Origin of the sequence: Billgrantia antri, assembly GCF_017868935.1 — a bacterium.
Lineage (GTDB): Bacteria > Pseudomonadota > Gammaproteobacteria > Pseudomonadales > Halomonadaceae > Halomonas > Halomonas antri.
Window position 1 is genome coordinate 2450710 of record NZ_CP053383.1, and the last position, 227756, is coordinate 2678465.

Sequence of the window (227756 nt, forward strand, 5' to 3'; positions counted from 1 at the left end):
CCGACGGCCTTACCGTCATTTCTCCGTCCCAGGTGGACGACTTCGTGTGCCAGCTTCCGGTCAACAAGCTGCACGGCGTAGGCCCGGCCACGGCCAAGCGATTGCAGGCCCTCGACATCGAGACCTGCAGCGATCTGCAGCGGATACCGCTCGACCGATTGCTGCAGGAATTCGGCAAGTTCGGGCGGCGCCTGTTCGAACTGGCCAGGGGAATCGACGACAGGCCGGTGCGCATCGAGCGCGAACGCAAGTCGGTGAGCGCGGAGATCACCTTCGCCAGCGACCTGCCCGACCTCTCGCTATGCCATGCCGAGCTGGCACCCCTGTGCGAGCGTCTCGACGCCCGGCTCGCCCGGCACGGACATCCGCCCGTGGCCGGCATTTTCGTCAAGGTACGCTTCGACGACTTTTCCCTCACCACCCTCGACTCACGAGGCGGCTTGCCTAATCTGGAGAACTTCGCTGCCCTGATGGAACAGGCCTGGGCACGCCGCGCGCGCCCGGTACGGCTGCTCGGCGTAGGAGTCAGGCTGGTGACGGACGATGCGCGGCGTCAGCTCAGCCTGCCGTTCTGAAGCTTCATTTGGTATCGATATAGCGGTGGTCGTTGAAGGTAGCGACCCAGTCGGGGTGATAGACCATCAGCACGCTGAGCAGCATTCCGGTGAGAAAGGCCTCCGAAGGCATCAGTAGTGGCAGGAACAGGGCGTACTCCTTTGCCAGATGGATGGCATCTGGGTCGCTGGCTCCGAGCATGACCAATCCCAAACCGGCGAACCCAGTCCCCAGCGTCGCCAACGCGGCGCCGAAGAAACCGCACAGGAAGAGAAAGACCATCAGGTTGTCCGGCAGGTAGCGATCCACGATACGCCATATCGCCACCATGACCAGCACAGGCACCAATCCGGTGATCAGCACGTTGACGCCGAGCAGTGGCAAGCCAGCCTTGCCCAACGCGACCAGCGAGAGATTGGCCAACAGATTGGTCGTCAGTGCCAGTGGCGCCTTGAAGACCAGCGTCAGCAGCGCCGTCAGCATCAGTTGAAGCGCCAGCCAATCGACCGATTGAGCCCTGAGCTGCCACAGCAGTACGACCGCCACGCTAGCCGCCAGCCAGCGATGTTGCAGGCCTTGGTTTGCCAGCAGGACCTGCCACGGACGCTGACGCAGCGCCAGGACCAGCCCCAGCGACGAGGCAAGCCCACAGGCGAACAGCAGCCATGGGGCAAGAATCGGCTCGGAAAATGTCATTGCCTCCCTACCTGTACTTGTCAGGCAAAGACCACGGTCTTGTTACCATGGATCAGCACCCTGTCTTCGAGATGCCAACGCAAGCCTCGCGCCAGGACCCCCTTCTCGACATCGCGACCGAAGCGGACCAGATCCTGGGGCGTATGGCAATGGCTCACGCGATGTATGTCCTGTTCGATGATCGGCCCGGCATCCAGTTCCTCAGTGACGTAGTGACAGGTGGCTCCGATCAGCTTGACACCTCGAGAGTGAGCCTGGTGGTAGGGCCGCGCCCCGGCAAATGACGGCAGGAAGCTATGGTGGATGTTGATCACCCGCCCGGAATAGCGCTCACACAGCCGCGGCGGCAGGATCTGCATGTAGCGGGCCAGCACTACGGTATCGGCCTGCAGCGCTTCGACGTGACGCTCCACCTCCTCGAATGCCGCCTGCTTGCCGTCGCTTGTGATGGGCACGTGATGGTAGGGCAAGCCATGCCATTCCACCATGCTGCGCATGTCGTCGTGGTTCGAGATGACCCCGACGATATCGCCCTCCAGTTCACCTGCCGTCCAGCGGTACAGCAGGTCGACGAGACAGTGCGACTCGCGTGACACCATGATCACTACCCGCGGTCGGCGACGCGTATCGCGCAATGCCCAATCCATATCGAATTCGCGGGCCACGGGCTCGAAGGCATCCTTGAGCTCGGCGGCGGTCATGCCGATCGAGTCGGCCAGGATCTCGTAGCGCATGAAGAATCGCCCGGCTTCGAGGTCTGAGTGCTGACTGGCCTCCGTGATGGAGCCGCCGTGACCGGCAATGAAACCGGAAACGCGGGCCACGATGCCACGGCGATCGGGGCAGGAGACTACGAGACGATAATAGTGAGACATGGGCCAACCTGGTGCGGAACGCTGTCGGAGAGCACGCATTGTAGCGAACTCGACAGAGTGGGAACACGCTCAACATCGTACTCGCCGTCGGCATCGCATTGTTCTGGGTCGCGACGTTCCCGTATAGTGAAGTTTCCATTGTCTGGTCATGATTTGCCGATGCATTCGACTCACGCCACGATACGCCCCCGCCGCCGTTCCCCGCTTCACTTCCTGCCACTGGGAGGCTGCGGTGAAATCGGCATGAACCTGGGGCTCTACGGGCACGAGAATGAGTGGATTGCCGTTGATTGCGGCATGATGATTCGCCAGGACCTGCCGGATGCACCGCTCCAGGTACCCAGCCTCGAGACGCCCGAGGCGCTCGGTATTCGCCCCAGGATCCTGGTCATTACCCATGGCCATGAGGACCATATCGGCGCCGCCGCCTGGCTATGGCCCAAGTGGCAATGCCCTGTATATGCCACGCCCCTGGCGGCCGGCCTGCTGCGGGTCAAGTTCGTCGAACGCGGCCTCGCCGTCGACGCCATCCAGGTAATCGAGCCGGGCGAGGCGCTGGAGAATGGCCCCTTCACCCTGCGCTACCTGCCACTGACCCATTCGATACCGGAAAGCTGCGCCCTGCTGATCGCCGCCGGCGACTATCGCGTGCTGCACACCGGCGACTGGAAGCTGGATCCAGAACCGCTGATCGGCCCGCCGGTGAAAGGTTCGCTGTTTCGCGCCCTGGCGCCGGTTGACCTGGTGGTCGGCGACTCCACCAATGCTCCCATGCCGGGTCATTCGCGCAGTGAAGGCGAAGTAGCCAGGGCGCTGGAGCAGCGCTTGAGCCAGTGTTCAGGCCGGGTCGTGGTGAGCTGCTTTGCCAGCAACCTGGCCAGGGTCCTGGCCGTAGCCCGAGCCGCCGAACGCTGCGGTCGTCGGGTCAGCTTGATGGGACGGGCCATGGAGCGCATGGTGGCCGTGGCCAGGGGCCTCGGCTACCTGGACGACATGCCACCGCTGGTGCCGGTCAGCGACCTCGGCTACCTCCCGCCGGAGGAAGTGCTGGTCATTGCTACCGGCAGCCAGGGCGAACCTCGCGCCGCCCTCAGCCGCCTGGCTAACGGCCGCCACCACAGCCTCGAGCTCATGGCCGGCGACACCGTGATCTTTTCAGCCAAGGCGATTCCCGGCAACGAGCGTCAGATCGAACGACTCAAACATGCCCTGAGACATCTCGACGTTGCAGTGTGGGACGAGTTCAACCACCCCGAGCTTCATGCCTCGGGGCATCCCGCCCAGGACGAGCTGCGTACCTTCTATGGTTGGATAAAGCCACGCCATCTACTGCCGGTACATGGTGAACGCCGTCATCAACAGGCCCATCAGGAACTTGCGGAGTCGATGGGAATACAGGCACCGCTGGCGCCGATCAATGGCGATCTCGTTCGACTCGATGGCGAGGGTTTGAGCCTGGAGTCGCGTCATCCACAGCGACCCTGCATCGTCAGTCAGGATGCCGTCACCCCTTTGCCGGGATTGACTGCCGAGCGCGGATCGCCACGCCATGGCATCCTGCATCTTGCACTGTCGGTCGCCTCGACGAAAACCGGCTGGACGCGCATCGGTCGCTTGATGATGGACGCCCATCGAGTCAGCGCCATGGACGAAGATAGCTTTACCGATTGGCTTGATGAGCGTCTGGAGGAAGTCGAGGCGGACACCTTGGCCGAATTGCGTACCGCCCTGCAGCCTCTCGTCACTTCCTGGCTGGGTCAGCACTTGCGCCAATTACCGGACGTACACCTCCAACTGGTGGCCGTGGAGGTACCTGCCTACCGCTGAGTACCTATCGGTCATAGCGGAGCGGCATTCAGCAGAGATGAGTCAACAGGCCGGGGGAGACACCTCATGCATCACCCCCGACCCGAGTTGCGCGAGCAGACGATTCGTGGACAACTGGCTCACGAACCGCTGGCATTCTTGGGCGGACGACCACGCCGACGGCGCGGCTGTTCCCCTACGAGATCTTCCACGGAGAGACCGGCATCATTCATGGCCTCGCGGATCTCAGCCAGTTTCTTTTCCTTGTCCGCTTCTTCCTGTTTGCGGAGCTTCTCCTCTTCATTTTTCTGCTCGATGACCTCGCCGATCACATCGGACAGCTTGTGCAGCTGTTCCATGCTCAACTGGCGGGCCGCAGCACGAGCCACGTTCTTGTTACGGGCGATACGCTCCAGGGTTTCGCTGGACATTGGCCTCCTCCATGCAAGAAAAAGACGAGTCAGCCACAAGGCTCACTCGTCAAAAGTATATGCCGATTTGCCGAATTGGCAAGAAAAGTCCTTTCCAACGCAAGGCAGAATATCGCCAAACAATGGAGAGAAAGAACCCCTCTCTCGCTGTTGCTCAGCCGCCGGTCATGTTCATGAAGCGCACGATCTGGACATCGCCATCGGTAGTGAAATGATGGCGTTCGGGCTTGAGCGGCAGCGCCGCGACAATGGCATGCTTCAAGGCATCGAGGTCCCCGGGGTATTGTCGCAACACCGCACGCAAGTCTACGGAGTGCTCATTGCCCAGGCAAAGCAATAGCCGCCCCTCTGCAGTGACACGCACACGATTGCAGCTGGCACAGAAGTTGTGGCTATGCGGTGAAATGAAGCCGATGCGACTGCTGCTATCCGGCATGCGAAAATAGCGTGAAGGCCCGAGTGTCGTTTCGGCCGTCGGAATCAGCTCATGGTAGCGTTCGATCATGGACTTTACGTCATCGCTCGAGCAGAAGGTCTCGGCGCGGGAGTGATCGGAAACATCCCCCAGCGGCATCTCCTCGATGAAGCTCAGATCAACGCCTCGGGATCTGGCAAACTCGACCAGGTCGAGCACCTCGTCGTCATTACGTCCCTTGAGAATTACGGCATTGAGCTTGATACGCTCGAAGCCGGCCTCTTGCGCTGCCTGCAATCCTTCCAGCACACGAGACAGATCCCCGGTGCGCGTCAAGCGTCGAAAACGCTCGGAATCAAGCGTATCCAGGCTGATGTTGAGCCTGTCGAGGCCCGCCTCACGCAGGCGCCGGGCATGCTTGACCAGTCCCGCACCATTGGTGGTCATTGCCAGATCGCGCAGCCCGGGAAGCGAGCTGGTCTGTTCGATGAGCTGATCGATACCACGCCGCACGAGAGGTTCGCCACCGGTAAGGCGAATCTTTTCCACACCCATCTCGACGAACGCCCGCGCGACCAAACCCAACTCTTCGAGCGTGAGGATCTGCGCCCGCGGCAGGAAGGTCATCTCCTCACTCATGCAGTAGACGCAACGAAAGTCACAGCGATCGGTAACGGAGATCCGCACATAGCGAACCTTCCTGCCGAAGCCATCGACCAGTTCGGCTGGCAGGGTCTCAGGGGATTTTGTCATTGTCGCTCTCCCAGCGGCTGGCATCCCGGTGGTCCGACTCGCGCTCGGCAACCCAGTAATCCCCGGTAATGCTATGTTCCTTTTTCCAGAAAGGCGCACGAGTCTTGAGATAGTCCATGATGAAGTCACATGCCTCGAAGGCAGCACGACGATGGGCACTGGCGACCACAACCAATACGATAGGATCTCCGGGACCAAGACGTCCAACCCGATGAATCAAGCGCACGCCCTGCAGCGGCCAGCGCGACTCTGCCTCCGCCACGATCTCGCCCAGCGCGACCTCGGTCATGCCAGGGTAGTGTTCGAGCGTCAGCGCATTCACGTCGGGCCGTTCGTTGAAGTCTCGCACCAGCCCGGTGAAGCTAACCACGGCGCCGATGTCCGTCCGCCCTTCCAGCAGCTGGCGTTGCTCGCTGCCCGCATCGAATGCGGCCTGCTGAACCCGAATCATGCCGCTCAACCTCCCGTTACCGGCGGGAAGAATGCCACTTCATCGTCATTGGTGATCGGGGTCGCATCCAGCGCCATGACCTGGTTCACGGCACATAGCACCCGTCCCTCGCCCAGTCGTGCGAAGCGTGCATCGCGTTTGAGCAGTGCGCTCTTCAAGCCTCCGACATCGGTACTTGGCAGGGTATCGAGAGGCAGAGTCAGCTCGCTCACGCCAAGCCGTTCTCGCAACTCGGCGAGGAACTTGACCCGAACACAGGGCGAGTCGGTATCGCAACGACTACCCACCGAGACCTCCCCCGCCGCACCTTCGCCGGTCACGATCGGAGCTGCCGTTACGCTTGCCTGACGCTGATAATCGCCCGACTTGCCACCACGCTTGGCATCGACATGGATGGCGCCGATCTCCATGTCCTTGTCCACGGCCTTGCACATGTCGTAAAGCGTCAGGCATGCCACCGAGACCGCCGTCAATGCCTCCATTTCCACACCGGTTCGCCCATTGAGGCGGCAAGTGGCTATCACTTCGACCCGGCAATTCGCTTCGTCCAGATGAAAGTCGATTGCCACCTTGGACAACGGCAGTGCATGACACAGCGGGATCAGCTCATGGGTTCGCTTGGCGGCCTGGATACCGGCAATACGCGCCGTGGCCAGCACATCACCCTTGGGCAAACCGCCTTCGCTCAGCAGTGCCAGCGTCTCGGGCTTCATCTGGATATAGCCGGACGCGGTTGCCTCACGGCGGCTTTCCGCCTTGTCGGCAACGTCGACCATGTGGGCCTCGCCGCGCTGGTTGAGATGGGTCAGACTCATGTGGAGCAGCCTCGAATTCGGTTATATGGATGCATGCTCATGGCAGGAAGGTAAGCTCAGACCAGGCTGCGCGGTGCCCGCGCCGACGACCAGCGGGTCGGCCATTCACTGACCCATTCTGCAATCGCCTCCAGGTCGTCCAGATCGAGCCAATCGACCCCCTCCGGCACACTGACGGGAGGTTGACTGGCCACCGCCTTGACCCAGGGGTCCTCGGCCACGCGTAGCGTCTTGCCTAGCTCCTCGCGGTACAGTTCCAGCTTGGGCAGGGGCCAGGCCTTGAAGCCTTCCACCAGCACCAGATCGGGGCGCTGACCGCGCACCGTCTCGATCAGTTGTGCCAGGTCGGCCTCTTCTTGTCCGGGAGTTTCCATCATCATGGCCCACCTGGCACGGGAGGCAACCAGCATCGGCACGGCACCGGCCTGTCGCAGGCGATGACTGTCCTTCCCCGGCTGATCGACATCGAAACCGTGATGGGCATGCTTGATCACGGCAACCCGCAACCCGCGTGCCGTTAGTCGTGGCAGCAGGCGCTCTAGCAGTGTTGTCTTGCCGGTGCCGCTCCAGGCGGCGATGCCGAGCAGCGGCAGCGCATCGTCGAAATCGAGCTGGGCAGGCTCCGCAGATGTCATCAGGGTCCTCCCCTCCTCTTGCTATGCATACGCGCCTCCAGACACCGCTTGTCCTCTTCGGTATTAAGGTTGCCGAAAGCCCCGGGGCAGTCGCTGAAATCCACGCAGGTCCAGGCGTGGCGTTCTATCCAGCGACCGACCTTACGCTCCCCTGCGGCGAGGGCGGTGAAAAGATCCCCCGCCAGCGCACGCTCCAGCAGCATCACGACAGGATGCCAACGCTCGCCGTCATGGGCCACGGCGATACGGTGATGGCCGATGCCGGCCGCCATTCTGGTCACCAGGTCGTGCGGAAGCAGCGGCGTATCGCAGGGCACCACCAGCACCCACGGGGTTGTGGCAGCACACAGCCCACTGTAGATACCCATCAACGGCCCTTGGAAGCCGCCCTCGGTATCGGTCACGACATGATCGACCAGGGTCCGGTAGCACTCGAGATGCCGGTTGGCGCTGATCAATACCTCAGCCACGTTACCGGCCAGGCGCGCCCGGACATGATCCACCAGAGCCACCCCACCCAGCCGCTCCAGTCCCTTGTCGCGGCCGCCCATGCGGCTGCCCTGCCCTCCGGCCAGAATCAGGCCGGTGACATCGGTCAAGGGATCCAGGACGCGGGCTTCTGATCGATCGGTCATGTCCCCATGATGCCTCAGCCTGCACGCCGGTGCCATGGCGAGTGCGCCAATGTGCATGCGCCATGATCCGGATCAGCTCATGCACGACGGCGGCAGCGAGGGTATCATGCGTCAAACAAATCGAACGCACCCTGGACCTGACAATGGATGGATTTGATGTGGGAAGCCGCCTGCGCGAATTACGCAAGGCGCGCAAGCTATCCCAACGCGAGCTGGCCAAGCGAGCCGGTGTCACCAATAGCACCATCTCGCTGATAGAGCAGAACAGCGTCAGCCCCTCGGTCAGCTCGTTGAAGAAAATACTCGATGCGCTGCCGGTTTCGATCAGCGCTTTCTTCGCCGGAGACGAACCCTCGTCGCCGCGCGCCTTCTATCCCGCCGAAGAACTCACCGAGATCGGCGATGGCCACTTGTCATGGCGCTTGGTGGCGGCACGCCGCCCCGATCGCAGCATGTCGATCATTCATGAACGCTACCCGCCCGGAGCCGACACCGGCGCCGACATGCTCGAACACGACGGTGAGGAAGGCGGCGTGGTGATTTCGGGTGAGATAGAGCTCACGGTGGCAGGCGAGGCCCGGATCCTGCGCGCGGGCGACGCCTACTACTTCGATTCCCGCCTGCCCCACCGCTTTCGCAACGTGGGGGACGGTGAGTGCGTGATCGTTAGCGCCAACTCCCCGCCGACCTTCTCGGAGGGCGGCAGGGAGTTGCATCACGCTTGAGTTCGACGCAGAACCGCCTGCACTCGCCGACGCTGCGAACAAAGCTCAAGGCTGTCCGTTACTCCTCTTCGGCGCCGGGCAGCACCCAGTTCAGCACGATACCCACCAGGGCCGCCAGGCTCACGCCCTGCAGGGTGAACTGACCGCCGCCGAACTGCATGCCGCCGATGCCGAAGACCAGGATCAGTGACACCACCACGAGGTTGCGCGGCGCCGTCAGGGAGTGACCGGCGCGCACCAGCGTATTCATGCCCACCACCGCAATGGAGCCGAACAGCAGGGTCATGATGCCGCCCATCACCGGGCCTGGAATGGTCTGCAACAGCGCCCCGAGCTTGGCGACGAAGGCCAGGCCAACGGCGAGGCAGGCCGCAACGACCATGATCTTCGGATTGAACGCGCGAGTCAGGGTTACCGCCCCGGTTACCTCCGAGTAGGTGGTGTTGGGCGGGCCGCCGAACAATGCCGCCACGGAGGTCGCCAGGCCGTCGCCCAGCAGGGTGCGGTGCAGCCCGGGCTTCTCCAGGTAGTTCTTGCGAGTGACCGAGCCGATGGCGATCATGTCGCCGATATGCTCGACGGCGGGAGCAATGGCCACCGGAATCATGAACAGGATCGCCGCCCAATGGAAACTCGGCGCCGTGAACGACGGCAAGGCCAGCCAGGCGGCTTCATGCACCGGCGCAAAGTCCACCAGGCCCATCATTAACGCCATTGCATAACCCACCAGGATGCCGCCCATGATCGGCACCAGGCGCAACAGGCCGCGCCCGAACACTGCCAATACCAGCGTGACCAGCAAGCTGGCCATCGACAGCAGGGTGGCGGGACCATAGTCGATATGGTCGCTGGTCTCGCCGGTGGCCATGCTAACCGCCACCGGCGCCAGGGCCAGGCCGATCACCATGATGACCGGCCCTACCACTACCGGCGGCAACAGGCGATGCAGCCAGGCGGTGCCCTTGAGACGCACCGCTTGAGAGACCGCCACATAGACCAGCCCCGCCGCCATTAGCCCCCCCATGGTGGCCGGCACGCCGAAATTGGCCACCGAACCCTGGATCGGGGCAATGAAGGCAAAGGACGAGGCCAGGAAGACCGGCACGGTGACCCGGGTCACGCCGTGGAACACCAGGGTACCGACACCGGCGGTGAACAACGCCACGCTGGGATCGAGGCCGGTCAGCAAGGGTACGAGCACCAGGGCACCGAAGGCGACGAAGAGCATTTGCGCCCCGGTCAGAATCACCCTAGGCAAGGATTCGACCGGCGCCTGCGCCGTCGCCACGTGTTCATTCATGGGAAGCTATCCTTCTTTTGTGTCATTGATTGGTATGAAGGCATCCTGCCCAGAAAAACGCCCCTGGATCGCAATCTCAGGGGCGTATTATCCGTATCGTATGGCTCACCGGGTACCGAAGATCTTATCTCCTGCATCGCCCAGACCGGGGACGATATAGCCATGCTCGTCGAGATGGTCGTCCACCGCCGCAGTATAGATTTCGATGTCGGGATAGGCGTCCTGCACCCGCTTGATCCCTTCGGGAGCCGCCACCAGCACGATCACCTTCATCTGCTGACAGCCACGCTCTCGAAGCATGTCGAGCGTCGCCACCATAGTACCGCCGGTCGCCAGCATGGGATCGATGACGATCGCCATGCGCTCGCCGAGATCGCCGGCGAACTTGGCGAAGTAAGGCACGGGCTCGAGTGTCTCCTCGTCGCGGTAGAGCCCCACCACGCTGATACGAGCGCTGGGGATCAGGTCGGTCACGCCATCCAGCATGCCCAGCCCGGCGCGCAGGATCGGCACGATGGTCACCTTCTTGCCCTTGAGCAGCTTCACCGGAATCGGCTTGCCGCTCCAGCCGTCGATGTTCTGCTCCTCCAATTCCAGGTCCTTGGTCGCCTCGTAGGTGAGCAACTTGGCCAGCTCACCGGCCAGCTCACGAAAGCTCTTGGTACTGATGCCGGCTTCGCGCATCAGACCCAGCTTGTGCTGGACCAGCGGATGTTGAATGGCGTGGACGCTCATGACGGACCTCTCGGCGTGGGGTGGAAGTGGCGACGTGTGTCTTGTGGACGAGTCGCGCGCATTTTACCTGCAACCCGCGAGCAGGTTAAGGCATCTCCGCTACACGGTCGCCACTTCGGGGGTAGCAGGCAGCTGCCAGTCAATCGGCTCGCGTCCCTTCGCTTCGAGAAAGGCATTGGCGCGGGAGAAATGGCGATTGCCGAAAAAGCCTCGGTGAGCCGAGAGCGGCGACGGGTGCGGCGACTCCAGCACCAGGTGTCGCGTCGTGTCGATCAATGCCTTCTTCTGCCGCGCGTGGCTACCCCATAGCAGAAAAACAGAAGGCTCGGCATGAGCATTGACGACCTCGATGGCACGATCGGTAAAGATCTCCCAGCCTCTGCCACGATGCGAGCCGGCGTTGCCCTGCTCCACCGTCAGCGAAGTGTTGAGCAGCAGCACGCCCTGCCGCGCCCAGTATTCCAGATGGCCGTGGCTGACCGGCTGGCAGCCGATATCGGCTGCCAGCTCCTTGTAGATGTTGATCAGTGATGGCGGCGTTGCCACCCCCGGCAATACCGAGAAGCACAGCCCATGGGCCTGGCTGGGGCCGTGGTAGGGGTCCTGTCCCAGGATCACCACCTTGACTTGCTCCAGCGGCGTCAGCTCGAAGGCCCGGAACCAGTTCGAGGAGTGGGGGTAGATGACCTTCCTGGCGGCCTTTTCGGCCGTCAGGAAATCACGCAGCGCCTGCATGTAGGAGGCCTCGAACTCGCCTCCCAACCAGCGCTGCCAACTCTCCGGCAAAGGACAGCTCATGTCGCCCTCGTCTCGCCTATCGCTTGACCTGATCGACCAGGGGTTCCACGTAAGCCACCCCCATGTCCCACGGGAACTGGATCCAGCAATCCTGGGCCACTTCGGTCAGGTACTGGTCCACCAGGGGGCGACCCTCCGGCTTGGCATAGACGGTCACGAAATGCGCCTTGGGCAGCATCTCACGTACCTTGCGGGCAGTCTTGCCGGTATCGACCAGATCGTCGACCAGTAGCCAGCCATCGCCATCGTGGTCGACGCCCTTCATCACGTCGAGGCCGCCCTGTTCCATGTGGTCGTAGCTGCTGATGCAGACCGTGTCGATCAGGCGCACGTTGAGCTCACGAGCAAACAGCGCCGCTGGAATCAGGCCACCCCGGGTGATCGCCACGATACCCTTGAAGTCGCGCTCGACCAGGCGATGACACATCTCGCGCACGTCACGATGAAGCTGATCCCAGGAGACGGTGAAGTGCTGATGATAGCGGGCGTTGCTCATGATTTCGTCACTCGTCCTCATTGAAGGAGCAGACCGCAAAGACACTGAAGCCGGCCTCGCGAATCTTGTGTGACCCGCCGATCTCCGGCAGGTCGATGATGGTCGCAGTCTCCACCACCTGCCCGCCGGAGCGGGTGATGAGCTTGGCGGCGGCCAGCATGGTGCCACCGGTGGCGATCAGGTCGTCCATGATCAGGATCCTGTCGCCCTGGCGGAACGCATCGGAGTGCAGCTCCACCTCGGCCTGGCCGTACTCCAGCGTATAGGTCTCGCTGATGGTGCGAAACGGCAGCTTGCCCTTCTTGCGCACCGGCACGAAGCTGCAGCCCAGCTCGTATGCCACCGGTGCACCGATGATGAAACCGCGCGCATCAATGGCGGCGATTGCATCGAGCTCCATGTCCTGATAACGGTGCACGAAGCTGTCGATCAGCTTGCGGAAAGCCGAGCTGTTTTGCAGCAGCGGCGTGATGTCGCGAAAGTTGACCCCCTGCTGCGGCCAGTCGGGGACGGTTCGGATCACGGACTTGATGTAGTCGCCGTAAATGCTCATCGCAGCTCTCGGTGAGGAAATGTCAGTCTAGGAACAGGAACTTCAACACGAACAGGATCGCCAGTACGACCACAGCCGGGTTGAGGTCGCGGAAGCGGCCGGAGAGGGTCTTGATAGCAGCGTAGCTGATGAAACCCAGCGCGATACCCTCGGCGATGGAGAAGGTCAGCGGCATGGCCAGGGCAGCGATCAAGACGGGAGCGGCATCGGTCGGGTCGTCCCAGTTGGCGTGGGACAGGCTACCCGCCATGAGTACCGCCACGTAGAGCAGCGCACCCGCCGTGGCGTAGGCTGGAATCGAGCCTGCCAGCGGGGCGAAGAACAGGCTGACCAGGAACAGCCCGGCCACTACCACGGCGGTCAGCCCGGTACGACCACCTGAGACGATGCCCGCGGTGGACTCGATGTAGCTGGTAGTCGTCGAGGTACCCAGCACCGCACCCGCCATGGAGGCGCCGCTGTCGGCCATCATGGCGCGACCCAGCCGCGGCAGCTTGCCGTCCTTGTCGAGCAGGCCGCCCTTGTGGGCCACGCCCACCAGCGTGCCCGAGGTATCGAACAGGTCGACGAACAGGAAGGCAAAGATCACGCTGAGCATGGCCACGTCGAGCGCGCCGGCGAGGTCCAGCGCCATGAAGGTCGGCGCGATGGAGGGCGGCATCGACATCAGGCCGCCATACTCGTTGTGACCAAGGATCATGGCCAGCACGGTCACGCCGAGGATACCGATCATCACCGCGCCGGTGACACGCAGGTAGGCCATGGCAGTAATGGCGAAGAAGCCCAGCAGTGCATAGATCGCGGACGGCTCGGAAAGATCGCCCAGCGCCACGTAGGTGGCCGGATTCGATACCACGATACCGGCGTTCTTCAGCGCGATCATGGCCAGGAACAGGCCGATACCGGCGGCGATGCCCAGGCGCAGGGAGAGCGGAATGGAATTGATGATCCATTCACGGATCTTGAACACGCTTAACAGGAAGAAGGTGAAACCGGAAAGGAACACGGCGCCCAGCGCCGCCTCCCAGGTATAGCCCATGCCGAGCACCACGCCGTAGGTGAAGAAGGCGTTGAGCCCCATGCCGGGCGCCTGGGCGATCGGGTAATTGGCCCACAGCCCCATGATCAGACAGCCGACGGCCGCGGCCAGACAGGTGGCGACGAACACGGCGCCGTAATCCATGCCGGCTTCGGAGAGTATGCTGGGGTTGACGAAGATGATGTAGGCCATGGTCAGGAAAGTGGTAATCCCGGCGATGACCTCTGTCTTTACGCTGGTTTGGTGTTCTGTCAGCTTGAAGCGTCTTTCGAGAAGGTTCTTCATTTTTGGCATTCCTGCGCACAAGGGCTGTGTTCGGCCAGGGAGCGAGAAAAGCCGCACATGGTACCCAAAGGCCGTCGGCGATGCGAGGCCACTCCGGGAGCCATGCCACGGCACGGTTCGCTCTGTATAAGCAAACTCTACGCCATGCGCCAGCGTGGTTGCCAACGCAGACTTGACGAAACGGTCATTTGAAGCGTGCCTCAGACACCACGCGAGGCAAGAACACGTTCTACCGTCTCGACGATAGCCTGGGTCTGGGGATCGATCTCGATGTTGACCCAATCGCCCGGCACGCGATCGACGAGAATGGTGCGCTCGAGCGTCTCGGGAATCAGGTCGACGCAGAAGCGCGGGCCGTGCTCGGGCGTGGCGCGCCCCACTTCACCGATCGTCAGGCTGATCCCGTCTACGCCGATGTAGCCCTTGTCGAACAAGAAGCGCCCCAGCGCATGGGGCACCTCGAACCAGAGGCGACGATTGTTGGGCGCCTGATCCAACTCCACCAGTTCGGCCATGGCCATGACATGTCCGGACATCGCGTGCCCACCGATCTCGTCACCGAAGCGCGCCGCTCGCTCGATATTGACGCGATCCCCTTCACGCAACGCACCGAGGTTGGTCACCCGTAGCGTCTCGCGCATCAGATCGAAGCTGACCCGTTCGCCTTCGATGGCGGTCACGGTCAGGCAAACGCCGTTATGGGCCACCGAAGCCCCGAGTTCGAGCCCTTCGCGCAGGGCGGCTGGCAAGCTCACCACGTGGGTACGGAATGCCTCCGCCTCCTGGATGGCGACGATCTCGGCCGTCCCCTGAACGATGCCTGTGAACATGACGCCTCCTGGGCAGTCCCGACAATGGTGAGAATGTGTTAGGGCTCGCAGTGTAAGAATTCGCGACCGCAACGTCCATTGGCATGAACATCAGGCGACGCCCCTTCACCAGAACGATGCCATGCCGAACACACCGCCAGCAGAACATTTTGCTAGCAATCGAACCGAAGGCTACAAACATACACCAATGCATTGACAGAGCGCTTCATTGACCCTACCATTCGCCATCACATTTCAGGCGCCGATTTGTACCCGGATTGCGGGCGCCCACGCCGAGGGGAAATGGAAAGCTCCATTCCCAGCGGCGTGAAGTGCAGCTAAAAGGGTGTGTCCAGCGTTGATGGCCACCCGCCAGGGTGGCCTTTTTTTCGTTCCGGCCATCCTCCTGGCTGCCGCTGAACCCGCTCCACCGGGGGACGGCCTCTCAGGAAGCCAGATGATCACGCTAAGCAACGTTTCCAAGACCTACCACCTCACCGGCACAAAAAGCCGGCTACCGTTCGCCGCCCGCCGGCGCGATACGCCGCCGCGAACGATCGAGGCGCTCAAGAGCGTCGACCTCCACGTTCCCCAGGGCAGCATCCACGGTGTCATCGGCCTCTCCGGGGCCGGCAAGTCGACGCTGATTCGCTGCGTCAACCTGCTCGAACGCCCCTCCAGCGGCAGCGTCGTGGTCGACGGCCAGGAGATGACCGACCTCTCCGCCACCGAACTCAACCAGGCACGTCATCGCATCGGCATGATCTTTCAGCACTTCAACCTGCTGACAACGCGCAATGTCTTCGACAACGTGGCACTGCCGCTGGAGCTGATGGGCCTGAAGCGTGGCGCCATTCGCGAACGCGTACTGCCGCTGCTGGAACTCACCGGGTTGGCCGACAAGGCCCGCCAGTTTCCCGCCCAGCTCTCCGGCGGCCAGAAGCAGCGCGTGGCGATCGCCCGGGCGCTGGCCAGCGAACCTCGCGTACTGCTGTGTGACGAAGCGACCTCGGCGCTGGACCCACAAACCACCGGCTCGATCCTCGCCCTGCTGCGCGAGATCAACCAGAAGCTCGGCCTGACCATTCTGCTGATCACCCACGAGATGGAGGTGGTCAAGTCGATCTGCCACCGGGTCAGCCTGATCTCCGACGGCGAGCTGGTCGAAGAAGCCGAGGTCGGAGACTTCTTCACCGCCCCGCGCACCCGGCTCGGACGCGAGTTCCTCAATGATTTTCTCCAGCTCGAACCGCCCAAGGCACTGGTGGAAAGACTCGAGGAGGAGCCAGGCGAGCATACCCACCCCGTGGTGCGCCTGGCGTTCTCGGGCGACGCGGTCTCGACTCCGCTGATCTCCCGCCTGGCACGTGAGTGCGGCGTGGACGTGAGCATCCTGCAGGCCAAGGTGGAATCGATCCAGGAGCGCACCCTGGGGCTTATGATCGCCGAACTGCTCGGCCCCCCCGAGCAGACTCGCCGCGCCATCGACTACCTCGAAACCCATGATCTTCACGTGGAGGTGCTTGGCCATGTCCAGCGCGATGATTGACCTGATTCTCCAGGCGACCCTGGACACGCTCTACATGGTCGCCGTATCGGGCGTGATCTCGGCCCTGTTAGGCGTACCGCTGGGCGTGATGCTCTACGTCACCCGGCCACGCCAGATCCTCGCACGCCCGGTACTCAACCAGGTGCTCGGCATGGTGACCAACATCGGCCGCTCGATCCCCTTCATCATTCTGATGGTGGCGATCATCCCCTTCACACGCCTGGTCGTCGGCACCTCCATCGGCACCAACGCCGCCATCGTGCCATTGACCCTGGCCGCCATCCCCTTCGTCGCCCGTCTGGTGGAGGGTGCACTCAACGAGATTCCCCCTGGGCTGGTCGAAGCGGCCCAGTCGATGGGCGCCACGCCCCATCAGATCATCACCAAGGTGCTGCTGCCAGAGGCCCGCGGCGGCATCATTACCGGCTTGACCATCACCATCGTCACCCTGGTGAGCTACTCGGCCATGGCCGGCGCCGTTGGCGGTGGCGGCCTGGGCGACCTGGGCATTCGCTACGGCTACAACCGCTTCAACCCCACCATCATGCTGATCACCGTGGCCATCCTGGTGGTCATGGTGCAGGGCTTCCAGAGCCTGGGGGACACCCTGGTACGCAAGTCGGATCGCAAGTGACGCCACACCCAAGGAGAATGACCCAATGCAAGCAACCCTGACCCGCCTGCTCGGCGCTGCCACCCTGGTCGGCACTCTCGCCACCACCAGCCTGCTCGCCGGCTGCGGCAACGACGATGCCGAATCGCGCTCGATCAAGGTCGGCACCATGTCCGGCCCCGAGTCGGAGGTGATGGAAGTCGCGGTCCAGATCGCCAAGGAGCGCTACGACCTCGAGGTCGAGATCGTCGAGTTCACCGACTACGTCTCGCCCAATGCCGCACTCGCCGACGGCAGCCTCGATGCCAACGCCTTCCAGCACGAGCCGTACCTGCAGAGCATGGTCGAGGATCGCGGCTATGAGCTGGCCGTGGCCGGCCACACCTTCGTCTATCCGATCGGCGCCTACTCGGAGAAACATGACAGCATCGAGGCCCTGCCCGACGGCGCCATCATCGCCCTGCCCAACGACCCGACCAACGGCGGGCGCGCCATGATCCTGATGCACAACGCCGGCCTGATCACCCTCGACGACCACGAGAACCTCGAGGCCACGCCGGTCAACGTGGTCGAGAATCCCCACGACTTCCAGTTCCGTGAAATCGAGGCGGCCCAGCTTCCACGCGTGCTGCCGGACGTCGACCTGGCCTTCATCAACAATACCTTCGCCCAACCGGCCGGCCTGCATCTGGATGACGCCCTGCTCAAGGAGGGCCCGGAATCTCCCTATGTCAATATCATCGCCGTGCGCGAAGGGGATCAAGACCGCGAGGAGATCGAGCAGCTGGTTTCCGCCTACCAGAGCGAAGAGGTTGCCGCAAAGGCCCAGGAACTGTTCGATGGTGGCGCCGTGCCCGGCTGGGAGTAATGCCGAGACTTGTCGCCGACTGAACGACAACGGGCCGACGCCATGCGTCGGCCCGCTTGCTTGGCAATGTGGTCGGATCAGCCGATCTTGCGCTCGACCTTGTCGATTCGGCCCTCCAGGCTCTGATCCTTGTCGGTGGCCGTGGCAAGGCGGATTGCACTGTCGACCCGCGGCGCACCGCGCTCATGCAGCACGTCATGGCAGCGCTGAACGACCTGCATCACCTCCTCCCATGACCCCTCCAGGTTGGTACCGTGGGCATGCAGGCGATACTTGAGCCCTGCCTCTTCGATCACCTCCTCGCAGGCGGCGATATGGGCTGACAGCGAAGCTCCGGCCCCGATTGGGGTGACATTGACATCAGCAACCACGCGCATACTCAATCCTCCTGATCGATCAAACGGCAATCCCTACCCGAAACCTAGTGCCGCCCCGACCATTGTTCAAACCCAAGGCAAAAGGAGACTCCATGGCATCGAACACTCCCGATTACGCACTGCTCGCCCGACAGCTCGACGCCCTGATGGATAGTGCCGACTGGCTGGTCAATGCCGCCCAGATCACCGCCTTCATCATGCAGCAGGTGGATGAACTCAATTGGGTGGGGTTTTACCTGCAGCGCCAGCCCGAGCTGCTCACGCTTGGCCCCTTCCAGGGCAAGCCTGCCTGCAACCCTATCCCGTTCGATAAAGGCGTGTGCGGTGCCGCTGCCCGTAGCCGCCAACCGCAGCGCATCGACGACGTTCATGCCATCGCCGATCATATCGCCTGCGACGCCGCATCGAACTCGGAGCTGGTGATCCCGCTCATGCGGGAGGGAACACTGTGGGGCGTGCTCGACCTGGACAGCCCCCGCCGCGCACGCTTCAGCGAAGAGGATCAGGCGGGCATCGAGCGGCTGGTGAAAGTTTTCCTCGAGCGCACGAGCCTGCCAGATTGGCTTGCTGCGCCATAACCATGCGGCACGAAAACAAGCGATGCAGAAATAAGAAACGCCCCGTGGCGATGATATGCCACGGGGCGTTTCGGAATTCTGGTAGGACCAGGCGGATTTGAACCGCCGACCTCCACGATGTCAACGTGGCGCTCTAACCAACTGAGCTATGGTCCTGGATAATCAGGAGAGCTGGTAGGACCAGGCGGATTTGAACCGCCGACCTCCACGATGTCAACGTGGCGCTCTAACCAACTGAGCTATGGTCCTGCTTCCGGCTTTCATTGCCGCCAATCTGCGCTGCGGCAACGGATGCATATCTTACCGATATCGCTGCATTTTGCAAGCTTCAGGCTTGGCTTTTTACACGCTCTACCGCCTCGAGCCAGCCTCGATAAAGCCGCTCACGCTCGACCTCCGGCATACTGGGGATAAAGCTTTTCTCACAACGCCACAGCTCGGCGATCTCCTCCAGATCGCGATACCAACCGAATCGCAGCCCTGCCATATAGGCAGCTCCCAGCGCCGTCGTCTCGAGCACCGTGGGACGATCCACCTGCACGCCCAACATGTCGGCCAGAAACTGCACCAGCCACGAGTTGGCCGCCATGCCTCCATCGACGCGCAGTGTGCCCGGCGGGACCCCCATGTCATCGCTCATGCAGACCTGAAGATCACGTGTCTGGTAGCACACCGCCTGCAGCCCGGCGGCAACGATCTCGGCGATCCCGGTATCCCGGGTCAGCCCGAGGATCGCGCCCCTGGCCTTGGGATCCCAATGCGGCGCCCCCAGGCCGGTAAAGGCCGGCACCAGGTAAACGCTATGCCCGTCGCGGGTCTGTTTGGCCAAGGCCTCGGTCTCGGCGGCCTCCTTGAACAGCTTGAGACCATCGCGTAACCACTGCACCGCTGCCCCGGCCACGAAGATGCTGCCCTCCATGGCGTAGGTGGTCTTGCCACCCAGCCGATAAGCCACCGTGGTCAGCAGCCGATTGCGCGACGCCGCCGGCGTGTCGCCGGTATTGACGATCATGAAGCAGCCGGTGCCATAGGTACTCTTGCCCATGCCCGGCTCGAAGCAGGCCTGCCCCACCAGCGCGGCCTGTTGATCGCCCACGATACCTCCGATGGGCAGCTCGACTCCGAGCCACTGGGCATCCGCGGTGCCGAAGTCGTCACTGCTGTCGCGCACCTCCGGCAACAGGCTGGGAGGGATGTCGAACAGCTTGAGGAGGTCGTCATCCCACTGCTGGGTGTGAATGTTGAAGAGCAGCGTGCGGGAAGCGTTGGTAGCGTCGGTGGCGTGCACACGGCCATCGCTCAGTCGCCACAGCAGGAAACTGTCCACCGTGCCGAAGGCCAGCTCACCGCGCTCGGCGCGCTCCCTGGCGCCCTCGACATTGTCCAGCAGCCATGCCAGCTTGGTCGCCGAGAAGTACGGGTCGACCAGCAGGCCAGTGCGTGACTGGACGAGCTCGGCATGGCCTCGATCGCGCAGCTGCTGGCAGAAATCGGCGGTACGTCGATCCTGCCAGACGATGGCATTGTAGAGCGGACGCCCCGTCGCACGGTCCCACAGCAGCGTGGTCTCGCGTTGGTTGGTCATGCCGATACCGGCCAAGGCGTCGGGCGTGATCCCCGCCTGCTCCACCACCTCGCGGCACGTCGCCAGCACCGTCTCCCAAATATCCTCCGGATCATGCTCGACCCAGCCATCGCGCGGGAAGTGCTGGGGAAACTCTCGCTGCGCAACACGAACCACGTGACCACCGCGGTCGAAGAGAATGGCCCGCGAACTGGTGGTGCCCTGGTCGATGGCAAGAAGATAGTCGGCCATGTTACGCCTCGTCGTTGTATGTTCGTTTATGATCACCAAGAGTACTGGAGAATGTTCGCATTGCTTTACGACTTTCGTAGAATAAAGCCGTAACCGCCTGCCGACGGCGCGCCGAATCGCTTACACTCGCGTGATCGAAAGGGAGCCGACATGAACCAGCAACAGCGCCAAGATGCCATCATTGACCTGGTGCGCCGTCAGGGCTATGCCAGCATCGAGCAGTTGACCGAGCATTTCTCCGTCACCCCCCAGACCATACGTCGCGACCTCAATGCACTGGCGGAAGAGGGCATGATCCGCCGCGTGCACGGCGGGGCGGGGCTCGAGTCGAGCACCGTCAACACCGCCTACAGCACGCGCAAGAACCTCAACCTCGATGCCAAGCGGCGCATCGCAGCCCTGGTGGCCAAGCACATTCCCGATCACGCTTCGCTGTTCATCAACATCGGCACCAGTAACGAAGTGGTCGCGGAGGCCCTGCTCGATCATCAAGGTCTCGAGGTGATCACCAACAACCTCAACGTGGCGGCCATCCTCCAGCACAAGGAGGACTTCAACGTCATTATCGCCGGCGGCCAGGTTCGTTCACGCGATGGCGGCATCATCGGCGAGGCGACGATCGACTTCATCAATCAATTCAAGGTGGACTTCGGTATCATCGGCATCAGCGGCATCGATGAAGACGGCTCACTGTTGGAGTTCGACTATCAGGAAGCCCGCGTCGCCCAAGCCATCATCCTCAACTCCCGCCAGGTCTACCTGACCGCCGATCATTCGAAGTTCCACCGCAACCCCGTCGTACGCCAGGGCAACATCGCCCAGTTGGACGCCCTGTTCACCGATCGCCAGCCCCCCGAACGCATCGTGCATCTCATGCAGGTCAACGGCGTCGCCCTGCATATCGCCTGACTCGTTCCACCGCTCAGACACTGCCGACACCCTGGTGACGGCAGTGTTGTCTGCGAACCCTTGATGTTCGGTTGTGATTGCTCTATGTTCGTTTTCAAACATAAGTGATTCAACCGGTACCGCTCCGGCGGCCCCAAGTTCGGAGTTCTCTCTCCATGGCGCAGACGTCCCGCAAGCTACTCGACATGTTCATCATCGGCGGCGGCATCAACGGCACCGGCATTGCCAATGACGCCGCCGGCCGTGGGTTGGCGGTCGGCCTGTGCGAACAGGGCGACCTGGCCGGTGCCACCTCGTCGGCAAGCAGCAAGCTGATCCATGGTGGCCTGCGCTATCTCGAACATCATGAGTTCCGCCTCGTCGGTGAAGCCCTGCGCGAGCGTGAGGTTCTGTTGCGAAAGGCACCGCACATCATCTGGCCGCTGCGTTTCATCCTGCCGCATCGTTCTCATCTACGTCCCGCCTGGATGATCCGCGCGGGACTGTTCCTTTACGACCATCTGGGCAAGCGCAAGACCCTGCCCGGCTCGCGCGGCGTTCGCTTCCCTGCCGACTCGCCGCTGAAACCGGAGATGATGCGCGGTTTCGAATATTCCGATTGCTGGGTCGATGATGCCCGACTCGTCGTGCTCAACGCCCTTCAGGCGCGCGAGAAGGGAGCTGAAATCCTGGTACGTACGCGCTGTACAAGGGCTCGGGAGGAGAACGGTACCTGGCGGATCGAGCTGGAAGACACCCGCAGCGGGGAGCGCTTCGAACGCCATGCACGAACCCTGGTCAATGCCGCAGGTCCTTGGGTCGAACAGGTGGTGCGCGAGCAGGTGGCGCGCCCTTCACGCTACTCCATTCGCATGATTCAGGGCAGCCATCTCGTCGTACCGCGCCTCAACGCCGACGATCGCGCTTATATCCTGCAGAACAGCGATCGACGCATCGTCTTCGTTCTACCCTACGAGGACGACTTCAGCCTGGTCGGTACCACTGACCACCGTTATCAGGGCGACCCGTCCCAGGCATCGATCAGCGCGGCGGAAACAGAGTACCTGCTCGGTGTCGTCAACCAGCATTTCCGCCGCCAGCTCGATCGCCGCGACGTCATTACGAGCTTCTCCGGCGTACGCCCGCTGTGCGACGACGAATCGGCCGACCCCTCGGCCATGACCCGCGACTACACCTTGGCCCTGGACCAAGCCGGCGCCCCGCTCCTCTCGGTGTTCGGCGGCAAGATCACCACCTACCGCAAGCTGGCGGAAGCCGCACTGAAGCAGCTTGCTCCCGCCCTGCCCGGCATGGGACCGAGCTGGACGGCCACGTCCGCCTTGCCTGGAGGCGACATCGAGGGTCAGGCCCCCTTCATGGCGCAGCTGCTTAGCGACTATCCCTGGCTCGGTGAGTCACGCGCGCGCCGCTTCGCCCGCACCTATGGCAGCCTGTGCCTGCGTTTTCTCGGGGGCGCCGAGAAACCGGAAGATCTGGGAGCAGCGTTCGGTGCAGGCTTGACGGCAGCCGAGGTCGACTACCTCATCGAGCAAGAGTGGGCAATCGACGTCGAGGATATCCTGTGGCGGCGAACCAAACTCGGCCTGCGACTCACGCCACGCCAGGTCGAGGACCTGAAGCAATATACCGAAAAGCACCGCCACGGACTGGCTGCATGAGGCTCACATCGCTTAGGCTCTGAAGAGTAAATGCGCTTATCGCTTTGCCTTCAGGCAGGAGCCTATGCCCTTTTATACAGCCGCGCTCACCGCGATGGTGGCCATGCTGGTCGCTGCCACGCTCGTCGCCAAGCTGCCGCTTCGCTGGTGGTGGATACGTGCTTGCGAATTCCCGCGCCTGCAGCTGGCTTTCGCCGCCTTGCTCACCGCTCTGCTCTGCCTACCTCTCGACCCGCCTTGGCGCTGGCCGTTGCTCGCCTCGAGCTTGCTCGTGGTAGTGCTTCAGGCGCGCTTCATCCTGCCTTGGACACGACTCTGGCCTGTCCAGGTACAGGACGCCGAACCTGGCCAGCAGGAGCGCTGCATTACTCTGCTGGTCGCCAACGTGCTGACGCCCAATCGTCAGGCTGAGCGACTCATCGAGATCATCCAGCGACAAGACCCCGATGTCGTGCTGACCCTGGAGTCGGATGACTGGTGGCAGGAGCGACTCGATCAGGCACTCGAGGAGAAGTGGCCTCACAGCGTCAAGATTCCCCTCGACAACCTCTATGGCATGCACCTCTACTCTCGGCTGCCGTTGGTCGATACCCGTGTCGAATGGCTGATCCAGGACGACATCCCCTCGATCCACACCGACATCATGATCGCGAGTGGCGACAAGCTGACGCTGCACGCCCTGCATCCGCGCCCACCCGCACCCAACGAAAGCGAGGAATCACTGTGGCGCGATGCCGAATTGCTACTGGTCGGCAAGGAGATCCATCGCCATCCCAAGCCCACCGTCGTCGCCGGGGACCTCAACGACGTGGCCTGGTCGCGCACCACCCGCCTGTTCTGTCGTATCAGCGGCATGCTCGATCCCCGCCAGGGACGAGGCAGATACAGCACCTTCCATGCCCGCTACCCGCTGCTACGCTGGCCGCTGGATCATATCTTCACCAGCGAGCACTTCACCTTGAAGAGACTCGAGCGCCTGCCCGCCTTTGGCTCGGACCACTTTCCGATCCTGGCCACACTATGCTTTCGCCCGTCGCGCAGCGACGAGCACGACAATCCCGAGGCCGACGGCGACGAGCGCGCCTGGGCACGCAAGACGATTCGCGAGGCCCGTTCCCGGGAGCAGGAATCGTGAGACCGCGCCTTACTCCGGTATGCCCCCAGAGGTCAACTGTGCAGGGTCGAGCAGGCGCTCGAGTTCCTCGCGACTCAAGTCGGTCTGCTCTTCGGCCACCTCGATGATCGGCCGCCCGGCCTGGTAGGCCTGCTTGGCAATGGCTGCCGCCGCATCGTAGCCGATCACGCCGTTCAACGCCGTTACCAGAATGGGGTTACGCGCCAGCGGCTCGGCAAGCCTGTCCTCCCGTACCCGGAAAGTGGCAATGGCCCGCTCGCCTAGCAGTCGCGCGGTATTGGTCATCAACGTGATCGAGGTCAGCAGGTTATTGGCGATCAGCGGCAACATCACGTTGAGCTGGAAGTTGCCGCTCTGCCCCGCCACCGTGACCGCCGCATCCAGGCCGATCACTTGCGCGGCGGCCTGCGCGGCCGATTCGGGAATCACCGGATTGACCTTGCCCGGCATGATGGAGCTGCCGGGCTGCAGTGCCTCGAGTTCGATCTCGCCCAGCCCGGCCAGGGGGCCGGAATTCATCCAGCGTAGATCATTGGCGATCTTCATGATCGCGCAGGCCAACCCCTTTAGCTGTCCCGACAGCTCCACGGCGGCGTCTTGCGCACCCAGGCTGGCGAAGAAGCTATCGTTGGGACTTAGTGCCAGACCGGTTTGGGTACTGAGCTCGTTTGCCATTCGCTCCGCAAATTCAGGATGCGCATTGATGCCGGTACCTACCGCCGTTCCTCCCTGGGCCAGCCGCGAGATCCTGAGCATAGCGCTGTCGATTCGCTCGATGGCCTGGCCGATCTGGCTCGACCACCCTCCCAGTTCCTGCCCCATTCGCAGCGGCATGGCATCCATGAGGTGGGTACGCCCGGTCTTGACCACCCTGTCCAGCTCCAGCGCCCGCTCGTCGATCGTGGCACGCAGCTGCACCAGTGCAGGGCGCAGCCGTGCGGTAACTTCCAATGCCGCCGACAGATGGATGGCGGTGGGAATCACGTCGTTGCTCGACTGGCCCATATTGACGTGATCGTTGGGGCCGACCTTCAGTTCGTCACGACTGGCCAGATGAGCGATGACTTCATTGACGTTCATGTTGCTCGAGGTGCCAGAGCCGGTCTGGAACACGTCCACGGGAAACTGGTCGTCATGCTTGCCATCGACGATCTCTTGCGCGGCCGCCATGATGGCCTCGGCTCGCTCGCCACCCAGTAGCCCCAGGTCGTGATTCACCTTGGCCGCAGCCAGCTTGATCCGGGCGATGGCGTGGATGAACGCCGCCGGCATCGACTGGCCTGAAACCGGAAAGTTTTCCACGGCTCGCTGGGTCTGCGCCCCATAGAGCGCCGATACCGGCACTCGTAGCTCGCCCATGCTGTCGCGCTCGATACGATGTTCGCTCATGTCATTCCCTCGCTTGTCGTTCCTACTCCCACCATGATGCCGGGACTGGCCACATGCAAGACGGAAGCGACGTGCCCAATGCCATCCTGGCCGCCGGACAAGAAGACAGCATCAAGCCCAACGTCGATCCACTCGCAATCCACAGACTTTGTGACAGTTGTCGTTGTTTCGCCCGCCCCTAAAAACCTAAGATCACTTTGCCAATCCGCCGGAAGGCAATAAACACGACTCGCAAACAGCAAAAAAATAATGGGATATCAATGCCATGCTAAACATGACCGACTCCTTGCTGCTGATTCCGCAGGAACAACTCACCCTCGCCAATGCTCATGAAAGCGCGGAACTTCAGCGCTATCGCCGGCTGGCCCTCAGCTTCCTGCCCAAGGCTCCTCAGGTGAGCCGACTGATGGCAAGCCTGGGCCTGCAGTGCGAACAGCGCCTAGGCACCTTGCGTCGGATCGCTGCAAGACTGGAACTCGAAGCCTGTGTCGGCGCGCCACCCATGGACACGCCCAGCTTCGAGCTGACGCACCGTCACTTCTTCGTGGTGGACGACTGCATGGCAGGCCAGTTGCTCGATCAGGCCATTTTCGCGGCGGTGGAGTCGAAGCGTTTCTTCGCCTGGCTGCTCGAAACGAATGCCACGCCGGAGCTGCACCAGGCCTTCATCGATTTCGTCACGGAAAAGGAAGCCGAGTCTCGCGTGCTGCTCGAGTTCCGCGAGCACCAGTGGGCGCCCGTCGCCTTGCGTCACGCCTGAGACAGAGACTTCATGCCCTCTTCTGCCGCCTGCCGGTAGAAGAGGCCAGGCGCTCCAAGCCGACGATATCGAGCAGATGATAATCGCGTCCGCTCACATACAGCAGCTGCTGAGCCTGATAGGCAGCTAGCGTCCTCCCCACGGTCTCGTGAGTCAGCCCCAGGTAGCTGCCGATATCGGCGCGCGACAACGCCAGACGAAAGTGGCGCGCCGAGAATCCGCGACGACGGAAGGAGTTGGCTACGCCAAGCAGGAAGTACGCCAGCCGCGCCTCTGCCGTGCGGGACAGCAATTGATGCAGGCGAACTCGCTCCTCCTGCATCGTCTTGCTGATGTTGCGCTGCAAGTGTCGGCGCAGGATGGGCAGCCGGGCACTCAGCTCATCCAGATACTGGAAGGGAAAACGGCAGAGGGAAGACGTTTCCAGGGCGATGATCGAGCCGGGATAGTGGCCAGGGCCGATGGCATCGAACCCGATCATGTCGCCAGGCAAGTACAAGGCGGTCAGCAGCGTCTCGCTGTGGGCATCGGTGGTGAGCTGCTTGAGACTGCCGGTGCGCACGACGAAGAGATGTCGAAAGACGGCTTTCTGCTCGATCAGCGACTCCCGCTTCTCCAGCCTGACGGGAGTATCGACGATACGACCAAGGGCTCCGGCTTGGTCAGGTGAAAGGTCGGGTGGTAGGCACAGCGCCTTCAGATAGCACGACAGGCATTGGGAAACCGTTGATTCATCAACCTCTTTCCCTGGATTCGACATGGCGCTGCCCTCTTCCTGGACACACATGCTTCAGTATAGAAGCGCCCGTCTTGACCGCAGTTTGAGTTGCCTCATGCCAACGACGGAGCATGGCGAACGGCAGCTCCAGCGTTGGCATGAACAAATTCATGCTGCACGAAGAAATGCGCCGTCCTAATGTTAATGCTGCGATGCCGCAGGCTCAGCGTCACCTCTGGGACAAGAGGAACGCCACTGAAGGGAACCCAGCCATGCACCAGACATCCTGGATGACGTCGACCATCCTCAACCGGCTCAGTGCCAACGCCGGCATGCTGCTGGTACGCAGTTTATGGGACTATTGTCCGGAACACATGTTCATCGTTCGCGTCGAAGGTCCTGCCGATTTCGTCATCGAGGCCATGAACCCGACGCGTCAGGCCATGCTCGGCGATGAAGCCACGTACACCGGCAAGCGCATCGAGCAGTTGCTGCCCCCACCCTTGTGCCATGGGGTAATTGCCAATTTGCACCGCTGCGTCGAGTGTGCCATCCCGATTCGCTACGAGGAGAAAGGCGGTTACCTCGACCGTGACGGTATCTGCCAGCAAGGGCATTGGCAGACCCTGCTGGTGCCGATTACCAACCAGGAAGGCGCCGTCACCCACCTGTTCGGCGTGTCCCGCGACATGTCGCTGCTCCCCGAACAGCCTGTCGGCGCTTACTCCGAAAGCAAGGAGTTCGAACGCCGGGTGCACGAACGCACAGCAGAACTTGTCGCCGCCAACGAACATCTGACGCACTTGGCGACACATGACGCCCTCACCGATATCTACAATCGCCGCTACCTGCTGGAACTGGCCGAGCTGGAGCTTCGCCGCGCCTCGCGCTACGAGCAGCCGCTTTGCCTGATGATGCTCGATGTCGATCATTTCAAGGAAATCAACGATGTCGAGGGTCACCTCGCGGGCGACGAAGCCCTGCGCCGAGTTGCCCGTACGATACTGGCCACCGTCAGGGAGTGCGACTTGGTAGGCCGTTATGGCGGCGACGAGTTTCTCATCCTGATGCCTGAAACCACGGCCACCGGAGCACGCGAGATCGCCGAGCGCCTGCGGCGGACGCTGACCCAGACAACACCCCTCACGATCAGCATCGGCATCGCCAGCCTGGAGCCTGTCGACCGCTTCGTCGTCGACCTGATTCATCGCGCCGACACCATGCTGCTGCAGGCCAAGCGCAACGGCCGCAATCGCATCGAATGCGCCGCTTGACAAGAAGCGACACAGGCTTACCGAATCTAATATTGCAGTGCAAAAGCATCTTTGCTATGTTGCAACGCAGCAGGACGGATACCCGTTCGTCACCTATCGCGACCCTGGAGGTTCACAGGACATGATGAAGACATTCAGCTTCGATACCAAACCGTTCGAAGCCATGCTTCTCGGCCCGGCCCGCGCCTATGCCGCTCTCAGCATCGACTACACCGAGAAGCTTGTCGCCACTCAGTTGGATACCGCCAAGGCGTATACCGACACCGGCCTTGCCCAGGCCCGTGAACTTCTCGACGTGCGCGATGCCGATGGCCTGCGTAACTACATCGAGGGTCAGCAGCAATTCGCCAAGAACATGGCCGAGCGAATCAAGGGTGATGCCGAGAAGGTCGTCTCTCTGAATCAGGATTTCATGCAGCAGAGCCAGAAACTCGCCGAAAGCAGCTTGAAGCAGGCACAGCAGGCCTCCACCGGTCAGGCCGACAAGGCGTAACACAACCTCGCCTCCTCGTCTCGTAAGGCCCGTCGAACTTGCTTCGACGGGCCTTTTCCTTGTCTCCGAACTGTGACCGGCCAGCACTCTTCGTTTATGCTCGAGGCACATGAGCATGGCCGCGAGGAAGCGATCGAATGAAAGCCTGGATTCCCCTGGTTCTGCTGAGCCTGTTGCTGGCCGGCTGTCAGATGATGGAGCCGGGGCCGCCCCCGGAGCGCATCGAAGTCATCGAGATCGGCGAGCCACAACGCCCCGATGCCGAGCAGCCCGACGAACGGCGCACCGCTCCTGCACCGCCCCGCATACCCCGCCAGGTGGCATTTCCCGCCGAAGAATATGCCGCACTGCCCAAGACGGGTAGCGCCATCCTGACCGGTCGCCTCAGTCTCAATGGCAGGCCGGGTGCCGGGGAGACCATTGCCGTGGCTCCCGTCACCACCTACTCGGCAGAAGCCGCCGAGCAAGCACTCGCCGGGAGAGCAGTCGAGCCTGCCGATCCTCGCGCGCGCGAGTACACCCACACGACACGCACCGATGGCAACGGCAACTTTACGCTGCGGGGCCTTCCGCCCGGCGAGTTCTACGTTTCGGGCAGCGTGGTGAATCCCACCAACGGGCAGCGTCAGGTCATTCTGCGCCAGGTATCGTTGCGCAACGGCCAGCGTCTCGAGGTCAACCTGAACCGCTGAACCACGCTACCAGCCCAGCGCCTGCTTGACGAAGGGAATGGTCAGCTTGCGCTGGGCGGAAAGCGATGCGCGGTCGAGTACCTCCAACGCTTCGAACAGCTCGTCGAGACGACGTGGGCCACGATGCAGGATGTAACGCGCCACCTCATCGGGCAGCTGCATCCCACGAACCCGGGCACGAAGCTGCAAGGCCTGTAACCGCTCACCATCGTCGAGCCGCTGCAGATGAAAGGTCACGCCCCAGGTCAGGCGCGAGGCCAGATCCGGCAACTTTACCGGCAGCTGGCGAGGCGCCACGGCACCAGCCACCAGCAGCCGCTTGCCGGCATCGCGCAGCCGGTTGAAGGCATGAAAGAGCCCCTCTTCCCAGCGCCGTCGTCCCACGACACTGTCCACGTCATCGATGGCCACCAGGTCGAGCCGTTCGGCGTCCTCGAGCATCAAGGGCGGGAAGTGCCCCAAGTCTCGAAGCGGCAGATAAAGGGCTCGCAGGTCACGATCCGATGCAGCGTGGCAGGCCGCCTGCAACAAGTGGCTGCGACCGCTGCCGGAAGCCCCCCACACATAGAGGAACGGCTCGCCGTCATCGTCGAGCTGACGCGCGAGATGGTCCACCAGGCTGGCATTCGCTGCCGGCAGGAAGCTGTTGAAAGTCGCATCGTCGCGCAGCCCCACCCCCAGTGGCAACTGCGCAGGCGCTCGGCTCATGGTGAATCCTCGTTGCGATGCTCGGGGCCATCGACACCGTACAAGGTGCTTCGCTTGTAGCGATCGTTGAGCTCACGCAAGAGTACCATGATCACCGCCGCAGCCGGCAGCGCCAGCAGCACCCCGGTGAACCCGAACAGGTTGCCACCCGCCAGCACGGCGAAGATGACCGCCACCGGATGCAGGCCGATACGGTCTCCCAACAGCTTGGGCTGCAACAGGGTGCTTTCGAGAGCTTGGCCGGTGGCGAACACCACCACGACGCCCACCAGCGCGAGCCAAGTGCCGAACTGGAAGAAGGCCACCAGCAGCGCCACGCTGATGCCGACGATGAAGCCCAGGAACGGCACGATGCTGGCCAGCCCGGCGACCATGCCGATCAGCAGGCCGAAGCGTACGCCGACGAGCGTCAACCCGAGCGCATAGATGACGCCGAGCGACAGCATGACCAGCAACTGACCACGCAGGAAGGCCGACAGGACCTCGTCGCAACGACGCCCCAGGCGCACTGCATCGGGCTCCCACTGACGTGGCAGCAGGTCGCGCAGGTTGGCCATCATCCTGTCCCAGTCGAGCAGCAGGTAGAACGTCACCACCGGAATCAGCGCAACGTAGGTCACCCAGCTGATGAAGGCCATGCCAGAGCGCCCTACCCGACCCAGCAGCTGAGCCGCGTACTCGCCCGCATTCTGCCAGTTGCTTGCCAGCGTCTGCTGGATGGCATCGAGATCGGCCGTTACGTCGAGCCCCACCCAGTCCTGTAGCTGCGGTGCCAGCACCGTCTGGACCCAGGCGAAGATGCCCGGAATCATCAGGTTGAACTGGCGAATCTGCTGCATGAGCAAGGGAATCAGTATCAGCAGGGCGATCGCCAGCAGGACGGACATGAGCAGGAACACGGCGCATACCGCCAATGTGCGCGACAATCCCAACCGCTCGAGTCGATCGGCCAAGGGGTCGCTCAGGTACGCCAGAATCATGCCTGCAATGAACGGCATCAACATCGTCTCCAACTGGAATAGCAGCCATACCAAGGCCACCACGCCGATCAGGATCCACCACTCTCTGCGCATCACACCTCCCTGCGTTCATCGTTCACGGCGATGCGAGCCGTGTTTCGTGATGCTACAATTCCGGCCCGATCTTGCCCACTGCTTTGGCCGCCTGGCGACTCGCCGCCAGGCGCCGGCCAACGGACCACTAACCGCGTATTTCCTACAGGACAGGCCATGACCGATTCCACCTCTCCCGACAACGCCAAGGCTTCGCTGAGCTACAAGGATGCCGGCGTTGACATCGATGCCGGCAATGCCCTGGTCGACCGCATCAAGGGCGTTGCCAAGCGCACCATGCGCCCCGAGGTGATGGGCGGACTGGGTGGCTTCGGCGCCCTGTGCCAGCTGCCCTCCGGCTATCGCGAACCGGTACTGGTCTCCGGCACCGATGGCGTGGGCACCAAGCTGCGCCTGGCCATGGACCTGGGACGGCATGACACCATCGGCATCGACCTGGTCGCCATGTGTGTCAACGACCTGGTGGTGGCCGGCGCCGAGCCGCTGTTCTTCCTCGACTACTATGCCACGGGCAAGCTCGATGTGGACATCGCCGCCGACGTGGTGAGCGGGATCGGCGAAGGTTGCGAGCGTGCCGGCTGCGCGCTGGTCGGTGGCGAAACAGCAGAGATGCCCGGCATGTACGAAGGCAGCGACTATGACCTGGCCGGCTTCTGTGTCGGCGTGGTTGAGAAGGCCGAGATCCTCGACGGCAGCAAGGTCGGCGAAGGAGACGTGCTGCTGGGCATCGCCTCTACCGGGGCCCATTCCAACGGCTACTCGCTGATCCGCAAGATCCTCGAAGTGAGCGGCGCCTCGCTGGACACCGCCATCGATGGCCAACCCCTGGGTGATGCCCTGCTCGCCCCCACCCGCATCTACGTCAAGCCGTTGCTGTCGCTGATCAAGGAGAGCGGCGTGGCCGTTCACGCCCTGTCCCACATCACCGGCGGCGGCCTGCTGGAAAACGTGCCGCGCGTGCTGCCGGAAACGCTGGCTGCACGCATCGACGTGAACAGCTGGACCCGCCCGGCACTGTTCGACTGGCTGCAGCAGCAGGGCAACGTCGCGGAGCACGAGATGTATCGCGTGCTCAACTGCGGCATCGGCATGGTCGTCGTCATTCCTGCCGACCAGGCCGACCAGGCCCGTGCCCACCTGCAGGCACTGGGCGAGACGGTCTACCGCATCGGCGAGATCATTGTTCGCAGCGAAGATGAAGAAGCCGTGCAACTGGAGAACCTTGAGGCATGAGCGACTACGCCAGCGACACTCTCAACGACCTGACGCCCGAACCGACCGGCGCGCGCCGGGTCGTGGTGCTGATTTCCGGCAACGGAAGCAATCTGCAGGCGCTGATCGACGAACAGACCCACGACCGCCTGGGCGGTGAGATCGTCGCGGTGATCTCCAACGTCGCGGATGCCTACGGCCTGCAGCGGGCCCGCGATGCCGGCATCGACGCCGTGGTGTTGCCCCACGGAGAATACGACACCCGTGAAGCCTACGATGGCGCCCTGATCAAGGTGATCGAGCGCCACGAGCCGGACCTGGTGGTGCTGGCCGGCTTCATGCGTATCCTCAGCTCACGCTTCGTGCAGCGCTTTCACGGCCGCATGCTCAATATTCACCCCTCCCTGCTGCCCGCCTATCGCGGACTCAACACCCACGCCAAGGCACTGGCCGACGGCGTGGCCGAGCACGGCTGCAGCGTGCATTTCGTCACCGAGGAGCTCGATGGCGGCCCGGTGGCGATCCAGGCCGTGGTGAACGTGAGCGGGGATGAGACCGAGACCAGCCTCAAGGAGAAGGTGCACACCCGCGAGCACCTGATCTACCCCATCGCGGTGAAATGGTTCCTCGAAGGGCGGCTGCGCCTCGTGGGCGAGACCGCGGTGCTCGACGGCACCCCGCTTCCGCCCCATGGGCTGCGCCTCTCCCACGCCGACGCCGCCGAAGAGCTGGATGAAGATCTTGACGACGCATGATAGGTGAAGCGCAAAAAAAATTGTAAGAAAGCTGGCGATTTATGTCGCGAGCGATGGCAGGCTGATCGCCGCCGGAGCGCAAAAACCGGAGTGTAGCCTGCTACATGAGGATTTTGAGCACCGCCGGCGGTCAGGATGTCGAGCGCAGCAATTAATCGACGCTTTCTCTCAGATGCGGGGTAAAGTAACCCCCCTCTGCCCCATATACTTGCCGCCGCGATCCTTGTAGGACGTTTCGCACTCCTCGTCCGACTCCAGGAACAGCATCTGCGCCACGCCCTCGTTGGCGTAGATCTTGGCCGGCAGGTTGGTGGTGTTGGAGAACTCCAGGGTCACATGCCCTTCCCACTCGGGCTCCAGCGGCGTGACGTTGACGATGATGCCGCAGCGGGCATAGGTCGACTTGCCCAGGCAGATGGTCAGCACGCTGCGCGGGATTCGGAAGTACTCCACGGTACGCGCCAGGGCAAAGGAGTTGGGCGGAATGATGCAGACATCGCCCTTGATGTCGACGAAGCTCTTCTCGTCGAAGGCCTTGGGGTCGACCACCGCCGAATGGATGTTGGTGAACACCTTGAACTCGTCGGCACAACGAACGTCGTAGCCGTAGCTGGAGGTACCAAAGGAAATCACCCGCTGATCGTTCACGTAGCGCACCTGGTCGGCTTCGAAGGGTTCGATCATGCCTTCCCGCTCGGCCATGCGGCGGATCCAACTATCGGGCTTGATGCTCATGGGGCGTCCTGAGAGAAGTTATATAGCATAGGGCCGCTATCATAGCGGCCCTAGGTGCACTCGTCACGACCGGCGGCCAACGCTGCCGGCCGTGGCGAACTCACTCGCTGAACGAGATACTCGGTCCTTCGTCAGGCGACTGCCCGCCCAGCGCCTCGGCGATCTGTCGCGCCATGTCGCGGAAGGTAGCGCTCACGTCGCCCTCCGGCTCGGCGACCACCGTCGGCCGGCCGCCGTCGACCTGCTCGCGAATCGACAGGGCCAGCGGCAGCTGACCCAGCACGCGAGTGTCGTACTCGCCGGCGATGCGCTCACCGCCGCCCTCACCGAAGATCGGCTCGGCATGGCCGCACTGGGAGCACACGTGCAGGCTCATGTTCTCGACCACACCCAGCACCGGCACGTTCACCTTGCGGAACATTTCGATGCCCTTGCGCGCATCGAGCAGGGCGATGTCCTGTGGCGTCGTCACGATCACGGCTCCATCCACCGGCACCTTCTGCGCCAGCGTCAACTGAATGTCGCCGGTCCCCGGTGGCATGTCGATGAACAGCACGTCGAGATCGTTCCAGGCCGTCTGGGTCAGCAATTGCTGGAAGGCTCCTGCCACCATCGGCCCGCGCCATACCATGGGTTCCCGCGTATCAACCATGAAGGCCATCGACATGGCTTGCACGCCGTGCATTTCCAGCGGCCGGAACTTGTTCTCGCCGGCCTGCTGAGGCCTTACACCTTCCGGCACACCTAACATCTGAGCCTGGCTGGGACCATGGATGTCAGCATCGAGAATCCCCACCCGATAGCCTTCGGCCACCATGGCCAGCGCCAGGTTCACGGTGACGGTGGATTTTCCCACCCCACCCTTTCCGGATGCCACGGCCACGATATGCTTGACCCCTTCGATCACGTTTGACTCCTTGCATGGTTACCTATGGCAGCGCACTTGCACCTGTCCCCACAGTATACGCGCCGATGCCGGCGTCCGAGTGGTATAACCGACACCACGCATGCCTGAAACCGCATGCGGCGAGCCGCAGCTCGCCGCATGGCCGCCTCCGATGCGATCAGTTGCTTTCGGCGTCGGCAGGGGCTTTCTGTGGCTGTTCCTCCTGCTGCGCCTGGCCTTCGCGTTGCTGATCCTCCTGCTGCGCCTGGCCTTCGCGTTGCTGGCCCTCCTGCTGCGCCCGGCCTTGCTGGGAAGACCCGGCCTGCAGCTCCAGATCGGCGAGTGCTTCACGCCACTGAACCAGCTGCGATTCGATCTGCTGCAACTGCTGCCGGCGCCGTTCCAGGCGAGACTGGAGCTCTTCGAGTTCCTGGCGTCCCGACTCGATTTCGGCAGTTAGCCGCTCATGCTCCTGGCGCGCAGCTTCCGTTTCGGTCACGACGTTGTCGCGCTCATCTTGCAAATCGCCGACTTCGCTTTCCACCTCGCTACGCAAGGTCTGGAGGGCTTCGATATCGCTCTCCAGCGCATCGAGCGTCTGCTGGCGCTCGTCGATCGCTTGTGTGAGCGTATCGAGGCGCTGTTCGGCAGACTCGGCCTCTTCACGTAACCGGCCCAGCTCGTTGGTCATCTGCTCACGTTCGGCCTCGGCCTGCTGGCGTTCCTCATCGGCCTGTTGTTGGGCGGCCTCGGTTTCCTGCAGCCGCTGCTCGGCCTCCTGGCGAGCCGTTTCGGCCTCTTCGCGTGCCTGTTGAACGGCTTGGTAGTCGTCACGCAGCGCCGTGAGGTTCTCCTCCATCTCGGCCTGCTCGCCTCGGCGCGACTCGAGTTCGCTCTCCAGCGTTGCCTGCTGTTCCCGCAGCTCCGCGAGTCGGCTTTCCGCTTCGCCGGCTTCGGCCTCGAGCCGATCAATCTCTTCGCGTGCCGCCTGTCGCTCCTCGCCCATGGCGGCCTCCACCGACTGGCGCTCCTCCTCGAGCTCGGTCAAGCGCCGCTGTAACGTCTCGATATTCTCTCCGGCCTGATTGCGCTCATTGAGTTCCGCTAGCAGTTCCTGATGTTCACCCTCGACCGACGACAGCTGCTCTTCGAGCGCTTGACTGCGCTCGCGATGATCGCTCGCACTGTTGTGGGCAAAGATGGCCCAGATGATGGCAAGCACTGCCACGGCAACCACGGCCATGACGCGCTTATCCTTGTAGAGTGGGCTCTCGGGTGTCTCCGACATGGGCTAGACCTCCAGATGGTCCGTCAGTGCCGCCGCCGGAAGGCGACAGCCGCGTATAGAAGTGCTGACCTCCGCTCCCTCCTCAGCATACATAGCGATCCCCCGAGGCGAAAGGAAGCGGCTGAGCGGGGCTCGGCCCCGCACACTGCGTCAACCGAGTCCGTTCCTGTTCAGGGCGTCTCGAGCCGCCAACGGGACCACCAGGATGAGCCCAGCACCTTCACGTCCAGTGCACGCAGCCAGCGTGCTACGACCAGATTCGACTGATGAACGGCGGAATATTGTCGCGGATAGGGCACGAACTCGAGTCCGAACTCTTCACTTGTCACGGACTCGACGCCGGCTCGCTCGAAGTGCCCATCGAGACGCCGCCGCAGACTCAGGACTCGCCTGGCCTCAGCCCGCAGAGGGTAGACTTCGTCTAATCCCTCCGGTGCCAGTCGATGAAACTGATCGGGCGATTCTATCTGTGGATATTCGCCACGTCCCAAACCTGACGCGGTGGGCCACAGCATGGCTGCGATCCCGGCCGGAAAGTGGCGATGCCCCTCGACGTACCAACGCCATTCGCCGTAGCTGTAGCGGACCACACCACCCTCCTCGCGCGGCAGAACCAGGCTGGCGTGGCGACCGTGATCGAGCAAATAGACATCGACAGGACGGGTAAGCGAATGGGGCTCGGGCGGCATGACACGAGCGACGCAGCCGGCCAGCAGCAGCATGCTCAACCCCGCCCCCAGCCAGCGTAGCCAACCGCGCCGATTGCCCATCGCTTGCCTTTCCCCGGGGTCATGCTGCAAGGCTACGTCTCAAATGGGATGAGGCTTCACAACGCCGCCCAACAGTGGGCGTTGGGCCTAGCGCAATCCCAGCATTGACAAGATGAACAGCACCACCACGATCAGACCAATGATATAGATGATATTGCGCATACAGCTCTCCTTGCTGTTCGTTTCAGAAGGGACACGGTAGTCAGCGGGTACCGTCAGCTCCAGTGTAGCGGACGTGTGCCAGGCATCCAGTGAACCTATAGACTTGTCGCCATCGGCCAGCCCGAATACCTTAACCAGCAGGACGCCAACCGGTACACGGAGGGAACCTCGCCATGTCTCGAGATCACAGGGTGCAGCGGGACATGGTCACGCTGTTCCCGCGTACTGCGGCTTTCCTGTGGCGAGTCCTGTGCGCTTTCCTGCGCAACCGCGGTATCTTGTTGGCTGGTGGCGTCGGCTACAACATCCTGCTCTCCATCGTGCCGCTGTTTGCTCTACTCGCCGTACTGCTGACCCAGATCGTCGATGAAGTCGTGTTGCTGGAAGTGCTGAGCGTTCAGGTAGCTCACCTCGCACCCGCCCATGCCGAGGCATTGATGGAGGCGGTGCGCGCCCTGCTGGAGTCGCGTGACGTGATCGGCCTGTTCGGCATCCTGACGCTGTTGATCTTCAGTTCCTTCGTCTTTCGCATGCTGGAAGATGCGCTAGCGATCATCTTCCACACGCCGGAAGCGCACCCCAAACGCCGGATCTGGGTATCGGTGCTGCTGCCCTACCTGTTCATGCTGGTGCTGGGGGCGGGGTTGCTGGCTCTCACCTTGATGGTATCCCTGGCCGAGGCAATCGGCACCTTGTGGCGGTTGGTACTTGGCCGCGACATGCCCTTTTCCGGCCTCTCCGAGCCGCTACTCAACCTTTTCAGCTTCCTCGGTGTCTTCCTGCTGTTCAGCGCCATCTACAAGGTCCTGCCCGTCGTGAAGATAGCCTTGAAGAGGGCTCTGGTTGGCGGCTTCGTCGCTGCCCTGCTGTGGGAAGGGATCCGTTTCCTGCTGATGTTCTATTTTCTCAACGTCTCACTGGTCAACGTGGTCTATGGCTCGCTGGCCACGCTGATCGTGGTACTACTCACGCTCGAGGCAGGTGCCGTCATCGTGCTGCTTGGCGCCCAGATCATCGCCGAGCTCGAGTACAATGCCCGCCGCGGCCTGCCGTGGTATGTCGATCCGCGGCGGCAGGCTGTGACCCATGTGGATTAGATACCATCTCAATGATGGGGGCGACGCCTTCGCAGTCGGCTCAACAACTGAAACAGCGCCTTGCCGCTGACCATGCCAAGCACGTAGATGACAAGCAGTAGCAACGCCAACGGCATGCGGGCACTCCAGGTCAAGAAACGCACCTCGACCAAGGCGATGTTTTGCACGAAGAGAATCGCGACCAGTAGCGTGATGATGATCTTGACCGCCAGCATGAGCGTATCCATGCGCACTCCTTTATCGTTTTGCTTATTCAAGCTGGGCAGTGGAAGGTTGCCTGTCAACTTGAGCCAACTAGCGGTGGCTGCCAGGACGATACGCCCGGCTAACGCCGGGCATGCAGGAGGGAGCACTGGCGGTTCGCAATCAGCCGAAAGCGAACAGTGCACCAGCAGCGGCTATCAGAGCGCCCAGCGCCCGCAGGAGGCGATTCTCACGAGCCATCAGCAACGCCCCCGTCGCACGACCCGCATAGGCGATGGCAAGTGTCGCCAAGGTGAAACCAGCCAGGTACGCCAGCATCGAGGCGCCATGTGGCATCTCGCTGCCATGGGCATGGCCGTGGAAGAGCATGAACAGCACCACCACGCCGGCGCCAATGGCAGAGGGCAGCTTGACCAGTGCGGCGACCAATACGCCGGCCAGCAGTACCGACATGGCGATGCCGAATTCCACCCCCGGAAGCGCGAAGCCGCCCCAGGCCAGGCCAGCCCCCAGTAGCATGCCGCCCGCGGCGAGCAGCGGCGCGACAAGGCTGAAGGCACGACCCTGGCGCAGGCTCCAAAGCCCCACTGCCAGCATCGCCAGCAAATGATCGAATCCCAGCAACGGGTGGGCCAGGCCGGCGGCAAAGCCGCTGCCATGGGCATGGTCATGGCCCGGGTGGCCAACGGCCAGGCCTGCGACCAGCAACATGAGGGGGGCGCCGGCCAGTGCCAGGCGCGCAGCGGTAGAAGGATGGTTCTTCATGGTTGCGATCTCCTTGCCGATGAGGAAAACGGGTTTGAGCTCAAGCGTTGGCAGGCTGGGCCTGGGGTCGGCGCTCAGGCAGCATGCCGCGGTCGAGAATGAAGCGGATGATCTCCTCGAGACCCACGCCGTCGTAGAGATTGGTGAAGACGGATGGGCGCTCGCCGCGCATTGTCTTCGAGTCGCGCTCCATCACCTCCAGCGAGGCGTGAACCTGCTCGGCGATGTCGATCTTGTTGATGATCAGCAGATCCGACTTGGTGATGCCGGGCCCGCCCTTGCGCGGGATCTTGTCGCCGGCGGAGACGTCGATCACGTAGAGGGTCAGGTCGGAGAGCTCGGGGCTGAAGGTGGCCGAGAGGTTGTCGCCGCCGGACTCCACCAGCACCAGCTCGAGGCCCGGATGGCGCCCCTGCAGCTCGTCGATGGCAGCGAGGTTCATCGAGGCATCCTCGCGAATCGCCGTGTGCGGGCAGCCGCCGGTCTCCACGCCGAGAATACGGTCGGCCGGCAGCGCCTCGTGGCGCAGCAGAAAGTCGGCATCCTCGCGGGTGTAGATATCGTTGGTGACCACGGCGATGTCGTATTGGTCGCGCAGCGCCAGGCACAGCTGCTTGAGCAGGGCCGTCTTGCCGGAACCCACTGGGCCGCCGACACCGATGCGTAGGCAATGTGTCATGTCGTTACTCCTCGTTCATTCTTGAATGCAGCCTGCCTGGACATGGGAACACGCCGGCTCACCACGCCACGCGACCGAAACCCTGGCCATCCGGCCGGTCTCAGCGGTCGGAAAGACGGCACATCCCTGTGCCGGCTTTCCTCGATCTTCATCCATGAAGATCGACCGCTTCGCTTCGGCCGTCTTGCCAGCGGCCGCGCGAGGTGGATTCGCCAGCGCTCCCCCATATCCCTTGTGCGTCATGTATTCATTCACCTGACGCCACGGTTCATCGCAATCAACTCCGAAAAAGCCGCGAGTACTGCGTTTCGTGCAGTGCACTAGCCAATGCCAGCCCGGGCAGCGCCGGGCCGAGTTCGTCGTCCTTCAGCTCGAGTGCTTCATCCACCGCTGCCACCAGCGCCGGACGCAGCCGTTCGACCAGTCGCTGGGCCGCGGTATGCCCCAGCGGCAGTGCCTTGCAGGCCACCGCCAGTTGGTTCTCGAGCCAGGACCAGGCGAAGCCGAGCATGGCCTGGCGCGGCGCCACCCCACGCACTTGGGCGGCCCAGGCGAATACGGTCACGTAACCCGCCCCCTCCGGCAGCGCGGTAGCCTCAGCGGAAAAATTGGAGGGCAACAGCTCCAGGTTGCCAAGCAGCCGAGCCAGCGACGCCCCCAGCCGCGAGTCCTCCGCCGCCAGCTCGGCGGTCTCACGGTTGGCGGCGAGCCAACGGTCCCACTGGTCTATCGCCTCGCCGTCTCCCCTCGCCCAGGCCTGCTGCAAACGCACCAGAACCGGCAGCTCACAGCGCGTCAGGCCGTCATCGAGCACACCGGCAAGCCATTCGCCCAGGCTCGCTTCGTCATCCACCCAGCCCAGCTCGAAGGCGCTCTCGAGCCCCTGGGAAAAGGCGAAGGCGCCGATCGGCAGCGCCGGGCTGACCAGTTGCATCAGTCCCAGCAAAGCCAGATCATCGCCCTGTGGCAATACCGCCCTGGGCGCCCCCTCAATGGGCATGGCGGTGTCCATGTTCATGGTGGCCGTGCTCATGGCCATGATCGTGGTCGTGCGCATGTGCGTGGCCGAGCTGGTTGTAGGCGCCCGGCTCGGGATCGAAAGGAGCTTCGTGCCGTTCCAGGCTCGCGCCCAGCAGCTCGGCCAGCTCTTCCAGTACGTGGTCCGGCGGGAAGCGTACGTACCCTCCTTTCTCGTCCTCGCCTAACGCCAGCTGCACATGGCGATTGCCCAGATGATAGGCGAGCCGCGCCAGCGGCAAGCCCGCCGCGACCCTGGCGGTCACCATCGGCTCGGCAGCGGCCCGAATGCGCACGGTCTCGCCACTCTCGGCGCGCAGGCCCTCGCCGTCGCGCAGCACCGGTCCGCGGTCGAGGAACAAGCCCAGCTCGCGTCCGGCGTCGCTCAGCGCCTTGAGCCGGCCACGAATGCGCAGCTCATAGGGCAGCGTCAGAGTGTCCGCCTCCTGGCTCGCCTCGATGGGTCCCAGGCGTTCGATCAGTTTCAGCATGGGTATTGCCTCTTCGCTGGCCGCCAGCCTTGCCCTCGCTCAACGCCACGTGACCGAAACCCTGCCCCCTCGGGCGGACTCCTGCGGTCGGAAAGACGGCACATCCCTGTGCCGGCTTTCCTCGATCTTCATCCATGAAGATCGACCGCGTCGCTTCGCCCGAGGGGTCAGCGGTCACGCGAGGTTTCGCGATGACAAGCTGGCTTGGCGATGTCGTCATGGTTCAAAACAGGTGATAGCGCTGCGCCAATGGCAGCTCCGTGGCCGGCTCGCAGGCCAGCAGCTCGCCGTTGCAGCGCACCTCGTAGGTCTGCGGATCGACGCTGAGCTCGGGGCAGGCATCGTTGAGCTTCATGTCGCTCTTGCGCACACCGCGTACGTTCCTGCACGCCGCCAGCGGGCTTTGCAGGCCCAGCCGCTCCTTGATGCCGCCGTCCAGCGACGCCTGGCTGACGAATGTCAGCCGTGACTGACTCGCCGCGCGGCCGAAGGCGCCGAACATGGGGCGGTAATGCACCGGCTGCGGTGTGGGAATCGAGGCGTTGGGATCGCCCATGGGTGCCGCCGCGATCATCCCCGCCTTGAGGATCAGCGCCGGCTTGACGCCGAAGAAGACCGGGCTCCACAGCACCAGGTCGGCCAGCTTGCCGACTTCGATGGAACCCACCTCATGGCTGATGCCATGCGTAATCGCCGGATTGATGGTGTACTTGGCGATGTAGCGCTTGGCGCGGAAATTGTCGGCGCCGAGTGCCTCGTCTTCGGGCAACAGGCCGCGCTGCACCTTCATCTTGTGGGCGGTCTGCCAGGTGCGGCACACCACCTCCCCAACCCGCCCCATGGCCTGGGAGTCCGAGGCGATCATCGAGATCACCCCCAGATCCTGCAGGATGTCCTCGGCGGCGATGGTCTCGCGGCGAATGCGCGAATCGGCAAAGGCCACGTCTTCGGGAATGTTGGGATCGAGGTGGTGACACACCATCAACATGTCGAGGTGCTCGTCGATGGTGTTCACCGTGTAGGGCCGGGTCGGGTTGGTCGACGACGGCAGCACGTAGGGCTTGGAGCAGGCAATCAGGATGTCCGGCGCATGACCGCCACCGGCGCCCTCGGTGTGATAGGTGTGGATGCCGCGCTCCTTGAACGCCGCCAGGGTATCCTCGACGAAGCCCGACTCGTTGAGGGTGTCGGTGTGAATGGCGATCTGTACGTCGTAGCGCTCGGCCACGCTCAGGCAGGTGTCGATGGAGGCCGGGGTAGTGCCCCAGTCCTCGTGCAGCTTGAGACCGATGGCGCCGGCTTCGATCTGCGCCTCCAAGGCTTCGGGCAGGCTGGCGTTGCCCTTGCCGAGCAGGCCGATATTCATCGGCAGCTCATCCACGGCCTGCAGCATCCTGCCGATGTGCCAGGCGCCCGGCGTGCAGGTGGTGGCATTGGAGCCGGTGGCCGGCCCCGTGCCGCCGCCGAGCATGGTGGTAATACCGCTCATCAGCGCCTCTTCCACCTGCTGGGGGCAGATGAAGTGGATATGCGCGTCGATGCCACCGGCGGTGAGGATCTTGCCCTCACCGGCAATGATTTCGGTGCCGGGGCCGATGACGATGTCGACGTCGGGCTGGGTGTCGGGATTGCCCGCCTTGCCGATGACCGCGATGCGCCCTGCCTGGATGCCCACATCCGCCTTGACGATGCCCCACCAGTCGAGGATCAGCGCATTGGTGATCACGGTGTCCATCACCGCATCGTCACAGCGCTGGCTCTGCCCCATGCCATCGCGGATTACCTTGCCGCCGCCGAACTTAACCTCGTCGCCATAGTGGGTGGCATCGCGCTCGACCTCGATCCACAGCTCGGTGTCGCCCAGACGCACTCGGTCGCCCACGGTGGGGCCGTACATGTCGGCATAGGCCTGCCGGCTGATGCGATTGGGAGAATGAGAGCTCATGCGTCACCTCCATTCAGCTTGCCCATCACGTCGCCGCGAAAACCATAGATATGGCGCGTGCCGGCAAAAGGAATCAGCGTGACCTCTCGCGTCTGACCCGGCTCGAAGCGAATCGCTGTGCCCGCCGCCACGTCCAGCCGAAAGCCGCGTGCCTTGGTGCGGTCGAAAACGAGCGCCGGATTGGTTTCGGCGAAGTGGTAATGAGAGCCGACCTGGATCGGCCGGTCGCCGGTATTGGCCACCTCGACCGTAATCCGCTCGCGCCCGGCGCAAAGCTCGATCTCGCCGTCCTTCAACTGATACTCACCGGGAATCATTGGACCTTCCCTCTACGTTGTGGCTGCCATTGAGCAGCTAGAACCGTCGACAGCTAAAACTGAGCGAACGAAGGCCAGGCAAGGCGGCGAGCGACAAAAAAGCGGAGTTTACTTTAGTAAATGAGCATTTTTTGTCGTGAAGCCAACACAGCATGGCCGAGTGCAGCCAGTTTTAGACGATCGGTGTGTGGACCGTGACCAGCTTCGTGCCATCGGGAAAGGTGGCTTCCACCTGCACCTCGTGCACCATCTCGGCCACCCCATCCATCACATCGTCGCGGCCGAGGATCTCGCGGCCGTAGCTCATCAACTCGGACACGCTGCGGCCGTCGCGCGCGCCTTCGATGATCTCGAAGCTGATCAGCGCCACCGCCTCCGGGTAGTTGAGCTTGAGGCCGCGAGCCCGGCGTCGCTCGGCCAGTTGGGCGGCCGAGAACAGCAGCAGCTTGTCCTTGTCTCTCGGAGTCAGTTCCATGCGAGTCTCCTGGAATCGTCAGGTGAACCAGATACGTGGGGGATGGGGAGGAGAATCGATCATCAGCGGCCTGAGACAGGCCCAGGCCTGCTGGCAAAGATCCCAGGCCTCGTTGCGCTCATGCCCCAGGTAGCGCAGCAGCAGCACGCCATGGCGCATGGTGACCGCCCAGCGCGGGCTCGCCGCGATTGCATTACGCAGCGCCTCGACGGCACTAGACTCGTCGGCAAGACCTACGGCCCACAGCGTGGCCTGCACGCTGGCACCACCCTGCCCCCAGCGTCCCTTGAAGCGCGGTTGAGCCGGATCGAGCGGCTGACGCTCCAGCCACAGCGGCTTGCCATCTCGCAACAGACGAAAGCGCTGCTCGATTCGGCCCGACACGTAGGGCAGCCGGCTCGCCGGTCGGCCCAGCGCCAGCACCTCCCAGCCCAGGCAACGCGCATCGTCGGCCAATTCGATGGTCGTGTGCTGCTCACCGCACGAGCCATCGAAGGCGATGGTCTCCTGGGGCAGCCACTCGAGCACTCCACCCGGCGCCACCTGCAACCCGGTACGCTGGGACCAGGCCACGCCATGACTGTCGGCACGATAGAGCTTGTTGGCCGCAGGGGTCGTCACCAATGCGCGGGCACCCGACTCGACCCGAACCGAGACGTGCAACACATCGCCACTTACCAGCCCGCCGGGCGGATGCAGCAGGTAGACATGACACGAGCCCTCGCGGCCCTCGGGGTAGAAAGGCCGCTGCACCCGCAACGGGCCCTGGTGACGAGCCCGCACCAGGCGGGTGGTGTCCTGGCGGCTGTCGAAGCCGAGTTCCAGCGACCCCACCCAGCGGCGGCCGGCATCGAAGCGGTGACCGGAGGCGCTGGGCGGCAGCAGTGTCTTGGCGTCGAAACGAGCCGTCATTGGCATCGGCCTTTTGCAACAGGGTTCGGCCTCTTCGTCGAGGCTTTGCCCTATTCATGGCAACCGCTGTACCAGAACGGTGAAATGTAGAAAAAATAAATACAATTCATTGAGTTATTTTGTATACAGCCACACCTGCAAAGGTCAGCTTCGCACCAGATTGGCGCACACAAGCCAGCGCAGCGCACAGTTTGTGCGCAAGAGCGCCTGACGACCCCTTTGGCCATGGCCCAGAACGGTGCAGGAAAAATTCCCAGCTTGGCAATACGGCTAGACCGTCAGGTGCTCCTTGATCAGGGCATCGGACAGCTCAGCGATCGCACCCTTGGCCACCGGTCGGCCGCGGTCCATGATCGCGAAGCGATCGGCATATTTGCGGGCGAAGGGTAGCTTCTGCTCCACCAGCAGTACGGTCAGGCCATCCTCGGCGATCAGCTGGCGAATCACCTCGCCGATCAGGGTGACGATATTGGGCTGGATCCCCTCCCCCGGCTCGTCGAGGATCAGCAGCCGAGGCTCGATCACCAGCGCCCGGCCGATGGCCAGTTGCTGCTGCTGGCCGCCCGAGAGATCGCCACCGCGGCGGTGCCTCATTTCTTCGAGCACCGGGAAGAGCTCGAAGATGCGCTCCGGAACGGTGCGCCGGCCATCGCCGCGAGCCGCCAGACCGGTGCGCAGGTTCTCCTCCACGGTGAGCAGCGGAAAGATCTGCCGCCCCTGGGGCACGTAACCGATCCCCAGCCGCGAACGATCCTCCACCCGCCGCCGGGTCAACTCGACATCGTCGACATAGCGGATGCTGCCGGAGGCCACCGGCACCTCACCCATGACGGCCTTCATCAGGGAGGTCTTGCCCACCCCGTTGCGCCCCATCACGCAGGTGCACAGGCCCGCCGGCACGGTCAGGTCTAGATCCCACAGGGTATGGGACTCGCCATAGAACTGATTGAGCTTGTCGATCTCGAGCATCAGACCTCCTCCTCGGCTTCGGCACCCAGGTAGACCTCGACCACCCGCGGGTCGCTCGATACCTGGTCCATGCTGCCCTCCGCCAGCACACTGCCCTGATGCAGTACCGTCACCTTGCGCGCGATGGAGCGCACGAAGCCCATGTCGTGCTCGACGACGACAACGGATTGTTTTCCTGCGAGACCGGTCAGCAGCTCGGCGGTACGTTCCATCTCCTGCTCGGTCATGCCCGCTACCGGCTCGTCCACCAGCAACAGGCGCGGCCGCTGCATCAGGAGCATGCCAATCTCCAGCCACTGCTTCTGGCCGTGGGATAGGATGCCCGCCTGACGCACACGCAGCTCGGCCAAGCCGATGGTCGTGAGAACCTCGTCGATGCGGTCGCGAATCTCGCCGTTCATGCGCGCAGCGAGCGTGGGCAGGATGCGCTTGTCGGCGGCCATTGCCAGCTCCAGGTTCTCGAATACCGTCAGCGCCTCGAACACCGTGGGTTTCTGGAACTTGCGGCCGATGCCGAGGCTGGCGATCTGCGGCTCGTTCATGGCCAGCAGGTCGTGGCGGCTACCGAACCACACCTTGCCGCTGTCGGGCCGGGTCTTGCCGGTGATGATGTCCATCATGGTGGTCTTGCCGGCGCCGTTAGGCCCGATGATGCAGCGCAGCTCGCCGTCGTCGATGGTCAGATTGAGGTCGTTGATCGCCTTGAAGCCGTCGAAGCTGACCGTCACGTCCTCCAGGTAGAGGATCGGCCCGTGTCGCACGTCAACCGGCGACTCTACGGGGACCAGGAAATCGAATACCCGATCACGGCTGGCCAGGGAACGCAAAATGCTCATGCCGAAGCCTCCTTGGCGGAAAACGAAGCGTCAGCGTCACGACGGCGGCGCAGCCGCAGCGACAGCAGCCCCGCTACACCACGCGGCAGGAACACCGTGACCAGCACGAAGAGCCCGCCCAGGGCAAACAGCCAGGCATCCGGCATTGCCCCGGTGAACACCGTCTTGGCATAGTTGACCAGGATCGCCCCGATCACCGCGCCATAGAGGGTCGACCGACCGCCCAGCGCCACCCACAGTACGATCTCGATGGAAAACAGCGGCGAGAACTCGCTGGGGTTGATGATCCCCACCTGGGGCACGTAGAGCGCCCCGGCCAGGCCCGCCAGCATGGCCGAGACCACGAACACGAACAGTTGGAAGCGCTCGACCCGGTAGCCGAGGAAGCGCGTGCGCGCCTCGGCATCGCGGGTCGCCACGCACACCCGGCCCAGCTTGCTGGTGACGATCGCCCGGCAAAGCAAGTAGCCCACTGCCAGCGCCACGCCACTGGCCAGGAACAGCCCCAGGCGAGTCTCGCTGCTGCGCAGGTTGAAACCGAGAATCTCACGGAAATCGGTCAGCCCGTTGTTGCCGCCGAAGCCCATCTCGTTGCGGAAGAAGGCCAGCATCAGGGCGAAGGTCAGCGCCTGGGTGATAATCGACAGATAGACCCCGGTGACCCGCGAGCGAAACGCCAGGAAGCCGAATATCAGCGCCAGCGCTCCCGGCGCCAACAGCACCATCAGGAAGGCAAATCCGGCCATGTCGAAGCCATGCCAGTACCAGGGCAGGCTGTCCCAGTTGAGGAACACCATGAAGTCGGGCAGCACCGGGTGGCCGTAGACGCCGCGGTCGCCGATCTGGCGCATCAGGTACATGCCCATGGCATAGCCGCCCAGGGCGAAGAAGGCGCCATGGCCCAGGCTGAGAATACCGAGAGAGCCCCACACCAGGTCCACCGCCACCGCCAGTAGGGCGTAGCTCAGGTACTTGCCGAACAAGTTAACGGTATAAGCGCTGACATGGAGCGAGTGCCCCGGTGGCACGGCCAGGTGCAGCAGCGTCACCAGCGCCATCGCTGCCAGCAGCACAGCAATGAAGATCAGCGTCGAGCGCTCGCCGAACGGCCGCATCAGCCACGATCTCGATTGCATGGATCAGCCCTCCGCCGCCCGGCCCCTCTGCGGGAAGAGTCCGCGGGGGCGCTTTTGAATGAACAGGATGATGAACACCAGCACGATGATCTTGGCCATTACGGCCCCGGCCCAGGGTTCCAGCACCTGGTTGATGACGCCGAGCGACAGCCCCGCCACCAGGGTGCCCCACAGGTTGCCCACGCCGCCGAAGACCACCACCATGAAGGAGTCGATGATATAGTTCTGGCCCAGGTTGGGCCCCACGTTGGTGAGCTGGGACAGCGCCACGCCGGCCAGCCCCGCCACGCCGGAGCCCAGGGCGAAGGTCAGGATGTCGACCCGCGTGGCGCGAATGCCCATCGAACGCGCCATGGCGCGGTTCTGGGTCACCGCCCGCACCTCCAGCCCAAGCCGGGTGCGGCGCATGATCAGCACCAGTGCGGCGAACACCACCAGGGCGAAGCCAAGCACCACCATGCGGTTGAGCGTGAGAGAGAGCGCATCGTTGATGGCGATGGAGCCGCTCATCCACTCAGGCGTGATGACGGTGCGGTTGAGCGGCGAAATCACGGTACGCACCAGCTGCTGCAGGATCAGGCTGATACCGAAGGTCGCCAAGAGCGTCTCCAGCGGCCGACCTTTGAGGAACTGGATGACGCCGCGCTCGATGGCGATACCCGCCAGCGCCGCGACCAGGAAGCCGGCGGGAATCGCCAGGATCAACGCCAGCCCCGGCTGGCCCGGCAGCAGTTGCTGCATGGCCCAGGTGGTGTAGGCGCCGAGCATGATCAGCTCGCCATGCGCCATGTTGATCACGCCCATCACGCCGAAGGTGATCGCCAGGCCAATGGCGGCGAGTACCAGCACCGAGCCCAGCGACAGGCCGAAGTAGAGGGTCTCGACCGCGCGGTTGACCTTGAGCATCTGCTCGATGCTGTTCAACGCCTCGCGGGCGCCATCGACCAAGGCAGGATCGTCACTGTTGAGTACGCGATTGAGAGCGACCCGCACCCGGGGGTGCAGGCTGCCGCGCAGATCGTCTATCGCCGCGAACTCGCCCTGCTCCAGGCGGTAAATGGCCAGCGCCTGGATCAACCGCTCTTGCACCCTGGCATCCGGCTCCTCCTCGATCACCTCGGCCAGGGGGCCGGCCAGGTCGCCATCGACCTCGCCCAGCAGGCGCTCGGCCGAAGCGCGACGCAACCCGACATCGGCAGCATAGAGATCGACCACTGCGATGGCACTGCGCAGCTGGTTGCGCAGCGCGTTGTTGATGCCCATCCGCTCCAGGTCACGGCGCGACATCTCGCCCAACGCCTCGCCGGTCAGGGCGTCCTCGACCGGCCACTGGCGGCCCGAGTTGTCGAGCGCGACCACGAAGCGACCGTCGTCGGTGCGCTGCAGGCGGCCATCGAGCAAGGCTTGGAGCCAATCCCGTGCGCGGGGATCGTCGCTGCGCACGATGGCCTCGATGGCTTCGCCCTTGGCGGAAAACGACGACACGTCCAGCGCCTCGAGAAGCGCCTGTGCCGCTGTATCGTCGGCCCCTTCAGCCTCCTGCGCGGAGACGGGAGCGGTCAATGTAAGGCCAAGCACGAATGCGAGGGCCAGAACGAGAACCATCAGCCACGAGCCCCTCGTTGCAGCGTGCATGGGCTCGCTGTCTTCGGCAGCGCTGCCGGCCCTCGCCCCGACCGCCGCTGGCCCGGGCATGGGGGGATATCGCATTAGGGAATTCCTCGGGATCGGTAGAGAAGGCGCGCTCCCCCGCTGCATGGCAGCGGGGGCTATGCAGGTCTTACTCGGCAAGTGCCGCTTCGGCCTCTTCGGCGGCGGTGCTTCCGCCGCAGCTGCCGCTGGCCACGTTGAAGTTGCCGCACTCCATGGGCTTGCGCCAGTCGGAGATCAGGTCACGCGAGCCGGGCAGGTAGTCGGACCAGGCATCGCCTGCCACGGTGGAGGGGGTCTGCCAGACGATGTCGAACTGGCCGTTGTCCTGCACCTCGCCGATCAGCACCGGCTTGGTGATGTGATGGTTGGGCATCATCGCCGCATAGCCGCCGGTCAGATTGGGCACGGTCACGCCGATGATGGCGTCCTTGACCGTATCGACCTCGGTGGTGCCGGCCTTGCGCACCGCCTCGGCCCACATGTTGAAGCCGATGTAGTGCGCTTCCATGGGGTCGTTGGTTACCGCTTCCTCATCGCCGGTGTAGTCGATCCAGGCGTCGATGAAGTCGTAGTTGGCATCGCTATCCACGCTCATGAAGTAGTTCCATGCCGCCAGGTGACCGACCAGCGGGCCGGTATCGATGCCGGAGAGTTCCTGCTCGCCCACCGAAAAGGCAATGACCGGAATGTCGGCGGCATCGATGCCCTGGTTGGCCAGCTCGCGATAGAACGGCACGTTGGCATCACCGTTGATAGTCGATATCACCGCGGTCTTCTTGCCCTCGCTGCCGAAGCGGCGCACCTCGGCGACGATGTTCTGCCAGTCGGAGTGACCGAATGGCGTGTAGTTGATCATGATGTCCTCATCGGCGATGCCGTGCTCCTCCTTGAGGAAGGCTTCGAGGATACGATTGGTCGTGCGTGGGTAGACGTAATCGGTGCCGAGCAGTGCGAAGCGTTCCACGCCCACTTCGTTGAGCAGATACTCCACCGCCGGTATGGCCTGTTGGTTGGGCGCCGCGCCGGTGTAGAAGACGTTCTCGGATGACTCCTCGCCCTCGTACTGCACCGGATAGAACAGCAGGCCATTGAGCTCCTCGAATACCGGCAGCACGGCCTTGCGCGACACCGAGGTCCAGTTGCCGAAGACCACGTCCACCTCATGCTGCTCAAGCAGCTCACGGGCACGCTCGGCGAACAGCGGCCAGTTGGAGGCCGGGTCGACCACCACCGCCTCGAGCTGACGTCCCAGCAGACCGCCCTGCTCGTTCTGCTGCGCGATCAGCATCTCGACGGTGTCCTTTAGGGTCGATTCGCTGATCGCCATGGTGCCGGACAGCGAGTGCAGGATACCCACCTTGATGGGCTCTTGCTGGGCCACGGCGTGGCTGGCGAAGCCAAGGGCGGCAACCGACAGCAGCGCTGCGGCGGTAGAACGAAGCGGATAAGGCATGATGCGACGGGAAGCGTTCACTCGAACCTCCTTGCGCCCTCCTGCGGGAGGGACTTGTTGTGAAGTTCATGCACGACCGGTAGTGGCCGTGCAGCACTAGGCTTCCTGTCTATGCAACGCTTGCGCCATCGTGCGACAAAATCCGAAGAACGCTTTTCCTACAATCGATTACGCTTGGCTTGCTCGTGCGGTCATCCGCCTGGCGCACCGCAGCCGTGCATGGAAAGAAACGAGGTTGCGCTGCTAAGGAACGCCTGCACCGCTCGCAGGCACCAAGCCGGTGCATGCCCCCTCCCTGAACGCAAACAGGGGCGCCGATCGCTCGGCGCCCCTGGTGACGGCTGGATACTGGCCCGGTCATCTCTTCCCGGGACGACACCTAGGTCTCAATCGCCCTCCGGATTGCCAGCCGCAGCGGCGGTCGTCACCTTCATGCGGCGACGCAGGATGGGCCCGACGATATAGGGCAGGATCAGGCCCAGGCCGGCGAACACCCACAGCCCGATGGCCAGGCCGCTTCCCCACAGGATGCTCCAGTCGCCGTCGGAAATGCCCATGGCGTGACTGAGGTTCTTCTCCATCTCCGGCCCCAGCAGCAGGCCGAGGATGATCGGCACCAGCGGAATATCCAACTTGCGCAGTACATAGCCGGCAACCCCGAAGGCCACCATGAAGTAGAGGTCGAAAGTGGTATTGCTGATCGAGTAGATACCCACGAAGGCAATCATCGTCACGCATGGCAGCAGGAACATCGGCGGCACCGACAACAGCTTGACGAAGATGCCCACCAGCGGGATGTTGAGTATCAGCAGCAGGAAGTTGCCGATCAGAAGTGCCGCGATCACGCCCCAGACGATGTCGGCGTTCTGAGTGAACATCAATGGCCCGGGGGTGATATTGAGCGAGATCAGCAGCGCCAGCAGCACCGCGGTAGTGCCGCTTCCCGGCACGCCCAGCGTCAGCATGGGCACCAGGGCACCGCTCGAGGCACCGTTATTGCCAGCCTCGGGGCCGGCCACACCGCGCGGGTCGCCCTCGCCGAAGTAGCCTTTCTTGCCCACTGCTTTTTTCTCCAGCGTATAGCCGATGAAGCTGCCCAGCGAGGCCCCGGCACCGGGCAGCACGCCCGCAATGAAGCCGAGGACGCCGCCTCGCAGGCTCGACGGCAGGATGTTGCGAATGTCGGCCCAGGAGAGCTTGAGCTTGTTGACGACCATCTTTGCCTTGCCGCCGCCGGCTCGCTCCTCGATGAAGAAAAGCAGCTCCGAAATGGCGAACAACCCGACGATGGCGATGATGAAGTCGATGCCCTCGTAAAGTTCCAGGGTGCCGAAGGTATAGCGCTGCACGCCGGTACTGTCGATACCCACGGTGGCCACCATCAGCCCGAGGCAGGCCGCCACCACCGTCTTGACGGGGTTCTTGCCGGTGATGCCGCCCAGCGTGGCAAAGGCCAGCAGGAACAACGCAAAGTACTCGGCGGGCCCGAAGGTCAGGGCGAAGCGTGCCAGCACCGGCGCCAGCAGGATCAGGCCCACGGTGGCAACCAGACTGCCAATGAAGGAGGCGATAGCGGAGATCGCCAGCGCCTCGGCGGCCTTGCCCTGCTGGGCCATGGGGTAGCCGTCGAGACAGGTCATCATGGCCGGCTCGTCGCCGGGAATATTCAGCAGAATCGACGAGATGCGCCCGCCGTACATGGCCCCGGCGTAGACCGCCGTAAGCATGATCAACGCGGTTTCCGGGGCCAGTCCCAGAGAGAAGGCCAGCGGTATCAGGATGGCCACGCCATTGGCCGGTCCCAGGCCCGGCAGCGCACCGATCAGGGTCCCGAGAAAGGCGCCCAGCAGGGCGAACATCAGGTTGTGCGGGGCGAGCGCCACCCCGAAGCCATCGATCAGAAAGCCAAGGGTTTCCATCAGCTCACCTCCAGAAACGAGAGCAGGCCCAGCGGTAGCGCGAGATCAAGAGCGAAGCTGAACAGCAGGAAGACCACAACGCCCGCTACCGCTCCGACCAGATAGGCACGCAGTGGCGCGGCGCCCATGCGCCAGCACAGGGTTCCGACGGCCAGCGTGGTGCTGATGATGAAGCCCAGCGGCTCGAGCAGCATGGCATAGAGCACCAGCACGATAACGGCAACGATCAGCTCGACGCCGGTACGGCTCCAGGGCCAGGCGTTATCCGGGTCGGGTCGCACGATCAGGTAGAGGCTAGAAAGCCCCAGCACCACGGCCAGCAATGTAGGAAAGGTATCGGGCCCGATCGACTCGGACCCACCGAACGGTTCGGGAAACTGGCTGGCGCCCCAGCCGTACGCGACGGCCAGGACGATCAGCAGAATACCGAAAATGCGGTCGTTGAATGCCATTACTGAATCAACCCGATGTCCTTGGAGAGCGTCTCGATGTCGTCAATCTGGTTCTTGACGAATGTCTCGAACTCACCGGCGCTCATATGGAACGGCATCAGACCGTTGTTGGTCATGATGTCCTGCCACTCCTGGCTCGCATAGATGGTATCCATGGCATCGACCCAGTACTGCTTGGCCTCGTCGGAGATGTCGGCCGGCATGTAGAAGCCGCGCCAGTTTGGCCCGACGGCATCGATACCCTGCTCCTTGGCGGTGGGAATATCGGCGAAATCGCCAGGCAGACGCTCGTCTGACAGCACCGCCAGCACGCGCAGGTCACCGGACTCCATGAAGCCCTGCGCCTCGCTGATGTCGCCGGTGAACGCATCCACGTGCCCGCCAACAACCTGGGTCATGGCCTCGCCACCGTTGTTGTAGGAGAGATAGGGAATGCGCGGCAACTCGTCGACACCGGCCGCATCCGCCGCGATCAGCACCTTGAGGTGGTCCCAGCCGCCCTTGGCGCTACCGCCGGCGAACTTGACGCTGCGCGGGTCTTCCTTGAGCGCTTCCATCAGCTCGGGCAGGTCGTCATAGTCGGAGTCGGCGGCCACGGCGATCACGCCATAGTCGGCACCGAGCGCCCCGATCCAGTTGACCATGTCGGCGGTCATGCCCGGAAACTGGCCTTGGGCCAGGCGAGTGGTGGTGGCGGTGGAAGCCGCGACCAGCAGTTGTTCGTCACCGGCGCGCTTGGACACGGTATGGGCGAAAGCCACACCGCCGCCGGCACCCGCCATGTTCACGGTCTGCACGCTGCGCGGTACCAGGCTCAGCTCTTCCAGTACGTTGCCCACGCTGCGGCAGGTGAAATCCCAGCCGCCGCCCGGGTCGGCCGGGGCGAGACATTCCACCTTACCCTGCGGCTCGAAAGCCATGGCGCTGCCCGCGCTCAGTGTGAAAGCGGCAATGGCGATGAGTTTGAGTGGCGTTTTCGTGGACATTGTTGTTGTCCCTCCGGTCTTGGCGTGTTGTGAAATGTGACTTGCGGTCTTTCATCGGCTACCTTACAATTCTGTAAGGCAGAACAACGTTCTTCAGGATAGAAATTAGGCGTGCCGAAAGGCAGCGTCAATGCATCGGGTCGCAATTGCGACCAAAGTTCAATGCCTCCAGACTCAGGAGACCATGGCATGGCCCAGGATCGCGTCGAGGCCGTCGAGCGCGCACTGACCGTACTGGAAGCGTTCGATGCCGATCAGGAAGCCTTCACCCTGGCTGAACTCGCCCAGGCGACGGGCTATTACAAAAGCACCCTGCTGCGATTGCTGGGTTCCCTGGCTCGTTTCGATTACGTGCAGCGCAGCCATGATGGGCGCTGGAGCCTGGGTAGCGCCCCGCTTCGCCTGGCACGACGCCATCCCCCCAGCCGGCATCTGACCGCGCGTGTCCAGCCACTACTGGACCGACTGGCCGCCGAGACCGGTGAGACAGCCGCCCTGCTCGAGAATCATGGACACCACGTCGAATGCCGGCTGGTCGCTCTGCCCGATGCCGCACTGCGTCACGAACTGCGGCCGGGAAGCCAGTGGCCCTTGATCGCAGGCGATGACCCCCGCCCCGAGCTGCCTGGCGGTGACATGCTGCTGCACGCCCTGCCCAGCGTGCCCGGCGAACCCAGGCGCTGGCTGACTCTCTCCGGCCCGACGAGCCGTCTCGACGCACGTAGCGAGGCCGCACTAAAAGCGGCGCTGAACGAATTGACGACCGTGGGTAACGAGGGAGAGACGGAGGCCATGACATGAACCTGCTGCTCGTCGAGGATGACCGCCTGCTGGCCGAGACCCTCCAGGACGCCCTCGCCCTGGAGGGTTACGTGGTGACGCATCTGGCCGACGGTGACGCTGCCCGCCGACACCTGGAGAACCCGCAGCACGGCCACGCCCTGGTCCTGCTCGACCTCAACCTGCCCGGCGCCAGCGGCCTCGATGTGCTCGAGACGTTGCGGCGCCTCGACCGCGACACGCCGGTGCTGATACTCACTGCCCGAGGCGCGGTGGAGGATCGCGTGCGGGGGCTCGACCTGGGCGCCGACGACTACCTGGCCAAGCCCTTCTCGCTGGAAGAACTCGAGGCCCGCGTGCGTGCGCTGCTGAGACGGCGGGCCAGGGGACAGGAGCTGCGTGTCGGGGCGCTGCATTTCGACGGTCTGGCACAGCGCTTTACCCTCGCCGGCGAGGCACTGGCCCTGCCGCCCCGCGAGCAGCGACTGCTCGGCTGCCTGATGCGTCACGCCGGCGAGCCCGTCGACAAGGCACGCCTCGCCGACGAAGCCTTCCAGGGCGAACCCATGGGCGACAATGCCATCGAGGTCTACGTGCATCGGCTGCGCAAGCGGCTGGACGGCAGCGACGTCGCCCTGCGCACGGTGCGCGGGCTCGGCTACCTGCTGGAGGCAACGTGAAGCGCGGCGACAGCCTCTACCGCAGGCTGCTGGCCTGGCTACTGCTGCCGTTGCTGGCACTGGGCGGCCTGATGGTATTCCAGGCGTGGGTGGACGCGCGCCATACCGCCGACCGCGCCTTCGACCGATTGCTCGAGGCAGCCAGCCTGGCGATCGCCGAACAGGTCCAGTGGCAGGACGACCGACTGTGGCTCGACCTGCCCCCGGCAGCCCTGGATATGCTCGCCACAGACGCTGAGGAGCGCGTCTTCTACAGCCTGGTGGATCGGGATGGACGCTTTATCACCGGCAATGCCGAGCTGCCCGGCGACGAGCGAGGCGACAGCGAGAGCGGCGACACCCTGCTCTATCGCAACGTCGAATGGCAAGGCATGACGCTCCGCCAGGGCGTGCGCCGTTCCCGCCTGGAGGACTGGCGCCTCAGGGAGCGCTTCGAGATCCGCGTGGCACACAGTCGCGAGGGTCGCGACGCGCTGACCCACGAGCTGCTGCGTGCCAATCTCGCCTACATCCTCGCCATGGCTCTGGTCGCCGTGGTGGTCTTGCTGGTGGCGATCCGCTCGGCACTGCGACCGTTGACGCGACTTAGGCGCGCCATTCGTGCCCGTGACCCGCGCACCCTGGCTCCCCTCGACCTGCCGCTGCCCCGCGAGCTGGCCGAGCTTCGCGAAACACTGAACGAATTGCTGGCGCGTATGCGCCGGGTACGCGCCAACCAGGAACGCTTCATCGGCGACGCCTCGCACCAGCTGCGCACCCCGCTGGCGGGGCTCTCGGCCCGCGCCGAACTGGCCCTGCGCCACGACGACCCCGCCCGCTGGCGCGATGCCCTGAGCGCCATGCAGGCGACCAGCGCCCGCACCGCGCGGCTGGCCATGCAGCTGTTGTCGCTGACGCGTCTCGACAATCCCGAGTACCGCCCCGAACTGACGCCGCTGGATCTCAACGACCTCGCCCGCCAGGCGGTGCGCGACCATTGGGCCGGCTGCCATCGTCAAGGCATCGACCTCGGCGTGGAGTGTGCCTCACGGCCCGTCCGGATCCAGGGCATCGACTGGCAACTGCAGGAGGCGCTGAACAACCTGATCGACAATGCTTGTCGCTACGGTGGCCGGCGTATCACGTTGCGCACCCATGCCCGGCCACCCTTTCTGGAAGTCGAGGACGACGGCCCAGGCATCCCCGAATCGCGCCGCTTGCTGGTGCTGCGTCCCTTCCACCGTGGCGAGGAAGGCGGTGAAGGATCCGGACTCGGCCTGGCCATCGTCGACAGCATTGCCCGCGCCCACGGCGCACGGCTCGAGCTGACCCAGGGCACAGACGGGCAGGGGCTCATCGTACGCTTGCGCTTCAGCGAGGAGAGCCCATGACCCGCCCACTGCTCTGGCTGCTCCTTGGCCTGTGGAGCCTGGCCGCCACGGCCGAGGAGACCCTGCACTACCCTGCCGACCCGGAGGCCGGACCAGCCCAGCCGTTGATCATCCACGCCGCCCTGGACCTGCCACACGTGCGCCCCTTGCTCGAGGCATTCCATCGTCACCATCCGAACATCGAGCTGACCTACCGCAACTTGACGACCCTGGAGCTGCACCAGCACTTCCTGGACGCACCGGATGCCGCCGACGTGGTGCTCTCTTCGGCCATGCCCTGGCAGTACCATCTCGCCAACGACGGCCATGCCCAGCCGCTCGAAAGCGACGTGGCCCGACGCTGGCCGGCATGGGCACAGTGGCGCGGCGAGCTGTTTGCCTTCACCTTCGAGCCGATCGTGATGGTGGTGCATCGCGATCTGATCGAACGCTTCGGCGAGGTGCGCAGCCATGGCGACCTGCTCGAGCTGCTGAGCGACCACGCCGACGCCTTGGCCGGCCGCATCGTTACCTACGATCCGGTACGTAGCGGCGCGGGCTATACCTATGCCATCGAGGAGTCGCGACTCTCGCCGCGTTACTGGGACCTGGTCTCGTCCTTGGGACGCGCCCGCACGGTACTCACCGGCACTACCGGCGAGATGCTCAGCGGGCTAGAAGAGGGACGCTACCTGTTAGGCTACAACCTGCTCGGCAGCTACGTGCGCGACGCGGTGGCCGATCACCCGCAGCTGGTCATGGTGGTACCTGATGACTATGCGCTGGTTACCCAGCGCCTGGCCTTCATTCCACGACTGGCGCCGCATCCCGAATCGGCCGCCCTGTTCATGGACTATCTGCTCAGCGAAGAGGGCCAGCGCGTGATTGCCGAGCAGACCCACCTGGGGGCCATGCATCCCGCCCTGTCCGGTCCAGGCACCGCCGGCGCCCTGCGCGACGAAGTCGGCGACGCCCTGCGCCCGATAGCGATCGGTCCCGGCCTGCTCGCCACCCTGGACCGGCTCAAGCGCGAGGCCCTGCTGGCCCGCTGGCGTCGCGAATTCCAGCGCGACGTGCCGGCGCTACGCTGAACTCCAGTGCACTTCACTCAGGCGAAAGTCGCACCTCCGCCACGCCCTGCCCCAGCATGTCGAGTTCTTCGGCCGCACGTCGCGAGAGATCGATGACCCGACCGCGCACGAAGGGCCCGCGATCGTTGATACGCACCACCGTCTCGAGGCCGTTGTCCAACCGCGTCACCCGGACACGGGTGCCGAATGGCAGGCTGCGGTGCGCCGCCGTCAGCGCGTTGCGGTCGTGGGTTTCGCCACTGGCGGTGCGCCGGCCATGATAGCGGTCGGCATAGAACGAGGCGTGCCCCCGCTCGCCATGCCAGCCGGATGGGGCCGAGGCTCGCTCGACCTGTCGGCCGTCGCGACCGGCACAACCGGCTATAAAGAGCAGTATCAGAAGCGCCAATGCACCTCGCAGCACGCGAGGTGGAATCGGGCCGGCACCAAAAACCGTAGGTGAGAGCATCCTATCAATCCCGATGAAACGTCCCTAACGGACCCGGCCCGACATTAACGGCTTGCCCCGGGCGGGGCAAGCCCATGGCTCAGCCAGCCAGAGTGCGCCTTAGCCTGGGGCTAAGCAATTCGCCGATCACGGTAATCAGCGCCAGCACGGCGAGCAGCCATGGCCAGTGCAGCCCGAACTGCAGGCGCGCGATACCCAGTGCATCGACGAAGATCACCAGGATGCCCAGCGGGCTCACGTAGCGCACCATGAACAGCCACAGCACATGCCAGTGCGGCGCCAGGCCCAGCTCTTCGCGAAAGGTTTCGCTCTTGAGCACGAAACCGGCCAGCAGCACCATGCCCAGGCCGCCGAGCGGCATCATCCAGCGCGAGGTGAGATAGTCCAGCCAGTCGAAGAAGTGACGGCCGCCCAGGGTCCAGTCGGCGCCCAGGTTGAACGACAGCATCGCCAGGGTGCTCACCAGCCACAGCACGATGCCGGTACCCCAGGCCGCGGTACGCCGGGTGATGCCCTTGTTGTCCACCAGCCAGGAAACGGTGGCCTCGACCATGGAGATCGACGAGGTCAGCGCCGCCATCGAGAGCATGACGAAGAACAGCACGCCGAACAGCGTGCCCAGCGGCATCGCCTGGAACGCCAGCGGCAGGCTCATGAACAGTAGCCCCGGGCCGCCTTCCGGACTCATGCCGTTGGCGAAGATGATGGGGAAGATCGCCAGGCCCGCCATCAGCGCTACCAGCGTATCGGCAATTGCGACGCTGAAGGTGGTACGCCCGATCGAAGCACCATCCGGCAGGTAGCTGCCATAGGTGAGGATGGCGCCCGAGGCCAGCGACAGGGTGAAGAAGGCATGGCCCAAGGCGGCCAGCATGCCCTCGCTGGACAGACTGCCGGTGTTGAACGAGAACAGGAAGCTCCACGCCTCGCCGAAGCCGCCCGAGAACGCGCCGTAACCGATCAGGATCAGCAGCATGATGACCATGCCCGGCATCATCCAGCTGACGCTCTTCTCGATGCCCGCCTGAACGCCCTTGCCCACGATCAGCATGGTGGCGAGCGTCACCAGGGTGCTCCAGAAGCCCAGGTTGAACGGGTTCTCGTTGTTGGCGACGAAGATCGCCGCCATGTCGTCGACGCCCGAGCCATTCAGGCCGCCACTCAGCATCTTCCACAGGTATGAGAACGACCAGCCGGCCACGACCACGTAGAACGAAAGGATCATGAAGCCGCACAGCATCGCCATCCAGCCCAGCAGTGACCAGGCAGAGCTTCTGCCGGACTCGGTCACCACCCGGCGCACCGCGTCGATGGGGCTGCCCCGACCACGCCGGCCAAAGGCGATCTCGGTCATCATGACCGGCACACCCACCGCCAGAATGCACACGAGATAGACCAGCACGAAGGCACCGCCGCCATGCTCGCCGGTCATGTAGGGGAACTTCCAGATATTGCCCAGGCCGACGGCGGAACCCGTCGCCGCCAGCACGAAGCCCCAGCGGCCTAGCCACTGGGCGCGGGGTTGTTGCTCGGTCGTCATCACGTCACCAGGGAGTCGTTGTTATGAACTGACGCAGCAATATGCCCGGTGCAACACCGAGATTGCAACGACATTTTCTTGTACTAATTGGAGTGCTCAGGATTTCATCCTGAGTCGTATGAGAAAGCGGCTCCCATCCACGCGATGGGAGCCGCTTGCCGATCAATCCGCCTTGAGCACCCCGCGACGGATCTGATCCTCCTCAATGGATTCGAACAAGGCCTTGAAATTGCCCTCGCCGAAGCCGTCGTTGCCCTTGCGCTGGATGATCTCGAAGAAGATCGGGCCGATTACGGTCTCGGTGAAGATCTGCAGCAGCACGCCCTCATCCGGACCGCCGTCGATCAGCAGGCTCAGCTCACGCAGGTCCTCGACGTTCTCTTCGTGGTTGGGCACCCGCGAGTCGACCTTCTCGTAGTAGGTGTCCGGCGTGGTGAGGAAGGTCACGCCATTGGCGCGCAGCCCCCGCACGGTGGCATAGATGTCGTCGGTGGCCATGGCCAGGTGCTGGATGCCCTCGCCGTTGTATTCGCGAAGGAACTCGGCGATCTGGGAGGTATCATCGGCCGACTCGTTGATGGGAATGTGCATCTTGCCGCAGGGTGCGGTCATGGCGCGGGAGTGCAGGCCGGTCTTCTTGCCCTTGATGTCGAAGTAGCGGTTTTCGCGGAAGTTGGCGATTTCGGTATAGAAGTCGGCCCACTTGTCCATCTGGCCGCGGTCGACGTTATGGGTCAGGTGGTCGAGCACCTTCAGGCCCACGCTGTTGTCGTTGGGCGAACGGCCGGGAATCGGCTCGAAGTCGATGTCGTAGATGGTGCGCCCCTCGCTGTCGACCTTGTTGTCGACGAAATAGAGCAGCGAGCCGCCGATGCCACGCACGGCGGGAATGCCCACCTCTCCGGGGCCGATCGGGTTCTCCACCGCCTCGGCACCATGGGCCAGGGCGTATTCGAAGGCCTGCTTGGCATCAGCCACCTTCCACGCCATGGCACAGGCACAGGGGCCGTGAACCTTGGCAAACTCGGCGGCATGGCTGTCCGGCTCGGCGTTGAGCACGAAGTTGACGTTCTCCTGCTGGAACAGGAACACCTGCTTGGAGCGGTGCTTGCGGGTCTCGGTGAAACCCATGCGGTTGAACAGCGCACGCAGTTCCTCGATGCCTTCGGCGCTGGGTGCGCTGTATTCGACGAACTCGAAGCCGTTGGTACCGATCGGATTGTCTTGCGAGATCGGTGACACGGTCTTGGCGGGTGCGTTCATTGCTTCCTCCAGGGGGTGGACATTGTTATGCAAGCGCAGAGTCTGCGTTGGATGCGGCACGCCTCGAGGTGCCGACTGGTGACTCCAGACTAGTGCGCGCCCCCTCCCCGAGGAACGCCCCGCCGGCGTCTTTGAGAGCGCCGGCTGGGGATAACTGCACATCGATGTGTCAGAAGATCCTTACACCTGAGGTGATCGTGGCGCTGTGGCACTCCGTGCGGTGCGATATCGTGACAGGGCGTAAATATTTCCTTACACCCTAACCCTCTGGGAGGCTTGATCAAGGCATCATCGCTCCACTCGCCAACCTCCACGCCACCCATGCCAGGATGATGCCGATCGCCAGGTCGATGGCCCGCCATACCCGCGGATTGGCCAGCCGTGGGGCCAGCCAGCCGGCCGCCGCCGCCAGGCCGAAGAACCAGCCGAACGACGCCATCGCCGCACCGATAAAGAAACCCAGCGGACTCGGCTGCACCGCTCCGATGGCGCCGAGCAGCACCACCGTTTCCAGATAGACCTGGGGGTTGAGCAGGGTCACCGCCAGCGTTGCCGCCAAGGCAGCCTGCCACGACTGCGCCCTGCCGCCTCCCGCCGCCAGTGCCTGACCGGCAACGACCCGACGGAACGCCAGCCACGCCTGCCAGGCCAGGAAGGCAGCACCTGCCCAACGTGCGGCTTCCATCAGAGCTTCTTGTTGAGCAATCAACACGCCGAGTCCTAGCACGCCCAGTCCCACCAACAGCCAGTCGCATAGCGCACAGACCCCAGCCACTAGCCAGGCGTTCTGCCGCCGCAGACTCTGCTGCAGCACAAAGGCGTTTTGCGCCCCGATGGCCACGATCAACCCGGCACAGATCAGCAACCCGTTGAGCCATGACAACCACATCTCACTCTCTCCTTGGCGAATCGATGCCGCCAAGGCTAATCTCGCCGATAAGATAAGAGAAATGAATAAAGCAACTATGGGATAAGAATTTCTGATGTTTGACTACAAACTGCTCGAAGCGCTGGTGGTAGTGATCGATCAGGGCGGCTTCGAACGCGGGGCCCGTCATCTGGGTCTGACCCAGTCGGCAGTATCCCAGCGCATCAAGCTGCTCGAGGCTCGCCTGGGGCAACCGGTACTGGTACGCAGCCCGCGCCTCGCTCCCACCTCGCTGGGGCGGAAACTGCTCAACCACGCCCAGCAGGTGCGCCTGCTCGAAAGCGATCTGCTGGGTGAGGTGCCGGCTCTGGGAAGTGGCGAGCAGCGCCTGCGCCTGGCGATCAACGCCGATAGCCTGGCCACCTGGTGGCCGGAGGCCATCGGACGCTTCTGCGAGGAGCATCCCGTGCTGTTCGAGCTGGTGGTGGAGGATCAGGAGGTAGCGCTCAAGCGCATGAGAGACGGCGACGTGGCCGGCTGCATCTGCGACTCACCCACGCCGGTGCAAGGCGCACGCAGTCATGCGCTGGGCAGCATGCGCTATCGCGCCCTGGCCAGCCCCGCCTTCGTGGCGCGTCATTTCGCCGAGGGCGTGACGTCGGAGGCGCTGCGCCGGGCGCCGGCCATTGTGTTCGGCCCCGACGACCGCCTACAGCATCGCTACCTGGCCATGCACGGCGTCGAGCCGCCCTTCCCCCACCACCTCTGCCCCTCTTCGGAGGGTTTCGTCGGCCTGGCCCTGGCCGGGCTCGGCTACGGCATGGTGCCGGAGCGTCAGGCCGAGCGCGAACTCAGCGAAGGCCGGCTGCAGGAAATCGACGCGGGACCGCACCTGGCCGAAGGCCGGCTGGTCGGTCTTTCACCCGGCAAGGTGATCGACGTCCCGCTCTACTGGCACCACTGGCGCCAGGGCGGCAAGGTGCTCGACGCCCTCACAGACCACCTGCTGCGCCTGGGCGATGCCTGGCTCATGCAGCTACCCACGGCATGAACGAATCACGAACCGCGCAGCTTGTTTTCTACGCTCGACACCTTGTCGGCCATGGACTGTTCGCGGTCGGTGCGGGTGCCCAGCTTGATGGTGGTGGTGATGCGCGGCGCGCCCATCTCGTGCACTACCTCATGACAGCGTTTGACCACCGCCATCACCTCGTCCCACGGCCCCTCGATGTTGGTACCGTAGGCATGCATGTGATGTTCCAGGCCCGAGGCCTCGATCACCCGCTGACAGGCGGCGATCTGCGGCGAGACCGACACGCCCACTCCCAGCGGGACGACGCAGAGATCGATGATGACGTGCATGGTTCTCTCCTCTTCGTTGTTTCGGACCTTTAATCGGCTCAGGTTGGCTCAGGCTCGCTGACGTGAATGCCGAACAGGCTGGCCTCGCCGGCGCTGCGGCCGAGGGATTCCGGCGCGGCGATGCGGCCATCGCGCACCATCACGTGGCCGCCCTGCCCCTGGGCGCCGCCGATCACGCTGCCCACCAGATAGGTGGGGAAGATGTCGGGGTCGTTCTCGTAGTTGGGGTTGTGGATCAGGCCGATCATCTGGAAGCGCCCGCGGGTGTTGCGCAGCGACTCCAGCGAGTCCTGGATCAGGCGGCGGTGCGAGAGCTTGGAGAACAGGCCGTCGAGCAGGATGACGCTCTCGCGGCTGGTGCGGGCGCGGCGGCGGTGATGCCCCGGCAGTTCACGCAGCTCGCGCTCGATGGCGAACTCGGAGAGCTTGACCAGCCACATCAGCGATACCGCCTCGCGCTGGCCCTCCGACATCTCCTCGTTGAGCGAGAACAGCCGCCCATGGGGGCGGATGGCGTCGTGCTTGAGGCGAATCGCCACGTCGTGGAACAGGCCGCGGTAGATGCGCCGGCGGATCTGGCGCAGCAGGTCGTCGTCGCGCCGGCGCGCCTCGCCATCGACCATGCCGCCGTCGCGCTCGGCACGGCGACGCATGGCCGCCTGGTGCTCGTCGATGTCGGCGAGCAGCGTAGCGATCAACTCGCGCAGCTGGTCGGGGCCGATCAGCGAAGCCTTGACCTCGAAGAAGGCGCCGCCCTCGCCGCTGCTCTTGGCCACACGCTTGAGGATGTCGAGGTTGCCGGCGGCATCCGAGATGATCGAGCTGAGGCGCTCCACCAGGGTGCCTTCGATCTGCTCGCGAGAGGCATGCAGCCGCTCGACCCGTATCTTGTGGTCGTCGAGCTGGCCGGCCAACTGGTCATGCAGACGCGAGAGGTCGTCCAGCGCCTCGGCGCTAGCATGCGTCAGCCCGGCCAGGCGGGCACGCTCGGTGTCGCTGAACATGCGGCTGTGGGCCGCTTCGGCCAGGGCCTCGGCCAGCTTGCGCTCGCCGCCGTCGACCTGGCGCGCCTGGCGCTCGCGGTTGCGCGCCTGCTCGCCCAGGTTGAGTTCGCCCAGGGCATCGACCAGGGTCTGCTGACAGGCTTCCAGCGCTTCGATGTCAAACTCGCCCTGCCCCTCGCTTGCGGCCATGTCATGCCAGGCCTCGAGCGCGGCGTTGCGCGCCGCGTGCTCGTCCGCCTCCCCGGGCCAGCGGCTGGCCTCGGCGAGATCGACCAGCGCTGCCAGGCGCCGCGGCCAGCCCTCGGGCAGGTCGCGCAGTACCCGCAGCCACTCCACCGCCAACTGATCGATGCAGGCCAGCGCCCGGCGCTGCTCGGCCAGGCGTGCTTCCAGGGCGTCGCGCTCCTCTCCCCGGGCCTTGCGCATCTCGCGCAGCTCGCCCAGTTCGCGCCGCACTCGGGCGATCTCGCGCTCGAGCTTCTGGCTGCCGCCGGCGGCGTCGCGCACCTCCAAATAAGCGCGAATGCGGGTGAAGTCGAAGTCGGCGCGGCGGGTCGCCCGGGCCTGAGCGGCTTCCAGTTCCTCCTGCACCTCGGCGGCTGTGAGCATGAAGTCGACGCCACCCTCCGCTTCGAAGCGCGCCAGGGCACGCAGCCGGTCGCGCTCACCGTCGCTGAAGATGCCGCGCAGCTGGGCTTCTGTCTCTTCCACCTGGCGCTTGAGCGTCTCGCGCTGCTCCTCGGCGGCTTCCAGCCGAACGCTTGCCTCGCTCAGGTGGCGTTCGAGTTCGGCGAGGCGCGCCTCCAGCGCCTGTAGCCGCTCGACGCCGCCGGCATCGCTGAACTGCTCGGCGGCGAGCCAGGTCTGGCCATGGGCCTCCAGCTCGCGGGCCGCCGCTTCACGCAACGGTGCGAGTTCAGCCAGCGCCGTCTCGGCTTCGAGCCGCGCCTCGGCGGCCTCCTGCTGGGCGATCTCGCCGCCCTCCTGCAGGTAGCGCTGGTAGTCGTCGATACAGGCAAGCGCGGCGTCGGTGAGCCGCGGCGCCAGCGCCGCATCGCGCACTTCCAGGGCCGCCTGGCGCTCGGCCAGGGCCTCCAGGGCCACCTCGACCTGGGCCTCATCGGCCTCGCGGGCGCGCAGCGCCAGGGCGAAGGTTTCGCCGTGGGGATCGAGCCGCTCGCATTCGACGGCCAGCGCCTTCTGCCGCTCGCGGTCGGCGGCCAGCCGCTTCTCGGTGGCCTCGCGCAGCGCTTCCAGATAGCTCGGGTCCAGCGCCGCTTTCACCGCCAGGGTCTCGACGCCGGCCACTGCTCCCAGGGGCGGTTCGCCCCGGCTCAGCAGGCCGGCCAGCGCCTCAACCTCGAACACCGGCACCGCCAGGCCCGCCTCGATCAGCGTGGCGGCAGCGGACTCGGCAGCCCCGCGCCCGGCCACCACTGGGGCGAACAGCACCCCGGCGGCCTGCACCAGCCACTCGCGGCGCTTCTCGGGGGTATGGATCTCGGCGTTGAGTACCGCGTGCAACGGCTGCCAGGCGATGCCGGCGTCGTCCAGGTGGCGATGCGCCTCGGCCTCCACCACGCGCCGCTCCAGTGGATCGCCGGAGAGGCTTTCCAGGTAGCGCTCCCGGGCGGCGATATCGGCTTCCAGCGTCTCCGCTTCGCGCAGCAACCGCGGGTAGCGGCGCCGGGCGTCGGCCAGCCACTTCTCCGGGGTCAGCTCGCTGCGCTCGGCGAAATCGAGCTGAGCCCGGTGCAGCGTGCGCAGGTGGCTCTCCTCGTCCTGCAGCCGCTTGCGCTCATCACCCAGCTCGCGCTCCGTCTCGCGCAGGCGCGCGCGCAGGTGCACCGGCTCGTCGTCGCCGTGCAGCTCACCGTAACGGCGGGCGGCCTCGGCCAGCGGCGCCAGCCGGGCCAGGGTACGTTCGGCCTCCTGACGGCGCTGCTCGGCCTCGCGATGGTTCGACTCCAGTTCGGCCAGCGCGGTCTTGCGCCGCGACCAGAAGCCGCTCACCTCTTCACCCGGCCAGCCCTCGACGAAGGCGCGCCAGGGCGCCTGGCCGCGGACCAGCAGGCCTTGCTCGCCGCTCAGGCGCTCACGCTCGCCGTTGAGCCGCTCACGCTCGGCCCGGGCGGCCTCGAAGGCGCCGAGCACCTCGTCGCGGCGCCGGATCAGCTCGTCGAGGGACTCGGCCAGCTCGGCCTCGCGCTCCAACTTCTCCTCTAGCCGCTCGGCCGGTGCCAGGTCGGGGCACTCGCGGCGGTAGGCATCATGCCAGGCGGCGATCTGCTTGAGCTCTCCGACGCGGCCCAGGTGCGCGTTGAGGGCGCGGCGAGCGTCGGCGGCCTCGGCCCTGGCCGCCTCGGCGCTGGCTTCGGGGGTCTCCAGCTCGGCCTCGCTGAACAGACCCTCGGCCAAGGCCTGGGTGTAGAAACTCTGGTTGTCGACGAAGTCGCGCTGCTGGGACTCCAGCCGCTCGCGCTCGTGCTCCAGGTCGTCGCGCCGTTCGTCCAGCTCGGCCAGCTCGCGGGTCAGCTCCTCGAGATAGACCCCGTCGCCTATCACCTCTTCGCGGAAGCGGTTGCCGTCGGCGGCCTCGAAGGCCTCGGCGCCTTCGTCCAGCGCGCTCAGGGCGCGGTCACGGGCCGTGTCGTCGGCCAGGGCGTGGCTTTCGGCCAGCCACTCGCGGGCGGCCTTGAAGCTGACGTGGCCAACGTCGCGGTTGAGCGGCCACTCGGCCTGGGGCAGGTGAATCAGCCGTCGGTGCACGTCGACCCGGGCACCACGCTCGGAGAGCGCCTGACGCACGGCCCGCTCGGAAAGACCCGAAAGCGTCGCCAGCAGCGAGGTGGAGACCCTCGGCCGCGAGGTATCGCCGGCGATCCAGGCGAAGCCATCCAATGGAGCGGCGCCACGCGCTTCGGCGTCATCCTCGACGTCCACCTCGGTAGCGGCGCGGGGCAGCCCCGGCAGGCCCAGCAGCGCCTGACCGCCCAGCAAGGCTTCGCTGGCCGCCAGGTCCTGATCAAGCTCCGACAGGCGAGCACGGGCGTCGCGCAACGACTCGCCCTGCTCGCGCAGCTCGGCCAGGCGTACCACCTTGTCGCTGGCGCGGCGCTGGTCGCTCTCGGCTTCTTCCAGGCGATGGCGCAGCTCGGTGATGTTGGTGCCGGAGTTGAGGATCACCTCCTCGATCAGCTCCTCGCTCTCGTCGGTCTCGCCGCGGGTGGCGCCGGAGAGGATTTCTGGGGCCAGCACCTCGAAGAAGAACGCCTGATCGGCCTTCTCGCCGGCGCGGGGCTTGATGGCGTTGAAGATCTGGCTCTTGTCGGCGCCGCCCTCCTTCTGGAAGGCGGCAAGCTGGGCCAGCTCGCGTCGGGAGACGTGGGCGCCCACCGCCTCCAGCCACTCCTCGCGGTTGTGGGTCAGGCGCACGCCACGCTCGGCCATGGCCGCCTTGACGTCGCGGTTGGCGTATAGCGCCAGCTTGCCGTCGAGGGTCAGGTGGTGCACCGGCACGTCTTCGAGGCGCCCGGCATAGTGGTAGAAGGAAAGCCCGCTGCCATCGCTGTAGCCGTAGAAGCCGAAGACGAAGGTCTCGCCGGCCACTTCCTCACCCGCCGCAGCGAGCATGTCGTCCTGGCGCTCAAGCCCGCTGCGTGAACGGAACTCCACGCGCAGGTGGCTCCAGCTACGTGCGCTGCCACCTACCGCCGAGGGCGAGCACTTGCGCCGGGTACGCGAGAGCAGCGTGCGATCCCGCGACAGCAGGCCGATCAGCGCTTCGGAGAGCGTGGTCTTGCCGAAGCCGTTCTCCATGCTGATGGCGCTCGACTGGCCGCGCAGATCGAGCAGCAGGTGACGCATCTTGGCATCCCAGGGCGAGGCCACGTCGCCGTGCTTGTTGAGCAGGTTGGCGACCTCGATGCGGTTGATCACGCTCATGCCTGGGTCTCCTCGTGCTCGTCGATGGCGGCTTCGTACTCTTCGTCCCGATAGCGGCCCTGGGCGCGGCCCTGGGCCAGCGCCTGCAGGTGGCCGAGCTGATGAATGCCGATCTGCTCGCTCTCCAGCGCGCCCAGCAGGGTCTGCTGCCACACCTCGCCGACGCTCTCCTCGGCGCCGGCACTCGCTTCGGCGTCGCGCAGGCCTTCGAGCAGCCCGGCGCGCACCTGCAGGTCGATGAAGGCACGCACCCGGCGGCTGATGTCCTCGCCGCGCTCCTCCAGCAGCACGCGGCTGCTCTCCGGCGCCTCTTCGCCCAGGCTACGCAGCGCCTCGAGCTGGTCGCGCATCAGCTCGACCAGCTCGGCCCCGGCGAAGGTGGCCTCCTGGTAGCGACTGACGTCGGAGAGCGCGCGGTTGTAGCGGGTGTAGAGCAGCGTGTGCATCAGCAGCCACAGCTGCAGGTACCACTGGGCCAGCTCGGCGCGGCTCTCCTGGCGCAGCTTGAGCGCCTCGAACACCGGTTCGCGGGTGTAGAGCGGCGGCTGCTCCAGTTCCGGGTCGGGCAGCAGCGCGTAGTAGCGCGAGCCGGGCGCAATGCCGGGGTAATCGCCGGACTCGAAGGCCTTGAGCCTCAGGCCCTGCCCGGCCAGGAAGTCGCGCAGCGCCTCGCGCTCGGCCTCGCTGGCGTCGTCGATCAGCGCGCAGACATCGCGCTCGGAGAGCTGGCCCTCACGGGCGGCACGGCGTTTGCGCCCGCCGCCCGGGGTGCGTTCAGCACTGCGATAGCGCAGCAGGTAGGCGACCACCTCGCCCATCTCGGTCATGTTCATACGGGCTCGTCCTGATCGATTCGCGATTTAACGTCATTTGAGGCAGCGGACGCCTTCAAGGTCTGAGGCGCGGCTTCGGCCGCCTGTAAAAAGAAGCCGAGGGACGGGGTCACGGCCCCCTCGATGCGTCGGCCGTCGTCGAGCTCGAGCTCGAATGGCGTTGCGTCGATGCCCACCGTCAGCCCCGGAGCGAGCAGTTCGGTATCGACGAAGGTGTTGAGCAGTTGGGCCAGGCAGTCGTCCTCCTCGAAGCGGTGCCAGCCCTCGGCCAGCGCCTCGGGCAGCGACAGCGGCGCGCGCCTGAGACGCTGGCGCAGCGCCGGCCCCTGCGCTTCGAGGAAGCGTGCCAGCAGCGGGTCCTCGGGGGCGGCGTCGCGCGCCTCGTCGAACACCAGCGCCACCGGGCTGACCTCGGCGCGGCGGCTCTCGAGCAGCGGCACTAGCGGCGCCAGGCGCGGGAAGGTGGCCTGCACATGCAGCGGCATCATGCGCGCCACCACGGCGTCGCGCAGCGCGCCTGCAGGCGGCGCCTCGAGCAGCTGGCGCGCCATGTCCTGGAAGTCGATCACGCCCATCGCCTGGATGCGCCCCTCGGCGATATCGGCCAAAAGCTCGGAGAGCCGCCGCGAGAGGTTCTCGATGGCGGTGAGCACGCGGCCGATGGCGCTTGCGAGCACACGCAGGTCCCAGTCGTCGGACTGCGCCTCGCGCCAGCTCTCGAAGCGCTCCATCAGGCGCGGCGTGGCGAGCTGGGCACGGGCATCGAGCAGCGTCTGCTGAATGTTGGTCAGGGCATTGTGGTAGTGGCGCTCGTTGTCGAGCAGCGCAGAGAGCTTGCCTTCGCGGGTGGGATTCTCGCGCACCCGCCGCAGCTCCTGGGTCAGGGCGCGGATCGCCAGCAGGATCTGGTTGGTGATGTCGGGAATGCGGGAGAAATCGCCCCGCGCCAGCGCCGCCAGCACCTTGGCGGCGTCGTATTCCGAATAGAGCAGATCCTCCACCTGACTGGCCAGGGTCACCGCCTGGCGGCCGCTCGGGGTGAGGCGCACCTGGCCGGTCTGGCCCTGTTTCTCTATCAGCGCGGTGCGCTTGGTGCTGCGCCGGTTACGCTCCTCTGCCGTCGCGTCGTCGACCGTCGTCGGCGATGGCTGCCGGAAGTGAATCTCGCTGGGGGTGGCGAGCAGGTTGATGACGAAGCTCAGGTCATCGTGGGGCAGCCCCGGGTAGCTCTCACGCAGGTGATTGAGGCAGCGGCTCTGAGAGACGAAGGCGCTGTTGGTGGCGAAATCCTCGTCGAGCAGGTAGTCGAGCAGCAGGCAACCGAGGTCGAGCCAGTAGCCGTCGCGCAGCCCGCGACGCTGCTCCTGGCTCACCTGGACGAAGGGCGAGCCGGGCTCGTGGGCGCTGTCGTGCAGGTCGATCAGCCGCGTCGTGGCGATCAGCAGCTTGCTCCAGGCGGTCATGAGGTCTTCCCTGCGGGCGAAAAAGAAAAAGGAGCATTATGCCAAGCCCGGCTGCCCGGGTCATGACGTGGTTGTCCCCAACTCTCCACGCTCGACGTGGTCTTGCCACGGGAAGTGCCTGAGGAAAGCCGAGCTAGAGGTGATTCAGGAAAAAGCGGGTAGCTTGGCGCTCGACCTCCTCGAGCTTGCCGGGCTCCTCGAACAGATGTGAGGCACCGGGCACGATGACCAGCTCGCACTCGCTGACGGCGGTCATCCGATCCCTGGCTTGCTGGTTGAGGTCGATCACCGGTTCGTCCCAGCCCCCCACCAGCAGGAGGGTCGGCGCTTTGACCTTCGCCAGGTGCCGGCCGGCCAGGTCGGGGCGCCCGCCCCGGGATACTACCGCACGCACCTGCTCCGGACGTTCGGCAGCGGCGATCAATGCAGCAGCAGCCCCGGTGCTGGCACCGAACAAGCCAATCGAGAGATGCCGTGTGAGATCGTCTGTCGCCACCCAGCCTACTGCCGCTGTCAGGCGCGAGCCAATCAACGGTATGTCGAAGCGCAACTGCCGGGTGCGCTCGTCGATCACGTTCTCCTCCGGTGTCAACAGGTCGAACAGCAGCGTCGCCAGACCGTTCTCGGCAAGATGCCGCGACACCTGTCGATTGCGGCTACTGAAACGGCTGCTGCCGCTGCCATGGGCAAACACCACGATGCCGGTCGCCTCTTGGGGCAAAATCAGATCGCCTTCCAGCGCGACGCCGTCGGCATCGATCACGATACTCCTGGGCGTGAGCGTCATCGAACACCTCCTATTGTGCTGCTCGATCCCACTCCAAAGTGTAGGCACCCTGGCACGCTCCCTACACGCGCCCGCTGCTCTCCCCCGTGGCCACCCCACCGGCAATCAGATGCGCCACGCGTAGCGGCTCGGGCACATTGCCATGGGGCGTGGTCGCGCGTATCGCCGCGGCCGCCTCCTCCCTGCTCAGCCCCATGCGCTGCACGTAGACGCTCGCCAGCGGCTCCATTTCCCCGAGCCGCTCGACCAGCGCCCACTTGCGGGCCCCGCCAGGAATGCGCTCGAGCAGGGCCCGACGCATGGCACCCTGGCGCGGTGCCCGGCGCGCCACCACCAGTACCGGCAGGCCGAGCTCGGCGTGCAAGCGCGGCACGTCGATCACGTTGAAACCGGCCAGGGCCACGCCCTGCAGCATGATCAGTTGCAGGTGCGCGGCAAAGCGCGAACTGCCGGCCAGGTGAATCAGCTCCCGTGTACTGTTGACGCCATCCCGGCGCACCTTGCCGGAAAGCACCCCCTCCAGGCGCAGCCCCGAGAATACCGTGCCGACGATGGGCACATCGCCACGATGGCCGCGCGGGAACGGACAATCGTCGAAACCGACGATATGCGAGAATGTGCGTCCGGTGGTTGCCATGGCCTCCGCCTCGAGTCGATAGAATTCAGCGTTTAGAACAACAGAGCAGGGAGCGCCTACATGATCGATCAAACGTTACAGCGGGTCTTCGGCTATGACGACTTCCGCCCTGGGCAGCGCCCGGTCATCGAAGCGATCACCGCCGGCCGTTCGGCGGCGGCGATCTTTCCCACCGGCTCGGGCAAGTCGCTGTGCTATCAGCTGCCGGCGCTGCACCTCCCCCACCTGACCCTAGTCATCTCGCCGCTGCTGGCACTGATGCAGGATCAGCTCGCCTTCCTGGCCCGTCACGGTATCGCCGCCGCCAGCATCGACTCGGGCCAGAGCCCCGAGGAGACGGCGGCGGTGATGGAGGGCGTCAAGCGCGGCGAGATCCGCATCCTCATGGTCTCGGTGGAGCGGCTCAAGAACGAGCGCTTTCGCGCCTTCATCCGCCGCGTGCCGATCTCGCTGTTGGTGGTGGACGAGGCCCACTGCATCTCCGAATGGGGCCACAACTTCCGCCCCGATTACCTCAAGCTACCCCACTACCGCCATGAGTTCGGCATTCCCCAGGTACTGCTGCTGACCGCCACGGCCACGCCGCGGGTGATCGCCGACATGCGCGAGCGCTTCGACATTGCCGAGGGCGACGTCACCGCCACCGGTTTCTACCGCCCCAATCTCAACCTGGAAGTGGCGCCGGTGCCGGCCGAGATGCGCCCACGCCGCCTGGTCGAGTGGCTCCGGCCCAGGCTCGGCGGCGAGCCGCCCCAGCCCACCATCGTCTACGTCACCCTGCAGCAGACCGCCGAGCGCCTGGCCGCTTACCTGAGCAAGGCTGGCTTCGCTGCCATCGCCTATCACGCCGGGCTCGACAGCGAGACCCGCGAGTGTATCCAGCGCGACTTCATGGCCGGCCATACGCCCTGCATCGTTGCCACCATCGCCTTCGGCATGGGCATCGACAAGGCCGACATCCGCAACGTGGTGCACTTCGACCTGCCCAAGTCGGTGGAAAACTACAGCCAGGAAATCGGCCGCGCCGGCCGCGACGGAAAGCCCTCCGACTGCCTGATGCTGGCCGGGCGCGATAACGTCAACGTGCTGGAGAACTTCGTCTACGGCGACACCCCGGAACCCCACGGCATCCGCATGGTGATCGACGAGCTGATCGAGGCGACCGGCACCGGGCGCCAGTGGCAACTGGTGCTCAACACGCTTTCCCAGCACAGCAATATTCGCCCGCTGCCGCTCAAGACCCTGCTGGTGCAGCTCGAACTACGCGGCATCGTCGCACCGCGCTACAGCTACTTCGCCGAGTACCGCTTCCGCCTGCACGACGAGCCAGAGGTGCTGATAGCGCGCTTCGAAGGCGAGCGCAGCGCCTTCGTCCAGGCGATTCTCGACGCCTCGCAGCGTGCCCGCACCTGGTTCAGCCTCGACTTCGCGGCCCTCGAACGGCTGGGCCAAGAGCGCGGTCTCAACGTCGAACGCGCCCGCGTGCTCACTGCCCTGGATTATTTCGTCGCCCAGGGCTGGATGGTGCTCGAAAGCAAGCAGATGACCGAGGTCTACGAGGTGCTGCGCAGCAATATCGACCCGGCGGCCCTGAGCGAGGAGCTGCACGCCTATTTCCATGACAAGGAACGGGCCGAAGTCGAGCGCCTGCACGCCATGCTGGCGTTGTTCGAGAGCGAGGCGTGCCTGAGCCGCCGGCTGGCCGAATGGTTCGGCGACACCCGGGCACCCGAGCGCTGCGGCCACTGTTCGGCCTGTCGCGGTGATATCGCCCGTCTGCCTGAGCCCGAGCCGCTCGAACCGCTTTCGAGCGAGACCGTGGCACGGCTCGCGGACGAGCTGATGCAGCAACTGACGGCAAGCGACGAGCCCCATTCTGCCACCCCCGACCTGCTGGCACGCTTCCTGTGCGGTCTGACCAGCCCTCTGCTCACCCGCCTCAAGGCGCGCCGCCTTGCCGGCTTCGGCGCGCTGGAAGCGTACCGTTACGCCGAGGTCAGGGAACTGGCCGCTCGCACTCCAGGGGTCGAGGATCAGGCATCGGCGGCACCGATGCCGTAATGGCGCAGCTTATTGGCGATGGTGGTATGCGAGACTCCCAACCGCTTGGCCAGCTGACGGCTCGAGGGGTACTGCGGATAGAGCGAAGCCAGGATACGACGCTCCACGTCGCCCATGATGTCGGCAAGTGAGCCGTCGAGATCGATGCCCGACAACCCCGGCGCCTGGCCCACGTCCGGCAGGCGCAGGTGGGCGGGTTCGATGGCATCGCCCTCGCACAGCGAGACCGCCTGGAACAGCACGTTCTCCAGCTGGCGCACGTTGCCAGGCCAGTGATAGGTGGAGAGCCTGGCCAGCGCCGCCGGCGAAAGCGAGGGCATGCGACAGCCGATCTGGCGGGCGGCGCGATCGATGAAGTGCAGCGCCATGGCCTCGATGCCATCGAGGCAGTCGCGCAGCGGTGGCACCGTCAGCGACAGCACGTTGAGCCGGTGGTAAAGATCCTGGCGGAAGTGGCCCTCGGCGCACAGCTTTGGCAGGTCCTGCTGGGTGGCGCAGATCACCCGCACGTCGAGATAGGTCTCCTCGTCGCTGCCGACCCGGCGAAAGCCGCCGTCCTGCAGGAAGCGCAGCAGCTTGACCTGCAACCGCGGGCTCATCTCGCCGACCTCGTCGAGGAAGATGGTGCCGCCCGCGGTCATCTCCAGCAGGCCGAGCTTGCCCTCGGGGCGCGCGCCCTCGAAGGCTCCTGGCGCATAGCCGAACAGCTCCGTCTCGGCCATCGACTCCGGCAGGCCGGCGCAGTTGAGCGCCATGAACGGCGACTGCCCGCGAGCGCTGGCAAGGTGGCAGGCCCGTGCCAGCAGCTCCTTGCCGGTGCCGGTCTCGCCGTGGATCAGCAGCGGCGCATCCAGCGGTGCCATGCGCCGCGCCTCGCGAATCAGCGCGGCCAGCCTGGGGCTCGCCTGGAACAGCGCATCGAAGCCGCGCAGCTCCTGGCGCTGGACCTGGTAGATGCGCTCGCCGATACGATCGGCGCTGTGCAAGGTCACCACGGCGCCGGCCAGGGAGGCCACGTCGTCGTGATGCTCGCGGTGCAGCGGGGCGATGTCGGCGAGGAAGGTCGCGTCGCGCAGCTTGATGCGCAGGCCGTTGACCCGCGCATTGTTGCGCCTGACCAGCGCCGGCAGATCCACGTCGGGCAGGTAGCGATTCAGCGACAGCCCCGGCACCTCGTCGATACGCACTCCAAGCAGCTGCCCCGCCGCGCGGTTGGCGGCCACGATGTGCCCCTCCATGTCGATCGACATCACCGGATCGGAGAGCGACGACAGCAGCGCATCGAGTTCCAGGTGGCGCCGCTCGCTGGGCATCAGGCTGACCCGGCGCACACCGAATACTCCCGGTATCGCCTCTAGCACCGGTTTCAGCGTAGCCAGCTGCGCATTGAGCAGGTTGGGAATATGCAGATAGATGGCGTTGCCGTGCTCTCCGCCGACTTCACCACGCGCCACGTTGAGACCGTAGTCGACGAAGTGCGAAACGATGTCACGCAGAATGCCGATACGGTTCTGGCAGTGAAACCTCAATCTCATGGGCTAGTCCCTGCGGCGTGGACGGAATGCCGCTGGTCCCGCCAGCGGCAAAATACGTCAAGGTGACGTGACTTGGCTGTAAAGATAACGTGACGGCTGTTCGGGTACAAAGGCGCAGTCGCACCCGGTCGAAGACCAATGGCACGAGGCAGGAACGAGTCGTCAGGTTTTCTTTACACCTCGACACGGTTCCGCGCTGGAAAGAGCCTCTCCCCACCGACAGAAACACGAATCCGCTGCCCTAGACTCGGGTCAAAGGTTCGCAAGACAAACACAAGATCAGCACAAGACCTTCCGACCGGAGACAGCCATGACGTCATCCAACCCGTATCTCAGCGACGTGGCCAGCAAGACCGGCTACCGCGCTCGTTTGCCTGACGACAACGGCTTCATCGACTGGCCCGATCAGGACAATGCTACCTGGCAGACACTGATGCAGCGTCAGCTCGGCATGCTCGAGGGACGTGTCTGCCAGGAGTACCTCGACGGCCTGGAGCGACTGGCCCTCCCCGAGGATCGCATTCCCCAGCTCGGCGACATCGACCGCGTGCTCCACGCCGCCACCGGCTGGCAAACCGCCCAGGTGCCGGCGCTGATCCCTTTCGACACCTTCTTCGAGCTGCTGGCCAACCGACGCTTCCCGGTAGCGACCTTTATCCGCACCCCGGAAGAACTCGACTATCTCAAGGAGCCGGACATCTTCCATGAGATCTTCGGACACTGCCCGATGCTTACCAACCCGGCCTTTGCCGAGTTTACCGCCACCTACGGTCGCCTCGGCCTTGCCGCCGAACCCAAGGAGCGGGTCTACCTGGCGCGGCTCTACTGGATGACCGTGGAGTTCGGCCTGGTGGACACCCCGGCCGGACGGCGCATCTATGGCGGCGGCATCATCTCCTCGCCCAAGGAGACACTGCACGCACTGTCGGACGTGCCCGAACATTTCCCGTTCGACCCCATCGAGGCGCTGCGCACGCCCTATCGCATCGACATCCTGCAGCCGCTCTATTACGTGCTTGACGATCTCTCGAGGCTGCACGAGCTTTCCCAGCAGGACATCATGGGAATGGTGCACCGGGCCATGGAGCTGGGCCTGCACGAGCCCCGCTTCGAGCCAGCCCCGAAGAAGGCCGCCAAGGCGTAAACGCCACCGCGATACACCCCAACGACACCCCGACGAGGAAGAAGCATGACCGAACTTTCCGAACAGCAGTGCGAAGCGTGCAGCTGGGACGCTCCCCACGTCAGCGACGCTGAAATCGATACGCTCCAGCGCGACATTCCCGAATGGAACATCGAGGAGCGCGACGGCATCAAGCAGCTCGAGCGCGTCTTCAAGTTCCGCAACTTCAAGCAGGCCCTGGCCTTCACCAACCGCGTCGGTGAAATCGCCGAGGAGGCGGGGCACCACCCCGCCCTGCTGACGGAATGGGGCAAGGTCACCGTGACCTGGTGGTCGCATGAGATGAAGGGGCTGCACAAGAACGACTTCATCCTTGCCGCGCGCACCGACAAGGTGGCTGCGGAAGGCTGACACATCCGGCGTCGCTCGACACTTTCACCAAGTGTCGAGCGGGGTCGGGCATCGTATCGACTCCCCGCGGTCATATCTCTTACAAACGGGATGGACAATCTCTCCCAAACACTATCGCTTTTTTCTTACGTAGCGAATAGCGATATACCTCTCTTGTTCGCTGTCGGCATCGTTTAGCTTGGAGCGGGAGTCCCGTTCGGGCTCGAACACTTCAAGAAGACAACTTCACGAGAGGAAGATAACGATGAAGGGAGTCGTACAGGCCGCCTTGCTGGCGCTGACACTGAGCTTCGCCACACTGTCCATGGCCCAGGACGTGGCACCGATCAACGTCAACACCGCCGATGCGGAGCTGCTCGCCGAGCTGCCCGGCATTGGCCCGAGCCGGGCCCAGGCGATCATCGAGGATCGCGAAGCCAATGGCAATTTTGAAAGCGCCGACGACCTGACCCGGGTCAGCGGTATCGGATCGGCCACCGTGGACGGTTTCCGCGACCAAGTGGAATTCTAAGATCAGAATCGAGCATTGGTCGAAACGCAGCGAGGCCGGCTATCCGCCGGCCTCGCTGTCATTCTGGGCAGGGTTTCTTCTTATGGCCTATAGACGCAAACCGCCGTCGCACTCGATCACCCGACCGGTGAAATAGTCGTTCTCGATGATGAACGCCACGCTCTGGGCGATATGATCGGGATCGCCGAGCCGTCTGAGCGGCACGCCCGCGGTCAGCTTCTCGAGCATGTCGTCACGCATCGAGGCGGTCATGTCGGTCTCGATGAACCCCGGCGCCACCGCTCCCACACGAATCCCATAGCGTGCCAGCTCCCTGGCCCAAGTGGTGGTCAGCGCCACTACGGCAGCCTTGGCCGCCGCATAGTTGCTCTGGCCCATGTTGCCGGCCCGCGAGATGCTGGAGATATTGACGACTACCCCACCGTGCCCCGCCTCGATCATCTGCGAGGCCGCTTCGCGCCCGCACAGGAAAACGCCGGTGAGGTTGACATCAATGACCGACTGCCACTGTTCCAGCGACATGGTCTTCTCGACCTTGCCGTCCCTGGCCTTGACCAGCAGGGCATCACGCAGGATACCGGCATTGTTCACCAGGCCGCTGACAGGCCCCAGGGTAGACGCCACATCACCGAAAGCCTGCTTCACCGATGCTTCGTCCGCCACGTTCACACGAAACGCGCCGGCCTCCACGCCCTCCGCATGCAGCGCGGAGACGGCCTTGTCCAAAGCATCCGTGTCCAGATCCATCAATGCCAGCGTGGCCCCCTGACGCCCCAGGCGCTGCGCCATGGCAAAGCCAAGGCCGCGGGCACCGCCGGTAATGGCTATTACGCTCTTGTCCAGTTTCATTCGTTGTCCCCTGTTATGGCAAAGGCGGTCACTGCCGGTTGGCGGTAAACCGGCCACGGAGTGCCGCACCGCACATGTCTCTTTACTAGTTCGGCAGCTAACGACGGAGCTTGAGTGTCGTATACAATTTTGTGCGATGCAACATAACACATGCAAGTCAGCACTCCTCCGCGCCACCGCTTGAACTTGGAGGAGTCGCCCCCATTTCAAGGTGAACCGATGCGTACGGAGTCACCATGCCCTTACTTCTGTTCATTTCCCTGTTCACGCTTCTCGATTTCGTCGTCCTGTTCTCCGTCGGCAGCCAGATCGGCCTGCTGGCCACGCTGATACTGGTACTGGCCACCGGCTTCATCGGGCTCTACCTGATACGCCAAGAGGGCACCGCCACTCTGGCACGCGCTCGCCAGCGCATGGCGCAAGGCGAGCTGCCCTCCAGCGAACTATTGACGGGCGCGGCGCTGATCTTCGGCGGCGCCCTGCTGCTTGCCCCCGGCTTCCTTTCCGACGCGCTCGGCCTGCTGTGTGTCGTGCCCGGTGCGCGCCGCCTGCTCGCACGCCTGTTGGCACAGATCAACCTTCGCCTGCAGGGCGTGGCCTACCGCAGCTCGCCAGGCAACACAGGACACAGCGGCGAGTGGCAGCGTCCCAAGGAGGATCCACACGTGCGCGACACCCGGGAAGGCCGGTCCAGAGGAGATGACGGACAACCGCTGGAAGGCGATTTCATCAGTCGCAACGAGCCACGCCGCTAGGTCTCCTCGGCGAATCGCCCCAGGCAAAAAAATTTTACCGCTGGCCCTTGAAAGGGATTTGCCCGGCCCCATTTCTCGGTCAGCACAAGGTTACGGTGCCGAGTGGAGCTCGGCATCTTAAACAAGGAAGGCGTCCTCGCCCTCCACCTTCCGGGCTTGCCGGGAGGAAATGATGAACCGCCATGCTTGCATGGCACCACTGACCATCAGGAGAACGTGAGCAATGAACATCCGTCCCTTGCACGATCGCGTCGTCGTCCGTCGCGTTGAAGAAGAGCAGAAAACCGCTGGCGGCATCGTGCTTCCGGGCAACGCCCAGGAAAAGCCGACTCGTGGCGAAGTGCTCGCCGTCGGTAACGGCCGGATTCTCGACAACGGTGACGTCCGTCCCCTGGACGTCAAGGTCGGCGACACCGTGATTTTCAAGGAAGGCTTTGGCGTCGAGAAGCAGAAGATCGATGGCGAGGAAGTCCTGATCATGAGCGAGAGCGACATTCTCGCCGTGGTCGAAGGCTGAGCCAACGCACCTACTCCGTTCCCATAGACGTTCACGAACTCACAGGAAGTAACGAAAAATGGCAGCGAAACAAGTCAAGTTCTCCGATGACGCCCGTAAGCGCATGGCCCGTGGCGTAGACGTTCTGGCCAACGCCGTGAAGGCTACCCTGGGCCCGAAAGGCCGCAACGTGGTACTGGAAAAATCCTTCGGTGCTCCCACCGTCACCAAGGACGGCGTCTCCGTCGCCAAGGAGATCGAACTGAAAGACAAGTTCGAGAACATGGGCGCCCAGATGGTCAAGGAAGTCGCCTCCAAGACTTCCGACGTCGCCGGTGACGGTACCACCACCGCTACCGTGCTGGCCCAGTCCATCGTCACCGAGGGCATGAAGGGCGTGACCGCGGGCATGAACCCGATGGACCTGAAGCGCGGCATCGACCAGGCTGTGGTCGCCGCCGTCAAGGAAATCGAAGCCCTGGCCGTGCCCTGCACCGACTCCAAGGCCATCGCCCAGGTCGGCACTATCTCTGCCAACGGCGACAAGCGCATCGGTGAGATCATCGCCGAAGCCATGCAGAAGGTCGGCAAGGAAGGCGTCATCACCGTCGACGAAGGCCGTGGCTTCGAGGACGAGCTGGAAGTCGTGGAAGGCATGCAGTTCGATCGCGGCTACCTGTCGCCCTACTTCGTGACCAACCAGGACACCATGGCGGTCGAGCTGGAAGACCCCTACCTGCTGCTGGTCGACAAGAAGATCTCCAACATCCGCGAACTGCTGCCGGTGCTGGAAGCCGTCGCCAAGTCCGGCAAGCCGCTGGCGATCATCGCCGAGGACATCGAAGGCGAAGCGCTGGCCACCCTGGTGGTCAACAACATGCGCGGCATCGTCAAGGTCGCGGCTGCCAAGGCACCCGGCTTCGGCGACCGTCGCAAGGCCATGCTGCAGGATATCGCCATCCTGACCAACGGCACCGTGATCTCCGAGGAAGTGGGTCTGACCCTGGAGCAGGCCAACCTGGATCACCTGGGCAGCGCCAAGCGCATCACCATGTCCAAGGAAAACACCACCATCATCGACGGCGCCGGTAACGAAGGCGACATCGAGGCCCGCGTCAACCAGATCCGTGCGCAGATCGAAGAGACCTCTTCCGACTACGACCGCGAGAAGCTGCAGGAGCGCGTCGCCAAGCTGGCTGGCGGTGTTGCCGTCATCCGCGTCGGTGCTGCCACTGAAGTGGAGATGAAGGAGAAGAAGGCTCGCGTCGAAGACGCCCTGCACTCCACTCGCGCTGCGGTCGAGGAAGGCGTGGTGCCTGGCGGTGGTACCGCTCTGGTCCGCGTGCTGACCAAGATCAAGGACCTCAAGGGCGAGAACGAGGACCAGACCCACGGTATCGCCATCGCGCTGCGCGCCATGGAGTCCCCGCTGCGTCAGATCGTGACCAACGCTGGCCAGGAAGCCTCCGTGATCCTCAACGAGGTGAAGGCAGGTGAAGGTAACTTCGGCTACAACGCCCAGACCGGCGAGTTCGGCGACCTGTTCGAGATGGGTGTGCTGGACCCGGCCAAGGTAACCCGTACTGCCCTGCAGTCCGCCGGTTCCGTGGCTGGCCTGATGATCACCACCGAGTGCATGATCGCCGACGATCCGGAAGAGAAGGAAGCGGGTCCGGACATGGGCGGCATGGGTGGAATGGGCGGCATGGGCGGCATGATGTAAGCCACCCCCACCTAGGCCTTGACCGGCCTGCAAGACCAAGCAAGCCCCGCCTCGTGCGGGGCTTGTGCTTTTTGCGCTACCATCACGCTTTTCCCGACAGCAAGCCGACCCATGCTCGCCAATATCCGTATCGTTCTCGTCCAGACCTATCACCCCGGCAACATCGGCGCCTCCGCGCGGGCCATGAAGACCATGGGCCTGACCGACCTGGTGCTGGTCAACCCGCGCTGCTTCCCCGATAGCGAGGCCTCGCGCCTGGCCGCCGGCGCAGAGGATGTGGTCGATGGCGCCCGCGTGGTCGAGTCGCTGGAAGCGGCCGTGTTCGATTGCGTGCAGGTGGTAGGCGCCAGCGCCAGGCTGCGCAGCCTGCCGCTGCCTCACTTCGATGAACCCGAAGCAATGGCCCGTGAGCTGGTCGCCCATGCGACGGACGATCCGGTAGCCCTGGTATTCGGTCGCGAGCGCTTCGGCCTGACCAATGACGAGATCCGCTGCTGCAGCCATCAGGTCAGTATTCCGGCCAACCCTGACTACGGGATCCTCAACCTCTCCCAGGCGGTTCAGGTGCTTGCCTACGAAGTGTTCAAGGCTTGGCGCCAGCGTCCGGACAGCGACTACCGCCACCCGCGGCCTGCCGAGGAGCGGCAGCCAAGCCGGGAACAACTAGGGCACTTCCACGAGCACCTGAGCCGGGTGATGCAGGCCAGCGGTTTCCTGACCCAGCCCCACGCACGCACCGAGGCCCAGCTGCAGGCGCTGTTCGCCCGCGCACGTCCCAGTCGCAAGGAGCTCTCGCTGCTGCGCGGTCTGCTTCGCTCACTGGAAGAATCGACCCGGGGTGACTAAGCTTCGATAACCTTTACCCCACCTTTTTTCGTGCTGTCATGGCACCGTCACCTGTTAATGGGATAAAGGTCCATGCCCCGCCAGGGCACTCAGACAAGGGATACTGTCGAACTGCGACACGGACGCGACCGGGCCGGAAGCCGGTGCAGGAAAGTCGGCATGAAGGACCATGCCCAGGGAGACATGCGCCACGAGGCCTCACGCCCGTGGCGCTCTTTATTGCACGCTATTGCCGTTGCGCCAGCGACTTCCGGTCCAGAGATTCCCAGCCTGGCACCCCCTGCCGAATGCGCTGTGAGAAATCCGGTGCGCGATGCACGCGGCGTGCCCGCTCATCAATGCGCCCGCCTGCCTCCAGCTCGGACAGGGTGAAGCCGGGCCACAGCCCGCCGACCTTGAACGCGTAACCCGGCAGCCTGTCGGTCACCAGCAGACGGTAATCCAGCGGCAGGCGGGCCCCGATGCCACGCGCCATGGCGAAAATGAGCGTGGTGCAGTTGGCAGTGATGGTGTTGTAGAAACGCGGCGACTCGGCCAAGGCATTGGCCTCGTCGACATACGCCAGCAACAGCGAACGCATGGCGCTCTGCGGCATCCGCAACCGAAATAGCGATACTCGCTCACCGCGCACCTTGCTGCGCAGGCCCACCGCGTCGCGCTCGTCGGCCGCCACGATGGCGAGTTCATACTGACGAAAGAAGCCTCCGATCTCGGAGAAGCGCTCGCCCTTCAGGCGTCTTACCTCCACCGAGAACACCACGAAGGTCTCGCCCTCGAAGCCGAACGAGACCATCACATGAGCGACGCCCGGCCGCCCCCAGCTGGAGACGATCATGTCGACCGAGTCGAGCCGATCCAGGTCGTAGCTGCGCTTTTCCCAGCGTACCTCGGCATCGTCGCGGGTTCGCCAGTCGAAGTCGCGCACATGGTGCATCGTCAAACGATTGTCCCGGACCTCGCCGGTGGCCAGGCAGGCAACGTCATCGGACCAGGGCCGATCATGCGCCGGGCGTAGCCGAAACCACCAGGTCGTCAGTCCCACCAGCAGCAAGAGCTGGGTTGCGTTCGCCAGCCATTGGCCTCGCACGCCCAGCCACAGCAGTACCAGCGCGGCTATCCCCCAGCCGGCCACGGCAACACGTCGCTGGTTTCGCGACCAGGGCAGGCGAAACCACAGCGCGGCGGCGCCCCACGCCATGCCCAGTGTCAATAGCAGCGTTACGAGAATGCCGATTACCTGTGCCATCACACCCCACTATCTTTCGACGTGGGGCCATATTAGCAGTCAACATGGCGTTGCGCGCCTCAAGGCGGACGACAGGCTCGAACGAATGGCTTAGACCGAAGTCAGCCAGGACCTGAAGGCAGTCAGGTCATCTCCCAGTTCCCCTCGCGTGGCCCGGCGATAGAGGTGCTGAAGCTTCGCCGTCAGGGAATCCCCGGCGATCGGCTGTCCCGGGAGCGGTGCACCGGAGCGAGCGCCGATATGGCGTCCGTCGAGTTCACGCAGCGGCAGGATCTCGGCGGCAGTGCCGGTCACGAAGGCTTCGTCGGCAGTATAAAGCTCGTCGCGAGTGATGCGTCGCTCTCTCACCTCGATGCCCAGCACATCGCGCGCAAGCTGGATCACGCTGTCGCGGGTGATGCCCTGAAGGCAGGAGGTCACTTCCGGCGTATGCAGCACGCCGTCGCGCAGCAGGAAGACGTTGGCTGCCGACGCCTCGGCCACGTAGCCCTCGGGATCGAGCATGATGGTCTCGTCGAAGCCCGCCTTGACAGCGGTGTTGAGCGCCAGGATGGAGTTGACGTAGTGACCATTGGTCTTGGCCCGACACAGGCTGATGTTGACGTGATGTCGTGCCCAGGAAGAGGTCAGCGCCCGCAGGCCCTGCGAAGCCGCCTCGGCCGAGATGTAATCGCCCAGGTCCCAGGCGGCGATCATCACGTGCACCGTGAGCCCCTTGGCACGCAACCCCAGCCCTTCCGCGCCGAAGAACACGGTGGGCTTGAGGTAGGCATTGCTCAGCTCGTTGCGCACCAGGCACTGGCGCTGGGCCTCGATCAGCGTCGCTTCATCGAAGGCCACCGGCATATCCAGCGCGTGGGCACTGTCGAGCAGGCGCCGGGTATGCTCGGCAACGCGGAACAAGTGGGTTCCCTGCGCCCCGGCATAGGCTCGCACGCCCTCGAAGCAGCCCATGCCGTAGTGCAGGGTGTGTGTCAGCAGGTGGCTCTGCGCTTCTCGCCATGGCAACCACTCGCCATCCCGCCATATCCACCCATCTCGATCATAGAGCGGCGTCATATCGTCCTCGTCGGTTCAGATAGGTTGTTTCAGAGCGGAGCCGCACGCCGCCAGCCCTCGCACCAGCTGTCGATCAGGGCACGCTGATACGGCTGCAGCGACTGGTAGGCCCAGGCGGCGATCTCGTCGTTCTGCGGGTCCGGTACCTCGGTGCGGCTGCCAGCCAAGGTCTGGATCACTGCATGGCCGCACAGCGGCACATAGCCTTCGGAGTAGCCCCCCTCGTGAATCATGACCAGCTTACCGTCGCTGATGCGCTCGGCGAGGGCCTTGAGTTGCTGGGTCATGGCGGCGAAGGCGGCACTGTTGAGCATCATCTTGCCCAGCGGGTCCTTGCCGCAAGCGTCATAACCACAGGCCACCACGATCAGGTCGGGGGCAAAGCCGCCGATGGCGGGCATTACCAATTCCTGCATGGCGTAGCGGTAGGCGCCTATACCACTCCCGGGCGGCATCGGCAGGTTGAGATTGGCGCCATGCCCCGCCCCTTCGCCGAGTTCCTCGAAATAGCCGCTGTCCAACGGATAGTTACCGGCCTGGTGAATCGACACGGTGAGAACATCCGGATCGTCGTAGAAGGCGTCCTGCTGTCCGTTGCCGTGGTGCACGTCCCAGTCCAGAATCGCCACGCGCCGAGCGTGCCCCTGCGCCCGGGCTCGCATCACCGCCACCGGGATGTTGCCAAGCAGGCAGAAGCCGCGACCGCGATCGGCTTCGGCATGGTGGCCCGGCGGGCGGCACAGGGCGTAGGCGTTTGCCAGCTCGCCGCTCGCCACCGCTTCCACCGCGGCGATCGCCAGGCCCGCCGACTGTTTCGCCGCCGCCAGGCTGCCCGGCGTGTAAGGCGCGCACTCGCCGGCGTCGCCGCCTCGCGTCAGCTCCCCCTCCTCGAGTTCGTCGAGGTAGCGCCCGGTATGAAATCGTGCCAGATCCTCGCGGCTCGCCGGCGGCGCCTTGCGCACGTCGAGCTCGTCGATCAGTCCCGACACCTCGAGCAGGTTCTTCAACCGGCGCTTGCTCTCCGGGCTCTCCGAGGCGGGCTGGGGTTGCAGGAACTCGCCGGGCGCCGAGAACACGCCGATGGCGCCCGGGTCGTGCCAGAAGCAGCGCTCGTGCCAAAAAAAGCCTGTTCGACGCTTCATGCATGCTTCTCCAACTGCTCCCAGACCTCGATGGCCGCCGCCAGGTCCTCCAGCGAAGCGCCGACCGACTTGAACACGGTAATGGCCTCGGCCGAGCTGCGCCCCGGCTTCTCGCCAAGCAGCAGCTCCGCCAGGTCAGCGGCGATGTCGTCGAAGCTGAACGCCCCCTCGTCGATCGCCTGGAGAATGTCGCCCGCCTCGCCCCGGGCACCGGCATAGGTATCGACGAATACCTCGCCACGCCGCAGGCATTCGGCGTCGGTCTCGCGCATGCCGGGGCGGAACGCGCCGATCAGGTCCAGATGGGTGCCGGGCGAGAGCCATTCGCCGCGGATCAGAGGTTCGCTGGAAAGCGTCACGCAGCTGATCAGATCGGCTTCACGGGCCGCTGTCTCCAGCGATTCGGCCACCTCGCAGTCGAAACGGTCGGCGTAGTCGGCTGCCAGCCGCTTCGCCTTTTCGGGATTGCGACCCCAGACGCGCACGCGCTTGATCGGCCGCACCGCGGCATGGGCCTCGATCACCATGGGCGCGAGCTTGCCGGTGCCCACCACCAGCAGGGTCTCGGCATCCTCCCTGGCCAGCTCGCGGGCCGCCAGGGCCGAAGCTGCCGCGGTGCGTCGCCGGGTCAGCTCGCTGCCTTCGAGAACGGCCAGCGGACGGCCGTGGGCGCCCTCGCTAAGCAGGTAGACACCGGCAATGGCCGGCAGGCCATGGTCGGCATTCTGCGGAAAGACGTTGACCATCTTCACGCCGATGTAGCCGGCCCGTTCCCAGGCCGGCATCAGCAGCATGGTGGCCTCTCCGTCGGGCCGCTGCATGGCATGATGATGACGCGGCGGCGACTCCACGCCCTCACGGAACGTCAGTGCCAGGCGTTCGACCAGCGCCGGCCATGGCAGCGCGCCGGCGACTTCCGCGGCGGTGACGATACGCATATCAAGCCTCCGGCAGGGCCGCGACCACCATGATCTCGACTTTCCATTCGGGCTTGGCCAGCTTGGCCTCGAGGGCGGCGCGCACCGGCGGGCGACCCGGCACCACCCAGGTTTCCCAGGCCGCATTCATCTGGTCGAACTCGGCCATGTCGGTCACCCAAACCTGGGCCGAGATCAGGTGCTCCTTGGAGCTGCCGGCTTCAGCCAGCAGCTCGTCGATGCGTGCCAGGACCTGCTCGGTCTGACCGCGCATGTCGGCCGTGGCGTCGCTCGGTACCTGGCCGGCCAGATAGACGGTGCCGTTGTGCACGGCGATCTGGCTCATGCGGGCATTGCTGTGGTGGTACTGAACAGTCATATCGTCTCTCTCATGAAAGTGAATTGCGTGGAACAGCGAATACTTGCACGTCTACAGCCTGACGTCAGCTGCCGCTGAAGCCATTCATGAAGGCGGCCAGGTTGTCGCCCAGATGCTCGGTAGGATAGCCACCCTCCTGCACCAGTACGGCCGGCTGGGCGAGCCGCGACAGGCGCTTGCCCACCGCGAAGAAGTCCTCTGTTTCGAGCGTCATGCCGGCCAGCGGATCGTCGCGATGGGCGTCCAGTCCCAGCGCGATCACTACCGCCTCGGGACGAAACGCTTCCAGGCGCGCGATCAATGCCTCCAGCGCCTCGAGGAAAGCGGCGCCATCGCTGCCCAATGGCAGCGGCAGATTGACGTTGGTACCCAAGCCCTCGCCCATGCCCTCCTCGTTGGCCCCGCCCCAGAAGAAGGGGTAGAAATCGGCCGGGTCGACATGCAGCGAGCCGGTCCAGACGTCGTTCCGATAGTAGAAGATGTCCTGGGTGCCGTTACCGTGATGCAGGTCGACGTCGAGAATGGCGACGCGCGAGAAACGCTCGCGCAGGACGGTTGCCGCCAGCGCCGAGTTGTTGAGGAAACAGAAGCCACCCGCCCGGTCCGGCCCGGCGTGGTGCCCCGGCGGTCGACACAGTGCGTAAGTGGTGCCGTGACCGCCGATCAGCGCCTCGGCCGCCGCCTGGGCCGTGGCCGCGCTGGCCAGTACCCCGCGGAAGCTGTCGGCACCGATGGGGCATGCCATGTCGTGGAGGTGCCAGCCCGCCTGCCCCACCGGATGTCGCGGGTAGTGATGGCCGCCGCCACACGGGTGGATGTTGGGCATCACCAGTTCGGAGGCCCCCGGAAGCTCGCGCCACCGGGCGTGAATGGTCTCGAGAAAACTCAGGTAGCGCGGCGTATGGATGCTTGCCAGGCGGCTGCGCAGCCGCGGGCTGTCGATATCCTCGGGCTCGTGCAGGACGAGGCCCATTGACTCCAGGCCCTTGGTCAACAGCTCGGCCCGCACTGGCCCTTCCGGCGAGGAGGTGAGCTGACCGCGTACCAGGAAAGCGCCAGGCGCGTGATGTGCCTGGTCGGGATGGTAGAAGAGCTTCATCGTGTCTGTCCTTGCATTCGCATTCCTCAGTTGAGCAGCGAGGGAACCCAGGTAGAGAGCGCCGGGAAGGCCGCGAGCAGCACGATCACCGACAAGAACGCCACATAGAACGGCAACGACGCGACGATCGCACGCTCATAGGGCACGTTGGCGATGCGTGCCGCCGTCATCAGCGTCATTCCCACCGGTGGCGTCACGTTGGAGATATTGAGCACCACGATCATCAGGATGGCAAAATGCAGCGGATCGAAGCCAAGCTGGATCATCGCCGGCACCAGCACCGGCGCCACCACGACCAATGCCGGCAGCACGTCCATTACCGTACCGATCAGGATCAGCAGCACGCATACCAGCATCAGTTGGAGGAAGGCCGAGTCGCTCAGGGTAGTGATCAGCCCCGCTGCATCGCGCGCAATGCCCGAGCGGGTCACGAACCAGCCGAGCACCGCTGAGGTGGCGAGCAGAAAGAACACCACGCCGGAAAAGCGTACCGTCACCACCAGCGCATGCCAGATCTTCTGCCAGCTCAGGTTGCGGTAGAGCAGCACGCCAATGGCGATGGCATAGACGGCAGCGAAGCCGGATGCCTCGGTAATGGTGGTCAGACCGGAGAGAATGCCCCCCAGGATGATCAGCGGCACGATCATTGCCGGCAGCGCTGCCAGGAACGACAGTACCGCTATCTTGAAGGGCGTCGGCGTCTGCTTCGGGTAGCCTCGCCGCCAGGCCAGGTAGAAGCTTACCCCGAGCAGTGCCAGTGCCATCAAGATTCCCGGGATGATGCCCCCGGCGAACAGGTCGATCACCGAGACATCGCGCAGCAGCGTGGCATAGACCACCATCACCACGCTGGGCGGGATGATGGGTCCGATGATCGACGAGCAGGCAGTGATCGCCGCTGCGTATTCGGCGTCGTAGCCCTGCCGTTTCATCTCGGGAATCATGATCTTGCCGATCGCTACGGTATCGGTGATCGCCGCCCCGGTCAGGCCGGCGAAGAACACCGATACCGAGACGTTGACGTGCGAGAGCGCACCGCGCACGCGACCGAACAGGGCATTGTTGAAGGCAATCAGCTTATGGGTCAGTCCGCCCTGGTTCATCAGTTCGGCAGTGAAAATGAAATAAGGAACGGCGATCAGTAGAAAGCCGGAGACGCCTGAGAACATGCGGTCGGCGATGATTCCGAGCATGCGCTCTCCGCCCATGGCAAAACCGCCGGCCAGGCCGGAGAGCGCCATTACCACCGCCACCGGCGCACCGATCAGCAACAATACGATGAAGGTTACGATGGCAGGCGTCATGCGCGCTCCTCCGTGTCGACGGCTGCAGTGTCGACGGTCTCTATCAGCTCGTCGATGGCCGACTCGTCGTCGATGAAGTGCTCGAGCAGAGCGAAACCCTGCACCAGATGAAGCAGCAGGATCGCGCCGCTGACAGGCACCACGATAGCGGTGAACTTACCGGGGATCTGGATGCGGTCCGAGACCATGTAGACCTGGGAAGCGCCCACGAAGTAGTCCCAGCCGTACCACAGCAACAGCGCCCCGAACAGGCCGATCACCACCAGACACAGGGCCGCGGCCAGCTTGAGCAGCGCTCGTGGAAGGCTACGCACCAGCAGCGTCATGGCCACGTGTTCGCCATAGCGCAGCGAGATGGTCATCGAGAGAAAGCCGATCCAGGGCAGGAACAGACGCGCCAGCGAGTAGGTCCAGCTCAGCGTGCTGCCAGTGGCCAACTTGTAGAGGAACGCCGTAAACGAAATACCCAGCATGATCAACACACAGGCCACGCAGATCACGATCGCCACCTGATTGACCGTGTCGCTCAGGCGGCGCAAGGGCTGGAGGAGTGGCATAGGATAACCTCGAAGATCCCCCCGGCCGGTCGTACCGACCAGGGAGCGACGTTATGCACGCAGAAACCGTGCGTTACTGGCCATAGACCGTCACGTCGGACTCGGCCACCCCTTCTCCCACCCGGGCAACCTCGCCGAGGAAGGCGTCGACGCGCTCGGCCTCGATACCGAAGTCTCCGACAATCCATTCCTTCCACGCCGGTCGGGCAATCTCGGCCATCCGTTCTCTCTCCTCGGGCGGCATGATGTAGCACGCCTCGAAGCGCTCGCAGGACTCCTCCCAGCTGGCGGTGGCCAGCGCCCCCGACATTCCGTGGGAAAGCTCGATGGCCTCACGCGCCGAGGTGAGAATGGCAGCCTGGTGCGCTTCATCGAGTGACTGGAACCACTCCTCGCTGATCAACCAGGCGGCGCTGTTGTAGACATGGCCAGTGAGCGTGGTGTAATCCGTCACCTCGTCGAAATTGAAGGTCGTGTTGAGTACCGGTGCATTGAACTGGCCGTCCGCCAGGCCGGTCTCCAACGCGGTGATCAATTCACCCCATGGCAGCGGCGTGGCCGAGGCGCCCAGAGACTTCATGATCGCAACGTGGCCCGGGTTCTCCTCGGTGCGGATGTTGAGCCCCTCCAGGTCCTCGACCGTCTCGATCAGGCGCTCATTGTTGGTGAAGGCCACGAAACCGCCGCCGTCGTCGAAGGTGCCTAGATAGCGCATGTTGGCTTCCTCGATGGTGCCGGACATGAAGTCGGCGAACCACTCGCTATCGAAGAAGGCCCAAGCCTGGCGCCAGTTGTCGAACAGGAAAGGGGCGGTCATCAGCTGGTAGTCGTCGTAGAAGGATGACATCGCCCCGGTGGTGATGATCGTGGACTGGAGGGTACGCCCGCCCTGCACTTCGGATGCCGTCTCCACTTCGGAGCCGAGCTGGCCGCCACCGAAGATCACGACCTCTACCTCGCCGTCAGTGCGGGTCTCGACCAGATTCTTGAAGTGCACCAGCGCCGGGTAGACCTCGTTGTTGCCCATATCTTCCGGCAACAGGGTGGCGATGGCCATCTCGTGGGATTGCGCCTGAACGTTGGCACTGGCAACGGCCAGCGGGAGTGCGGCTAGCGCTGCCAGACGGGTCAGCGGCGTCGGGAACATGATCCACCTCGTTATGATTGTGCTTTGTGGGATTCCCTTTCAGCCTAGCGGCTGGCCTGCCGCTGCGTTTGCCCGTGACTCCGGTCTTCTTGCCCCGGGCTCAGCGATCGCGGCGCTCGATGGAAGGCGAAATGTCGAAATGACGCCGGTAAGCGCGGCTGAAGCTGCCCTGATCACGAAAGCCGACCAACGCAGCGATATGCCCTAGGCTCAGGCCACTATGCTGTACCAGGGCTCGCGCATGATCCAAGCGGCGCTGCTGGACATAGGCCACGGGCGTGACGCCCGTCATGTCGCGAAACAGCGCGTGGAAATGCCCCGGACTGAGTGCGCACAGCGCCGCCAGCTGGTCGACGCGGATCTCATCGGCCAAATGCCGATCGATCCACTCATCGAGACGCTGGAGATCGATGCGCTCGCCGGATCGATGGCCGGCCAAGGATGCGGAGGTATTGCTGGGCAGCTCGTCCTCAAGCTGAAGATAGAGCGCGCGCAGCAGCAAGGCGGCGATCTCGCTATGCAGCGCCGGAAACTGCTCGAGCTGTGCCATCAGCGTGACGGCAAGGTGATTGAGGCGAGGCGACACGGGAAAGAAGCGCGGGCGCTCGAACAAGCGCTGCAGGCTGTCGCCGTCGCGCCTGTCGCCCAGAGCGTCAAGCGACACATCCAGCACCAGCGTCCGGTTGCGCCCGTCGCCCTTGTATTCGTGATGGTGGGCACAGGGAATCAGGCAGCCGCGGCCCCCGGTGACGCGATCGCCAACGCCCTCGATCGCGAGTTCAGTGACCCCGCAGGTCGCCAGGATCAACTGGTGATGCGAATGGGCATGTGCGACATGCTCCTGGCCCAGATTGGAGGTGCGTAGGTCGAGTAGAGACATGACGGTTTCTTGATGCCCGCTCGGTCAGGGAAGCTCCTACACTACCCTGCCGAGCGGCATCATGAAACCGGCAGGTACCTGTCAGCAGCGACCCTGCATACCCAACCCGGGCGGGCAGAAGCCGCCACGATGACGGTGTCGATCCCGATAATGGCGATCTTCGTAATAGCGATGGTCATCACGGTAGTGGCGCTTCACGTAGCGCTCGCGGTGATGATAATGCCTGTCCTCGTGATAGTGCCGATGCCCGCCATCGACTACGATCAGCGGTTCGGGGTTGATGCGCGCCGGCGAGTAGCTGCAGCCGGCCAGGGCCAGCATGAGAGGCACGCAGGCAAGAGTAAGCAGACGCAGGGACGTTCTCATGGCATATACCTCGCGAGGCAGAGCGGAAGACGCCCCCTTCGGTTCCCGTATGGAGTCATTATGGACCTGGCTCGCCCATCACGCTTCAGCAGCGGCCTTTCTTGGCCTGCCCCGGGGGACAGAAGCCTCGCCCATGATGCCCGCCACGTTCATCGTCGATGACGATCAGCGGTTCGGACTTGATGCGTGCCGGCTGGTAGCTACAGCCCGCCACCAGAATAGCGGCGAGGGCGAGAAGAATGGGAAACAACAGGCGCCGTGACATGGTGGATCTCCAAAAAATTTCCGAACACTGTTCATGATAGCGAATCACACTGCCTTTACACATGTGGCGTGGCGGCAACAGAACAGTCGCCGATTAGCGACATTGCCTGTATGTCGATAAAGCGCGATAGTGCAAAGTTCATTAGCCTGCAAACAGGAATCTTGCCATGGACGCCCTTCGCCGCCATTCCCTGCTGCTGATCCTGCTCGGCAGTCTGGTCATTTCCCTGGCCATGGGGCTGCGTCATGGCTTTGGCCTGTTTCTCGAACCCATGAGCAGTGAGCTGGGCTGGGGACGCGAAGTGTTCGCCTTTGCCCTGGCGCTGCAGAACCTGATCTGGGGCTTCGCCCAGCCCTTCACCGGCGCCCTGGCCGATCGCTTCGGCGCGGCCCGGGTGGTTGCGGTCGGCGGCATCCTCTATGCACTCGGCCTACTGTTCATGGGGCTTTCCGAATCGGCCCTGGGCATGTCGCTCTCCGCCGGGCTACTGATCGGCCTGGGGCTCTCGGGGACCACTTTCTCGGTGATCCTCGGCGCCGTGGGCCGTGCCGTGGCCCCCGAGAAGCGCAGCATGGCCATGGGCATCGTCAGCGCGGCAGGCTCGTTCGGCCAGTTCGCCATGCTGCCGGGCACCCTGGGCCTGCTCGGCTGGCTGGGCTGGTCGGCCGCGCTGCTGGCGATGGGGGCCTTGGCGGCCATGATGGTGCCGCTCGGCGCCATGCTGAAGGATCGCCCTTCGGCCCGACAGGCAACTGACCTCTCGCTGCGCGCAGCCCTGGACGAGGCCGCCGGACACCGCGGCTTCTGGCTGCTGTGCCTGGGCTTCTTCGTCTGTGGCTTCCAGGTGGTGTTCATCGGCGTGCACCTGCCCGGCTACCTCTTCGACAACGGCCTGGCCGTGCAGGTGGGCAGCACCACCCTGGCCCTGGTGGGCCTGTTCAACATCTTCGGCACCTACACCGCCGGCTGGCTGGGGGGCATCTATTCCAAGCCCCGCCTGCTCAGTTGGCTCTACCTGACCCGCGGCGCGGTGATTGCGGCCTTCGTGTTCCTGCCGCTGAGCCCGGCCAGCGCCTATCTGTTCGGCATCGCCATCGGCCTGCTGTGGCTCTCCACGGTGCCGCTGACGAATGGCATCGTGGCTTCGGTGTTCGGCGTGCGCCACCTCTCCATGCTCGGCGGCATCGTCTTCCTGTTTCACCAGGTCGGTTCGTTCACCGGCGTATGGCTAGGCGGCAAGCTCTACGACCTGCATGGCGACTACGACGTCGTCTGGAAGCTGGCCATCCTACTCTCCGTGGCAGCAGCCCTGCTGCACTGGTTCATCAGCGAGGCACCCATCAAGCGCGCCGCCATTCAGGAGGCCCAGGCATGAGCCGAATCCAACTGGTGAAAGCTGCCGCCCTGCTGGCCCTCGGTATCGCTCTGGCCCTGGTATGGTGGGGCTGGCAGAACACTGATGCCTCGCTGCTGCTGCTCGGCACGCGGCTGTGCTGAGCAGCAACAGCATCATTCCTCCTCTTCATCCATCGCCACGGCCAGGGCGGTCTGGCTGGTAAAGTCGATCTCGTTGATGTGCTCGGCCAGGAAGTCGAGCAGCGCGCGCACGGCGGGGAGCACGCCGCGCCGCGACGGAAAGACGGCGTGCAGGATCCCTCCCCTCGGCTCCCAGCCGGGTATCGCATCGACGAGACGCCCCGCCTTCAGGTCTTGTCCTGCCACCAGCAGCGCCAGCTTGACCACCCCCAGCCCTGCCAACGCGGCCTGATGCAGCGTCTCGGCGTTGTCGGTGACCAGCCGGGGATGGTGCCGAATCTGCGCCGTCGCTCCCTCGGGGCCGTCCAGCACCCAGTCGTGCTGCCGGCTCACCTGATCGAAGTCGAGGCTCGGCAGCCCGGCCAGATCGCCCGGCGCCTGCGGTACCGGCCACGCCTCGAACAGGGCGGGCGCGGCCACCAGCCGCTGTGGGCTGCGCGACAATACCTTCATCGAGAGATCGCTGTCCTCGAGCGGCGGAAAGCGCACGCGGATGGCCATATCGAAGCCTTCCCTGATCACGTCGACCCGGCGGCTGGTGGCCTCCACCTGCACCTCCACGTCGGGACACTGGGCCATGAAGCGCACCAGCAGCGGTGTGATCAGGTAGTGCAGCAGGCTCGGCGGGCAGCTCAGCCGCACCGTGCCCCGCGGTAGCGCCAGGTTGCGCTGGATCAGCTCCTCGGCGGCCTCCGCCTCCACCAGCATCGCCGCGCAGTGGCGATAGTAAGCCTGGCCCAGTTCGGTGACCGAGAGATGGCGCGTCGAGCGCTGAATCAGCCGGGCACCGAGGCGCTCCTCCAACTGGGCAATGCGCCGGCTCAGCTTCGACTTGGGAATGCCGAGGGCGCGCCCGGCCGGGGCGAAACCGCCATGATCCACCACCTGAACGAAGTAGTAGAGATCGTTGAGATCCTGCATGCCCTTGTCCTTATCGTTCTGTTTTTGGAACGCAGAGTGTGAATTATACCCTCTACTGCCGCTTCCGTTCTCTTCATAAGCTTCCTGTATCGGGCTATAGCCCAATCCATGCAGGAGCCAAACCATGAAGAAGATTCACGGCATCTATGGCGCCCCTCGCGGGCACTGGGTCGGCGACGGCTTTCCCGTACGTTCGCTGTTCAGCTACGACCGCCTCGGTGCCGACCACCTGAGCCCCTTTCTGCTGCTCGATCACGCCGGCCCGCATGACTTCCCGCCGGCTAGCCGGCCGCGCGGCGTCGGCGCTCACCCACACCGCGGCTTCGAGACCGTGACGCTGGTGTACAAGGGCGAACTGGAGCATCGCGATTCCACTGGCAGCGGTGGTCGTATCGGCGAAGGTGACGTGCAGTGGATGACCGCCGGTGCCGGCATCGTTCACGAGGAGTTCCACTCCAGCGACTTCACCGCGCAGGGCGGCACCCTGGAAATGGTGCAGCTATGGGTCAACCTGCCGGCCGAGCACAAGTCGGCACCGGCGGCCTATCAGACGCTGCTCGACGCCGACATTCCCCGCGTGGCACTGCCTGACCGCGCCGGCGAACTGCGGGTGATCGCCGGCAGGTATGGCGGCCATGAAGGACCGGCCCATACCTTCACCCCCATCGAAGTCTGGGACTTGCGCCTGGAGCCGGGCGGCGAAACGACTCTGAGAGTTCCCGAGGGACACACCACCCTACTGGTAGTCCTCGAGGGCACCGTACAGGTCAATGGCGATGCCGTGGTGCGTGACGCCGGCCTGGTGTGCTTCGAGCGTCAGGGCGACGAGATACGGCTTGAAGCCAACAACGATGCCAAGCTGCTGCTGCTCGCCGGTGCCCCCTTGGGCGAGCCGGTGGTGGGGTACGGCCCCTTCGTGATGAACAGCGAAGCCGAGATTCAACAGGCATTCACCGATTTCCAGGCCGGCAAGTTCGGTCGTCTGGAGGGTTAGCGGCTCCGCCGCGCCCAACCGCGCCCGGCCCCCTGACCGGGCGCTTCACTCAACCTTGGAGGAAAGACCCATGTCCTTTACCTATAACCGACTCAACAAGGACGATGTGGCCCTGCTGATGGTCGATCATCAGTCCGGCCTGCTCTCGCTGGTGCGCGACTTCAGCCCAGACGACTTCAAGAACAACGTGCTGGCCCTGGCCGATATCGCCAAGTTCTTCGAGATCCCCACCGTCCTCACCACCAGCTTCGAGGACGGCCCCAACGGGCCCATGGTGCCGGAACTGAAGGCGATGTTCCCCGACGCGCCCTACTTCGCCCGCCCCGGACAGATCAACGCCTGGGACAACGAGGAGTTCGTGGCAGCGGTCAAGGCCACCGGCAAGAAGCAGCTGCTGATCGCCGGCGTGGTCACCGAGGTATGTGTGGCCTTCCCGGTGCTCTCGGCCCTGGAGGAAGGCTACGAAGTGTTCGTGGTCACCGACGCTTCCGGCACCTTCAACCAGACCACCCGGGACGCTGCCTGGGATCGCATGTCACAGGCCGGAGCCCAACTGATGACCTGGTTCGGTGTCGGCTGCGAACTGCACCGCGACTGGCGCAACGACATCGAGGGCTTCGGCGGTCTGTTGGCCGGCCACCTGCCCGCCTACGCCAACCTGATCCAGAGCTACGAGCAGCAGAGCCTGGCGCACAAGCGCTGAGGTAACAGGGCCCGGCATCTGCCGGGCTCTACCCCCTACTACCGGCCATCCAACCGCCATGGAGGCTTCCCATGTCTCTCTCCGAACCGCCCTCCTCGGCCCACTGCGAGGGAGCGACCATCCAGATCCACCACCGCATCAGGCCGGGGGCCGTGGCTCGCTACGAGACCTGGCTGCGCCAGATCATCGAGGCTGCCGGACGCTTCCCCGGCCACCAGGGTGTGCATATTCTGCGCCCACCCGAGGGCGATCACGACTATGAGATCGCCGTACGCTTCGCTAGCGACGACGACGCCCGGCGCTGGCGGGAGTCGGCCGAGCGACGTGAACTCATGACGACCATTCAAAGCGACCTCCAGCAGGACGAGCGGGTGGAGATCGTCAGCGGCATCGACTACTGGTTCACCCCACCCACGCCCGCCAGCAAGCAGCCGACGCGCTGGAAGCAATGGCTGGTCACCACCGCGGTGATCTGGCCGCTGACCATCATCGTACCGCTGCTGTGGCAACCGGCCTTCAACCTGATCCCCGCCCTGGGTAGCTGGGGCATTCGTCATGGCCTGGTCGCCGCCACCATCGTGGCCTTGGTGGTCTACGCCATCATGCCGCGGGTGGTGAAACTGGTGGCACCCTGGCTGTTCCGTTGAGGCATGGTCACCCGTCGGCAGGCGGTGTGAATTGCGAGAGCCTATGCTGAAACGAGCCTGACCGCCCTGCCTACTTCGATCTTCCTGGGAAAATGACAATGAGCAACCTCGTCAACGACGCCGATCTTTCCTCCTCCCTGGACTGCCCCATCGTCGATGGCAAGCGCCAGGTGCAGCATGTGACGCCGCGCACCGCCGATGTCGGCGGCATCCCCGTCAACCGGGTGCTGCCTTCGCGTCATCGTCGCCTGATCGGCGCCTGGTGCTTCCTCGACCATGCCGGCCCGGCGGTGTTCAAGGGCGACGCACGCGGCCTGCGCGTCGGCCCACACCCCCACATCGGCCTGCAAACCTTCACCTGGATGATCGAGGGGGAGGTGCTGCATCGTGACAGCCTGGGCAACGAGCAGGTGATTCGCCCCGGCCAGGTCAACCTGATGACGGCCGGGCGCGGCATCAGCCATACCGAGGAGTCGGTGACCGGCGAGTCACACCTGCATGCCGCCCAGCTCTGGATCGCCCTACCCGAAGCCCACCGTCGCACCGACCCGCGCTTTGATCACTACCCGACCCTGCCACAGTGGCAAGAGGGAGACGTCGTGTTGACCTTGCTCACTGGCGAATTCGCCGGCCAGCGTGCGCCGACGCTCGCCTTCACGCCGCTGGTGGGACTGGACCTGGCGGCGACCTCTGGCGGCTCACTGCAACTGCCGCTGCGCGAGGACTTCGAATACGGCCTGCTGCCGCTGGAAGGTGAGCTCGTCATCGAGGGCGAGCGCTTCGCCACCAACGAGCTGGCCTATCTGGGCCGTGGGCGCAGCCAGGTCGCTCTCGAGCTGCCGGCAGGCGGACGCGCGATCCTGGTCGGCGGCGAACCGCTGGGCGAGGAGATCCTGATCTGGTGGAATTTCGTCGGCCACAGCAAGGCCGAGATCATCGAGGCCCAGCGCGACTGGGAAGCCGGCAGCGAACGCTTCGGCAGCATCCCCCAGTTCGACGGCAAGCGCCTGGAGCCGCCGCCCCTGCCTTGGCGGGAATGACTGCCGAGAGACACCGACGACCACTCGCAAAAAGGAACGCTTCTTCCGTGACGACCTCCACCCCACCGCGCATCCTGGTTTTCGCCGGCAGCGCCCGAGAAAACTCCTTCAACAAGCGTCTTGCCCGCCTTGCCGCCGAACGAGTCGAGCATGCCGGCGGCCAAGCGACCTTCATCGACCTACGCGACTATCCCCTGCCGCTCTACGATGGGGATCTGGAAAACCGCGAGGGTCTGCCCGCCAACGCCCGCCACCTGCAGGCGCTGCTGGGCGAGCACCAGGGCCTGCTGCTGGCCTCGCCGGAGTACAACGGGTTCATCACCCCGCTAATGAAGAACACACTCGACTGGATGTCACGTTCGGACGGCGAGCGCAGTGGCCTGGCCCTGTTCACCGACCAGGTGGCGGCTGTGGTCTCCGCCTCACCGGGCGCACTGGGCGGCATGCGCAGCCTGGCACTGATCCGCCAACTGCTCGGCAATCTCGGCGTGACCGTGCTGCCCAGTCCACTGGCCATACCTCGCGCTGCTCAGGCCTTCGGCGAGAATGGCGAGCTGGTGGACGAGAACCAGCGTGAGCGACTGGACGCGCTGTGCCAGCGGCTGGTCACGATGTTGGCCAAACTGCACATGTCATGAGCCGGGACAGTCGTCGATGCGGTATCTACACTGCAACGCAACATCGATGACACAGGAGATGGCATGCCCAAGGAAGAACGCAAGCACATTGACCTCGCCCTGCAAGGCGGCGGATCTCATGGTGCGTTGACCTGGGGAGTACTCGATCGACTGCTGGAAGAAGAACGGTTGAAGATCGATGGCATCAGCGGTACCAGCGCCGGGGCAATGAATGCCGTGGTGCTGGCAGACGGGCTACACCGCGGCGGCCGCCAGGGAGCGCGCGAGGCCCTTGGCCACTTCTGGCGTGGGGTCAGCGATGCGGCACGCTTCTCGCCCATCCAGCCCACCCCTTGGGATTGGCTGACGGGTACCGGCAGCCTCGATTACTCACCCAGCTACCTGATGTTCGAAAGCCTGACCCAGCTCGTTGCACCGGCCAGGCTCAATCCCCTGGGCTTCAATCCACTACGTGACCTCGTCTGTGAGCTGGTCGACTTCGAGCGCGTCAACGCCTGCCGCAGGGCCAAGATATACGTCACCGCCACCAATGTCAGGACCGGTCGCGCCACGGTCTTTCGCCAGCCCGGGATCTCAGTCGATACAGTGATGGCCTCGGCCTGCCTGCCGTTCATGTTCCCGGCGGTGGAGATCGACGGTGAGGCCTACTGGGACGGCGGGTATAGCGGGAATCCTGCACTCTTCCCGCTCGTTGACGACATGGATTGTCAGGATCTGGTCGTCGTTCAGGTCAACCCGCTGGAGCGCAGACGGCTGCCGGACAGCGCCCGCGACATCGTCAACCGCATCAATGAGATCACTTTCAACTCCAGCCTGATCAAGGAGCTGCGCAGCATCCAACTGCTGCAACAACTGATCGATGCCGAAGACCTCGATGTGGAGCGCTACCGCTCCATGCGCCTGCATCTGATCCACGCCGAGCAGGAAGTCGAGCAACTCACTGCCTCGAGCAAGCTCAACGCCCAGTGGGATTTCGTCTCGCGGCTGTTTCACCAGGGGCGCGGCTGGGCCGACCTGTGGCTCGAGCAAAACTTCGACGCGATCGGCCAGCACTCCACCTTCGACCTCAATACCGTTTTCGGCGACGGCTTTCGCCCGGTCGCGAGTTCCCGGAGACAGCACAGCCGAAAGACACCGCGCGGTGGAAACGAGGCGTAAGCCTCAGGCCGCGTCGATGTGCGATGCGTCCGGTATATTTCCTCTGCGCCGCGCCAACGCACCGCTGCCGATCAACATGCCCAGGGTAATCACACCGGCGGCCAGCGCCAGCAATGGCGTGGCCTTGGCATAGCCGGCCACGATCAGCACCAAGGTGGAGAGCAGCGGCGTGGCATAGGCCAGCAGTCCCAGCAGGTGCAGGTCGCCGCGCTTGACGCCGATGTCCCAGGTGAAAAAGGCACTGCCCACCGGCCCCAGGCCCAGCCCGACCACGCCCAGCCACTCGACGCCCTGGGGCCAGCGGGTCGCCTCGAACAGCCCGTGGCAGGCGAAGGCCAACAGTGCCGTGACCAGGCAGAAGCCGCCCACGGCACTGGTCGGCACCGCCTTCTTGGTCCGCGACAGCACCGAGTAGCCGCTCCACACCAGGGCGCAGGCGAAGGCCGCGCCATAGCCCAATACGCTGCCACCAACGCCCAGGTCGCCACCGATCAGCAGCGCCGCCCCGGCGAAGCCCAGCAGCCCGCCGATGACGTGTCTTGTCAGCAAGCGCTCGCCCGGCAGCAGGCCGACGAACAGCACGATCAGCAATGGCCATAGATAGCTGATCAACCCTGCGTTGGCCGGCGGCGCGTTCTGCTGCGCGACGAAATAGAGCGCGTGATAGCCGAACAGCCCGCCGACACCCAGCGCCCATACCGAAGGGGCCTGGCACAAAGGCGTGATGAACGACTCACGCCGCGCGAGGCTCCAGGCGAGAAAGCACAGGAAGGCGATGCCGAAAGCCAGCCCGGTGAGCAGGAACGGCGGCACCGGCCCGGATAGCTGGGTCAGGGTAGCGAGTAGCGCCCAGTTGAGAATGGTGGTGGCCCCGATGGCCGTAGCCTGTCGTCGGGTCAGAGCGGACATGATGAGACCTCGTCAGCGTTGTCGAGATCACAGCATGTACTTCAGGTCAAGACGCGGCTTGTCGAATCCTGACCTCTTGGCGAGGTGCTGTCCGAGGCCGCAAGCCGCCACTCGCTGGGCGAAACCCCATGCCGCTGGCGAAAGCTCTTCGAGAAGTGCGCGCTATCGGCGAAGCCGCAGGCTTGGGCCACTTCGGTGAGCGAGGCGTCGTCGACTCGCAGCAGCTCGCGGGCCAGCGCCAAGCGCTCGCGCACCAGCCATTCGTGAGGCGATTGGCCGGTCAAGGCGCGGAACTGGCGGGCGAAGACGGCCTCGGCGAGATGGCAGCGACGTGCCATGTCGGCGACGCGCCACGGACGGGCGAGGTCGCCGCGCATGGCGGGCAGCAGCTCGAGCAGTTTCAGCCGCGGTGGCGCCAAGCGGCGACCACCGGCAGCAAGCGCCAGTCCAAGCCAGTTTCCCAGCGCCGGGACCGAGCCCCCCAACCCTTCGCCCTGAACTACCAGCACCTCGGGCAAGCGCCGCGCCTGTCCTACGATCAGTTCTTCGAAGGCCAACGTCTCGCACCACGCCTCGGGCAGGTCGAGCACCACTACGCGGTTGTCGCCCGGCGCCAGATAGTGATGCACGTCACCACTGGCCACCGGGGCCAATACACCGCGGGTCACATGCACCAGCCGACCCGCCGACTCGAGCTCCAGCGCACCGTCGAGTCCCAGCAGCAGCTGGTGAAACCCGTGGCTGTCGGTCAGTACGCGATCGGGGTAGTGGCGTGTCTCGATGACGGGGCTGTCCATGACTTATCCAGAAGAGCCTAGAACCAGCGCTTGCGCTTGAACCAAACCACCATGCCGACGGCGACGGCGATCATTACCCCCCATACGACAGGATAGCCCCAGTACCAGCCGAGCTCTGGCATGGCGAAGGGACTAGTGGGATGAGCGAAGTTCATACCGTAGACGCCGACGATGAAGGTCAGTGGCATGAACACGGTGGCAACGATAGTGAGCTTGCGCATGCTCTCGTTGAGCCGGTGGCTCATGCTGGAAAGATAGACGTCGAGCAGGCTCGCCGTCATGTCGCGATAGCTCTCCACCAGGTCGATCACCTGCACCGTATGGTCGTAGACGTCACGCATCCACAGCCGCGTATCGGGCGTAAACAGGTCGTTATGATCGCGCAACAGCTGGTTGATGACCTCGCGGGTGGGCCAGAGGTAACGCCTCAGCATTATCAGCTCGCGCTTCAGGCCGTGCAGGCGCTCCAGCGTCGAGCTGTCTGGCTGGTTGAGTATCTCGAGCTCCAGTTCCTCGATTCGCTCACCCACGCTGTCTAGTACCGGGAAAGCATGATCGACGGCGGCATCGAGCATGCCGTAGAGCAAGTCGTCCGGCTCGCCCAGGGCGCGACCGCCGCTCTCCTTGAGCCGTCGGCGAAAGACCACGAAGGGATCCAGCGTTTCGCCCATCACGCTGACGACGATGTTTGCCCCCATGAACAGTGACAGCTGGTAAAGATGCAGATCGCCTTCTTCGTCGAGTTCGGGAATGCCCAGAATGACCACCAGACCGTTGTCGAAGCGCTCGACCTTGGGTCGCTGGCCGCCATTGAGGATGTCCTCCTGGGCCAACGGATGCAGGCCCACCCGCTCGCCAAGCAGTTCCAGCTCCTCGGCCACGGGCAGCCCCTGCACGTGAAGCCAGCACAGCGGCCCTTCCGCGGCGGCCTCGGGAATCTCGGCGACCGAGATCTCCTGCATCGCGCCCCAGCGCCCCGCTTCGCGACGGGCCAGGCGAAACGTAGCTGGACCGAGCAGGCCGGCCTGCTCGAGCGAGACCTCGCGCAGGGTACCTGGTGCTGTACCGGCTGGATGGTAGTGCTTCTTGAACAGTCGGGTCATGAAGAGCGTCCCTGGCAATTCGATCCGACAATACTGGCATGCTCCAGCCATCATTCGCACCCGCCTCATGCCTACGCCCGGCGAGGCTGGCGGAAACATGGCACGCAAGTGGCCCATGCGTAACGTGACAGCTGTCACGGCACTGTATCGCCATGGTCACCCTTTCCCTCCCGTTTTTTTCGTCCAAGGCATAGAAAACAGAAGCTTATCCATGGACTTCGCCTTGGCATGCTCCTTGCCGTCTTCAACTCGGTGGCAATGCCACCGCCAAATAACGGCAATAACAAGGAGACATGCCATGAACAAGACATACTGGGTGGGGGCTGCCCTGGCAGCGCTACTGACGAGTCATACCGCCCAAGCCGAAGTCCCGGGAGTGCGCGGTACCCAGCACTTCGGCTTTACCGTGCCCGACCGCCAGGCGGCGGTGGATTTCTTCGTCGACGTCATGGGTTGTGAGGCCTTCTTCACCATCGGCCCGTTCGGGCCCTTCGAAGATGACTGGATGACACAGAACCTCGACGTGCATCGCGAAGCGACCATTCCCGCTGCGCATCTGGTACGCTGCGGCAACGGCACCAACCTGGAGATCTTCGAGTACACCGCACCGGACCAGCGCACTGAGCAGCCACGCAACAGTGACATCGGCGGTCACCATATCGCCTTCTACGTGGATGACATGGACGAGGCCGTGGCCTATCTGCAGGCGCAAGGACTGGATGTGTTGGGCGAACCCAAGACCTTCACCGAGGGCCCCATGGAGGGGCTGACCTGGGTCTACTTCATGGCGCCCTGGGGCATGCAGCTCGAGATGGTGAGCTCGCCCCACGGCATGGGCTACGAGGCCGAGACCGGCAGCCGGCTGTGGGATCCGCGCCACTGACGCACGTGACGGCGGCGCCGCAAGGCGCCGTTGTCGATCAACCTCCGATCAGGAGCCGTCAAGTCAGATTCCTTTGAACATTCTTTCGTTGTAGATCGTGCCGTGCTTTTCAAGCAGCCGGATCTTCGAGACGTCAGGGTGCAAGGGATTGACGACCGCGATATTTTCCATGCCGCCCGCCACGGCACAGCTCGGCACCAGCAATATCAGCCGTTCCCGGCGCTGGAGCCACTGCGTGCCCATCTGCTGGGTGGAAGCTGGATAGGGAAACTCGGCCCACTCGTCCGGCAGCCGATCGACCGGCCAGGTTTCTATGGCTTCGTCCGGCGCCTCAAAGACCGCCAGCCGGTAGCTGTCGGGCAGGTCGCGCGGCGAAGGGACATAGTTGCCGAGTTCCAGCATGGCCACACTCGGTGTCGTGCCGAAATAAAGCGCCGGCACACCTGCCGTATTCCATCTGGCGCCGTCCCGATAGCTTGCGCCCATGCCGCTCATGTTCTCGATGTACTGTTCAGGCCCGATACGAAACAGCCTCATCAGCTGAATTCCCCGTATTCGACCTTGCGCAGCACTTCGCGAACCAGGCAGCGCCCCTCGAAGGTGTCGAACAGGTCGAGCGGCTTCTCCCCGGACAGGGCAGGAATGGGCGTGTTGAGCCAGCGCAGCGCCTTGTCGCCGTCACCGAACACTTGGCGGGTGTGATAGAAGACCCGCAGCACATCCAGAACTTCCTCGCTATCGGCACGACTCAACGCCTTGCGCTTGTAGAAGCGGTGCAGGTTGCCCGGCGTGGTCTCCAGCAGCTTGACGAACAGTTCCCGGTTGTCGCCCAGGGCATGGATGGCCTGCTTGACCACGCTGCCCGAAATTCCCTCGCGCACCGTCTGGATGAAGGCGACCTTGTTGCGATACACCTCGGGCGGCACTTTGACCCCGCGGATACCCTCCTCGCCATCGCCGTTTCTCTTCAGCGCTTCCATGGCCAAGCCCCTCATTGCGGTTTTAACACTGTCTATTCTACATCACTTTGATGCAATGACGTCATCAAAACGCAGAGGGAATGTGGCCGATAAGGCGAGGCTAGCCAGTGCTCATCGATTACGTCTTGCGTTTGCCCGCCTGGGCGCGCAAGGCGGCTTCGAAGGAGCGGCGTGCCCAGGCCGCAGCCAACTCGCGGTCCTCGAACAGTTCTTCCGGCGCCTGGTAATAGGACATCTGCACCACCCTGCCGCCCTTGTCATAAGCGAACGGCTCGAGCCCCTCGCGCTCGAAGTCGCCGAGGTTGTGCGCATCGACCTTGAGATAGAGCGTCTCGTCGGCCACCAGTGCGAACATCAGGTCGTCGTGATAGATGCCATGCCCGCCGAACATGCGCCGCGCGGTGATAGGGCCGAACAGCTCGAATACATCGCGCAGCGAATCCGTGTACTCGCTCACGCCGCTTCCTCCCTATCGGCCAGCCGATGCAGCAGGTCCGGCATCACTGACTCTACTTCCAACCCCGGCAGCGCCTGAGTGAGCGCGACATGGCTCCCGGGGAGGAAGCGCTGGGGATCGCCGACGGCCTCCTGAAAGGCATTGACGATGCCGACCAGCTCGGCCGGATCGCCATCGACCTGCATGGCGCCGTGGACCAACAGCGCCATGTCGCGACAACCGCGCACCCGCCGCCAGCGCTGGGCGGTGCCCACCAGCTTGCGCCCGCCGATACGCACGTTGAAGCGCCCGTCGCAGTAGGCACCGGGCGCCGAGCCCAGGTCGGCGTCGCTGACGCCGAGCGCACCAAGCCACTCGCACCAGGGGTTGCCCAGGCGATGATAGCCCCACTCGAGATGGGCCGCGGAGCTGCCCACGCGACAGCGCAGCGCCAGGGTCACGTTGATCACCTCGGCGCATTGCGGCACCGGCGTGCCGCCCGTGGCGCGGAACAGTATCGGCCAGCCCAGCTTGCGCAGGGTGTGGCGCGCCTCGGGAAAACCCTCGTTGCGCTCGTGGCGGCGTGGCATCACCAGCGCACGATCCATCGGCTGCCAGGCCAGCAGTTCGAACTCACTTTCGCCCTGACAGATTGCGTCGAGCCTGGCCTCCTCGGCGGCCAGGCCCTGCTCGACGCTGAGCCGCTGGAGCGCGCGATCCAATCCGGGCGAAAGCGCCGTCATGTGGCTTCCTCCATCTAGTCGTCGTTGACGCTCAGTTCGCTGTCGAACGCATCGGCTGGCAGCCCCTCGATACGCTCGCACAGGGCATCGAGGAAGGCCGCCGCCGGCGCGCCGTTAACGGCGCGATGATCGAAGGTGAGCGACAGGCCGATGAGCGTCTCCTCTCGCCACCCCTGAGATGATGGCACGGCGCGCCGCTCCATCCCACCGATGCCGAGAATCGCCACCTGGGGCACGTTGAGTATCGGCGTAAAGTGGTGCACCCGCGAGCGTCCGAGATTGGAGACGGTGAAGGTGGCCCCGGTCAGCTCACGCACCCCGAGCTTTCCGGCCTGCGCTCTTTCAGTGAGCGTCCGGCGTGCCGCGGGCAACTGTCCCAGGCTCAGGTTCTGGGCGTCGAACAGCGCCGGTGCCACCAGCAGGTCGTCGGGCAGCGGTATGGCCAGCCCCAGGTGCACCGCACCGTGCTGGACGATGCGATTCTCCTCCAGTGTGGCATTGAGCGCAGGGAAGTCGGCCAGGGTCTGCACCACCAGGCGCAGCAACAGATCCTGCAACGAGGGCACGACCTGCCCCCGTTCGCGGCAGCGTGAGCGCAGCGACTCGAGGGCGCCGAGCCCGGCACTGGCATGGTGGGTCAACTGCGCCGTCGTTTGCAGGCTCTGCAGCATCCTGGTCGCGATCATGCCGCGCATGCCTTTCAGCGGGATCTCCCTCACCGGTGTTAGTGGCATGCCCGTCCCTGAGGGACGGGCCTCGTCATGTGGTGTCGTGGTGAGTTTCACGCCAATCTCCTCAGCTCTCCAGCGTGGCGATCACGCTGCCCTTTTCCACCACTTCGTCCTCCTCCTTGACGATGCCGAGCTTGCCCGAGAGCGGTGCCTCAATCTCGTACTGGGCCTTTTCCACCATAACTTCGGCAATCAGGTCGCCCTGTGCCACCTCGGCGCCGTCGTTTACCAGCCAGGAGGTGATCACCCCTTCGGTATCGCCTTCCCACAGGTCTTGGGGCACGGCTATGTCAGTCGTCATGCTGTCTCTCCTCAACTCTCTTTCATCATTTGGTGGAAGGCCGCGACGACCTTGTCGGCGTTGGGCAGCGCCCACTGCTCCATGGTCGGCGCGAAGGGAATCGGAATGTCCGGGTAGGCCACCCGCTTGGGTGCGGCCTTGAGCCGGCAGTCGGCGTGCTCGGCCACGCTGGCGATGATCTCGCCGCTGACCCCGTAGCTGTGGTAGTCCTCGTCAACCACGATCAGGCGCCCGGTCCTGGCCACCGAGGCCCGCACGGTATCGCGGTCGAGCGGCACCAGGCTGCGCAGGTCGACCACCTCGGCGGAGAAGCCCTCCTCCTCCAATGCCTTGGCCGCACGCAGGCAGTGATGCACCCCGGCGCCCAGGCTGACCAGGGTCACATCGTGGCCCTCGCGCACCACCGCAGCCTTCCCGATCTCGACGGTGTAGGATTCCTCGGGCACCGGCACGGTGGCGCCCTTCTCGGTGCCCAGCCAGCCCATGCCCTGCAGCGCCTTGTGGTACATGAACACCACCGGGTTGTCGTCGCGGATGGCGGCGGTCATCAGACCCTTGGCATCGAAGGCGTTGCTCGGCACCACGACCTTCATGCCGGGCAGGTGGGCGAAGGTGGCGTAGAGGCACTGCGAGTGCTGGCCGGCGTCCGAATAGCCGCCGCCGGTAGAGGTCATCAGCACCATCGGCACCTTGACCTTGCCACCGGAGAAGTAGGTGTTCTTGGCCATCAGGTTGTAGATGGCATCCATGCACACGCCGAAGAAGTCGACGAACATCAGTTCGACGATGGGGCGCATGCCGTCGGACGCAGCCCCCACGGCGGCGCCGATGAAGGCGGTCTCGGAGATAGGCGTATCGCGCACCCGTTCGGCGCCGAACTCGTCGAACAGCCCGCGCGTGTTGCCGAACACGCCGCCCAGCGGGCCGACGTCCTCGCCCATGACGAAGACACGCGGATCGGCCCGCATCTCTTGCGCAGTGGCCTCGGCCATGGCCCGGGCTATGGTCAGCTTGCGGGTGGCCGTGGCAGTGCTTGCGTTGGTGCTCATGGCATCACTCCTTGGCCCGGCTGCTCGCCGGGTCGTACGATGATCTTGATCTGCGACTTGTCCTCGAGCAGGGTCTCGAAGCCCTCCTCGACCACTGCTGCGAGAGGGATGCGCGCGGTGACCAGGTCCTCGGCGCGGAAGTAGCCGCGCTGCATCAGCGCCATCACCGCGGGATAGACGTGGCGATAGGCGATGATCCCCTTCAGCGTGCGCTCGCGGATCACCAGGTCGTTGGGCTGGAAAGCCGCTTCGCTCTCCCAGATGCTGACGACCACGGTCTCGCCGCCGGCGTGGGTGGCATGGATGGCCTGGTTGAGCACGGCGGGTATGCCGGTCACCTCGAAGGCGAAGTCGGCGCCGCCGTCGGTCAGCTCGTGCAATGCGGTCACCGCGTCCTGTTCGCGGGGATCCACGACCAACGCGCCCAGCTCGGCCGCCTTGGCCCGCCGCGAGTTCGAAGGCTCTACCGCCACGATGCGCGCGGCTCCCGCAGCCTTGAGCGCCTCGATGACCATCAGGCCGATGGGGCCCGCGCCGAACACCACGGCGCTGTCACCTGCCTTAAGGTTGCTCTGGCGAACCGCGTGCAGCGCCACGGCGGCGGGCTCGACCAGCGCACCCTGCTCATAGGAGAGATCATCGGGCAGGCGATGCACCATGTGCTCGCCGACGACCGTGTACTCGGCGAAACCGCCCCCACCGCCCGAAAGCCCGTGGAATCCCAGCAGCGGCGTCAGGTTGTAGCGCTCCATCAGGTAGCGGCCGTCCTGGTGGGGCGACAGGATCGGCTCGATGGCGACGCGATCGCCGGGCTTGACCCGGGTAACGCGCTCACCCACCTCGACGACTTCACCGGCAAACTCGTGCCCCATGATGATGGGGGCCTGCTGCCCGCTGAGCGGGTGCGGTGCCTCGACCGGGATGAAGATAGGACCGGCGCTGTATTCATGGAGGTCGCTGCCGCAGATTCCGCAGGCGGCTACCTTCACCTTGACTTGATGGGGGTCCTGCACCGTCGGAGCCTCGACCGCTTCGACGCGCAGATCCCTGGCGGCGTACCAGACTGCCGCTTCCATAGTGCTCATGATGGCTCCCCCACGAAGACGGCTTCGAGTGCCGCCTCGGGCGGCAGGAACTCGCTCTGCTGGGCGAAGCGAATGGCCGCCTCGACCCGGGAGTGGGCCTCGGCCACCAGATCGGAGTCGCCGGCCTCGTCGAGCACACCGGCATCGAGCAGTGCCTGGCGGTAGCGCGGGATCGGGTCGCGGGCCTGGAGCCCTTCCTTCTCGCCCTTGGGCCGGTAGTCCTCGCCGTCGCCCATGAAGTGGCCGGCGAGCCGTGCAGTCTCGATCTCGATCAGGCTCGGCCCCTGTCCTTCGCGGGCACGGGCGATGGCCTCGCCAGCCGCCGCATACACGCCCTCCACGTCGTTATCAGCCACGTGATGGCCGGGAATGCCATAGGCGGCAGCGCGCAAGTCGTTGCGCGGCACCGCGGTGGAGGCCTGCTTGGCCACCGAAATGCCCCAGGCGTTGTCCTCGATGACGAACACCACCGGCAGCTGCCAGACCGCGGCGAGGTTGAGCGCCTCGTGGAAGGCGCCCTGGTTGGCGGCTCCTTCGCCCATGAAGGCCACCGCCACGCCAGGCTTGCCCTGCATTTTTCTCGACAGCGCCGCGCCCACCGCCGGGCCCAGGCCCTCGCCGATGATGCCGGAGCACGAGAAGTTCACCGCGGCGTCGAACAGGTGCATGTGGCCGCCGCGTCCGCCGGCGAGCCCCGTGGCCTTGCCGAAGATTTCGGCGACCATGGCGTCGAGGTCGACGCCCTTGGCCACGGCGATGTGGTGTGGCCGGTGAGTGGCGGTGACGATGTCGTCGGCGGTGAGGTGTGCACACACTCCCACGGCGCAAGGCTCCTGGCCGTTGGAGAGGTGCATCTCGCCGGGGATGGGCCCCTTGGCCATGTTGAAGACCGGGGTCTTGCCCTCCATGTAGAGCGCCTCGATGCGCTCCTCGAGATAGCGGCTGAGTACCATGTGGCGATACATCCAGCGCCGCTGTTCGGCAGTCGGTAGCATGGGATGGCTCCTGTCAGAGTTCGCCGCGCGACATGCGCTCGGCGATGTGGTCAGCCTGGCGCAGGGCCAGAGCGACGATGGTCAGGGTCGGGTTCTCGGCGCCGCTCGAAGTGAACTGGCTGCCGTCGGAGACGAACAGGTTGTCGATGTCGTGGGTCTGGCCCCACTTGTTCACCACGCCGTCCTCGGGGCGCGCGCTCATGCGGTTGGTGCCCACGTTGTGGCTGGTGGGGAAGTCGGGCACGTCGAACACCTGCACCGCGCCCACCGCGTCGTAGCAGCTGCGTGCCTGCTGCTGGCCATGGCGACGCAGCGCCTCGTCGTTGGGGTGATCGCCCTTGTAGACGATGGGCACCGGAAGGCCGTATTGGTCCTTGCGGGTGTCGTGGAGGGTGATGCCGTTCTGCTCCATGGGCAGGTCCTCGCCGCAGATCCACACCCCCGAGAGGTGGTCGTACTTCTCCAGGATCGCGGCGTAGTCGCGCCCCCAGCCGCCGTTGGCCGGATCCATGAACTTGGCGAAGAACGGCAGGCCGAGCGACATCACCTCCAGGGTGTAGCCGCCGACGAAGCCGCGGGAGCGGTCGAGCCGCGCCTCGTCGGAGATGATTCCGGCAAAGGTGGTGCCGCGATGCATGTTCACCGGCTTGGGCATCTCGGCGAACACGCAGGCGGTAGCGTGAGTCATGTAGTTGCGCCCCACCTGGCCGGAGGAATTGGCCAGGCCATCCGGGAACAGCGAGGAGTGCGAGTTGAGCAGCAGCCGGGGCGACTCGATGGAATTGCCCGCCACGCAAACTGCCCGGGCTCGCTGCCGCTGCACGTTGCCCTCGGCATCGGCGTAGACCACGGCGTTGGCCCGGCCACGCTCGTCGTGCTCGATGGTCAAGGCCATGGCGTTGGGGCGAACTTCGCAGTAGCCGGTGGCCTCGGCGCGGGGGATGTCGGTGTACATGGTCGACCACTTGGCACCGAAGCGGCAGCCCTGCATGCAGAACCCAGCCTGCATGCACTGGGAGCGGTCGTCGTAGGGTCGGGTGTTGATCGCCATGGGACCGGCGCGCAGCTTTTCGTAGCCCATCCGCCTGGCTCCCTCGGCCAGCACCATGAAGTTATTGTTCCAGTCGTGTAGCGGCATGCCGGTGACTTCGCCGGTAACGCCCATGTGCCGTTCGGCCTGTACGTAGTAGGGCTCCAGCTCGTCATACGAGATGGGCCAGTCCAGCAGGTTGGCGCCGGCGATGTCGCCCACCTCGCTGTGCAGGCGGAACTCGTGGGGCTGGAAGCGCAGCGCCACCCCGGCCCAATGAATGGTGCTGCCGCCCACGCCCTTGACGATCCACGCCGGCAGGTTGGGAAAGGTCTCGGTCAACTGGCGCGGGCCGGCAGTAATGCGCTCGTCGAGCCAGGAGATTTTCTCGAACATGGCCCATTCGTCGTTCTCGATGTCCTCCATGGCGTAGCGTTTTCCTGCCTCCAGCACCACGCTCTTGATCCCCCTTGCGGGCCAGGGCGTGGGCCAGCGTACCGCCGCCAGCGCCGGAGCCGATGATCACCACCACCCCGTCGTCATCGTGTTCGAATCGGGTGCTCATGGCGTCTCTCCTCATGTGTCGTTTGTTGTTCTGTCCTGTCGCTCACGCTCCCGGACGTGGATCACAGCCAGTCGATGACCAGGTCGTTGTAACCCCGCCCGATGTAGCCGCCCTTCTCCCACGACGAGCCCTCGTAGCCGAAGTACGGCTGCCACACCTCCTGGTTGTCGTAGAGTCCCACCACCAGGGTGTTGCGCACGGTCTGGAAGAACTCACCGTCCTGGATCTCGCGCAGCAGCGTCTCGCGCTCGACACCGCTCTCGATCGCGGCGTAGTCACGGCCGTGTGCCGCCCGTGCGCGACGATCCAGATCGTCGAGCCCGGCGGCGATCAACTCGCGTTGCGACTCGAGCAGCGGCGTCAGTGGGGCCAGGTAGTAGCGATCGGCGATCGCCTCGTGGGGATAGATGTCGCGCCCCAGGCGCAGCAGCCGAGCGGCGAGCTCCGGCTCGGCCCGGGCCCAGCGCGGCCACAGCGTCGAGGCGCTGAACGCCAGACTGCCGGCGGCCAGGGCGCCGGTCAGGGTGAGGAAGCGACGACGGGTGAGCGTCGTGGAAGAGGTCGTGGTCATGGGCGTGCCCTCGGTTGTTATTGGAAGCCGTCACGTCGCGGTGACGATCACGCCCAGTGCTTGGCAGCTTCCGTGCCAAAATCACGGAATTAACACCCAATCATTTGAAAATTCTGAGTAAATTCGGAACCACGCAGACACTCTCAGCCGATCCACATGGCCGCAACGTGACAGATGGGAGGTGAACGGGGCGTACGCCCGCTACAGGGCGTTTACAGGGAATTTACAGGTGTAACGGGGGCGACGAAGGTCGTATGACCGCGGGCTTTCCTTCCCTTTACCTTGAGAGAACAAGCACAACGACCCCAATCGGGGAGGCACGCCATGACCACTACGCTGAGCCAGCGCCAGCATGTGGAGACGATCCTCAGCGCTCTGGCCAATCCAGCGCCGACGGGTGAAGAGGCACTGATCGAACGCTCCTGGAAGCGTTGCATCGACCGCTACGGCCTCGATCCCTCTCGCCCCTCGCCGGCCCGCTATGTCCCCGGCTCCACCCTGCGCGAGCATCAGGATCAGGCCGACGCACTGCTGCAGGTAGCGCGCGCCGGCGTCGAGCAGCTCTACCGCCAGGTGGCGCCGCTGGGTTATGTGGTACTGCTGACCGATGCACGCGGCATCGCGGTGCAGTTCCTCGGTGCCAAGAGCGACCAGCGCGAGCACCAGCGCACCGGCCTCTACCTGGGATCGGACTGGAGCGAATCCCACGCCGGCACTTGCGCCGTGGGCACCTGCATTCACGAGCGCACCGCCCTGACCTGCCATCACAGCGACCACTTCAGCGCCCACCACATCCAGCTGACCTGCACGGCGGCGCCGGTCTTCGACCCCCACGGCCAACTTCTGGCGGTACTCGACATCTCCGCCTACCGTTCCCCCACCGGCAAGGAGTCGCAGACCTTCGCCCTGCAGCTGGTGAAGTACACCGCCAAGATGATCGAGGACGCCTACTTCCTGCAGCGCTACGGCGACCGTCATATCGTCTGCCTGGATCGCTCGCGGGAGTTCGTGCAGATCAATCGCCGCTACCTGCTGGCCATGGAAGAGGACGGTACCCTGGTGGCCGCCAACACGGCCGGGCGCAAGCTGCTGCGGCATCACGGCCTGCCGCTACCCGAAGCCGGCGAGGCACGCCCTTTCCAGGCCTGGAACGTCCGTGACCTGCTCGACAGCGAGGTGGAGGAGATCCTGGCGATTCCTCACCACAGCGACGACCGGGTGCAGGCCTTCCACACCCGGCGCCACCGCGAGATCCACTTCGCCACCCTGATCGAGCCGCCCCGCCGACCGTCGGTCGGCCAGCCAGTCTCGCGCGACTCGAGCCTGGCACCGCTCGAAGCCTTGGCCGATGACGATCCCAGCATGCGTGATACGCTGACCCGGGCCGCGCGCCTGCGCAACGAACCGATCAATATCCTGGTCGTCGGCGAGACCGGTACCGGCAAGGAGCGCATGGCCCGTGCGCTGCACGACGCCAGCCGGCGCCGAGACAAGCCGTTCGTGGCGATCAACTGCGCCGCCATGCCGGAATCGCTGATCGAGAGCGAGCTGTTCGGCTACGAGCCGGGCAGCTTCACCGGCGCCCGCAGCAAGGGAATGAAAGGGCTGATCGTGCAGGCCGACGGCGGCACGCTGTTTCTCGACGAGATCGGCGACATGCCTCTGCAGTTGCAGACCCGCCTGCTGCGCGTGCTGGCCGAACAGGAGGTGTTGCCCATCGGCGCCAGCCGGCCGATCAAGGTGGATCTGCGCGTGGTGGCCGCCACCCACCGCGACCTGCGCGAACGGGTGCAGACGGGCAGCTTCCGAGAGGACCTCTTCTATCGTCTCAACGGTGCCAGCCTGCGCCTGCCACCGCTGCGCGAGCGGGCCGACAAGGGCTATTTGATTCGCCGCATCTTCGCCGAACTGAACGAGCAGCGCGGCTCACGGGTCCGCCTGCGCGGCGACGCCATGAGTGCCCTGCTCGCCTACCCCTGGCCCGGCAACATCCGCGAACTGCACAACGCGCTGCACTTCGCCCTGGCCACCTGCGAAGGAGACGAGATCGTCGTCGGCGACCTGCCCGAGGAGTGCGTTCACGGCCGGCTGGCCCACCCCGGCGCCAGCCAGGGCATGACGCTTCTTGCCGCGACAGGCCCATCCGAGCCGCCAATCCAGCAGGACCTCCTCTACCGCGCCCTGTGCCGTCACCACTGGAACATCAGCGCCGTCGCCCGGGAGCTGGGGCTGTCGCGCCCCACCATCTACCGGCGCATGAAGCGGCTGGGCATCGTGCCGCCAAACCAGCAGCCAGCCAGTTAAGCCGCTCCCGAGGGCCCGGCGTCCCTTGAGCGCCAGGCCCTCTCTGCGAGACGTACCTCAGGCGCACCACTCACGCCAAGCGTTGACGCGCCGAAATGTTCTCCCTGAAAGCGCACACTATAGTGAAATCGGCAGCGCATCGGACTCACGCCGTGTTCAGGGAGTCGATATGAGAAGAACCATCGCCGAGCAGCGACGCGCAACCCGGCAGGCCACACGCCGAAGGAACGGTCCGGTCGCTGACGCACGACGACAGCGGTAACTGACCGCATGGCACTTGCCCTCGTCATCCTGCTACCGCTGCTGGGCGCGGTGCTTCCTGCGCTTCGCCGTGGCGGCACGTCTCGGCAGCTCGCTTGCCTCGCCGCCCTGCCAGCCGTCTCGAGTTTCGCTCTGCTGCTGAGCTGGTTGCCGCGGGTCTCGAGCGGCGAGACCATCATTCGCGAGCTGACCTGGTTGCCCTCGCTGGGGTTGAACGTGGCCTTGCGCCTCGACGGCCTGGGTCTGCTGTTCGGCCTGGTGATTACCGGCATCGGCTGCCTGATCCTGCTCTATGCGCGCTATTACTTCGAAGGCAGCGCCTCGGCCGCGCGCTTCTACACGCTGATGCTGCTGTTCATGGCGGCCATGCTGGGGATCGTGCTGTCTGAAAACCTGCTGTTCATGCTGGTGTTCTGGGAACTGACCAGCCTGGTGTCGTTCCTGCTCATCGGTTTTCACAGCCACCACCATGCGTCCCGGCTGGGTGCCCGGATGTCGCTGGTGATCACCGGCGGCGGCGGGCTGCTGCTGCTGGGCGGCATCGTGCTGCTGGGTCAGGCCGCCGGCGGCTATGAACTCTCGACCATACTCGAGGCCGGCGACCGCATCCGCGCGCATGAGCACTACGCCCTGATGCTCAATCTGATCCTGCTCGGGGCCTTCACCAAGTCGGCCCAGTTCCCCTTCCACCTGTGGCTGCCCCACGCCATGACCGCGCCGACGCCGGTCTCCGCCTATCTGCACAGTGCCACCATGGTCAAGGCGGGGCTGTTCCTGCTCGCCCGGCTGCATCCGGCCCTCGCGGAGACCGACCTGTGGTTCCATCTGGTCACCCTGACCGGCATGCTGACGCTGATGGTGGGTGCCTTCGTGGCCATGTTCATGCACGACATGAAGGGGTTGCTGGCCTATTCCACGGTCTCGCACCTGGGGCTGATCATGCTGCTGCTGGGCCTGGGCACGCCCATGGCGGTGGCGGCGGCGCTCTTCCATCTGGTGTGCCATGCGCTGTTCAAGGCGCCGCTGTTCATGATGGCGGGTTACGTCGACCGCGCCACCGGAACCCGCGACATGCGCCACATCAACGGCATGTGGCGCTTCATGCCGGTGCTGATGGTGCTGTCGGCCATCCCCGCCGCCGCCATGGCCGGCCTGCCGCTGATGAGCGGCTACCTGAGCAAGAAGATGCTGTTCAGCGAGAGCCTGCTGGTGGCAACGCCCGCCTGGGCGACACTGGTGATTCCCGTCTGGGTGACCCTGGCGGGGCTGTTCTCGGTGGCATACTCGATTCGCATCTTCCATAACGTCTACTTCAACGGCAGGCCCGTCGACCTGCCCGTATGGCCGCCCAGGGAGCCCCGCCTGACAGCACTCACACCCATTGCCCTGCTGACTCTGGCCACGCTCTATGTGGGCCTGGCACCGACGGGTCTCTATGCCCATCTCGTCCACCCGGCGTTCGAGGCATCTCGACAGGCAGAACTCGCCGCCTACGACTTCGCGGTATTGGGCGGCGCCCTGCCCATGACCATGAGCCTCGTCGCGCTGGCGGGCGGCGCGCTCTTCTACCACATCCGCGATCCACTGTTTCGCCTACACGCCCAACTGCCCGAGGTGGATGCCAAGGAGATCTTCGACTGGATCATGCTGCGCATCATCACCCTCTCCCAGCAGCGCGTCTTCCAGCTCGAGAACGGTTCGCAGCAGCGCTACCTGACTTTCATCATGATCACCGTGGTGGTGCTGGTCGGCATGGAACTGCTCAGCGTGGCGCGCTGGAACGGCGGCATGGCGCTGGGACCGGTCGACCCACTGACCGTGCTGGCCGCCATCCTGTTGTGTCTGGCGGCCATCGGCGTGGTCGTGTTCCATCACTATCGGCTGCCGGCCCTGTTGCTGCTCGGGGTGACCGGGCTCTTCGTCACCGTCGCCTTCGCCCGCTTCTCGGCGCCGGATCTCGCCCTGACCCAGCTGATGGTGGAAGTGATGGCGGTGGTGATCATGATGCTGGCGCTCTCCTTCCTGCCCCAGCAGTCGCCCAGGGAGTCCTCGCGCAGGAGGATGACACGCGACCTCGCCATTGCCGGACTGATGGGCAGTGGCGTAGCGGCCTTCAGTTTCGCCATCCTGACCCGGCCGCAGCAGAGTATCTCCGACTTTTTCCTTGCCAACAGCCTGCCCGGCGGCGGCGGTACCAACGTGGTCAACGTCATCCTGGTAGATTTTCGCGGCTTCGATACCCTGGGCGAGATCACCGTGCTGGGTATCGCGGCGCTGGCGGTGTTCGCCTTTACTCGCGACCTGCACCTCAAGGAACGGGTGGTCGACACCAACCCCGGGCACTGGGTCGCCGAGCCGCATCCGATCATGCTCAGTGCCGTGGCCAGGCTGGTGCTGCCGGTCGCCCTGCTGGTCTCGGCCTATATCTTCCTGCGCGGCCACAACCTGCCCGGGGGTGGCTTCATCGCCGGGTTGATCACCGCCGTGGCACTGACCCTGCAATACATGGCGGGTGGACTGGTGTGGGCGCAGGCGCGCATGCTGACCGCCTTCCGACCGCTGATCGGTGCCGGCCTCCTGATCGCCGTGCTCACCGGCCTCGGTAGCTGGCTGTTCGGCTATCCGTTCCTTACCTCGGCCCATGGCCATCTGCACCTGCCGTTGATCGGCGACATCGAGCTGGCCACCGCCATGCTCTTCGATCTTGGCGTCTACGCCACCGTGGTCGGGGCAACGCTGTTGATACTGGCCAACCTCGGCAAGTTGATGACCGTGGCCGGCCCCGGCAAGGAGATCGGTTGATGGAGCTGATCTACGCGATAACTCTGGGCGTGCTGACCACCTGCGGGATCTACCTGGTGCTGCGGGCGCGCACCTTCACGGTCATCCTGGGGCTCACCCTGCTTTCCCACGCGGTCAACCTCTACCTGTTCGCCTCGGGCCGCCTGGTTGCCGGCGCGCCGGCCATCGTCGGCCTAAGCGAGCGCTCCGCGGACCCGTTGCCTCAGGCGCTGGTGCTGACCGCGATCGTCATCGGCTTCGCCATGACCGCCTTCGTGGTCGTGCTGGCACTCAAGGCGGCGGTGGAGCTGCGCAACGACCACGTCGACGGCGAGAACCCGGACGAGGACCGCGCATGAGCCACGCCCTGATTCTGCCGATACTGCTACCGCTGGTCACCGGGGCGGGCCAGCTGCTGCTCTACCGGCTGCCGTTCGGCGTGCAGCGCCTGATGGGCATCGCCAGTACCCTGGGCCTGGTGCTGTTGGGCCTCTGGGCCCTGGTCATGGCGGGCTCGGGGGAGTATCACCTCTACCACGCCGGCGACTGGCCCGCCCCCTTCGGCATCGTGCTGGTCCTGGACAGGCTCTCCGCCATCATGCTGGCACTTACCGCCGTGCTGGGGTTCTGCTGTCTGCTCTACGCCAGCAGCGGCGCCGACAGGCGTGGCGCGCACTTCCACGCCCTCTTCCAGTTTCAGTTGGCCGGCCTCAACGGCGCCTTCCTGACCGGCGACCTGTTCAACCTCTTCGTGTTCTTCGAGATTTTATTGATCGCCTCCTACGCCCTGCTGCTGCACGGCGGCGGCCGCGCCCGAAGCCGCGCCGGGCTGCACTACGTGATTATTAACCTGGCGAGCTCCGCACTGTTCCTGATCGCCCTGGGGACTCTCTACGGTTTAACGGGCACCCTCAACATGGCCGACCTGGCGTTGCGGGTGGCGGAGGCGCCACCGGAAGATGCGCCGCTGCTCGCCGCGGCCAGTCTGATTCTACTGGTCGTGTTCGGTATCAAGGCCGCCGTCCTGCCGCTGTTGTTCTGGCTGCCCCGCGCCTACTCTGCCTCCAGCGCACCGGTGGCCGCGCTCTTCGCCATCATGACCAAAGTGGGCATCTATGCCATTCTGCGCGTGTTCCTGCTGGTCTTCGCGCTGGGCGAGGCCCCGGTCAACGCAACCGCCTGGGGCTGGCTGTGGCCGCTGGCGCTGCTGACCCTGGCACTGGGCGGCGTCGGGGTGCTGGGCTCGAACAGCCTGCGCACCCTCACCGCCTATCTGGTGATCCTCTCGGTAGGGACCCTGCTGGCCACGATCAGCCTCGTCACTCCGGGCTCCCTCGGCGCCGCCCTCTTCTACCTGATCCACAGCACTGTCATGACCGCGGTGTTCTTCCTGCTGGCCGACCTGCTGGGCCGGCAGCGCGAGGCGGGCTACGACCGCTTCTCGGCGGTTGGCCCCATCGGGCATCGCTGGCTCCTGGGCACCCTGTTCTTCGTCGCCGGCATCGCCATGGTGGGCCTGCCACCGTTCAGCGGCTTCGTCAGCAAGGCCTGGATCCTCCAGGCCAGCGCGCAGGAGCCACAGGGGTTATGGCTGTGGGGCGTGCTGCTGGCCGCCGCGCTGCTGACCTTGATCGCCATCAGCCGTACCGGCAGCAACTGGTTCTGGCGTCCCGATGACATGGCCAGGCCATACCCGCTCGAGCGCGGCCCGCTGGCGCTGGTGTCTGCCATGGTCGGCCTCAACGGGCTGCTGGCGGCATTCGGCGAGCCGGTGATGGGCTATCTCGAACTGACCGCGGAGCAACTGCTCGATCCGCAGGCCTATATTGCCGCCGTGCTGCCGCAGGCCATCGCCTCGGCACAGGAGATCGCACCATGACGCCATCGCCGTTTCGCACCCGCCAGTTCTGGCTGCCGCATCCCCTGTTCTCGCTGTTCCTGGCACTGCTGTGGCTGCTGATGGTCAATGACTTCAGCGTGGGCCATGCCCTGCTGGGGTTGGCCCTGGGCGTGGTCATCCCCTTCGTGACCCACGCCTTCTGGGCCGAGGAGGCGAAAATCAAGCGCCCCCTGCCATTGCTGCGCTACCTGCTGGTACTGCTGGTGGACATCCTGCGCTCCAACCTGGTGGTGGCCCTGCGCATCCTGCGCCCCGCCCGACACCTGCAGCCTTGCTTCTTCCTCTACCCCTTGCGCCTGGACGATGACTTCGCCATCACCATCCTGGCCAGCACCATCTCACTGACGCCGGGCACCGTCTCGATCCACTACGATGCCAAGACCAATACCCTGCTGGTGCACGCCCTGCACCTGGAGGACGAGGCCGAAGCCATCGCCACCATTCGTGAACGCTACGAGCAGCCACTCGAGGAGATCTTCCGATGATCGCCATCGTCATCACGATCGCCATGACGCTCTTCGCCATCGCCGCCCTGCTCAATCTCTACCGCCTGGCCGTCGGCCCGGATATCGTCGATCGGATCCTGGCGCTGGACACCCTGATGATCAACAGCATCGCGCTGATCGTGCTGGCGGATATCCGGATGGGATTGGGCGTGCTGTTCGAGCTGGCGCTGCTGATTGCGCTGATGGGTTTCGTCAGTACCGTCGCCATGAGCAAGTACCTGCTGCGGGGGGATGTGATCGAATGACCAGCATCGACATGCCGGGGTTGCTGCAACTCATCGTCGCCGCCTTCCTGCTGTTCGGTGCCCTGGTGGCGCTGATCGGCTCCTGGGGGCTGGCCAAGCTGCCCGATTTCTACACTCGCCTGCACGGCCCCACCAAGGCCAGCACCCTGGGCGTCGGCTGCACGCTGATCGGGTCGCTGCTCTATTTCAGCTACCAGCAGGGCGGTGTCTCGTTCCAGGAGGCCTTGGTGACGATCTTCCTGTTCGTCACCGCCCCGGTCAGCGCCCACATGATGGGCAAGGCCGCACTGCGCCGCCGGCTTCCGGGCGTGACCCGCACGCGCAACATGCCCGACTTGTCCGAGAAATAGCGAGGCGAAGTTACGCCGAGGCGATCGGCCTGCCCACGCTGAGAGCCTCGACCAGGTCGGCGGGCAGTTCTCCGAAAGCCGCGTCGGGCTCGGCGCCGAGGCCGTCGAGAATGCGCGTAAAGAAGGCGCGCCCGGCCACCACGGCGACGATGTCGAAGATCTCCTCATCGGCGAACCCATGCGTCCGCAGCGCTTCGATATCCTCGGCGCCTACCTCCTGGGCGCGGCAGGCCACCTTGGCGGCGAAGGCCATCATCTTGCGCTCCGCCTCGCTGAGCGGCCCCGTTTCGCCCGCCACCATGGCCTGAGTTGCCTCCATGCCCATCAGCTCGGCGAGAACCTTGGCATGAGCCAGCGAGCAGTAGGAGTTGCCCAGGGCCCGGGCGGCGGCGAGCGTCACCAGCTCGTAGCGGTGCGCCTCCATGGGGCGTCGAATGGCCGCGATCAGCGCCGCCCAGCACTTCATCACCTCGGGGCGGTGACAGAAGACCCGGGCATAGTTGGGCAAGAACCCGAAATGAGCCTCCTGGCGCCGGTACATCTCCTTGACCTCGCCCTCGGCCTGTTCAGGCGAAATCGTCTCGATATAGCTCATGTCGGCATCTCCCGTGTCAGGCCGTGGCGGAGCGAGGGTGCAACCAGGCCGGCAACAGGAGCCGGGGGTCGATTCGCGCCTCGCGGTCGTAGTCGACACCACACGCCGCCAGGCGCTCTCCCAGGCTGCCGTCGTCCAGGGCCTCGAACAGCTCGCCGCAGCCTCCCAACGGCTCACCGCCGATGAAGATCTGCGGGATGGTGGGCGCCCCGGTTCGCTGCGCCAGCACCGGGCGCAGGCGCACGCCCATCTCGTCCTCCTGATAGGCAGGCGAATCGAGATCCACGCTCAGGTAATCAACCCCCAGCCGGGCGAAGAGCTTGCGCGCCGCCCAGCAGAACTCGCACCAGGCGAGGGAGAACATCACCACCGGCGCCTGGGCCAGACATTCTTCCAGCCTGCGCTCGGCCTCGGCATCCCGCCCCGTATCCGCCGGCTCGGCAACCCGTGGCACGCTGGCGGCAGCCGGACGTGGTGCGGGCACGTCGAAACGACAGCCCGGCGTCGAGCGCGACAGGGCCAGTTCCTCCTCGTTCATCTCGTCCCCGATGCCCTCGAACAGCGGCGTGGACTGGTAGCGCTCACCCGTGTCGGGCAGCATGCACACGACATGGCTGCCGGAAGGTGCCCGGCGTGCCACGTCCAGCGCTGCGGCCAGGGTCGCGCCGGCCGAGATACCGACGAAGATACCCTCCTTGCGGGCCAGCTCTCGGGCCAGGCGCAGCGCCTCTTCTCCCGCCACCGGCACGATCTCGTCCACCATGCCTGCTGCCACCGCCTGCTGGGTCAACGGCGAGATGAAATCCGGGCTCCAGCCCTGCATCAGGTGCGGGCGAAAACGCGGATGGCTGGCTCCCGCTGGCTGCGCCTCGCCGCTGCCCAGCAGCGGGGCGTTGTCGGGCTCGGCCACCACGATGCGGATGCGCGGATCGGCCGCCTTCAACACCCGGGAAACGCCCTTGAGCGTGCCGCCGGTGCCGAAGCCCGTCACCCAGGCATGAATCGGCTCGCCCTGGAAGTCGTCGAGGATCTCCCGCGCCGTGGTGCGGCTGTGTACTTCGGCATTGGCCTCGTTCTCGAACTGGCGACAGAGGAAGTAGCCATGCGCTTCGGCCAGCTCGATCGCCTTGGCCAGCATGCCGCTGCCCTTCTCGGAGGCCGGCGTGAGCACGACGCGGGCACCGAGGAAGCGCAACAGCCGGCGCCGCTCCAGGCTGAAGCTCTCGGCCATTGTCACCACCAGCGGGTAGCCCTTGCGCGCGCACACCATGGCCAGGCCGATGCCGGTATTGCCGCTGGTGGCCTCGATCACCGTCTGGCCCGGACGCAGCGCTCCGCTACGCTCGGCCGCCTCTATCACCGCCAGGGCCATGCGATCCTTCACCGAGCCCATGGGATTGAAGGCTTCCACTTTCAAATGCACGTTGACGTCCGGCGGCGCAAGCCGGGCAAGTCGCACCAGCGGCGTACGGCCGACGGTTTCCAGAATGCTGGCGTAGCGGGTCATGGTGAATCTCCTCGGGTGGCTATGCCGACAGGGTTGGCCCGCGCCGAGGAAGCGAGCGTGGAAGCCAGCGTGGTTTTTCACGGACTATACTTGAACCGTTCCCTACCACTGGGGCAGACGATGAACGCGCTGACCCTCAACCTGCTCGGCGACCTCGAAGTGATTCGAGACGGGCAGGTCTTGGCGCTGCCTCCCTCCCGCAAGACCCGCGCCCTGCTCGCCTACCTGGCGCTGCATACCCGCTCCCTGAGCCGCGAACACCTGTGCGACCTGTTATGGGAAATGCCCGACGATCCACGCGGCTCGCTGCGCTGGAGCCTGTCGAAGCTGCGCCGCCTGGTGGACACGCCGGGCCGCACCCGGTTGCGGGCCGATCGCAGCTTTGTGGGGCTCGACACCACGGATATCGACATCGATGTGGTTACCCTGCACGCGCTGCATGGCGAACGCCTGGAGACAGCCGATGTCGAGCGACTCGAACTCACCGCCGCTCGCTATCGCGGTCCCTTCCTGGAGGGCCTGGAGCTGGATCGCTTCGCCGACTTCCACGGCTGGTGCCTGGCAGAGCGCCAGACGGCCCTGCGCGCCCAGACGACCCTGCTCGCCGCCTTGGTCACGCGCCTGGCACATACCCCCGAGCGCGCCCTGCCCCATGCCCACGCCTGGGTAAGGATCGCCCCCTTCGACGAAACTGCCCGTGCCCGGCTGGTCAGCCTGTTGCTGGCGCTGCACCGCCCGCGCGAAGCCGAGCAACAGCTGCAACTCGGCGTGAGACTGATCCGCGAGGCGGGACTGCCGCTCAATGGCCAGTTGCTGCGTGCCTGGCGCGACACCAAACGACTTGCCGCCGCCACGCCAACGAATGCCGCCCCGGGGACGCAGTCCCTCCCTGCGGTTGGCGAACTGACGCTGCCGGACGGCGACACCCTGGAGGTGCTGCGCTGGGCGGCACTGCTTGCCCCCGCCGCCAGCCCGGCGACCTTGAGTCACGTCTCGGGGCTCGATACCAACCGTATCGGCGCGGCGCTGGAAGTCGCCGAACGACGCCATTGGCTCACCGCCGAAGGCGGCGAACTGCGCTTTACCCAGAGCGACATGGCCACCGAGCTTTATGCCGCGATCTCGCCGGCTCGGCGCCAAGCCATGCATCGACGCGTCGCCGAATGGCTGGCCGGGTCCCCGCTCACCGACCTGAGCCAGGCACAAGAGCTGACTCACCACGCCCAGGCCAGCGGCGATCTGGAGCTGGCCGCACGGGCAACCGTCGAGGCCGGACGCTTCTGCCTGAGGATTTGCGCCAACGAGCAGGCCCAGCACTATGCCCAACGCGGGTTGGCGCTGGCCGAAGAAATTGACGACATTCGACGCGTCTGCCTGGCTCTCGAGCTGCACGACGTGCTCTACCGTGCCGCCCCGCTGGCGGACTGGGACAACGGCGCCCGCGACGTGGTGGCCCTGGCCGAGCAGGCGCTGGAGCATGGTGCGCTGGCCCACGCGCGACTCGGCTATCAATTGGCGAGCCACATCCGCTGGGCTCACGGCCAGTGGAGCGATGCCCACGAAGAGACACTGCAGGCGGAACGTGCGATGCGCTGCAGCGAGGGGCGCGAGCAGGTCATCGCCATGGCCGAGACGGCTCGCTGCCTGGCCATGCTGGAACGCGACCTGGAGCAGGCGACCGAGCTGCTCGCCCAGGCTCGCGAGCAGGCCATCGAGCAGCGTCTCGCTCACCCTGCCATCCCCCTGGCCCAGGGCCTGCTCAGCCTGCACGAGGATCGCTTCGACACGGCCGAGGCCTACTTCAAGGAAGCTCGTACCCTGTGCAAGGCCATGGGCGATCGTCTGGGCGAGTTTCAGGCCCAGGAGATGCTGCTGCTGATGGACCTGGAGCGGGACGACTATGTCGGGGCGGGCAGGCACTGCAAGCAGCTGCGCGAACTTGGCGAACGCCTGCGCGATGGCAGCGAGGCCCCCTATGCCGCTGCCGCCGAGGCCCTGTGTCGCTACGCGCTGGAAGACGATCCCGACCCTTTCGGCGTCGCCCTGGTCACGCTGCGCCATGCCGACGCCCGCCATCGCCTGGCCGTGTTGTTGCTACAGGCGGCGCGCCTCGACCTGACTCGGGAACGGATCGAAAGCGCCCGCCAGCGAGCCGGCGAAGCCCTCGAGCATGCCAGGGTATTGGAGCGACGTACCGAACAGCTGCTAGCCCATGCCCTGCTGGCCGAGGCCGCTCGTCGCCGCGACGATGTCACCGAACGGCAGTACCACGCCCAGGCCGCCGAAGCGCTGGCCGAGGCGCCGGTAGCCGGCTGGGCCCGACGCCGCTGGCAAGCCCTGCGGGAACACCCCGCCGCGGAGGACGAAACGTGATCGATATCTTTCTGGAGCGGCGCTTCGACGCTCCCCTCGAATCGGCACTGGTGCGCTCGTTGACCGAGGCCGCCCAGCCCTGCTTCGACCTATACCGTATCGACTGGCAGGAGAGCTTCCTGGCACGCGATGGATGCCGACTGGTGTGCCATTTCCACGCCCCCGATCTCGAATCGGCACGCATCGGCCTGCGCCAGGCCGGCGCCGAAGTTAGTTCGATGTGGGGCGGCAGCCTGCACGACGCCCCCGCCCTCAGCGCCGCGGAGCTGGCCACTGCCAATGTCATGGTGGAGCGCCACTTCGGCGCCCCGGTGACTTTCCAGGCCATCCAGTCGCTGGAAGATGCCGGCGCGGCCTGCCTGCACAACCATCAAGTGCACTTCCTGCGCACCCTGTTCTCCTTCGACCGCCAGCGCATGCTCTGCCTCTATCGCGCGCCGGACGCCGAGTCGGTACGCCGGGCCCAGCACCAGGCCGGCATGCCGGTCAGCCGCATCTGGGCCTTCCAGCGTATCGCTCCCTCAGCGGATTCCACGCCACCAGCCTGAAAAACCACGCGCTCTCCCACGCTGGGTCCCACGCGACCCCGCGAATCTCGCAGCTGACCGCTAACGGTCAATCCTGACGAGACACAACGATAAAAGGAGAGCGTCAATGCACACCGCCACTCAACCGATCGACAATGGCGTCAACGTCACCGCCCTGCTGGGCGCTCGCGAGGCGCTGGCTCAGGCCCCCGCCGCCGCGCGCTTCACCTGGCGTGCACATTGCGACTGGGTCCGCGGCACTCACAGCCGGATTGCCATAGAGGACTTCCACGGCCTCGGCGAAACCCAGCAGCACCGCTCACGCTTCACCTTCGAGGCCGATCACCCCGAGGTGTTCGCCGCCGAAGACCATGGCCCCACCCCGGTGGAGTACGTACTGGTCGGCCTGGCCGCCTGCCTTACCGCGGGAGTGGCCGCCGTTGCCCAGCATCGCGGAATCCAGCTGCGCTCGGTCAAGGCCACGGTGGAGGGCGACATGGACATCCAGGGCATCCTCGGCATGGACCCCGAAGTGCGCAACGGCTTCGACGACATCCGCGTGAGGTTCGAGATCGATGCCGATGCCAGCCGTGCCGACATCGAGGCCCTGGTCGCCCAGTCGCAGAAACGCTCGGCGGTCTACGACCTGCTCACCAACCCCACCCACGTCAAGGTCGAGGTCAAGTGAAGACGGTCACCGCCGCGGTCGTCGGCGCCGGGCACGCCGGGCTGGCCATGAGCCACCACCTGGCCCGGCACGGCATCGACCACGTGATCCTGGAGCGCGGCGAGGTGGCCAATGCCTGGCGGCACCAGCGCTGGGACTCGCTGCACCTGCTCACGCCCAACTGGCAGACGCGGCTCCCAGGCCAGGCCTATGCCGGACAGGAGCCGCATGGCTTCATGGGCATGGCGGAACTGATCGGCTTTCTCGATGACTATGCACGGGGCCTCTCGGCCCCGCTGCATACCGGCACCGAGGTGGTCTCGGTGCGCCAGGCCGAGAATGGCTACCTTGTGGTCACGAATCAGGGCGACTGGCGCTGCCGGGCGGTGGTGATCGCCACCGGCGCCTGCCGGCTTCCCGTCGTGCCCGCCCTGGCCGCGGACCTGCCGCCCTGGGTCAACAGCCTGACACCCCTCGATTACCGCAACCCCGGCCAATTGGCTCCGGGTGGCGTGCTGGTAGTGGGTGCCTCGGCCACCGGCGTGCAGCTGGCCGACGAGATCCAGCGCAGCGGGCGGCCCGTGACGCTGGCCGTAGGCGAGCATCTGCGCTTGCCGCGGCGCTACCGCGGCCGCGATATCCAGTGGTGGCTGGAGCAGGCGGGGATGCTCGATCAGCGCTTCGACGAGGTGGAAGACCTGGCCCGTGTCCGGCGCCAGCCTTCGCCGCAGCTGCTGGGCAGCACCGAGCCGCTGGACCTGGACCTCAACGCCCTGGGCGAGCGCGGCGTCCGCCTGGTCGGGCGCCTCGTGGGCCTGGCCGGCACCCGGCTGCAGTTCTCCGGGTCGCTTGCGGTACACTGCCAGGCGGCGGACCTCAAGCTCGCCCGGCTGCTCGACAATCTCGATGCCTGGGCCAGCGTCCACGAATGTCACACTACCCTGCCCGCTCCGGAGCGCCCTGCGCCCACCCGGGTGCCTCAACACCCCTGTCTCGGGCTCGACCTGGCCGCCGGCGAGATCAAGACGGTGCTGTGGGCCACCGGCTTTCGCCCCGATTTCAGCTGGCTCGAGGTGCCGGTGTTCGATGCCCGAGGTCGTCTGCTACATGATGGCGGCGTAGTGGCGCCGGGTCTCTATGCCATGGGGCTGCCCTTCATGCGGCGACGCAAGTCGGGGGCCATCCACGGCGCCGACGACGATGCGCGAGAGCTCAGCGCTCACCTGGTCGCCTGGCTGGCCCGGGCGGGTCGACGCCACGCCAGCTTCGCCTGACGCATGACCAGCACAGAAGCCTGGTCGCTCGAACCGAGCGGCCGGGCTCTCATCCAGCCAGGCTTTCGCCAGCTGGCGACACTCAATCGAGGCGAAACAGCTCCCGCGGGGAGTGGTCCAGGATCACGCGCCGGTCATCCTCATCGCCGACCCACTCGGTCAGCCAGTCGAAGGTATTTCGGTAGCTGTGTTTGCCTTCATGGCGGGTCCAGGGCCAGTCGCTGCCCCACACCAGCCGCTCGCGCCCCAACGCTTCCAGTAGCGTTCGGACATGAGGTCGCAGATCAGCCACCGGCGATCGATACGGCGCCGACAGCTTGACCCAGGTGCGGCCGTAGCGGCCGGCCTCCAGCAGCAGGCGGAAACCGGCATCGGCGGCGGGGTCGGCCTCGACGGGCAGCCCCAGGTGATCGATCACCAGGGTGACGCCGTGCTCGTGCAGTGCGGGAAAGAGTTCGGGCAGGCGATCTCCCTCGAGGTGCAGCTCCAGGTGCCAGTCCAGCGCCTTCAACCGGTCGAGGAAATCGATCCATTGCGGATCGTTCAGGTCGGGCAGTTCGCGGCGCCGTTCGATGAGATTCCAGCGCACGCCGACGATGCCGGCCGCATCGAGCTTTCGCATCTCGGTCAGGCTGGCCTCCTTGGGCAGCTGCACCACTCCACGGTAGCTTCCCCCCAGTTCGTCGAGGATCCGCAGCAGCTCACGATTGTCGTGGCCGAGGAAGCTCGGCTGCACCAACACGCCACCACGCAGCTCGCATGCCTCCAGATATGCCTGCCACTCATGCAGTGGCGCCGGCCGTGACGGACGATAGTTTGAGCCCTCTATCTCATCCACCTGCGGATAGACGTGGGCGTGACAGTCATATCCTTGTTTCACTTTGGCCCCCACCCTGGTTTCCTCATCCTGGCTTCCTCTCCCTGGTTTTCCTACCCGAGCCTCCCCATCACCTGGCCCTTGGCTGAATACTCGAGGATGCCTTGCTTAGACTTATGTCTAGTTCTCTAGAGAACTGGTTGACTAGAAGTATACACTGGTCTTTAGTGACAGCAACAAGACAGTGAATCCAGGAGATCGAACCCATGTGTGCATCGCGCATGCCCCAAGCCGACGGGCGCCTTCCCCTCTATGCCCGGCTGCGCGACCAGTTGGCGTCGCGGATCGCCAATGGCGAGTGGTCACCGGGGGACACGATCCCCTCGGAGAACCGGCTGGCCGAGGAGTACGGCGTGGCACTGGCCACCATGCGCATGGCACTAAAGCAACTGGTCGACGAAGGCCTGCTGGAGCGTCGCCGCGGCACCGGCACCTTCGTCAAGCAGCCGGCGTTTCGCGCCGACCTGTTCCGCTTCTTCCACGTGCACGACGCCGACGATCCCGACGGCTCCATGATTCCGGAGAGCCGCATTCTCAGCCGCGAGGAGGTCGAAACGCCTGCCGAGGTCCGGCTGGCATTCGGCGAGCCGGAAACGACACGCTGCCTCAAGCTCGAGCGCGTTCGCCTGTGGTCCGGCGAACCGATGCTGTTCGAGGAGGTTTACCTGCGCCTGCCCGATTTCGAGGGGCTGCTGGCGCTCGATCCCAAGGACATGGGACCGCTGCTCTACCCCGTTTTCCTCCAGGAATTCGGGATTCTCATTACGTCGGCGACAGATGAGCTTTCATTCGGCACCGCCACCCAGGCAAGCGCCAGGCACCTTGAACTGCCTGCCAACTCGCCAGTTGCCGTCATCGAGCGCATCGCGCGCAACCCTGTGGGTCGCGTCATTGAATATCGCCGCGTGCATGGCCGACCCGAACGCTTCCGCTATCGCGTCACCCTTGGCGAACACAACGCCTGAAGCGGGCCTCGATGCCCGCCCCCATGTCCCAACGACTCCAACGACAGGTACGACAAATGAAAACCACGCTGCTCCTCACCACTGCTACCGTTTCGGCCCTTGCCTTCACCCCGGCCATGGCCGAGTATCCGGAGCGTCCCATCGAGCTCATCGTGCCGGCACCCGCAGGCGGCGGCACCGACAACGTGGCACGCATGCTCAACCAGTATCTCGAGGAGGAACTGGGCCAGCCCGTCGCCGTGCTCAACGTGGCGGGTGGCGGCGGCGCCATCGGCGTCAACCAATTCTCCCGTGCGCGTCCCGATGGCTATACCCTGCTTTCCACCTGGAACAGCCCCATCACCACGGTGCCGCACATGCAGCGCGTGCAGTACTCCTACGAGACGCTGACTCCCATCACCAGCACCTCCCAGAGCGCCTACACCCTCTGTGTCGCGCCTGATTTCCCGGCCGAAAGCGGCGAGGAGTTCCTTGCCGAGCTTCAAGCCAACCCTGGCAAGTACACCTATGGCAACGATGGCGTCGGCGGCACCATGCGCCTGGCGGCGGAGCGGATCTTCGAAGCCTACGACATCACCGCCCGCCCGATTCCCTTTGGCGGTGCCGGCGAGACCCTGCAGAACTTCCTCGGCGGCCACGTCGACATCTACGGCGGCTCCATCACCCCGGTGCTGCCCTATGTGGAAGAAGGCCAGGCCAAGTGCCTGCTGGTGACCTCCGCCGACGACAACGAGGCCCTGCCCCAGGCATCCGGCCTCGCCGCCCTGGGTCATCCCGAGCTCGAGACCGTGCTCTGGCGCATGATGCTGGGTCCGGAAGGCATGGAGGAAGAGCGCGCCGAAGCAGTCGCCGATGCCGTGGCCCGCGCCGTGGAGCACCCTGAGTTTCAGGAATTCCTCTCCGCCCAGGGCGAAACCCTCAACCTGGTGCGCGGCGAAGCACTGCGCGAGCGCCTGGAGCAGGAAACCCAGGCCATCGGCGAGACGTTGGAAAACCTCGGCCTCAAGCAACAGTAACCGGCAAAGGCATCGATAAGACCATGAACTACAGAGATCTCTTCTCTGGCATTGCCTTCCTCATCATTGGCGTAAGCACCGTCTGGATGGGGAAAGGCTTCTTTGCCGATGCCGCCTACGTTCCCATCGGGGTCGGCACCCTGATGGGCGCGTTCTCCCTGCCGCTGATCTGGCGAGGCATGAAAAGCGTGCTGGCCGCGCGCACCACGACCGATGCCACCGCCGGCAGTCATATGACGACCCAGCCTGCTCCCGCTCTGGTCGACCATCCGGGACGCTTCTCGGTGACGCTAGGCTGTTCCCTGGTGTACTACGCGACCCTGCCGATCGTCGGTTTCTACACCACCAGCGCCCTGTTCATCACGCTGCTGGCGGTGCTGCTGGGAGAGCGGCGACCCGCCGTGATAGCGGGCATCACCCTGGGCTTCATCACGCTGCTGTACGCCCTGTTCGCCGTGGTGCTCAAGCGCCCACTGCCCGTCGAGTTCTTCCTCGCTTCCTAGATAGGGCCCAGCTCATGTTCGAATCGCTCCTGAATGCACTCCCGGTGGCCCTGCAGTTCGGCTCGCTGATCAGCCTGTTCGTCGGCACGCTGATTGGCATCCTGATCGGCGCGCTGCCCGGCCTGAACCCGGTCATGGCCATTGCCCTGATGCTGCCGCTGACCTACGGCTTCGATCCCATCATTGCCCTGGGGCTGGTCGCAGGGATCTACAACGGCTCCATGTACGGCGGCGCCATTCCCGCCATCCTGCTCAACATTCCCGGCACGCCTGCCGCCATCGCCACCACTTTCGACGGCTACCCGATGACGCGCAAGGGCGAGGGTGGGCTGGCCCTGAAGACGGCCTGCTGGTCGTCCGCCATCGGCGGTATCGTCAGCGCCCTGGCCCTGATGACACTGGCCCCAATGCTGGCCAAGGTAACCCTGGCGTTCGGCCCCGCGGAGTACTTCTGGGTGGCCGTATTCGGCCTCGTCAGTATTGCCGTGCTGGTGGGCAAGGATGTGAGCAAGGGGATGCTCAGCGCCCTGCTCGGCGTCATCATAGGCCTGGTGGGCATCGACACCATCAGCGGTGAAGAGCGCTTCACGTTTGATTCGCTCTACCTGTCAGGCGGCTTCGAGCTGCTCATCGTGCTGATCGGGCTGTATGCCGTGCCGCCAGTGCTCGAGATGGCGGAAAAGCGCAACGAATCCTACTTCGACAGCGACAGTTTCCGCGCCAAGCCGAGCGGCGGCAGCCTGGGCCTGCTGCGCCGCCACTGGCGTACCTGGAGCCGTTCGTCGCTGATAGGTGTGGCCGTGGGCATCCTGCCGGGCGCCGGCGGCAACCTGGCCGCCCTGCTCAGCTATAACGAGGCCAAGCGCAAGGCGCCGGACCCCGAGTCCTTCGGCAGCGGCAACCCGGTCGGCGTCGCCGCGGCGGAGTCCGGCAACAGCGCCGACAACGCGGCGGCCATGATCCCCTCGCTGACGCTGGGCATTCCCGGCAACCTGGTCGCGGCACTGGTACTGGGCGCGCTGATGATCCATGGCCTGCAGCCCGGCCCACAGCTGTTCACCCGCTCCCCCGACGTGGTGTTCGGTTTCATGTGGCAGATGCTGCTGACGGCCATGCTGTTGTTGCTGCTCGGCGGCATGGTGGCGACGCGCCTGTTCGCCCAGGTGCTGCGCATGCCCTCCGCCCTGCTGGTTCCCACTACCCTGGTCCTGATGGCGGTAGGCGTGTACACCGTGAACGGCAACGTCACCGATCTCTATGTCATGCTGGCCTTCGGCCTGGCCGGCTACCTGCTCAACCGGCTCGGCTTCCCGCTGGCGCCCGTGGTGCTGGGCGTGCTGCTGGGCCCCATGGCTGAGCAGAACTTCCGCTTGACCATGTTGATCGCCCAGAACGACTGGACGGTGCTGTTCAGCCGCCCCATATCGCTGGGCATCATTGCCCTGCTGGCCGTGGTGCTACTCTCGCAGCTGTGGAAGGCACTGCGCCAGCGGCGCCAATCGCAGTATCAAGGCTCTTGACTCTCAAGAAGGCTCGGAGGCAGCTTCCAACCCCATCAGCAGTCCTGCCAGCTCATTGGCCACGAAGCGCGTCTCGACGCACTCGTCGAGATGCCCCGCCGCGAAGCTCAAAAAGCCCAACGCGGCATGAGGCAGGCGGCGATCGCGGCGCACGATAAACTGCCAGTGGCTCTCGATGGGGAAATCTGCCACCGGCAGGATCGCAATATCAGGGTGCTCCGGCGGTAGCACGTGCTCGGAGAGCACGGCCAGCCCCATGCCGGCAGCGACGCCGACGCGAATGGCTTCGTTACTGGCCATTTGCAAGGTGGGCCCCAGCGACAAGCCGTGCTCCTGCAGCCAGCTCTCGAACATCATGCGCGTCGCCGAGCCCGGTTCGCGCAGCAGGAAGCGCTCTTCCAGCAATTCACCCATGCCGATGCGCTCGCGCTGTGCCAGCGGATGCCCCTGCGGGGCCACAACCACCAGCGGATTGCGCAGGAAACGCCCGGCCAGGGCATGCGCCAGGGACGGCGGGTGGCTGAACACGTAGAGATCGTCGTCCTGGCGCTCGAAACGCGTCAGCATCTGGCGGCGGTTCCCCACGTGGAGAGTCACGTCGACGTCGGGAAAGGCGTGACTGTATGGCCCGAGCAGGCGTGGCAGCACGTACTGGGCGGTATTGACCAGGGCAATGCTGAAGCGGCCACGCTTACCGCCACGCAGCGCCTCCAGATAGTCCTCGAAGTCGTCGAAGCGGCTCAGCACCTCACGGCTGGCGCGATAAAGCTCGCGCCCCGCCTCGGTGGTGTTCAACCGCCCATGGCCGCTCTGCAGCAGCGGCTCGCCCACTGCCTCTGCCAGACGTCGCAGCTGCTGCGACACCGTAGGCTGGGTCAGGTGGAGTTGGCGCGCCGCCTCGCTGACAGAGCCGCTGCGCACCACGGCAACATAGACCTGCAGCAGACGAAACGTCAGGTGGCGAACGTTCATTACTTGGCTCCGGCTCAACGCATAGACGATTCACTATAGCATGCCCAGTTACATTCTATTGGAATCAATATCCGTTACTCCTCACAATCCGCGACTATCCTGCCAGTGCATCTCCAGCAAGAAGAGAGACCCATGCCCGATATCGTCGTGATGTTCTTTCTGCTCGGCCTGCTTGCCGGGCTGGTCAAGTCCGACCTCAACATACCCAAGGCCGCCTACGACACCCTGAGCCTGCTGCTGATGCTGACCATCGGCCTCAAGGGTGGCATGTCGCTTTACGGCAATCTTCATTGGTCGCTGATTCCGGAACTGCTCGGCGTAGCGGCCCTGGGCGGCCTGATTCCCCTAGCCCTGATGCCGGTGTTGCGCCGCCTGGTAAGACTCTCGGCGGCAGACAGCGCCAGCATCGCCGCCCACTACGGCTCGGTCAGCGCCGGTACCTTTGCCGTGGCGCTGGCTTTCGCCGAGGGGCGCAACCTGATCATTGGCGCCGAAGTCACCCTCTATCTGGTGATGCTGGAACTGCCGGCCATCATGGTCGCCATCGCGTTGTACCGGCGCCACGCCGGCAAGAACTCCGGCGAGGCCATGCAGGGCATCTGGCACGAGACCCTGACCAACCGCGGCGTGATCCTGCTGGCCGGCGGGGCGGTGATCGGCGCCATGTACGGCCCCGGCGAGGGAGCCAAGGTCACCGAGCTGTTCATGGGCGCCTTCCATGCAGTACTGGCCCTGTTCTTGCTGCAGATGGGCCTGACCGCAGCGGACACCCTGCGCCCCATCCCCTGGTTCCATTGGCGGCTGCTCACCTTCGCCCTGGTCGCGCCGCTGGTGCTCTCACTGGTCGGGATGTCGGTCGGCCTGTTGCTTGGCCTGCCCACCGGCTCGGTGCTGATCCTCACGGCGCTGACGGCCAGTGCGTCGTACATCGCCGCGCCGGCGGCCATGCGTACCGCCATTCCGGAGGCCAACATCGGCCTGGCGATGCTCGCCTCCCTCGGCTTCACTTTCCCACTCAACGTGATCGTCGGCATTCCGCTGTATCACCAGATCATCGAATGGATCGCCCTCTAGGCGATCCGTTGCCACAGGGCACCATCGGGGCTTCCCGGTGGCGCCCTGCTGTGGCTCACGGCCCCTGCCCCTCGTTGTTCGACATTCGTAGAACGCGCCAAAGCTGCACTTTACGTTAACGTCAACCTCGCCTAGTCTTGTAGCATCTTGACGACTCTGCGGGATCGCGACTGCTTGCCCGCATCACCCGACAGCTGGTCTACCACTGACACTAGGGAGTTCCGCCGCCATGTTCACGTCCTACAAGCCCCTCGACTTCGGCCTCGACGACGAACTCAACATGCTGCGCGATCAGGTAAACGCCTTCGCCCGCGACGAGATCGCGCCACGCGCCGCCGAGATCGACGAGAAGAACGAGTTCCCCAACGACCTGTGGCGGAAGTTCGGCGACATGGGCCTGCTCGGCATCACCGTGCCTGAGGAGGACGGCGGTACCGGCATGGGGTATCTCGCCCACTGCATCGCCATGGAGGAAATCTCAAGGGCCAGCGCCTCGGTGGGCCTCTCCTACGGCGCCCACTCCAACCTGTGCGTGAACCAGCTCAAGATCAACGCCAATGCCGAGCAGAAGGCCAAGTACCTACCCAAGCTGATCAGCGGCGAGCATGTCGGTGCGCTGGCCATGTCCGAGCCGGGCGCCGGTTCCGACGTGGTCTCGATGAAGCTGCGTGCACGGCGTGAAGGCGACCACTACGTGCTCAACGGCAACAAGATGTGGATCACCAACGGTCCCGACGCCGACGTGCTGGTGGTCTACGCCAAGACCGACCCGGACGCCGGTTCCAAGGGCATCACCGCCTTCATCATCGAGAAAGGCATGCCCGGTTTCTCCACCGCGCAGAAGCTCGACAAGCTGGGCATGCGCGGCTCCAACACCTGCGAACTGGTGTTCCAGGACTGCGAAGTGCCGGTCGAGAACGTGCTGGGTGACGAAGGCAAGGGCGTGCGCGTGCTGATGAGCGGCCTGGACTACGAGCGTACCGTACTCGCCGCCGGCCCCATCGGCATCATGCAGGCGGCCATGGACGTCGTCGTGCCCTACATTCACGAGCGCAAGCAGTTCGACCAGTCCATCGGCGAGTTCCAGCTGGTGCAGGGCAAGATCGCCGACATGTACACCACGCTGAACGCCTGCCGCGCCTATCTCTATGCCGTGGCAGCCGGTTGCGACCGCGGCCAGACCTCGCGCAAGGACGCCGCCGGGGTGATTCTCTACTGTGCGGAGAAGGCCACCCAAGTGGCGCTGGATGCCATCCAGCTGCTCGGCGGCAACGGCTATATCAACGAGTACCCCACCGGCCGCCTGCTGCGCGACGCCAAGCTCTACGAGATCGGCGCCGGCACCAGCGAGATTCGCCGCATGCTGATCGGCCGTGAAATCTTTGCCGAGTCGAAATAAGGGGAACCCATGGCTACCTTGACGACACAAGTCAATCCGCGCAGCGACGGCTTCCAGGCCAACGACAAGGCCATGCGCCACGAGGTGATGAAGCTGCGCGAGCTGACCGCGGCGATCAGCCAGGGCGGTGGCGAGAAGGCCCGCACCCGCCACGAGAGCCGTGGCAAGCTGTTCGTGCGCGACCGCATCGACCACCTGATCGACGAAGGTTCGCCGTTCCTCGAGTTCTCGGCGCTGGCCGCCCACGAGGTCTACGAGAGCGACGTACCCGCTGCCGGCGTGGTCACCGGTATCGGCCGCGTCTCGGGCGTCGAGTGCGTGATCGTCGCCAATGACGCTACCGTCAAGGGCGGTACCTACTACCCGCTGACGGTGAAGAAGCACATCCGCGCCCAGGAGATCGCCCGCAAGCACCGCCTGCCGTGCATCTACCTGGTCGACTCCGGCGGCGCCTTCCTGCCGCGCCAGGACGAAGTGTTCCCCGACCGCGAACACTTCGGCCGCATCTTCTACAACCAGGCCACCCTCTCCGCCGAAGGCATTCCGCAGATCGCCGTGGTGATGGGCTCGTGCACCGCCGGCGGCGCCTACGTGCCGGCCATGGCCGACGAATCGATCATCGTCAAGCAGCAGGGCACCATCTTCCTCGGCGGCCCGCCGCTGGTGAAGGCCGCCACCGGCGAGAGCATCAGCGCCGAGGACCTGGGCGGTGCCGACGTGCACGCCAAGAAGAGCGGCGTGGCCGACCATTACGCCGAGAACGATGCCCACGCCCTACAGCTCGCCCGCGCCTGCGTGTCGCGGCTGAACTGGCAGAAGCGCGGCCAGCTAAAGATGCAGGAGCCGAGGCCGCCCAAGCTCGACCCCAGCGAGATCTACGGCATCGTCGGCACCGACCTCAAGAAGCCGTTCGACGTGCGCGAAGTGATCGGCCGCATCGTCGACGACTCCGACTTCGACGAATTCAAGCGCTACTACGGCGACACCCTGGTCACCGGCTTTGCTCACATCCACGGCTACCCGGTGGGCATCGTCGCCAACAACGGCGTGCTGTTCTCCGAATCCGCGGTGAAGGGTGCCCACTTCATCGAGCTGTGCGCCCAGCGCAAGATCCCGCTGGTGTTCCTGCAGAACATCACCGGCTTCATGGTCGGCTCCAAGTACGAGCACGAAGGTATCGCCAAGCACGGCGCCAAGCTCGTCACCGCCGTGGCCTGCGCCAAGGTTCCCAAGTTCACCGTGCTGATCGGCGGCAGCTTCGGCGCCGGCAACTACGGCATGTGCGGACGCGCCTACGACCCCAATTTGCTGTTCATGTGGCCCAACGCGCGCATCTCGGTGATGGGCGGCGAACAGGCTGCCGGCGTGCTGGCCCAGGTCAAGCGCGAGCAGTACGAGCGCGAAGGCCGCGAGTGGAGCAAGGAAGAGGAAGAAGCCTTCAAGCAGCCCACCCGTGAGCAGTACGAGCATCAGGGCCACCCCTACTACGCCAGCGCGCGGCTGTGGGACGACGGCGTAATCGACCCGGCCCAGACCCGCGACGTGCTGGGGCTGTCGCTCGCCGCCGCCATGAATGCCGAGGTTCAAGAGACGCGCTTCGGCGTATTTAGAATGTAAACGGCCTCACGGCCTGAAGGGTAACCGGCGTTAGCGGCGCCGGGGGCAGAAACAAGCGAAGCTCATTTTTCAGGAATAGAAAAATGGAGCGCCCAGGGAAGGGTTTACAGCGTCTTCGCGTTTTCTGCCTGCGGAGAGCCGCGGGAAGCCACCCAGAACCGAATTCATGAGGCAGTGAAATGGCAATTACCTATTCACAGCTAAGCATTGACGATCGCGGCGTCGCCCGGCTGACGCTGAACCGCCCCGAGGTGCACAACGCCTTCGACGACAGCCTGATCGCCGAGCTTAACGAGCACCTCGACAAGCTCCACGACGCCGCCCGCCACGGTGAGGTGCGCGTGGTGGTGCTGGGCTCCGAGGGCAAGAGCTTCTCCGCCGGCGCTGACCTGAACTGGATGAAGCGCATGGTCGAGTACGACTTCGAGGGCAACCTGGCCGATTCGCGCAAGCTCTCGCAGCTGATGCATGGGTTGGACACCCTCCCTTGCCCCACCGTATGCCGCGTGCAGGGCGCTGCCTTCGGTGGCGCCGTGGGCCTGGCCGCCTGCTGCGACATCGTGATCGCTTCCGAGAAGGCCAAGTTCTGCCTCTCCGAGGTGAAAATCGGCCTTTCCCCGGCGGTGATCAGCCCCTACGTGCAGCGCGCCCTGGGCGCGCGCCAGATGCGCCGCTTCGCGCTGACCGCCGAGGTGATCGACGCCGACCAATCTCTGGAACTGGGCCTGGCCCACCAGATCGTCGGCCACGACCACATCGACGAGGCGGTCGAAGGGATGATCGCGACGTTGCTGGCCGGCTCGCCCCAGGCCCAGCGCGCCACCAAGGCGCTGCTGGCCGAAGTGGCCCGCGACTCCGACAGCAAGGCCACCCGCGAGCATACCTGCCGTGTGATCAGCGAGCTGCGCGTGAGCGCCGAAGGTCAGGAAGGCCTCGCCAGCTTCTTCGAGAAGCGCCGCCCCGCCTGGGCCGACGACAACACGAATTCCTCGGAGCGCCGCTCATGAGTCAGAACGATTCCCGCACCACGCCCTTCGACACCCTGCTGGTGGCCAACCGCGGCGAGATCGCCTGCCGCGTGATGCGTACCGCCCGCGCCATGGGCCTGCGCACCGTGGCCGTGTACTCGGATGCCGACGCCAACGCCCGCCACGTGCGCGAGGCCGACGAGGCCGTGCGCCTGGGCCCGGCCGCCGCCCGCGAGAGCTACCTTAAGGTGGAAGCGGTGGTGGAAGCCGCCAAGCGCACCGGCGCCGGCGCCATTCACCCCGGCTACGGCTTCCTCTCCGAGAACGGCGCCTTCGTCGAAGCGCTGGACGCTGCCGGCATCACCTTCGTCGGCCCGCCCGCCTCGGCGATTGCCGCCATGGGCGACAAGTCCGCCGCCAAGGCGCGCATGGCCAACGCTGGCGTGCCGCTGGTGCCGGGCTACCACGGCGACGACCAGGACGACGCCCTGCTCAAAGCCGAGGCCGACAAGATCGGCTACCCGGTGCTGCTCAAGGCCAGTGCCGGCGGTGGCGGCAAGGGCATGCGCGTGGTCGAAGCCCCTGAGCAGTTCCAGGCCGCACTGGACGGCTGCCGGCGTGAGTCCCAGGCCGCCTTCGGCGACACCCGCATGCTGATCGAGAAGTACCTGACCCAGCCGCGTCATGTCGAGGTTCAGGTGTTCTGCGACAGCCACGGCAACGGCGTCTACCTGTTCGAGCGCGACTGCTCCGTGCAGCGCCGCCACCAGAAAGTGCTCGAGGAAGCCCCCGCGCCCGGCATGACCGCCGAGCTGCGTCGCGAGATGGGCGAAGCTGCCGTTCGCGCCGCCAAGGAGATCGGCTACGTCGGCGCCGGTACCGTCGAGTTCCTGCTCGACAAGGACGGCTCGTTCTACTTCATGGAGATGAACACCCGCCTGCAGGTGGAGCACCCCGTCACCGAGATGATCACCGGCCAGGATCTGGTCGAGTGGCAGCTGCGCGTGGCCATGGGCGAAGCTCTTCCGCTCCAGCAGGACGAGCTGACCATCACCGGCCACAGCTTCGAGGCGCGCCTCTACGCCGAAGACCCAGAGCAGGACTTCCTGCCCGCCACCGGCAAGCTGGAGCGCTTCTCCATGGACCTCAAGGGAGCCGGACTCGACCCGCGCCAGGTGCGCCTGGACAGCGGCGTGGAAACCGGCGACGCGGTCTCCATGCACTACGACCCGATGCTCGCCAAGCTGATCGTCCATGGCGATGACCGCGAGCAGGCCCTGGCCACCCTCAACCGGGCACTGGCGGCGCTGGACGTGCAGGGCGTGGTGACCAACCGCGCCTTCCTGCAACGGCTGGCCACGCACCCCGCGTTCCGCAACGCGGAGCTGGACACCCGCTTCATCGAGAAGAACGAAGCTACCCTCTTCGCCCCCAAGCAGTACAGCACCGAAGAGTACGCTGGCGCCGCGCTGATCGGCCTCAACCAGCTCGCCCGTGAGTGCGAGAGCGACTCGCCGTGGGACCGCCACGACGGCTTCCGCCTCAACGCCCCGCACACCATCCGCATCTCGCTTTGCGATCCTGCCCACGTGCAGGACGAAGCGAGCGTGGTGGTGGTCGAAGGCACCCGTGCCAGCGGCGCCGACCCGTGGGACCTGACCATCGGCGCCGAGACCCTCACTGCCCGCCTGCAGCACCTGGAAGGCGACGCCGTGGCCGTCACCCTCAATGGCCACCGACGCCGCCTGCAGGCCCGCCGCGACGGCAACGTCGTGGTGATGGTCGACCCGCGCGGCGAAACCCGCCTGTTCTGGCGCCGCATCGACGCCATCGACCACGGCCACCACGAAGCCGAATCGACTCTCACCGCGCCGATGCATGGCACCGTGGTCGCGCTGCTGGTGGAAGCCGGTCAGAAGGTGGAGAAAGGCATGCCGCTGATGGTCATGGAAGCCATGAAGATGGAACACACCATGACCGCCCCCGCCGACGGCCACGTGGAAAGCTTCCACTTCAACGCGGGAGACACCGTGGGACAGGGCGACGTGCTGCTCGAGTTCGCCCCGGTAGAGTAACAGTAGCCATGGCGAGCGGCGCCGGGGACAGGTCGTAGAGGGGGTCCGATGCCAGGGATGGCATCGGTAGCGCCCAAGGATGGGTTTACAGCGCCCCCTCGGAGACCTGTCGACGGTTCAGCCGCGGATCATGACCACGGCCGAGACAGGATAGGAGTGTAGAAGATGGCATTTCCCAAGCATGTGCGCCTGGTCGAGGTCGGCCCCCGCGACGGGCTGCAAAACGAGCCCAACCCGATCGACACGGCCACCAAGCTGGAACTGATCGACCGCCTGGGCGCCGCCGGTATCCGCTACATCGAAGCGGCCAGCTTCGTCTCGCCCAAGTGGGTACCGCAGATGGCCGACCATCGTGAAGTGATGACCGGCCTCAAGCGCCGCGACGGCGTCACCTACGCCGCCCTCACCCCCAACCTCAAGGGGCTGGAAGCGGCGCTGGAGTGCGGCGTGGAGGAAGTGGCGGTATTCGGCGCCGCCAGTGAGTCCTTCTCGCAGAAGAACATCAACTGCTCCGTCGCCGAATCCCTGGAGCGCTTCGCCCCCGTGCTGGAGCGAGCCAGAGAGGCCAACGTACGCGTGCGCGGCTACGTCTCCTGCGTGCTCGGCTGCCCCTACGAAGGCGAAATCGCCCCGGCCAAGGTGGCCGAAGTCTCAAAGGCGCTGTTCGAGATGGGCTGCTACGAAGTCTCGCTCGGCGACACCATCGGCACCGGCACCCCGCTTGCCGCCAAGCGCATGATCGAAGCCGTGAGCCGCGACATCCCCATGGAAAAGCTCGCCGCCCACTTCCACGACACCTACGGTCAGGCACTCGCCAACCTCTACGCCGTGCTGGAAGAAGGCATCAGCGTGGTGGACAGCTCCGTCGCCGGCCTCGGCGGCTGCCCCTACGCCAAGGGCGCCTCCGGCAACGTGGCGAGTGAAGACGTGGTCTATCTGCTCAATGGCCTCGGCATCGAAAGCGGTATAGACCTCGACAAGCTCGCCGCAACCGGCACCTGGATCACCCAGACCATCGGCCGACCGAACCGCTCGAAGGTAGGCGTGGCGCTGGCAGCGAAGTAAGTAGGTGGTAGAAACGGAAAGCCCCTGAGCCAGGTGACTGGGGCTCTTTAATTGTGGGCGGCGCTGGGAGTGGGCTTGCTATGGCTTCCCTGGTTTTTCTTACCCCTCGAGGTTTTCCTGCCTCTGCGCCCGGCGATGGTAGAAGTACAAATATGCAAGCCCCAGCGGTGCAATGAAAATTGCGAAGCCCCAGCAGAGCGTCATGGTGAACATCTTGACGACCAGCATCATCACGGCATTGACGAAGAACACATTGTCTCCCATCAAGAAGCCTATCACCTGTTCATAGACGAAGCGTGAATAGGGGTACAGCAAGGCGTTTACCATCAGCAGCACCAGTTGATCCATTCGTAGCTGCGCGTCTCCCTGCACAACCATGAATACGATCAGAGCCGACATACCGGTACCGAAGAATAGCTGACGCAGGAAGTAGCGCAGCGAAAGGCCACCGAACGTCATGGCGATGAAGTCACGCATGGATATCTCCTATAATCCATTTTCTTTCTTGCCGTGGGATGATCCCAGTTAAACCGGGCTCAATAGTAAGTAGTAACCGCTTCCCTCACGCCGCCGCGGCCTCCTGCCGCTCTCGGTAAACAGCCATCTCCACCTTACCGAGCTTCGGGGTGAGCTGGCAGCGCTGGCGGGGCCAGGGATACTCGATCTGCGCCTTGAGGTGAGCGGCGCCCTCACCTGCCTTCCAGGCTTCCAGATCCAGGTCGCGCCAGTAGCGTGGATCGCGCCCGGTTTGCCGGTCGTGTTCGGCAGTGGTGGGGTCAAGATGGCGGAAAGGCTCCAGGCGCGGCACGTCCGGCATCGGCTGGCTCACGTCCATGTAACGCTGCAGCATGTCCCACGTGGCGTGCACCTCGTGCTTGTGGTCGACGATAGCGCTGAGTGAGGTCTGGCTGAATTGCTTGCCGGTATAGCGATGCACGAACATCAGCCGATAGAAGATACCGCCACGCTGCACCACCCGCTCCACATAACCATCGAACTCGACGAATGGCGCCTTCAGCGGTGGCTTGTTCTTGCCTTGGGCGAAGCTCACCATCCCGGTTTGGCGGTTGAACTCGCTGCAGCGATTTTCCATATACTGGTTTGCGCGACGTGAAAGTTTTTTTCTGAATGGCTTTAGCAAAGCACTTCCAAAACTAAAGAGTGAATTCATGACGGTTTGGCAAGTATACGCACCCACTACAGTGGCACCCAAAAGCCCCCCTCCTAGCATTGCGAAAGAAGTAAGAACAGCAACTACCGAATTATATTCTTGGCTCTGAGCATAAGAAAGGAAAACGAAAGAAAGATAAGAAGGAATTGCCACTAATATGCAAAAATAAAAGAATGGAAATGCCACCAACAGGAGTGTAAATCCTAATTGACTTTTCAAAAAACGAATGCGCTGATGATCCCACCACCAATCGTCCGTCTCGTAGAACGCTTTATCCTGGCGATCTTGAAGTTGAACGAACTCAGCATCCTCACAGAGTTGCTGATAGGGATCGATGCCGGCGTAGTTGCCGAAGGGTAGCAACTCCTCACCAATACGCTCCCGCCTCTTCGGCGATGCTGGTATGGGAGGAATGGCCCCAGTCCGGTAGGCACCGGGGCCATAATAGGAGGAGCTTGCCCCGATCATGCCACTGCGGCCTCCCGCTGCTCCCGGTAGGTAGCCATCTCCACCTTGCCGAGCTGCGGGGTGAGCTGGCAGCGCTGGCGGGACCAGGGGTACTCGATCTGCGCCTTGAGGTGAGCGGCGCCCTCGCCTGCCTTCCATGCCTCCAGATCCAGGTCGCGCCAGTAGCGCGGGTTACGCCCGGTTTGCCGATCATGCTCGGCAGTGGTGGGGTCGAGGTGGCGGAAAGGCTCCAGGCGCGGCACGTCCGGCATGGGCTGGCTCACGTCCATGTAGCGCTGCAGCATGTCCCACGTGGCGTGTACCTCGTGCTTGTGATCGACGATGGCGCTGAGTGAGGTCTGGCTAAACTGCTTGCCGGTATAACGATGCACGAACATCAGCCGATAGAAGACACCGCCCCGCTGTACCACGCGCTCCACATAGCCATCGAACTCGACGAAAGGCGCCTTCAGCGGCGGTTTCTTCTTGCCTTGGGCGAAGCTCACCATTCCGGTTTGGCGGTTGAATTCGCTGCAGCGGTTTTCCATATAGCGGTTAGCTCGATTGGCAGACCATCGACTCAAGGGACGTAAAATCCATGCAAAAAACTTGATCAGCCAATTAAATACAGGTTGAGTTGTATATGCCGCCATCACGATAGCGAATACCAGCCCACCTCCTGCTACCAGCAAAAACAAAAACATGGCCAGCACAACACTATAACCACGCTCCTGCATATAAAAAACAATTAATCCCGAAAGATAAAATGGACCTGAAACCAAAAGACAGAAATAAAAAAAGGGAAAGGCCATCAATAAGACAGAAAGTCCTAGCTTGCTTTTTAGAAAACGAATGCGCTGGTGATCCCACCACCAGTCATCCGTTTTGAAGAACGCCTTGTCCTCACGATCCAAGTGCTGAACGAACTCGGCATCCTCGCAGAGCTGCTGGTAGGGATCGAGACCAGCATAGTCGCCAAAGGGCAGCAGCTCCTCACCAATCCGCTCGCGCTTCTTCGGCGACGCTGGCATGGAAGGTATGGCCCCGGCGCGGTAAGCGCCGGGGCCATAAGGGGAGGAGCTTGCCTCTTTCATACCTGAAATTCCTTGATGTACCAGTATCGGGGGTCCTGAGAGTGCCCCGTAAAGGATCTAATGAAGTCGGCGATTGGGTTGTTAACCGTGCGATACGACCGAGCCGGCAGTGCATCATGCTGGCCTTCAACAAAGGGCTCGTACTCTTTCAGCATTGGAGTGGGCAATACCATCTCGCCCAGCTCCCACTCGATTCTCGCCTGCAGCGCGACACGCAGGCGGGCCGTGGAGGTTACGCTGGTGCCAACCATCTGGAAGCTCTCCTCCGCCACCTTGCGCTTGACCAGAAAGCGTACCGCACTTTGCTGCGGCAGCAATTGGCGCTTGCCGATTTCGAACGGCTCCGGCGTTCGGGTGATGGATGAGAGCTGTGCATAGGTTCCAAGCGGGGTGGTGGTGCCTGTATCAGTCTGCTCCAGCTCCTGCACGGCCAAGTTCAATGTCTCGCCAATCTTGTAGCGGCTGATCAGCGGCGTGCTGACTGTTACCACATAGTCGCGGCTGCTAGGGGTATCCGTGGTGGATTCCCATACGCTTTCTAGCAGTGCCTGCCGCTCTTCGGTATCCAGACTGCCGTAGCGCGTCACTTCGATTTGGGCCGGGCTCAGCTGCGTCAACAGCTGCGGGTAGTAAACAATATCGTCGGCCGATGTCACTGTACTCGCAGGATGGGTACCTAGGGGGCCTTGCTTAAGCAGTTGCTCGAATGGGGTGTCCTGGTTCATGGCGGCATAGCTGGATCCGCCGATAGCCAACCCCAGGCCCAGCAGTGCCCAGCCCCAGCCGGGAATCATTACCAGGCCTGCCATTAGCGGAGCGGCAAGAAACAGCGCTCCTCCTGCAATCGCCACACCATGGCCGATAGCTGCATCTCGATCCCCTTGCTGCAAGCTATTGCGCAACTCCCAACTGCTAACTCCCACCGTTATTACACCAGCGAAGAAGTTAAATAGCCCAATAGTACGTACCAGTGTAGAGGCTCCTACTTTAGCCAGCCTTTTACCAACAACAGGCCAGTTCTTCATATCAACCAATGGCCTTTGAACAATACGACCCATTACTGAAACTGGTTCCGGATATAATACAGAATGCAACTTCATTGAGGCAGCACTAAGATCAACTAAACCACTCACTACCTTAGAAACCTGAAGCCCTTCAAGCATGCCATCTTGATATGCTTTCGCAGCGCTAGAGATTTCTTTACCAAGATTATATATCGCAAACCCCACCAGCAGTCTCGACACCGCCGGGCCATCTATCACCACCTTCACCTGCCCGGCGACTTTGGCCAGACGCAGTTGCGCCACTTTCGCCGCTTCGGGGTGGCCGGCGGGGAGCACGTACACCAGAGTATGCCCCGCTACCTGGCGGATGGCATCGTCGACTTCTGCGCTCATGCGCTTCGGGCTGGTCGAGGTTTGTATATTGCCCCTGGGGTCGATCTGCTCAGCATAGAGGTAGTCTCGCTGGGTCTGGAGCACACCACTGGTACGGTCGCGCTCGGTCAGGCCCCATTCGATGCCATCCCCATGCACGCCGATGATGACGTAGCGACTCAGGTCGACGTCGCCGCGGTGCATGACCTGAAGCTCGCCCCTCAAGTTGCCGTCGATCAGGTTGGCATGGGCACCAACGGCGGTGAACACACGGCGCATGTGAACCACTTCCACGTCGTCGCCGACCCGTTCCGCGACCCGCAGCACGGCCTGGCTCCACTGCCCCACTACCGTGTTGACCAAGCCTCCCACCTTGATGGCGTTGGCCACGCTGAGCACACCGGCCTGCTGGGTTTGTTCCTGCTCGGACTGGTTTTGGGCAACCAGCCCCAGGGTCTCCAGTCCCAGGCTCGCGGCTAGGGCCTCGTCGATGTCGCGGTCATCCTGGGCAAGCCGGCGCAGGAAGGCAGGCCGGAAATTGCCACTGCCATCATTGGTGTCCTCATCAGCCGATTCATCGGTGGCCACGTTCTCGTCGGCACTCCAAAGCGCTTGCAACTCCCGGTCGGTCAGCAGCGTCTTGACCAGTTGCCGGGTACGGGCCTCCTGGCGGGTGTCGCCCTGGTCCAGGAGCACACCGGGAAGCTGCTGCAGCACACCGAACAAGTCGCCACACAGCGCATAGCCTTCGCAGATGCCCAGTTCATCGTGGCTGGTGAAATCACGCAGCACGGCGGTGAGCTGGCCCTGGCTGGCAAGCCGCTCGAGGGCGTCGAGCTGTGTGCGCACTACCGCAAGCGCGGCGTTACGTTCGGCCTGCTCCAGGGTGGCATCGAGCTTGGCCGGGTCGATGGCACCACGGAACTCGGCGAGAGGATTCGCTCCGCCACCGCTCGGCGCGGTGAAGAGTGCCTGACGAATCAGCTTGGCCGAATGCCCCAAGGGATTGTCGGCCAGCCGACTGTCGAGGCCGTCCAGATAATGTTCGGCGAGGTGGATCTGTGCCAGGGCATGGCGCAGCGTAAACAAGGGGTCCGGCAGTGCCACGGCAACGATACCTTCGTTAGCCCGTATAGCTGCCAACAGGTCTTCACCGCCCTCACACTCCAGCGTCAGGGTGGCGGCTCGATCGGTTTCCCCGGCCTGCTCCCACAAGCTCTTGAGCTTGGCGCACAGTTCATCGTCGCCCGGCGCGGTAAAGTCGGGAGTGAAGGACTCCGGCGCCTGTAGCATCAGTTCGATACCGAGATCACGCTCGCGCAGTTCCGGCTGGTCAGATACGCGCCCGGCAGGAAAGCCAGTCTGCATGGAGAGCCAGCCTTCCATATCGAGAATCACGGCATGGGCGTGCCCTACGGGTGTGGTGCGCGCCTCGAGTCGGCCGGGATTGGCTTCGAGCCAGGTGATGTAGGGCCAGCTCCAGGCGATCTCGCTGTAGGCGAGACGCACTCGGTGCAAAGTGGCCTGTCCTTGCAGCATCGCAGGCAGCAGGATGTTATCGAGCCATTCACCTGCGCTGTCGCGCTCGTTGGGGGTATCGCCGCCCTCGGCCTGCTCGCGATAGTGTTCGACGTCCACATCGCTGAGCTTGCCATCAGGGCCGACCTCGAGTTCGCGCCACAGGCGGTTATCGAAGAACACGTAAAGATATCCCGGGCGCAGCATGGCAGTCGCGATACCGGTATTGGTCGTTACCCCACTCCGCTGAACGGGGCGATTGCGCCCGACTTCCGCCAGGGGGCGAACGGCCAGCATGGTGTTGTCCTGCAGGCTGCCATCGGTGCGCTCGAAAACGGTTCTGGCATGCTCCAGCAGCGGTATCTCGATCTCGCCGCCGCCTTCCCGCTTGGGAATGACCAGTGCCAGGGTGCCGTCTTCCTCGTCTTCGTACTCGACACGGCGCCGAACGCCCAGATCGACGTTTTCGTCCTGCAGTTCCTTGAGATCGCCTTCGCTCATCCGTTCTGCCCTCCATTCGTCCGAGCCCGCCCCTTGCGCAGACGAACCTGCTGACCGTCCTGGCTACCGCTGGTGACGTCGACGAGAAACTCACGCTCGCCGAGCTCTTCCGCCTCAACCAGTTGGGCCTGCTGACTGGGCCCGTTGCCCGTGAAGGCGATACGAGAATGCTCTTCTCCCTCAGCACGCCGAGGCAATTCAGGCGCCAACGCTCCCTGCCCACTTCCCGAACCCGGGCTGCCACCGGAGTTGATCCTGACCTGGGCACCGACGATGGTGATGCCGCTGGGGTCGAGCTTGAGGAAGCTGCCGCCGGCCTTGAGGGTGATCTCGGCGCCGGCGTCGATCACGGTCTTGCTGCCGGCCTTGTGGTGCACTTCCTGGCCGGCTTCGACGAGCTGGGCGCGAGCGGTCTTGTCGTGGCGGGTGGCGCCGACGATGAGGTGGTCGTCGCCGTCGACCTGGAGGTGGCGCTGGCCGTGCACGGTGAGGTGGTCGTTGCCGTGGATCTCGCTGATGCGGTTATGGTGCACGGTGAGGTGGCTGTCGTTGCCGATCTCTTCGGTGCGGTCGTTGTTAGTCAGCAGCTCCAGGTCTTTCTGGGCGTGCAGCCAGATCTGTTCCTGGCCGGCCTGGTCTTCCAGGCGCAGCTCGTTGAAGCCTTCGGCCTGGTGACTCTGGGTGCGGATAACGGTACGGGTCTTGTTCTCGGGCAACGCATAGGGCGGCGTGTTGACGGCATTGTAGACCCGCCCGGTGATCAGCGGCTGGTCGGGGTCGCCTTCGAGATAGCTGACGATCACCTCGTGGCCGATCCGCGGAATCGCCATGCTGCCGTAGCCACCGCCGGCCCAGTCCTGGCTGACTCGGAGCCAAGCACTGGCGGTTTCGTTGGGCTCGGCGTAGCGATCCCAGGGGAACTGCACCTTGACCCGGCCATGCTCGTCGCAGTGGATCTCCTCGCCTTCGGGGCCGACGACGAAGGCGACCTGGGGGCCGTCGACGCGGGGCCGAGGGTTGGGCTCGGGGCGCCAGGCCAGGTCGGCGGGCATGAGCACGAGGTCGTTGTGGTACGTGGTCATGGCTTCCGAGCCTGCCCGACCCTGCAGGCTGGCAGCGCTGCCCCCGTCATGGTCTTGAACGATGCCGTCCTCTTCCAGGGCCTGGGGCTGCTTGCCGTGGTGCACCACGCCGAGCACCTGCCAGTCCTGGTTGAGTTCGTCGAGGTCGTGGTCGGTCAGGGTGAAGCGCAGCCCCGGGGCAAGCTCGGGCAGGTCGCTCTCGGCGTCGGCGATGTTGGCGCTGCGGCGCAGGGATTCGAGGCGGATGCGGGTGAAGGCCTGGCCGGAGGCGTCGGCCTTGTAGCGCCCGGGGTAGTCGTAGTGTTCGTAGTCGACCCTTTGCGCGTGTTCTTCCAGCCCGTCGGCGAGGTGGTCGTGCAACTGACCGTAGGCCGGGCGCTTGAAGGAGTAGTCCTTGAGCGTGGTCGAGGCCGGGGCGACACGGGCGTGCTGCTGCAGCTTGCGCACGTAGCGGCGCGGCGGCGTGCCCCCGGCGCGGCTGTGGTAGCTGCGGCTGCCCAGGTGGGTGAGCACCTGGGGGGCGTCGGCGAAGACCAGGCGATGGGCGGCGCTGGGTGTCTCACCGCCGGTTTCTGAGCCTGTTTCGAAAAACTCGTGGAAGTAGAACAGGCCCTCTTCGGCGGCCAGGCGCTGGACGAAGGCGAGATCGGTCTCGCGGTACTGCACGCAGTACTCGCGGGGCTCGGGTTCCCGGGTGGCGGCAAAGGCGATGTCGGTGAGGTCGTGTTCGTCGCACAGGGTGTTGAGCACCGTGAGCGGCGAGACTTCCTGGAAGATGCGCGAGTTCTGCCGCAGCGAGAGGCGCCACAGCGCGGGCTGGACCGTCACGCGATAGAAGGTGCGGCGGTGGCCACGATCGCCGCGGGCGAACTCGCTGACGATGCCGTGGACGCGGCGCAGCGCCTCGCCCTCCTGCCAGATCGTCAGGGTGGCCTCACGGTCGAGGATATCGCTGGCGGAGAGGCTGCCGTCGCGGCTGGCGAAGCGCACCGTCAGTTCGAAGGGCTGGGACAGCGCTTCCTTGTGCGTGAATTCGATGACCGCCAGGTCGTCGGCCCCGGCCAGGGCCAGGGTGAATTGCCATCCGCTTGCGTCGGCCATGGTGCCTCCCTGCGTGAAAGGTATTGCTCTTATTAATCCATTAGGGGAATCGCAATTTCTCGCGCAGAGAGGATACCAAGCGCAGCGGCGGGCATCTGTGGCACATCGCCGATAAACGTGTAGGAAAAGACTTACAAAGGAGGCTGACAGCCTGCCCCCCACTAACTCGGAAACGAAAAGCCCCCGAGCCTGATGAGGCTCGGGGGCTCTGGAGATGTTAGTCAGCCCAAGACCCGACGCTCAGCCCGTCGCCGAAGCGCTTACAGCCCGAGAAACCGTTCGAAGCGCGCCCGTTCTTCTTCCAACGCGGGCTCGAACGCCGCATCCCTAGGGGCATGTCCGCTCACATAGCCCGGCTGCAACTGCAACTGTCCGTCGCGCACGGCGGCATTGGCCCAGCCAATGACCTGACCGCGCCACAGCATGGGTAGCGCGTAGTAGCCACGCACCCGCTGCGCTGGCGGCGTATAGGCCTCGAAGCGATAGGCCCAGCCCCAAAAGCGCTCGAAGCGTTCGCGGTCCCAGACTACCGGGTCGAACGGCGCCAGCAGGCGAAGGCATTCGTCCAGCACAGCGTCGTGTGCGAAGCGTCGACTACCAGGATTCTCGCCGGCCGGCCAGTACCAGCGGCAGCCGTCTACCGTGGCCTGAGGTAGCCGCGCCTTGGTACGTGCCAGTGCATTGCGGCGACCCTCGCGCCACTGTGGCGCCGCCGCAGAACCCACCCAAGTGACGAGGCGCCTGAGAGTGGCCGCAGGTAATGGCGCGTACTTCGCCACTGCCACGTCAATCAGCGCATCCAGGGTAGCGTCAGGGTCCGCCGGGCAGTCACGTTCATGGGCAAGCTGCGGTGCGTACAGACGTATTCCACCTTCGCGCCGCGCCACACGCAGCAGACCGCGGTAATGCATGCCGTCCAGGAGCTGGGTACTGGCCCGGCTGTTGCCGCCGAACCAATTCCTGGTCGCACCATGCTCGAAGGCGGCGTCCACCTCGCGTGGGTGAACCACACCACGGCTTTGCACGAACTCCAGCACGGCCCATGCCTGCGCCCAGCGCGAGGACGGCCACTCGGTGCGCGCCGTCCGTGGGTGCATCAGGCATTGCGTGGCACGCGGCAGAATGCCGTAGTTGACAAAAAAATCCTCCTCGACGGCCAGACGCGGGTAACGCGCTTCCAGATCGCCGGCTCGGTAGTCGGTAACACGATGGCGCAGCGTCAGGTCCTGAGCCCGTGCGGGGGCACGTATCGGGTCGAACTGGACGAAGCCCAGCTTTGTGACGGCACGCATCAAGGCTCTCGGCTTGAACAGACTGCGCGTGATAGCGTACCGGCGAAGATGGTCCAGGGTGATCGTAGTCGGCATACGATGATCATAACCCATGTCAGAAATTGCGTTGACGTATTCGAGGCGCACGGTAACCAGTGAAGAAAAAACTGCCCAGTGTGTAGCGAAGCACTCCGTTATTCATATAGCATCCGTTTGACCTTGCTCTCAACTCTCTTAAGGATGCTTGGTCCTGCATTGCTCAAAAGTACGCCCGACGCATTGAAATCGGAGATAAATCTTTTCTCCCATTCTGCGTTTCTAAGGTTACTCTGCTTTTTTGTGACTGGTGCGCGGGGTATGTCAGCCGGATCGATCTCTATGCCCATAAATCTTGCTATATCATTTATCGCCTGGTCGAGATCATGACGAACATGATCAAAGTCCATCTCGATGTAGTTACAACCATTAGCCGCTAACGTATACCTCCATGAGGCATTGTTCAAAATGGTCTCACGAAGGCACTTGTCAATGTGAGCGAAATCATACTGCGGATTGTCATTTACCGCTTTTTGGCCGGAAATCCATACTCCCGTTTGGCTAGCTATCGACAACGACACGGCTTGTTTCAGCAAATTTTTTCTCGACAAGAGAATATAATAGGCGTCTGGAAAGCATTTGATCACATTATCGAAACCACCAAATAGCTTGATGTGTGGGTAATGAAGCTTTATCCCAAACACACCGTTAGGCGATGTCCTTCGCCGCTTAATTTCCGCCATGACCCCCTGCAAGTCATCTATGTCTAGCCGTCTTTTCCATTCCGAAAGATTTGCAGGGTTCGCGTATTCCAATGGAAAACCAAACCTGTGCGTTTCATGGAGTGCATGCCCAAGCATATGGCTGCCAGACCTTCCCGTCGAGGCGATAACCAACACCTTGGAGGGACTTTGCACTCTTGGAAAATCATGACTTTCTGAAAATTGTTCTTCATATAAATGCATTGGATTACCTCCATATGCAAGACAGACAGCTGCCACTGCCCCAACCCGCAGTATGGATGGTAATTCGCTTCTTACCTAGTGATTCCCATTAAATGAACAGGGGGCGCCGAAGCGCCCCCGGATGTTACCAGCTGAAGCCCGAGTATCCGCTCAGCTCCAGCTACCCTTGCCTCCGCCGACGCCGATGACGATGGAAACTGCCCCCGACTGGAAGTGGCCCAGCAGGTTGCTGTGGCTGTCGAAGAACAGGATGCTCAGGTAGACCGGGGTGGCCTGGAACTCGAAGCTCACGGTATCGCGGTAGAGCCGGTCGAGATCGTCGGTGTAGACATGCCCGAAGAGTGCGCCGCCGCCCGGTGAAGAGGCGCCGCCGGCATGGCCGTCGAAGGTCTTGCCATCGGTGATATTCACCTGGAACTTCAGGTAGAAGATCATGCTGGCGACGCTACCATTGGCAGGGTAGGCCTTCTGGGAGGCGGCCAATGCCTGGGCGGCCTCGTCGATCTTCTCGGGCTCGAGCTTGCCATGCATGGCGACACGGAAGTCGTGGGCGATCAGCTGCTTGTCGATGGTTTGCGGAGCGTTCATCGGTCGATACCTCGTGCGTTGTTCTGGAATTGGCGGTCGGAACCCGACCGGCTTACTGCCCTAAGCATTCCAGTTGAGAAAACTCATACCGACCGCATCACCTCGGTATCACTACGAACGCCGGTATCAGCGCTGCCAAGCGCAACGGATCACTTCGGTATCACCTCTGCTGAGCCTCTTGGATGCGACATCCTCCTGGTGGATTCTTAGGAAAACAACGACTGGGGGGCGTCACCATGGACCATGCACCGCTACGGGTTGCCATCATCGGCGGCGGGGTTTCCGGCCTGTCGCTGGCCTACTATCTGCAAAAACTCGGCTGCCAGAAGCTCGGCAGCGAGACGACCCGGCAGATCGAGGTCACGATCTTCGAACGCAAGGCGACCCTGGGCGGTAACGCCGAGACGGTGTGGGTCGACCTGGGCATGCGGCGCCATCCAGGGAAGCCCGACTCGCCCTACCGCCGCTGGGCCGACCTGGGCGTCAATGACGTCAACCTGGCGACCTACCGCCGCCTGCGCACGATACTCGGCGAGATCGGCGAGCTGGAGCGCATGAAGCCGCTGGAGAACACCGAGAGCTATTTCAGCCGCGACGGCAGCATCGCCCTCACCGACGACAAGGAGCTGTTCCGTGGCGTCAGCGATCCGGCCCATGAGCTATGCAAGGTCGATGGAGGCCGGCTGGCACTGCTGATCCCCGTGGTTCACCAAAGCGCCATCGCTTTGGTGGAGAATCATCGCGTTACGCCGCGCTATACGGTGGACGACTTCTTCGATGCCTGCGTGGCCACGCCCGCCGAGATGCTGGCCGCCGCGGCGGATCAACTGCACGTCACCATCGACTGGCACGACCCCGAGCTGCCGGCCCGGCTGGAGCGTATCCGCCACACCATCTACTACCCCCGCATCTCGGCCATGTACTTCGCCGACGATCGCGGCCCGGGTGGCATGCCGCTCCAGGCACCCTTCGAGTACTACCGCATCCAGGAGGGCGGCTCACCGCCGGACCGCCGCTACTTCGAGCACGGCGCCCAGCACTGGCTGGAGGCCCTGGCCGCGCATATCGTCAACCCCAATACGCCGGGCCCAAGAGTCGAGATCCTGCGCGGCATCGAGGTGGAGGCAAAGCTCACGACCCAGGGCGTGACGCTGACGGAGCGTGCCCCCGGCAAAAGCCGCTGGGAGGCCGACCTGCTGTTCATGGCCACCCACGCCGAAGACGCCCTGCCGCTGCTGACCTTCGGCGACGGCCTGAGCGACACCCAGCGGGAGCTGCAGCATATCCTCGGCAAGGTGCGCTACACCCGCAGCTTCAGCGTCTGCCACACCGCCGCCGCCCGACTGCCTCCCAATCGCAACCTGTGGCGCACCTACAATATCGAAGTGCGTAACCGCGAGGACACCTTCTTCCCCTACCGCATCGACTACGTGGCGAATCGCCATCAGAACGATGCCGAGAACCCCGCCTACAATCAGGCGGGCCTGCCGCAGTATTTCGTCTCCCTGGTGGATGATCTCAACCGCATTCCCCGTAGCGAGATGCTCGAGCGGCAGTCCTCTCCCCTGGACGAGCCGGTAGTGCTGGAGGCCAACGCACCCGACGAAGCCGGCTACCGTGACCGACTGCCGCCGCTGGACCCCGCCCTGGAAGCCAAGGCCTGGACCCTGTTCAAGCACAACGTGCTGGATGCCAACTGCCTGGAGGCGCAGGCGGAGATAGAGCGCTACAACCAGACCACCGCCCGCAAGCGCCTCGATAGCCAGGAAGGGTGCCCGCTGCTGTTCGCCGGCGGCTGGACCCGCGGTGCCGGCCTGCAGGAGCAGTGCCTGGAGCAATCGGAGCATCTGGTCGAGCTGCTGCTGGGCACGGCGGAGCGCCGGGATGAGAAAGTCCTGCGGCTAGTGCCGACTGGCAGCCAGGCGGGGCAACGTCATCACCAGGCCGGCGGCTTCGCCTCGGTGCCAGCACGCTCGTAAGGCTTCCAGGGCGTGCGCCTCGCCGCCCTTCTCGTCGTCCGGCTGACCGCTCTCCAGCCAATCGGCGTGGGCCTCGATCAGAGCGCGATGGTGCTCACCCCAGGCACAGGGCTCCGCCCCCATCAGTTGAGTCAGGCGCCGGGCGTAGTGGCGGGCCGCTTCGGGGCGCCCGTCGAGCAGGCTGACCTCCGCCGCCGTGACCAGGAAGCGATAGCCGTTGTGCCCCACGCAGCCGGCATCCAGCAGCGCTTCGCCCTCTTGTAGCGTCGCCAGGCGGGCTTCCGGCTCCTCATCCAGCAACGCCCGGGTGCCCAGCACCCAGGGGCCGATAAAGGCCTGCATCCCATGCTGCTCCACCAGTTGCCAGGCGCGCTCGATGCTGACTCGGGCTTCTGCCAGCTGCCCGGTGATCAGCTCGACCCGTGCGCGACTCTCCAGTAGAAAGGCTTCGAAGCGCCATGAGCCCAGGCCGCGCGCCACCGTCAGCGCCTGCTCGATCTGCTCGTCCGCCGCATAAGGCTCGCCCTGGGAGAGCAGAATCCACCCTGCCGTGAGCCGCGCCACCACCTCGGCACGCCGGTTGCCGACCCGCTTGCCCAGCTCGGCGGCATCGAAACAGTCGGCCAGCGCCGCTTCGGTCTGGTTGGCATAGATGCGGGCGGTACCCAGCATGAACAGGTTTGAGGCCTCCAGATCGGCGTGACCATGGGTTCGGCACAGCGTGACGCAGTGATCGAACAGCTCGAGGGTGCTGCGCATCTGCCCCTGGGCATAGTGGGCATCGCCCAGCCCGCTCAGGGCCTGGATCTCGGTGCGCACGTCGCCGCCACGGCGGGCCTGCTCCAGGGCGCGGGTGTGATAGGCGCGGCTGGTGGCAAAGTCGCCCCGGGGGAAATAGAGATTGCCCTTGAGATAGAGCGCCTCGGCCAGGGGCAAGGGATCCTCCAGCATTTCGGCCAGGGGCAGCAGGCCATCGAGTATCGCCTCCTCCGCCGCCAGCGCATCGAGCATGTTCAGCACCCGGGCCAGCCAGAGATCGGCCGTGATGCGCTGACGCTCCTCCCGGGCGAAGCTGCGCGCCGCCTCGAAGTGCTCCCGCGCCGCCTGGACCTGCCCTGTGGCCATCGCCACCTGGCCCTGCAGCAGCATCAGGCGGTACTCATCCTTCGGCGCGTAGTCGATGGCGCGGCAGTCCCTCAGCAGCGCCATGGCCTCCTCGTGGCGATAGCGGGCCATTTCCGCCGCCACCGCTTGCAGGAAGGCATTCGGTGCCTCCAGCGAGCGCGCCCGGTGCAGGTGGCGCGCGCGTAAGCCAGGCTCCGCCTCGCCGTAAAGCGCGGCCAGGCGCAGGTGCAGGCGGTCGCGCTGAATCTTGGGAATCCCCTCGTAGATGCCTTGCAGGATCAGGTCGTGCACGAAGCGGTAGCTGTCCTCTTCCAGCGGGCGCACCAGGCTGTAGCGCTGGGGGAGTTCGGGCTGATAATCGGCCTGCCCCAGAACCTCCTGCAGCGAGGCCAGAGAGAAGCGCTGCCCCATAACGGCGGCGATGCACATGGCTCGACGATCCAGATCGGTGAGCTGATCCAACTTGGTCTGCACCAGGTTGGCGAGGCTGGCCGGCAGGCTGCGCTGGGGGTGAAACAGCAACAGTTGGGTAAGAAACAGCGGATTGCCCTGGGCCTGACTCACACAGCGGGCGGCATGCTCGGCGGGCACCGTGCCGAAGCTGGCGACCAGAGCCTCGGCCTCCTGGGGGCGCAGCGGCGGAAGCTCGATCAGCGTGAGCGGCAGCTCCGGCAGCTGCGGGCGCAGGCGGGTCTCCAGCGGGTCCTGCTCCACGCGCGAGGTGAACAGCCAGATCACCGGCGCTTCCTGGGTGCCCTGCAGCAGCCCGGTGAGCGTGGCGAGCAGCGCTTCGTCGGCCCAGTGCAGGTCCTCCACCACCACCAGCTGCGGGCGATGAATGGAGCGCGCCAGGAGCAGATCGCGCAGTGCCAACACCAAGCGCTGGCTGCGGGTAGCCGGGGTCATGGCGGCATAGAGCGACTGCGCCTCCTCCGGCTGAGGCAAGCCCAGCAGCGGACGCAGTAGCATGGCGTGATCCATGGGCAGGCGCAGCGCCGAGAGACGGGCCAGCAGGAGAGCCTCGTCCAGAATTTCCGCTTTCGCCTCGGCGGAGGTTTGCAGCAGTGAACGCGCGAGCTGCATCAGCGGGCCTTCATCAGCTCGGGTACCGAAATCCAGCACCTCGGCCTGGTGATGATCGGCATGGGCCGCGGCCATCTCGGCAAACTCCGCGCTCAGGCGCGTCTTGCCGATGCCCGCCACACCGCGGATATAGATTAGATGACCGGCCTGGTAGGCCTGGGTGCTCTCCAGGATGGCTTGCAGCTGGCCCAGCTGTACCCGGCGCCCCACCAGCTCGAAGCGAGCATCATGAGCCTCGTCCCGGGGCTGGCGATAGCGCAGCCACTCGCCGCCTTCGTCATCGAAAACGAAGCGCTCCGCCAACTGCACCGCCACGCCACGCTCGACCCACACGCCGCTCCGCCCGGCCGACATGGAAAGAGGCACAGCCGTAGGCCAGTGGCCGGCCTGAAGATACACGCCACGGGCCACCCCCTGCTCCACCAGAGTGGCGGCACACAACAAGCCGCGCTGCGCATCGCTGCGGTAAGCCCGGGGCAGCCCGAACAGCGCCGTGCCCCCTTCCTCCAGGCTGCCGCCGAAATGCTGCACCCAGCTCGCCAGCGCCGACGGATCGGCCGCCACGGCATGCAGCTGGATCAGCACGCGAGCGCTCTCCATCTCCTCGATATCGGAAGCGACAACGGCGGCCTCCTCAGCCTCCGCCGACAGCTCCTCGACCTCGACCTCGTAGATCTCGGCCAGATGGCGCGCAGTGCGATACAGCACCGCCTTGCCACTCTCTGCCCGCTTGATGGAAGCGATGGAGACGCACAAGCGCCGATCAAAACAGTACTCGGCCAGCGCCTCCTGACTCAGGCCCAGCCGCTTGCGATGCTGCTTCAAGCGCTCACGATCCAGCCGCAAGCGTCCGTCTTGGGGGATGATCAATGGTGGGTTCCTTGGCCGCGTAGGCGGAGCATGAGTGGGGATGGTTCGCTAATGCCTGAACTCAGGTGCGTTTGGGGCCACGCGTTCTTTTGCGGCAGCAAAAGTTCGCGGCGGGTCAAACGTCACTCGCAGCGATTTTTTATACCTCATGGTTGGTAGAACAACGCGTCCAGCATCGCCGCTCTGCCAGCCCATACTTTCAGTTGGCTCTTGCTGGTTGGAACTGGCGCGTTCCACCAGACCGAATCCATAATCGGACAAATTACTTCGTCCCAATAGCGGTCGTAGTTCATGTCAGTTTTCTTGACGCCAAAATCCTTGCATAGCTGCGATCGGTTTTTTCCATCAAGACAGACAAAATGGTCCGGCCTTTTCAGAGCCAGCAGACGGCTTGCCACCGCCACGCCGTCACGCCCATGTGGGAATGCCTTCACGAACTCCTCGATATAAGAGCGATAGTGCTGCTCAGTGATACCACCTTCTAAGGGTATCTCATCCAAGGCAGCAGATATATGTGGATCATTATTGTTTATGGCTTGATGGAAGTAACCTGCCCCCTTCATGCTGCCGAACCACGCCCAATGATCGTTATAGTCATTCGGGAGTCCTGCAATCGTTTTACGCACTCCCAATGACATCTCGGAATAGTTTGGCGAATCTCTAAACTCTCTCTGAACTTGATCAAGCAGGTCACATCTCTCGCTGAAACCGTGATATGGGTCTTTTTTAACGGCACGATAGAAATCGTCCCATGACATGGACATAATTGACGTATGGATAGGAGCCTTAAATTCTCCACTTTCGCCATAATTGCTGGAAACTCGGCGAAGTGATGGTTGCTGTGCCTTCCACAAATTTCGATAGGTATCAGCTATTTGCTTTGAGACTTCATCACCGTCTTCCCAGTAACCAGAGATTATATCTTGTGATTCCTGCAGGATAGAATCGGGGGCATCCTGGTTGGTGAAATGCAACATCACTTCGGAGTTTTTATCGAAAGCACCTCTTGTAAGATTCGCGCTACCAATGAGAATTTCCCACTCACCGCCCGATGTAAAGACGTAAAGCTTAGGGTGAAAGACTCCTTGCGGCTGTAGGACAAAACGCGTGCGCTTATCCCCCACAAAATCATCCAACACGTCTGGATGGGTCTGATAGAAGTGGGTGCCAATTACAGCTTTGTTAATCTTTTTGCGACGATTTGAAATTTCTGTAAAAGCAGCGGTTCCTGAACTAGCCCAAGCGACAGCAAAATCAATTTTTTCGTGCGCCGCCGTCAGCTTGACAACAAGCTCCTCCAGTGCATTACCGTGCCTTACAAGTCTCATCGCAACCTCCCCAATAGGTTTAACGCCCGCATTTGCGGCTGGTTTGTAGCGCAGCGGAAAACTAGTCCGATAACATGCGCTTGTTACAAACTTGGTTCACGATACTGCTCATGCAATTTCAATTTTGCTGCCTCCAGTTGTGACAAGAGCGATTCTTTAACTTTGTTTGTTGAAACTGAGGAGATTTTATCGCTAAAGCTTATGTTAGCGACTCGAATAAGTAATTCGGCGTCGTTTTTTTCACGACTAATGAATTCGCTGAATTCAAATACGATTCTACAATCGCCAGAGCACTCTTCTTGAGAAAAAGAGTATTCTGCCTCGACCCGATATACTTCCAAGAACTTATGATAACTTCTGTCTTTCACGAAAAATGTTGTATGGATATCGTTTCCCTGAAGAATCAGGTTTTTTATTTTGTCTTCCATCCAGGATATGTCACTAGGCAACTCCGTCTTTTTATCTGGCCTAAAGCCTATATCTTTGGTGTCTTTAAAGTACAAAGCCTCCTTCAATTGCTTCTGAGATAAATCCTGTAGAAATGCCACACGGTTAGAGTTGCTGAAGTCATTAAATCTAATACGCCGGACGTCTGCCTCGCTGCTTACAAAGCCCTCGCTTTTCATATTCTGGACAATTTTTCGAGAAACCTTATCCGCAACAAGCTTAGTCTCTTGAGATGTATGATTTAAACTCATGCTTACATCTAAGTTATCGTCGCCCTTCCTGAGTGTGACTTTTCCAGAAAATTGAGAGGTATTTTTATCCCAACTTTTTGTCAAATCATACCGCTCAACTTTGAACTCCATTTCGACATGGTCTTGATTTCCACCTACCGCTTTAAAATTAGGCGCACCCAATACTTTGTAGTTAGAAAAAGGCTGATCAATTAGATCTTGTATATTCAGTTCTGCCGGGATCGCATCAAGTAAAGGCTTGTCGCCGCCAGCCCATGGTATACTCTGCGTGTGAATCTTTGGGTTGTCCTCTTTTCCTTTAACTTTATCAATCAACTCTTCAAGCTCAAAAGGGGAGATTCCGGTTTTTATCAGGATCGGAACTGTATTAACCTTCTCATCATCAGAGAAAAAAACACCCCTTCGCCTCAAAATTGACTTAATATCGGCCTTGGTAATTCCCGGCTGACTTAGGAACTCTCTTAAAGGATCACCATAAGGTAGAAGAAATCTTTTATTGTTCATTTATAAGTCCCCTGAAATCGCCATTAGAACAGTGGACTTTGACGTCAAAAAGCGAGGATCTTTCGCCTAGACTTCTAATACACTTGTTCACTATTGACTTGTCTTCCAGCTCATCGTACTGAGTAAATATAAATATAAACTCTTGCGAAAAATCTTGAGAAATATCGCTTGCAAAATTCAACAATCGTTTCATTGCATCCTCACTAAAGTTCTCAATGGTGGAAATGCAAAACTTTTGTTTGTTGTTTGACTTATCGATTAACCTCATGGGAATTATGGGAGATGTAATATACTCCAGCGGCAGAATTTTCCCATACTTTTCTATGCCTTGATCTGTATAGTTTGACGAGTTAAACGCATAATGAAAATTAAGCTCGCATGTATCGTAAATACGGCGCGCAGTTATAATTGAGTTGTATATAAAAGCTGCTCTAGCATTGTCGATTACCTGAATGCTGTTAAAATCAAGCTCCTTGTCTAGTATAACGCCGGCGACCTTTCCAACCACATCTTGCTCGGAATCACGATTGCCGCTAAACCAGAATAGAACACCTGTATCATTCGATCTTCTTATTCCTAAACCTTCGTATTCTCGGTTTGATTGGTCCCGCAGCTCTGATCTTGCAAAACACTCGATTGTCTGAGACAGGTCTGTAATGTGTTCCTTAAATTTGTTGTTCGGCGGACTGGGGTAAGGTTTAGATGTGTATTTTACTGAAATGATTGCGTTAGAAATCGTAAAGTCTTCCAGCTGGCTCTTATGTGGGAAGAATAGATCAATGCCATGCGTGGTTCGAGGCGATCCTTCCTTCTTCGCATGCTTATCCGGTTTGTTGCACTGCAAAGTTTCACCATCACCAGGCGCAGCCCACCCAATCATTTTTAAGAATTCGAGCACAACTCTTTCGCCGTGTTCGCCTATTTTCTTAGAAAGCTCTCCCATATTATTTCCTTCTATAAAGGTGAACTCGGGCTACGACTTGTAACGCCCGCATTTGCGGCTGGTTTGGAGCGCAGCGGAAAACCAGTCCGCCAACATGCGCTTGTTAGAAGTTTTTTGGCCTCGTAATTTCATGAAACTCCATGCATTCTTTTGCTTTTGCGTAAACCTCGCAAACATGCGTCCATTGGAAATTTCGATGGAAAGCAAGCACTACCATTTTAAGAGTCTGATACCCGATACCGAACTGTTGGTGAAAGTCATGCTCAAACTCAGTCCAATTAGGCTTCTCGCCAGACTCGATTATGCCTTCGAACTTCTCGAATATATCGTGCGCTCTATCAAGATCGCCCTCGTCCCAATCCATAGCTATTACAAGCGTGGCAATAGGATGCTCACGAGAATCGAGCGATTCACCAACTAGGCCCATTTGATACTTAAGCTTATTAATTTGTGACTGCAACTCTTTCATATCTTGACTCCGTTTAATTGATTTCCATTAGGCGCTCATTGCACAGTTGAATTGCCTCTTGGAAGACAACATGGAGATTGCTACTATTTTGGGTCGTATTATTATCCTGCCTCACTTCGTGAAGTAGCGCATTAGCTGAATTTAATTTTTCTTTAATATCCACATCTTGCGATTTCTGATTAAACCTGTTCATCGCTTGATCTATGCGTTCTTGGACAGAATCACATATATTGGTAATACTTTGACCTCGACCACCCGACTTGAGAAGTTTTCGACAGTCCTCCTGCCCCCTTCTCAAGATCTCTCCAGCTTCTGAAATCGATATCTTTCTAAGGTCAAACGCAACCTGATCTTTATAGCGTTTAACCTTTCCAGCCTGCCACAGAGTTACCGCAGTCCCTATTGCGGTAAGTATCGTTCCTATCCATGCTATAACGTCACTACTCATTAATATTCCTAATCTGGTGGGCGGCTCGACTTCTAACGCCATGCGAAGCGGCCGGTTTGGAGGCGCAGTCGCGCCGGAAAACCGGTCCGCTTGCGCTACTGGTTAAAATCTCAATCGGCGTACGCCAATAGTCCCGTGAAACTTCCAACAACCTGTTCCCAATTTTTGGCTGAGGCAGCATGACGCAGCAACTTGGAGAGTCGATCTTCTACTACTTGCCAATCAAAGTAGTCGAGTACCAATGTATGGCTGATGATTGTCCCAGAGGCATACCGACAAAGCTGCGAGGGGGAGACGACATCTAAACTGAACACCTCGCCACCTGCTTTTCCTCGCTCACCGATGGACACCTGAAGCAAAATAGCGAAATCGCTTCTATCACTAGGGTACCCCGAGGACGGCGGGCTGAGATCAGGACTCCAGATCGTTTGAATTTCTAAATCCATATAACTTTTAACAGTGATTGGACTGCGCGTCCTGATATTGAATGAACAACCTGCACGTTCAACAATATTATCTGTCGAGCTTCATTTCTTCTAACTCATTGATTTTCCATGTAGCTAAGTATAGCTCAGCCACCTATGCAGAATTCGCACGCATACGCGTTTTGTCGGAGCCAATATACTGTATGCGAATTAACTAATTCTCCAGGATGCTGCCAAATGCATTTTTCTCTACAGCCCTGGTAACTATTAACCTATCCCCAAACCAGCCCAAACGTGCCCCACCTCCCCCGTGTAAAGAAGCCACCCAAGCACCGCGCTATTCACCACCACCCCACACCAAAATATCGCCTGAAACGGCTGCTTCTTGGTTTTGTGCCGAAATAGCCGCTGCGCTACCAGCGCGCCGGGCCAGCCACCGATCAAGCCTGCGAAGAGCAGCGTGGCTTCTGATGTTCGCCACTGGCCCCTTTCCGCTGCGGCTTTGTCGAAGCCGTACATGGCGAAGGTGATCGCGCTCAGCAGCATGTAGGCTCCCACAATCTTTAGCGGTATGTGACCCAGAGCACTCAAGGCCGCCAGAAGCGTGGAGAAGGCTGCGACCACAGTGCAAGCGAATGCCATCCCCTTGCTGCGAGGAGCTGAGCGGTTTGGTGATAGAAAAAGTACTTTCTGTGCTCTGGGCCTGCTCTGGCTATCACGGGTCAGATGGTAAGTGATTGGCTCGTTCACTTTTGGCCGGCCTTCACCGCGGGGAAAGGCGCTGATATGAACGAACACGCGAGGGCCGCCTGTGGCTGGCGTGATGAAGCCGAAGCCCTTGGCGTCGTTCCACTGTGTGAGCTTGCCTTGCTGCCGCATTGGGCTCTCTCCTACGCGGCCGAATTATTTTTAATCAATAGGTTACTGGGATTTTCAGATAAGAATGGTTTTGTCAGGCGGGGAAATTGGGGAGTCGGGGCACGCTACCGCCCCTGCTGGCAGAATGGATGATGTTCGCATCATCCTAATGCGGCAGTCCCTGTGTACGTCTTGGTCACTCAGCCGTCTACTGCGGCTTTTTACCTAACGTAACCAAGCGAAACGTTTAGGGCAATGCCAACGAAAGCATGAGGCGCCGATAGAGTCGGTTCGCTTGATCTGAGTCGGAAACAAAAAAAACCCAAAGACGGGTATCCATCTTTGGGTTCGGTTTTGAGTCAGGTCCGCGTTACTGCCGCGGACCTGTCGTTCAGCGGTGCAGGTCGAAGCGGTCGTTCTCCATGACCTTGACCCACCCTTTCACGAAGCGGTCGATCATGCGCTCCTCACCGCCGTTGGCGGCGTACTCCTCGGCGATGGCGCGTAGCTGGGAGTTGGAGCCGTACACGAGGTCGACGCGAGTGGCGGTCCACTTCTTCTCGCCCGTCTTGCGGTGGCGGCCTTCGAAGCGCTCTTCGCTGTCTTCGAGGGGCTCCCACACGGTGCCCATGTCGATGAGGTTGACGAAGAAGTCGTTGGTCAGCTGGCCGGGGCGGTCGGTGAGGATGCCGTCGTCGTTGTCACCCACGTTGACGCCGATGGAGCGCATGCCGCCGAGCAGCGCGGCCATCTGCGGTACGCTGAGGTTGAGCATGAAGGCACGGTCCACCATCAAGTGCTCAGCCGGGATGGAGGTCACCTGGGGCTGCATGTAGTTGCGGAAGGCGTCGTGCCTCGGCTCCAGGTGGGCGATGGTATCCACCTCGGTTATCTCCTGGGTGGCGTCGGTGCGGCCCGGGGTGAACGGCACGGTGACGTTGTGCCCGGCCGCCTTGGCCGCCATCTCGACCCCGACGCTGCCGCCCAGCACGATCATGTCCGCCAGCGAGATATTGGCGTCCGAGGCGTCCTTGATCTGCTTGAGCTTGTCGATCACGTCGTACACGCCGGAGCGCTGGTTGATGTCCCAGCCGGTTTGCGGGTCGAGACAGATGCGCGCGCCGTTGGCACCGCCGCGGTGGTCGGTCTGGCGGTAGGTGCAGGCCGAGGCCCAGGCGGTGCTCACCAGCTGCTTGGCGCTGAGGCCGGAGTCGGCGATCTGCTGCTTGAGGGTAGCGATCTGCTGGTCGTTGACCAGCGGCCCCTGGTGCTCGGGCACCGGGTCCTGCCACACGAGCACCTCGTCGGGCACCTGCGGGCCGAGGTAGCGAGCGCGCGGGCCCATGTCGCGATGCAGCAGCTTGTACCAGGCGCGGGCGAACTCGTCGGCGAGCTTCTCGGGGTTCTGGTGGAATTCCTTGGCGATCTCGAGGTAGATGGGGTCGGTGATCATCCCCATGTCGGCGGTGTTCATCACCGGCGGGTTCTTCTTGCCTTCCACATGGGCGTCGGGCACCCAGTAGCCCTCCTTGACCTCTACCGGCTCCCACTGGTTGGCGCCGGCGGGCGATTTCTTCACCTCCCACTGATGGGCGAAGATGGTGTTGAGGTAGGCGTTGTCCCACTTGGTCGGCGTCGGGGTCCAGGCGCCTTCGAGGCCGGAGGTCACGGTGTACTCGCCGAGGCCGGTCTCGTGGGTGTTGGCCCAGCCGAAGCCCTGCTGGTGGATCTTGGCGCCTTCGGGCGCTTCGCCCACGGCATCCGGCGAGCCGTTGCCGTGCATCTTGCCGAAGGTGTGGCCGCCCACCGTCAGCGCGACAGTCTCACGGTCGTTCATGCCCATGCGGGCGAAGGTCTCGCGTACGTCCTGGGCGGACTTCATGGCGTCCGGCACGCCGTTGGGGCCTTCCGGGTTGACGTAGATGAGGCCCATCTGTACCGCGGCGAGGGGGTTGTCGAGCACGCGGCTGCCGTCTTCCCAGCTGCCGGTGTAGCGTTCGTCCTTGGTGGCCAGCCACTCGGTCTCGGGGCCCCAGTAGATGTCGTCTTCCGGCGCCCAGATGTCGGCACGCCCGTAGCCGAAGCCGAAGGTGCGAAAGCCCATGGTCTCCAGCGCGCGGTTGCCGGCGAGCACCAGCAGGTCGGCCCAGGAGATCTTCTCGCCGTACTTCTGCTTGATCGGCCATAGCAGGCGGCGCGCCTTGTCCAGGTTGCCGTTGTCGGGCCAGCTGTTGAGCGGGGCGAAGCGCTGGGCGCCGGTACCGCCGCCGCCACGACCGTCCACCGCACGATAGGTGCCGGCTGCGTGCCACGACATGCGAATGAAGAACGGGCCGTAGTGGCCCCAGTCGGCGGGCCACCACTCCTGGGAATCGGTCATCAAGGCATCGAGATCGGCGCAGAGTTCGTCGACGTCGAGCTGCGAGAATGCCTCGGCATAGCTGAAGTCGGCCCCGAACGGGCTGGCGTCGGGGTGTTTCTGGTGCAGGATGTTGAGGTTGAGCTGGTCGGGCCACCAGTGCTCGTTGCCCTGCAGGCGGGATGTGGTGCGCGCCCCGTATTCCCGGCGTGTAGGCTTCTGATCGGACACGGTCTTCTCCTCGACTGGATGGTGGCCTAGGGGTCATTGTTGTAAACGCCTTGCGGCCCGAAGCCGTAGGCATGAGCGTCCCGTAAGCCGTCAGTTATCAGTCAAGGATTCGGAAGCGAAACCGTCAAGGCGGTTGAGGGCTTTCGGCTCGATAGGGTCAGGCTATGAGTGAAGATACCCAAGTCAGCTAACGGGCTGGACGGCGTTTGCGACAGCCTGGCAGTCGGATGCAGCGTCGCTCCCCCGTTACGAAGGCGTCGCAAGGCCCATGATCACGGATTCGTTACGATATATACGGGCACCGGAAACTCTACGGCACCGCTGGAGCGACTAAACGGCTTCAGCGCTACTTCCGCCTCCTGGGTTACGGCGTCGATGGTGTCCTGATCAAGCCGGATTCCAGCAAACGGAAACCACCCCTTCACGTCTGCCAATACCATGTGCTCAACGCTAGTGAAGCGGGCTCGTCCCTTGTGTGTGGCAATTTTCGGGGAACTGATGCCAGCACTGGCGAACAGGGACGCAAGCCTGTCCGGGTCACCCATCGAGAATGGCATGCGAAGCGCGTCGCCTACTGACTTGCTGACCAAGCGCTCGTACACCTCGGCGAGGGCAGCATAGGCGGGCAGGTCTTCCAGCGAGCCGAAAACCGCCACCGCTAAGTTGCCCCCTGGCTTTAGAACACGCTTCATTTCCCGTAGTGCCGCCTCTGGCGCGCGGAAGAGCATCAGTCCGAACTGGCAGAGTACGGCATCAAAGCTCTCGTCTTCATAAGGCAAGGCTTCTGCGTCTGCTTCACGCCATAAAACTTCGGGTGAGATTCGCCGTGCTACGGCCAGCATGCCGGGATTGATATCAACTCCCGAAACTGACCCGTTTGACCCAACTCGCTCGACGAGGACTCGTGTCAGTACGCCGGTACCACACGCAACGTCCAGGACATCTTGCCCATCGCCAATATCCGCGGCATTTGCTAACCGATGCGGCCATTCCGCAAACAAGGCTGGAGCAAGAAGGCTCTCATACTCTGCTGCCACCTTTTCCAGCTGCTGCTGATGTAGTTGGCTCATGCAAAAGCCTCCTGCGCAGCCAAACCGCCATTACCCGTCCGTCGCGCGCTGAGAGTTAAGCGATTTGGACTCGAACTCGCTTTGATAGCCAGGTTTTGCCGCTACGAATATTGTAGACCACATGCTCGCCTATTCACTTGAAGTAGGCTGGGCTGCGAGCCGGCAGACCATGAGCGGGCGCAGGCACAGCGCCCGCTCCGCTTCCGCTCGCTTATCTGCTTCCGGCCATTCCGCCAGTTCCGCCGGCAGCGGTTCGAGCGGCTTGTGCGCCCGGTAGTGATCCACCAGTGCGTTACGGGTGATCTGGTAGAGTCTCCAGGTCAGGTTGCATTGCGCAGTACCGCCTGCGGTAGCGCGATCAAATCCGTCACGCCATAGTCCTTGCCGCATTGGCTCAGCAACGCCGTCAGCTGGCCCCGATGATGGGTCTGATGGTTGAAGAAGTGCGTGACCGCGAACCACATATCGAAGGAGCGAGGCTCGGGATTGCTGATACTCGTATATTCTAGCGTGCCTGAAAGCTTGTCTTCCGTGAGCGAATCAGCCCACTGCACGATCTCTTCATCGGTGGCTTTCCGGTCATCTCTCAGCGCATCGAATGCCGGGTGAAGCTCTTGGTCCAGGCCGCTGACGTGAAATCTCTTCCCGGTGAATCGCGCCAGCCAGATCTTGTCTGCCAGCAGCAGGTGGTTCAGGGTGCCATGGATGGACTTGAAGAAGACTCCACGATCTTTCTGCCGCTCGGCCTCCGAAAGCTCGGCGCACACGGCGTAGAGACGCTCGTTCATCCACCGGTTGTAGCTGGCTAGATCTCTTGCTTGTTGCGCATGCATGTCGACACCTCCTAAGGCTTGGCATTGTGCGGGAGCAGATCACCACCACTCTCCGTGTCTGATGGTTAACGCTCGACATGAGCGGCGGCGGATTCCCTGTGATGACGAGGCATTTCATCGACTGTCGATCTCACTGGTGTACGCTGCGTATTCCTGGGTCAGGCTTTCGTACAGTTCAAAGGGAGGGAACTGCTCGAAGCGATGCATCGCCGGTGTGGTGGCCCACGGCAGTTTCTCGCTCGTGTAGGTCTCGATGAACGGCACGAACCAGGCGGCATTGTCGAACATCGTCGGGCGCACGTTGACGATGGCCTCGATGGCGGCCGGCCGGGTGAACATCCAGCTCATGCAGTGGGGGCAAAAGAAATGTGCCAACTCCTTGTCGTGCAGGCCGCCGATGACCGGCTCCCCCTGCGTGACGCTGAAGGCATCGCTGGGAAAGATGGCACTCAGCGAGAAGGCGCTGGAACTCATGCGCTGGCATCCGCTGCAGTGGCAGGCCGCGGTCAGCAAGGGTGGCGCTGTCACACGGATCCGGACACCGCCGCAGCGGCATCCACCTTCGAGGGGGAGCAGGTCCTGGTTCATTCTCGTTTTCTCTGCGTTGCGTGAAGATGAATGTGGGTCAGCTTGCCCTGCGCTTCGTCTCTTGGCAAAGCGCGCCACACCCCGAGGCTTTGCTGTCAGTACTGCCTTTTCTCGCACTTCTCTTTATTTCCTCAGCCAGCCAAACGCATTTTCCAGGAACGCTTCCGCCTCCTCCTGTACCGGTATGCCATGGCACATGATGACATTGGTAGGTTCCCATTCGAGCATTCGCTGCAGGCATTGACGGGCCTGGCGATGGTGCAGCCGAAACGATTGGCGATAGTCGAGCGGGGTTTGCCCATGGGGAGCCAGCACTCGCCCCAGCCGGGCCAGTTTCCGATGGAAGCGTGAAAGGGAGTTCGGATCGAAGTTCTCCACCAGGTCGCCGAAGATGAGGGTCCGGGAGGGTCGATGGAAGAATACGACTTCATCGAACAGTCGGCTGCCCTGGAAGATGAGCTGGTCGATTGCGTCGGCCCAGAATGGCTCCGGACGATCTTCCAGTTCCTTGTGAAAGGCCAGATCCTGCCGCTTTCGGCTAAGGCCGGGTGGCGCGAAACTCAGGGTATTCGTGTAGGCGGCCTGCCATTGAGCCCAGTACAGGTGGTGAAGGGTGTTGGGCGATACCAGGTACCTCGGCTGTCCCAAGGATTCCACGACCTGGGCGACTCTTGGGGTCAAGTCGATCGGCGAGTGAATGAAGAGATCATCGCCAGGCAGCCGCACGACGGTCATGCGCGTCGGGAATGGCATGCTGAACCAGCGCACAACGGGGCCTTCCACGATCCATACGTTTTCCGCAAGCTGCATGACTCCGTTCACGCCTCTCTCCTCAAACGTTTTCGACGCCTTGTCTTCGCTCGCTAGAACATCCGCTCCCCAGGCAGCCTGGATGCCTGGCGAAGCCACTCTTCCAACTGGGCTTCGTCGATCGGCTCATCCTGGTGGATGTGGAGGTAGCGCGTATTGGGATCCTTGGAGGTGACAGGCGGCGGTGGCTCCAGCGATGCGCCGTTGAGAAACGCCACCTTGATGTACTTGGTGAAGCAGTGGAACGTAAGGAACCATCCCTCGCCCTCGATCCCGTAGAAGGGCGAGTTCCATCTCACCGCCTTGCGCACTTCGGGAACCGTACGCACGATGAGCTCGTCGAGCCGGCGCCCGACGTCCTGCTTCCACTCCGGCATGGCGGCGATGTAGGCCTGTACCGGAGCGTCGCCGTCGGCCTTGGGGATCTGCGGGTTGCCTCCCGACAGCAGCTTCGGCTTCGCTTCTGCCGCTGGCTTGGCCTTGTCGCGTGTCATCCTGCATCCCTCCCGTTCAGGGCGAGGCCAGACAGTCGGCGTATCGCTGACGAGCCGCATCCACTGGCGCCGCCCTACTCACTGTCACCAAGCATACCAGCTACAGGTTAGGCGAAGACTTGGCCACTCGATGATACGAAGCCGGTATCGACCATCGCCAGCTGGTCGATACCGGCTTTCGGAGGGTATGGCAAGGCTGCGCTCACCGGTGGATGATCTCCCCCTTGAGCGAATAGGCGATGCCCAGCACTTCGTCGCAGACGGGGCGCGGATACTCCATCTCGTTCATGGCCTGCATGATGTCGTCCATCACGGCCACGTATTCGGCCGCGCTGACGTTCATGCCGGTGTGGGTCTCGATCATCGAGCGGCCGGTGTACTCCACCGGCCCGCCGGAACCTGCCGCGATGAACTCCTTGACCTTGGTGCGGGCCCGGTCCAGCGCCTCTTGATCGAGGGCTTGGTAGCGTGGGCCGGCGACCTCGTTCTGCAGGTGGAGTTCGACGATGCGGTCGCAGAGCTTGTCAATACCGTCGCGACCGCCGAGTCTGTCATAGAGGGTTTCGTTCATGGCGAAATGCTCCTTTTCGAGATTCGTGTTCGGGTAGGTGCCGGGGCACCTACCTAAAGGGCGTAACAATCCTTGTTACAACCGCAACAAAGGCAACTCCGATGACGGAAGCGGACCTCTCCTCGATTCGCACCGCCCTCGACGCCGGCGACTTCAAGCAGGCCCAGCAGCTGCTCGCCGAGATTGCGATGCCGCCCTCGGCCGAGCTGCTGGCGCTGCGAGCCCAGGCGGCTTACGGCACGGGCGACCTGGAAGGCACGCTGGCCGCCTATGGCGAGCTCTACCACCTGCACCTGGAAGCGAACCGCCTCCATGAGGCAGCCTTTGCCGCCGTCATGGTCGGCATGTACCTGATGATGGACACCGGCCTGATGGCCACGGTCCGCGCCTGGCTGTCGCGGGCGGAACGCCTGGTACAAGACGCGCCGGACAATCCCGTCTGGGCATGGCTCGCCGCCGTGCGCACCTATGAGCGCCTGATGTGCGGCGACATGCCGGGCACGGCGCAGTGGGCGCAACGGGCCATGGACGAAGGCCAACGGCACGGGCTGGTCCCGCCGCAGATCATCGGGCAGGTGGCGATGGCGCGGGTCCGCATCCATGACGGCGACCTGGAGGAAGGGCTGAGTGCGCTGGACGACGTCGCCGTGGAGCTGAGCTCCGGCCATCTCGACCCGCTCACCACGGGACAGATGTGGTGCGAGGTCATCTGCGCGATGCAGTGGATCGGCCAGCACGACCGCGCCGAGGAGTGGACCGAGGCGATGGAGCGCTGGCGCCATGGGGCGGCGTTCGGTGGGCTCAATGGCCGCTGCCGGGTGCACCGCGCGGAGATCATGCGCTTGCGCGGGCCATGCGACGCCGCCGAGCAGGAGGCGCTGCTGGCTTGCGAGGAGCTGCGCCCGTGGATGCGGCGGGAGTACGGCTGGCCGTTGACCGAACTCGGCAATGCGCGGCTGCGCAAGGGTGATTTCGCCGGTGCCGAGGAGGCGTTTCTCGCGGCGCATCAGAACGCCTGGCTGCCTCAGCCGGGCCTGGCGCTGCTGCGATTGGCCCAGGGCCGAGTCGATGAAGCGCTGTCCATGATCAACGGCGCCCTCGACCACCCGTTCGACGTGCCGTCGAAGGAGCGCCCACCTTCGGGAGGCCTGCAGCGGGCTCCCTTGCGCGATGCCCAGGTGGTCATTGCGCTGGCGGCCGGAGACGGCGACACGGCCCGCAGCGCCGCGGCAGACCTCGCGGAGATTGCCGGGACGTACCGCAGCCGCACGCTGCAGAACTCGGCGCTCGCCGCGCAGGGTCGCCTGGCGTTGTACGACGGTCAGGTGACCGATGCGATACGGCTTCTGAGCGAGGCCGTCATGGAGTGGGTCGCGCTGCGCATGCCGTTCGAGGCGGCCCAACTGCGCATCGAACTGGCGGCGGCGCACCGTGCGGCGGGCGACGAGAAGACGGCCGAGCTGGAGCTCGACGCGGCGTGTCGGGCCTTCGAGACCCTGCATGCCCTGCCCTGGGCGGAACTGGCCCGCGAAAGCGTGCCGGTCATGGCGGCGCGACAAGCGGCCGAGTTCGAGCAGTGCCTCTTCCGTTGCGAGGGAGACATGCGCACGGTGACGTTCGACGGCCTCACTGTCCATCTGAAGGATCTCAAGGGCATGCACTACCTGGAACGCCTTCTGACCGAGCCCGGCCGGGAATTTCATGTGCTCGATCTGGTGGCCGTGGAGCGTGGCTCGCTCCCGGTCGGCGGCTCTGCGGATGGCACCCGAAGCGATGTCCATTACGAACGGGGTCAGGCGGGGTTGGAAGTGTTCGACTCGAAGGCGCGTGAGGCCTACCGACAGCGACTCGCCGAGACCGAAGAGGACATTGCCGAGGCCGAAGCGAACAATGACTTCCACCGTGCTGAGCTGGCGCGTGCCGACCGTCAGTTCCTGATCGACGAGCTTCGTCGCGGGGTCGGCCTGGATGACCGGGCCCGAACCGTCGGTGACGGTCTGGAACGCGCTCGCACCAGTGCCACCCGCTCGCTGCGCTACGCCCTCAAGCGCATCTCGCAGCATCACCCGAGCCTCGGCGAGCACTTGGCGCGAACGATCCGCACCGGCAGCTATTTCGCCTACGAGCCCGACCCTCGCGTGCCGGTGCACTGGATGACCTGACGACTATAGGGACACATACTTCCTGCTGAGACACACTTCCCAAAGGTACTCTAAAAGAACCATACCTATCGTGTTGGTGATACCACTCCTCTATACTCGCCCCATGACTTACATTCTTTAACATGATTCGGCGCGCCTGATGACGCATCGCCCCGCCCCACATGCATTCAGACCCAGTCGCCGCCGATTCTTGGCTGGCCTGGGGGGGCTGTTGCTGGCCGCCGGGCTGGGATTCAATCCAACGGCGCTCGAGGCCCGAGTCAACCGCACACGCCTGCGCGACAGCATGCAGCGTCTCTACGGCAGTTCGGGTCTCGCCATTCTCGAAGAGTGGTTCTCACTGCTCGACCGGCTACAGACTGCCGACCTCGACACACAGCTGCGTGAGGTCAACGATTTCTTCAATCGCCGCGTGCGCTGGCTCGAGGATACCCAGATCTGGGGCGCCGAGGATTTCTGGGCCACACCGCTGGAAACCATGGGCAAGCGCCAGGGCGACTGCGAGGACTACTCGATCGCCAAGTACGTGACGCTCAAGGAACTCGGCGTGCCCGGCTCCCGACTGCGCATGATCTACGTTCGTGCCCGTATCGGCCGCAGCCAGATCGTGCAAGCCCATATGGTGCTGGGCTATTACGAGGTACCTACGGCAGTGCCGTTGATCCTCGACAATCTCGTGCCTTCCATCACGCCTGCCACCCAACGTACCGATCTCGACCCCGTGTTCAGCTTCAACAGCGAGGGCCTGTGGGCCGGCGGCTCCAGCCAGTCGCGGGCCGATCCGGTGGCACGGCTGTCACGCTGGCGCAGCGTGATCGAACGCATGCAGCAGCAAGGATTCATCTGATGACGAAGCCACACGACAAGAAGCGACAGATAAAGCGGCACGAATCAGGGCGTTCATTTCCGGGGGAAACGAAGACATGTCATTGATCAAGCAGCTCTGGCTGACCATAGCGACCCTGCTGCTGCTGGCCTTCGTCGGCAGCCTGCTCATCGGCGTGTCGAGCAGCCGTCATTACATCGAGCAGGAAATCGAGATCAAGAACAACGACAACGCCAATGCACTGGCCTTGTCGATGAGCCAGATGGAGAAGGATCCGGTCATTCTGGAGCTATTGCTGGCCGCTCAGTTCGATACCGGGCATTACCGTCACATCGAACTACGCGATGCCGCAGGCGATATCATCGAGCAGCGCACTGCCGGCGAGTATATCGATGACGTTCCGGACTGGTTCGTCAACTTGGTACGTTTCGACGTGCCCGCAGGCCATGCGGTGGTGCAGGACGGCTGGCAGCAGTACGGCACCCTGGAACTGGAAAGCCAGCACAGCTTTGCCTACCGCTCTCTATGGCGCAGCACCCTGGAGCTGGCCGGCTGGTTCGCGCTTGCCGGTGTCGCCAGCCTGCTGCTGGCGAACTGGATCGTGAGTACCATACGCCGCCCGCTGCGCAATGTTGTGAGCCAAGCGCAGGCCATCGGCCAACGCCGCTTCACTACGGCCAGCGAGCCGCGCACCCGGGAGCTGCGCGAAGTCGTCCAGGCCATGAACCAGCTCTCGCTGGCGGTCCGCCAGATGCTAGGCCAAGAGAGTGACAAGCTCGACCAGCTGCGGCGGCGCATGCAGCACGACCCGGTTACCGATACTCTTACCCGGGCGCCGTTCCTCGACCAGTTGCAGGCGCATCTCAAGAGCGAGAAGGACGATGCCAGCGGCACCCTGGCCCTGGTGCGGGTCGCGCGCCTGGCCGAACTCAACCAGCAGCTAGGGCATGCGGCAACCGATGCCCTGCTGGCACGGCTGGCACGGCGTCTCGAGCAGATCGCCAGGGCTCATGGCCATGGCACGGTTGGCCGCCTCAACGGCAGCGATTTCGGTGTGATCCTGCCGCGTCATCACGATCTCGAAGCGATTGGCGAAGCTCTCAAGCAACAGCTCGAAGCCCTGAACGGCGAGCAGGAGATCAGTCCCTCCCTACCCTCCGCTCTGCGTCAGTACAGCCAGGGTGAACGTCAGGCCGAACTTTTGGCCAGCCTCGATGGCGCCTTGGCATCGGCGGAAGCACGCGGTGAAAATGGTCAGGAAATCGTCGACCAGCCCGCCAGCAACGTGCTCTTTACACGTCATGACGAATGGCGCCAGGCCCTTGGCGATGCCCTCCGCCAAGGCGTCCTCCTGGCACACTATCCCGTGCTCGATGCGCAGGGTCAGTTGATTCACCATGAGGTGCCGTCACGACTGCGCCTGAAAGGCGAATGGCGTCCGGCGGGAGTCTTCCTGCCTTGGGTATCCCGTCTGGCGATGGCGCCGACACTCGACCTCGCCGTGGTCTCTGCGGCGATCGCCGACGTCGAGTCCAGCGATAAGGCGGTGGCAATCAACCTTTCCGCCGAATCGCTCAATGATGGGCACTTCGTCGGTGAGCTGCTCTCTCGCGTCAGTGCTCACCATGGCATTGCCGACAGGCTATGGTTCGAGCTGCCACAGTCCGTTGCCATGCAACAGCCCCAGGCGCTGAAGACGCTCTGCCATGCTCTGCTTGGGCTGGGCTGCCGGGTCGGCCTGGAACACGTCGGCACGCAGTTCGGCAAGATCGAGGGGCTACAGGATCTTGGCTTGAGCTTCATGAAGATCGACGGCGCGCTGAGCCAGGAGATCGAGAGCCGCAGCGATCAGCAGAGCCTGCTGCGCGGCATGGCCACGCTGGCCCACTCGCTCGGTATCATTGCCATTGCGGAAGGTGTGGAAAGCCAGGCAGCGGCAAAAGCGCTCTTCGAGCTGGGGCTGGACGGCGTGACGGGGCCGGGGATTCGCCATCGGGAAGGCAGCGGCGGAAACGGCCCATGGCGGCATACATGAGACAGCAAGGCCGGCAATCGCCGGCCTTCTCGTTTCGATCTGTCATTTCAAACGACAACGTATCAGATAACGCCGTCGTCGCCATCCGACATCAGCCCTACGCTGTTTCTGCGCTTGCGCAGCGACTGGCGCTCCATCAGCTTCTGCTGGGCGGGCTCGGGTAAATCGGTAAAACTGATCACGCCCTTGTCCATCAGCACGTTGATCACGTCCTCGAGTACCCGCACGAAAGCCAGGTCGGATTTGGATAGCGCCAGGTTCTCGGCGTCATCCTCCGCGACGAAGCTCTGAAGCTCGGGTGAACACGGCGGCACGAATTCACGGCACTCTGCCGTTGCCTCACGGCTAACTTGCACGACCTGGCCCGATTCGTTGCGCTTGATGTACATGGCTCTGCCCTTGAATGGTCCTTACGTAGAGTAACAAACGCCCTGCCCGGTGTCTCCAGGCAGGGCGCAGTGTCTAGCTCAGCGGTACGTTACTGGTCGATTTGCAGTTGCCCGCTCTCCAGCATTTCCTGAAGGAAGTCCGCCGAGCTGACTTCTCCCATGTTGTAGTTCTCGAGCACGATCACCTGGGTGGCGTTGCTGCCGTCCACATTGATACCGCCTTCGTGGTTGATATAAAGCACGGTATCCGAGCCCTGCTGTGCCGCGACGATGAAGCTGTCGATGGTTTCGACACTTTCACTCTGCAACAGGTCCGCCAGGTCCAGCACGTCCTCGCCGACACCGAAGTCCTTGATGGTATCGACGGCCGGTGTGCTCTCCCCGCCTTGGTCGCCCAGGCTCCACTGGAAGACATCGTCGCCATCGCCGCCGATGAGGATGTCATCGCCTTCGGTACCGTGTACCACGTCGTCGCTATCAGTGCCGGTGATCTCATAAGTACCGTCTTCGGTGGTCTTGACGGAAACCGTGAACGCTGCGGTCGCCAGATCCCCGTCTGCATCCGAGCCGGTCAGCTCAAAGTCGAGTTGGTAATCGTCCGGGTAGATCTGGGTCACGTAGCTGGTCGAGATTCCATCGATCTTGAAGCTGTTATTACCAGCCGGACGCAGTTCCATATAGTCGACATTGAGGGTCGGGTCGATATTGAAGACGAACTCCCCATCGGCGGTCGCCAGTGTGGCCGTATAGACTCGCGACGACCCATCCTCGTCATAGACGGTCAGCTTGGCCTGGTCACCCGCCTTGGTCCCTCCCGTGCCGGATACACTGAAGACGAAGGAGGAAATACCGATCACTCCCGCATCGCCCACGGGCCGGACATCAAACCTCAGCATGTCATTCTTGTTGCCCTGCACCACGTTAGAATGCACGCCCAAGTCCGTTGACGACAGGCTGACATTCGCTCGACCACCGTTACTGAATGCCTCGACGGCGAGTTCAAACTTCCCATCGAAGACATCCGCTGAGAACAGGTAGGCGTCCTTGCCCCCTTCCTTGTAGAAGCCATCTGGATCGAAGGCGCTCAACAAACTCTCTATTTCCGTCTCGACGACAGGAGCGGGAGATACCAGCTCGAAGCTGTAGGTACCGTCGGCGTTCAATGTGAGATGGAAGAACTCAAAGGAACCCGATTGCGCAGTGTAGGTAATCGAGGTCAAGGATGTACCGGTAACGATCAGCTCGTAGCCTGCCGGCATTCCCGACCAGATCAGTGAACTTTCACCGAAGCTGTCGAGGAAGCCTTGGCTATCAGCCCCCACGTCGAATTCATAGACACCATCGTACGCTCCGGCTACGTTCCCGATAGCCAGGTTGAGGCTGGTCAGGCTGGGTGTGTCGTCGATGACGTCCACGGTCAGCGTTGCTTCTGCTGTGCTGCCACCCACGCCGCTTACGCTCAGCGCCACGCTGTCGGTCAGAGAGCCATCGGTGCTGCTCCCCGTAGCCCCATGCACCTGGGCCTCACTCAGGGTGTAGGTGTAGCTGACGGTGCCTGCTATGGCCGTACCGCTGAAGCCAGTCAGGAGAAGCGTACCCATGCTGGTTACGATGGCGCCAGAGGGCGACGAGGCAGTAAAGCCTTGCAATTGGGCCAGAGTGAAGCTCTGTCCACCCACAGTGACGCTGGCGATGCCATCACTAGCCGAGACCTGGAAGCTGCCCGTCGCTGTCTCGCTCGTGTTGGCCACGGAGGTCAGGCCAGCTTCGTGGACGGTGCTGTCGGCGCCGCTGGCATTGACGATCACCTGGGCACTGTCGTCCGCGCCCTGGAGGGAGAGGCTCAGGGTGGCGCTGGATGTGTCGCCATCGGCATCGGTGATGGTATAGCCAAGTTCGAAGTTCAGCAGGTCATCGGCGTTCAAAGCCTGCACGGCGGCCAGGCTGTTATCGAGGGTGAAGCTCCAGCTTCCGTCGGAATTCAGTACCAGCGTTCCGTATTGGCCGATGTCGGTCAACTGTGCCGCGCTGGCGTTCCAGGTCATGCCCGCGCTACTCCCAGCGGAACCATCGGCGCCAAAGCTGTCGTTGCTGAGCACGTTGCCGCTGAGCACGTTCTGGGCGGCATCTTCCGTGACGGTGCCACCCGGGTCGTTGCTGGCCTGCGGCACGTCGTCGACGATGCTGACGGTCAGGCTGTCGCTGGCGGTGCTGCCGTCGCTGTCGGTGACGACCAGGGAGAAGCTGTCGCCGGTGGCGTCGCCGCTGGTCGGCCCACTCAGGGTGTAGGTCCAGCTGTAGCTGCCGCCCGCCCCCGGCGTGACCACCAGGCTGCCGTGGCTGCCGGTGATGGTGCCGCCGGCGGTGACGTTGACGCCGTTGATTACCAGGCTCGCTAGGCCGTCATTGCCGGTGTCGATGACGAAGGTACCGCTGGTGACGTGGGAGTCATCGCCCGCCGCACTGCCGCCCGGCAGGCCGGCCTCGGCAACACTGTCGCTATCGGCGTTGACGGCAATGGTGGGCTCGGAGTCGGGAGCGACGGTCACGGTCAGAGTGGCGCTGGCGATGTCGCCATCGGCGTCGGTGATGGTGTAGTCGATCACCGCATCGCCTTCGAAGCCAGGCGCCGGGGTGAAGGTGACTTGGCCGTTGGCCGCGAAGCTCAGCGTGCCATGGCTCGGGTTGCGCAGGCTCGCCGCGGTCAGCGTGGCGCCATCGGCACCGGCGGTGTCGTTGCCCATCACGTTGACGGTGATGGGAGTGTCTTCACCGGTATTGGCGGTGTCGTCCGATGCCAGAGGATTATCATCGACAATGGTAAGCTGGAGCGTACCATTAGCGCTGCCGCTACTGCTCGATACGGTATAGACCAGACCGGCAAGCGCTTCGCCCATCCCCTCCGCATGCAGCAGGCTGTTCACCTGTGTAACGGTAAAGGCGCCGGTAGAGGGATTGATCTGAATGCTGAAGATCGCGACGCCACGGGCTTCGGAAGCCGCCTGCAGCGTATTGGTGCCAGCATTCCAGCTGAATGCGAGCGTCTCACCGCCCACCTGCTGTGTGGCTCCATCCATGGCGGCGAAAGACACGCTGCCACCACTACCGGAACCGAAGGTAAAGGGAAGCACGCCACTGGCTACCGAGCCAGGCTCATTCAATGTCTCTATATCGAGCAGCGTGGCGTCGAATCTTCCCGCAGTCGGCGGGATGTCGACAGGTTCTTGCGGTTCTTGCGGCTCCTCCACTTCCTCGGCTTCCGTCAATAGGAAAGCCCCGCCCTGCTCTTCCGGCGGGCCACCCAAGTCGTTCAGCCCGAAGTTAAACGCCAGGGGATCGACGTATTCGGCAATGCGGGCCAGACGCACGAAGCTATGCCCACCATCGGCCCCACCACCGGGGCCGGCTCCTGCAGCGGTGGCATCGAGCACGTCAAGCAGGTCAATCGACTCGTCATCCAGCGCTGTCAGCAGCGCTTGAAGATCCTCGTCGAGGGCCGCGAAGTCGCTCGCATCGACCGGCTGGTCGGCACCCAACTCCTGGGTCATGACCACCTGCTCGCCACCCTGTATCACGGTGGGATCGAGGTTGTCGCCAAAGTCTAGCTGCACATCCCCTCCATTGGATGTGATGACGGTTTCTCCTTCCTGCAGTGCGTCTCCGACGCGGAGTTCACGCAGGTTGCCCGAGGCATCACGAGCCCAGGCCTGACCGGAGATAGACAGAACAGTTGCAATAGACATGAGAAGTTACCCCGCAAAGTGGAAGAACTTTTTACGAGGCTCGCCACGGCCAAACGGTCCGTGCCTGGAGGGGCGTGCTTAAGGTGAAGTATGAGCCAAGGCTTACAGCGCGATATTGGACCGTAGTACAGGGTGGAGAAAAGAGTTGAGTCCAATCAAGAGGCAATGTGAGTGATTATCAATAAAAAAAGCGCCCAGCCTAGGCTGGGCGCTTTAACTCCTTACGGTAAATCAGTCGATATTGAGGCTCGACTTCAGCGCCTCGAGATCCCCGCTGAAGTTCTCCAGCACGATGACCTGGTCGGCCAATGTATTGTCGAAGCTGCCCTCATCGGTTCCAAAGTTGCCTTCAGTACTGATGTAGAGCGTAGTCGTGCCGCTCCCATCGGCTTCGAAGCGCAGGTGCTCGGGGCCGTTGCCATCGCTGAGCAATTCGCTCAAGTCGAGACTATCGCCTTCCTCCAGCGAGAAGTCCTTGACCGTGTCGGTAGCGGCACCGCCCTCTTCGCCCTGGTCACCAAGTTTCCAGGCGAAGGTATCTGCACCAAGGCCGCCAACGAGAGTGTCGTTGCCTGCGCCGCCGTTGAGGGTGTCGTCACCCGCCCCACCGATCAGGATATCATTACCGGCACCACCGCTTAGGGTATCGTTACCGCCATCGGGACGGACGCTATCCACCAGGTCCTGCCAGTTATCCCTGACGTAGGCAATGACCTCTGCATCGCTCGGCGCTTCACCCGGAGTGCCCTCCGCCCAGCGTAGGTACTCGACCAGTCCTGCATAGCCCAGTCCATCGTGGCTGCCAGCAGTAAACGATTCACCGGAATCGCCGTTGGTCCACTCCAGATGATCCGTATTGACGCTGTCACCGAAGATGATGTCGTCGCCATCGCCTCCATTGAGCACGTCGTCGCCCAGCTCGGCTAGCTCGTCGCTGCTTGAGCCGCCCTGCAGCGCAGCGGCTAGATCCTCGGCAGTATTGACGATATCGACTTCGCCAACGGGGCCCGTGACGCTTTCATATTGAGGATACTGGCCAAATATATCCCACCAAGGATACCCAACGAAGAAGGTCTCGGTCCCCTCCCCTGAATCATCCGTATTATCGAAGAATCTCAGGTAATTCTCACTGACTCCGTTCCCGATGCCGGTTCCGTGCACCTGGCTGATGTTGCTCAGCGCTTCGAAGGCCTCGACGGAATTCTTGAACACTTCATAGCTGGTCTCATCTCCCGGGCCACGCAGATTTCCGTCCGAGTCGTAGTACTTCGTCGGATCACCGTCGGTCAGGAAGTAGGTCAGGTTCTTGAAGCCATCGCCGGCAGAAGCTCCACCGCCGCTCTGGGCATTGAACCAGGAAACGGCCTGATCGAACGCCGCCTCGAAGTTGGTCCATCCATCCGCAGAAAGCGCATTGATCGCCGAGATGAGCTGGCCAACATTACCAGCGCTCAGATTCTGTATGCTGGCCGAGCTGGTGGCGTGGGACGAGAAAGCCACCAGTTGCACGTTGACCGTACCGTCATGGTCCTTGAGCTGGTTGGCCAGGTTTAGCAGCGCCTGCTTGGTCAAGTCCATCCGGCTCAGGCTGCCGCTCCCGGAGGCTTCCGCCATGCTGCCGGAGGCATCGACGATCAACGAGATATTATAATTCTGGCCGGGTTCGGTGATGGTCACATTGCCACCGCGATCGCCGATCAATACATCGTCGCCCCCGTCGCCTTGCAAAGTATCATCGACATTGTTGCCGACACCCAGAATTGGGGTAGGCGCATCCGCTTCGGAGGTCACGGTGAAGCTATCCGTTACGGAATCCCCGTCGCCGTCCACACCCTCGACATGTACCGTGAAGTCCATGGAGTCGGCAGGGGCTGTGTCCGTATAGGAGATGTCGGTGAAGGATACTTTGACTCCATCTGTACCCGTTATCGTCACCGTGTTGAAGCCGGTGATATCGACACCCTGATCCTGCGCAGCTGCCAGCAATTGATCGGAAGTAATCTCGAGGGCAGACGCACCTGCGGAGACCGGAACTTCAATCACCACGGATGCTTCGCCATCTTCCAGTGTTACAGCCAATGTACCGGCCTTGTTAACAACAGCGATACCCAAGCTGAAGTGTGACAACATACCGGCAAATTCTATCTCGAAACTTTCGCCCGCATCGAACCAGGTGTTTCCGATGCCGAACGCGTGCCCAGTCCCGAACGTATTGGCATTGAATTGTTCCTGCTGGTTGCTATTTAGCAGAGTCAGTGTGGCAAAGCCAAAGTCGTACTCGGGTTGGGGCGAATTGCCAATGGCCTGCGCCAGATCGAATTCCGCAGTCTCTCCTGGGCGGGCAGCATGCTGTTCGACGGTATAGGTTTTGCCATCGTCATTCAGCGTAACGGTAAAGATCTTCGTGCCGTCTGGTGCATTAATGTCGATGGATGCACCTCCGGCATCGCTCGTCGTCCAGCCATCCGGTAGACCAGAAATCCCGGTAATCGCCAGCGAAGCGCCTTCCTCGTCGGCACCCGTTTCGAATTCCAGTGTACCTTCCACCGTTCCTGCCTCGTTGGGCATAGTGGTGTCGGAAACCTCGCCGATGCTAGGACCATCATCGTTGATTGAAATCGCCAGGCTGGTATCGGCCGTGTCATCGTCACTATCAGTGACACGTACAGCGAAGTTCTCTGCCTTTTGGTCATCTACCCCGACCAGACCTTCTTCAGGATGGTCAGAGGCCGCCTGCAGGGTGTAGCTCCAATTGCCATCAGCGTCGACAAGCAGAATGCCGTATTTGCCTTCGACACTGGTGGTCTGGCCTGTAGTGAGGTCGATGGAAACCCAAGTGCCGTTCTTGTCCTGGACTTCGATCTTGGCCAACGTGTCGCCGCCAGTCTCGATGCTCATAGTTCCTGAGGTCGACACATTTCCACCACCGGAGCCATTGGGCAGCGCGGCTTCCCAGACAACACCCTGACCACCATTAGCAATGATCTCAACGGTCGGCTCGGAGTCGTCCTGCAGGGTCAGGATCACCGTGGCGGTGCTCTCGTCGCCATCGGCGTCGGTGACGGTGTAGTCGAAGCTCACCCCCCCTTCCTCACCCGCCGCCGGGGTGTAGGTGAAGGTGCCGTCTTCGTTGTACACCAGCGTGCCGCTGCCGGTGAGGCTGCCGGCCACCAGGGCCACGCCGCTGGTCAGGTCGACGCCGTCGGCGCCACTCGTGTCGTTGGCGAACACGTCGATGCTGACCGGGGCGTTCTCTTCGGCCTGGCTCGCCGCGTCGTCCGCCGCCTGCGGCACGTCGTCGACAATGTCGATGACCAGGCTGTCGCTGGCTTCGTCGCCGTCGCTGTCGGTCACGACCACGTTGAAGCTGTCGCTGGTCGTGTCACCATCGGTGGCGCCGTCCAGGGTGTATTCCCAGCTGTACTCACCGTTGGCGAGACTGACGACCAGGGTGCCGTGGGTGCCGTTGACCGTGCCGCCGCCAGTGACGTTCACGCCATTGATGACCAGCGACTGCAGACCGTCGTTGCCGGTGTTGATGGCCAAGGTGCCGCTGGTGGCGTGGGAGCCGTCGTTGGCACTGCCGTTCGGCAGGCCGGCTTCGTCGACGCTGGTCTGGCCGTCGTTGACGTCGGGTCCGCTGACCTCGATGGTCGGCTCGGAGTCGTCCTGCAGGGTCAGGGTCACCGTGGCGGTGCTCTCGTCGCCATCGGCGTCAGTGACGGTGTAGTCGAAGCTCACCACCCCTTCCTCACCCGCCGCCGGGGTGTAGGTGTAGGTGCCGTCTTCGTTGTACACCAGCGTGCCGCTGCCGGTGAGGCTGCCTGCCACCAGGGCCACGCCGCTGGTCAGGTCGACGCCGTCGGCGCCACTCGTATCGTTGGCGAACACGTCGATGCTGACCGGGGCGTTCTCTTCGGTCTGGCTCGCCGCGTCGTCCGCCGCCTGCGGCACGTCGTCGACAATGTCGATGACCAGGCTGTCGCTGGCTTCGTCGCCGTCGCTGTCGGTCACGACCACGTTGAAGCTGTCGCTGGTCGTGTCACCGTCGGTGGCGCCGTCCAGGGTGTATTCCCAGCTGTACTCACCGTTGGCGAGACTGACGACCAGGGTGCCGTGGGTGCCGTTGACCATGCCGCCGCCAGTGACGTTCACGCCGTTGATGACCAGCGACTGCAGACCGTCGTTGCCGGTGTTGATGGCCAAGGTGCCGCTGGTGGCGTGGGAGCCGTCGTTGGCACTGCCGTTCGGCAGGCCGGCTTCGTCGACGCTGGTCTGGCCGTCGTTGACGTCGGGTCCGCTGACCTCGATGGTCGGCTCGGAGTCTTCCGCCACGGTTACGGTCAGCGTGGCGCTGGAGGTGTCGCCGTCAGCGTCGGTGACGGTGTAGTCGATCACCGCGTCGCCTTCGAAACCCGCTGCCGGAGTGAAGGTGACTTCACCATTGGCGCCGAAGGTAAGACTGCCCTGGCTCGGGTTACGCAAACTGGCCGCGGTCAGGGTGGCGCCGTCGGCGCCTTCGATGTCGTTGTCCATCACGTTATAGGTAATGGCAGTGTCTTCCGCGGTCTCGGCGACATCGTTGACGGCGGTAGGGCCGTCATCAAGGAAATAGATAACCTGTCCAATATCGATCGTGGCACTGGCGCTGTCGCCGTCTCCATCTACGATGGTGTCGGTGAGGAAAATCACGTCGGCCAGGATATTGGCCGGGTCGCTCTCGCCCACGGCGCCCTGCAGCGAGTGCTTCACGGCGCGATGTTGCTCCAGGCTCACGACGCCGTTGCCATCGACAGTCAGAGTAAAGACCGGCACTTGCTCGCCACCGACCTCCACATAGCCGACGATACTGCCGTTCTCATCTGTTTTGACGAGGACCGGCTCGCCAGTTTGCGTATCGACCAGCCCCGAGTCGGCCCCCTCGGCTTTGATGCTGAGAGCGTAATCATGGGATGCCACACCGTCGGCACCGCCATCGACATCGAAGTGACCGGAGAAGTCGAAGGCAACACTCTCACCTAAGTTGGCTTCGTCAGAGGTCAGGTCGGCAGGGGACCACTCGACCTTGATATTGACGTCATTGAAATCCTTGTCGCCACCGCCATAGACATCTTCCCAGTTGATGTCACCCGCTTCGACATTGTTCTCGACATGAGAACCGCCATCTGGGTTGAGAGCCGGATCGTTGAAGAGTACCGGCGCATTTTGCCCGCTCAACGGGTCGCCATCTTGGGTGACAGCCACCCAGACTCCATCAACCTGCTGGAAGGTCACTTCTGTCTCATTCGTCAGGCCAGGATTGAGGTTGGCTCCATTGGGAATGAGGAAATAACCCAACTCTCCCGGTGCATAGCCCTCAATCTCGTAGACCCCACCCTTGTCACTCTTGACGTTCCCCCAAACCACCATACCCGTGGTCGGTTCACCATTTTCGCCCTTGACGTAGTAGCCAAAGCTATTGGCATACCCGGCATGGCTATCCAGATTGGTGATGGTCACCTTATGGCCTGAAGGTTGGATACCTTCAATGCTTGGGCCATCATCGGCGAAGCTGATCTGGTTATCCAGGTCGATACTGGCACTGGTTGTATCATGATCGGCGTCGATTACCGTCGCCATGAGCTTCAACCCACTGCCGCTCAGACCGAGACTATCGTTGTGATCGCTGGTATTGGGGTGCGACAGGGCGAGATACTGAGTAAGACTCACCTCTCCCGTCTCGGCATTGACTGAAATGATGAAGGCAAGCTCGCCACCTTCGGTGCGACCTTCGATCACGCCTTCGTTGTCGACGAGCAGGATAGCTTCCCCGCTGGCAGTCGATGTCAGAGCGGTTGTGCCGTCGCCCTCAATGCTCAGGCTGTAGCTGACAGCACCCTCGCCGTCAGCACCAAAGGAAATGCCAAAGGCGTTAGAGAAATCGGCATTTGCCGGCTCGCCCAGGGCTGTCTCATCGACACTCAGGTCGGCCAGGTCGCTAGTATCGGGCTCGATGCTCGGCTCGGCATCGCCGATGGTCAGCACGCCGCCCAGATCGACTTCCAGCGTGTCGCTGATGCTGTCACCGTCGCTGTCGGTCACGGTGACCGTGGCCGAAACGCCGATTATGCCGGCAGGCAGGCTCAGGCTGTTTTCGCCTTCGCCATGGTCTACCGGGCCCGACTGGGTCACGGTGAGCGCGCCGGTGTCGGCATCGAGCTCGATGCGCAGGACCTCGGTGCCGTCGGCACTACCGATGACGACGCCGTCGACCAGCGTGAAGACGATCGGCTCGCCGCCGCTGGTGAGGTCGTGCTGGGCCTCGCCCAGGGTCAGGGCGTAGCCGTCGATCACGGTGCTGCCCGCGCCGTCGGCACCGTACTGGGCGTCGACGGCGGCACTGAAGGCCGCCGCCACGCTGCCGGTGGCCACGGAGGTGCCGTCGAGGGTGTCGCTGTCCTGGGTTTCGAGGGTCACGTCGCTCAGGTCGACATCGCCCAGCTCGACGCTCGGCATATCGTCGACGATGGTGATGCTGCCGCTGAGGTCGGCGCTCAGGCTATCGCTGACCACGTCGCCGTCGCTGTCGGTCACGGTGACCGTGGCTTCTACGCCGACCAGGCCGGCCGGTAGGCCGACGCTGTCGGTGCCCTGCTCGGCATGGTCTACCGGGCCCGACTGGGTCACGGTGACCGCGCCGGTGTCGGCATCGAGCTCGATGCGCAGGACCTCGGTGCCGTCGGCACTACCGATGACGACGCCGTCGACCAGCGTGAAGACGATCGGCTCGCCGCCGCTGGTGAGGTCGTGCTGGGCCTCGCCCAGGGTCAGGGCGTAGCCGTCGATCACGGTGCTGCCCGCGCCGTCGGCACCGTACTGGGCGTCGACGGCGGCACTGAAGGCCGCCGCCACGCTGCCGGTGGCCACGGAGGTGCCGTCGAGGGTGTCGCTGTCCTGGGTTTCGAGGGTCACGTCGCTCAGGTCGACATCGCCCAGCTCGACGCTCGGCATATCGTCGACGATGGTGATGCTGCCGCTGAGGTCGGCGCTCAGGCTATCGCTGACCACGTCGCCGTCGCTGTCGGTCACGGTGACCGTGGCTTCTACGCCGACCAGGCCGGCCGGTAGGCCGACGCTGTCGGTGCCCTGCTCGGCATGGTCTACCGGGCCCGACTGGGTCACGGTGACCGCGCCGGTGTCGGCATCGAGCTCGATGCGCAGGACCTCGGTGCCGTCGGCACTACCGATGACGACGCCGTCGACCAGCGTGAAGACGATCGGCTCGCCGCCGCTGGTGAGGTCGTGCTGGGCCTCGCCCAGGGTCAGGGCGTAGCCGTCGATCACGGTGCTGCCCGCGCCGTCGGCACCGTACTGGGCGTCGACGGCGGCACTGAAGGCCGCCGCCACGCTGCCGGTGGCCACGGAGGTGCCGTCGAGGGTGTCGCTGTCCTGGGTTTCGAGGGTCACGTCGCTCAGGTCGACATCGCCCAGCTCGACGCTCGGCATGTCGTCGACGATGGTGATGCTGCCGCTGAGGTCGGCGCTCAGGCTATCGCTGACCACGTCGCCGTCGCTGTCGGTCACAGTGACCGTGGCTTCTACGCCGACCAGGCCGGCCGGCAGGCCGACGCTGTCGGTGCCCTGCTCGGCATGGTCTACCGGGCCCGACTGGGTCACGGTGACCGCGCCGGTGTCGGCATCGAGCTCGATGCGCAGGACCTCGGTGCCGTCGGCACTGCCGATGACGACGCCGTCGATTAGCGTGAAGACGATCGGCTCGCCGCCGCTGGTGAGGTCGTGCTGGGCCTCGCCCAGGGTCAGGGCGTAGCCGTCGATCACGGTGCTGCCCGCGCCGTCGGCGCCGTACTGGGCGTCGACGGCGGCACTGAAGGCCGCCGCCACGCTGCCGGTGGCCACGGAGGTGCCGTCGAGGGTGTCGCTGTCCTGGGTTTCGAGGGTCACGTCGCTCAGGTCGACATCGCCCAGCTCGACGCTCGGCATATCGTCGACGATGGTGATGCTGCCGCTGAGGTCGGCGCTCAGGCTATCGCTGACCACGTCGCCGTCGCTGTCGGTCACGGTGACCGTGGCTTCTACGCCGACCAGGCCGGCCGGTAGGCCGACGCTGTCGGTGCCCTGCTCGGCATGGTCTACCGGGCCCGACTGGGTCACGGTGAGCGCGCCGGTGTCGGCATCGAGCTCGATGCGCAGGACCTCGGTGCCGTCGGCGCTGCCGATGACGACGCCGTCGACCAGCGTGAAGACGATCGGCTCGCCGCCGCTGGTGAGGCTGTGCTGGGCTTCGCCCAGGGTCAGGGCGTAGCCGTCGATCACGGTGCTGCCCGCGCCGTCGGCGCCGTACTGGGCGTCGACGGCGGCACTGAAGGCCGACGCCACGCTGCCGGTGGCCACGGAGGTGCCGTCGAGGGTGTCGCTGTCCTGGGTCTCGAGGGCCACGTCGCTCAGGTCGACGTCGCCCAGCTCGACGCTCGGCGCATCATCCAGAATGGTGATGTTCAGCGTGCCAGAAGCCGTGCCACTGGTGCTGGTTACGGTATAGACCAGGCTGGCCAGCGCCTCATCCATGCCTTCTTCGTGCAGCAGGTTGTTCAACTGCGTGAGAGTGAACTCCCCGGTGCCGGGATTGACCTCGATGGTGAAGATATTGAGTTCACGCGCAGGCGAGAAAGCAGTCAACGTATTGCTGGAAGCGTTCCAGCTATAGGTGATGCTCTCCTGGCCGATCTGGGCTTGTACGCCGTCCATGTCTGCGAAGGTCACGCTGCCATTGACGCCTGTGCCAAAGGAGAACGGCAGCACGCCGGTTACCACGGACCCTGACTCGCTAAGGGTCTCGGCATCAAACAGGGAAGCATCGAGAAGGCCGGCAGATGGCTCGACGATCTCGAAGAAGGCGCCTTCGGTTTCTGGCAGGTCGCTCGCCTGCCCCAGACCGAACTCGAACGCCAGCGGGTTGACGTCCTCTGCAATTCGCGCCAGGCGCACGAAACTATGGCCGCCATCGGCACCACCACCCGGGCCGGCACCCGCCGCGGTGGCATCGAGCACGTCGAGCAGATCGACACTGTCGTCGTCCAGTGCCGTCAACAGGGCTTCAAGATCTTCATCCAGGGCTGCGAACTCGGAAGCATCGGCGGGTTCGTCACCATCGAGCTCGGGCATCATGACCACTTGCTCGCCATTCTCGATGAGCGCCGCCTCGAGGCCATCGCCAAAGTCGAGTTGGGCGCTACCATTGTCAGAGGTGACCAGCACCTCTCCCTCCTGGAGGGTATCGCCCACGCGCAGCTCACGCAGGTTACCTTCGGCATCGCGTGCCCAGGCCTGACCGGTGATCGAAATGACGGTGGCAATGGCCATGTCTTATCTCCCTGATGATCTTCGTTATTGTGACTCAGCCGTACGACGCCCCTGCGTTATGACGGCCCATGGAGAAGCACAGTAAGTTACATGTCGAAACAAAAATATTGGACCGATGGACAGGGCAGGAAACGGATCGCTCGAAAGGGAGTGTCCGGCAAACCAAAGGGCTTGCTGCAGTCGCAGCAAGCCCTTGAATAAGCACCGGTCGATACCTGGCATGGAGCGAAGCGATATCAGGCGATTTGCTCGTCCTGCCTGGCCAGCCTGAGCACCAGTTGCATGCGATCACGCACGCCGAGCTTGCGAAATATCGCACCCAGATGAGCCTTGACCGTGCGCTCTGTAATATCGAGCTGACGAGCGACCTCTTTATTGGTGCGCCCCTCCGCCACCGCCAATGCTACGGCACGTTCACGCTCCGTCAGCATGGAGAGACTCTCCTGCGGCAGGTTTTCGCTACCGCCCAGGGCAGTGAAGGCTCCCCCGACGACCTTGCTGAGCAACTCGGCCGGCACCCATATGCCTTGATGGTGGGTGACAAGGGCGACCTGCCCCAGCAACTCCGGAGGGGAGAGAGCGTGCACATAGCCACGCGCCCCAGCTTGTAGCGCCTTGAGTGCTTCAGCCTCGCTCGGTGCCAGCGACATGACGACGATGATGGCACCCTGCCCCGCCACTTCAGTCGCCACGACCGGCCAATCCGAGTGATCCGTCATCAGCCAGACTCGATCCCCTTTGTCCGCCATGACGCGCGCCTGATCGGGAGTGATCCGCCTGACATCGGGAAAGGCGCTACGCAGGCGCGGGACCTCCGCGCGCCGCTGGCTTACGAACAGGACTGCCATCATCGTTCCCCCATGGAGTCGCTCCATGCCCGCAAGACGGGTTTGAGCAGATACTGCATCACGGTACGTTTGCCGGTCATGATGTCGACCTGGGCCGTCATACCGGGAATGACCTGGATGTCGCTGCCCAGGTTTTCCCCTTGCAGCGTTCTTACACGCACCAGATAAAAGGTGTTGCCCTCGTCATCAGTGATGGTATCGGCACTGATATGATCCAGCTCGGCCTGGAGGCCGCCGTAAATGGCAAAGTCGTAGGCCGTGAGCTTGATGGTGGCCGGCTGGCCTGGACGCAGGAAGGCGATATCCTGCGGGGCAATACGCGCTTCGACGAGCAGTTGATCGTCGCTGGGGATGATGTCCACTACCTCCTGGCCGGGTTGCACCACGCCGCCTAGGGTATTGATCCCCAGGCGTTGGACGACACCATCCACCGGCGAACGGACCTCGGCCAGTCGCACGCGATCCTGAAGACCGGCGCTGGACTCGTCGAGTGCCCCCAGGTCACCCAGTGTCTGAGCCAATTCGTTGCGCCACTCGCTACGCCGCTCGGCACCGAGCTCGCGCAATTGGGTAAGCGACTCCTCGACTGCCGCCTCGAGGCGTGCCACCGATGCCGATGCCTGGTTGCGCTCACCCGTCGCACGCGATACCTCCCGCTCGAGACGCAGGATGTCGACTTCCGACACCGCACCCGAGGCCAGCAGTGGCCGAGTCAGGTTGAGTTCCTGGCTAGCCATGTTGGCTTCCCGCTGGGCGGTATCACGCCTTGCCTCCGCCTCGTTCAGCTCTTCTTCTCGCTGGCGAACGCGATCCCGCAAGATCGCCTCCTGTTCACGCATCTCTTCGCGACGGCTTTCGTAGACCTCTCGCTCCTGGGCAACGATCTCCGGCACCTCGCTGCGCAGTTCTTCATCCGGATTGAAGGGCGTATCCGTGGCAAGCGCCCGTAGCCGCTCTGCACGGGCACGAAGGGCCAATGCCTGGGCACGGTTTTCACGGAAATTGGCGATGAAGCGTGTGGGGTCGATTCGCATCAGCACCTGGCCCGCCTCGACCATCTCACCCTCACGTACCATGATCTCCTGGACAACCCCGCCGTCGAACGACTGCACCTTCTGTAATTGGCTGGAGGGGATCACCCGGCCCGTGCCACGCGTGACTTCATCGATCGAGGCGAAGTAGGCCCAGGCGATCAGCGCGCCGAAAGCGAGCAGTACGACGTACAGGAACAACCGTGCGCGGATCGGGTCCTGCTGCATGCGCGCCCAGTCGGCATCGCTCGCCCAGTCGCGATTGAGGTGGGCGGAGGTGACACGCTTGGAGAACAGACGATCCATGAAGGGACGAAACGGCTTGCCGCCGACATCGGTGAAACGTCCAATTGCCTCGAAGCCCTGCTGCTCGGCGCTCTTGCCCTGGACCTTGGAATTCATCAACTGGCCCTCCCGATCTGACCCTTGCGCAAGGCCTCGACCACCTTGTCGCGCGGACCGTCGGCGACAATCTTGCCGGCATCGATCACGATGATGCGATCGACCAGCGACAGCAGCGAGGTGCGATGGGTCACGACCACCAGGGTCTTGCCCTGTCCATACGCCGCCAGATTGGCCTTGAAGGCTTCTTCGCTGGCGTGGTCCATGGAGCTGGTAGGCTCGTCGAGCAGCAGTATCTGCGGATCGTGGACCATCGCTCTGGCAATGGCGACGGCCTGTCGCTGGCCGCCGGAGAGCATCTGACCACGCTCCCCGACCTGGAGCTCGACGCCCTGGGGGTGAGTGTTGACCAGGCTCTCCAGGCCGCTGAGCTTGATCGCGCGCAGTAGCGCCTCGTCATCGACGCCATCACTACCGCCACCGGCCACGATGTTGTCACGCAGCGAGCCGAAGAACAGGCTCACGTCCTGCGGCACATAGCCGATGTGACGGCGCAACTCCACGGGATCGAACTGGCGCAGGTCGACACCGTCGAGCATGACCGAACCCGCCGTGGGGGTATACAACCCCAACAACAGCTTGTTGAGTGAGGTCTTGCCACAGCCGACGCGCCCGAGAAGTGCCACTTTCTCGCCAGGCTCGATCTTGAGCGAAATGTCCCGCAGGGCATCGCGCTCTTCTTCCGGATAGCGCAGCGAAACCTTGTCGAAGCGGATCTCACCGTGAACGACAGGACGCGAGATGAACGACTTGCCTTCGGGCCGCTCTACGGGGCGCTGCATGACATCGTCGAGGGACTTCAAGGCAGTGGCCGACTGGTGGTACTGCGCCAGCAGTGCCGCCGCCTGGCTCACCGGCGCCATGGCACGCGACGAAAGCATGTATGCGGCAATCAGCCCACCCTGGGTGAGGTTGCCGTCGATAATCAGGTAGACCCCGATGAGGATCACGCATACCGCCACGGTATGCTGGGCCCACATCGCCACGTTGGACACCGAAGTGCTGACCAAGCGCAACTGGGCCGAGGTACGCGAGAGAAAGGCCGTCGCCTTCTCCCAGGTACTCTGAAGTCGGCTCTCGGCGCGCAGGGTCTTGACCGTTTCCAGATGCGACAGCGATTCGACCAGTGTGGCATTGCGCTGGGCGCTGACCCGCCAGGTGGTCTCCGAAAGCTCATGCAGCTTGCCCTGGGCCGCCATGGCATAAAGCAGCACGATGACGATGCCCGCGATGACCGGCAGCGCCAGCGGCACGCCTATCAGGGCGATGACGGCGGCAAAGAACAGCACGAAAGGCAGGTCGACCAATGCCACCACCGTGGCCGAGCCGATGAAGGCCCGCACCGACTCGAAGGATTGCAGGGTCGACGCAAACGAGCCGGTCGAGGCAGGTCGAGCCTCCATGCGCAACCCCAGCACTTGGGACATGATACTAGAGGAAAGTTTGACATCGGCCCGGCTCGCCGCCAGGTCGATGAAGGCGCTGCGCATCAGGCGCAATGCCAGATCGAAACAGAGCACGATGAAGATACCGGCAGCCAGTACCCACAGCGTTTCGGTGGCGTGGTTGGGTACCACACGATCATAGACGTTGAGCACGAACAGCGGCATGGCCACTGCAAACAGATTGATCACGAGGGAGCCGGCGATCACGTCACGATAGAGCCGCCGATTCTCGCGTATGACACCCCAGAACCAATGGCGTGAGCGCTGCTTGCCGACCTCGGGACCGCGCGCATCGAAGCGAAAACGTGGCCGTACGTAGATGGCCTGGCCGCTGTAGCTTTGGCTCAGTCCATCGAGATCGACCTCGCTCACGGCATCGCCAAGCTCGGGAAAGATCACCCTGGCACGGCGCGCCTTGAGGTCCAGCGCCACCAGCACGCAGGCACGTCCCGGTTCCAGCAGCAGTACCGCGGGGAACAGGGCCGGGTTGAGCTGCGCCAGCCGGCTCTTGACGATACGTGCGGTCATCCCGGCGCGGGCAGCGGCGCGGGAGAAAACCCCCGGAGTGAGGCATCCTTCCTCCAGCGGCAAGCCTGCCGTCAAGGCATCGGGCGTGACTGCATGGTCATGAGCGAGCGCAATGGTTTGCAGGCACTCGAGCAGTTCGTCGCGAACCGCCGACCGGGCACTACCCTGGGAGGAATCCAGTACTTCTTGCTGCGTCACGGGGACCTCGGGCATGAGGCCCGTCCGACCATGCCGGACGGGTTCGGGCTAAATGACGATACTGCCTACGCCGCCTTCGGCGCAGGCAGGTTTACCCCAGGTCGTTCAACCCTGTACGACGTAGCTGTCGGCATAGCCAAGGCGTTTTAGCTCGCCACGCAGGGCCGCCAGTTCTCCAAGGTCGCCGATGGGGCCGAGCTGCACTCGATGCAGGTCGGAACTACTGACCAGCCGCATCGGCTGGGCAAGCGCTTCACTGAGCTGGTAGCCAATGTTACGGGCATGTTCGGAGTTGCTGAGGGCGACGACCTGCAGGAAGGTACCCTGCTGCACGCTTGCCACCGGCTGTCGCTGCTCAAGCTGCGCCAAGCCTTCCAGTTCGCCATAAACGCTGGCCACGGGCTGGGTCTCGGCCCATGCCGCGGCCAGGCTCGGCTCAGCCGTATCGCCGGCTTCCCGAATCGACTCGCTCGGCCACTGAGACGCCGCGCCGAGATCAAGATTCTCGCCTACGCGCTCGAGGGTGACTTCCACGCGGCGATTCTGACGCCGCCCGTCAACCGTATCGTTGGAGGCGACCGGCTGGCGAGAACCGTAGCCGCGGGTCTGGATCAGACTGCGTTCGACCCCCTGGCTGGCCAGGTAGTCCGCCACGCTGTCGGCACGCCGCTGGGAGAGCGGATCGTTGATGGCATCGCTGCCGGTACTGTCGGCGTGACCGGCGATGAACACCCGCGCCAGGTCGTTACGATCGCGGATCCGGCCGGCCAGCGCGCTGAGCTCCTGACGCGCATCGGGACCCAGTTCGGCGCTGTTGACGGCAAACAGGGCATCGGCAGAGAGCGTGACATCCGGGGCGCGCGTCGGCGCCGGCGCACTGATATCGCCAACGAAGTCGGACAGCGTGTAGCCCATCGGACCTTCGACCGGGCACAGCGCCTCGGGCTCGATCGCCACGCCGTCGCTGCCCAGTTCAGCCAACGTCGGCATGTCGTCACGCATCACACCCAGCGTCTGCATCAGCTGGCCCATGGCAGCCAGGGTGCGCGCATCGGCAAGGGCGATGTCGTACTCGGCATTGGCATAGGCACGGCTCGCCTCGAAGTACTCGTTCTCGCTGTCGAGCACGTCGAGCAGGGTACGCTGACCAATGTCGAACTGTTGCTGATAGGCGCCACGAACCCGATCGATCGACTGACGATGGTCGTTGAGGTAGCGGATCTGTTCACGCAGGCGCTGGGTGTCGTTATAGGCGATCTGGGTGGTCTGTCTTACGTTGGTACATGCCAGGTCGCGCTGATCGATCGCCTGCTCGACACGGTCGCTTGCCGCCCGAAACGAGGCCAGGTCGCTGCCTCCGTTATACAGGTTCATGCTGGCGACCAGCTCGATGCTGTGACGATCGCGCCGGCCGAAGCCGTCGAAGCCGTTCTCGTTATTGTCGATACCGGTACGGCCGCGCAGGTCAAGACGCGGCTGGAATGCAGAGCGGGTACCGCTCTTCTCGGCCCTGGCCGCCTCGATGTTAGCGATCGCGGCGTGAAACTCAGGGTTGCCCTGGAAGGCGAGGTTGACCGCCTCGGCAACGGATGGCGGCAGTTGGCCGTCCAGCTGCGGCGTCGGAGCCAGGCTCTCGGCCGGCAGGCTGCCGACGATGCGCTGATAGCGGGCCGTGACGTCATGCAGGTTGGACGCCTCTGTCATCAGGTTCGACTCGGCCAGGGCCAGACGTCCGCTGATCTGCTCGAGGTCGACACCACGTCCGGCCCCGGAGCGCACGCGCTCTTCGATCTGGTTGTAGACACGCAGATGTTCGGCATAGTTGCTCTGGGCCAGCCGGACGAGTTCGCGATAGCGACTGACGTCGAGATACGCCTGAGTGGCCTCGAGCGTCACACTTTCGCTGGCGTCGAGCAACTCGTAGTAACGCACCAACTCGGCACGGTCGAGACGCTCGACCTCGCTACGAGTGGCGAAACCGTCATAGATCATCTGCGTCAGCCGCAGTTCGGCAAAATCGGTGTCGTAGCTGCCTCGCCCGTCGCCCTCACGATCTTCCAGGCCGACACCGGCAGACGCGTCGATACTCGGCAGATAGTTGCCACGCGCCACATCGACGTCATGCCCGGCAGCGCTCAGCCCGTTCAGGGCGGCCCTCACTTCCGGGTTGGTGGTGAGCGCCTGGCGCACCACCTGCTGGATGTCGGCAGCGCCCGGTGCCGCCAAGCCCGGCGGCAGTGTCTGGGCTACCGCCGCCGCCACGGGAAGAAGCGCAAGAGATGAGCCCACCACCACTGATTTGGCCAGTCGATGGGCACGAGAGAGGTCAATCGCATATGTCATGGGTGTTCCCTTTTCATGATTCGGATGCCCCGTCTGCACAGGCAATCCGTCGAGTTGTGGAGACATGTTCTTGTTATTACGGGGCTCATCCGGAGAGGCCGGATGGTGCATCCATTCCCGATTCCCTTAATTAATCAACTACCTAAGGCCTGCCGGCTGCGTGTGGAGAAAGCGTAACTTCCCTGGCAATAGCCGAAGTAAACTTAACTACTCATGTCACTTTCTTACGACGCCATCAGGCATTGTTGTTGACTTTTGTAAGCTAGCGTAAACGAGAGGATAAAAAAATCCAATAGTTTTAACCACGCGGCATCAACCTTTGGCATGGGTCTGCGCTATATCAAGCAGGAGAACGCCAGGTCGCATCCAGCCGGGATATCAGCGGGCAGCGCTCTCCCAGCACTCATCAAACATGCTATCGTCAGGCCATTGTCCAACCTGGGCCATCAGCACAAGGAGAGACGCATGTCTGCCTCATCCGAAATTCAAAAAACACGTGTCATCAATGAGCTGCGCGGCTTCATCAAGAAGCTGCTTCAGGAACCGCAGATTTTGGAGCGCTCCCTCGAGATAGCACGCCGTCATTACGCCGAGGGCAATCCGGAAGGCGCCCAAGCACGCATTGCCAACGAGATCTCAGACACGACGAGTGTGCACATTCCCGAAGACCCGCAGGAACACTCGGAAGCTGACAAGCTGTTTCTCGAGTTGCTCAAAGAAGTGATCAGCGAGGAGCAGGCCCTCTACTGAGCGGTTGTCACGCCGGGCGGTCAGCGCCCGCCCGGCTCCATCACGAACCCGGCGAACGTCGGCCCCTCAGCTCTGGTATAATGGCAAGCAATTGTTTTCCAGTTCTTTTACAAGTGCCTCGCCGATGTATTACCTGCTGAAGCTGTTTCCCGAGATCACCATCAAGTCGCGCTCCGTACGTCGCCAGATGACGCGCTGCCTGGTCGGCAACATTCGCAACGTGCTGCGCCCGCTGGGCGATGCCCTGCAGGTTCAGGGTGGCTGGGACGCCCTGAAGGTACGCATTCCCGACGAGGCCAGTTCAGAATGGCTTCGCCAGTTGGAGGAGATGCTGTGCCGTATCCCGGGCATTCACGAAGTTCAATGTGTCGAGGAGGTCCCCTTCGTTTCCTTTGCCGACACGACGGAGCGGCTGTTGCCGGTCTGGCGGGATGTCATCACGGGGCGCACCTTTCGCATCACGGTAAAGCGCCGCGGACAGCATGATTTCACTTCGGAGGATCTCGAGCGCCATCTCGGCAGAGCACTGCTGGATGCCGCGCCTGGCTCCAAGGTTAGGCTCAAGGCACCCGACGTGGACGTTCGAGTGGACGTGGTCGAGGGTCGCTTGCGCCTGGTACGCCAGCGCTGGCCCGGCCTGGGCGGTTACCCTCTGGGCCTGCAGGGCCAGGCCCTGGCATTGATCTCGGGCGGCTACGACTCGCCCGTCGCCGCATGGAAGATGATGCGACGCGGTATCAAGACACATTTCCTGTTTTTCGAGCTCGGCGGTGCCGGTCACGAAGCCGCCGTGCGAGAAGTCTCCTCCCATCTATGGGAGACCTACGGCCGCTCGCACCGGGTGAAGTTCTTTGCGGTGCCGTTCGAAGGCGTCGTGGCGGAACTGCAGCGCAGCATACCCGACGGGCTCATCGGCGTGGTACTCAAGCGCATGATGGTACGAGCAGCGAGCCGCATCGCATCGCGCGCGCGCATTCCCATGCTGGTGACCGGGGATGCCATCGCCCAGGTCTCGAGCCAGAGCCTGACCAACCTGGTGCTGATCGACGAGGCCAGCGACGTACCGATCCTGCGCCCGTTGATCGCCGAGGACAAGCAGTCGATCATCGATACCGCGCGTGAGATCGGCACCGCCCCCTTTGCCGAAGGCATGCCGGAGGTATGCGGTGCAGTTTCCCAACGGCCCAACACCCAAGCGCGGCACGAAAAGGTCGCTGCCGCCGAAATGAACTTCGATTTCAGCGTGCTTGATGCCGCCGTGGAACAGGCAGTCCTCACTCGCTCCGATCATCTCCTCGAGTCACCGCCCAGCAACGACGCTCCGCTGGAAGTCGTGACGGACCTGCAGGGAGTGGCCAGTGCATCGAACGTCAGCGTGATCGACATTCGCCCTCCGGCAGAGCGCGAGGCCGCTCCCCTCTCGCTCGAGCAGGTCGAGTGCCTGGAGATCCCCTTCTTCGAACTTCAATCGCGCGCCGCGACACTCCCCAGCGATCGCCGCTACCTGCTCTACTGTGACCAGGGTGTGATGAGTCGCATGCAGGCCATGCACCTGCACGACAGAGGGCTGAAGCACTTCGGCGTCTACCGTACTCGATAGCAACCCCTTGCTTGGCACATGGACTCGCCCGCTGGCCGTCCCTGTTACAAATTCTTTTTTAGCAGCCACTTTATTGCCCCGCTGGACTGAGCTAAAACGAAATTAACAGGTCGCGGTCGGTGGGGGTGACGCATGGGGGTTCGCAGGGCTTCGTCACGCCGGACTTCGTCTACCGTGGCGTGGCGCGACAGTGGCGAGTCGCTCGAGACGCGCTCGCCCTTCATTCAGGAACCGAGACTCGCTCCGGCTCCTCAGGATCAGCCGTCTCACCGCTATCTCTACCTGGGCCTGGGCATCCTGCTACTGCTGTTCGGGATATCACTTGCCACTCTGCTGGTTGCCGAAGCCAAGACATCGCACTTCCAGGCTCAGGAAATCTCGCGCTATGCCGCCACTCTGCGCTACACGCTGGAGCCCGGTAGCAGCAACCGCATCCAATTCCCCAGCCACGGTCCTTTCGACCAGCGCCTGGGCTATACGCATCTGCCGAAACTGGAAGCACGCCTGCTGTCACGTGGCTATGATGTCATCGAGCAAGCCCATTTCACGCCTGCCCTGCTCGACTATACCCGCCGAGGTTTCTTCCCTCCCTATACGGAAAAGACCCAGGCAGGACTGACCATCGAGGAGTGCCGGGGCGACACCCTCTACCGGTTCCGGCACCCTCAGCGCCAGTACGCCAGTTTCGACAGCATTCCTCCGATCGTTCTGCAGACCCTGCTGTTCATCGAGAACCGCCAGCTGCTGGACGAGAGTACGCCTTACGCCAACCCAGCCGTCGATTGGCCGCGCTTCACCAAGGCGGCTTTGTCCCAGGTTGGCCGGGCACTGGATCTGCCCGGACAGGCAGCAGGCGGCAGCACACTCGCCACGCAGTTGGAAAAGTATCGCCACTCCCCCCAGGGCTTGACTTACTCCCCTCGGGAGAAGCTGCGCCAGATGATCTCGGCAAGCGTACGCAGCTACCGTGACGGTCCTCAGACCTTGACCGCTCGCCAGGACGTGGCGCTCGACTACCTCAATACCGTGCCGCTCTCGGCAGCCCCCGGCTATGGCGAGGTACATGGTGTCGGCGACGGGCTGTGGGTCTGGTTCGGGACCGATTTCGATGCCTTCAATCGTCGTCTTGGCGTCGGCTTCGATGAAGTCGAAGAGCGCGCCGAACAGGGGCTTGCCCTGCGCCAGGTCGTGGCCCTCATGATCGCGCAGCGGCGCCCCTCGTGGTATCTCACCGGCGGTCGGGTGGCTCTGGAGGATCTGACCGACAGCTACCTGCGACTGCTGCGTCAGGAAGGCGTGGTAGCAGATGCGCTCGCCCAGGAGGCGCTGGCTCAACGCCTGACGTTTCGCGATTACGACGAGACTCCTTTTGACCTGAGCGTGGAAGCCGACAAGGCGCTCCAGGTCTCGCGCCAGCGCCTGAGCGGCATGCTGGGCATGTCGCTCTACGACCTCGACCGCCTCGACCTCAGCGCTCGCACCACCCTCGATGCCGGGCTGCAACGGGAAGTGACCCACTACTTGCATCGCTTGGCCGATCCCGAGTTTGCCGGTGAGGTCGGCCTGCTGGGAGATCGCTTGCTCACAGCGGAGCGAACACAGGACGTACGCTACAGCTTTACATTGTTCGAACGCAGCGAAGAGGGATTCGTGGTTCGCGTGCAGACCGACAATACCGACCAGCCGTTCGACATCAACCAGGGCAGCAAGCTCGAGCTCGGTTCGACCGCCAAATTGAGGGTACTGGCCACCTACCTGGAAGTGATCGCCGAGCTGCACGCACGGCACTCGGGGAGCAGTCGCGAAGCGCTACGTGCGGTCGAAATCGATCGCCAGGACGTGCTCAGCCGCTGGGTACTGGACCGGCTCATCGAGAACCCCGAGCTGGCGCTCGCCGAGCTATTGAACATGGCCATGGAGCGTCGCTATTCGGCAAGCCCGGCGGAGGCTTTCTTCACCGGCGGCGGGCGCCATACGTTCAACAACTTCCGTCGCGAAGACAACGGGCGCAACCCGACCCTGGCCGAAGCCATGCGCGAGTCGCTCAACCTGCCCTTCATCCGCCTGATGCGTGATCTCGTGCGCTACAGTACCCACGGTAGCGAACCTCGCAGCCAACTGCTGGAGGACGACAGCGACCCCCGGCGCATGGAGTACCTGCGCCTGTTCGCCGATCGCGAGGGGCGCACCTACCTGCAGCGGTTCTGGCGCAAGTATCACCACCTCGATACCGACCAGCGGCTCGTCACTTTTCTCGAAGGGCTCAATATCTCGGCGCCACGACTGGCTGCCGTCCATCGCTACCTGTTTCCCGAGGCCAACCTCGACAATTTCGCCGCTTTTCTCATCGCCTGGCTACCCGACGCCAGCCGCCTTAGCGAGCGCGAAATCGATACGCTCTACGAGCGCTATGCGCCGGGAAACTATTCACTTACCGATCAGGGCTATATCGCCAAGGTACATCCGCTGGAGCTATGGCTGCTGGGCTATCTGCTCGATTATCCCGACGCGAACTTCGGCGAGGCCGCATCCGCCAGCGCAGACGAGCGCCAGGAGGTCTACCAGTGGCTGTTCAGGACCCGACATCGCAGCGCGCGCGATGTGCGTATTCGCACCATGCTCGAGGTCGAGGCATTCAGCGACATCCACGAGCGCTGGCAGCGCCTGGGCTACCCCTTCGATCATCTCGTGCCTTCGCTGGCCACTGCCATAGGCTCATCGGGAGATCGCCCGGCGGCATTGGCAGAACTGATGGGCATCATCCTCAACGACGGCGTACGGCTCCCCACCCTGCGCATCGACGAGCTGCACTTCGCCGCCAATACCCCTTACGAGACCCGTTTCCTGCCAGCCAGCGGTCGAGCCCAGCGCGTCATGGCGCCAGAAGTGGCCGCGGTGCTGCGTGAGACGCTGTCGCAAGTGGTCGAGGGCGGCACCGCCAGACGCCTCCAGGGCAGCTTCACGCTCGAAGACGGTTCGCCACTGGTACTCGGGGGCAAGACCGGCACCGGCAACAACCGGATCGAAACGGTGGGCCGTGGCGGCCAGGTCATCAGCTCCCAGGCACGCAATCGCACGGCGACCTTCGTCTTCTATCTCGGCGAGGACCATTTCGGCACCCTGACCGCCTATGTTCCCGGCAGCGCTTCGGACGACTTCCGCTTCACTTCGGCGCTGCCAGTCCAGGCGCTCAAGGGGATGGAGCCGATCCTGCGCCCCTATCTCTCATCGAGCAACAGCGCCTGCCGCCCCGCTCCGAGCGGTGAATACCACTTCGCCGAAGACGAAGCCGATCGCTCGCCCGATGCCTCGGGCAACGCTCCTGCCGTGCCCTCCGACCTGGCTCTACGCTAAGGACCGGGGGTCATGGCCTGAGGAAGATGAGTGCCTCAGAACAACCCAAGTTGCCTATCGATCAGGTTGGCAAAGTCTGCGTCGACGAAGGGCAGAATAGCATCTGCCACCGGCTGAAGTTGACGGGAGAGGTAGTGCTGATAGTCGAGCGCGGAGCGGTGGGCCTCGAGCGGTTCCGGCCCCGCCACGGTAATCACATAGCGAATCCAGCCGCCGTGCTGATATTGCCGTGGACGTCCGAGCCGGTCATTGAGTTCATCGGCCATGCGCGCGGCGCGTACATGGGGCGGCACGTTGCGGCGATACGCGTCGAGCCGGCGGCGCAGGCGCTTGCGGTAAACCAGACGCTCGTCGAACTCGCCGGCTAGGGTTCTGCTGACGTAGTCGCGGACATAGTCCCGGAAAGGCTCGCCGAGGAAAATGCGCTGGTACAGCTCCTGCTGGAAGCGCTTTGCCAACGGCGTCCAGTCGGCACGTACCGTCTCCAGTCCCTTGAACACGACGCGCTCGCCACCATCGGCATCCCGTACCAGCCCGGCATACCGCTTCTTGCTGCCCTCCTCGGCCCCGCGAATGGTCGGCATCAAAAAGCGCCGAAAATGAGTTTCGTACTGCAGCTCAAGCGCACTCGTCAAACCATGTTCACTGTCGAGGTGTTGTGCCCACCAGCGGTTGACGCGCTCCGTCAGGTGCCGACCGATGGCATGGGCGTCGTCCTCCTCATGGGCACTCCCCAGCCAGACAAAGGTGGAGTCGGTGTCGCCATAGATCACCGTGTAACCCTCGGCCTCGATCAGCTCACGGGTGCGGCGCATGATTTCGTGGCCGCGCAACGTGATCGACGAGGCCAGTCGCGGATCAAAGAAGCGACAGCCACGCGAGCCGAGCACACCGTAGAACGAGTTCATGATGATCTTCAGTGCCTGGGACAGCGGTCCATTGCCATCGCGCTTGGCGGCCTCGCGTCCTTGCCATACCCTCTCCACCATGTCGGGCAGCGCGTGCCGGGTACGCGAAAAGCGTGCGCCGCGAAAGCCCGGTACGGTCTGGGCCTCGGTCTCGCACAGGCCCGCCACCAGGCCGACCGGATCGACCAGGAAGGTGCGAATGATCGAGGGATAGAGGCTCTTGAAATCGAGCACCAGCACCGAGTCGTAGAGCCCCGGCCGGGAGTCCATGACGAAGCCGCCCGGGCTGTCTTCCCCGCCGCGCCCTTCCACGAGGTTCGGCGCCACGAACCCCAGCCGGTGCATGCGCGGCAGATAAAGATGTGAGAAGGCCGCCACCGACCCACCGCTGCGATCGGCCGGCAGCCCGGTGACGCTGGCTCTTTCGAGCAGAAAATCGATGAGCTCGGTCTTGGCGAAGATGCGGCTGACCAACTCACAGTCCTTGAGGTTGTAACGGGCCAGGGCCGGCTTGTCTTCAGCGAACAGGCGATCGATCTCCTCGATGCGCTGGTAGGGATTGTCGATCGCCTTGCCCTCGCCAAGCAGCTCCCGGGCAACGTTCTCCAGGCTGAACGAGTCGAATCGCCAGGTCGCCTGGCGCAGGGCTTCGATGCCGTCGATGATCAGCCGCCCGGCGGCCGAGGCGAAGAAGTGGTTGGGATTGCTGCCATGGGCGCGCCACCCGAGCGGCTCGCCACCGCGTCCCAGCAGCAGCGGCACGCCGAGACGTTCTGCGTGTCGCTGCAGGATGCGCAGGTCGAACTGCACCAGATTCCAGCCGATGATCGCGTCGGGGTCGTGCCGGGCTAGCCAGCGGTTGAGTGCTTCCAGCAGCTCTTCAACGTCAGCACAGTAATCCAGTGCGAAGTCTCGCTTGCGCTCGGCCTCGCCGTTCCCACCGTTGGCGGGCCCCAGCATGTAGACCTGGCGCTGGCCGCAGCCCTCGAGCGCGATTGAGTAGAGCTCGCCGCGAACATCGGTCTCGATATCCAGCGAGACCAGCTTGAGCCGAGGGCGATAGCCACGCTGCGGCCGCAACTGGGCGTCATGCAGAGTGCCATCCACGCCTTCCTGTCCGGAAAACGTTACCGGTGCGGTAATGAAGCGCTCCATCAGGTAGCGCTCCGGTGGACGCACGTCGGCTTCGTAGATATCGATGCCGGCATCGCCCAGGCGCTTGGCAAGGTTCATCAACTGGCGATGCTGGCGACAGTAAAGGCCGATTACGGTGCGGTGTTTAAAATCCCGCAGGTTCAACTGGCGCAGCTCGCCGTCGCGCTCGCCACGCAGCAGTACCTCGGCCTGGTCGCGCTGCTCTGCGGGCAGGAACATCACCGAAGGCTGTGGCGGCAAACGCACATAGCGCGGCCCGGCGTCGGTCGCCAACCAGAACCCCACTTCACAGCCCGCGGGGGTATCCCGCCAGTGCCGTGTCAGCACGAACCCCTGCCATTGCTCCACCACAGCCTCGCATCATCCCACCTTCATGCCTGTCATTCTATACAGTAGAGCAAGAGAAGTCGCCGATCGAAGACGTTTCCCTCGATGCCAGGGGCGGGGCAAGCTAACGACACCTCAACGAAATCGGCCCATGCCGAGGCATGGGCCGGGCTGAGTGCCGCTAGTCCGTCATCCTGGCCAAGGCTTCAGTCACATGGAACGACAGCGCGCTGGGTGTCCTTGGCCCACAGGGTTTGGCCATTGGGCGTTTCGCCGTGAGCGTTCCAGGTTTCGGTGACTTCCACACAGTAGGAGCCGAGATCCTCGACGGTCTTCTCGGGATTGGCGGGTTGCTCTTCGCTGATGCGCATGATGTCGGGATTCGAGCTGGTATAGCGCGGGGCAACGGCGTTCGTGCCACAGCCCACCAACAGGCCGGCAATCAACAGCAGGGGCAGAGTCAGTCGCAGTTTCATCGTATCATCCTCAGCATTGGTCGTTCGGCTATGGGAATGATGCGTAACCTGCGATGCGTGAGTCGTGTACGGAACCCATCCTTGGATTCATCCATTTCTATTGTAACGAAGCAGGCAGCCGATCGCATCCATCAGCGTTCCGGCGGCCCCTTGCGGTCGGCTCCGATCGGCTCGCCGGGCCGGGCTCCGGGCACTTTCACCCCGGCGAGACTGGGTACTTCAGAGCGGTTTTCCCCCTTCACCACGCTGAACGAGCCGTCGGTCTCGAGGACCACGGCCGCGATGGCGGCGAGCTCGGCCGTGCCGGCAGCCCGCATCGCCGCACGCACTTCTTCCTCGGTAACACGCGCCCTGCGCATGGCATCAGGCAGGTAACAGCCACGGTAGAACAGCAGCGCCGGCTCACCGGTGACCAGTTGCCGGACCCAGCGATGGCGCACGCTCGCCCAGGTCACCACATACTGCATGCCTATGAGCAGCGCGAAGGCCAGGATGCCCTGCGCCAGGGTCACGTCCTTGCTGAGCATGACTGTGGCCAGCACCGAGCCCAGCGCGACGGTGACGACCAGGTCGAAGGCATTCATCTTCGATAGCGTGCGCCGACCGGAAATACGCAGCAGGAACACCAGCCCCGCATAGCCCAGCACGCCAAGTACGGCCGTGCGCAACAGAGCCTGCCATTGATCGAAGAATATCGGGTCCAAGCCTGCCTCCTTGTCGTGTCTGTCGAGTCTGTCCATGTCTGGCCATAGCGTAGTGCACCGGGCAAGGCCTCGATGACTTCGGGTGCCTTTGCCTGCCATCGGATGCAGGGACGCGCCAACAGGGATACAATCGAAAGCCTGTTTTTCTTGGGAATTCCAGAGCCGATATGTCGAACTCCACCAGCGCCCCGCGCAAGATCCTGGTCACCAGCGCCCTGCCCTACGCCAACGGCTCGATCCACCTTGGCCATCTGCTGGAGTACATCCAGACCGATATCTGGGTGCGCTTCCAGAAGAGCCGCGGCCATGAGTGCCACTACGTGTGCGCCGACGATGCCCACGGCACTGCCATCATGCTGCGCGCCGAGCAGGAAGGGATCAGCTCCGAGGCGCTGATCGAGCGCGTCTCGAAGGAGCACCAGGCGGATTTCGCCACCTTCGGCGTGGCCTTCGACAACTATCACTCGACCCACTCCGAGGAGAACCGCCACTTCAGCGAGCTGATCTATACCCGCCTACGCGACCGTGGCCATATCGCCACCCGCGACATCGAGCAGATGTACGACCCTGTCAAGGGTCTGTTCCTGGCCGACCGCTTCATCAAGGGCACCTGCCCCAAGTGCAAGACACCCGACCAGTACGGCGACAACTGCGAAGCGTGCGGCGCCACCTATACGCCGGCGGAACTGATCGACCCCGTATCGGCCATTTCCGGCGCCACGCCCGAGGTGCGCAGCTCCACCCACTACTTCTTCAAGCTGCCGGACTTCGCCGACTTCCTCAAGCAGTGGACCCGCGGCGGCCACGTGCAGACGCAGATCGGCAACAAGCTGCAGGAGTGGTTCGAATCGGGGCTCAACGAGTGGGACATCTCCCGCGACGCACCCTACTTCGGCTTCGAGATCCCCGACGCCCCCGGCAAGTATTTCTACGTCTGGCTGGATGCGCCGATCGGCTACCTGGCCAGCTTCAAGAACCTGTGCGACCGCACCGGCCTCGACTTCGACACCTACTGGCAAAAGGACTCCGAGGCCGAGGTGTACCACTTCATCGGCAAGGACATCGTCTACTTCCACGCCCTGTTCTGGCCGGCCATGCTGCACGGCGCTGACTTCCGCACGCCCACGGCGGTGAACTGCCACGGCTTCGTGACCGTCAATGGCGCCAAGATGTCGAAGTCCCGCGGGACCTTCATCAAGGCAGCGACCTACGCCGAGCACCTCAACCCCGAATACCTGCGCTACTACTTCGCTGCCAAGCTCACCTCGCGGGTCGACGACCTGGACCTCAACCTCGAGGACTTCGCCGCTCGGGTGAACGCCGACCTCGTCGGCAAGGTCGTCAATATCGCCAGTCGCTGTGCCGGGTTCGTCAAGAAGCTGGGGGACGGCGTGCTCTCGTCGCACTGTGCCGAGCCGGAACTGGTCGCTCGCTTCATCGCCGCCGGTGACGACATCGCCGAGGACTTCGAGGCCCGTGAGTTCGGCCGTGCGGTGCGCAAGATCATGGAGCTGGCCGACGAGGCCAACACCTACATTGCCGACAAGGAACCCTGGGTGCTGGCCAAGCAGGAGGGTCGCGAGCAGGAGGTGCTGGAGATCTGCTCGGTGGGGATCAACCTGTTCCGCCAGCTGATGGTCTATCTTGCCCCGATCGTCCCGGCCATGGCCCAGCAATCACGCCGTTTCCTGCAGTTGGAGTCACTCGACTGGGAAAGCCGTCACGACGTGCTGCTCGCGCATGAGATTGCCAAATTCAAGCCATTGATGACCCGCGTCGAGCGGGAGAAGATCGATGCCATGATCGAGGCATCGAAGGAGGACCTGGTGGAAGAACAGAAGCTCAAGGAGGCGGTCAAGGGGCCGCTTGCCGACGATCCCATCGCTGAGACGATCGCCTTCGACGATTTCGCCAAGGTCGACCTGCGCATCGCCCGCATCGCCAAGGCCGAGTACGTCGAAGGTGCCGACAAGCTGCTTCAGTTGACCCTCGACCTGGGCGGCGAGACGCGCAACGTCTTCGCCGGTATCCGCTCGGCTTATGCCCCCGAGGCTCTGGAGGGGCGTCTGACGGTCATGGTGGCCAACCTGGCACCGCGCAAGATGCGCTTCGGCCTCTCCGAAGGCATGGTACTGGCAGCGGGAGACAACGACGGTATCTATCTGCTGTCGCCGGATTCGGGGGCTGAACCCGGCCAGCGCGTCAGGTAGACAGCCTCGTGACAGTTAATCAGCGCGGCTTCGGCCGCGCTTTTCTTTCCAAGGAGCGCGAACCGCCAATACTTGATCTGTATTGGGAGTGGGTGGGTATTTGTAGATTAGAATTCTCAGCTCATTTAAGTTTTGTAATACCAAGCCGATAGTTCTTGTAAGCGATCACCTACACCGGTGCCGACACCTGACGTCCGCGGTGACGGCACACAAACAGGCATGCCTCGATGACGACAAGGCTCCATTCGTTGCGTAACCGATTCCTGCTGTCATTGTGTGGCGTGCTGTGCTTGGCGTTGCTGGCCCTGGTCCTGGTCGCTCGCTACCAGATCATGCCGATCCTGCTGGAAGACGAGGAGAGCTTTGCCGGCGCCGAACTCGATCGGGCCGAGCGTGCGCTGGACAGCGAACTCAACCATATGCGCCGCCTGGTGGAGGACTGGGCCTACTGGGACGATTCCTATGACTTCGTTAGCGGGAAACGGCCGGAATACGTCGACTCGAACCTCTACGAGGATACCCTCGAGACTCTCGCTCTCGAGATGATGCTCTTTCTCGATGCCGACCTCGAGGCTCACTGGGTCGTTGGTTTCGACGCAGAAGGCGAATTTACTTCATGCCCGGGGGTAGAAGCTCCCTGCGACTGGGCGACACCGGCCGTAGCCTTCCTCGGCCGTCATATCGAACGCAAGCCGGACGATGCCACCGACACTTGGCTGCTGTCCCGTGCCGAGCTCGGCATGGCGGCCCTGTCACCGATTCATCAGAGCCGCGAGGAGTCCTCGGCCGCCGGCTGGCTGGCCATGGTTCGCCCACTCGACGCCTCCTGGATCGAGCAGTTGCGCGACACCACCGGCATCCAACTGGAATTGACTCCCGTGACTGAACAGGAGGGCCCCGTCCAGCAGCTGGAGCGCATCTCACCGACGCACATGGCAGCGCATCGTCTCATCTCGGCCCTGCCGCCGGGTCGCGCCGTGCGCATCGAGGCCGTGTTGCCCCGACAGCGCTATCAGGCAAGCCTCGAAACCTTCCGCTTCGCCCTCTACTGGACCGGTGGCGTGCTGATCGTCACGCTGCTGATCGTGCTGTGGCTGCTCGAACGCATGGTGCTTTTGCCGCTGCGCCAGTTCACCCACTACACCCAGCGCCTTCACCATGAGGCAGTGGCGCCCGACATGCCCGATCGCTTGGTGACGCGCCGCGACGAGATCGGCACCCTGTCGCGGGAGTTCCGCAGCCTGTTGGAGCATCAGAACAGGCAATCCGAGCAGCTGCGCGAACTGAGTCAACACGATCCCCTGACGGGCGTCGCCAACCGCCGTCTTTTCGACGAGCGTTTTGCCCAGGCATTGAGCCGCCCTGGCCCTACACCCCGTGCCGCCGCCATGATGATCGACATCGACCATTTCAAGCTCTACAACGACCACTATGGACACCAGGCGGGCGATGCCTGCCTGATTACCCTGGCACAGCGCATGGACCAGATGCTCAGCGCCCACGGTTTCCTGCTGGCACGCACCGGCGGCGAGGAGTTCAGCGTGCTGCTCCCCGGAACATCGCTGGAGGCGGCCCTCGCCCATGCCGAAGCGCTGCTCCGTGCCGTCGACGAGCTTAACCTTCCCCACGAGATCTCCCCGACCCGTTCCAGCGTCACCGTCAGCATTGGCGTCGCCGCGCACCGAGCGGACCTGTCGACGCCGTACGACATCATGCGAGCCGCCGACCAGGCCATGTACCAGGCCAAGACGGAGGGGCGCAACCGCGTGGAAGCCTATCGTGTCGGCGAGCCGCTCAGCCCCCTCGAGCGCTGAGGTGCGGCAACGGGCCGGTCGGTATGCCCACTTAGGTCCTGCAGCGTATAATGGCCGACTGCCAGCTATCTCTGGCACTCCCTGCCCCCAACAGGAGACGACGTGACGGGCCACAGCACTTTGATCGACGCCATCGACGCGCTGCTGCCACAGACCCAATGCGGGAAGTGCGGTCACCCAGGTTGCCGGCCTTACGCCGAGGCCATCGTGGCGGGCGAGCCGATCAACCGCTGCCCGCCCGGCGGTGACGAAACCGTCGTACGCCTCGCCGAGCTGACCGGGCGGCAGATCGAGGCACTCGAGCAACCGGCTCAAACACCGCTGGCGGCCGTCATCCGCGAAGCAGAATGCATCGGCTGCACCAAGTGCATTCAAGCGTGCCCGGTGGACGCCATTCTGGGGGCCAGCAAGCGGATGCACAGCGTGATCACCTCCGAGTGCACCGGCTGCGAGCTGTGCGTGGCACCCTGCCCCGTCGACTGCATCGATCTGATTCCCCATCCCGAGTGGCAGGCGGCCAATGACGAGGCCGAACGCCAGGACTACCTGGATCGTCGGGCACGACTGGGCCGGCAGCGGCACCGGGCGCGCCTGGAGCGGGAGAAGCGCCTGGAACGGGAGAAGCGCCTGGAGCGGCAGCGCCGTATGATCCAGCAACGGTCACGCGGTTCGCGTGGCGGCCCAGCACCACAGCGCCAGCGCCAGATGGCCATGAAGGCAGCCGAACAGGCGGTACGCAGAGCTCGCCAGCAGTTCGAGCACGCCCAGCGATGCCATGACAGCGAAGCCTGCCGCCTGGCCGAAGTGCAGCTCGAACGCGCCACCGCTCTGCTGGAGGAGGCTCGCGCCTCCCTGACATCCGATCCGCAGTGAGCACCCTCACCACGAGCCCACGCATGAATGCACAGAAACGCTACGAGATCTTTTCCCGCCTGCGCGCTCACAACCCCGAGCCGACCACGGAACTGAACTGGAACACGCCGTTCGAGTTGCTCACCGCCGTGCTGCTCTCCGCCCAGGCCACCGATGTCGGGGTCAACAAGGCCACTGCTCGGCTGTTTCCTGCGGCCAATACGCCCCAGGCCGTCATCGACCTCGGCCTCGAAGCGCTCAAGGAGCACATCAAGACCATCGGGCTCTACAACACCAAGGCCGAGAACCTGATGAAGACCTGCCGCATCCTGGTCGAACGGCATGGCGGCGAGGTGCCGCGCACTCGCGCCGAACTCGAGGCGCTGCCCGGCGTAGGGCGCAAGACTGCCAACGTGATTCTCAACACCGCCTTCGGCGAGCCCACCATCGCCGTGGACACGCACATCTTCCGTGTGGCCAACCGCACCCGCCTGGCACCCGGCAAGAACGTCGACGAGGTCGAACAGAAACTGCTGCGCCACGTGCCTCGGGAGTTTCGCCGCGATGCCCATCATTGGCTGATCCTGCATGGCCGCTACACCTGCGTGGCGCGCCGGCCACGCTGCGGCAGTTGCGTGATCGAGGATCTCTGCGAATACAAGGAAAAGGTGGATATCACATAAGCCGGTATTGGCTAAGCGAATTTCGAACTGAAAATGCGACTAATGGGGGTTTTGCATATAACGGTACAGTCATGGACGATGCCGGATAGATAACAATAACCAGAGCCGGATGCATGCCATTGCACGACCGCCCCATCGAAGAGCGCATCGAAGCGCTGCTCGCCCTTTCGCGAGAGCATGCCGACACTTTCTGCAGTCCCTCGGCCTGGCTGGCCCGTGAGCGCTACCTGGCCAACCATCCCACACGGATACTGGCCATGAAGTGCATGGATGGTCGTCTCCACCTCCCCCATGCCACGCGCACGCCGTTGGGTATCATCACTCCGTTTCGCAACCTCGGTGGCATCTTCAACCTGGGTTGGCCTTATCTCGGCGAGATCCTCACCGAGACCGTCGAAAGCGCCGTACGACGCGGCAACGGCGTACTGTTGATCATCACCTACCACTTCTCCCGCGGCGAAAAACTGCGCGGCTGTGCCGGCTTTGCCTGCGACACGCATGCCGCTCTGGCGCATGCCCGCGAGATACGCCGCCAGGCAGAGCGTATCTTCGGCCGCGACCATCGCCATGTTTATCCGCTGGTATGCGGCTTCGAAACCGACACCGACGCGCTCATCGTGCATGGTGCCGACGACGCCACGCTCGACATCAGCGAACTCGCGGCAGATGCCGAAGACGACCTCGAACGCCGCCTCGCCAATCTGTGCCCCGACATGCCGGTCGACATTCGCCGCGATCTGCTGCCGCTGTTGAAAGGCAACCTGCAGCACGTCGATTCGCTGCGCGGGACCGATCGCGAACTCGGCATCGAGCATCGCGAGTGGGTGATCTGCGTCGGTCGCGGCTTCGATTTCCTGCACCTGCCCAATACCGCGCTGATCGTCGGCCCCTACAGCCCCGACCTTTCCGGCCCCATCGGCACCGCCGCGGCGATCATCGCCGGCAATATGAAGGCGGGACGCATCCGCGACGACGGTTTCCTGCTGCTGGCCTCGACCCCCTACGAAGCGGTCGGCGTGGATCGCGCCCGCGCCGAGCTGAAATCCTGTTTCCTCGCCGAGTTCGCCGCCCAGGTCATCGCCCGGGAGCATCCCGCGCTGGCAGACCGCATGACATTGCGCACCGCCGTCGTCCACTGGCCCAGCCGCCGGCTGGAGCTCCTCTATCACGCTTGACCGGATCGCCACGATGACGCTGCTGAAGATCTTTTTGCTGCCACCCGCGCTCAACGTATTGCTGGTACTGCTGGGACTATGGCTCAGCCCCAAGCGCTTCCTCGGCGCCCTGCTGATCGTGGTGGGCCTGTTCGGCCTGCTGCTGCTCGCCACGCCGATGGTCAGCCATACCCTGCGTCAGGGGCTGGAACCTTACGCAACCCCGACGCGCAGCCAGTTGGAAAGCGCCGAAGCGATCGTCATCCTGGGTGGTGGTCGGGACTACGATGCCCCTGAATTCGGCTGGGGCGACGCGCCGGCGAACCCCACCTGGCGCCGACTGGCCTATGGTGTTCATCTGCATCGCCAGAGCGACCTACCGCTGCTAGTCAGCGGAGGACGGCGTCATGGCGAGCAAGCCGCCGAGGCAAGCCTGATGGCAGCCGCGCTGCGCGACGTCTTCGACGTGCCCGTACGCTGGCGGGAGGAGGAAAGCCGCAACACCGCTGAGAATGCCCGCTTCAGCGCCGAGAGGCTGCGTGCCGATGGCATAGAACGGATAGCCTTGGTCTCGCAGGCCTGGCATCTCCCCCGGGCCGTGGCGGAATTCGAGGCCCAGGGCCTGAAAGTGATCCCCGCGCCCACCGAGTTCGCCAGCCCTCCGCCCGAGGGGCTGGCGGCCTGGCTGCCACGCGCCTATCACCTCAACCAGAGTACGCGAGCGCTGAACGAGTGGCTGGGGCGTGCCGGCCAGGCGCTTCATCAACTTCTGCCATAGGTTGCGGCCTGTAGCACGGAACGCAAGTAGGGATCACCTCACGCCGATGCTGGCTCGCACCGCGGCGCCACGACATCTGGACCCTCGGGCCAGTGTTGCAACGTGGTGACGAGCTGGTTTGGCCAGTCACGGTCATTGTCCACCTGAGCCTGTGCGCGACTGAGTTCCAGCCTGGCCACGTCGACCTCATGGCAGGCCCACAGCGCATCGCCCTGGGTGGCGGCGAGTATCCCGTCGGCAGGAAAGCCGTGATCCATCGGCGCGTAGAGGGTCGCCTCGCCGGTGTTGACGTCGAGCGCCGGGCTCCATGGCGCCTCACCGGCGGTCACCGCCTGGGCCACGAAGAAGCGATTCTCGAGCGCACGGGCGAGACAACCAATCCTCACACGGGTCGCACCGGCAGCGGTGTCGGTGCAACTGGGCACCAGTAGCAGGCGTATGCCCGCCTCGAACTGGGCGCGTACCGGTAGCGGGAACTCCACGTCATAGCAGACCGCGATGCCGACCCGATGACCGTCGCAGTCGAAGCCGTGCAGCGCGTCACCCGGTTCGATGATGCCGCTCTGCTTCTCGTAGCCGGTGAGCTGCAGCTTGTCCTGCCAGCCATGAACGCCGTTCGGGGCGAACCAGTCGGCCCGGTTGCGGTAGCGCCCGCTGCCCACATCGAGCAGGAAGGTGCCTGGCACCAGGTACATGTCGAGCTTCCGCGCCAAGCGGCCATAGAGCTCGCACCAGGCGCCTCGCCATGCTTGAAGGGCGGCCAGCGAGGCCGCAAGGTCGCCGTGCACCTCGGGCGAAAAGCCGGCCGCGAGTTCAAGGCTCAGGTATTCGGGCAAGACCGCGATCCGGGCACCCAGCTCGCGCGCCTGCCTCAGGCAGGCTTCCTGGCGCCGGGCGAAATCGTCGAAGCTTGCCGGCATGCCGATGGGATATTTGGCCACGGCCACGCGCATCGCTACTCCTCCCTCATGTTCCTGGTCTCGGTCGTTCTCACGCCTGGGCCACCTGACGCAGCCACTCCTCCAGGTTGTAGTAGTTGGTCACGCGCGTGATCCGATCATTCGCCACCTCGAAGAAGGCGCCGCCCGGCAGCACGTAGCGCTGCCCCTTGGCCGGCGGAAGCCCCTCGTCGGTGATGCGGTACTCGCCGTGGACGACGTATTCTGCGGCGACTCGTCGACCGTCGGCGGTAGGCATGAGCACGACGTCTTCCAGTCGCTCCACGTAGCTGCGATCCATGCGCGCCAGGAACTGACGAAAGACGTCACGCCCCGTCTCCCGCGGCCCCTGGTTCAGGTCGTGCGCCACTTCGGGATCGAGACAGTCGAGCATGGCGTCCCAGTCGCCGCGATTGAAGGCATCGTAGTATCGCTGGATCAGTTGCACGCTATCGGACATGGACAGGCTCTCCTGGCTGGGTTCGAGGGGCGCAAGTGTAAACGCCCCGGCCCGACGGCGTTAGCCTGCTGCCCTGCATTTGACCATTGCCGTACAGCAATGGCCGATCGGCGTGGGGGCCGCTTCAGAATCCCAGGCCTTCGAGACGATCGGCGAGCGCCTCGAGGGCCGGTAGACCCAATATGTCGCTCGGCAGCAACGGCAGCCGCAGCCGTGGCAAGTGCGCGAGTTGCTCGTCGATGCGCCTCAGGTAGCTGGCTTCCTGCGCGCGCCTGGCACGCAGGAACTCACCGTCGGCATCGGCGGGAATCACCCGGTTGACCACGGCGCCGGCCACCGGCACCTTGGCCGCTTCGAGGGCCTGCACGGCACGCACCGTCTCGAGAATCGGCAGCCGCTCGGGAGTCATCACGAACAGGAAGCCGGTTTCTTCGGCGTTCTCGATGCGCCGCCGGGCGCGGTGGAACAGCCGACGGCGCTCCATCAGCGTCCGTGCTACGCCTCGAGTACGCTCGTCGAGATCGCTCAAGGGGTCTTCCTGCGGGTCGTCGAAGGGCGTGGCCACGTCGCGGCCACGCTTGGGCGTCAGGTGCGAGAGCACCTTGCCCAGCTCCTCGGACTTTCGATTGTGCGCCAACAGGCCATCGGTCCAGGCCGCCATGGCTTCAGGCAGGGTCAGCAGGCGCAAGGTGTGCCCCGTCGGCGCGGTATCGAAGATCACCAGGTCGTAGGACCCCACATCATCGGTGACGATGCGCGACAGCCGCTCCAGCAGGGCGGCTTCCTGGGTACCCGGCGACTGGCGCGTCAGGCGCATCTGGCGCTCCAGCTCGGCCATCATCTCCGGCGCGGCATACCGGCGCATCTGCTCGGTCACCCGAGTCAGGTGCGCCTCGACCTCGGCATCCGGGTCGATCTCCATGGCGTCCAGGTTGGGCAGCAGACGTCGCGGCGCATCGTGCAGTTCACGGTCGAAAGCGTCACCGAGGCTGTGGGCCGGGTCGGTGGAGACGACCAGCACGCGGCGTTCGCGGCGCGCGGCCAGCACGGCCAGCGAGGCGGCCACCGTGGTCTTGCCCACGCCGCCCTTGCCGCCCACCCAGAGCAGGCGTTTGTCGAGTAACTGTTTCACGTCACGTCCTAGTTGGGATGCAAGCTCCGCGGCTAATCCGGCGACAGGCCTATGCGGGGGCGCCGTAAACCCTTCCCTGGGCGCTGCTACTTCCATCCCTGGAAGAAGACCCCCGCTACGGCCTGTCCCCGGCGCCGCGCGTTCGAGGCCCGGTCTTTAGCAGCATCGGAAATGGTCCAGCGGCGAGCGCTCCATCCCCATGCGTCGGTGCCACTCGTGGAAGCGCTCGAGCAGCAGCGGCTGCAGTTCCAGGGTGTAGTAGGCGGCCGGGTTGGGCACGCCCATCATCTCGGAGAACACCAGCAGCATGAACAGGTCGTCCTCGTCGCGCCGGGCACGGGCGATGGCGCCACGATAGCGGGCGCTGTAGAACTCCTCGGCGGCAAACCGGGCCTGGCTCAGCCAGGCCCGAAGCCGCTCGCGACGAGAATCCTGAGTATCACCGTCGTCGCTCATGGGCTTGCCTCCTCGTTTCATTCCTGCCTGACCATTTCCGCGCGGGAGCGCTTAAGCGCCGATGCGCACTCCATGGCCACCAGGATGGCGGCGATCAATACCACGATATCCACGAACAGCAGGAAATAATTGCCCTCGTTGAAGAAGGTACGCAGTTGAATGAGCAGCGCAGCGATGGTCATCACCAGCAGGAAGCACAGCGGCGCCAGGGTGTACCACATCGGCCGGCGTTGGCGCACCAGCATTACCGTGACCACCAACAGGGTCAGCCCCGCCAGCAGTTGGTTGGTCGTACCGAACAGCGGCCAGATGATCATGCCGCCGGTACCGTCGGCACCACCGGCGCCAAAGGCGAGCAGCAGGCAGCTACCCACGGCCAGCAGCGTCGCCGGTACGTTCCTGGTCATCCACTGCTGCTGATAGATCTCGCCCCATTCCTGGAATATGTAGCGCTGCAGTCGCAGGCCGGTATCCATGGTCGTACCGGCGAACAGCGCCGCCATTACCGTGAGCAGCGTTGCCGCGGTTGCTTCGGGCAAGCCCAGGCCGTTGTGGATCATGTAGGCTCCGCCCTCGACGAAGGCGTTGACGCCGCCGGCACCAAAGGCGGTATACACTGCCTGCCAATCGGCAAAGGTGGCAAAGCCGGCGGTGGCGGCAAGGATGGCCGCGAGTGCCAGCATGCCCTCGCCCACCGCGCCGAAGTAACCCACGAAGCGGGCATCGGTTTCCTTGTTGAGTTGCTTGGAGGTGGTACCGGAGGAGACGAGACCGTGAAAGCCGGAAATGGCGCCGCAGGCGATGGTGACGAACAACAGCGGCAGCATGGATGGGGTGCCCGCCGGCAGGTCGTCGTTGACCATCGGCGCCACCACGCTGGGGTTCAGCAGTACGATCGCACCGTAGAGCACGATCAATCCGATGAACAGCTGCAGGCCGTTGATGTAGTCACGCGGCTGCAGCAGCACCCAGACCGGCAGCATGGAGGCAATCGCCGCATAGCCGAACAGAATCAGGATCCACACCGCATTGCCGGAGAAGCCAGCCACCTCGGTCGGCATCTGGATCGGCACCGATGGGCCGATAAGGATCAGTGCATAGAGCGCAATGACGCCGAGGATCGACACCACCGGCAGGCTGAGGATGCGCCGATAGATCAGCTGACCGATGATCAGTGCCACGAGAATGGCACCCCACACCGGCACGACGGCGCTGGAGAATTTCATCATCAATCCCGCGATGACCACCGCGAACACGGCATTGACCATCAGCAGGACGAGGAAGATGACGATCATGAAGATGCTGCGAGCACGCGCACCGACCACATCGCCGGTCAAGGCGCCGACCGACTTGGCCTTGTTGCGTACGCTGGCCCAAATGGCGCCTGAATCGTGCACGCCAGCGAAGAACACGGTGCCGAGCACGACCCACAGGAAGGCCGGCAACCAGCCCCAGATGACCGCGATGGCCGGCCCGACGATTGGCGCAGCACCGGCCACCGAGGTGAAGTGGTGACCCCACAGGACATAGCGATTGGTCGGCACGAAATCGACGCCATCCTCGTATTCATGGGCCGGCGTTCTGAACTCGGGATCGAGGCGATAGATCTTTGCGGCGATGAAGCGGGAGTAGAGGAAATACCCCGCGGCCATCCCCGCAAGACCCAGAACCAGCAGGACGATAGCACTCATTCGAGTCAGCTCCTTTTTGAGGAAGATTCCTTGTCATTCTCGTCGCTTCACTGATATTGCGAAGCGCAAGGTCCGGCAGGGTGCGTCACCCTGATCACCAAGGATGGGCAGCGTAAAGTGACAAGTCCACCACTCGGAATGGATCGAAAGCGTCTTCAGCACCTCACCCCGGTGAGGCGTTCCGTCAGGCTTGACCCAAGGTCTTACAGCTCCAGGGCCTGGGCCACGTTACCCTGCCGGATAGCAGCCACCACCACGCGACGAGAGCCTGCATGCAAGCGACCCTGTTACAACTCGCCATGGCCGGTGCCTTCGGTGCCTTCCTCGGCCTGCTGTTCCGTGTCACCCGCCAGCCGGGCCGGACGCGCGCCTTTACCTTCTCCCTGGTGGGTCTGGCGGCCGGCGTTACCGCCTACGTGATATTCCACGTGCTGAGCCGTACCACCGGCGCGCCCGCCTGGCTGCTGCCCATGCTGGTTCTGCTGCAGGTATGGCTGTGGCTCGGCCCACTGGGACCCAAGTGGCGAGCGCTCGAGAGGAACGGCGACGAACCGCGCTGAGCGCTTGCTGCCAGCCCGTTTCACACAGCTACGAACACACCGCCACGGACGCCTTGTGCCAAGGTCGCCTTTGCCGCCGAAGCCGTGCGCACTAGACTGACAATCAACAAGATACAAAGACGCTTCAAGGAGTCATGCATGGCCAAGGTGCTGGTGGTGGACGATGAGCCTAACATCGTCCTGTCGCTGGAATTCCTTATGCAGCAGGCCGGCTTCGAGGTAGAGACGGCCGAAGATGGCGAAGGCGCCCTGGCCAAGGTCGAGCACGCCGCTCCCGACCTGATCCTCCTCGATATCAGCCTGCCGGGGATAAGCGGCTTCGATGTACTGGAGCAACTGCGTCAAGACGACCGACACGCCAGGCTGCCGATCATCATGCTCACCGCCCATGGTCGCGAAGTGGAGCGTGAAAAGGGGCTGGCCCTGGGTGCCGACGATTACGTGACCAAGCCTTTCTCGACCCAGGCTCTGGTCGAGAAGGTAAAGGCCCTGCTCGCCGAGGATGCCTGATGAAGGGAGGCAAGCTGCCCAAGCGCCAGCGCCTGATCGGCCTGTGGTTGCTGCTCAGCGGCATCAGCCTGCTGGGGGGTGCGCTCTTCGCCGCCTGGCTCGACAGCTTGTACCAGCCCCAGGGCGTCGCCAGAGTGGTACTGTGGCTCGGCTGCTTCTCAGGCGGCGGCACCATCTTTCTTGTCGGCCTGCTGCTTGAGCGCATGTTGTTCACCCCGTTGCGCCATCTGCAGGTGCAGCTGGCTCGCCTGGTGGCCAACCCGGATGCCCGCGAGGACTACCCTCCCGAAGGCTGGTTGCGCGGCCTGGGGCCGGATCTGGTAAGGGTACGGGAGGCCTGGCGTGGCGATCGTCAGCGCCTGGCCACCGCGCACGCCGAAGGCGCGCGCAGCGCGGCTCGCATCCGCCAGGAGCTCGAGACGCTGCTGCAGGTACTCGACACGCCACTGCTGCTCTGCGACCACCACCGCCGGATATTATTGTTCAACCAGGCCGCCGAGAAGCTGTTCGAGGCGCACACCGGGCTCGGGCTGGGTAAACGCCTGGAGGCGCTGCTGCCCATATCGAGCCTTCAGGAAGCCCTGGGGAAACTGCCGGCAGATGGCGCACCACGCGAACTGCTGATCCCCTGCGACGAACGCTGGCTGCACATGGTGATGCGCCGGGTACCCCAGAGCAACGGCGAAACGCTGCTGACCCTGACCGATGCCACCGCGGCCTGGACCAGCGAGATGGGAGCCCGCGCCGGCCTGACCCAGCACATGGGACCGTTGCGCCGCCACGGCGCCAGCCTCGCCAGCGCCGCCGAAGCGCTGGGCAGTGTACGCCATGCCAGGCATATCGACGACACGCTGCGCCAGCGCCTGGAGGCGGTGATCGACGAGGAGAGCCATGCACTGGGCAACGAGATCGAGAATCTCGGACGCTTGATCGAGGACATGCAGCAACAGGGCGAACGGTTGGTCCCCCTGTGGTCGAACGATCTCTGGCAGTCGCTCAATGAGCGGCTTGGAGACCGCTCCATCGAGGTGCTTCCCATCGGCATGCCCGCCTGGTTCAAGGGCGATGCTCCGGCGTTGCTGGTCATGCTTGCGACTCTACTGGAGCGGCTGAGCCAGCATGCCAGCACCCGCCATTTCGAAGGCGAGATCCTGCTTGGCAATCGCCGCGTCTACCTCGACTTGATCTGGCCCGGCAAACCGTTGCCGCAGCGGGAGCTGGCGGCATGGTGCGAGCAGCGACTCGAGATGCTGCCACTCTCACCGCGGGTTGGCGACCTGCTGCGCCAGCACGCCAGCGATGCCTGGAGCCTGGCGGACGGCGATGGGCAGCACGCTCGCCTGCGCCTGCCACTGCCTGCCATGGATCGTGTCGGCGCACCGCCCAGCCAGCTGCCGCCGCGTCCCGAGTTCCACGATTTCGGCATCGCCGACCTGCCGCCACCGGATGCCGAGCTGGCCCGGCGCTCCTTGCGCGCACTGGAGATCGTTGCCTTCGATACCGAGACCACCGGGCTCGAACTGCGTAGGGGCGATACCGTCATCAGTATCGGTGCCTGTCGCATCGTCAACGGGCGGCTATTGGCCAGTGACACCTTCGATGCGCGAGTCGATCCCGGCAAGCCGATACCGCCCGCCAGTACCGCGATTCACGGCATCACCGACAGCGAGGTCGCCGGTGCCCCACCGCTGCCGGTGATCCTGCCGCGCTTTCGCGACTATATCGGCGATGCCGTGATTCTCGCCCACAATGCCGCCTTCGATCTGCTGGCATTGCAGCCCACCGGCAGCGGTACGGCCCTGGACATGCCGGTACTCGATACGCTGCTGCTCTCACGGGCGCTCGACGAGAGCCTGGACGGGCACGACCTGGATACGCTCGCCGAGCGCTACGACCTAAGCTTCCCCCCGGGGACTCGTCATACGGCACTCGGCGATGCACGCGTGACTGCCGAACTGTGGCTGGCGTTGATGCCGCGCCTCGAGGCGCGCGGCATCGAGACCCTGGAGCAGGCGCTAGCCCTGCAGGCCACTGCCTTCGATCGGGAGGACGCCTGCACATGAACAGCGCCGGCCCACAGGCTCGACTGGTTGCCCTGATCGGTCTGGCGGCCCTGCTCTTCTCGCCGCCACTGGTGCTGATCTTCGATCGACCGCCCGGTGCCGGCCCGTCCTGGCTGCCGCTCTACCTGTTCGCGGCCTGGCTGCTGGTCATCGGCCTCGCCGCCTGGCTGATGGAGCACCGGCAGGAGGAAAGCTGACATAATGAGAGCCGACCCGGTCGTACTGGCGGTCGCCTTCGGCTATCTGGCGCTGCTGTTCGTGATCGCTGCCTGGGGCGACCGGCGCGCCGAACAGGGCCGCTCGGTGATAGGCTCGCCCACCGTGTATGCCCTTTCGATCGCCGTTTACTGTACCGCCTGGACCTTCTACGGCAGCGTGGGTCGAGCGGCGGTTTACGGTCCCAGCTTCCTGCTGATCTACCTGGGGCCGACGATCGCCATGCTCATGGCGCCGCTGCTGATCCGCAAGATGGTGCGTATCGCCAGCACCCAGCGCATCACCTCCATCGCCGACTTCATCAGCGCACGATACGGCAAGAGCTCCAGCCTCGGTGCACTGGTAGCCCTCATCGCACTGATCGGCATCACGCCTTACATCGCCCTCCAGCTCAAGGCGATCACCCTCAGCCATGCGGTGCTGGTCAACTATCCCGAAGCGACGGAGTTTCGCCTCGCCGAGGAGAGCTTCTGGACCGACAAGTCGTTCTGGGTGGCGCTGGTGCTGGCCGTGTTCATTATCCTGTTCGGTACCCGCCACCTGGATGCCAGCGAGCGCCACGAAGGCATGGTGGCAGCCATCGCCTTCGAATCGCTGGTCAAGCTGGTGGCATTTCTCACCGTCGGCATCTTCGTCACCTTCGTGCTGTTCAACGGGCCGGGGGACCTGTTCCGCCAAGTAGCCGACTCGCCAGAGCTGGCCGGCGCGCTGAGCCTCGACGCGGTCCCCGGTGGCGCCATCGGCTGGGTCGGCACCCTGGCGCTCGCCTTTCTCGCCTTCCTGACACTGCCGCGCCAGTTCCAGGTACTGGTGGTAGAGAACGTCGACGAGCGTCACCTGCGCCGCGCCAGCTGGCTGTTCCCGCTCTATCTGGTAGCGATCAACCTGTTCGTGATTCCCATCGCCATGGCCGGTCTGCTGCTGCCGATGGGCAACAGCGATCCCGACAGCTTCGTGCTCACCCTGCCGCTCTCCGCCGGTGTCGAGGGCATACCGCTGCTGGTCTTCATCGGTGGGCTATCGGCAGCGACCGGCATGGTGATCGTCGAGACCATTGCGCTTTCCACCATGGTCAGCAACCAATTGATGATGCCCCTGCTGCTGCGCTCCAAACGCCTTCACCTCAGTTCCCAGGGTGAGCTGGCCGGTTGGCTGCTGGGCATCCGCCGTGTGGCGATCGTGCTGATCCTGCTGCTGGGCTACCTCTACCACGCCCTGATCGGCGACTCCTACAGCCTGGTGACCATCGGCCTGGTGTCGTTCGTCGGCGCGGCCCAGTTCGCCCCGGCCATGCTGATCGGCATGTACTGGCGCGGGGCGACCCGGGCCGGGGCGACCCTGGGGTTGCTCGCCGGCTTTCTCACCTGGTGCTATACCCTGCTGCTGCCGGGCTTCGCTCAGTCGGGCTGGCTCGACCCCACCTTTCTCGAGCAGGGCCTGTTGGGTCTGCCGTGGCTGCGGCCTTATGCGCTGTTCGGCCTGGAAGGCTTCGACATCTATAGTCACGCCCTGCTGTGGAGCCTGCTGGCCAATGCCGGCCTGCTGATCGGTGTATCTCTGTTCACACGTCAGAGCCCGGTGGAACAGACCCAGGCCGCCCTGTTCACCGAAGCCATGAATCCGGGGCTTCAGCACACCTCGCTATGGCGCGGCCAGACCACCCGCGGCGAGCTCAAGAGCCTGCTCAACCGCTACCTGGGCGCCGGCGCCACGGCGCGGATCCTATACGAAACGCACGATAGTCATGCCGACGAGACGCCGGCTCCGCCGGCACTAATTGCCCGCGCCGAGAAGGCTCTGTCGGGCGCCCTGGGCAGCGCGTCGGCGCGGGTGCTGATCAACTCGGTGGTACGCGGCGAGGCACTGGACCTGGAAGCCATTCTCAGCATTCTCGACACTACCTCGCAGACGCTGGAGTACAACCGTCGCCTGGAGCAGAAGTCCAACGAATTGGCGCGTATTGGAGAGGAGTTGCGGGCCGCCAATGAACGCCTGCGAGAACTCGACCGACTCAAGGACGAATTCGTCGCCATGGTCAGTCATGAGCTACGCACACCGCTCACCTCGATCCGTGCCTTTGCCGAGATACTGCGCGACAATCGGGAGCTACCGGAGGAAAAACGCGTCCACTTTCTCGAAGTGGTGGTGCTCGAAAGCCAGCGGCTCTCACGTCTGATCGAGGAGATCCTCGATCTGGCGCGCCTGGAGAGCGGCCGTCTGACGCTCAACCCTCAGCGGCTCGATCTGGTGGCCCTGGTCCGCCACAGCGTGGATGCGGTGCACCGGCTGCAGGAGGATCGCGGTGTTGCGCTGGACGTCGACCTGGAGCTCGACGAGGCGCCTGTCATCGGCGACCCCGACCGCCTGGAGCAGGTGATCATCAACCTGCTCGACAACGCCGGCAAGTTCGCCGCCGACGAGGATCCCCACGTGCGCCTTCATCTGGCACGCTACAAGCAGAACTTCCGACTCAGCGTCGAGGACAATGGCCCGGGGATCGCCCCCGATGAGCGCGAGCGGGTCTTCGAGAAGTTCCATCAGGTCAAGCGGTTTGGCACCACCAGCGGCAAGGCCCGCGGTCGCCCTCGCGGCAGCGGGTTGGGCCTGCCGATCAGCCGCGGCATCGTCGCTCACCTTGGCGGGCGGCTGTGGGTCGACGAGGCGCCGACGCTGCACGGCGCCTGCCTGATCATGGAACTGCCCAGCGCCCCTTGAGGGACAACGCCCCGCGTTAACCTGAGTTAAAGAAATTCTCCATCTGTGCCGATATGGCAAGGAGGAAGAGACGAGGGACAAGGCATGGCGCAGGGACCGGGTAGTGCAGACCACCTCTTGCTGGCTTCGCAGCCAATCTTCGATCGTGCGGACAAGGTTCACGGGGTCGAGCTGCTTTATCGCAACGACCAGGGCCTGAGCGCACTGGACGTGGGCGAGGTTCAGGCCACCGCAGAAGTGGTGTATCAGCTGTGTACGGCCATCTCGCTGAGGGCCGTGCATTATCAGGCACCGGCCTTCATCAACGTCTCCACCGAACTGTTGCTGTCACGCCACTTCCTGCCGGTTTCTCCTGAACACGTAGTCATCGAACTGGTCGAGCGGATAGCCCCTACCCCTGCGCTGGTAGAGGCGGTGCGTCGCCTCCATCGACAGGGCTACCGCTTTGCACTGGATGACTTCGCCTTCGCCCCGGCGTGGGATCCGCTGCTGCCCATGGCGTCGTACATCAAGGTCGACATCCAGACGATGCCATGGGAGGAGGTGGAAGCGAAGCGCGAGCACTTTGCCCATCTCGAGGCGAAGTGGATCGCCGAGCGTGTCGAAACCCGAGAGGAGCGTGACGCCTACCTCGAGCTGGGATTCGAGCTGTTCCAGGGCTACTTCTATGCTCGGCCGGCACCGGTGTACGGCAAGAAGATTCCCCCTACGACGCTGCAGGCGACTCGCCTACTTCGGGAACTCTGCCGCGGCGAGCCGGATATGGGCGAAGTCATTCGCCTCATCGAGTCCGACCCGGATCTCGCCATCAAGCTGATCCGCATCGCCAACAGCGCCTACTATCGGCCACACTCCCCCATCGGATCGATCCAGGACGTCGTGATCCGCCTCGGCTTGAGACAGCTCACGAGCTGGGTAACGCTGTTCGGACTGCTCGGCAACACTACCTCGGAGCATGCAGAACTGGCGCTGACCCGCGCCAAGGCCTGCGAAATGCTGGCTCAGCGAGACCGGCTGAACACCCAGGATGCCTATTTCATTGGCCTGCTGTCGACGGCCGAGCTCTTGCTGGGAGTGCCGCACGAAGAGTTTCTCGGCTGCCTGGCGCTCGATGTGGCCACCAGCGATGCGATACTGCGCCGGGAAGGGGCCTACGGAAACCTGCTGCTGCGTATCGAAGGCACCGAGCGACAAGTCGCCATGTTGGGCCTGAAGGCCAGCGAGGAGAACGCTCGCTTGCTCGATATCTATCATCAGGCTCACCATCAGGCCTACGAACTCCTGAGCGCACTCTCGTCGTCGACCTGACGGCAAGTGCCGCGTTGGGCGACATGGGCTATGCGCCCGCCCGCCCTTGGGCAAGCCTGACCAGACGGCGAATGGTCTGCATATCGTGGCGCAGCATTAGACGCTGGTCGTCCTCCAGCCTGGCCACGTCGACCCAGCCATCGACGGCTCCTCCGGCCTTGAGGTTGGCCTGCTGTACCACGAGCAGCCGCTCCTGCAGGCGATTCATTGCCGCTATTCCCGCTCTGGCCTGTCGCGCCGGGAGCACCTCCTTCAGCACCAGCGTCGACAGCCTGCGGCGCGTATCGGGCACCCTGACGCCATGACGCAGCGACAGCAGGCGAACGGCATTGACCAGCGGCAGCAGACCCTGCCGCTTGAGATCGAGGGCATTCATATGAGGCGCCTCTTCGACGCTTCCGGCGAGCCGCCCGAAGCGGTCCAGCGCCACGGGTAGCTCATCGAGCAGTTGCGCCATTTCATCGAGGAACAGGCCGGCCCGCGGCATGAGTCCGGTGACATGCTCGGCCAGCGCCTCGGCCAAGCTGGCGTCGCCGAAGACCGGATGAAAATCGAGCAGGATATTGCTCTGCTGGACACGCTTAACCCGCCTGTCGCGGGTCCACAGCGAGAGTTGCTCGCACCACTCCGAGAGACGCTTGCGCCACATCGGCCAGCGTGCCATCACATTGCCGTGACACAGCGGGATCCCTGCCTCATCGAGGCGCGCAGTGAAGCGCTCCCCCAGCGCCTGGAAGAAGCCGTCGACCTCGGTATGGCGAGCATCCGGATAGTCGGCGATGATCATGGCGTTGTCCTGATCGGGGGCTAGCAGGCTTTCGTGGCGGCCGGCCGAACCCAGCGTCAGCACGCAGAACGCGACCGGCGGACTGCCCCACCCCTGCCCCTGCATCTCATTGAGCGAGAGCTGAATGGCGCGGCGATAGAGTTGGTCGTTGTGGTCGCTGATCAGCTGGCTGATACGCCAGGCGGGCAGGTCGAGCCGCTGCAGTGCCTCGACCAGCCGCGGCTGCCAGGCGTGGGCGGTGGCCAGATCGGCTTCAGGCCCCAGTTCGCCCAGCGCTTCGCACAGCGGGGCCAGCAGCGTGGTCGGCTCCGGCAGGCCATCGCCGGCAAAAAGCGTGCGCCAGGGTGAGGCCCGATGCAGCAATTGCATATCGTCTCCCGTTGCATACCCACGTCAGCCGAGTGTAACCAGACTCGGGAGGCGGAGACACTTGGGCCAAGGGATGACGCTCACCGGGCCGGACCGCGAACACGCTTGCGTAACGCCCCTACATCGTCAGCGCGACCGGAACATGTCGTCGCCGATCTGGTCGATGTAGCGCTGCGCCTTGCTCACCATCAACTGATCGCAGGCCTCCCGCCCCGGAACCAGGTCGGAGCGCTCGAAGCGGTGTTCCAAGGTCTCGCCATCGGCGCCCGGCTTGCGAATCCAGCCGCTGACACGGTACTGACCACCCTGCTCGGCCGGCTCCGAGACGATCTGGTAGCCGTTGTATTCCACCGGCTCGGCGGCCTTGGCATTGCCCGGCTTGGCTTCGCCATTGCCGAACAGCCCGCCCAAGAGTTTCTTTAACATATTTCACCCTCATGCCTGGAGACGAGAGCGCCGGCCCACTGGACCGGCGCTGTCATAACACACCGCGGCAGGCTCAGCTCTGCTGGCGGCCCTTACCGGCCGCAATGCGCAACCGCAGGGCATTGAGCTTGATGAAGCCCTCGGCATCCTTCTGGTTGTAGGCGCCGGCATCGTCCTCGAAGGTGGCGATGGACTCGTCGAACAGCGACTGTTCGGACTTGCGGCCCACCACGGTGGCGCTGCCCTTATAGAGCTTCATGCGCACCACGCCGGAGACGTTCTTCTGGGTCTCGTCGATGGCGGCCTGCAGCATACGGCGCTCGGGGCTCCACCAGTAGCCGTTGTAGATCACCTTGGCGTACTTGGGCATCAGCTCGTCCTTGAGGTGGGCTTCCTCACGGTCGAGAGTGATCGACTCGATGGCGCGGTGGGCACGCAGCATGATGGTGCCCCCCGGGGTCTCGTAGCAGCCGCGGGATTTCATGCCGACGTAGCGGTTCTCGACGATGTCGAGACGGCCGATGCCGTTGTCGCCACCCAGCTTGTTGAGGGTCTCGAGCACTTCGTGGGGCTTCATCGGCTTGCCGTCGATGGCCACGATGTCGCCACGCTCGTAGGTCAGTTCGACGTAGGTGGGAGCGTCGGGTGCGGCTTCCGGCGATACGCTCCAGCGCCACATGTCTTCCTCGGCTTCGGCCCACGGATCCTCGAGGATGCCGCCCTCGTAGGAGATGTGCAGCAGGTTGGCGTCCATGGAGTACGGCGACTTCTTCTTGCTCTTGGAGAAGTCGACCGGAATCTCGTGC

Annotated in this window: 205 protein-coding genes and 2 tRNA genes (2 of these 207 only partly in view); 79 read left to right on the plus strand and 128 right to left on the minus strand. The window is 63.7% G+C overall.

Going from position 1 to position 227756, the window contains the following annotated elements; genetic code table 11:
- Positions 1 to 575: the 3' portion of a DNA polymerase IV gene (gene dinB, locus HNO53_RS11370; RefSeq protein ID WP_209472234.1), read on the plus strand. 475 nt of this gene lie to the left of the window's left edge; the window shows 575 of its 1050 coding nt (coding positions 476-1050); its start codon lies off the left edge, out of view; its stop codon occupies positions 573 to 575.
- A 4-nt stretch (positions 576 to 579) separates the two neighbouring features.
- Here the strand turns inward: dinB and HNO53_RS11375 are convergent, their stop codons facing one another.
- Together HNO53_RS11375 and purU are read right to left on the minus strand one after the other, a co-directional pair.
- Positions 580 to 1251, minus strand: coding sequence for an energy-coupling factor ABC transporter permease (locus tag HNO53_RS11375; RefSeq protein ID WP_209472235.1), 672 nt, complete (start codon positions 1249 to 1251; stop codon positions 580 to 582).
- A gap of 20 nt (positions 1252 to 1271) precedes the next feature.
- The gene (gene purU, locus HNO53_RS11380; protein ID WP_209472236.1) at positions 1272 to 2126 is read right to left on the minus strand and encodes a formyltetrahydrofolate deformylase; all 855 of its coding nucleotides are present in this window, start codon (positions 2124 to 2126) and stop codon (positions 1272 to 1274) included.
- Positions 2127 to 2369: 243 nt separating this feature from the next.
- Here purU and HNO53_RS11385 point away from each other — a divergent pair, with 243 nt between their 5' ends.
- A complete protein-coding gene (locus HNO53_RS11385) occupies positions 2370 to 3953 on the plus strand; it encodes a ribonuclease J (RefSeq protein ID WP_209478617.1) in 1584 nt (527 codons plus the stop codon).
- 119 nt (positions 3954 to 4072) lie between these two features.
- Here HNO53_RS11385 and HNO53_RS11390 read toward each other — a convergent pair whose 3' ends face one another.
- The 6 genes from HNO53_RS11390 to mobA all read right to left on the minus strand — a co-directional run bounded on the left by HNO53_RS11390 (position 4073) and on the right by mobA (position 8067).
- Positions 4073 to 4363, minus strand: coding sequence for an H-NS family histone-like protein (locus HNO53_RS11390; protein ID WP_209472237.1), 291 nt, complete (start codon positions 4361 to 4363; stop codon positions 4073 to 4075).
- A 154-nt stretch (positions 4364 to 4517) separates the two neighbouring features.
- Positions 4518 to 5531, minus strand: a complete 1014-nt coding sequence (gene moaA, locus HNO53_RS11395; protein ID WP_240549145.1) for a GTP 3',8-cyclase MoaA — start codon at positions 5529 to 5531, stop codon at positions 4518 to 4520.
- Positions 5515 to 5982, minus strand: a complete 468-nt coding sequence (moaE, locus tag HNO53_RS11400; protein WP_209472238.1) for a molybdopterin synthase catalytic subunit MoaE — start codon at positions 5980 to 5982, stop codon at positions 5515 to 5517. Before moaE ends, moaA begins: the two co-directional genes overlap by 17 nt.
- 5 nt (positions 5983 to 5987) lie before the next feature.
- Complete coding sequence (moaC, locus tag HNO53_RS11405; protein WP_209472239.1) at positions 5988 to 6797, minus strand: cyclic pyranopterin monophosphate synthase MoaC; 810 nt, start codon at positions 6795 to 6797, stop codon at positions 5988 to 5990.
- 56 nt (positions 6798 to 6853) lie between these two features.
- A complete protein-coding gene (gene mobB, locus HNO53_RS11410; RefSeq protein ID WP_209472240.1) occupies positions 6854 to 7432 on the minus strand; it encodes a molybdopterin-guanine dinucleotide biosynthesis protein B in 579 nt (192 codons plus the stop codon).
- Positions 7432 to 8067: a molybdenum cofactor guanylyltransferase MobA gene (gene mobA, locus HNO53_RS11415; protein ID WP_209472241.1), complete on the minus strand. Its 636-nt coding sequence runs from the start codon at positions 8065 to 8067 to the stop codon at positions 7432 to 7434. Before mobA ends, mobB begins: the two co-directional genes overlap by 1 nt.
- Positions 8068 to 8210: 143 nt before the next feature.
- Between mobA and HNO53_RS11420 the strand changes: the two genes are divergently transcribed.
- Positions 8211 to 8792 carry a cupin domain-containing protein gene (locus HNO53_RS11420; RefSeq protein WP_209472242.1) on the plus strand — a complete coding sequence of 194 codons (582 nt, stop codon included), beginning with the start codon at positions 8211 to 8213 and terminating at the stop codon, positions 8790 to 8792.
- A gap of 58 nt (positions 8793 to 8850) precedes the next feature.
- Here the strand turns inward: HNO53_RS11420 and HNO53_RS11425 are convergent, their stop codons facing one another.
- From HNO53_RS11425 to HNO53_RS11455, 7 genes are all read right to left on the minus strand, one after another.
- Positions 8851 to 10092 (minus strand): uracil-xanthine permease family protein, encoded by a 1242-nt coding sequence (locus HNO53_RS11425; protein ID WP_209472243.1) that lies wholly within the window; start codon positions 10090 to 10092, stop codon positions 8851 to 8853.
- 105 nt (positions 10093 to 10197) lie between these two features.
- A complete protein-coding gene (upp, locus tag HNO53_RS11430) occupies positions 10198 to 10827 on the minus strand; it encodes a uracil phosphoribosyltransferase (RefSeq protein ID WP_209472244.1) in 630 nt (209 codons plus the stop codon).
- A 99-nt stretch (positions 10828 to 10926) separates the two neighbouring features.
- Positions 10927 to 11625: a uracil-DNA glycosylase gene (gene ung, locus HNO53_RS11435; protein ID WP_209472245.1), complete on the minus strand. Its 699-nt coding sequence runs from the start codon at positions 11623 to 11625 to the stop codon at positions 10927 to 10929.
- Positions 11626 to 11641: 16 nt separating this feature from the next.
- A complete protein-coding gene (gpt, locus tag HNO53_RS11440) occupies positions 11642 to 12121 on the minus strand; it encodes a xanthine phosphoribosyltransferase (protein ID WP_209472246.1) in 480 nt (159 codons plus the stop codon).
- A gap of 7 nt (positions 12122 to 12128) precedes the next feature.
- Positions 12129 to 12674 carry an adenine phosphoribosyltransferase gene (locus HNO53_RS11445; RefSeq protein ID WP_209472247.1) on the minus strand — a complete coding sequence of 182 codons (546 nt, stop codon included), beginning with the start codon at positions 12672 to 12674 and terminating at the stop codon, positions 12129 to 12131.
- 22 nt (positions 12675 to 12696) lie between these two features.
- Positions 12697 to 13998, minus strand: coding sequence for an NCS2 family permease (locus HNO53_RS11450; protein ID WP_209472248.1), 1302 nt, complete (start codon positions 13996 to 13998; stop codon positions 12697 to 12699).
- Between the two features lie 200 nt (positions 13999 to 14198).
- Positions 14199 to 14828 carry a riboflavin synthase subunit alpha gene (locus HNO53_RS11455; protein WP_209472249.1) on the minus strand — a complete coding sequence of 210 codons (630 nt, stop codon included), beginning with the start codon at positions 14826 to 14828 and terminating at the stop codon, positions 14199 to 14201.
- Positions 14829 to 15264: 436 nt separating this feature from the next.
- On the opposite strand from HNO53_RS11455, the gene HNO53_RS11460 reads away from it, so the two are divergent.
- The 3 genes from HNO53_RS11460 to HNO53_RS11470 are packed head-to-tail and all read left to right on the plus strand — an operon-like array spanning position 15265 to position 17837.
- On the plus strand, positions 15265 to 16356 hold the full coding sequence (locus HNO53_RS11460) for a methionine ABC transporter ATP-binding protein (protein ID WP_209472250.1): 1092 nt from the start codon (positions 15265 to 15267) through the stop codon (positions 16354 to 16356).
- Positions 16337 to 16990 (plus strand): methionine ABC transporter permease, encoded by a 654-nt coding sequence (locus tag HNO53_RS11465; RefSeq protein ID WP_209472251.1) that lies wholly within the window; start codon positions 16337 to 16339, stop codon positions 16988 to 16990. Before HNO53_RS11460 ends, HNO53_RS11465 begins: the two co-directional genes overlap by 20 nt.
- 25 nt (positions 16991 to 17015) lie before the next feature.
- Positions 17016 to 17837, plus strand: coding sequence for a MetQ/NlpA family ABC transporter substrate-binding protein (locus HNO53_RS11470; protein WP_209472252.1), 822 nt, complete (start codon positions 17016 to 17018; stop codon positions 17835 to 17837).
- A 77-nt stretch (positions 17838 to 17914) separates the two neighbouring features.
- Here HNO53_RS11470 and HNO53_RS11475 read toward each other — a convergent pair whose 3' ends face one another.
- Positions 17915 to 18214, minus strand: a complete 300-nt coding sequence (locus HNO53_RS11475; protein ID WP_209472253.1) for an MTH1187 family thiamine-binding protein — start codon at positions 18212 to 18214, stop codon at positions 17915 to 17917.
- Between the two features lie 92 nt (positions 18215 to 18306).
- On the opposite strand from HNO53_RS11475, the gene HNO53_RS11480 reads away from it, so the two are divergent.
- Positions 18307 to 18792, plus strand: coding sequence for a GAF domain-containing protein (locus tag HNO53_RS11480; RefSeq protein ID WP_209472254.1), 486 nt, complete (start codon positions 18307 to 18309; stop codon positions 18790 to 18792).
- 79 nt (positions 18793 to 18871) lie between these two features.
- On the opposite strand, the gene HNO53_RS11485 is transcribed toward HNO53_RS11480, so the two are convergent.
- From HNO53_RS11485 to glpK, 3 genes are all read right to left on the minus strand, one after another.
- Positions 18872 to 18948 (minus strand) — tRNA-Val (locus tag HNO53_RS11485).
- A 16-nt stretch (positions 18949 to 18964) separates the two neighbouring features.
- Positions 18965 to 19041, minus strand: a tRNA-Val gene (locus HNO53_RS11490).
- A gap of 79 nt (positions 19042 to 19120) precedes the next feature.
- Positions 19121 to 20608 (minus strand): glycerol kinase GlpK, encoded by a 1488-nt coding sequence (gene glpK / locus HNO53_RS11495; RefSeq protein ID WP_209472255.1) that lies wholly within the window; start codon positions 20606 to 20608, stop codon positions 19121 to 19123.
- A 150-nt stretch (positions 20609 to 20758) separates the two neighbouring features.
- Between glpK and HNO53_RS11500 the strand changes: the two genes are divergently transcribed.
- The 3 genes from HNO53_RS11500 to HNO53_RS11510 all read left to right on the plus strand — a co-directional run bounded on the left by HNO53_RS11500 (position 20759) and on the right by HNO53_RS11510 (position 24310).
- Positions 20759 to 21517, plus strand: a complete 759-nt coding sequence (locus HNO53_RS11500; protein WP_209472256.1) for a DeoR/GlpR family transcriptional regulator — start codon at positions 20759 to 20761, stop codon at positions 21515 to 21517.
- Between the two features lie 155 nt (positions 21518 to 21672).
- A complete protein-coding gene (gene glpD, locus HNO53_RS11505) occupies positions 21673 to 23175 on the plus strand; it encodes a glycerol-3-phosphate dehydrogenase (protein WP_209472257.1) in 1503 nt (500 codons plus the stop codon).
- A 64-nt stretch (positions 23176 to 23239) separates the two neighbouring features.
- A complete protein-coding gene (locus tag HNO53_RS11510; protein WP_209472258.1) occupies positions 23240 to 24310 on the plus strand; it encodes an endonuclease/exonuclease/phosphatase family protein in 1071 nt (356 codons plus the stop codon).
- Positions 24311 to 24319: 9 nt separating this feature from the next.
- Here the strand turns inward: HNO53_RS11510 and HNO53_RS11515 are convergent, their stop codons facing one another.
- Complete coding sequence (locus tag HNO53_RS11515; RefSeq protein ID WP_209472259.1) at positions 24320 to 25699, minus strand: class II fumarate hydratase; 1380 nt, start codon at positions 25697 to 25699, stop codon at positions 24320 to 24322.
- 265 nt (positions 25700 to 25964) lie between these two features.
- Here HNO53_RS11515 and HNO53_RS11520 point away from each other — a divergent pair, with 265 nt between their 5' ends.
- Complete coding sequence (locus HNO53_RS11520; RefSeq protein WP_209472260.1) at positions 25965 to 26459, plus strand: hypothetical protein; 495 nt, start codon at positions 25965 to 25967, stop codon at positions 26457 to 26459.
- 10 nt (positions 26460 to 26469) lie between these two features.
- On the opposite strand, the gene HNO53_RS11525 is transcribed toward HNO53_RS11520, so the two are convergent.
- The gene (locus HNO53_RS11525; protein ID WP_209472261.1) at positions 26470 to 27219 is read right to left on the minus strand and encodes a helix-turn-helix domain-containing protein; all 750 of its coding nucleotides are present in this window, start codon (positions 27217 to 27219) and stop codon (positions 26470 to 26472) included.
- Between the two features lie 89 nt (positions 27220 to 27308).
- On the opposite strand from HNO53_RS11525, the gene HNO53_RS11530 reads away from it, so the two are divergent.
- The 3 genes from HNO53_RS11530 (at position 27309) to HNO53_RS11540 (ending at position 29636) form a co-directional block, all read left to right on the plus strand.
- Positions 27309 to 28451 (plus strand): sensor domain-containing diguanylate cyclase, encoded by a 1143-nt coding sequence (locus HNO53_RS11530; protein WP_209472262.1) that lies wholly within the window; start codon positions 27309 to 27311, stop codon positions 28449 to 28451.
- 121 nt (positions 28452 to 28572) lie between these two features.
- Positions 28573 to 28944 carry a phasin family protein gene (locus HNO53_RS11535; RefSeq protein WP_419974052.1) on the plus strand — a complete coding sequence of 124 codons (372 nt, stop codon included), beginning with the start codon at positions 28573 to 28575 and terminating at the stop codon, positions 28942 to 28944.
- Between the two features lie 137 nt (positions 28945 to 29081).
- A complete protein-coding gene (locus HNO53_RS11540; protein WP_209472263.1) occupies positions 29082 to 29636 on the plus strand; it encodes a carboxypeptidase-like regulatory domain-containing protein in 555 nt (184 codons plus the stop codon).
- Between the two features lie 6 nt (positions 29637 to 29642).
- Here the strand turns inward: HNO53_RS11540 and hda are convergent, their stop codons facing one another.
- Together hda and HNO53_RS11550 are read right to left on the minus strand one after the other, a co-directional pair.
- Positions 29643 to 30344 (minus strand): DnaA regulatory inactivator Hda, encoded by a 702-nt coding sequence (gene hda / locus HNO53_RS11545; RefSeq protein ID WP_209472264.1) that lies wholly within the window; start codon positions 30342 to 30344, stop codon positions 29643 to 29645.
- Complete coding sequence (locus HNO53_RS11550) at positions 30341 to 31417, minus strand: AI-2E family transporter (RefSeq protein ID WP_209472265.1); 1077 nt, start codon at positions 31415 to 31417, stop codon at positions 30341 to 30343. Before HNO53_RS11550 ends, hda begins: the two co-directional genes overlap by 4 nt.
- 156 nt (positions 31418 to 31573) lie before the next feature.
- Between HNO53_RS11550 and purM the strand changes: the two genes are divergently transcribed.
- Together purM and purN are read left to right on the plus strand one after the other, a co-directional pair.
- Entirely contained in the window at positions 31574 to 32650 is a 1077-nt protein-coding gene (gene purM, locus HNO53_RS11555) for a phosphoribosylformylglycinamidine cyclo-ligase (RefSeq protein WP_209472266.1), read from the plus strand.
- Positions 32647 to 33384, plus strand: coding sequence for a phosphoribosylglycinamide formyltransferase (gene purN / locus HNO53_RS11560; RefSeq protein ID WP_209472267.1), 738 nt, complete (start codon positions 32647 to 32649; stop codon positions 33382 to 33384). Before purM ends, purN begins: the two co-directional genes overlap by 4 nt.
- Before the next feature lie 168 nt (positions 33385 to 33552).
- On the opposite strand, the gene dcd is transcribed toward purN, so the two are convergent.
- From dcd to HNO53_RS11580, 4 genes are all read right to left on the minus strand, one after another.
- Positions 33553 to 34119: a dCTP deaminase gene (gene dcd, locus HNO53_RS11565; protein WP_209472268.1), complete on the minus strand. Its 567-nt coding sequence runs from the start codon at positions 34117 to 34119 to the stop codon at positions 33553 to 33555.
- A gap of 100 nt (positions 34120 to 34219) precedes the next feature.
- Positions 34220 to 35026, minus strand: a complete 807-nt coding sequence (gene apbC, locus HNO53_RS11570; protein ID WP_275951341.1) for an iron-sulfur cluster carrier protein ApbC — start codon at positions 35024 to 35026, stop codon at positions 34220 to 34222.
- 157 nt (positions 35027 to 35183) lie between these two features.
- Positions 35184 to 36293: a coiled-coil domain-containing protein gene (locus HNO53_RS11575; RefSeq protein WP_209472269.1), complete on the minus strand. Its 1110-nt coding sequence runs from the start codon at positions 36291 to 36293 to the stop codon at positions 35184 to 35186.
- A gap of 170 nt (positions 36294 to 36463) precedes the next feature.
- On the minus strand, positions 36464 to 37063 hold the full coding sequence (locus HNO53_RS11580; protein ID WP_209472270.1) for a hypothetical protein: 600 nt from the start codon (positions 37061 to 37063) through the stop codon (positions 36464 to 36466).
- Between the two features lie 335 nt (positions 37064 to 37398).
- On the opposite strand from HNO53_RS11580, the gene HNO53_RS11585 reads away from it, so the two are divergent.
- Entirely contained in the window at positions 37399 to 38322 is a 924-nt protein-coding gene (locus HNO53_RS11585; RefSeq protein WP_209472271.1) for a YihY/virulence factor BrkB family protein, read from the plus strand.
- An 8-nt stretch (positions 38323 to 38330) separates the two neighbouring features.
- Here the strand turns inward: HNO53_RS11585 and HNO53_RS11590 are convergent, their stop codons facing one another.
- The 17 genes from HNO53_RS11590 to HNO53_RS11670 form a co-directional block, all read right to left on the minus strand.
- Positions 38331 to 38549, minus strand: coding sequence for a lipopolysaccharide assembly protein LapA domain-containing protein (locus HNO53_RS11590; protein WP_209472272.1), 219 nt, complete (start codon positions 38547 to 38549; stop codon positions 38331 to 38333).
- Between the two features lie 139 nt (positions 38550 to 38688).
- Positions 38689 to 39291 (minus strand): HupE/UreJ family protein, encoded by a 603-nt coding sequence (locus HNO53_RS11595; RefSeq protein WP_209472273.1) that lies wholly within the window; start codon positions 39289 to 39291, stop codon positions 38689 to 38691.
- A 40-nt stretch (positions 39292 to 39331) separates the two neighbouring features.
- Complete coding sequence (ureG, locus tag HNO53_RS11600) at positions 39332 to 39970, minus strand: urease accessory protein UreG (protein ID WP_209472274.1); 639 nt, start codon at positions 39968 to 39970, stop codon at positions 39332 to 39334.
- Between the two features lie 277 nt (positions 39971 to 40247).
- Positions 40248 to 40982 (minus strand): urease accessory protein UreF, encoded by a 735-nt coding sequence (locus tag HNO53_RS11605; protein ID WP_420827867.1) that lies wholly within the window; start codon positions 40980 to 40982, stop codon positions 40248 to 40250.
- A complete protein-coding gene (gene ureE / locus HNO53_RS11610; protein ID WP_209472275.1) occupies positions 40960 to 41478 on the minus strand; it encodes an urease accessory protein UreE in 519 nt (172 codons plus the stop codon). The genes HNO53_RS11605 and ureE overlap by 23 nt, the downstream gene beginning before the upstream one ends.
- A gap of 223 nt (positions 41479 to 41701) precedes the next feature.
- Complete coding sequence (ureC, locus tag HNO53_RS11615; RefSeq protein WP_209472276.1) at positions 41702 to 43423, minus strand: urease subunit alpha; 1722 nt, start codon at positions 43421 to 43423, stop codon at positions 41702 to 41704.
- On the minus strand, positions 43420 to 43740 hold the full coding sequence (locus HNO53_RS11620; protein WP_209472277.1) for an urease subunit beta: 321 nt from the start codon (positions 43738 to 43740) through the stop codon (positions 43420 to 43422). Before HNO53_RS11620 ends, ureC begins: the two co-directional genes overlap by 4 nt.
- 172 nt (positions 43741 to 43912) lie before the next feature.
- Entirely contained in the window at positions 43913 to 44215 is a 303-nt protein-coding gene (locus HNO53_RS11625; RefSeq protein WP_209472278.1) for an urease subunit gamma, read from the minus strand.
- Positions 44216 to 44233: 18 nt separating this feature from the next.
- Positions 44234 to 45127, minus strand: coding sequence for an urease accessory protein UreD (locus HNO53_RS11630; protein ID WP_209472279.1), 894 nt, complete (start codon positions 45125 to 45127; stop codon positions 44234 to 44236).
- A gap of 270 nt (positions 45128 to 45397) precedes the next feature.
- Positions 45398 to 46096 carry an urea ABC transporter ATP-binding subunit UrtE gene (gene urtE / locus HNO53_RS11635; protein WP_209472280.1) on the minus strand — a complete coding sequence of 233 codons (699 nt, stop codon included), beginning with the start codon at positions 46094 to 46096 and terminating at the stop codon, positions 45398 to 45400.
- Positions 46096 to 46932 carry an urea ABC transporter ATP-binding protein UrtD gene (urtD, locus tag HNO53_RS11640; RefSeq protein ID WP_209472281.1) on the minus strand — a complete coding sequence of 279 codons (837 nt, stop codon included), beginning with the start codon at positions 46930 to 46932 and terminating at the stop codon, positions 46096 to 46098. The genes urtE and urtD overlap by 1 nt, the downstream gene beginning before the upstream one ends.
- Positions 46929 to 48068 carry an urea ABC transporter permease subunit UrtC gene (gene urtC / locus HNO53_RS11645; RefSeq protein WP_209472282.1) on the minus strand — a complete coding sequence of 380 codons (1140 nt, stop codon included), beginning with the start codon at positions 48066 to 48068 and terminating at the stop codon, positions 46929 to 46931. The genes urtD and urtC overlap by 4 nt, the downstream gene beginning before the upstream one ends.
- 3 nt (positions 48069 to 48071) lie before the next feature.
- Entirely contained in the window at positions 48072 to 49673 is a 1602-nt protein-coding gene (gene urtB, locus HNO53_RS11650) for an urea ABC transporter permease subunit UrtB (RefSeq protein ID WP_242597404.1), read from the minus strand.
- A 175-nt stretch (positions 49674 to 49848) separates the two neighbouring features.
- Positions 49849 to 51174 carry an urea ABC transporter substrate-binding protein gene (gene urtA, locus HNO53_RS11655; protein ID WP_209478623.1) on the minus strand — a complete coding sequence of 442 codons (1326 nt, stop codon included), beginning with the start codon at positions 51172 to 51174 and terminating at the stop codon, positions 49849 to 49851.
- 386 nt (positions 51175 to 51560) lie between these two features.
- Positions 51561 to 53093, minus strand: a complete 1533-nt coding sequence (locus HNO53_RS11660; protein ID WP_209472283.1) for a tripartite tricarboxylate transporter permease — start codon at positions 53091 to 53093, stop codon at positions 51561 to 51563.
- Positions 53093 to 53545 carry a tripartite tricarboxylate transporter TctB family protein gene (locus HNO53_RS11665; protein WP_209472284.1) on the minus strand — a complete coding sequence of 151 codons (453 nt, stop codon included), beginning with the start codon at positions 53543 to 53545 and terminating at the stop codon, positions 53093 to 53095. Before HNO53_RS11665 ends, HNO53_RS11660 begins: the two co-directional genes overlap by 1 nt.
- The gene (locus HNO53_RS11670) at positions 53545 to 54531 is read right to left on the minus strand and encodes a Bug family tripartite tricarboxylate transporter substrate binding protein (protein ID WP_209472285.1); all 987 of its coding nucleotides are present in this window, start codon (positions 54529 to 54531) and stop codon (positions 53545 to 53547) included. Before HNO53_RS11670 ends, HNO53_RS11665 begins: the two co-directional genes overlap by 1 nt.
- 189 nt (positions 54532 to 54720) lie before the next feature.
- On the opposite strand from HNO53_RS11670, the gene HNO53_RS11675 reads away from it, so the two are divergent.
- Genes HNO53_RS11675 through HNO53_RS11690 form a run of 4 tightly spaced genes read left to right on the plus strand, consistent with a single transcriptional unit; the run spans position 54721 to position 58431 of the window.
- Entirely contained in the window at positions 54721 to 55332 is a 612-nt protein-coding gene (locus tag HNO53_RS11675; protein WP_209472286.1) for an IclR family transcriptional regulator, read from the plus strand.
- The gene (locus tag HNO53_RS11680) at positions 55329 to 55991 is read left to right on the plus strand and encodes a response regulator transcription factor (RefSeq protein WP_209472287.1); all 663 of its coding nucleotides are present in this window, start codon (positions 55329 to 55331) and stop codon (positions 55989 to 55991) included. Before HNO53_RS11675 ends, HNO53_RS11680 begins: the two co-directional genes overlap by 4 nt.
- On the plus strand, positions 55988 to 57361 hold the full coding sequence (locus HNO53_RS11685; protein ID WP_209472288.1) for a sensor histidine kinase: 1374 nt from the start codon (positions 55988 to 55990) through the stop codon (positions 57359 to 57361). The genes HNO53_RS11680 and HNO53_RS11685 overlap by 4 nt, the downstream gene beginning before the upstream one ends.
- Positions 57358 to 58431 (plus strand): ABC transporter substrate-binding protein, encoded by a 1074-nt coding sequence (locus HNO53_RS11690; RefSeq protein ID WP_209472289.1) that lies wholly within the window; start codon positions 57358 to 57360, stop codon positions 58429 to 58431. Before HNO53_RS11685 ends, HNO53_RS11690 begins: the two co-directional genes overlap by 4 nt.
- Positions 58432 to 58444: 13 nt before the next feature.
- Here HNO53_RS11690 and HNO53_RS11695 read toward each other — a convergent pair whose 3' ends face one another.
- The 4 genes from HNO53_RS11695 to HNO53_RS11710 form a co-directional block, all read right to left on the minus strand.
- Positions 58445 to 58819 (minus strand): septal ring lytic transglycosylase RlpA family protein, encoded by a 375-nt coding sequence (locus tag HNO53_RS11695; RefSeq protein ID WP_242597405.1) that lies wholly within the window; start codon positions 58817 to 58819, stop codon positions 58445 to 58447.
- A 139-nt stretch (positions 58820 to 58958) separates the two neighbouring features.
- Positions 58959 to 60419, minus strand: a complete 1461-nt coding sequence (locus HNO53_RS11700; RefSeq protein ID WP_209472291.1) for a sodium-dependent transporter — start codon at positions 60417 to 60419, stop codon at positions 58959 to 58961.
- Between the two features lie 162 nt (positions 60420 to 60581).
- Positions 60582 to 61682, minus strand: coding sequence for a 4-hydroxyphenylpyruvate dioxygenase (hppD, locus tag HNO53_RS11705; protein WP_209472292.1), 1101 nt, complete (start codon positions 61680 to 61682; stop codon positions 60582 to 60584).
- 280 nt (positions 61683 to 61962) lie between these two features.
- Positions 61963 to 62571: a LysE/ArgO family amino acid transporter gene (locus HNO53_RS11710; protein WP_209472293.1), complete on the minus strand. Its 609-nt coding sequence runs from the start codon at positions 62569 to 62571 to the stop codon at positions 61963 to 61965.
- Between the two features lie 94 nt (positions 62572 to 62665).
- Here HNO53_RS11710 and HNO53_RS11715 point away from each other — a divergent pair, with 94 nt between their 5' ends.
- Positions 62666 to 63601: a LysR family transcriptional regulator ArgP gene (locus tag HNO53_RS11715; RefSeq protein ID WP_209472294.1), complete on the plus strand. Its 936-nt coding sequence runs from the start codon at positions 62666 to 62668 to the stop codon at positions 63599 to 63601.
- A gap of 5 nt (positions 63602 to 63606) precedes the next feature.
- On the opposite strand, the gene HNO53_RS11720 is transcribed toward HNO53_RS11715, so the two are convergent.
- The 6 genes from HNO53_RS11720 to HNO53_RS11745 form a co-directional block, all read right to left on the minus strand.
- On the minus strand, positions 63607 to 63912 hold the full coding sequence (locus HNO53_RS11720) for an MTH1187 family thiamine-binding protein (protein ID WP_086511966.1): 306 nt from the start codon (positions 63910 to 63912) through the stop codon (positions 63607 to 63609).
- Between the two features lie 38 nt (positions 63913 to 63950).
- A complete protein-coding gene (locus HNO53_RS11725) occupies positions 63951 to 68861 on the minus strand; it encodes a coiled-coil domain-containing protein (RefSeq protein WP_209472295.1) in 4911 nt (1636 codons plus the stop codon).
- Positions 68858 to 69694 (minus strand): hypothetical protein, encoded by an 837-nt coding sequence (locus tag HNO53_RS11730; RefSeq protein WP_209472296.1) that lies wholly within the window; start codon positions 69692 to 69694, stop codon positions 68858 to 68860. The genes HNO53_RS11725 and HNO53_RS11730 overlap by 4 nt, the downstream gene beginning before the upstream one ends.
- The gene (locus HNO53_RS11735; RefSeq protein ID WP_242597406.1) at positions 69691 to 71157 is read right to left on the minus strand and encodes a hypothetical protein; all 1467 of its coding nucleotides are present in this window, start codon (positions 71155 to 71157) and stop codon (positions 69691 to 69693) included. The genes HNO53_RS11730 and HNO53_RS11735 overlap by 4 nt, the downstream gene beginning before the upstream one ends.
- Positions 71158 to 71290: 133 nt before the next feature.
- Positions 71291 to 71944: a dienelactone hydrolase family protein gene (locus HNO53_RS11740; protein ID WP_209472297.1), complete on the minus strand. Its 654-nt coding sequence runs from the start codon at positions 71942 to 71944 to the stop codon at positions 71291 to 71293.
- A gap of 61 nt (positions 71945 to 72005) precedes the next feature.
- Entirely contained in the window at positions 72006 to 72581 is a 576-nt protein-coding gene (locus HNO53_RS11745) for an endonuclease dU (RefSeq protein ID WP_209472298.1), read from the minus strand.
- Between the two features lie 60 nt (positions 72582 to 72641).
- Here HNO53_RS11745 and HNO53_RS11750 point away from each other — a divergent pair, with 60 nt between their 5' ends.
- Positions 72642 to 74642 carry a RecQ family ATP-dependent DNA helicase gene (locus HNO53_RS11750; protein ID WP_209472299.1) on the plus strand — a complete coding sequence of 667 codons (2001 nt, stop codon included), beginning with the start codon at positions 72642 to 72644 and terminating at the stop codon, positions 74640 to 74642.
- Here HNO53_RS11750 and HNO53_RS11755 read toward each other — a convergent pair.
- Positions 74615 to 76177 (minus strand): sigma-54-dependent transcriptional regulator, encoded by a 1563-nt coding sequence (locus HNO53_RS11755; RefSeq protein ID WP_209472300.1) that lies wholly within the window; start codon positions 76175 to 76177, stop codon positions 74615 to 74617. The genes HNO53_RS11750 and HNO53_RS11755 overlap by 28 nt on opposite strands.
- A gap of 310 nt (positions 76178 to 76487) precedes the next feature.
- Between HNO53_RS11755 and phhA the strand changes: the two genes are divergently transcribed.
- The 3 genes from phhA (at position 76488) to HNO53_RS11770 (ending at position 78222) form a co-directional block, all read left to right on the plus strand.
- On the plus strand, positions 76488 to 77321 hold the full coding sequence (gene phhA, locus HNO53_RS11760; protein WP_209472301.1) for a phenylalanine 4-monooxygenase: 834 nt from the start codon (positions 76488 to 76490) through the stop codon (positions 77319 to 77321).
- Positions 77322 to 77366: 45 nt separating this feature from the next.
- Positions 77367 to 77711, plus strand: coding sequence for a 4a-hydroxytetrahydrobiopterin dehydratase (locus HNO53_RS11765; RefSeq protein ID WP_209472302.1), 345 nt, complete (start codon positions 77367 to 77369; stop codon positions 77709 to 77711).
- 244 nt (positions 77712 to 77955) lie between these two features.
- The gene (locus HNO53_RS11770; protein ID WP_209472303.1) at positions 77956 to 78222 is read left to right on the plus strand and encodes a ComEA family DNA-binding protein; all 267 of its coding nucleotides are present in this window, start codon (positions 77956 to 77958) and stop codon (positions 78220 to 78222) included.
- 87 nt (positions 78223 to 78309) lie between these two features.
- Here the strand turns inward: HNO53_RS11770 and HNO53_RS11775 are convergent, their stop codons facing one another.
- A complete protein-coding gene (locus HNO53_RS11775) occupies positions 78310 to 79071 on the minus strand; it encodes an SDR family oxidoreductase (protein WP_209472304.1) in 762 nt (253 codons plus the stop codon).
- A 236-nt stretch (positions 79072 to 79307) separates the two neighbouring features.
- Between HNO53_RS11775 and HNO53_RS11780 the strand changes: the two genes are divergently transcribed.
- The 4 genes from HNO53_RS11780 (at position 79308) to HNO53_RS11795 (ending at position 82891) form a co-directional block, all read left to right on the plus strand.
- The gene (locus tag HNO53_RS11780; RefSeq protein ID WP_209472305.1) at positions 79308 to 79826 is read left to right on the plus strand and encodes an FxsA family protein; all 519 of its coding nucleotides are present in this window, start codon (positions 79308 to 79310) and stop codon (positions 79824 to 79826) included.
- A 223-nt stretch (positions 79827 to 80049) separates the two neighbouring features.
- Entirely contained in the window at positions 80050 to 80343 is a 294-nt protein-coding gene (locus HNO53_RS11785) for a co-chaperone GroES (RefSeq protein ID WP_104204123.1), read from the plus strand.
- Between the two features lie 58 nt (positions 80344 to 80401).
- Positions 80402 to 82045: a chaperonin GroEL gene (groL, locus tag HNO53_RS11790; protein WP_209472306.1), complete on the plus strand. Its 1644-nt coding sequence runs from the start codon at positions 80402 to 80404 to the stop codon at positions 82043 to 82045.
- Between the two features lie 111 nt (positions 82046 to 82156).
- A complete protein-coding gene (locus HNO53_RS11795; RefSeq protein WP_209472307.1) occupies positions 82157 to 82891 on the plus strand; it encodes an RNA methyltransferase in 735 nt (244 codons plus the stop codon).
- 226 nt (positions 82892 to 83117) lie between these two features.
- On the opposite strand, the gene HNO53_RS11800 is transcribed toward HNO53_RS11795, so the two are convergent.
- The 12 genes from HNO53_RS11800 to HNO53_RS11855 form a co-directional block, all read right to left on the minus strand.
- Complete coding sequence (locus HNO53_RS11800) at positions 83118 to 84137, minus strand: Lnb N-terminal periplasmic domain-containing protein (RefSeq protein WP_209472308.1); 1020 nt, start codon at positions 84135 to 84137, stop codon at positions 83118 to 83120.
- A gap of 90 nt (positions 84138 to 84227) precedes the next feature.
- Positions 84228 to 85196: a branched-chain amino acid transaminase gene (locus tag HNO53_RS11805; RefSeq protein WP_209472309.1), complete on the minus strand. Its 969-nt coding sequence runs from the start codon at positions 85194 to 85196 to the stop codon at positions 84228 to 84230.
- A gap of 29 nt (positions 85197 to 85225) precedes the next feature.
- Complete coding sequence (locus HNO53_RS11810) at positions 85226 to 86338, minus strand: class II histone deacetylase (RefSeq protein WP_209472310.1); 1113 nt, start codon at positions 86336 to 86338, stop codon at positions 85226 to 85228.
- Positions 86335 to 87276, minus strand: a complete 942-nt coding sequence (lhpI, locus tag HNO53_RS11815; protein ID WP_209472311.1) for a bifunctional Delta(1)-pyrroline-2-carboxylate/Delta(1)-piperideine-2-carboxylate reductase — start codon at positions 87274 to 87276, stop codon at positions 86335 to 86337. Before lhpI ends, HNO53_RS11810 begins: the two co-directional genes overlap by 4 nt.
- Position 87277: 1 nt before the next feature.
- Complete coding sequence (locus HNO53_RS11820) at positions 87278 to 87634, minus strand: RidA family protein (RefSeq protein ID WP_209472312.1); 357 nt, start codon at positions 87632 to 87634, stop codon at positions 87278 to 87280.
- 64 nt (positions 87635 to 87698) lie between these two features.
- Positions 87699 to 88733 carry a histone deacetylase family protein gene (locus tag HNO53_RS11825; RefSeq protein WP_209472313.1) on the minus strand — a complete coding sequence of 345 codons (1035 nt, stop codon included), beginning with the start codon at positions 88731 to 88733 and terminating at the stop codon, positions 87699 to 87701.
- 26 nt (positions 88734 to 88759) lie between these two features.
- Positions 88760 to 90037, minus strand: coding sequence for a TRAP transporter large permease (locus HNO53_RS11830; RefSeq protein ID WP_209472314.1), 1278 nt, complete (start codon positions 90035 to 90037; stop codon positions 88760 to 88762).
- Positions 90034 to 90594, minus strand: coding sequence for a TRAP transporter small permease (locus HNO53_RS11835; protein WP_209472315.1), 561 nt, complete (start codon positions 90592 to 90594; stop codon positions 90034 to 90036). The genes HNO53_RS11830 and HNO53_RS11835 overlap by 4 nt, the downstream gene beginning before the upstream one ends.
- Before the next feature lie 73 nt (positions 90595 to 90667).
- Positions 90668 to 91741 carry a TRAP transporter substrate-binding protein DctP gene (dctP, locus tag HNO53_RS11840; protein ID WP_209472316.1) on the minus strand — a complete coding sequence of 358 codons (1074 nt, stop codon included), beginning with the start codon at positions 91739 to 91741 and terminating at the stop codon, positions 90668 to 90670.
- Between the two features lie 100 nt (positions 91742 to 91841).
- On the minus strand, positions 91842 to 92621 hold the full coding sequence (locus HNO53_RS11845) for a helix-turn-helix domain-containing protein (RefSeq protein ID WP_209472317.1): 780 nt from the start codon (positions 92619 to 92621) through the stop codon (positions 91842 to 91844).
- Positions 92622 to 92702: 81 nt separating this feature from the next.
- Positions 92703 to 92987 carry a hypothetical protein gene (locus HNO53_RS11850; RefSeq protein WP_209472318.1) on the minus strand — a complete coding sequence of 95 codons (285 nt, stop codon included), beginning with the start codon at positions 92985 to 92987 and terminating at the stop codon, positions 92703 to 92705.
- Positions 92988 to 93072: 85 nt separating this feature from the next.
- Positions 93073 to 93252 (minus strand): hypothetical protein, encoded by a 180-nt coding sequence (locus HNO53_RS11855; RefSeq protein ID WP_209472319.1) that lies wholly within the window; start codon positions 93250 to 93252, stop codon positions 93073 to 93075.
- 166 nt (positions 93253 to 93418) lie between these two features.
- Between HNO53_RS11855 and HNO53_RS11860 the strand changes: the two genes are divergently transcribed.
- Positions 93419 to 94627, plus strand: coding sequence for an MFS transporter (locus HNO53_RS11860; protein ID WP_209472320.1), 1209 nt, complete (start codon positions 93419 to 93421; stop codon positions 94625 to 94627).
- Complete coding sequence (locus tag HNO53_RS21600) at positions 94624 to 94749, plus strand: hypothetical protein (RefSeq protein ID WP_275951342.1); 126 nt, start codon at positions 94624 to 94626, stop codon at positions 94747 to 94749. The genes HNO53_RS11860 and HNO53_RS21600 overlap by 4 nt, the downstream gene beginning before the upstream one ends.
- 12 nt (positions 94750 to 94761) lie before the next feature.
- Here HNO53_RS21600 and HNO53_RS11865 read toward each other — a convergent pair whose 3' ends face one another.
- Positions 94762 to 95709, minus strand: coding sequence for a LysR substrate-binding domain-containing protein (locus HNO53_RS11865; protein WP_209472321.1), 948 nt, complete (start codon positions 95707 to 95709; stop codon positions 94762 to 94764).
- Positions 95710 to 95833: 124 nt separating this feature from the next.
- On the opposite strand from HNO53_RS11865, the gene HNO53_RS11870 reads away from it, so the two are divergent.
- From HNO53_RS11870 to HNO53_RS11895, 6 genes are all read left to right on the plus strand, one after another.
- A complete protein-coding gene (locus tag HNO53_RS11870; protein ID WP_209472322.1) occupies positions 95834 to 96703 on the plus strand; it encodes a pirin family protein in 870 nt (289 codons plus the stop codon).
- 70 nt (positions 96704 to 96773) lie between these two features.
- Positions 96774 to 97406 carry an isochorismate family cysteine hydrolase YcaC gene (gene ycaC / locus HNO53_RS11875; protein ID WP_209472323.1) on the plus strand — a complete coding sequence of 211 codons (633 nt, stop codon included), beginning with the start codon at positions 96774 to 96776 and terminating at the stop codon, positions 97404 to 97406.
- Between the two features lie 71 nt (positions 97407 to 97477).
- Positions 97478 to 98053, plus strand: coding sequence for an antibiotic biosynthesis monooxygenase (locus HNO53_RS11880; protein ID WP_209472324.1), 576 nt, complete (start codon positions 97478 to 97480; stop codon positions 98051 to 98053).
- Positions 98054 to 98151: 98 nt separating this feature from the next.
- Positions 98152 to 99093, plus strand: coding sequence for a pirin family protein (locus HNO53_RS11885; RefSeq protein ID WP_209472325.1), 942 nt, complete (start codon positions 98152 to 98154; stop codon positions 99091 to 99093).
- A gap of 47 nt (positions 99094 to 99140) precedes the next feature.
- The gene (locus HNO53_RS11890; protein ID WP_219791522.1) at positions 99141 to 99731 is read left to right on the plus strand and encodes an NADPH-dependent FMN reductase; all 591 of its coding nucleotides are present in this window, start codon (positions 99141 to 99143) and stop codon (positions 99729 to 99731) included.
- Between the two features lie 63 nt (positions 99732 to 99794).
- A complete protein-coding gene (locus HNO53_RS11895) occupies positions 99795 to 100889 on the plus strand; it encodes a patatin-like phospholipase family protein (RefSeq protein WP_209472327.1) in 1095 nt (364 codons plus the stop codon).
- A gap of 3 nt (positions 100890 to 100892) precedes the next feature.
- Here HNO53_RS11895 and yddG read toward each other — a convergent pair whose 3' ends face one another.
- Genes yddG through corA form a run of 3 tightly spaced genes read right to left on the minus strand, consistent with a single transcriptional unit; the run spans position 100893 to position 103698 of the window.
- The gene (gene yddG, locus HNO53_RS11900; RefSeq protein ID WP_209472328.1) at positions 100893 to 101798 is read right to left on the minus strand and encodes an aromatic amino acid exporter YddG; all 906 of its coding nucleotides are present in this window, start codon (positions 101796 to 101798) and stop codon (positions 100893 to 100895) included.
- A gap of 41 nt (positions 101799 to 101839) precedes the next feature.
- Positions 101840 to 102595, minus strand: a complete 756-nt coding sequence (locus HNO53_RS11905; RefSeq protein ID WP_209472329.1) for an AraC family transcriptional regulator — start codon at positions 102593 to 102595, stop codon at positions 101840 to 101842.
- A gap of 17 nt (positions 102596 to 102612) precedes the next feature.
- Positions 102613 to 103698: a magnesium/cobalt transporter CorA gene (gene corA, locus HNO53_RS11910; RefSeq protein WP_209472330.1), complete on the minus strand. Its 1086-nt coding sequence runs from the start codon at positions 103696 to 103698 to the stop codon at positions 102613 to 102615.
- Between the two features lie 298 nt (positions 103699 to 103996).
- Here corA and HNO53_RS11915 point away from each other — a divergent pair, with 298 nt between their 5' ends.
- Complete coding sequence (locus tag HNO53_RS11915; RefSeq protein WP_209472331.1) at positions 103997 to 104581, plus strand: VOC family protein; 585 nt, start codon at positions 103997 to 103999, stop codon at positions 104579 to 104581.
- 63 nt (positions 104582 to 104644) lie between these two features.
- Here HNO53_RS11915 and HNO53_RS11920 read toward each other — a convergent pair whose 3' ends face one another.
- The 11 genes from HNO53_RS11920 to HNO53_RS11970 all read right to left on the minus strand — a co-directional run bounded on the left by HNO53_RS11920 (position 104645) and on the right by HNO53_RS11970 (position 113067).
- Positions 104645 to 105118 (minus strand): RES family NAD+ phosphorylase, encoded by a 474-nt coding sequence (locus tag HNO53_RS11920; protein WP_209472332.1) that lies wholly within the window; start codon positions 105116 to 105118, stop codon positions 104645 to 104647.
- A complete protein-coding gene (locus HNO53_RS11925) occupies positions 105118 to 105561 on the minus strand; it encodes an antitoxin Xre/MbcA/ParS toxin-binding domain-containing protein (protein WP_209472333.1) in 444 nt (147 codons plus the stop codon). Before HNO53_RS11925 ends, HNO53_RS11920 begins: the two co-directional genes overlap by 1 nt.
- 118 nt (positions 105562 to 105679) lie before the next feature.
- Positions 105680 to 106018, minus strand: coding sequence for a TfoX/Sxy family protein (locus HNO53_RS11930; RefSeq protein ID WP_209472334.1), 339 nt, complete (start codon positions 106016 to 106018; stop codon positions 105680 to 105682).
- Positions 106015 to 106740 (minus strand): lipoyl protein ligase domain-containing protein, encoded by a 726-nt coding sequence (locus HNO53_RS11935; RefSeq protein WP_209472335.1) that lies wholly within the window; start codon positions 106738 to 106740, stop codon positions 106015 to 106017. Before HNO53_RS11935 ends, HNO53_RS11930 begins: the two co-directional genes overlap by 4 nt.
- 14 nt (positions 106741 to 106754) lie before the next feature.
- On the minus strand, positions 106755 to 107525 hold the full coding sequence (locus HNO53_RS11940; RefSeq protein WP_242597407.1) for a 2-oxo acid dehydrogenase subunit E2: 771 nt from the start codon (positions 107523 to 107525) through the stop codon (positions 106755 to 106757).
- A 10-nt stretch (positions 107526 to 107535) separates the two neighbouring features.
- On the minus strand, positions 107536 to 107772 hold the full coding sequence (locus tag HNO53_RS11945) for a biotin/lipoyl-containing protein (protein WP_209472336.1): 237 nt from the start codon (positions 107770 to 107772) through the stop codon (positions 107536 to 107538).
- A gap of 11 nt (positions 107773 to 107783) precedes the next feature.
- A complete protein-coding gene (locus HNO53_RS11950) occupies positions 107784 to 108821 on the minus strand; it encodes an alpha-ketoacid dehydrogenase subunit beta (protein WP_209472337.1) in 1038 nt (345 codons plus the stop codon).
- A complete protein-coding gene (locus HNO53_RS11955) occupies positions 108818 to 109906 on the minus strand; it encodes a 2,3-butanediol dehydrogenase (protein ID WP_275951343.1) in 1089 nt (362 codons plus the stop codon). The genes HNO53_RS11950 and HNO53_RS11955 overlap by 4 nt, the downstream gene beginning before the upstream one ends.
- Positions 109903 to 110901: a thiamine pyrophosphate-dependent dehydrogenase E1 component subunit alpha gene (locus HNO53_RS11960; RefSeq protein ID WP_209472338.1), complete on the minus strand. Its 999-nt coding sequence runs from the start codon at positions 110899 to 110901 to the stop codon at positions 109903 to 109905. Before HNO53_RS11960 ends, HNO53_RS11955 begins: the two co-directional genes overlap by 4 nt.
- Positions 110902 to 110914: 13 nt before the next feature.
- Positions 110915 to 112357: a GMC family oxidoreductase gene (locus HNO53_RS11965; protein ID WP_242597408.1), complete on the minus strand. Its 1443-nt coding sequence runs from the start codon at positions 112355 to 112357 to the stop codon at positions 110915 to 110917.
- A 200-nt stretch (positions 112358 to 112557) separates the two neighbouring features.
- Positions 112558 to 113067 carry a gluconate 2-dehydrogenase subunit 3 family protein gene (locus HNO53_RS11970; RefSeq protein WP_209472339.1) on the minus strand — a complete coding sequence of 170 codons (510 nt, stop codon included), beginning with the start codon at positions 113065 to 113067 and terminating at the stop codon, positions 112558 to 112560.
- A gap of 324 nt (positions 113068 to 113391) precedes the next feature.
- On the opposite strand from HNO53_RS11970, the gene HNO53_RS11975 reads away from it, so the two are divergent.
- The 7 genes from HNO53_RS11975 to HNO53_RS12005 all read left to right on the plus strand — a co-directional run bounded on the left by HNO53_RS11975 (position 113392) and on the right by HNO53_RS12005 (position 121414).
- The gene (locus HNO53_RS11975) at positions 113392 to 115371 is read left to right on the plus strand and encodes a sigma-54-dependent Fis family transcriptional regulator (RefSeq protein ID WP_209472340.1); all 1980 of its coding nucleotides are present in this window, start codon (positions 113392 to 113394) and stop codon (positions 115369 to 115371) included.
- A gap of 270 nt (positions 115372 to 115641) precedes the next feature.
- Complete coding sequence (locus HNO53_RS11980) at positions 115642 to 118434, plus strand: monovalent cation/H+ antiporter subunit A (RefSeq protein WP_209472341.1); 2793 nt, start codon at positions 115642 to 115644, stop codon at positions 118432 to 118434.
- Positions 118434 to 118772, plus strand: a complete 339-nt coding sequence (locus tag HNO53_RS11985) for a Na+/H+ antiporter subunit C (protein ID WP_209472342.1) — start codon at positions 118434 to 118436, stop codon at positions 118770 to 118772. Before HNO53_RS11980 ends, HNO53_RS11985 begins: the two co-directional genes overlap by 1 nt.
- Positions 118769 to 120292, plus strand: a complete 1524-nt coding sequence (locus tag HNO53_RS11990) for a monovalent cation/H+ antiporter subunit D (RefSeq protein ID WP_209472343.1) — start codon at positions 118769 to 118771, stop codon at positions 120290 to 120292. Before HNO53_RS11985 ends, HNO53_RS11990 begins: the two co-directional genes overlap by 4 nt.
- Complete coding sequence (locus tag HNO53_RS11995; protein WP_209472344.1) at positions 120289 to 120798, plus strand: Na+/H+ antiporter subunit E; 510 nt, start codon at positions 120289 to 120291, stop codon at positions 120796 to 120798. Before HNO53_RS11990 ends, HNO53_RS11995 begins: the two co-directional genes overlap by 4 nt.
- The gene (locus HNO53_RS12000; protein WP_209472345.1) at positions 120795 to 121064 is read left to right on the plus strand and encodes a K+/H+ antiporter subunit F; all 270 of its coding nucleotides are present in this window, start codon (positions 120795 to 120797) and stop codon (positions 121062 to 121064) included. The genes HNO53_RS11995 and HNO53_RS12000 overlap by 4 nt, the downstream gene beginning before the upstream one ends.
- Positions 121061 to 121414, plus strand: coding sequence for a Na+/H+ antiporter subunit G (locus HNO53_RS12005; RefSeq protein ID WP_240549148.1), 354 nt, complete (start codon positions 121061 to 121063; stop codon positions 121412 to 121414). The genes HNO53_RS12000 and HNO53_RS12005 overlap by 4 nt, the downstream gene beginning before the upstream one ends.
- A gap of 10 nt (positions 121415 to 121424) precedes the next feature.
- On the opposite strand, the gene HNO53_RS12010 is transcribed toward HNO53_RS12005, so the two are convergent.
- Positions 121425 to 122009, minus strand: a complete 585-nt coding sequence (locus HNO53_RS12010; protein ID WP_209472346.1) for a peroxidase-related enzyme — start codon at positions 122007 to 122009, stop codon at positions 121425 to 121427.
- A gap of 16 nt (positions 122010 to 122025) precedes the next feature.
- The gene (gene cysK, locus HNO53_RS12015; RefSeq protein ID WP_209472347.1) at positions 122026 to 123516 is read right to left on the minus strand and encodes a cysteine synthase A; all 1491 of its coding nucleotides are present in this window, start codon (positions 123514 to 123516) and stop codon (positions 122026 to 122028) included.
- Positions 123517 to 123636: 120 nt separating this feature from the next.
- Here cysK and HNO53_RS12020 point away from each other — a divergent pair, with 120 nt between their 5' ends.
- The 4 genes from HNO53_RS12020 to HNO53_RS12035 all read left to right on the plus strand — a co-directional run bounded on the left by HNO53_RS12020 (position 123637) and on the right by HNO53_RS12035 (position 128357).
- The gene (locus tag HNO53_RS12020; RefSeq protein ID WP_209472348.1) at positions 123637 to 125889 is read left to right on the plus strand and encodes an ATP-binding protein; all 2253 of its coding nucleotides are present in this window, start codon (positions 123637 to 123639) and stop codon (positions 125887 to 125889) included.
- Positions 125886 to 126437 (plus strand): DUF4242 domain-containing protein, encoded by a 552-nt coding sequence (locus HNO53_RS12025; protein ID WP_209472349.1) that lies wholly within the window; start codon positions 125886 to 125888, stop codon positions 126435 to 126437. The genes HNO53_RS12020 and HNO53_RS12025 overlap by 4 nt, the downstream gene beginning before the upstream one ends.
- A gap of 106 nt (positions 126438 to 126543) precedes the next feature.
- On the plus strand, positions 126544 to 127104 hold the full coding sequence (locus HNO53_RS12030) for an OsmC family protein (protein WP_209472350.1): 561 nt from the start codon (positions 126544 to 126546) through the stop codon (positions 127102 to 127104).
- A complete protein-coding gene (locus tag HNO53_RS12035; protein WP_209472351.1) occupies positions 127101 to 128357 on the plus strand; it encodes an NAD(P)-binding domain-containing protein in 1257 nt (418 codons plus the stop codon). Before HNO53_RS12030 ends, HNO53_RS12035 begins: the two co-directional genes overlap by 4 nt.
- Positions 128358 to 128439: 82 nt before the next feature.
- Here the strand turns inward: HNO53_RS12035 and HNO53_RS12040 are convergent, their stop codons facing one another.
- The gene (locus tag HNO53_RS12040; RefSeq protein ID WP_209472352.1) at positions 128440 to 129237 is read right to left on the minus strand and encodes an amidohydrolase family protein; all 798 of its coding nucleotides are present in this window, start codon (positions 129235 to 129237) and stop codon (positions 128440 to 128442) included.
- Between the two features lie 203 nt (positions 129238 to 129440).
- Here HNO53_RS12040 and HNO53_RS12045 point away from each other — a divergent pair, with 203 nt between their 5' ends.
- From HNO53_RS12045 to HNO53_RS12060, 4 genes are read left to right on the plus strand one after another with little or no spacing between them, the layout of a single operon-like run.
- Positions 129441 to 130199 carry a GntR family transcriptional regulator gene (locus tag HNO53_RS12045; RefSeq protein WP_209472353.1) on the plus strand — a complete coding sequence of 253 codons (759 nt, stop codon included), beginning with the start codon at positions 129441 to 129443 and terminating at the stop codon, positions 130197 to 130199.
- 56 nt (positions 130200 to 130255) lie between these two features.
- Entirely contained in the window at positions 130256 to 131215 is a 960-nt protein-coding gene (locus HNO53_RS12050; protein ID WP_209472354.1) for a Bug family tripartite tricarboxylate transporter substrate binding protein, read from the plus strand.
- Between the two features lie 23 nt (positions 131216 to 131238).
- Complete coding sequence (locus tag HNO53_RS12055) at positions 131239 to 131718, plus strand: tripartite tricarboxylate transporter TctB family protein (RefSeq protein WP_209472356.1); 480 nt, start codon at positions 131239 to 131241, stop codon at positions 131716 to 131718.
- Between the two features lie 14 nt (positions 131719 to 131732).
- Complete coding sequence (locus HNO53_RS12060; RefSeq protein ID WP_209472358.1) at positions 131733 to 133238, plus strand: tripartite tricarboxylate transporter permease; 1506 nt, start codon at positions 131733 to 131735, stop codon at positions 133236 to 133238.
- 3 nt (positions 133239 to 133241) lie between these two features.
- Here HNO53_RS12060 and HNO53_RS12065 read toward each other — a convergent pair whose 3' ends face one another.
- Positions 133242 to 134210 carry a LysR family transcriptional regulator gene (locus tag HNO53_RS12065; protein ID WP_209472360.1) on the minus strand — a complete coding sequence of 323 codons (969 nt, stop codon included), beginning with the start codon at positions 134208 to 134210 and terminating at the stop codon, positions 133242 to 133244.
- Between the two features lie 132 nt (positions 134211 to 134342).
- Here HNO53_RS12065 and HNO53_RS12070 point away from each other — a divergent pair, with 132 nt between their 5' ends.
- The 6 genes from HNO53_RS12070 (at position 134343) to HNO53_RS12095 (ending at position 142408) form a co-directional block, all read left to right on the plus strand.
- The gene (locus tag HNO53_RS12070; protein ID WP_209472362.1) at positions 134343 to 135284 is read left to right on the plus strand and encodes a sodium-dependent bicarbonate transport family permease; all 942 of its coding nucleotides are present in this window, start codon (positions 134343 to 134345) and stop codon (positions 135282 to 135284) included.
- Positions 135285 to 135513: 229 nt separating this feature from the next.
- Positions 135514 to 136683, plus strand: a complete 1170-nt coding sequence (locus HNO53_RS12075; RefSeq protein ID WP_209472364.1) for an isovaleryl-CoA dehydrogenase — start codon at positions 135514 to 135516, stop codon at positions 136681 to 136683.
- A gap of 9 nt (positions 136684 to 136692) precedes the next feature.
- Positions 136693 to 138300, plus strand: a complete 1608-nt coding sequence (locus tag HNO53_RS12080) for a carboxyl transferase domain-containing protein (protein ID WP_209472366.1) — start codon at positions 136693 to 136695, stop codon at positions 138298 to 138300.
- A gap of 179 nt (positions 138301 to 138479) precedes the next feature.
- Positions 138480 to 139307: an enoyl-CoA hydratase-related protein gene (locus HNO53_RS12085; RefSeq protein WP_420827838.1), complete on the plus strand. Its 828-nt coding sequence runs from the start codon at positions 138480 to 138482 to the stop codon at positions 139305 to 139307.
- A complete protein-coding gene (locus HNO53_RS12090) occupies positions 139304 to 141343 on the plus strand; it encodes an acetyl/propionyl/methylcrotonyl-CoA carboxylase subunit alpha (protein ID WP_209472368.1) in 2040 nt (679 codons plus the stop codon). Before HNO53_RS12085 ends, HNO53_RS12090 begins: the two co-directional genes overlap by 4 nt.
- A gap of 165 nt (positions 141344 to 141508) precedes the next feature.
- Positions 141509 to 142408, plus strand: coding sequence for a hydroxymethylglutaryl-CoA lyase (locus HNO53_RS12095; RefSeq protein ID WP_209472370.1), 900 nt, complete (start codon positions 141509 to 141511; stop codon positions 142406 to 142408).
- A gap of 99 nt (positions 142409 to 142507) precedes the next feature.
- Here HNO53_RS12095 and HNO53_RS12100 read toward each other — a convergent pair whose 3' ends face one another.
- From HNO53_RS12100 to HNO53_RS12135, 8 genes are all read right to left on the minus strand, one after another.
- A complete protein-coding gene (locus HNO53_RS12100) occupies positions 142508 to 142885 on the minus strand; it encodes a hypothetical protein (protein WP_209472372.1) in 378 nt (125 codons plus the stop codon).
- An 85-nt stretch (positions 142886 to 142970) separates the two neighbouring features.
- The gene (locus HNO53_RS12105; RefSeq protein WP_209472374.1) at positions 142971 to 144047 is read right to left on the minus strand and encodes a hypothetical protein; all 1077 of its coding nucleotides are present in this window, start codon (positions 144045 to 144047) and stop codon (positions 142971 to 142973) included.
- Positions 144044 to 145120 (minus strand): MFS transporter, encoded by a 1077-nt coding sequence (locus HNO53_RS12110; RefSeq protein WP_209472376.1) that lies wholly within the window; start codon positions 145118 to 145120, stop codon positions 144044 to 144046. Before HNO53_RS12110 ends, HNO53_RS12105 begins: the two co-directional genes overlap by 4 nt.
- Complete coding sequence (locus HNO53_RS12115; protein WP_209472378.1) at positions 145117 to 148515, minus strand: toxin VasX; 3399 nt, start codon at positions 148513 to 148515, stop codon at positions 145117 to 145119. The genes HNO53_RS12110 and HNO53_RS12115 overlap by 4 nt, the downstream gene beginning before the upstream one ends.
- Complete coding sequence (locus HNO53_RS12120; RefSeq protein ID WP_209472380.1) at positions 148512 to 150698, minus strand: type VI secretion system Vgr family protein; 2187 nt, start codon at positions 150696 to 150698, stop codon at positions 148512 to 148514. Before HNO53_RS12120 ends, HNO53_RS12115 begins: the two co-directional genes overlap by 4 nt.
- Before the next feature lie 260 nt (positions 150699 to 150958).
- Positions 150959 to 151990, minus strand: coding sequence for a DNA glycosylase AlkZ-like family protein (locus tag HNO53_RS12125; RefSeq protein WP_209472383.1), 1032 nt, complete (start codon positions 151988 to 151990; stop codon positions 150959 to 150961).
- A 173-nt stretch (positions 151991 to 152163) separates the two neighbouring features.
- Positions 152164 to 152970: a Stf0 family sulfotransferase gene (locus HNO53_RS12130; RefSeq protein ID WP_209472385.1), complete on the minus strand. Its 807-nt coding sequence runs from the start codon at positions 152968 to 152970 to the stop codon at positions 152164 to 152166.
- Positions 152971 to 153120: 150 nt separating this feature from the next.
- Complete coding sequence (locus HNO53_RS12135) at positions 153121 to 153558, minus strand: VapA/VapB family virulence-associated protein (protein WP_209472387.1); 438 nt, start codon at positions 153556 to 153558, stop codon at positions 153121 to 153123.
- A gap of 236 nt (positions 153559 to 153794) precedes the next feature.
- Here HNO53_RS12135 and HNO53_RS12140 point away from each other — a divergent pair, with 236 nt between their 5' ends.
- A complete protein-coding gene (locus tag HNO53_RS12140) occupies positions 153795 to 155537 on the plus strand; it encodes an FAD-dependent oxidoreductase (RefSeq protein ID WP_209472389.1) in 1743 nt (580 codons plus the stop codon).
- On the opposite strand, the gene HNO53_RS12145 is transcribed toward HNO53_RS12140, so the two are convergent.
- From HNO53_RS12145 to HNO53_RS12220, 15 genes are all read right to left on the minus strand, one after another.
- Positions 155460 to 158615 (minus strand): ATP-binding protein, encoded by a 3156-nt coding sequence (locus tag HNO53_RS12145; RefSeq protein ID WP_209472391.1) that lies wholly within the window; start codon positions 158613 to 158615, stop codon positions 155460 to 155462. The genes HNO53_RS12140 and HNO53_RS12145 overlap by 78 nt on opposite strands.
- Before the next feature lie 146 nt (positions 158616 to 158761).
- On the minus strand, positions 158762 to 159943 hold the full coding sequence (locus tag HNO53_RS12150; RefSeq protein ID WP_209472393.1) for a phospholipase D family protein: 1182 nt from the start codon (positions 159941 to 159943) through the stop codon (positions 158762 to 158764).
- Positions 159944 to 160026: 83 nt separating this feature from the next.
- Positions 160027 to 161145: a GapS4b family protein gene (gapS4b, locus tag HNO53_RS12155; RefSeq protein ID WP_209472395.1), complete on the minus strand. Its 1119-nt coding sequence runs from the start codon at positions 161143 to 161145 to the stop codon at positions 160027 to 160029.
- On the minus strand, positions 161135 to 162088 hold the full coding sequence (gene gapS4a / locus HNO53_RS12160) for a GapS4a family protein (RefSeq protein ID WP_209472397.1): 954 nt from the start codon (positions 162086 to 162088) through the stop codon (positions 161135 to 161137). The genes gapS4b and gapS4a overlap by 11 nt, the downstream gene beginning before the upstream one ends.
- Positions 162089 to 162191: 103 nt before the next feature.
- Positions 162192 to 162557, minus strand: a complete 366-nt coding sequence (locus HNO53_RS12165; protein ID WP_209472399.1) for a hypothetical protein — start codon at positions 162555 to 162557, stop codon at positions 162192 to 162194.
- Between the two features lie 13 nt (positions 162558 to 162570).
- Entirely contained in the window at positions 162571 to 163005 is a 435-nt protein-coding gene (locus tag HNO53_RS12170; RefSeq protein WP_209472401.1) for a hypothetical protein, read from the minus strand.
- A gap of 110 nt (positions 163006 to 163115) precedes the next feature.
- Positions 163116 to 163451: an Imm8 family immunity protein gene (locus tag HNO53_RS21675; RefSeq protein ID WP_209472403.1), complete on the minus strand. Its 336-nt coding sequence runs from the start codon at positions 163449 to 163451 to the stop codon at positions 163116 to 163118.
- A gap of 246 nt (positions 163452 to 163697) precedes the next feature.
- A complete protein-coding gene (locus tag HNO53_RS21495; protein WP_242597409.1) occupies positions 163698 to 164309 on the minus strand; it encodes a DUF1294 domain-containing protein in 612 nt (203 codons plus the stop codon).
- Between the two features lie 370 nt (positions 164310 to 164679).
- Positions 164680 to 166878 (minus strand): catalase/peroxidase HPI, encoded by a 2199-nt coding sequence (gene katG / locus HNO53_RS12190; RefSeq protein WP_209472405.1) that lies wholly within the window; start codon positions 166876 to 166878, stop codon positions 164680 to 164682.
- 272 nt (positions 166879 to 167150) lie between these two features.
- Positions 167151 to 167948, minus strand: a complete 798-nt coding sequence (locus HNO53_RS12195; RefSeq protein ID WP_209472407.1) for a methyltransferase domain-containing protein — start codon at positions 167946 to 167948, stop codon at positions 167151 to 167153.
- 320 nt (positions 167949 to 168268) lie between these two features.
- Positions 168269 to 168781 carry a DinB family protein gene (locus tag HNO53_RS12200; RefSeq protein ID WP_209472409.1) on the minus strand — a complete coding sequence of 171 codons (513 nt, stop codon included), beginning with the start codon at positions 168779 to 168781 and terminating at the stop codon, positions 168269 to 168271.
- 114 nt (positions 168782 to 168895) lie between these two features.
- Positions 168896 to 169369 carry a GFA family protein gene (locus HNO53_RS12205; RefSeq protein ID WP_209472411.1) on the minus strand — a complete coding sequence of 158 codons (474 nt, stop codon included), beginning with the start codon at positions 169367 to 169369 and terminating at the stop codon, positions 168896 to 168898.
- Between the two features lie 123 nt (positions 169370 to 169492).
- Positions 169493 to 170191, minus strand: a complete 699-nt coding sequence (locus HNO53_RS12210) for a DUF4336 domain-containing protein (RefSeq protein ID WP_209472413.1) — start codon at positions 170189 to 170191, stop codon at positions 169493 to 169495.
- 41 nt (positions 170192 to 170232) lie between these two features.
- A complete protein-coding gene (locus tag HNO53_RS12215; RefSeq protein ID WP_209472415.1) occupies positions 170233 to 170673 on the minus strand; it encodes a DUF1801 domain-containing protein in 441 nt (146 codons plus the stop codon).
- Between the two features lie 202 nt (positions 170674 to 170875).
- Positions 170876 to 171244, minus strand: coding sequence for a truncated hemoglobin (locus HNO53_RS12220; protein ID WP_209472417.1), 369 nt, complete (start codon positions 171242 to 171244; stop codon positions 170876 to 170878).
- A 101-nt stretch (positions 171245 to 171345) separates the two neighbouring features.
- On the opposite strand from HNO53_RS12220, the gene HNO53_RS12225 reads away from it, so the two are divergent.
- The 3 genes from HNO53_RS12225 to HNO53_RS12235 all read left to right on the plus strand — a co-directional run bounded on the left by HNO53_RS12225 (position 171346) and on the right by HNO53_RS12235 (position 176267).
- Positions 171346 to 173406: an ATP-binding protein gene (locus tag HNO53_RS12225; RefSeq protein WP_209472419.1), complete on the plus strand. Its 2061-nt coding sequence runs from the start codon at positions 171346 to 171348 to the stop codon at positions 173404 to 173406.
- A gap of 139 nt (positions 173407 to 173545) precedes the next feature.
- A complete protein-coding gene (locus HNO53_RS12230) occupies positions 173546 to 174253 on the plus strand; it encodes a transglutaminase-like cysteine peptidase (RefSeq protein ID WP_209472421.1) in 708 nt (235 codons plus the stop codon).
- A gap of 76 nt (positions 174254 to 174329) precedes the next feature.
- Positions 174330 to 176267 carry an EAL domain-containing protein gene (locus HNO53_RS12235; RefSeq protein WP_209472423.1) on the plus strand — a complete coding sequence of 646 codons (1938 nt, stop codon included), beginning with the start codon at positions 174330 to 174332 and terminating at the stop codon, positions 176265 to 176267.
- A gap of 62 nt (positions 176268 to 176329) precedes the next feature.
- Here HNO53_RS12235 and HNO53_RS12240 read toward each other — a convergent pair whose 3' ends face one another.
- The 7 genes from HNO53_RS12240 to HNO53_RS12270 form a co-directional block, all read right to left on the minus strand.
- Entirely contained in the window at positions 176330 to 176656 is a 327-nt protein-coding gene (locus HNO53_RS12240) for a tryptophan synthase subunit beta like protein (protein WP_209472425.1), read from the minus strand.
- Between the two features lie 89 nt (positions 176657 to 176745).
- Complete coding sequence (locus HNO53_RS12245) at positions 176746 to 180399, minus strand: retention module-containing protein (protein WP_209472427.1); 3654 nt, start codon at positions 180397 to 180399, stop codon at positions 176746 to 176748.
- Positions 180400 to 180630: 231 nt separating this feature from the next.
- The gene (locus HNO53_RS12250) at positions 180631 to 189759 is read right to left on the minus strand and encodes a retention module-containing protein (protein WP_209472429.1); all 9129 of its coding nucleotides are present in this window, start codon (positions 189757 to 189759) and stop codon (positions 180631 to 180633) included.
- Positions 189760 to 189995: 236 nt separating this feature from the next.
- Complete coding sequence (locus tag HNO53_RS12255; RefSeq protein ID WP_338034788.1) at positions 189996 to 190607, minus strand: response regulator transcription factor; 612 nt, start codon at positions 190605 to 190607, stop codon at positions 189996 to 189998.
- Positions 190607 to 192040 (minus strand): HlyD family type I secretion periplasmic adaptor subunit, encoded by a 1434-nt coding sequence (locus HNO53_RS12260; protein ID WP_209472433.1) that lies wholly within the window; start codon positions 192038 to 192040, stop codon positions 190607 to 190609. The genes HNO53_RS12255 and HNO53_RS12260 overlap by 1 nt, the downstream gene beginning before the upstream one ends.
- Entirely contained in the window at positions 192040 to 194211 is a 2172-nt protein-coding gene (locus HNO53_RS12265) for a type I secretion system permease/ATPase (protein ID WP_209472435.1), read from the minus strand. The genes HNO53_RS12260 and HNO53_RS12265 overlap by 1 nt, the downstream gene beginning before the upstream one ends.
- Positions 194212 to 194316: 105 nt before the next feature.
- Entirely contained in the window at positions 194317 to 196554 is a 2238-nt protein-coding gene (locus HNO53_RS12270) for a TolC family outer membrane protein (protein WP_209472437.1), read from the minus strand.
- Between the two features lie 465 nt (positions 196555 to 197019).
- Between HNO53_RS12270 and HNO53_RS12275 the strand changes: the two genes are divergently transcribed.
- From HNO53_RS12275 to HNO53_RS12285, 3 genes are all read left to right on the plus strand, one after another.
- Complete coding sequence (locus HNO53_RS12275) at positions 197020 to 197304, plus strand: hypothetical protein (protein WP_209472439.1); 285 nt, start codon at positions 197020 to 197022, stop codon at positions 197302 to 197304.
- Positions 197305 to 197428: 124 nt separating this feature from the next.
- A complete protein-coding gene (gene thiI / locus HNO53_RS12280; RefSeq protein WP_209472441.1) occupies positions 197429 to 198904 on the plus strand; it encodes a tRNA uracil 4-sulfurtransferase ThiI in 1476 nt (491 codons plus the stop codon).
- 132 nt (positions 198905 to 199036) lie between these two features.
- Positions 199037 to 202258 carry a transglycosylase domain-containing protein gene (locus HNO53_RS12285; RefSeq protein WP_242597411.1) on the plus strand — a complete coding sequence of 1074 codons (3222 nt, stop codon included), beginning with the start codon at positions 199037 to 199039 and terminating at the stop codon, positions 202256 to 202258.
- Positions 202259 to 202293: 35 nt separating this feature from the next.
- Here the strand turns inward: HNO53_RS12285 and HNO53_RS12290 are convergent, their stop codons facing one another.
- From HNO53_RS12290 to HNO53_RS12300, 3 genes are all read right to left on the minus strand, one after another.
- Positions 202294 to 204669 carry a DNA polymerase II gene (locus HNO53_RS12290; protein WP_242597412.1) on the minus strand — a complete coding sequence of 792 codons (2376 nt, stop codon included), beginning with the start codon at positions 204667 to 204669 and terminating at the stop codon, positions 202294 to 202296.
- Positions 204670 to 204854: 185 nt separating this feature from the next.
- Entirely contained in the window at positions 204855 to 205124 is a 270-nt protein-coding gene (locus tag HNO53_RS12295; RefSeq protein ID WP_209472445.1) for a hypothetical protein, read from the minus strand.
- 131 nt (positions 205125 to 205255) lie between these two features.
- Positions 205256 to 205828: a DUF421 domain-containing protein gene (locus HNO53_RS12300; protein WP_209472447.1), complete on the minus strand. Its 573-nt coding sequence runs from the start codon at positions 205826 to 205828 to the stop codon at positions 205256 to 205258.
- 167 nt (positions 205829 to 205995) lie between these two features.
- Between HNO53_RS12300 and metG the strand changes: the two genes are divergently transcribed.
- From metG to HNO53_RS12330, 6 genes are all read left to right on the plus strand, one after another.
- Positions 205996 to 208038 carry a methionine--tRNA ligase gene (metG, locus tag HNO53_RS12305; protein WP_209472449.1) on the plus strand — a complete coding sequence of 681 codons (2043 nt, stop codon included), beginning with the start codon at positions 205996 to 205998 and terminating at the stop codon, positions 208036 to 208038.
- A gap of 227 nt (positions 208039 to 208265) precedes the next feature.
- Positions 208266 to 209852, plus strand: coding sequence for a sensor domain-containing diguanylate cyclase (locus HNO53_RS12310; RefSeq protein WP_209472451.1), 1587 nt, complete (start codon positions 208266 to 208268; stop codon positions 209850 to 209852).
- A 102-nt stretch (positions 209853 to 209954) separates the two neighbouring features.
- Positions 209955 to 210725 carry an RnfABCDGE type electron transport complex subunit B gene (locus HNO53_RS12315; RefSeq protein ID WP_209472453.1) on the plus strand — a complete coding sequence of 257 codons (771 nt, stop codon included), beginning with the start codon at positions 209955 to 209957 and terminating at the stop codon, positions 210723 to 210725.
- 23 nt (positions 210726 to 210748) lie between these two features.
- Positions 210749 to 211387 carry an endonuclease III gene (nth, locus tag HNO53_RS12320; RefSeq protein ID WP_209472455.1) on the plus strand — a complete coding sequence of 213 codons (639 nt, stop codon included), beginning with the start codon at positions 210749 to 210751 and terminating at the stop codon, positions 211385 to 211387.
- A gap of 113 nt (positions 211388 to 211500) precedes the next feature.
- Positions 211501 to 212562 carry a carboxysome shell carbonic anhydrase domain-containg protein gene (locus tag HNO53_RS12325; RefSeq protein WP_209472457.1) on the plus strand — a complete coding sequence of 354 codons (1062 nt, stop codon included), beginning with the start codon at positions 211501 to 211503 and terminating at the stop codon, positions 212560 to 212562.
- 13 nt (positions 212563 to 212575) lie between these two features.
- A complete protein-coding gene (locus HNO53_RS12330; RefSeq protein WP_209472459.1) occupies positions 212576 to 213319 on the plus strand; it encodes a YdcF family protein in 744 nt (247 codons plus the stop codon).
- Positions 213320 to 213357: 38 nt separating this feature from the next.
- Here HNO53_RS12330 and HNO53_RS12335 read toward each other — a convergent pair whose 3' ends face one another.
- From HNO53_RS12335 to HNO53_RS12355, 5 genes are all read right to left on the minus strand, one after another.
- The gene (locus HNO53_RS12335; protein WP_209472461.1) at positions 213358 to 214272 is read right to left on the minus strand and encodes a carbon-nitrogen hydrolase family protein; all 915 of its coding nucleotides are present in this window, start codon (positions 214270 to 214272) and stop codon (positions 213358 to 213360) included.
- A 37-nt stretch (positions 214273 to 214309) separates the two neighbouring features.
- Entirely contained in the window at positions 214310 to 214717 is a 408-nt protein-coding gene (locus HNO53_RS12340) for a ketosteroid isomerase-related protein (RefSeq protein WP_209472463.1), read from the minus strand.
- 124 nt (positions 214718 to 214841) lie between these two features.
- Positions 214842 to 215849, minus strand: a complete 1008-nt coding sequence (locus tag HNO53_RS12345) for an ArsA family ATPase (protein WP_209472465.1) — start codon at positions 215847 to 215849, stop codon at positions 214842 to 214844.
- A gap of 156 nt (positions 215850 to 216005) precedes the next feature.
- Positions 216006 to 216305, minus strand: coding sequence for a cory-CC-star protein (locus tag HNO53_RS12350; RefSeq protein ID WP_209472467.1), 300 nt, complete (start codon positions 216303 to 216305; stop codon positions 216006 to 216008).
- Positions 216306 to 216322: 17 nt separating this feature from the next.
- Positions 216323 to 217996 (minus strand): carbon starvation CstA family protein, encoded by a 1674-nt coding sequence (locus tag HNO53_RS12355; RefSeq protein WP_209472470.1) that lies wholly within the window; start codon positions 217994 to 217996, stop codon positions 216323 to 216325.
- A 272-nt stretch (positions 217997 to 218268) separates the two neighbouring features.
- On the opposite strand from HNO53_RS12355, the gene HNO53_RS12360 reads away from it, so the two are divergent.
- The 6 genes from HNO53_RS12360 (at position 218269) to HNO53_RS12385 (ending at position 225368) form a co-directional block, all read left to right on the plus strand.
- Positions 218269 to 218556 carry a hypothetical protein gene (locus tag HNO53_RS12360; protein WP_209472472.1) on the plus strand — a complete coding sequence of 96 codons (288 nt, stop codon included), beginning with the start codon at positions 218269 to 218271 and terminating at the stop codon, positions 218554 to 218556.
- A 138-nt stretch (positions 218557 to 218694) separates the two neighbouring features.
- Positions 218695 to 219066 (plus strand): response regulator transcription factor, encoded by a 372-nt coding sequence (locus HNO53_RS12365; protein ID WP_209472474.1) that lies wholly within the window; start codon positions 218695 to 218697, stop codon positions 219064 to 219066.
- The gene (locus tag HNO53_RS12370; RefSeq protein ID WP_209472476.1) at positions 219066 to 221129 is read left to right on the plus strand and encodes a 3'-5' exonuclease; all 2064 of its coding nucleotides are present in this window, start codon (positions 219066 to 219068) and stop codon (positions 221127 to 221129) included. The genes HNO53_RS12365 and HNO53_RS12370 overlap by 1 nt, the downstream gene beginning before the upstream one ends.
- The gene (locus HNO53_RS12375) at positions 221126 to 221326 is read left to right on the plus strand and encodes a hypothetical protein (RefSeq protein WP_209472478.1); all 201 of its coding nucleotides are present in this window, start codon (positions 221126 to 221128) and stop codon (positions 221324 to 221326) included. Before HNO53_RS12370 ends, HNO53_RS12375 begins: the two co-directional genes overlap by 4 nt.
- 4 nt (positions 221327 to 221330) lie before the next feature.
- Positions 221331 to 224060, plus strand: a complete 2730-nt coding sequence (locus HNO53_RS12380; RefSeq protein WP_209472480.1) for a sensor histidine kinase — start codon at positions 221331 to 221333, stop codon at positions 224058 to 224060.
- Positions 224061 to 224144: 84 nt separating this feature from the next.
- Positions 224145 to 225368, plus strand: coding sequence for an EAL and HDOD domain-containing protein (locus HNO53_RS12385; RefSeq protein ID WP_209472482.1), 1224 nt, complete (start codon positions 224145 to 224147; stop codon positions 225366 to 225368).
- A 28-nt stretch (positions 225369 to 225396) separates the two neighbouring features.
- Here the strand turns inward: HNO53_RS12385 and HNO53_RS12390 are convergent, their stop codons facing one another.
- From HNO53_RS12390 to HNO53_RS12400, 3 genes are all read right to left on the minus strand, one after another.
- Positions 225397 to 226524, minus strand: coding sequence for a DUF294 nucleotidyltransferase-like domain-containing protein (locus tag HNO53_RS12390; RefSeq protein ID WP_209472485.1), 1128 nt, complete (start codon positions 226522 to 226524; stop codon positions 225397 to 225399).
- A 126-nt stretch (positions 226525 to 226650) separates the two neighbouring features.
- The gene (locus HNO53_RS12395; protein ID WP_209472487.1) at positions 226651 to 226950 is read right to left on the minus strand and encodes an HlyU family transcriptional regulator; all 300 of its coding nucleotides are present in this window, start codon (positions 226948 to 226950) and stop codon (positions 226651 to 226653) included.
- 73 nt (positions 226951 to 227023) lie between these two features.
- Positions 227024 to 227756: the 3' portion of an argininosuccinate synthase gene (locus tag HNO53_RS12400; RefSeq protein ID WP_209472489.1), read on the minus strand. 488 nt of this gene lie beyond the right edge of the window; 733 of the gene's 1221 nt are visible here — the last part of the coding sequence; the start codon falls outside the window, past its right edge; the stop codon is at positions 227024 to 227026.

Excerpts from the sequence above, each read along its gene's own strand:
- HNO53_RS11375 (WP_209472235.1), bottom strand. The coding sequence starts at position 1,251 with ATGACATTTTCCGAGCCGATTCTTGCCCCATGGCTGCTGTTCGCCTGT.
- purU (WP_209472236.1), bottom strand. The coding sequence starts at position 2,126 with ATGTCTCACTATTATCGTCTCGTAGTCTCCTGCCCCGATCGCCGTGGC.
- HNO53_RS11385 (WP_209478617.1), top strand. The coding sequence starts at position 2,370 with ATGAACCTGGGGCTCTACGGGCACGAGAATGAGTGGATTGCCGTTGAT.
- HNO53_RS11390 (WP_209472237.1), bottom strand. The coding sequence starts at position 4,363 with ATGTCCAGCGAAACCCTGGAGCGTATCGCCCGTAACAAGAACGTGGCT.
- moaA (WP_240549145.1), bottom strand. The coding sequence starts at position 5,531 with ATGACAAAATCCCCTGAGACCCTGCCAGCCGAACTGGTCGATGGCTTC.
- moaE (WP_209472238.1), bottom strand. The coding sequence starts at position 5,982 with ATGATTCGGGTTCAGCAGGCCGCATTCGATGCGGGCAGCGAGCAACGC.
- moaC (WP_209472239.1), bottom strand. The coding sequence starts at position 6,797 with ATGAGTCTGACCCATCTCAACCAGCGCGGCGAGGCCCACATGGTCGAC.
- mobB (WP_209472240.1), bottom strand. The coding sequence starts at position 7,432 with ATGACATCTGCGGAGCCTGCCCAGCTCGATTTCGACGATGCGCTGCCG.
- mobA (WP_209472241.1), bottom strand. The coding sequence starts at position 8,067 with ATGACCGATCGATCAGAAGCCCGCGTCCTGGATCCCTTGACCGATGTC.
- HNO53_RS11420 (WP_209472242.1), top strand. The coding sequence starts at position 8,211 with ATGGATGGATTTGATGTGGGAAGCCGCCTGCGCGAATTACGCAAGGCG.
- HNO53_RS11425 (WP_209472243.1), bottom strand. The coding sequence starts at position 10,092 with ATGAATGAACACGTGGCGACGGCGCAGGCGCCGGTCGAATCCTTGCCT.
- upp (WP_209472244.1), bottom strand. The coding sequence starts at position 10,827 with ATGAGCGTCCACGCCATTCAACATCCGCTGGTCCAGCACAAGCTGGGT.
- ung (WP_209472245.1), bottom strand. The coding sequence starts at position 11,625 with ATGAGCTGTCCTTTGCCGGAGAGTTGGCAGCGCTGGTTGGGAGGCGAG.
- gpt (WP_209472246.1), bottom strand. The coding sequence starts at position 12,121 with ATGAGCAACGCCCGCTATCATCAGCACTTCACCGTCTCCTGGGATCAG.
- HNO53_RS11445 (WP_209472247.1), bottom strand. The coding sequence starts at position 12,674 with ATGAGCATTTACGGCGACTACATCAAGTCCGTGATCCGAACCGTCCCC.
- HNO53_RS11450 (WP_209472248.1), bottom strand. The coding sequence starts at position 13,998 with ATGAAGAACCTTCTCGAAAGACGCTTCAAGCTGACAGAACACCAAACC.
- HNO53_RS11455 (WP_209472249.1), bottom strand. The coding sequence starts at position 14,828 with ATGTTCACAGGCATCGTTCAGGGGACGGCCGAGATCGTCGCCATCCAG.
- HNO53_RS11460 (WP_209472250.1), top strand. The coding sequence starts at position 15,265 with ATGATCACGCTAAGCAACGTTTCCAAGACCTACCACCTCACCGGCACA.
- HNO53_RS11465 (WP_209472251.1), top strand. The coding sequence starts at position 16,337 with ATGTCCAGCGCGATGATTGACCTGATTCTCCAGGCGACCCTGGACACG.
- HNO53_RS11470 (WP_209472252.1), top strand. The coding sequence starts at position 17,016 with ATGCAAGCAACCCTGACCCGCCTGCTCGGCGCTGCCACCCTGGTCGGC.
- HNO53_RS11475 (WP_209472253.1), bottom strand. The coding sequence starts at position 18,214 with ATGCGCGTGGTTGCTGATGTCAATGTCACCCCAATCGGGGCCGGAGCT.
- HNO53_RS11480 (WP_209472254.1), top strand. The coding sequence starts at position 18,307 with ATGGCATCGAACACTCCCGATTACGCACTGCTCGCCCGACAGCTCGAC.
- glpK (WP_209472255.1), bottom strand. The coding sequence starts at position 20,608 with ATGGCCGACTATCTTCTTGCCATCGACCAGGGCACCACCAGTTCGCGG.
- HNO53_RS11500 (WP_209472256.1), top strand. The coding sequence starts at position 20,759 with ATGAACCAGCAACAGCGCCAAGATGCCATCATTGACCTGGTGCGCCGT.
- glpD (WP_209472257.1), top strand. The coding sequence starts at position 21,673 with ATGGCGCAGACGTCCCGCAAGCTACTCGACATGTTCATCATCGGCGGC.
- HNO53_RS11510 (WP_209472258.1), top strand. The coding sequence starts at position 23,240 with ATGCCCTTTTATACAGCCGCGCTCACCGCGATGGTGGCCATGCTGGTC.
- HNO53_RS11515 (WP_209472259.1), bottom strand. The coding sequence starts at position 25,699 with ATGAGCGAACATCGTATCGAGCGCGACAGCATGGGCGAGCTACGAGTG.
- HNO53_RS11520 (WP_209472260.1), top strand. The coding sequence starts at position 25,965 with ATGCTAAACATGACCGACTCCTTGCTGCTGATTCCGCAGGAACAACTC.
- HNO53_RS11525 (WP_209472261.1), bottom strand. The coding sequence starts at position 27,219 with ATGTCGAATCCAGGGAAAGAGGTTGATGAATCAACGGTTTCCCAATGC.
- HNO53_RS11530 (WP_209472262.1), top strand. The coding sequence starts at position 27,309 with ATGGCGAACGGCAGCTCCAGCGTTGGCATGAACAAATTCATGCTGCAC.
- HNO53_RS11535 (WP_419974052.1), top strand. The coding sequence starts at position 28,573 with ATGATGAAGACATTCAGCTTCGATACCAAACCGTTCGAAGCCATGCTT.
- HNO53_RS11540 (WP_209472263.1), top strand. The coding sequence starts at position 29,082 with ATGAAAGCCTGGATTCCCCTGGTTCTGCTGAGCCTGTTGCTGGCCGGC.
- hda (WP_209472264.1), bottom strand. The coding sequence starts at position 30,344 with ATGAGCCGAGCGCCTGCGCAGTTGCCACTGGGGGTGGGGCTGCGCGAC.
- HNO53_RS11550 (WP_209472265.1), bottom strand. The coding sequence starts at position 31,417 with ATGCGCAGAGAGTGGTGGATCCTGATCGGCGTGGTGGCCTTGGTATGG.
- purM (WP_209472266.1), top strand. The coding sequence starts at position 31,574 with ATGACCGATTCCACCTCTCCCGACAACGCCAAGGCTTCGCTGAGCTAC.
- purN (WP_209472267.1), top strand. The coding sequence starts at position 32,647 with ATGAGCGACTACGCCAGCGACACTCTCAACGACCTGACGCCCGAACCG.
- dcd (WP_209472268.1), bottom strand. The coding sequence starts at position 34,119 with ATGAGCATCAAGCCCGATAGTTGGATCCGCCGCATGGCCGAGCGGGAA.
- HNO53_RS11575 (WP_209472269.1), bottom strand. The coding sequence starts at position 36,293 with ATGTCGGAGACACCCGAGAGCCCACTCTACAAGGATAAGCGCGTCATG.
- HNO53_RS11580 (WP_209472270.1), bottom strand. The coding sequence starts at position 37,063 with ATGGGCAATCGGCGCGGTTGGCTACGCTGGCTGGGGGCGGGGTTGAGC.
- HNO53_RS11585 (WP_209472271.1), top strand. The coding sequence starts at position 37,399 with ATGTCTCGAGATCACAGGGTGCAGCGGGACATGGTCACGCTGTTCCCG.
- HNO53_RS11590 (WP_209472272.1), bottom strand. The coding sequence starts at position 38,549 with ATGGATACGCTCATGCTGGCGGTCAAGATCATCATCACGCTACTGGTC.
- HNO53_RS11595 (WP_209472273.1), bottom strand. The coding sequence starts at position 39,291 with ATGAAGAACCATCCTTCTACCGCTGCGCGCCTGGCACTGGCCGGCGCC.
- ureG (WP_209472274.1), bottom strand. The coding sequence starts at position 39,970 with ATGACACATTGCCTACGCATCGGTGTCGGCGGCCCAGTGGGTTCCGGC.
- HNO53_RS11605 (WP_420827867.1), bottom strand. The coding sequence starts at position 40,982 with ATGGACACCGCCATGCCCATTGAGGGGGCGCCCAGGGCGGTATTGCCA.
- ureE (WP_209472275.1), bottom strand. The coding sequence starts at position 41,478 with ATGCTGAAACTGATCGAACGCCTGGGACCCATCGAGGCGAGCCAGGAG.
- ureC (WP_209472276.1), bottom strand. The coding sequence starts at position 43,423 with ATGAGCTCTCATTCTCCCAATCGCATCAGCCGGCAGGCCTATGCCGAC.
- HNO53_RS11620 (WP_209472277.1), bottom strand. The coding sequence starts at position 43,740 with ATGATTCCCGGTGAGTATCAGTTGAAGGACGGCGAGATCGAGCTTTGC.
- HNO53_RS11625 (WP_209472278.1), bottom strand. The coding sequence starts at position 44,215 with ATGGAACTGACTCCGAGAGACAAGGACAAGCTGCTGCTGTTCTCGGCC.
- HNO53_RS11630 (WP_209472279.1), bottom strand. The coding sequence starts at position 45,127 with ATGACGGCTCGTTTCGACGCCAAGACACTGCTGCCGCCCAGCGCCTCC.
- urtE (WP_209472280.1), bottom strand. The coding sequence starts at position 46,096 with ATGCTCGAGATCGACAAGCTCAATCAGTTCTATGGCGAGTCCCATACC.
- urtD (WP_209472281.1), bottom strand. The coding sequence starts at position 46,932 with ATGAGCATTTTGCGTTCCCTGGCCAGCCGTGATCGGGTATTCGATTTC.
- urtC (WP_209472282.1), bottom strand. The coding sequence starts at position 48,068 with ATGCAATCGAGATCGTGGCTGATGCGGCCGTTCGGCGAGCGCTCGACG.
- urtB (WP_242597404.1), bottom strand. The coding sequence starts at position 49,673 with ATGGTTCTCGTTCTGGCCCTCGCATTCGTGCTTGGCCTTACATTGACC.
- urtA (WP_209478623.1), bottom strand. The coding sequence starts at position 51,174 with ATGCCTTATCCGCTTCGTTCTACCGCCGCAGCGCTGCTGTCGGTTGCC.
- HNO53_RS11660 (WP_209472283.1), bottom strand. The coding sequence starts at position 53,093 with ATGGAAACCCTTGGCTTTCTGATCGATGGCTTCGGGGTGGCGCTCGCC.
- HNO53_RS11665 (WP_209472284.1), bottom strand. The coding sequence starts at position 53,545 with ATGGCATTCAACGACCGCATTTTCGGTATTCTGCTGATCGTCCTGGCC.
- HNO53_RS11670 (WP_209472285.1), bottom strand. The coding sequence starts at position 54,531 with ATGTCCACGAAAACGCCACTCAAACTCATCGCCATTGCCGCTTTCACA.
- HNO53_RS11675 (WP_209472286.1), top strand. The coding sequence starts at position 54,721 with ATGGCCCAGGATCGCGTCGAGGCCGTCGAGCGCGCACTGACCGTACTG.
- HNO53_RS11680 (WP_209472287.1), top strand. The coding sequence starts at position 55,329 with ATGAACCTGCTGCTCGTCGAGGATGACCGCCTGCTGGCCGAGACCCTC.
- HNO53_RS11690 (WP_209472289.1), top strand. The coding sequence starts at position 57,358 with ATGACCCGCCCACTGCTCTGGCTGCTCCTTGGCCTGTGGAGCCTGGCC.
- HNO53_RS11700 (WP_209472291.1), bottom strand. The coding sequence starts at position 60,419 with ATGACGACCGAGCAACAACCCCGCGCCCAGTGGCTAGGCCGCTGGGGC.
- hppD (WP_209472292.1), bottom strand. The coding sequence starts at position 61,682 with ATGAACGCACCCGCCAAGACCGTGTCACCGATCTCGCAAGACAATCCG.
- HNO53_RS11710 (WP_209472293.1), bottom strand. The coding sequence starts at position 62,571 with ATGTGGTTGTCATGGCTCAACGGGTTGCTGATCTGTGCCGGGTTGATC.
- HNO53_RS11715 (WP_209472294.1), top strand. The coding sequence starts at position 62,666 with ATGTTTGACTACAAACTGCTCGAAGCGCTGGTGGTAGTGATCGATCAG.
- HNO53_RS11720 (WP_086511966.1), bottom strand. The coding sequence starts at position 63,912 with ATGCACGTCATCATCGATCTCTGCGTCGTCCCGCTGGGAGTGGGCGTG.
- HNO53_RS11725 (WP_209472295.1), bottom strand. The coding sequence starts at position 68,861 with ATGAGCGTGATCAACCGCATCGAGGTCGCCAACCTGCTCAACAAGCAC.
- HNO53_RS11730 (WP_209472296.1), bottom strand. The coding sequence starts at position 69,694 with ATGAACATGACCGAGATGGGCGAGGTGGTCGCCTACCTGCTGCGCTAT.
- HNO53_RS11735 (WP_242597406.1), bottom strand. The coding sequence starts at position 71,157 with ATGACCGCCTGGAGCAAGCTGCTGATCGCCACGACGCGGCTGATCGAC.
- HNO53_RS11740 (WP_209472297.1), bottom strand. The coding sequence starts at position 71,944 with ATGACGCTCACGCCCAGGAGTATCGTGATCGATGCCGACGGCGTCGCG.
- HNO53_RS11745 (WP_209472298.1), bottom strand. The coding sequence starts at position 72,581 with ATGGCAACCACCGGACGCACATTCTCGCATATCGTCGGTTTCGACGAT.
- HNO53_RS11750 (WP_209472299.1), top strand. The coding sequence starts at position 72,642 with ATGATCGATCAAACGTTACAGCGGGTCTTCGGCTATGACGACTTCCGC.
- HNO53_RS11755 (WP_209472300.1), bottom strand. The coding sequence starts at position 76,177 with ATGAGATTGAGGTTTCACTGCCAGAACCGTATCGGCATTCTGCGTGAC.
- phhA (WP_209472301.1), top strand. The coding sequence starts at position 76,488 with ATGACGTCATCCAACCCGTATCTCAGCGACGTGGCCAGCAAGACCGGC.
- HNO53_RS11765 (WP_209472302.1), top strand. The coding sequence starts at position 77,367 with ATGACCGAACTTTCCGAACAGCAGTGCGAAGCGTGCAGCTGGGACGCT.
- HNO53_RS11770 (WP_209472303.1), top strand. The coding sequence starts at position 77,956 with ATGAAGGGAGTCGTACAGGCCGCCTTGCTGGCGCTGACACTGAGCTTC.
- HNO53_RS11775 (WP_209472304.1), bottom strand. The coding sequence starts at position 79,071 with ATGAAACTGGACAAGAGCGTAATAGCCATTACCGGCGGTGCCCGCGGC.
- HNO53_RS11780 (WP_209472305.1), top strand. The coding sequence starts at position 79,308 with ATGCCCTTACTTCTGTTCATTTCCCTGTTCACGCTTCTCGATTTCGTC.
- HNO53_RS11785 (WP_104204123.1), top strand. The coding sequence starts at position 80,050 with ATGAACATCCGTCCCTTGCACGATCGCGTCGTCGTCCGTCGCGTTGAA.
- groL (WP_209472306.1), top strand. The coding sequence starts at position 80,402 with ATGGCAGCGAAACAAGTCAAGTTCTCCGATGACGCCCGTAAGCGCATG.
- HNO53_RS11795 (WP_209472307.1), top strand. The coding sequence starts at position 82,157 with ATGCTCGCCAATATCCGTATCGTTCTCGTCCAGACCTATCACCCCGGC.
- HNO53_RS11800 (WP_209472308.1), bottom strand. The coding sequence starts at position 84,137 with ATGGCACAGGTAATCGGCATTCTCGTAACGCTGCTATTGACACTGGGC.
- HNO53_RS11805 (WP_209472309.1), bottom strand. The coding sequence starts at position 85,196 with ATGACGCCGCTCTATGATCGAGATGGGTGGATATGGCGGGATGGCGAG.
- HNO53_RS11810 (WP_209472310.1), bottom strand. The coding sequence starts at position 86,338 with ATGAAGCGTCGAACAGGCTTTTTTTGGCACGAGCGCTGCTTCTGGCAC.
- lhpI (WP_209472311.1), bottom strand. The coding sequence starts at position 87,276 with ATGCGTATCGTCACCGCCGCGGAAGTCGCCGGCGCGCTGCCATGGCCG.
- HNO53_RS11820 (WP_209472312.1), bottom strand. The coding sequence starts at position 87,634 with ATGACTGTTCAGTACCACCACAGCAATGCCCGCATGAGCCAGATCGCC.
- HNO53_RS11825 (WP_209472313.1), bottom strand. The coding sequence starts at position 88,733 with ATGAAGCTCTTCTACCATCCCGACCAGGCACATCACGCGCCTGGCGCT.
- HNO53_RS11830 (WP_209472314.1), bottom strand. The coding sequence starts at position 90,037 with ATGACGCCTGCCATCGTAACCTTCATCGTATTGTTGCTGATCGGTGCG.
- HNO53_RS11835 (WP_209472315.1), bottom strand. The coding sequence starts at position 90,594 with ATGCCACTCCTCCAGCCCTTGCGCCGCCTGAGCGACACGGTCAATCAG.
- dctP (WP_209472316.1), bottom strand. The coding sequence starts at position 91,741 with ATGTTCCCGACGCCGCTGACCCGTCTGGCAGCGCTAGCCGCACTCCCG.
- HNO53_RS11845 (WP_209472317.1), bottom strand. The coding sequence starts at position 92,621 with ATGTCTCTACTCGACCTACGCACCTCCAATCTGGGCCAGGAGCATGTC.
- HNO53_RS11850 (WP_209472318.1), bottom strand. The coding sequence starts at position 92,987 with ATGAGAACGTCCCTGCGTCTGCTTACTCTTGCCTGCGTGCCTCTCATG.
- HNO53_RS11855 (WP_209472319.1), bottom strand. The coding sequence starts at position 93,252 with ATGTCACGGCGCCTGTTGTTTCCCATTCTTCTCGCCCTCGCCGCTATT.
- HNO53_RS11860 (WP_209472320.1), top strand. The coding sequence starts at position 93,419 with ATGGACGCCCTTCGCCGCCATTCCCTGCTGCTGATCCTGCTCGGCAGT.
- HNO53_RS21600 (WP_275951342.1), top strand. The coding sequence starts at position 94,624 with ATGAGCCGAATCCAACTGGTGAAAGCTGCCGCCCTGCTGGCCCTCGGT.
- HNO53_RS11865 (WP_209472321.1), bottom strand. The coding sequence starts at position 95,709 with ATGCAGGATCTCAACGATCTCTACTACTTCGTTCAGGTGGTGGATCAT.
- HNO53_RS11870 (WP_209472322.1), top strand. The coding sequence starts at position 95,834 with ATGAAGAAGATTCACGGCATCTATGGCGCCCCTCGCGGGCACTGGGTC.
- ycaC (WP_209472323.1), top strand. The coding sequence starts at position 96,774 with ATGTCCTTTACCTATAACCGACTCAACAAGGACGATGTGGCCCTGCTG.
- HNO53_RS11880 (WP_209472324.1), top strand. The coding sequence starts at position 97,478 with ATGTCTCTCTCCGAACCGCCCTCCTCGGCCCACTGCGAGGGAGCGACC.
- HNO53_RS11885 (WP_209472325.1), top strand. The coding sequence starts at position 98,152 with ATGAGCAACCTCGTCAACGACGCCGATCTTTCCTCCTCCCTGGACTGC.
- HNO53_RS11895 (WP_209472327.1), top strand. The coding sequence starts at position 99,795 with ATGCCCAAGGAAGAACGCAAGCACATTGACCTCGCCCTGCAAGGCGGC.
- yddG (WP_209472328.1), bottom strand. The coding sequence starts at position 101,798 with ATGTCCGCTCTGACCCGACGACAGGCTACGGCCATCGGGGCCACCACC.
- HNO53_RS11905 (WP_209472329.1), bottom strand. The coding sequence starts at position 102,595 with ATGGACAGCCCCGTCATCGAGACACGCCACTACCCCGATCGCGTACTG.
- corA (WP_209472330.1), bottom strand. The coding sequence starts at position 103,698 with ATGACCCGACTGTTCAAGAAGCACTACCATCCAGCCGGTACAGCACCA.
- HNO53_RS11915 (WP_209472331.1), top strand. The coding sequence starts at position 103,997 with ATGAACAAGACATACTGGGTGGGGGCTGCCCTGGCAGCGCTACTGACG.
- HNO53_RS11920 (WP_209472332.1), bottom strand. The coding sequence starts at position 105,118 with ATGAGGCTGTTTCGTATCGGGCCTGAACAGTACATCGAGAACATGAGC.
- HNO53_RS11925 (WP_209472333.1), bottom strand. The coding sequence starts at position 105,561 with ATGGAAGCGCTGAAGAGAAACGGCGATGGCGAGGAGGGTATCCGCGGG.
- HNO53_RS11935 (WP_209472335.1), bottom strand. The coding sequence starts at position 106,740 with ATGACGGCGCTTTCGCCCGGATTGGATCGCGCGCTCCAGCGGCTCAGC.
- HNO53_RS11945 (WP_209472336.1), bottom strand. The coding sequence starts at position 107,772 with ATGACGACTGACATAGCCGTGCCCCAAGACCTGTGGGAAGGCGATACC.
- HNO53_RS11950 (WP_209472337.1), bottom strand. The coding sequence starts at position 108,821 with ATGAGCACCAACGCAAGCACTGCCACGGCCACCCGCAAGCTGACCATA.
- HNO53_RS11955 (WP_275951343.1), bottom strand. The coding sequence starts at position 109,906 with ATGAGCACTATGGAAGCGGCAGTCTGGTACGCCGCCAGGGATCTGCGC.
- HNO53_RS11960 (WP_209472338.1), bottom strand. The coding sequence starts at position 110,901 with ATGCTACCGACTGCCGAACAGCGGCGCTGGATGTATCGCCACATGGTA.
- HNO53_RS11965 (WP_242597408.1), bottom strand. The coding sequence starts at position 112,357 with ATGGAGGACATCGAGAACGACGAATGGGCCATGTTCGAGAAAATCTCC.
- HNO53_RS11970 (WP_209472339.1), bottom strand. The coding sequence starts at position 113,067 with ATGACCACGACCTCTTCCACGACGCTCACCCGTCGTCGCTTCCTCACC.
- HNO53_RS11975 (WP_209472340.1), top strand. The coding sequence starts at position 113,392 with ATGACCACTACGCTGAGCCAGCGCCAGCATGTGGAGACGATCCTCAGC.
- HNO53_RS11980 (WP_209472341.1), top strand. The coding sequence starts at position 115,642 with ATGGCACTTGCCCTCGTCATCCTGCTACCGCTGCTGGGCGCGGTGCTT.
- HNO53_RS11985 (WP_209472342.1), top strand. The coding sequence starts at position 118,434 with ATGGAGCTGATCTACGCGATAACTCTGGGCGTGCTGACCACCTGCGGG.
- HNO53_RS11990 (WP_209472343.1), top strand. The coding sequence starts at position 118,769 with ATGAGCCACGCCCTGATTCTGCCGATACTGCTACCGCTGGTCACCGGG.
- HNO53_RS11995 (WP_209472344.1), top strand. The coding sequence starts at position 120,289 with ATGACGCCATCGCCGTTTCGCACCCGCCAGTTCTGGCTGCCGCATCCC.
- HNO53_RS12000 (WP_209472345.1), top strand. The coding sequence starts at position 120,795 with ATGATCGCCATCGTCATCACGATCGCCATGACGCTCTTCGCCATCGCC.
- HNO53_RS12005 (WP_240549148.1), top strand. The coding sequence starts at position 121,061 with ATGACCAGCATCGACATGCCGGGGTTGCTGCAACTCATCGTCGCCGCC.
- HNO53_RS12010 (WP_209472346.1), bottom strand. The coding sequence starts at position 122,009 with ATGAGCTATATCGAGACGATTTCGCCTGAACAGGCCGAGGGCGAGGTC.
- cysK (WP_209472347.1), bottom strand. The coding sequence starts at position 123,516 with ATGACCCGCTACGCCAGCATTCTGGAAACCGTCGGCCGTACGCCGCTG.
- HNO53_RS12020 (WP_209472348.1), top strand. The coding sequence starts at position 123,637 with ATGAACGCGCTGACCCTCAACCTGCTCGGCGACCTCGAAGTGATTCGA.
- HNO53_RS12030 (WP_209472350.1), top strand. The coding sequence starts at position 126,544 with ATGCACACCGCCACTCAACCGATCGACAATGGCGTCAACGTCACCGCC.
- HNO53_RS12045 (WP_209472353.1), top strand. The coding sequence starts at position 129,441 with ATGTGTGCATCGCGCATGCCCCAAGCCGACGGGCGCCTTCCCCTCTAT.
- HNO53_RS12050 (WP_209472354.1), top strand. The coding sequence starts at position 130,256 with ATGAAAACCACGCTGCTCCTCACCACTGCTACCGTTTCGGCCCTTGCC.
- HNO53_RS12055 (WP_209472356.1), top strand. The coding sequence starts at position 131,239 with ATGAACTACAGAGATCTCTTCTCTGGCATTGCCTTCCTCATCATTGGC.
- HNO53_RS12060 (WP_209472358.1), top strand. The coding sequence starts at position 131,733 with ATGTTCGAATCGCTCCTGAATGCACTCCCGGTGGCCCTGCAGTTCGGC.
- HNO53_RS12065 (WP_209472360.1), bottom strand. The coding sequence starts at position 134,210 with ATGAACGTTCGCCACCTGACGTTTCGTCTGCTGCAGGTCTATGTTGCC.
- HNO53_RS12070 (WP_209472362.1), top strand. The coding sequence starts at position 134,343 with ATGCCCGATATCGTCGTGATGTTCTTTCTGCTCGGCCTGCTTGCCGGG.
- HNO53_RS12075 (WP_209472364.1), top strand. The coding sequence starts at position 135,514 with ATGTTCACGTCCTACAAGCCCCTCGACTTCGGCCTCGACGACGAACTC.
- HNO53_RS12080 (WP_209472366.1), top strand. The coding sequence starts at position 136,693 with ATGGCTACCTTGACGACACAAGTCAATCCGCGCAGCGACGGCTTCCAG.
- HNO53_RS12085 (WP_420827838.1), top strand. The coding sequence starts at position 138,480 with ATGGCAATTACCTATTCACAGCTAAGCATTGACGATCGCGGCGTCGCC.
- HNO53_RS12090 (WP_209472368.1), top strand. The coding sequence starts at position 139,304 with ATGAGTCAGAACGATTCCCGCACCACGCCCTTCGACACCCTGCTGGTG.
- HNO53_RS12095 (WP_209472370.1), top strand. The coding sequence starts at position 141,509 with ATGGCATTTCCCAAGCATGTGCGCCTGGTCGAGGTCGGCCCCCGCGAC.
- HNO53_RS12100 (WP_209472372.1), bottom strand. The coding sequence starts at position 142,885 with ATGCGTGACTTCATCGCCATGACGTTCGGTGGCCTTTCGCTGCGCTAC.
- HNO53_RS12105 (WP_209472374.1), bottom strand. The coding sequence starts at position 144,047 with ATGATCGGGGCAAGCTCCTCCTATTATGGCCCCGGTGCCTACCGGACT.
- HNO53_RS12110 (WP_209472376.1), bottom strand. The coding sequence starts at position 145,120 with ATGAAAGAGGCAAGCTCCTCCCCTTATGGCCCCGGCGCTTACCGCGCC.
- HNO53_RS12115 (WP_209472378.1), bottom strand. The coding sequence starts at position 148,515 with ATGAGCGAAGGCGATCTCAAGGAACTGCAGGACGAAAACGTCGATCTG.
- HNO53_RS12120 (WP_209472380.1), bottom strand. The coding sequence starts at position 150,698 with ATGGCCGACGCAAGCGGATGGCAATTCACCCTGGCCCTGGCCGGGGCC.
- HNO53_RS12125 (WP_209472383.1), bottom strand. The coding sequence starts at position 151,990 with ATGCGTGCCGTCACAAAGCTGGGCTTCGTCCAGTTCGACCCGATACGT.
- HNO53_RS12130 (WP_209472385.1), bottom strand. The coding sequence starts at position 152,970 with ATGCATTTATATGAAGAACAATTTTCAGAAAGTCATGATTTTCCAAGA.
- HNO53_RS12135 (WP_209472387.1), bottom strand. The coding sequence starts at position 153,558 with ATGAACGCTCCGCAAACCATCGACAAGCAGCTGATCGCCCACGACTTC.
- HNO53_RS12140 (WP_209472389.1), top strand. The coding sequence starts at position 153,795 with ATGGACCATGCACCGCTACGGGTTGCCATCATCGGCGGCGGGGTTTCC.
- HNO53_RS12150 (WP_209472393.1), bottom strand. The coding sequence starts at position 159,943 with ATGAGACTTGTAAGGCACGGTAATGCACTGGAGGAGCTTGTTGTCAAG.
- gapS4b (WP_209472395.1), bottom strand. The coding sequence starts at position 161,145 with ATGAACAATAAAAGATTTCTTCTACCTTATGGTGATCCTTTAAGAGAG.
- gapS4a (WP_209472397.1), bottom strand. The coding sequence starts at position 162,088 with ATGGGAGAGCTTTCTAAGAAAATAGGCGAACACGGCGAAAGAGTTGTG.
- HNO53_RS12165 (WP_209472399.1), bottom strand. The coding sequence starts at position 162,557 with ATGAAAGAGTTGCAGTCACAAATTAATAAGCTTAAGTATCAAATGGGC.
- HNO53_RS12170 (WP_209472401.1), bottom strand. The coding sequence starts at position 163,005 with ATGAGTAGTGACGTTATAGCATGGATAGGAACGATACTTACCGCAATA.
- HNO53_RS21675 (WP_209472403.1), bottom strand. The coding sequence starts at position 163,451 with ATGGATTTAGAAATTCAAACGATCTGGAGTCCTGATCTCAGCCCGCCG.
- HNO53_RS21495 (WP_242597409.1), bottom strand. The coding sequence starts at position 164,309 with ATGCGGCAGCAAGGCAAGCTCACACAGTGGAACGACGCCAAGGGCTTC.
- HNO53_RS12195 (WP_209472407.1), bottom strand. The coding sequence starts at position 167,948 with ATGAGCCAACTACATCAGCAGCAGCTGGAAAAGGTGGCAGCAGAGTAT.
- HNO53_RS12200 (WP_209472409.1), bottom strand. The coding sequence starts at position 168,781 with ATGCATGCGCAACAAGCAAGAGATCTAGCCAGCTACAACCGGTGGATG.
- HNO53_RS12205 (WP_209472411.1), bottom strand. The coding sequence starts at position 169,369 with ATGAACCAGGACCTGCTCCCCCTCGAAGGTGGATGCCGCTGCGGCGGT.
- HNO53_RS12215 (WP_209472415.1), bottom strand. The coding sequence starts at position 170,673 with ATGACACGCGACAAGGCCAAGCCAGCGGCAGAAGCGAAGCCGAAGCTG.
- HNO53_RS12220 (WP_209472417.1), bottom strand. The coding sequence starts at position 171,244 with ATGAACGAAACCCTCTATGACAGACTCGGCGGTCGCGACGGTATTGAC.
- HNO53_RS12225 (WP_209472419.1), top strand. The coding sequence starts at position 171,346 with ATGACGGAAGCGGACCTCTCCTCGATTCGCACCGCCCTCGACGCCGGC.
- HNO53_RS12230 (WP_209472421.1), top strand. The coding sequence starts at position 173,546 with ATGACGCATCGCCCCGCCCCACATGCATTCAGACCCAGTCGCCGCCGA.
- HNO53_RS12235 (WP_209472423.1), top strand. The coding sequence starts at position 174,330 with ATGTCATTGATCAAGCAGCTCTGGCTGACCATAGCGACCCTGCTGCTG.
- HNO53_RS12240 (WP_209472425.1), bottom strand. The coding sequence starts at position 176,656 with ATGTACATCAAGCGCAACGAATCGGGCCAGGTCGTGCAAGTTAGCCGT.
- HNO53_RS12245 (WP_209472427.1), bottom strand. The coding sequence starts at position 180,399 with ATGTCTATTGCAACTGTTCTGTCTATCTCCGGTCAGGCCTGGGCTCGT.
- HNO53_RS12250 (WP_209472429.1), bottom strand. The coding sequence starts at position 189,759 with ATGGCCATTGCCACCGTCATTTCGATCACCGGTCAGGCCTGGGCACGC.
- HNO53_RS12255 (WP_338034788.1), bottom strand. The coding sequence starts at position 190,607 with ATGGCAGTCCTGTTCGTAAGCCAGCGGCGCGCGGAGGTCCCGCGCCTG.
- HNO53_RS12260 (WP_209472433.1), bottom strand. The coding sequence starts at position 192,040 with ATGAATTCCAAGGTCCAGGGCAAGAGCGCCGAGCAGCAGGGCTTCGAG.
- HNO53_RS12270 (WP_209472437.1), bottom strand. The coding sequence starts at position 196,554 with ATGACATATGCGATTGACCTCTCTCGTGCCCATCGACTGGCCAAATCA.
- HNO53_RS12275 (WP_209472439.1), top strand. The coding sequence starts at position 197,020 with ATGTCTGCCTCATCCGAAATTCAAAAAACACGTGTCATCAATGAGCTG.
- thiI (WP_209472441.1), top strand. The coding sequence starts at position 197,429 with ATGTATTACCTGCTGAAGCTGTTTCCCGAGATCACCATCAAGTCGCGC.
- HNO53_RS12285 (WP_242597411.1), top strand. The coding sequence starts at position 199,037 with ATGGGGGTTCGCAGGGCTTCGTCACGCCGGACTTCGTCTACCGTGGCG.
- HNO53_RS12295 (WP_209472445.1), bottom strand. The coding sequence starts at position 205,124 with ATGAAACTGCGACTGACTCTGCCCCTGCTGTTGATTGCCGGCCTGTTG.
- metG (WP_209472449.1), top strand. The coding sequence starts at position 205,996 with ATGTCGAACTCCACCAGCGCCCCGCGCAAGATCCTGGTCACCAGCGCC.
- HNO53_RS12310 (WP_209472451.1), top strand. The coding sequence starts at position 208,266 with ATGACGACAAGGCTCCATTCGTTGCGTAACCGATTCCTGCTGTCATTG.
- nth (WP_209472455.1), top strand. The coding sequence starts at position 210,749 with ATGAATGCACAGAAACGCTACGAGATCTTTTCCCGCCTGCGCGCTCAC.
- HNO53_RS12325 (WP_209472457.1), top strand. The coding sequence starts at position 211,501 with ATGCCATTGCACGACCGCCCCATCGAAGAGCGCATCGAAGCGCTGCTC.
- HNO53_RS12330 (WP_209472459.1), top strand. The coding sequence starts at position 212,576 with ATGACGCTGCTGAAGATCTTTTTGCTGCCACCCGCGCTCAACGTATTG.
- HNO53_RS12335 (WP_209472461.1), bottom strand. The coding sequence starts at position 214,272 with ATGCGCGTGGCCGTGGCCAAATATCCCATCGGCATGCCGGCAAGCTTC.
- HNO53_RS12340 (WP_209472463.1), bottom strand. The coding sequence starts at position 214,717 with ATGTCCGATAGCGTGCAACTGATCCAGCGATACTACGATGCCTTCAAT.
- HNO53_RS12350 (WP_209472467.1), bottom strand. The coding sequence starts at position 216,305 with ATGAGCGACGACGGTGATACTCAGGATTCTCGTCGCGAGCGGCTTCGG.
- HNO53_RS12355 (WP_209472470.1), bottom strand. The coding sequence starts at position 217,996 with ATGAGTGCTATCGTCCTGCTGGTTCTGGGTCTTGCGGGGATGGCCGCG.
- HNO53_RS12360 (WP_209472472.1), top strand. The coding sequence starts at position 218,269 with ATGCAAGCGACCCTGTTACAACTCGCCATGGCCGGTGCCTTCGGTGCC.
- HNO53_RS12365 (WP_209472474.1), top strand. The coding sequence starts at position 218,695 with ATGGCCAAGGTGCTGGTGGTGGACGATGAGCCTAACATCGTCCTGTCG.
- HNO53_RS12370 (WP_209472476.1), top strand. The coding sequence starts at position 219,066 with ATGAAGGGAGGCAAGCTGCCCAAGCGCCAGCGCCTGATCGGCCTGTGG.
- HNO53_RS12375 (WP_209472478.1), top strand. The coding sequence starts at position 221,126 with ATGAACAGCGCCGGCCCACAGGCTCGACTGGTTGCCCTGATCGGTCTG.
- HNO53_RS12380 (WP_209472480.1), top strand. The coding sequence starts at position 221,331 with ATGAGAGCCGACCCGGTCGTACTGGCGGTCGCCTTCGGCTATCTGGCG.
- HNO53_RS12385 (WP_209472482.1), top strand. The coding sequence starts at position 224,145 with ATGGCGCAGGGACCGGGTAGTGCAGACCACCTCTTGCTGGCTTCGCAG.
- HNO53_RS12390 (WP_209472485.1), bottom strand. The coding sequence starts at position 226,524 with ATGCAATTGCTGCATCGGGCCTCACCCTGGCGCACGCTTTTTGCCGGC.
- HNO53_RS12395 (WP_209472487.1), bottom strand. The coding sequence starts at position 226,950 with ATGTTAAAGAAACTCTTGGGCGGGCTGTTCGGCAATGGCGAAGCCAAG.